General features: G+C 72.3%; 213 protein-coding genes, 1 tRNA gene, 2 pseudogenes and 2 riboswitches (2 of these 218 running past the window's edge). Of the genes and pseudogenes, 113 read left to right on the forward strand and 103 right to left on the reverse strand.

Going from position 1 to position 226,824, the window contains the following annotated elements:
* From J2S41_RS35585 to J2S41_RS35610, 6 genes are all read left to right on the forward strand, one after another.
* A protein-coding gene (locus tag J2S41_RS35585; protein ID WP_310374656.1) for an AfsR/SARP family transcriptional regulator crosses the window boundary here: on the forward strand, positions 1-505 show its end. It extends 2,477 nt beyond the left edge of the window; 505 of the gene's 2,982 nt are visible here — the last part of the coding sequence; its start codon lies beyond the left edge, outside the window; it ends in the stop codon at positions 503-505.
* Positions 502-1,911, forward strand: coding sequence for a class II fumarate hydratase (locus J2S41_RS35590; protein ID WP_310374657.1), 1,410 nt, complete (start codon positions 502-504; stop codon positions 1,909-1,911). Before J2S41_RS35585 ends, J2S41_RS35590 begins: the two co-directional genes overlap by 4 nt.
* Positions 1,912-2,039: 128 nt before the next feature.
* Complete coding sequence (locus J2S41_RS35595; RefSeq protein WP_310374659.1) at positions 2,040-3,740, forward strand: S8 family serine peptidase; 1,701 nt, start codon at positions 2,040-2,042, stop codon at positions 3,738-3,740.
* Positions 3,741-3,814: 74 nt separating this feature from the next.
* Complete coding sequence (gene cysS / locus J2S41_RS35600; protein WP_310374660.1) at positions 3,815-5,233, forward strand: cysteine--tRNA ligase; 1,419 nt, start codon at positions 3,815-3,817, stop codon at positions 5,231-5,233.
* Positions 5,233-6,366 carry a 23S rRNA (guanosine(2251)-2'-O)-methyltransferase RlmB gene (rlmB, locus tag J2S41_RS35605; RefSeq protein ID WP_310374661.1) on the forward strand — a complete coding sequence of 378 codons (1,134 nt, stop codon included), beginning with the start codon at positions 5,233-5,235 and terminating at the stop codon, positions 6,364-6,366. The genes cysS and rlmB overlap by 1 nt, the downstream gene beginning before the upstream one ends.
* 71 nt (positions 6,367-6,437) lie before the next feature.
* A complete protein-coding gene (locus J2S41_RS35610; RefSeq protein WP_310374663.1) occupies positions 6,438-9,173 on the forward strand; it encodes an Hsp70 family protein in 2,736 nt (911 codons plus the stop codon).
* 10 nt (positions 9,174-9,183) lie between these two features.
* On the opposite strand, the gene J2S41_RS35615 is transcribed toward J2S41_RS35610, so the two are convergent.
* The 5 genes from J2S41_RS35615 to J2S41_RS35635 are packed head-to-tail and all read right to left on the reverse strand — an operon-like array spanning position 9,184 to position 14,198.
* Positions 9,184-9,840, reverse strand: coding sequence for a hypothetical protein (locus J2S41_RS35615; protein ID WP_310374664.1), 657 nt, complete (start codon positions 9,838-9,840; stop codon positions 9,184-9,186).
* 9 nt (positions 9,841-9,849) lie between these two features.
* On the reverse strand, positions 9,850-10,722 hold the full coding sequence (locus J2S41_RS35620; protein ID WP_310374666.1) for a carbohydrate ABC transporter permease: 873 nt from the start codon (positions 10,720-10,722) through the stop codon (positions 9,850-9,852).
* Positions 10,719-11,708 carry a carbohydrate ABC transporter permease gene (locus tag J2S41_RS35625; protein WP_374728214.1) on the reverse strand — a complete coding sequence of 330 codons (990 nt, stop codon included), beginning with the start codon at positions 11,706-11,708 and terminating at the stop codon, positions 10,719-10,721. Before J2S41_RS35625 ends, J2S41_RS35620 begins: the two co-directional genes overlap by 4 nt.
* 31 nt (positions 11,709-11,739) lie before the next feature.
* Positions 11,740-13,092, reverse strand: coding sequence for an ABC transporter substrate-binding protein (locus J2S41_RS35630; protein WP_310374669.1), 1,353 nt, complete (start codon positions 13,090-13,092; stop codon positions 11,740-11,742).
* Positions 13,093-13,112: 20 nt separating this feature from the next.
* On the reverse strand, positions 13,113-14,198 hold the full coding sequence (locus tag J2S41_RS35635) for a LacI family DNA-binding transcriptional regulator (protein ID WP_310374670.1): 1,086 nt from the start codon (positions 14,196-14,198) through the stop codon (positions 13,113-13,115).
* A gap of 280 nt (positions 14,199-14,478) precedes the next feature.
* On the opposite strand from J2S41_RS35635, the gene uxaC reads away from it, so the two are divergent.
* The 7 genes from uxaC to J2S41_RS35670 all read left to right on the forward strand — a co-directional run bounded on the left by uxaC (position 14,479) and on the right by J2S41_RS35670 (position 24,612).
* Positions 14,479-15,894 carry a glucuronate isomerase gene (gene uxaC / locus J2S41_RS35640; protein WP_310374671.1) on the forward strand — a complete coding sequence of 472 codons (1,416 nt, stop codon included), beginning with the start codon at positions 14,479-14,481 and terminating at the stop codon, positions 15,892-15,894.
* Positions 15,891-17,204, forward strand: a complete 1,314-nt coding sequence (locus J2S41_RS35645; protein ID WP_310374673.1) for an enolase C-terminal domain-like protein — start codon at positions 15,891-15,893, stop codon at positions 17,202-17,204. Before uxaC ends, J2S41_RS35645 begins: the two co-directional genes overlap by 4 nt.
* A 220-nt stretch (positions 17,205-17,424) precedes the next feature.
* A complete protein-coding gene (locus J2S41_RS35650; RefSeq protein WP_310374674.1) occupies positions 17,425-18,915 on the forward strand; it encodes a mannitol dehydrogenase family protein in 1,491 nt (496 codons plus the stop codon).
* Between the two features lie 7 nt (positions 18,916-18,922).
* The gene (locus J2S41_RS35655) at positions 18,923-20,095 is read left to right on the forward strand and encodes a Gfo/Idh/MocA family protein (protein ID WP_310374676.1); all 1,173 of its coding nucleotides are present in this window, start codon (positions 18,923-18,925) and stop codon (positions 20,093-20,095) included.
* 182 nt (positions 20,096-20,277) lie between these two features.
* Positions 20,278-21,597: a pectate lyase family protein gene (locus J2S41_RS35660; protein WP_310374678.1), complete on the forward strand. Its 1,320-nt coding sequence runs from the start codon at positions 20,278-20,280 to the stop codon at positions 21,595-21,597.
* A gap of 72 nt (positions 21,598-21,669) precedes the next feature.
* Positions 21,670-23,253 (forward strand): pectate lyase family protein, encoded by a 1,584-nt coding sequence (locus tag J2S41_RS35665; RefSeq protein WP_310374680.1) that lies wholly within the window; start codon positions 21,670-21,672, stop codon positions 23,251-23,253.
* Positions 23,254-23,643: 390 nt separating this feature from the next.
* The gene (locus J2S41_RS35670; protein WP_310374682.1) at positions 23,644-24,612 is read left to right on the forward strand and encodes a GNAT family N-acetyltransferase; all 969 of its coding nucleotides are present in this window, start codon (positions 23,644-23,646) and stop codon (positions 24,610-24,612) included.
* Between the two features lie 156 nt (positions 24,613-24,768).
* Here the strand turns inward: J2S41_RS35670 and J2S41_RS35675 are convergent, their stop codons facing one another.
* Positions 24,769-25,854: an ABC transporter ATP-binding protein gene (locus tag J2S41_RS35675; protein ID WP_310374684.1), complete on the reverse strand. Its 1,086-nt coding sequence runs from the start codon at positions 25,852-25,854 to the stop codon at positions 24,769-24,771.
* Between the two features lie 272 nt (positions 25,855-26,126).
* Here J2S41_RS35675 and J2S41_RS35680 point away from each other — a divergent pair.
* Positions 26,127-26,200 (forward strand) — tRNA-Thr (locus tag J2S41_RS35680).
* A 112-nt stretch (positions 26,201-26,312) separates the two neighbouring features.
* Positions 26,313-26,477, forward strand: a complete 165-nt coding sequence (locus J2S41_RS35685; RefSeq protein WP_310374686.1) for a hypothetical protein — start codon at positions 26,313-26,315, stop codon at positions 26,475-26,477.
* Positions 26,478-26,520: 43 nt separating this feature from the next.
* On the opposite strand, the gene J2S41_RS35690 is transcribed toward J2S41_RS35685, so the two are convergent.
* Complete coding sequence (locus tag J2S41_RS35690; RefSeq protein ID WP_310374688.1) at positions 26,521-26,991, reverse strand: MSMEG_6728 family protein; 471 nt, start codon at positions 26,989-26,991, stop codon at positions 26,521-26,523.
* A gap of 60 nt (positions 26,992-27,051) precedes the next feature.
* On the opposite strand from J2S41_RS35690, the gene J2S41_RS35695 reads away from it, so the two are divergent.
* Positions 27,052-28,083: a histidine kinase gene (locus J2S41_RS35695; RefSeq protein WP_310374689.1), complete on the forward strand. Its 1,032-nt coding sequence runs from the start codon at positions 27,052-27,054 to the stop codon at positions 28,081-28,083.
* A gap of 40 nt (positions 28,084-28,123) precedes the next feature.
* Positions 28,124-31,330, forward strand: a complete 3,207-nt coding sequence (locus J2S41_RS35700) for a S8 family serine peptidase (protein WP_310374691.1) — start codon at positions 28,124-28,126, stop codon at positions 31,328-31,330.
* A 48-nt stretch (positions 31,331-31,378) separates the two neighbouring features.
* Here the strand turns inward: J2S41_RS35700 and J2S41_RS35705 are convergent, their stop codons facing one another.
* On the reverse strand, positions 31,379-32,467 hold the full coding sequence (locus tag J2S41_RS35705; RefSeq protein WP_310374693.1) for a hypothetical protein: 1,089 nt from the start codon (positions 32,465-32,467) through the stop codon (positions 31,379-31,381).
* 156 nt (positions 32,468-32,623) lie between these two features.
* On the opposite strand from J2S41_RS35705, the gene J2S41_RS35710 reads away from it, so the two are divergent.
* Entirely contained in the window at positions 32,624-34,417 is a 1,794-nt protein-coding gene (locus J2S41_RS35710; RefSeq protein WP_310374695.1) for a potassium channel family protein, read from the forward strand.
* On the opposite strand, the gene J2S41_RS35715 is transcribed toward J2S41_RS35710, so the two are convergent.
* Positions 34,418-35,635: a DUF4032 domain-containing protein gene (locus J2S41_RS35715; protein WP_310374697.1), complete on the reverse strand. Its 1,218-nt coding sequence runs from the start codon at positions 35,633-35,635 to the stop codon at positions 34,418-34,420.
* A gap of 156 nt (positions 35,636-35,791) precedes the next feature.
* Between J2S41_RS35715 and J2S41_RS35720 the strand changes: the two genes are divergently transcribed.
* Together J2S41_RS35720 and J2S41_RS35725 are read left to right on the forward strand one after the other, a co-directional pair.
* On the forward strand, positions 35,792-37,231 hold the full coding sequence (locus tag J2S41_RS35720) for a trypsin-like serine peptidase (RefSeq protein ID WP_310374698.1): 1,440 nt from the start codon (positions 35,792-35,794) through the stop codon (positions 37,229-37,231).
* Positions 37,232-37,252: 21 nt separating this feature from the next.
* The gene (locus J2S41_RS35725; RefSeq protein WP_310374700.1) at positions 37,253-37,984 is read left to right on the forward strand and encodes a phosphatase PAP2 family protein; all 732 of its coding nucleotides are present in this window, start codon (positions 37,253-37,255) and stop codon (positions 37,982-37,984) included.
* On the opposite strand, the gene J2S41_RS35730 is transcribed toward J2S41_RS35725, so the two are convergent.
* Entirely contained in the window at positions 37,922-38,215 is a 294-nt protein-coding gene (locus J2S41_RS35730; RefSeq protein WP_310374702.1) for a DUF3263 domain-containing protein, read from the reverse strand. The two genes, J2S41_RS35725 and J2S41_RS35730, sit on opposite strands and share 63 nt — an antisense overlap.
* Before the next feature lie 40 nt (positions 38,216-38,255).
* Positions 38,256-39,041, reverse strand: coding sequence for a DeoR/GlpR family DNA-binding transcription regulator (locus J2S41_RS35735; protein ID WP_310374704.1), 786 nt, complete (start codon positions 39,039-39,041; stop codon positions 38,256-38,258).
* A 215-nt stretch (positions 39,042-39,256) separates the two neighbouring features.
* On the opposite strand from J2S41_RS35735, the gene J2S41_RS35740 reads away from it, so the two are divergent.
* From J2S41_RS35740 to J2S41_RS35755, 4 genes are all read left to right on the forward strand, one after another.
* On the forward strand, positions 39,257-40,183 hold the full coding sequence (locus J2S41_RS35740) for an SIS domain-containing protein (RefSeq protein WP_310374706.1): 927 nt from the start codon (positions 39,257-39,259) through the stop codon (positions 40,181-40,183).
* A 35-nt stretch (positions 40,184-40,218) separates the two neighbouring features.
* On the forward strand, positions 40,219-41,115 hold the full coding sequence (locus J2S41_RS35745) for an ROK family protein (protein WP_310376779.1): 897 nt from the start codon (positions 40,219-40,221) through the stop codon (positions 41,113-41,115).
* Between the two features lie 9 nt (positions 41,116-41,124).
* A complete protein-coding gene (nagA, locus tag J2S41_RS35750; RefSeq protein WP_310376781.1) occupies positions 41,125-42,237 on the forward strand; it encodes an N-acetylglucosamine-6-phosphate deacetylase in 1,113 nt (370 codons plus the stop codon).
* A gap of 118 nt (positions 42,238-42,355) precedes the next feature.
* Entirely contained in the window at positions 42,356-43,063 is a 708-nt protein-coding gene (locus tag J2S41_RS35755) for a LysE family translocator (protein ID WP_310374708.1), read from the forward strand.
* Between the two features lie 108 nt (positions 43,064-43,171).
* On the opposite strand, the gene J2S41_RS35760 is transcribed toward J2S41_RS35755, so the two are convergent.
* Positions 43,172-45,448, reverse strand: a complete 2,277-nt coding sequence (locus J2S41_RS35760) for an AAA family ATPase (protein ID WP_374728302.1) — start codon at positions 45,446-45,448, stop codon at positions 43,172-43,174.
* A 96-nt stretch (positions 45,449-45,544) separates the two neighbouring features.
* Between J2S41_RS35760 and J2S41_RS35765 the strand changes: the two genes are divergently transcribed.
* The 8 genes from J2S41_RS35765 to J2S41_RS35800 all read left to right on the forward strand — a co-directional run bounded on the left by J2S41_RS35765 (position 45,545) and on the right by J2S41_RS35800 (position 55,924).
* Positions 45,545-48,280, forward strand: a complete 2,736-nt coding sequence (locus J2S41_RS35765; protein ID WP_310374711.1) for an alpha/beta fold hydrolase — start codon at positions 45,545-45,547, stop codon at positions 48,278-48,280.
* 70 nt (positions 48,281-48,350) lie between these two features.
* Positions 48,351-49,205 (forward strand): ABC transporter permease, encoded by an 855-nt coding sequence (locus tag J2S41_RS35770; protein WP_310374713.1) that lies wholly within the window; start codon positions 48,351-48,353, stop codon positions 49,203-49,205.
* A gap of 198 nt (positions 49,206-49,403) precedes the next feature.
* Positions 49,404-51,701, forward strand: coding sequence for a sensor histidine kinase (locus J2S41_RS35775; protein WP_310374715.1), 2,298 nt, complete (start codon positions 49,404-49,406; stop codon positions 51,699-51,701).
* Complete coding sequence (locus J2S41_RS35780) at positions 51,698-52,129, forward strand: roadblock/LC7 domain-containing protein (protein WP_310374718.1); 432 nt, start codon at positions 51,698-51,700, stop codon at positions 52,127-52,129. Before J2S41_RS35775 ends, J2S41_RS35780 begins: the two co-directional genes overlap by 4 nt.
* Positions 52,126-52,593, forward strand: a complete 468-nt coding sequence (locus J2S41_RS35785) for a DUF742 domain-containing protein (protein WP_310374720.1) — start codon at positions 52,126-52,128, stop codon at positions 52,591-52,593. Before J2S41_RS35780 ends, J2S41_RS35785 begins: the two co-directional genes overlap by 4 nt.
* Positions 52,577-53,176, forward strand: a complete 600-nt coding sequence (locus J2S41_RS35790) for a GTP-binding protein (RefSeq protein ID WP_374728215.1) — start codon at positions 52,577-52,579, stop codon at positions 53,174-53,176. Before J2S41_RS35785 ends, J2S41_RS35790 begins: the two co-directional genes overlap by 17 nt.
* A gap of 83 nt (positions 53,177-53,259) precedes the next feature.
* Positions 53,260-53,394, forward strand: a riboswitch (SAM riboswitch).
* Between the two features lie 11 nt (positions 53,395-53,405).
* A complete protein-coding gene (thrC, locus tag J2S41_RS35795) occupies positions 53,406-54,665 on the forward strand; it encodes a threonine synthase (protein WP_310374724.1) in 1,260 nt (419 codons plus the stop codon).
* A gap of 248 nt (positions 54,666-54,913) precedes the next feature.
* Positions 54,914-55,924, forward strand: a complete 1,011-nt coding sequence (locus J2S41_RS35800; protein ID WP_310374726.1) for a GNAT family N-acetyltransferase — start codon at positions 54,914-54,916, stop codon at positions 55,922-55,924.
* A 162-nt stretch (positions 55,925-56,086) separates the two neighbouring features.
* Here the strand turns inward: J2S41_RS35800 and J2S41_RS35805 are convergent, their stop codons facing one another.
* Together J2S41_RS35805 and J2S41_RS35810 are read right to left on the reverse strand one after the other, a co-directional pair.
* Positions 56,087-56,545, reverse strand: a complete 459-nt coding sequence (locus J2S41_RS35805; RefSeq protein ID WP_310374728.1) for a hypothetical protein — start codon at positions 56,543-56,545, stop codon at positions 56,087-56,089.
* A 63-nt stretch (positions 56,546-56,608) separates the two neighbouring features.
* A complete protein-coding gene (locus J2S41_RS35810; protein ID WP_310374730.1) occupies positions 56,609-57,142 on the reverse strand; it encodes a GNAT family N-acetyltransferase in 534 nt (177 codons plus the stop codon).
* Between the two features lie 296 nt (positions 57,143-57,438).
* Here J2S41_RS35810 and J2S41_RS35815 point away from each other — a divergent pair, with 296 nt between their 5' ends.
* The 4 genes from J2S41_RS35815 (at position 57,439) to J2S41_RS35830 (ending at position 61,669) form a co-directional block, all read left to right on the forward strand.
* Positions 57,439-57,642, forward strand: a complete 204-nt coding sequence (locus tag J2S41_RS35815) for a cold-shock protein (protein WP_033342363.1) — start codon at positions 57,439-57,441, stop codon at positions 57,640-57,642.
* 259 nt (positions 57,643-57,901) lie between these two features.
* A complete protein-coding gene (locus tag J2S41_RS35820; protein WP_310374738.1) occupies positions 57,902-58,759 on the forward strand; it encodes a hypothetical protein in 858 nt (285 codons plus the stop codon).
* Positions 58,760-59,049: 290 nt separating this feature from the next.
* Positions 59,050-60,672 carry a chaperonin GroEL gene (gene groL, locus J2S41_RS35825; protein ID WP_310374739.1) on the forward strand — a complete coding sequence of 541 codons (1,623 nt, stop codon included), beginning with the start codon at positions 59,050-59,052 and terminating at the stop codon, positions 60,670-60,672.
* A gap of 181 nt (positions 60,673-60,853) precedes the next feature.
* Positions 60,854-61,669, forward strand: coding sequence for a hypothetical protein (locus J2S41_RS35830; protein WP_310374740.1), 816 nt, complete (start codon positions 60,854-60,856; stop codon positions 61,667-61,669).
* A gap of 67 nt (positions 61,670-61,736) precedes the next feature.
* Here the strand turns inward: J2S41_RS35830 and J2S41_RS35835 are convergent, their stop codons facing one another.
* Entirely contained in the window at positions 61,737-63,860 is a 2,124-nt protein-coding gene (locus tag J2S41_RS35835) for a beta strand repeat-containing protein (RefSeq protein ID WP_310374742.1), read from the reverse strand.
* 287 nt (positions 63,861-64,147) lie between these two features.
* Here J2S41_RS35835 and J2S41_RS35840 point away from each other — a divergent pair, with 287 nt between their 5' ends.
* Positions 64,148-64,831, forward strand: a complete 684-nt coding sequence (locus J2S41_RS35840) for a pentapeptide repeat-containing protein (protein ID WP_310374743.1) — start codon at positions 64,148-64,150, stop codon at positions 64,829-64,831.
* Here J2S41_RS35840 and J2S41_RS35845 read toward each other — a convergent pair.
* The 3 genes from J2S41_RS35845 to J2S41_RS35855 all read right to left on the reverse strand — a co-directional run bounded on the left by J2S41_RS35845 (position 64,809) and on the right by J2S41_RS35855 (position 68,993).
* On the reverse strand, positions 64,809-65,513 hold the full coding sequence (locus J2S41_RS35845; protein WP_310374745.1) for an NTP transferase domain-containing protein: 705 nt from the start codon (positions 65,511-65,513) through the stop codon (positions 64,809-64,811). The genes J2S41_RS35840 and J2S41_RS35845 overlap by 23 nt on opposite strands.
* A gap of 64 nt (positions 65,514-65,577) precedes the next feature.
* The gene (locus J2S41_RS35850) at positions 65,578-66,516 is read right to left on the reverse strand and encodes a GNAT family N-acetyltransferase (protein ID WP_310374747.1); all 939 of its coding nucleotides are present in this window, start codon (positions 66,514-66,516) and stop codon (positions 65,578-65,580) included.
* Positions 66,517-66,536: 20 nt separating this feature from the next.
* Positions 66,537-68,993: a S8 family serine peptidase gene (locus tag J2S41_RS35855; protein ID WP_374728216.1), complete on the reverse strand. Its 2,457-nt coding sequence runs from the start codon at positions 68,991-68,993 to the stop codon at positions 66,537-66,539.
* A 67-nt stretch (positions 68,994-69,060) separates the two neighbouring features.
* On the opposite strand from J2S41_RS35855, the gene J2S41_RS35860 reads away from it, so the two are divergent.
* The gene (locus J2S41_RS35860; RefSeq protein ID WP_310376784.1) at positions 69,061-70,869 is read left to right on the forward strand and encodes a glycerol-3-phosphate dehydrogenase/oxidase; all 1,809 of its coding nucleotides are present in this window, start codon (positions 69,061-69,063) and stop codon (positions 70,867-70,869) included.
* 208 nt (positions 70,870-71,077) lie between these two features.
* Here J2S41_RS35860 and J2S41_RS35865 read toward each other — a convergent pair whose 3' ends face one another.
* Positions 71,078-72,472, reverse strand: a complete 1,395-nt coding sequence (locus tag J2S41_RS35865) for an FAD-binding oxidoreductase (protein WP_310374749.1) — start codon at positions 72,470-72,472, stop codon at positions 71,078-71,080.
* 22 nt (positions 72,473-72,494) lie between these two features.
* Between J2S41_RS35865 and J2S41_RS35870 the strand changes: the two genes are divergently transcribed.
* On the forward strand, positions 72,495-72,782 hold the full coding sequence (locus J2S41_RS35870) for a DUF4031 domain-containing protein (protein ID WP_310374751.1): 288 nt from the start codon (positions 72,495-72,497) through the stop codon (positions 72,780-72,782).
* Here J2S41_RS35870 and J2S41_RS35875 read toward each other — a convergent pair.
* A complete protein-coding gene (locus J2S41_RS35875; protein WP_310374752.1) occupies positions 72,751-73,377 on the reverse strand; it encodes an HD domain-containing protein in 627 nt (208 codons plus the stop codon). The genes J2S41_RS35870 and J2S41_RS35875 overlap by 32 nt on opposite strands.
* 49 nt (positions 73,378-73,426) lie before the next feature.
* Between J2S41_RS35875 and J2S41_RS35880 the strand changes: the two genes are divergently transcribed.
* Complete coding sequence (locus J2S41_RS35880; protein ID WP_310374753.1) at positions 73,427-74,575, forward strand: FUSC family protein; 1,149 nt, start codon at positions 73,427-73,429, stop codon at positions 74,573-74,575.
* 4 nt (positions 74,576-74,579) lie between these two features.
* Here J2S41_RS35880 and J2S41_RS35885 read toward each other — a convergent pair whose 3' ends face one another.
* Entirely contained in the window at positions 74,580-75,842 is a 1,263-nt protein-coding gene (locus tag J2S41_RS35885) for an aminotransferase class V-fold PLP-dependent enzyme (protein ID WP_310374754.1), read from the reverse strand.
* Between the two features lie 49 nt (positions 75,843-75,891).
* Positions 75,892-76,006: riboswitch (SAM riboswitch) on the reverse strand.
* Between the two features lie 64 nt (positions 76,007-76,070).
* On the opposite strand from J2S41_RS35885, the gene J2S41_RS35890 reads away from it, so the two are divergent.
* The gene (locus J2S41_RS35890; RefSeq protein WP_310374755.1) at positions 76,071-77,495 is read left to right on the forward strand and encodes a PrsW family intramembrane metalloprotease; all 1,425 of its coding nucleotides are present in this window, start codon (positions 76,071-76,073) and stop codon (positions 77,493-77,495) included.
* Here the strand turns inward: J2S41_RS35890 and J2S41_RS35895 are convergent.
* A complete protein-coding gene (locus tag J2S41_RS35895) occupies positions 77,486-77,812 on the reverse strand; it encodes a GroES family chaperonin (RefSeq protein ID WP_310374756.1) in 327 nt (108 codons plus the stop codon). The genes J2S41_RS35890 and J2S41_RS35895 overlap by 10 nt on opposite strands.
* A 98-nt stretch (positions 77,813-77,910) precedes the next feature.
* Between J2S41_RS35895 and J2S41_RS35900 the strand changes: the two genes are divergently transcribed.
* Complete coding sequence (locus tag J2S41_RS35900) at positions 77,911-79,116, forward strand: AI-2E family transporter (RefSeq protein ID WP_374728303.1); 1,206 nt, start codon at positions 77,911-77,913, stop codon at positions 79,114-79,116.
* A gap of 195 nt (positions 79,117-79,311) precedes the next feature.
* Here the strand turns inward: J2S41_RS35900 and J2S41_RS35905 are convergent, their stop codons facing one another.
* On the reverse strand, positions 79,312-81,351 hold the full coding sequence (locus J2S41_RS35905; protein ID WP_374728304.1) for an ATP-dependent DNA helicase: 2,040 nt from the start codon (positions 81,349-81,351) through the stop codon (positions 79,312-79,314).
* Between the two features lie 238 nt (positions 81,352-81,589).
* On the opposite strand from J2S41_RS35905, the gene J2S41_RS35910 reads away from it, so the two are divergent.
* The 8 genes from J2S41_RS35910 to J2S41_RS35945 all read left to right on the forward strand — a co-directional run bounded on the left by J2S41_RS35910 (position 81,590) and on the right by J2S41_RS35945 (position 89,551).
* A complete protein-coding gene (locus tag J2S41_RS35910; protein WP_310374758.1) occupies positions 81,590-82,090 on the forward strand; it encodes a DUF402 domain-containing protein in 501 nt (166 codons plus the stop codon).
* A gap of 37 nt (positions 82,091-82,127) precedes the next feature.
* Positions 82,128-83,399: a sensor histidine kinase gene (locus tag J2S41_RS35915; RefSeq protein WP_374728217.1), complete on the forward strand. Its 1,272-nt coding sequence runs from the start codon at positions 82,128-82,130 to the stop codon at positions 83,397-83,399.
* A complete protein-coding gene (locus J2S41_RS35920; RefSeq protein WP_310374759.1) occupies positions 83,396-84,064 on the forward strand; it encodes a response regulator in 669 nt (222 codons plus the stop codon). The genes J2S41_RS35915 and J2S41_RS35920 overlap by 4 nt, the downstream gene beginning before the upstream one ends.
* A gap of 60 nt (positions 84,065-84,124) precedes the next feature.
* Positions 84,125-85,021 carry an ABC transporter ATP-binding protein gene (locus tag J2S41_RS35925; RefSeq protein ID WP_310374761.1) on the forward strand — a complete coding sequence of 299 codons (897 nt, stop codon included), beginning with the start codon at positions 84,125-84,127 and terminating at the stop codon, positions 85,019-85,021.
* An 85-nt stretch (positions 85,022-85,106) separates the two neighbouring features.
* Positions 85,107-86,186: an ABC transporter permease gene (locus J2S41_RS35930; protein WP_310376788.1), complete on the forward strand. Its 1,080-nt coding sequence runs from the start codon at positions 85,107-85,109 to the stop codon at positions 86,184-86,186.
* Positions 86,187-86,468: 282 nt separating this feature from the next.
* A complete protein-coding gene (locus J2S41_RS35935) occupies positions 86,469-87,338 on the forward strand; it encodes a PI-PLC domain-containing protein (RefSeq protein ID WP_310374763.1) in 870 nt (289 codons plus the stop codon).
* A 208-nt stretch (positions 87,339-87,546) separates the two neighbouring features.
* The gene (locus tag J2S41_RS35940; protein ID WP_310374765.1) at positions 87,547-88,173 is read left to right on the forward strand and encodes a DUF47 domain-containing protein; all 627 of its coding nucleotides are present in this window, start codon (positions 87,547-87,549) and stop codon (positions 88,171-88,173) included.
* A 370-nt stretch (positions 88,174-88,543) separates the two neighbouring features.
* A complete protein-coding gene (locus tag J2S41_RS35945) occupies positions 88,544-89,551 on the forward strand; it encodes an inorganic phosphate transporter (protein ID WP_310374767.1) in 1,008 nt (335 codons plus the stop codon).
* A 41-nt stretch (positions 89,552-89,592) separates the two neighbouring features.
* On the opposite strand, the gene J2S41_RS35950 is transcribed toward J2S41_RS35945, so the two are convergent.
* Complete coding sequence (locus tag J2S41_RS35950) at positions 89,593-90,573, reverse strand: Gfo/Idh/MocA family protein (protein WP_310374768.1); 981 nt, start codon at positions 90,571-90,573, stop codon at positions 89,593-89,595.
* A gap of 43 nt (positions 90,574-90,616) precedes the next feature.
* Here J2S41_RS35950 and J2S41_RS35955 point away from each other — a divergent pair, with 43 nt between their 5' ends.
* Entirely contained in the window at positions 90,617-91,219 is a 603-nt protein-coding gene (locus J2S41_RS35955) for an NUDIX hydrolase (protein ID WP_310374770.1), read from the forward strand.
* Positions 91,220-91,473: 254 nt separating this feature from the next.
* On the opposite strand, the gene J2S41_RS35960 is transcribed toward J2S41_RS35955, so the two are convergent.
* The 6 genes and pseudogenes from J2S41_RS35960 to J2S41_RS35985 all read right to left on the reverse strand — a co-directional run bounded on the left by J2S41_RS35960 (position 91,474) and on the right by J2S41_RS35985 (position 95,256).
* Positions 91,474-92,265: an EI24 domain-containing protein gene (locus J2S41_RS35960; RefSeq protein WP_374728305.1), complete on the reverse strand. Its 792-nt coding sequence runs from the start codon at positions 92,263-92,265 to the stop codon at positions 91,474-91,476.
* 97 nt (positions 92,266-92,362) lie between these two features.
* Entirely contained in the window at positions 92,363-92,911 is a 549-nt protein-coding gene (locus tag J2S41_RS35965) for a hypothetical protein (protein WP_310374772.1), read from the reverse strand.
* Positions 92,912-92,942: 31 nt separating this feature from the next.
* On the reverse strand, positions 92,943-93,836 hold the full coding sequence (locus J2S41_RS35970; protein ID WP_310374774.1) for an alpha/beta fold hydrolase: 894 nt from the start codon (positions 93,834-93,836) through the stop codon (positions 92,943-92,945).
* Positions 93,833-94,141, reverse strand: coding sequence for a DUF2516 family protein (locus J2S41_RS35975; RefSeq protein WP_310374777.1), 309 nt, complete (start codon positions 94,139-94,141; stop codon positions 93,833-93,835). Before J2S41_RS35975 ends, J2S41_RS35970 begins: the two co-directional genes overlap by 4 nt.
* Positions 94,140-94,777 (reverse strand): annotated as a pseudogene (locus J2S41_RS35980) (hypothetical protein); the annotation flags it as partial. The gene J2S41_RS35975 and the pseudogene J2S41_RS35980, both read right to left, overlap by 2 nt.
* Positions 94,774-95,256: a helix-turn-helix domain-containing protein gene (locus tag J2S41_RS35985; RefSeq protein WP_310374779.1), complete on the reverse strand. Its 483-nt coding sequence runs from the start codon at positions 95,254-95,256 to the stop codon at positions 94,774-94,776. The gene J2S41_RS35985 and the pseudogene J2S41_RS35980, both read right to left, overlap by 4 nt.
* A 130-nt stretch (positions 95,257-95,386) precedes the next feature.
* On the opposite strand from J2S41_RS35985, the gene J2S41_RS35990 reads away from it, so the two are divergent.
* A complete protein-coding gene (locus J2S41_RS35990; protein ID WP_310374780.1) occupies positions 95,387-96,196 on the forward strand; it encodes an alpha/beta fold hydrolase in 810 nt (269 codons plus the stop codon).
* Here J2S41_RS35990 and J2S41_RS35995 read toward each other — a convergent pair.
* Genes J2S41_RS35995 through J2S41_RS36010 form a run of 4 tightly spaced genes read right to left on the reverse strand, consistent with a single transcriptional unit; the run spans position 96,185 to position 98,979 of the window.
* The gene (locus tag J2S41_RS35995; RefSeq protein ID WP_310374782.1) at positions 96,185-97,018 is read right to left on the reverse strand and encodes a beta-keto acid cleavage family enzyme; all 834 of its coding nucleotides are present in this window, start codon (positions 97,016-97,018) and stop codon (positions 96,185-96,187) included. The genes J2S41_RS35990 and J2S41_RS35995 overlap by 12 nt on opposite strands.
* A 21-nt stretch (positions 97,019-97,039) precedes the next feature.
* Positions 97,040-98,134 carry a CAF17-like 4Fe-4S cluster assembly/insertion protein YgfZ gene (gene ygfZ, locus J2S41_RS36000; RefSeq protein WP_310374784.1) on the reverse strand — a complete coding sequence of 365 codons (1,095 nt, stop codon included), beginning with the start codon at positions 98,132-98,134 and terminating at the stop codon, positions 97,040-97,042.
* On the reverse strand, positions 98,135-98,566 hold the full coding sequence (locus J2S41_RS36005) for a Fur family transcriptional regulator (protein ID WP_310374786.1): 432 nt from the start codon (positions 98,564-98,566) through the stop codon (positions 98,135-98,137).
* Between the two features lie 38 nt (positions 98,567-98,604).
* Entirely contained in the window at positions 98,605-98,979 is a 375-nt protein-coding gene (locus tag J2S41_RS36010; protein ID WP_310374787.1) for a DsrE family protein, read from the reverse strand.
* A gap of 14 nt (positions 98,980-98,993) precedes the next feature.
* On the opposite strand from J2S41_RS36010, the gene mtfM reads away from it, so the two are divergent.
* A complete protein-coding gene (gene mtfM / locus J2S41_RS36015) occupies positions 98,994-99,098 on the forward strand; it encodes a small membrane protein MtfM (RefSeq protein WP_306835781.1) in 105 nt (34 codons plus the stop codon).
* Complete coding sequence (locus J2S41_RS36020; RefSeq protein WP_310374789.1) at positions 99,095-99,712, forward strand: heme-binding beta-barrel domain-containing protein; 618 nt, start codon at positions 99,095-99,097, stop codon at positions 99,710-99,712. Before mtfM ends, J2S41_RS36020 begins: the two co-directional genes overlap by 4 nt.
* A gap of 16 nt (positions 99,713-99,728) precedes the next feature.
* On the opposite strand, the gene J2S41_RS36025 is transcribed toward J2S41_RS36020, so the two are convergent.
* The 6 genes from J2S41_RS36025 to J2S41_RS36045 all read right to left on the reverse strand — a co-directional run bounded on the left by J2S41_RS36025 (position 99,729) and on the right by J2S41_RS36045 (position 104,022).
* Entirely contained in the window at positions 99,729-100,589 is an 861-nt protein-coding gene (locus tag J2S41_RS36025) for a hypothetical protein (protein WP_310374790.1), read from the reverse strand.
* A 77-nt stretch (positions 100,590-100,666) separates the two neighbouring features.
* Positions 100,667-100,999: a DUF1416 domain-containing protein gene (locus J2S41_RS36030; RefSeq protein WP_310374792.1), complete on the reverse strand. Its 333-nt coding sequence runs from the start codon at positions 100,997-100,999 to the stop codon at positions 100,667-100,669.
* A complete protein-coding gene (locus tag J2S41_RS36035; RefSeq protein ID WP_310374794.1) occupies positions 100,996-101,844 on the reverse strand; it encodes a sulfurtransferase in 849 nt (282 codons plus the stop codon). The genes J2S41_RS36030 and J2S41_RS36035 overlap by 4 nt, the downstream gene beginning before the upstream one ends.
* 202 nt (positions 101,845-102,046) lie before the next feature.
* Positions 102,047-102,124, reverse strand: coding sequence for an Ms5788A family Cys-rich leader peptide (locus J2S41_RS39985; RefSeq protein ID WP_374728306.1), 78 nt, complete (start codon positions 102,122-102,124; stop codon positions 102,047-102,049).
* 67 nt (positions 102,125-102,191) lie between these two features.
* Positions 102,192-103,001: an LmeA family phospholipid-binding protein gene (locus J2S41_RS36040; RefSeq protein WP_310374797.1), complete on the reverse strand. Its 810-nt coding sequence runs from the start codon at positions 102,999-103,001 to the stop codon at positions 102,192-102,194.
* A gap of 61 nt (positions 103,002-103,062) precedes the next feature.
* Positions 103,063-104,022, reverse strand: coding sequence for a hypothetical protein (locus tag J2S41_RS36045; RefSeq protein ID WP_310374798.1), 960 nt, complete (start codon positions 104,020-104,022; stop codon positions 103,063-103,065).
* A 255-nt stretch (positions 104,023-104,277) separates the two neighbouring features.
* Between J2S41_RS36045 and J2S41_RS36050 the strand changes: the two genes are divergently transcribed.
* The 5 genes from J2S41_RS36050 to pstB all read left to right on the forward strand — a co-directional run bounded on the left by J2S41_RS36050 (position 104,278) and on the right by pstB (position 109,508).
* Positions 104,278-104,994 carry a winged helix-turn-helix transcriptional regulator gene (locus tag J2S41_RS36050; RefSeq protein ID WP_307242625.1) on the forward strand — a complete coding sequence of 239 codons (717 nt, stop codon included), beginning with the start codon at positions 104,278-104,280 and terminating at the stop codon, positions 104,992-104,994.
* A 359-nt stretch (positions 104,995-105,353) separates the two neighbouring features.
* Positions 105,354-106,466: a phosphate ABC transporter substrate-binding protein PstS gene (gene pstS, locus J2S41_RS36055; protein ID WP_310374801.1), complete on the forward strand. Its 1,113-nt coding sequence runs from the start codon at positions 105,354-105,356 to the stop codon at positions 106,464-106,466.
* A gap of 68 nt (positions 106,467-106,534) precedes the next feature.
* Complete coding sequence (pstC, locus tag J2S41_RS36060; RefSeq protein WP_310374802.1) at positions 106,535-107,635, forward strand: phosphate ABC transporter permease subunit PstC; 1,101 nt, start codon at positions 106,535-106,537, stop codon at positions 107,633-107,635.
* Positions 107,632-108,708: a phosphate ABC transporter permease PstA gene (gene pstA / locus J2S41_RS36065; RefSeq protein ID WP_310374804.1), complete on the forward strand. Its 1,077-nt coding sequence runs from the start codon at positions 107,632-107,634 to the stop codon at positions 108,706-108,708. Before pstC ends, pstA begins: the two co-directional genes overlap by 4 nt.
* A gap of 23 nt (positions 108,709-108,731) precedes the next feature.
* Positions 108,732-109,508 carry a phosphate ABC transporter ATP-binding protein PstB gene (pstB, locus tag J2S41_RS36070; protein WP_310374806.1) on the forward strand — a complete coding sequence of 259 codons (777 nt, stop codon included), beginning with the start codon at positions 108,732-108,734 and terminating at the stop codon, positions 109,506-109,508.
* A 51-nt stretch (positions 109,509-109,559) separates the two neighbouring features.
* Here pstB and J2S41_RS36075 read toward each other — a convergent pair whose 3' ends face one another.
* A complete protein-coding gene (locus J2S41_RS36075; protein ID WP_310374808.1) occupies positions 109,560-110,939 on the reverse strand; it encodes a GH1 family beta-glucosidase in 1,380 nt (459 codons plus the stop codon).
* A gap of 39 nt (positions 110,940-110,978) precedes the next feature.
* Positions 110,979-111,740 carry a maleylpyruvate isomerase N-terminal domain-containing protein gene (locus J2S41_RS36080; protein ID WP_310374810.1) on the reverse strand — a complete coding sequence of 254 codons (762 nt, stop codon included), beginning with the start codon at positions 111,738-111,740 and terminating at the stop codon, positions 110,979-110,981.
* A gap of 57 nt (positions 111,741-111,797) precedes the next feature.
* Between J2S41_RS36080 and J2S41_RS36085 the strand changes: the two genes are divergently transcribed.
* On the forward strand, positions 111,798-112,889 hold the full coding sequence (locus tag J2S41_RS36085; protein WP_374728218.1) for a UDP-N-acetylmuramate dehydrogenase: 1,092 nt from the start codon (positions 111,798-111,800) through the stop codon (positions 112,887-112,889).
* A 75-nt stretch (positions 112,890-112,964) separates the two neighbouring features.
* On the opposite strand, the gene J2S41_RS36090 is transcribed toward J2S41_RS36085, so the two are convergent.
* Entirely contained in the window at positions 112,965-113,441 is a 477-nt protein-coding gene (locus J2S41_RS36090) for a CAP domain-containing protein (protein ID WP_310374814.1), read from the reverse strand.
* Between the two features lie 239 nt (positions 113,442-113,680).
* Here J2S41_RS36090 and J2S41_RS36095 point away from each other — a divergent pair, with 239 nt between their 5' ends.
* Complete coding sequence (locus J2S41_RS36095; protein WP_310374815.1) at positions 113,681-114,154, forward strand: GGDEF domain-containing protein; 474 nt, start codon at positions 113,681-113,683, stop codon at positions 114,152-114,154.
* A 51-nt stretch (positions 114,155-114,205) separates the two neighbouring features.
* On the opposite strand, the gene J2S41_RS36100 is transcribed toward J2S41_RS36095, so the two are convergent.
* Positions 114,206-114,889 (reverse strand): sensor histidine kinase, encoded by a 684-nt coding sequence (locus tag J2S41_RS36100; RefSeq protein ID WP_310374816.1) that lies wholly within the window; start codon positions 114,887-114,889, stop codon positions 114,206-114,208.
* A gap of 189 nt (positions 114,890-115,078) precedes the next feature.
* Here J2S41_RS36100 and J2S41_RS36105 point away from each other — a divergent pair, with 189 nt between their 5' ends.
* The 11 genes from J2S41_RS36105 (at position 115,079) to J2S41_RS36155 (ending at position 124,288) form a co-directional block, all read left to right on the forward strand.
* On the forward strand, positions 115,079-115,777 hold the full coding sequence (locus J2S41_RS36105) for a response regulator transcription factor (RefSeq protein WP_307242648.1): 699 nt from the start codon (positions 115,079-115,081) through the stop codon (positions 115,775-115,777).
* A gap of 61 nt (positions 115,778-115,838) precedes the next feature.
* Positions 115,839-118,250, forward strand: a complete 2,412-nt coding sequence (locus J2S41_RS36110) for a chemotaxis protein CheA (RefSeq protein WP_310374820.1) — start codon at positions 115,839-115,841, stop codon at positions 118,248-118,250.
* A 1-nt stretch (position 118,251) separates the two neighbouring features.
* A complete protein-coding gene (locus J2S41_RS36115; RefSeq protein ID WP_310374822.1) occupies positions 118,252-118,695 on the forward strand; it encodes a chemotaxis protein CheW in 444 nt (147 codons plus the stop codon).
* Positions 118,696-118,796: 101 nt separating this feature from the next.
* Positions 118,797-119,672 (forward strand): hypothetical protein, encoded by an 876-nt coding sequence (locus tag J2S41_RS36120; protein ID WP_310374824.1) that lies wholly within the window; start codon positions 118,797-118,799, stop codon positions 119,670-119,672.
* A gap of 118 nt (positions 119,673-119,790) precedes the next feature.
* Complete coding sequence (locus tag J2S41_RS36125) at positions 119,791-120,942, forward strand: protein-glutamate methylesterase/protein-glutamine glutaminase (protein ID WP_310374826.1); 1,152 nt, start codon at positions 119,791-119,793, stop codon at positions 120,940-120,942.
* Positions 120,939-121,784 (forward strand): CheR family methyltransferase, encoded by an 846-nt coding sequence (locus J2S41_RS36130; RefSeq protein ID WP_310374828.1) that lies wholly within the window; start codon positions 120,939-120,941, stop codon positions 121,782-121,784. Before J2S41_RS36125 ends, J2S41_RS36130 begins: the two co-directional genes overlap by 4 nt.
* A 5-nt stretch (positions 121,785-121,789) precedes the next feature.
* Entirely contained in the window at positions 121,790-122,176 is a 387-nt protein-coding gene (locus tag J2S41_RS36135) for a response regulator (protein WP_310374829.1), read from the forward strand.
* Complete coding sequence (locus J2S41_RS36140; RefSeq protein ID WP_310374831.1) at positions 122,173-122,655, forward strand: chemotaxis protein CheX; 483 nt, start codon at positions 122,173-122,175, stop codon at positions 122,653-122,655. The genes J2S41_RS36135 and J2S41_RS36140 overlap by 4 nt, the downstream gene beginning before the upstream one ends.
* Positions 122,652-123,014, forward strand: a complete 363-nt coding sequence (locus tag J2S41_RS36145; protein ID WP_310374833.1) for a response regulator — start codon at positions 122,652-122,654, stop codon at positions 123,012-123,014. The genes J2S41_RS36140 and J2S41_RS36145 overlap by 4 nt, the downstream gene beginning before the upstream one ends.
* Before the next feature lie 8 nt (positions 123,015-123,022).
* A complete protein-coding gene (locus J2S41_RS36150) occupies positions 123,023-123,508 on the forward strand; it encodes a hypothetical protein (protein ID WP_310374835.1) in 486 nt (161 codons plus the stop codon).
* Positions 123,509-123,682: 174 nt separating this feature from the next.
* The gene (locus J2S41_RS36155) at positions 123,683-124,288 is read left to right on the forward strand and encodes a hypothetical protein (RefSeq protein WP_310374837.1); all 606 of its coding nucleotides are present in this window, start codon (positions 123,683-123,685) and stop codon (positions 124,286-124,288) included.
* 62 nt (positions 124,289-124,350) lie between these two features.
* On the opposite strand, the gene J2S41_RS36160 is transcribed toward J2S41_RS36155, so the two are convergent.
* Both J2S41_RS36160 and J2S41_RS36165 read right to left on the reverse strand, forming a co-directional pair.
* Positions 124,351-124,617, reverse strand: a complete 267-nt coding sequence (locus tag J2S41_RS36160; RefSeq protein ID WP_310374839.1) for a hypothetical protein — start codon at positions 124,615-124,617, stop codon at positions 124,351-124,353.
* A 14-nt stretch (positions 124,618-124,631) separates the two neighbouring features.
* A complete protein-coding gene (locus J2S41_RS36165) occupies positions 124,632-126,284 on the reverse strand; it encodes a sodium:solute symporter family protein (protein ID WP_310374841.1) in 1,653 nt (550 codons plus the stop codon).
* 150 nt (positions 126,285-126,434) lie between these two features.
* On the opposite strand from J2S41_RS36165, the gene J2S41_RS36170 reads away from it, so the two are divergent.
* On the forward strand, positions 126,435-127,862 hold the full coding sequence (locus J2S41_RS36170; protein WP_310374843.1) for a DHA2 family efflux MFS transporter permease subunit: 1,428 nt from the start codon (positions 126,435-126,437) through the stop codon (positions 127,860-127,862).
* 247 nt (positions 127,863-128,109) lie between these two features.
* On the opposite strand, the gene J2S41_RS36175 is transcribed toward J2S41_RS36170, so the two are convergent.
* Positions 128,110-128,478, reverse strand: a complete 369-nt coding sequence (locus J2S41_RS36175; RefSeq protein ID WP_310374845.1) for a winged helix-turn-helix transcriptional regulator — start codon at positions 128,476-128,478, stop codon at positions 128,110-128,112.
* A gap of 93 nt (positions 128,479-128,571) precedes the next feature.
* On the opposite strand from J2S41_RS36175, the gene J2S41_RS36180 reads away from it, so the two are divergent.
* On the forward strand, positions 128,572-129,585 hold the full coding sequence (locus J2S41_RS36180; protein ID WP_310374846.1) for a zinc-binding alcohol dehydrogenase family protein: 1,014 nt from the start codon (positions 128,572-128,574) through the stop codon (positions 129,583-129,585).
* Between the two features lie 55 nt (positions 129,586-129,640).
* Here the strand turns inward: J2S41_RS36180 and J2S41_RS36185 are convergent, their stop codons facing one another.
* The 33 genes from J2S41_RS36185 to J2S41_RS36345 form a co-directional block, all read right to left on the reverse strand.
* Positions 129,641-130,459: a S1 family peptidase gene (locus tag J2S41_RS36185; RefSeq protein ID WP_310374848.1), complete on the reverse strand. Its 819-nt coding sequence runs from the start codon at positions 130,457-130,459 to the stop codon at positions 129,641-129,643.
* 110 nt (positions 130,460-130,569) lie between these two features.
* Positions 130,570-130,845 (reverse strand): hypothetical protein, encoded by a 276-nt coding sequence (locus J2S41_RS36190; RefSeq protein ID WP_310374849.1) that lies wholly within the window; start codon positions 130,843-130,845, stop codon positions 130,570-130,572.
* Positions 130,846-132,591: a hypothetical protein gene (locus J2S41_RS36195; protein WP_310374851.1), complete on the reverse strand. Its 1,746-nt coding sequence runs from the start codon at positions 132,589-132,591 to the stop codon at positions 130,846-130,848.
* On the reverse strand, positions 132,581-134,632 hold the full coding sequence (gene flhA, locus J2S41_RS36200; RefSeq protein ID WP_310374853.1) for a flagellar biosynthesis protein FlhA: 2,052 nt from the start codon (positions 134,630-134,632) through the stop codon (positions 132,581-132,583). Before flhA ends, J2S41_RS36195 begins: the two co-directional genes overlap by 11 nt.
* 106 nt (positions 134,633-134,738) lie before the next feature.
* Positions 134,739-135,812: a flagellar biosynthesis protein FlhB gene (gene flhB, locus J2S41_RS36205; RefSeq protein ID WP_310374855.1), complete on the reverse strand. Its 1,074-nt coding sequence runs from the start codon at positions 135,810-135,812 to the stop codon at positions 134,739-134,741.
* Positions 135,813-135,829: 17 nt separating this feature from the next.
* Complete coding sequence (fliR, locus tag J2S41_RS36210; RefSeq protein ID WP_310374857.1) at positions 135,830-136,597, reverse strand: flagellar biosynthetic protein FliR; 768 nt, start codon at positions 136,595-136,597, stop codon at positions 135,830-135,832.
* An 18-nt stretch (positions 136,598-136,615) separates the two neighbouring features.
* Positions 136,616-136,885, reverse strand: a complete 270-nt coding sequence (gene fliQ / locus J2S41_RS36215) for a flagellar biosynthesis protein FliQ (RefSeq protein WP_310374859.1) — start codon at positions 136,883-136,885, stop codon at positions 136,616-136,618.
* 721 nt (positions 136,886-137,606) lie between these two features.
* Positions 137,607-137,876, reverse strand: coding sequence for a flagellar biosynthesis protein FliQ (gene fliQ / locus J2S41_RS36220; RefSeq protein WP_310374861.1), 270 nt, complete (start codon positions 137,874-137,876; stop codon positions 137,607-137,609).
* A 108-nt stretch (positions 137,877-137,984) separates the two neighbouring features.
* The gene (gene fliP, locus J2S41_RS36225; RefSeq protein ID WP_310374863.1) at positions 137,985-138,761 is read right to left on the reverse strand and encodes a flagellar type III secretion system pore protein FliP; all 777 of its coding nucleotides are present in this window, start codon (positions 138,759-138,761) and stop codon (positions 137,985-137,987) included.
* Positions 138,758-139,204 (reverse strand): FliO/MopB family protein, encoded by a 447-nt coding sequence (locus J2S41_RS36230; protein WP_310374865.1) that lies wholly within the window; start codon positions 139,202-139,204, stop codon positions 138,758-138,760. The genes fliP and J2S41_RS36230 overlap by 4 nt, the downstream gene beginning before the upstream one ends.
* 10 nt (positions 139,205-139,214) lie before the next feature.
* Positions 139,215-139,955 carry a flagellar motor switch protein FliN gene (gene fliN / locus J2S41_RS36235; protein WP_310374867.1) on the reverse strand — a complete coding sequence of 247 codons (741 nt, stop codon included), beginning with the start codon at positions 139,953-139,955 and terminating at the stop codon, positions 139,215-139,217.
* A gap of 22 nt (positions 139,956-139,977) precedes the next feature.
* Positions 139,978-140,886 carry a flagellar motor switch protein FliM gene (locus tag J2S41_RS36240; RefSeq protein WP_310374869.1) on the reverse strand — a complete coding sequence of 303 codons (909 nt, stop codon included), beginning with the start codon at positions 140,884-140,886 and terminating at the stop codon, positions 139,978-139,980.
* A gap of 171 nt (positions 140,887-141,057) precedes the next feature.
* Positions 141,058-141,510, reverse strand: a complete 453-nt coding sequence (locus J2S41_RS36245; RefSeq protein WP_310374870.1) for a flagellar basal body-associated FliL family protein — start codon at positions 141,508-141,510, stop codon at positions 141,058-141,060.
* 41 nt (positions 141,511-141,551) lie between these two features.
* Positions 141,552-142,448: a flagellar motor protein MotB gene (locus J2S41_RS36250; RefSeq protein WP_310374872.1), complete on the reverse strand. Its 897-nt coding sequence runs from the start codon at positions 142,446-142,448 to the stop codon at positions 141,552-141,554.
* 44 nt (positions 142,449-142,492) lie between these two features.
* Positions 142,493-143,278, reverse strand: coding sequence for a flagellar motor protein (locus J2S41_RS36255; RefSeq protein ID WP_310374874.1), 786 nt, complete (start codon positions 143,276-143,278; stop codon positions 142,493-142,495).
* Positions 143,278-143,574 carry a flagellar FlbD family protein gene (locus tag J2S41_RS36260; protein ID WP_310374875.1) on the reverse strand — a complete coding sequence of 99 codons (297 nt, stop codon included), beginning with the start codon at positions 143,572-143,574 and terminating at the stop codon, positions 143,278-143,280. The genes J2S41_RS36255 and J2S41_RS36260 overlap by 1 nt, the downstream gene beginning before the upstream one ends.
* Positions 143,575-143,793: 219 nt before the next feature.
* Complete coding sequence (locus tag J2S41_RS36265; RefSeq protein ID WP_310374877.1) at positions 143,794-144,960, reverse strand: flagellar hook protein FlgE; 1,167 nt, start codon at positions 144,958-144,960, stop codon at positions 143,794-143,796.
* Positions 144,961-145,019: 59 nt separating this feature from the next.
* Entirely contained in the window at positions 145,020-145,496 is a 477-nt protein-coding gene (locus J2S41_RS36270; protein WP_310374879.1) for a flagellar hook assembly protein FlgD, read from the reverse strand.
* Positions 145,497-145,520: 24 nt separating this feature from the next.
* Positions 145,521-147,131 (reverse strand): flagellar hook-length control protein FliK, encoded by a 1,611-nt coding sequence (locus J2S41_RS36275; RefSeq protein ID WP_310374881.1) that lies wholly within the window; start codon positions 147,129-147,131, stop codon positions 145,521-145,523.
* Between the two features lie 44 nt (positions 147,132-147,175).
* Positions 147,176-148,168, reverse strand: a complete 993-nt coding sequence (locus tag J2S41_RS36280) for a transglycosylase SLT domain-containing protein (protein ID WP_310374883.1) — start codon at positions 148,166-148,168, stop codon at positions 147,176-147,178.
* Positions 148,165-148,611 carry a flagellar FliJ family protein gene (locus J2S41_RS36285; RefSeq protein WP_310374885.1) on the reverse strand — a complete coding sequence of 149 codons (447 nt, stop codon included), beginning with the start codon at positions 148,609-148,611 and terminating at the stop codon, positions 148,165-148,167. The genes J2S41_RS36280 and J2S41_RS36285 overlap by 4 nt, the downstream gene beginning before the upstream one ends.
* Entirely contained in the window at positions 148,608-149,939 is a 1,332-nt protein-coding gene (locus tag J2S41_RS36290; protein ID WP_310374887.1) for a FliI/YscN family ATPase, read from the reverse strand. Before J2S41_RS36290 ends, J2S41_RS36285 begins: the two co-directional genes overlap by 4 nt.
* Positions 149,936-150,604, reverse strand: coding sequence for a FliH/SctL family protein (locus J2S41_RS36295; RefSeq protein WP_310374889.1), 669 nt, complete (start codon positions 150,602-150,604; stop codon positions 149,936-149,938). Before J2S41_RS36295 ends, J2S41_RS36290 begins: the two co-directional genes overlap by 4 nt.
* Entirely contained in the window at positions 150,588-151,601 is a 1,014-nt protein-coding gene (gene fliG, locus J2S41_RS36300) for a flagellar motor switch protein FliG (RefSeq protein ID WP_310374891.1), read from the reverse strand. The genes J2S41_RS36295 and fliG overlap by 17 nt, the downstream gene beginning before the upstream one ends.
* Before the next feature lie 71 nt (positions 151,602-151,672).
* Positions 151,673-153,256 (reverse strand): flagellar basal-body MS-ring/collar protein FliF, encoded by a 1,584-nt coding sequence (gene fliF, locus J2S41_RS36305; protein WP_310374893.1) that lies wholly within the window; start codon positions 153,254-153,256, stop codon positions 151,673-151,675.
* Complete coding sequence (gene fliE, locus J2S41_RS36310) at positions 153,256-153,579, reverse strand: flagellar hook-basal body complex protein FliE (RefSeq protein WP_310374895.1); 324 nt, start codon at positions 153,577-153,579, stop codon at positions 153,256-153,258. Before fliE ends, fliF begins: the two co-directional genes overlap by 1 nt.
* On the reverse strand, positions 153,579-153,977 hold the full coding sequence (locus J2S41_RS36315; protein ID WP_310374897.1) for a flagellar basal body rod protein FlgC: 399 nt from the start codon (positions 153,975-153,977) through the stop codon (positions 153,579-153,581). The genes fliE and J2S41_RS36315 overlap by 1 nt, the downstream gene beginning before the upstream one ends.
* A gap of 11 nt (positions 153,978-153,988) precedes the next feature.
* Positions 153,989-154,330: a flagellar basal body rod protein FlgB gene (locus J2S41_RS36320; protein ID WP_310374898.1), complete on the reverse strand. Its 342-nt coding sequence runs from the start codon at positions 154,328-154,330 to the stop codon at positions 153,989-153,991.
* Positions 154,331-154,558: 228 nt separating this feature from the next.
* Positions 154,559-154,900, reverse strand: a complete 342-nt coding sequence (locus tag J2S41_RS36325; protein ID WP_310374900.1) for a hypothetical protein — start codon at positions 154,898-154,900, stop codon at positions 154,559-154,561.
* Positions 154,901-154,908: 8 nt separating this feature from the next.
* Positions 154,909-155,292 carry a flagellar export chaperone FliS gene (gene fliS, locus J2S41_RS36330; RefSeq protein ID WP_310374902.1) on the reverse strand — a complete coding sequence of 128 codons (384 nt, stop codon included), beginning with the start codon at positions 155,290-155,292 and terminating at the stop codon, positions 154,909-154,911.
* Positions 155,293-155,306: 14 nt separating this feature from the next.
* Positions 155,307-156,608, reverse strand: coding sequence for a flagellar filament capping protein FliD (gene fliD, locus J2S41_RS36335; RefSeq protein WP_310374904.1), 1,302 nt, complete (start codon positions 156,606-156,608; stop codon positions 155,307-155,309).
* Between the two features lie 128 nt (positions 156,609-156,736).
* A complete protein-coding gene (locus tag J2S41_RS36340; protein ID WP_310374906.1) occupies positions 156,737-157,570 on the reverse strand; it encodes a flagellin N-terminal helical domain-containing protein in 834 nt (277 codons plus the stop codon).
* 161 nt (positions 157,571-157,731) lie between these two features.
* Positions 157,732-158,607, reverse strand: coding sequence for a sigma-70 family RNA polymerase sigma factor (locus J2S41_RS36345; protein ID WP_310374908.1), 876 nt, complete (start codon positions 158,605-158,607; stop codon positions 157,732-157,734).
* A 217-nt stretch (positions 158,608-158,824) separates the two neighbouring features.
* On the opposite strand from J2S41_RS36345, the gene flgN reads away from it, so the two are divergent.
* From flgN to csrA, 5 genes are all read left to right on the forward strand, one after another.
* Positions 158,825-159,307: a flagellar export chaperone FlgN gene (gene flgN, locus J2S41_RS36350; protein ID WP_310374910.1), complete on the forward strand. Its 483-nt coding sequence runs from the start codon at positions 158,825-158,827 to the stop codon at positions 159,305-159,307.
* Complete coding sequence (gene flgK / locus J2S41_RS36355) at positions 159,307-160,689, forward strand: flagellar hook-associated protein FlgK (RefSeq protein WP_310374912.1); 1,383 nt, start codon at positions 159,307-159,309, stop codon at positions 160,687-160,689. Before flgN ends, flgK begins: the two co-directional genes overlap by 1 nt.
* 13 nt (positions 160,690-160,702) lie before the next feature.
* Entirely contained in the window at positions 160,703-161,605 is a 903-nt protein-coding gene (flgL, locus tag J2S41_RS36360) for a flagellar hook-associated protein FlgL (protein ID WP_310374914.1), read from the forward strand.
* A gap of 67 nt (positions 161,606-161,672) precedes the next feature.
* Positions 161,673-162,077: a flagellar assembly protein FliW gene (fliW, locus tag J2S41_RS36365; protein WP_310374916.1), complete on the forward strand. Its 405-nt coding sequence runs from the start codon at positions 161,673-161,675 to the stop codon at positions 162,075-162,077.
* Between the two features lie 70 nt (positions 162,078-162,147).
* On the forward strand, positions 162,148-162,381 hold the full coding sequence (csrA, locus tag J2S41_RS36370) for a carbon storage regulator CsrA (protein WP_306835669.1): 234 nt from the start codon (positions 162,148-162,150) through the stop codon (positions 162,379-162,381).
* Between the two features lie 62 nt (positions 162,382-162,443).
* Here csrA and J2S41_RS36375 read toward each other — a convergent pair whose 3' ends face one another.
* Positions 162,444-163,289 (reverse strand): peptidoglycan DD-metalloendopeptidase family protein, encoded by an 846-nt coding sequence (locus J2S41_RS36375; protein WP_310374922.1) that lies wholly within the window; start codon positions 163,287-163,289, stop codon positions 162,444-162,446.
* A 276-nt stretch (positions 163,290-163,565) separates the two neighbouring features.
* Here J2S41_RS36375 and J2S41_RS36380 point away from each other — a divergent pair, with 276 nt between their 5' ends.
* From J2S41_RS36380 to J2S41_RS36390, 3 genes are all read left to right on the forward strand, one after another.
* Positions 163,566-165,128 (forward strand): methyl-accepting chemotaxis protein, encoded by a 1,563-nt coding sequence (locus J2S41_RS36380; protein ID WP_310374923.1) that lies wholly within the window; start codon positions 163,566-163,568, stop codon positions 165,126-165,128.
* 198 nt (positions 165,129-165,326) lie between these two features.
* On the forward strand, positions 165,327-166,061 hold the full coding sequence (locus tag J2S41_RS36385) for a hydrolase (protein ID WP_310374926.1): 735 nt from the start codon (positions 165,327-165,329) through the stop codon (positions 166,059-166,061).
* A 110-nt stretch (positions 166,062-166,171) separates the two neighbouring features.
* A complete protein-coding gene (locus tag J2S41_RS36390; RefSeq protein WP_310374928.1) occupies positions 166,172-167,131 on the forward strand; it encodes an SRPBCC family protein in 960 nt (319 codons plus the stop codon).
* A gap of 585 nt (positions 167,132-167,716) precedes the next feature.
* Here J2S41_RS36390 and J2S41_RS36395 read toward each other — a convergent pair.
* Both J2S41_RS36395 and J2S41_RS36400 read right to left on the reverse strand, forming a co-directional pair.
* Positions 167,717-168,112, reverse strand: coding sequence for a response regulator (locus J2S41_RS36395; RefSeq protein ID WP_310374929.1), 396 nt, complete (start codon positions 168,110-168,112; stop codon positions 167,717-167,719).
* Positions 168,113-168,227: 115 nt separating this feature from the next.
* A complete protein-coding gene (locus J2S41_RS36400) occupies positions 168,228-169,817 on the reverse strand; it encodes a S8 family serine peptidase (RefSeq protein WP_310374931.1) in 1,590 nt (529 codons plus the stop codon).
* A gap of 345 nt (positions 169,818-170,162) precedes the next feature.
* Here J2S41_RS36400 and J2S41_RS36405 point away from each other — a divergent pair, with 345 nt between their 5' ends.
* Positions 170,163-170,390: a DUF7455 domain-containing protein gene (locus J2S41_RS36405; protein ID WP_310374933.1), complete on the forward strand. Its 228-nt coding sequence runs from the start codon at positions 170,163-170,165 to the stop codon at positions 170,388-170,390.
* 120 nt (positions 170,391-170,510) lie between these two features.
* On the forward strand, positions 170,511-172,661 hold the full coding sequence (locus J2S41_RS36410; RefSeq protein WP_310374935.1) for a PAS domain-containing sensor histidine kinase: 2,151 nt from the start codon (positions 170,511-170,513) through the stop codon (positions 172,659-172,661).
* A 113-nt stretch (positions 172,662-172,774) separates the two neighbouring features.
* Here the strand turns inward: J2S41_RS36410 and J2S41_RS36415 are convergent, their stop codons facing one another.
* Positions 172,775-174,373, reverse strand: a complete 1,599-nt coding sequence (locus tag J2S41_RS36415) for a PAS domain S-box protein (protein ID WP_310374937.1) — start codon at positions 174,371-174,373, stop codon at positions 172,775-172,777.
* 177 nt (positions 174,374-174,550) lie between these two features.
* Here J2S41_RS36415 and J2S41_RS36420 point away from each other — a divergent pair, with 177 nt between their 5' ends.
* The gene (locus tag J2S41_RS36420) at positions 174,551-176,101 is read left to right on the forward strand and encodes a CBM96 family carbohydrate-binding protein (RefSeq protein ID WP_310374939.1); all 1,551 of its coding nucleotides are present in this window, start codon (positions 174,551-174,553) and stop codon (positions 176,099-176,101) included.
* A 59-nt stretch (positions 176,102-176,160) separates the two neighbouring features.
* On the opposite strand, the gene J2S41_RS36425 is transcribed toward J2S41_RS36420, so the two are convergent.
* From J2S41_RS36425 to J2S41_RS36435, 3 genes are read right to left on the reverse strand one after another with little or no spacing between them, the layout of a single operon-like run.
* A complete protein-coding gene (locus J2S41_RS36425; protein WP_310374941.1) occupies positions 176,161-177,171 on the reverse strand; it encodes a glycosyltransferase in 1,011 nt (336 codons plus the stop codon).
* 42 nt (positions 177,172-177,213) lie between these two features.
* Positions 177,214-177,993 carry a class I SAM-dependent methyltransferase gene (locus J2S41_RS36430; protein WP_310374943.1) on the reverse strand — a complete coding sequence of 260 codons (780 nt, stop codon included), beginning with the start codon at positions 177,991-177,993 and terminating at the stop codon, positions 177,214-177,216.
* The gene (locus J2S41_RS36435; RefSeq protein WP_310374944.1) at positions 177,994-178,755 is read right to left on the reverse strand and encodes an SDR family NAD(P)-dependent oxidoreductase; all 762 of its coding nucleotides are present in this window, start codon (positions 178,753-178,755) and stop codon (positions 177,994-177,996) included.
* A 115-nt stretch (positions 178,756-178,870) separates the two neighbouring features.
* On the opposite strand from J2S41_RS36435, the gene mshA reads away from it, so the two are divergent.
* Together mshA and J2S41_RS36445 are read left to right on the forward strand one after the other, a co-directional pair.
* Entirely contained in the window at positions 178,871-180,265 is a 1,395-nt protein-coding gene (mshA, locus tag J2S41_RS36440) for a D-inositol-3-phosphate glycosyltransferase (RefSeq protein ID WP_374728219.1), read from the forward strand.
* Entirely contained in the window at positions 180,262-180,771 is a 510-nt protein-coding gene (locus J2S41_RS36445; RefSeq protein WP_310374946.1) for a type III secretion system chaperone family protein, read from the forward strand. Before mshA ends, J2S41_RS36445 begins: the two co-directional genes overlap by 4 nt.
* A 170-nt stretch (positions 180,772-180,941) precedes the next feature.
* On the opposite strand, the gene J2S41_RS36450 is transcribed toward J2S41_RS36445, so the two are convergent.
* From J2S41_RS36450 to J2S41_RS36460, 3 genes are read right to left on the reverse strand one after another with little or no spacing between them, the layout of a single operon-like run.
* Entirely contained in the window at positions 180,942-182,486 is a 1,545-nt protein-coding gene (locus J2S41_RS36450; protein WP_310374948.1) for an alpha/beta hydrolase, read from the reverse strand.
* A 21-nt stretch (positions 182,487-182,507) separates the two neighbouring features.
* Positions 182,508-183,731, reverse strand: a complete 1,224-nt coding sequence (locus J2S41_RS36455; protein WP_310374950.1) for an MFS transporter — start codon at positions 183,729-183,731, stop codon at positions 182,508-182,510.
* Positions 183,732-183,754: 23 nt separating this feature from the next.
* On the reverse strand, positions 183,755-185,002 hold the full coding sequence (locus J2S41_RS36460) for an MDR family MFS transporter (protein WP_310374952.1): 1,248 nt from the start codon (positions 185,000-185,002) through the stop codon (positions 183,755-183,757).
* 101 nt (positions 185,003-185,103) lie between these two features.
* Between J2S41_RS36460 and J2S41_RS36465 the strand changes: the two genes are divergently transcribed.
* Positions 185,104-185,853, forward strand: coding sequence for a phosphoglyceromutase (locus J2S41_RS36465; RefSeq protein WP_310374954.1), 750 nt, complete (start codon positions 185,104-185,106; stop codon positions 185,851-185,853).
* A 50-nt stretch (positions 185,854-185,903) separates the two neighbouring features.
* Here J2S41_RS36465 and phoU read toward each other — a convergent pair whose 3' ends face one another.
* Complete coding sequence (gene phoU, locus J2S41_RS36470) at positions 185,904-186,572, reverse strand: phosphate signaling complex protein PhoU (protein WP_310374956.1); 669 nt, start codon at positions 186,570-186,572, stop codon at positions 185,904-185,906.
* A gap of 171 nt (positions 186,573-186,743) precedes the next feature.
* Here phoU and J2S41_RS36475 point away from each other — a divergent pair, with 171 nt between their 5' ends.
* Together J2S41_RS36475 and J2S41_RS36480 are read left to right on the forward strand one after the other, a co-directional pair.
* Positions 186,744-188,060, forward strand: coding sequence for a sensor histidine kinase (locus J2S41_RS36475; protein WP_374728220.1), 1,317 nt, complete (start codon positions 186,744-186,746; stop codon positions 188,058-188,060).
* Positions 188,061-188,104: 44 nt separating this feature from the next.
* Positions 188,105-188,788 (forward strand): response regulator, encoded by a 684-nt coding sequence (locus J2S41_RS36480; protein ID WP_306835638.1) that lies wholly within the window; start codon positions 188,105-188,107, stop codon positions 188,786-188,788.
* A 9-nt stretch (positions 188,789-188,797) separates the two neighbouring features.
* Here the strand turns inward: J2S41_RS36480 and J2S41_RS36485 are convergent, their stop codons facing one another.
* Positions 188,798-188,986 (reverse strand): hypothetical protein, encoded by a 189-nt coding sequence (locus J2S41_RS36485; protein WP_310374958.1) that lies wholly within the window; start codon positions 188,984-188,986, stop codon positions 188,798-188,800.
* Between the two features lie 99 nt (positions 188,987-189,085).
* Between J2S41_RS36485 and J2S41_RS36490 the strand changes: the two genes are divergently transcribed.
* Entirely contained in the window at positions 189,086-190,045 is a 960-nt protein-coding gene (locus tag J2S41_RS36490; RefSeq protein WP_310374960.1) for a GlxA family transcriptional regulator, read from the forward strand.
* Between the two features lie 10 nt (positions 190,046-190,055).
* Here the strand turns inward: J2S41_RS36490 and J2S41_RS36495 are convergent, their stop codons facing one another.
* Positions 190,056-190,898, reverse strand: coding sequence for a DUF3109 family protein (locus J2S41_RS36495; protein WP_310374962.1), 843 nt, complete (start codon positions 190,896-190,898; stop codon positions 190,056-190,058).
* Positions 190,899-191,037: 139 nt separating this feature from the next.
* Here J2S41_RS36495 and J2S41_RS36500 point away from each other — a divergent pair, with 139 nt between their 5' ends.
* A complete protein-coding gene (locus J2S41_RS36500) occupies positions 191,038-191,838 on the forward strand; it encodes a sugar phosphate isomerase/epimerase family protein (protein WP_310374964.1) in 801 nt (266 codons plus the stop codon).
* A gap of 877 nt (positions 191,839-192,715) precedes the next feature.
* Here the strand turns inward: J2S41_RS36500 and J2S41_RS36505 are convergent.
* Positions 192,716-193,282, reverse strand: coding sequence for a CGNR zinc finger domain-containing protein (locus J2S41_RS36505; protein WP_310374966.1), 567 nt, complete (start codon positions 193,280-193,282; stop codon positions 192,716-192,718).
* Between the two features lie 69 nt (positions 193,283-193,351).
* Between J2S41_RS36505 and J2S41_RS36510 the strand changes: the two genes are divergently transcribed.
* The 11 genes from J2S41_RS36510 to J2S41_RS36560 all read left to right on the forward strand — a co-directional run bounded on the left by J2S41_RS36510 (position 193,352) and on the right by J2S41_RS36560 (position 204,800).
* The gene (locus tag J2S41_RS36510; protein ID WP_310374968.1) at positions 193,352-194,266 is read left to right on the forward strand and encodes a proline dehydrogenase family protein; all 915 of its coding nucleotides are present in this window, start codon (positions 193,352-193,354) and stop codon (positions 194,264-194,266) included.
* A 161-nt stretch (positions 194,267-194,427) separates the two neighbouring features.
* Positions 194,428-195,933 carry a hypothetical protein gene (locus J2S41_RS36515; protein WP_310374970.1) on the forward strand — a complete coding sequence of 502 codons (1,506 nt, stop codon included), beginning with the start codon at positions 194,428-194,430 and terminating at the stop codon, positions 195,931-195,933.
* A 4-nt stretch (positions 195,934-195,937) separates the two neighbouring features.
* Entirely contained in the window at positions 195,938-197,272 is a 1,335-nt protein-coding gene (locus tag J2S41_RS36520) for an efflux RND transporter periplasmic adaptor subunit (RefSeq protein WP_374728221.1), read from the forward strand.
* A gap of 26 nt (positions 197,273-197,298) precedes the next feature.
* A complete protein-coding gene (locus J2S41_RS36525; RefSeq protein WP_374728307.1) occupies positions 197,299-197,958 on the forward strand; it encodes an ABC transporter ATP-binding protein in 660 nt (219 codons plus the stop codon).
* Positions 197,955-199,139 (forward strand): ABC transporter permease, encoded by a 1,185-nt coding sequence (locus tag J2S41_RS36530; protein WP_310374974.1) that lies wholly within the window; start codon positions 197,955-197,957, stop codon positions 199,137-199,139. Before J2S41_RS36525 ends, J2S41_RS36530 begins: the two co-directional genes overlap by 4 nt.
* A 173-nt stretch (positions 199,140-199,312) precedes the next feature.
* Positions 199,313-199,525 carry a helix-turn-helix domain-containing protein gene (locus J2S41_RS36535; protein ID WP_310374976.1) on the forward strand — a complete coding sequence of 71 codons (213 nt, stop codon included), beginning with the start codon at positions 199,313-199,315 and terminating at the stop codon, positions 199,523-199,525.
* A 218-nt stretch (positions 199,526-199,743) separates the two neighbouring features.
* Positions 199,744-199,845 carry a 30S ribosomal protein bS22 gene (locus J2S41_RS36540; protein ID WP_007465623.1) on the forward strand — a complete coding sequence of 34 codons (102 nt, stop codon included), beginning with the start codon at positions 199,744-199,746 and terminating at the stop codon, positions 199,843-199,845.
* A 101-nt stretch (positions 199,846-199,946) separates the two neighbouring features.
* Entirely contained in the window at positions 199,947-201,008 is a 1,062-nt protein-coding gene (locus tag J2S41_RS36545; protein WP_310375072.1) for an NAD-dependent epimerase/dehydratase family protein, read from the forward strand.
* Positions 201,005-202,048 (forward strand): lysophospholipid acyltransferase family protein, encoded by a 1,044-nt coding sequence (locus J2S41_RS36550; RefSeq protein ID WP_310375074.1) that lies wholly within the window; start codon positions 201,005-201,007, stop codon positions 202,046-202,048. The genes J2S41_RS36545 and J2S41_RS36550 overlap by 4 nt, the downstream gene beginning before the upstream one ends.
* An 854-nt stretch (positions 202,049-202,902) precedes the next feature.
* Positions 202,903-203,487 (forward strand): hypothetical protein, encoded by a 585-nt coding sequence (locus tag J2S41_RS36555; protein WP_310375076.1) that lies wholly within the window; start codon positions 202,903-202,905, stop codon positions 203,485-203,487.
* A 437-nt stretch (positions 203,488-203,924) separates the two neighbouring features.
* Entirely contained in the window at positions 203,925-204,800 is an 876-nt protein-coding gene (locus J2S41_RS36560; RefSeq protein WP_310375077.1) for an LLM class flavin-dependent oxidoreductase, read from the forward strand.
* Here the strand turns inward: J2S41_RS36560 and J2S41_RS36565 are convergent.
* From J2S41_RS36565 to J2S41_RS36580, 4 genes and pseudogenes are all read right to left on the reverse strand, one after another.
* Positions 204,793-205,917, reverse strand: a complete 1,125-nt coding sequence (locus J2S41_RS36565; protein WP_310375079.1) for a TolB-like translocation protein — start codon at positions 205,915-205,917, stop codon at positions 204,793-204,795. The two genes, J2S41_RS36560 and J2S41_RS36565, sit on opposite strands and share 8 nt — an antisense overlap.
* Positions 205,914-206,771: an HAD family hydrolase gene (locus J2S41_RS36570; protein ID WP_310375080.1), complete on the reverse strand. Its 858-nt coding sequence runs from the start codon at positions 206,769-206,771 to the stop codon at positions 205,914-205,916. Before J2S41_RS36570 ends, J2S41_RS36565 begins: the two co-directional genes overlap by 4 nt.
* Before the next feature lie 475 nt (positions 206,772-207,246).
* Positions 207,247-208,116 (reverse strand): annotated as a pseudogene (locus tag J2S41_RS36575) (DUF5667 domain-containing protein); the annotation flags it as partial.
* A gap of 155 nt (positions 208,117-208,271) precedes the next feature.
* Positions 208,272-209,069 (reverse strand): ECF subfamily RNA polymerase sigma factor, BldN family, encoded by a 798-nt coding sequence (locus tag J2S41_RS36580; protein ID WP_310376796.1) that lies wholly within the window; start codon positions 209,067-209,069, stop codon positions 208,272-208,274.
* A 510-nt stretch (positions 209,070-209,579) separates the two neighbouring features.
* On the opposite strand from J2S41_RS36580, the gene J2S41_RS36585 reads away from it, so the two are divergent.
* Positions 209,580-209,828, forward strand: coding sequence for a glutaredoxin family protein (locus tag J2S41_RS36585; RefSeq protein ID WP_310375084.1), 249 nt, complete (start codon positions 209,580-209,582; stop codon positions 209,826-209,828).
* A gap of 16 nt (positions 209,829-209,844) precedes the next feature.
* Positions 209,845-210,489, forward strand: coding sequence for an HAD family hydrolase (locus J2S41_RS36590; protein ID WP_310375086.1), 645 nt, complete (start codon positions 209,845-209,847; stop codon positions 210,487-210,489).
* On the opposite strand, the gene J2S41_RS36595 is transcribed toward J2S41_RS36590, so the two are convergent.
* Together J2S41_RS36595 and J2S41_RS36600 are read right to left on the reverse strand one after the other, a co-directional pair.
* Entirely contained in the window at positions 210,486-211,130 is a 645-nt protein-coding gene (locus J2S41_RS36595; protein ID WP_310375088.1) for a response regulator, read from the reverse strand. The genes J2S41_RS36590 and J2S41_RS36595 overlap by 4 nt on opposite strands.
* A gap of 10 nt (positions 211,131-211,140) precedes the next feature.
* Positions 211,141-212,433, reverse strand: coding sequence for a sensor histidine kinase (locus J2S41_RS36600; RefSeq protein WP_310375090.1), 1,293 nt, complete (start codon positions 212,431-212,433; stop codon positions 211,141-211,143).
* Between the two features lie 420 nt (positions 212,434-212,853).
* On the opposite strand from J2S41_RS36600, the gene J2S41_RS36605 reads away from it, so the two are divergent.
* The 8 genes from J2S41_RS36605 (at position 212,854) to J2S41_RS36640 (ending at position 221,377) form a co-directional block, all read left to right on the forward strand.
* On the forward strand, positions 212,854-213,627 hold the full coding sequence (locus J2S41_RS36605) for a redox-sensing transcriptional repressor Rex (protein ID WP_310375092.1): 774 nt from the start codon (positions 212,854-212,856) through the stop codon (positions 213,625-213,627).
* Entirely contained in the window at positions 213,624-214,940 is a 1,317-nt protein-coding gene (locus tag J2S41_RS36610; protein WP_310375094.1) for a glutamyl-tRNA reductase, read from the forward strand. Before J2S41_RS36605 ends, J2S41_RS36610 begins: the two co-directional genes overlap by 4 nt.
* Positions 214,937-215,986: a hydroxymethylbilane synthase gene (hemC, locus tag J2S41_RS36615; RefSeq protein WP_310375095.1), complete on the forward strand. Its 1,050-nt coding sequence runs from the start codon at positions 214,937-214,939 to the stop codon at positions 215,984-215,986. The genes J2S41_RS36610 and hemC overlap by 4 nt, the downstream gene beginning before the upstream one ends.
* Complete coding sequence (locus J2S41_RS36620) at positions 215,983-217,563, forward strand: bifunctional uroporphyrinogen-III C-methyltransferase/uroporphyrinogen-III synthase (RefSeq protein ID WP_310375097.1); 1,581 nt, start codon at positions 215,983-215,985, stop codon at positions 217,561-217,563. Before hemC ends, J2S41_RS36620 begins: the two co-directional genes overlap by 4 nt.
* A gap of 29 nt (positions 217,564-217,592) precedes the next feature.
* Positions 217,593-218,576, forward strand: a complete 984-nt coding sequence (gene hemB, locus J2S41_RS36625) for a porphobilinogen synthase (protein WP_310375099.1) — start codon at positions 217,593-217,595, stop codon at positions 218,574-218,576.
* An 84-nt stretch (positions 218,577-218,660) separates the two neighbouring features.
* Positions 218,661-219,011: a PadR family transcriptional regulator gene (locus J2S41_RS36630; RefSeq protein WP_310376797.1), complete on the forward strand. Its 351-nt coding sequence runs from the start codon at positions 218,661-218,663 to the stop codon at positions 219,009-219,011.
* A gap of 11 nt (positions 219,012-219,022) precedes the next feature.
* On the forward strand, positions 219,023-220,045 hold the full coding sequence (locus J2S41_RS36635) for a hypothetical protein (protein ID WP_310375101.1): 1,023 nt from the start codon (positions 219,023-219,025) through the stop codon (positions 220,043-220,045).
* Between the two features lie 798 nt (positions 220,046-220,843).
* Positions 220,844-221,377, forward strand: coding sequence for an XRE family transcriptional regulator (locus tag J2S41_RS36640; protein WP_310375102.1), 534 nt, complete (start codon positions 220,844-220,846; stop codon positions 221,375-221,377).
* 1 nt (position 221,378) lies between these two features.
* Here the strand turns inward: J2S41_RS36640 and J2S41_RS36645 are convergent, their stop codons facing one another.
* From J2S41_RS36645 to J2S41_RS36655, 3 genes are all read right to left on the reverse strand, one after another.
* Positions 221,379-224,627 (reverse strand): lamin tail domain-containing protein, encoded by a 3,249-nt coding sequence (locus J2S41_RS36645; protein WP_310375104.1) that lies wholly within the window; start codon positions 224,625-224,627, stop codon positions 221,379-221,381.
* A gap of 104 nt (positions 224,628-224,731) precedes the next feature.
* Positions 224,732-225,736, reverse strand: coding sequence for a GNAT family N-acetyltransferase (locus J2S41_RS36650; protein WP_310375106.1), 1,005 nt, complete (start codon positions 225,734-225,736; stop codon positions 224,732-224,734).
* A gap of 48 nt (positions 225,737-225,784) precedes the next feature.
* Positions 225,785-226,824 carry the 3' portion of a lytic transglycosylase domain-containing protein gene (locus tag J2S41_RS36655; RefSeq protein ID WP_310375108.1) on the reverse strand. The gene runs 130 nt beyond the window's last position, so the window shows 1,040 of its 1,170 coding nt (coding positions 131-1,170); the start codon falls outside the window, past its right edge — the gene reads right to left on this strand; the stop codon is at positions 225,785-225,787.

Consider the following 226,824-nt stretch of genomic DNA (forward strand, 5'->3'; position numbering starts at 1 on the left):
CGTCTCGGTCGCGCTCGGCCACATCGGCGCGGTCCGGGTGCGGATGGGCGCGGCCGACGCGGCGGCCCGCTGCCTCACCGCCGCCCTGCGCCGCCAGCGCGGCATCCCGTACAACGAGGCCGAGGTGCTCAACGACCTCGGCACCGCACGCCGCCTCCAGGGCCGGTTGGCCGAGGCGGAGCGGCACCACCAGGAGGCGCTGCGGATCATGCGGACCGTCGGCGACCGGCAGGGCGAGGCGCTGGTCGGCAACGACCTCGCGGCCACGCTGCTGGCGGCCGGGGACGAGACGGCCGCGGCGGAGGCGTACCGGCGCTCGCTGGCCATCTCGGTGCAGATCGGCCACCGGTACGAGCAGGCCCGCGCGCTGGCCGGCCTGGGCGACTGCCTGACCCGGCGGGACCCGGACGAGGCCCGCGCGTGCCGCGAGCGCGCACAGATGATCTTCGAGGAGATGGGGGTGGCTCAGATCAACTGCGAGCCGGCCGCCGGAGAGGGAGGATGAGGGCTGTGACGACTGCGAACGAGAGTGGATATCGGATCGAGCGCGACACCATGGGCGAGGTCCGGGTGCCGGTGGACGCGCTGTGGCGAGCCCAGACCCAGCGGGCCGTGGAGAACTTCCCCATCTCCGGGCGCGGCCTGGAGCCGGCCCACATCCGCGCGCTGGCGCAGATCAAGGGCGCGGCCGCCGCGGTGAACGCGGAGCTCGGCGTGGTCGACACGGACGTGGCGAAGGCGATCGAGACCGCGGCCGCGCACGTGGCGGACGGCGGCTACGACGACCAGTTCCCGATCGACGTGTTCCAGACCGGCTCCGGCACCTCGTCCAACATGAACACCAACGAGGTCATCGCCACGCTGGCCAGCCGCGAGCTGGGCCGTGACGTGCACCCGAACGACCACGTGAACGCGTCCCAGTCCAGTAACGACGTGTTCCCCTCCTCGATCCACCTGGCCGCCACCCAGGCGGTCACGCACGACCTGATCCCGGCGCTCGGACATCTGGCCGACGCGCTGGGCGCCAAGGCCGCCGAGTGGGAGACCACCGTGAAGTCCGGCCGCACCCACCTGATGGACGCCACCCCGGTCACGCTCGGCCAGGAGTTCTCCGGCTACGCCGCGCAGGTGCGGTACGGCGTCGAGCGCCTGGAGGCCGCGCTGCCCCGGCTGGCGGAGTTGCCGCTCGGCGGCACCGCGGTCGGCACCGGCGTGAACACGCCGCCCGGCTTCGCGCCCGCCGTGATCGAGAAGCTGCGCGCCGCCACCGGCCTGCCGCTGACCGAGGCCCGCAACCACTTCGAGGCGCAGGGCGCGCGCGACGCGCTGGTCGAGGCGTCCGGCCAGGTGCGCACGATCGCGGCCGGCCTCTACAAGATCGCCAACGACATCCGCTGGATGGGCTCGGGCCCGCGCGCCGGCCTGCGCGAGCTGCGCCTGCCCGACCTCCAGCCCGGCTCGTCGATCATGCCGGGCAAGGTGAACCCGGTGGTGCCGGAGGCGGTCCGCCAGGTCGTCGCGCAGGTGATCGGCAACGACGCGGCCGTGGCGTTCGCCGGCACCCAGGGCGACTTCGAGCTGAACGTGATGCTCCCGGTGATGGGCCGCAACCTGCTGGAGTCGATCAAACTCGTGGCGAACGTGTCCCGGCTGCTGGCCGACCGCTGCGTGGCCGGGCTGGAGGCGGACACCGACATCACCCGCGGGTACGCGGAGGGCTCGCCGTCGATCGTCACGCCGCTCAACCGCTACCTCGGGTACGACGAGGCCGCCTCGATCGCGAAGACCGCGCTGAAGGAGAACAAGACCATCCGCGAGGTGGTCGTGGAGCGCGGCCACGTGGCGTCCGGAAAGCTCACCGAGGAGCAGTTGGACACCGCTCTTGACGTTCTGCGCATGACGCGGCCGTAGCTCCTGGTTTCGTCTGCTACGCCTGTGTAAAGAATTTGTGCTTGCCTCTATGCGAATACATCGAGATCGGGTGGGATGCTTCCAGGCCGCCATCGGCGGCCGTCCCTCGACTCGAGAGGAAGCAGATGGTGAGCAGACGCTTCACCGCCGGCTCGGTCGCGACCGTGACCGGGCTGGCGTTGGTGCTGGCGGTCCCCGCCGGGGCGGCCACCGCCGCACCGGCCGCGGCCGGCGCGGCCGAATACACGGTGGTCGCGGAGGACGGTGTCTCCACCGCCGCGGCCACGGCGGCGATCGCGGCCGCCGGCGGCACGGTGGTCGAGAGCAACGACAGCGTCGGCACGTTCACGGTGACCGCCGGTGCGGCCGACTTCGCGGCGAAGGCCGCGGCCTCGACCGCGCTGATCGGCGCCTCGAGCAACGACCGCGCGATCGGCAAGGCGCCCAAGCTCGACCTGGTCGAGCAGGAGGCACTGCTGGCGCCCTCGTCCCGGGCCGCGGCCAAGCGCGGCGGCCACGGCGGCCCGAAGCTCGACCCGCTGGACGAGAAGCTCTGGGGCCTGGAGCAGGTCCGCTCCGACGACGCCCGCCGGGTGGAGCCGGGCGACCGCGGCGTGACGGTCGGCATTCTGGACACCGGCGTGGACGCCAGCAACCCCGACATCGCGGCCAACTTCAGCTGGAAGCTGTCCCGCAACTTTGCGCGCGATATCCCGGACGTCGACGGCCCGTGTGAGGTCGAGAGCTGCCTCGACCCGGTCGGCACGGACGACGCCGGCCACGGCACGCACGTCGCCGGCACGATCGGCGCGGCGGTCAACGGCTCCGGCATCTCCGGCGTGGCGCCGAACGTCACGCTGGTCGAGCTGAAGGGCGGCCAGGACTCCGGATACTTCTTCCTGGAGTCGGTCGTCAACGCGCTGACCTACGCCGGCGACGCGGGCCTGGACGTGGTGAACATGTCCTTCTACATCGACCCGTGGCGCTTCAACTGCCTGAACAACCCGGCCGACTCGGCCGCCGAGCAGGCGGAGCAGCGGGCCACCATCACCGCGGTCCGGCGTGCGCTGACCTACGCGCACAACAAGGGCGTGACGCTGGTCGGCTCGCTCGGCAACAGCCACGAGGACCTGGGCAACCCGCGGCCGGACGCGTCCAGCCCGAACTACCCGGGTGGCACCGAGCGGCCGCGCGAGATCGACAACGCGACCTGCTTCGACCTGCCGGCCGAGGGCCCGTTCGTGATCGGTGTGTCCGCGACCGGCCCGTCCGGCCGCAAGTCCGACTACTCGAACTGGGGCACGGAGCAGATCTCCGTCGCCGCGCCGGGTGGCTGGGCCACGGACACGCAGGGCACCGGTGACACGTTCGCCAATCGGATCCTCTCGGCGTACCCGCTGAAGGTCCTGCAGGAGATCGGCCGGGTGGACGCGGAGGGCAACATCGTCCCCGGCTTCGAGAACCGGGTGTTCAAGGACTGCACCAAGGCCGGCGCGTGCGGGTACTACGCGTACCTGCAAGGCACGTCGATGGCGTCGCCGCACGCCTCCGGCGTCGCCGGGCTGATCGTGTCGAAGTTCGGCACGCCGGACTGGCGCCGTGGCGGGCTGACGCTCCCGCCGAACTGGGTCGAGCAGCACCTCTACCGCACCGCGGCGGAGCAGGCCTGCCCGACGCCGGCGCTGATCAGCTACGCGGAGGTGGGCCTGTCGGCCGAGTACGACGCGCTGTGCACCGGCACGAAGAACTTCAACAGCATCTGGGGGTACGGGATCGTGGACGCCTACAAGGCCGTCACCACCCCGCTCCAGCCCTGGGTGAAGCCGTAACCACCTAATCAAGATCATTCGCTGGTACGATGGCCGGTCCCCGCGAGGCGGGGGCCGGCCGTTACCCTTGGAGGGTGACACTACGCTTGTACGACACCGCGACCCGCTCGGTGCGGGACTTCGTCCCGCGGTCACCCGGCAAGGTCGGGATCTACCTGTGTGGTCTCACCGTTCAGGCGCCGCCGCACATCGGCCACCTCCGCTCCGGGGTCAACTACGACGTCCTCCGGCGCTGGCTGCTGCGCTCCGGATACGACGTGACGTTCGTCCGCAACGTGACGGACATCGACGACAAGATCCTCGCGAAGTCCACCGAGCAGGGTCGCCCGTTCTGGTCCATCGCGTATGAGAACGAGGTCAAGCTCGCCGCGGCGTACCGGTCACTCAACGTGCTCCCGCCGACGTACGAGCCGCGTGCCACCGGTCACATCCCGGAGATCCAGCAGATCATCGCGAAGCTGATCGAGGACGGTCATGCGTACCCGGCCGCGGACGGCTGCGGCGACGTCTACTTCTCGGTCCGCAGCTTCCCGGCGTACGGCGCGCTCTCCGGCCAGCACCCGGACGACATGCAGGAGGCGGCGGACAGCGAGGCCCGCGCCAAGCGGGACCCGCGCGACTTCGCGCTGTGGAAGGGCGTGAAGGAGTCCGAGCCGCTGGCCGGCAGCTGGCCGTCGCCGTGGGGCCGCGGCCGGCCCGGCTGGCACATCGAGTGCTCCGCCATGTCCTGGCGCTACCTCGGCGAGGACTTCGACATCCACGGCGGCGGGCTCGACCTCCAGTTCCCGCACCACGAGAACGAGATCGCCCAGTCCCGCGCCGCCGGGTTCGGCTTCGCCGGCTACTGGGTGCACCACGCGCTGCTCAACCTCGGCGCGTCGAAGATGAGCAAGTCGACGGGGAACGTGCTGGATCTCGCGCACGTGGCCGGCATCGGCGTGCGCCCGGTCGAGCTGCGCTACTACGAGGCGCAGCCGCACTACCGGTCGACCATCGACTACTCGGACGACGCGCTGCGCGAGGCCGCGGTGGCATACCGGCGGATCGAGGGTTTCGTCCAGCGCGCCGCCGAGCTGACCGGCCCGGGTGAGCTGGGCGACATCCCGCCCGCGTTCGCGGCCGCGATGGACGATGATCTGAATACGTCCGCGGCGCTCGCGGTCGTGCACGAGTCGATGACCCGCGGCAACACCGCGCTCAGCGCCGGCGACCGGTCGACGGTCGCCGCCGTGCTGGCCGAGGTGCGTGCCATGCTGGACGTGTTCGGCGTCGACCCGCTGGACCCGGCCTGGCAGGCCGGCGGCGGTGGCGCCGGCGACCTCCGCCCGGTGATCGACTCACTGGTCGCGCTCGCGCTCGAGCAGCGCACCGCCGCGCGCGCCCGCAAGGACTGGCAGGCCGCCGACGCCGTGCGTGACCAGCTCAAGAACGCCGGCATCGCGGTGGAGGACACCCCGGCCGGGCCACGATGGACCATTGGGGAGCAGCACTGATGCCGGGCAACTCGCAGCGCAGGAACAAGCGCGTCACGCCGAAGAAGGGCGCGTCGCAGGGTTCCGGCGGAAAGAACCGGTCCGGCCTCGCCGGCCGTGGCCGCACGCTGCCGGCGGACGAGCGTCCCTGGCACAAGGGCTACTCCGGCACCGAGCCGCTGCCCGAGAAGACCGCGCGCAAGCAGGACAAGGAGCGCCGGGCCGCGGCCGCCGAGGGCCGCGCGCCCAAGGTCGGCATGCCCGGCACCAAGGACACCACCTGGGGCAGGAACGGCACCGGCCGCGGCGCCCCGGCGTCCGGTCGCGGCGCGCTCGCCGGTGGCCGCGGTGCCGGCAAGGTCGGCGCGCGCGGCCCGCGGATCGCGCCGGGCCGCCGCTCCACGCCGCCGAAGGACTCGCCCGAGCTGCTGGTCGGCCGCAACCCGGTGGTCGAGGCGCTGCGCTCCGGCGTGCCCGCGACCGCGCTCTACGTGGCGCACGGCATCGAGATGGACGAGCGCGTCCGCGAGGCGGTGCGCACCTGCGCCGACAAGGGCATCGCCATCATGGAGGTGAGCCGGGCCGAGCTGGACCGGATCACCGGCGGGGTGCTGCACCAGGGCATCGGCGTGCAGGTGCCGCCGTTCGCCTACGAGGACTTCTCCGACCTGGTGGCCGCCGCGCTGGAGCAGACCGCGCCGCTGCTGGTCGCGCTGGACGGCGTCACCGACCCGCGCAACCTCGGCGCCGTGATCCGGTCCGCCGCCGCGTTCGGCGCGCACGGCATCTTCGTGCCGGAGCGCCGCGCCGCCGGGATCACCGCGACCGCGTGGCGCACCAGCGCCGGCGCGGCCGCCCGCCTCCCGGTCGCCCAGGTGACGAACCTGACCAGGGCGATCAAGGCCTGTCAGCAGGAGGGCTTCCTGGCGATCGGGCTGGACGCGGACGGTGCCACCGACGTCTACCACCTGGAGGCGGCCACCGGCCCGACCGTGGTGGTGGTCGGCTCCGAGGGCCGCGGCCTGTCCCGGCTGGTCGGCGAGACCTGCGACCTGCGCGTCTCGATCCCGATGGCCTCGGACGTGGAGTCGCTGAACGCGTCGGTCGCCGCCGCGGTCGCCCTTTCGGAGATCACGCGTCGCCGTAACGCCTGAGCTGCGCCGGGTCACTACCATGCGAGGCTGATCTCCCGGAGCGGCCGGGATGCGGCGAGGGAGACACCGGCATGAGGCAGGACGGCCCGTACGGGCTGGGCGTCGATCTCGGCACGTCCAACACGGTCGCCGTGCTGTACACGCCGGACGGCCGCACCCGCCCGCTGCTGTTCGACGGCCAGCCGATCATGCCCTCCGGCGTCTACCTGGACCCGGAGGGCCGGCTGCACGTCGGCCGGGACGCGCAGCGCCTCGCCCAGGCCGACCCGGCCCGCTACGAGCCGAACCCGAAGCGCCGCATCGACGAGACGTCCGTGCTGCTCGGCGACCGCGAGGTCCCGGTCGTCGACCTGCTCGCGGCCGTGCTGGCCGCGGTCGCCCGCGCCGCCGTGGAGGCGGTCGGCTTCCTGCCGCCGGCCATGCTCACCCACCCGGCCGCGTGGGGCCCGGTCCGCCGGGAGACCCTGGCCCAGGCGGTCGCGCGGGCGGGCTGGCCGCCGGTCGGGCCGCGCGGGATCCGGTTCACCCCGGAGCCGGTCGCGGCCGCGCGGTACTTCGCCGAGGTGCTCAGCCGCCCGGTGCCGGCCGGGTCCGCGCTCGCGGTCTTCGACTTCGGCGGCGGCACGCTGGACGTGGCGGTGGTCCGCAACGACGGTCTCGGTCCGGCCGGCCGGCCGGTCTTCTCCGTGGTCAGCTCCGGCGGCGTCGCCGACCTGGGCGGGCTGGATCTGGACGCCGCGCTGGTCGAGCACGTCGGGCGCCTGCTGACCGCGCCATCCCCGCACGCCGCGCCGGACGGCCCGACCCAGCGGCTGGACATCGGCGCGGCGCAGGCGTGGGAGGCGCTGCTCCGGCCCGCCACCGCGACCCAGTGGCGCAACCGCCGCCAGCTCTGGGACGACGTGCGCGGCGCCAAGGAGATGCTGTCCCGGGCCACGGTCGCGCCGATCGCGGTGCCGGGCGTCGAGCGCGCGGTGCACCTGACCCGCGAGGAGCTGGAGCAGGTGATCACGCCGCTGCTGCGCCGCGGCGTGCACGAGACCGCCGGCGTGATCCGCGCGGCCGGCACCACGCCGGACCGGCTGGCCGGGCTGTTCCTGGTCGGCGGCTCGTCCCGGGTGCCGATGGTGGGCCGCCTGCTCCACTCCGACCTGCACATCGCGCCGACCGTGCTGGAGCAGCCGGAGCTGCCGGTCGCGGAGGGCGCGCTGGCCGAGCTGCTCTCCACCGCCGCGCCGATCGCGCCGCCGGTGTCGCCCGCATCCGCGCCCCCGGTCTCACCCGCATCCGTGCCCCCGGTCTCGGCACCCCCGATCTCGGGACCTCCGACGTCCGGACCCCCGGCTTCCGCGCCGCCCGTGTATTCGGGACCGCCGCCGAAGTCCCGCCGGCCGCTGCTGCTGGCCGGCCTGGCCGCCTCGGTCGTGCTGATCCTGCTGGTCACGGCCGGCGTCGTCTACCTGAGCGGGTGGAACCGCCCGTCCCGGATCACCTTCCAGACGATGGAGCCGGGAACCGAGTTCCCGGCCGTCACGGACGACCCGGACGCCTACGTCAGCGACTTCTTCACCGGGGTCGTCGGCGACCGCGCGTTCGTCGCCGCCCAGCGCCCGGACAAGACGCTGGAGATCAAGGGCATCGACCTGGCCCGGAACGAGCGGCTGTGGCTCCAGACCACCGCGCAGGCCGCGCCGGTGAGCTGGTCGGAGCTGCACACCACGGAGCGGTACGTGATCGTCGCCGGTGCCCCGTTCACCGACGACTCCCCGGGTCCGCTGGCCGTCTACGACCGAGACGGCACGCACCTGTGGAACGGCGAGCTGGCGCTCAACCAGCAGTTCGTGGTCTTCGAGGACCGCCTGGTGCTGATCGACCCGAAGGGACGCAAGCTCGTCGGGCTCGACCTGGCGACCGGCGACCCGCGCTGGGAGCTGCCGGTGCCGGTCGGCGAGTTCTCCGAGGCGTTCCGCATCGCGCGGATCAGCTCACCCGGCGAGCTGACCGGACCCGCCCGGCCCGGCGGCACGCCGATGTGGCCGAACCCGGCCGCCGCGCAGCGGTTCGTGCTGGTGACCTCGGACCAGCGCGCCCGCGTGGTGGACGCGACCAACGGCCGGGTCACGTCCGAGCGGTCGGTGGCGATCGAGCCCGCCTACCTGACCCCGAGCCTCGGCATGCAGATCCTGGCCGACGACGACCGGCTCTACATCGGCACCACCGGGGACGGCTACCGGATCGACGCGTACGACCTGGACTCGGACGCCGCGCCGGTGGTCGTCTACAACGGCGCCCACGACCGGCGGCTCGAGACGCTGATCCCGTGCGGCGACGACCGGCTCTGCCTGGCCGACATCGGCGAGGAGAACACGGAGGCGGTCGCGGCCGTCGACGTCCCGGCGGACGGGACCGCGAAGGAGGCCTGGCGCCGGGACGACGTCAAGGGCCTGGTCGCCACGACCGACCCGGGCGCGATGGTCGCCACCGGCGACGGGCTGCTGGTCTGGCGCAAGGCCGAGGACGGCAGCTTCCGGACGTCGCTCTACGACGCGGCCGGCACGAAGGTCTTCGACTGGAGCGGCGTCGGCGCCCGGCTCAACGCGCGCAGCTTCCTGCTCTTCGACCGCGCGTTCTCCTCGTCCGGCGCGGAGAGCGTGCCGCTGGCCGCGGTGGTCGACGACGACCGGGACCCGCAGCAGATCGGCACGCTGATCGAGGCGCGGCTCGGCTCGTGCTCCTGGAACGCGACGACCATCGTCTGCGGCAGCGGCGACAACGGCTTCCGCGTGCAGCACTTCGCCGAGGACTGACCCGGCAGGATCAAGAGCCCTCCACGGTACGCACGGAAGCCGCCACCCCGCCCAGCCGGCGCCGGACCACGTGCAGCGCCAGCAGCGTGTAACCGGCCAGGATCGGGACCAAAATCACCTGGATGAGGTAGCCGAGCGCGATCGTGAACGCCATGATCCCCGCGCTCGCCGCCGGCAGCGCCGGCCGGGACACGGCCAGCCGGGCGGCGTCCCGGGTGGCGGCGCGCCAGCCCGCACCCGCGCGGCCGAACTCGACCACGACCATGGCCGCGAAGCCGGCACCGGCCACCGCCAGCGCCAGCGTCGCCCAGATCAGCGGCGGGCCGCCCGGCGCCAGGCCGACGCTCAGCGCGTGCACGTTGAGCCGGATCAGCACGCCGAACGCGATCAGCACCAGCAGCGGCGGGATGCCGGGCAGCAGCCCGTGCCGGAAGTGGCGCGCGGTCTCGCGTACCCCCGGGAACCGCTCCTGATCCGTCCATCGGGCGACCGCCGCGGAGGCGGTGCCGACGGCCGCGCCCGCGGTGATCACCGGCAGCGCGGCCAGCGTCATCACGATGCCGGTCAGGGCCAGGTCGGAGGCGGCGCGGAGGGTGTCCCGCCAGTCGCGCCGGACCGGAGGCCGGGGAACGTCCTCCACCGGCCCGGGCGACTGGCGGTCATCCACGACGAATCCTCAACCCTTCAGGCCGCTGGTGTTGATGCCCTCGACCAGCATCCGCTGGAACGCGACGAAGAACAGGAACACCGGCAGCAGCGACAGCACGGACATGGCGAACATCGCGCCGAGCGAGCTCTGCCCGGTCGAGTCGATGAACAGCCGCAGCGCGATCGGGACCGTGTAGTCCTCCAACTCGTTCAGGTAGACCAGTTGGGTGAAGAAGTCGTTCCAGGTCCAGATGAACGAGAAGATCGCGGTGGTGACCAGCGCGGGCCGGCTCAGCGGCAGGATCACGTGCCAGAACACGCCGTACGGTGAGCAGCCGTCGATCGTCGCGGCCTCGTCCAGGTCGCGCGGGATGCCCCGCATGAACTGGACCATGAGGAACACGAAGAACGCCTCGGTGGCCAGCGCCTTCGGCACGATCAGCGGCAACAGCGGGGTGTCGATCCAGCCCAGCGTGTTGAACACGATGTACTGCGGGATGATCAGCACGTCGCCGGGGAGCAGCAGCGTACCGATCATGATGGCGAACCAGAGTCCGCGCATCGGGAACCGCAGCCGGGCGAACGCGTACGCCGCGATCAGGCAGGACACCGCGTTCGCGATCACGGTGAGCAGCGCGATCACGGTGCTGTTGATGAAGAACCGGGTGAAGCTGACGTCGAAGCTGTTCCACCCCGCGGCGTAGTGCGACAGCGTGAACTCGGTCGGCAGCACGGAGATGTTGCTGGCGATCTCCGCGTCCGACTTGAACGACGAGCCGATCACCCAGGCCAGCGGGTAGAGCACCAGCAGCAGGCCGACGATCAGCACGGCCAGCCGGACCGCCTGCCCGGCGCTGAACCGGTTCTTCCGGACGGTGACGTGCGGCGCCACAGCGGTCATCGGTCATCCCCATCGGCGTAGTGCACCCAGAACCGGCCGGTGCTGAACAGGACGATCGTCAGGATGCCGATCGTCAGCAGGAACACCCAGGCGAGCGCGGACGCGTACCCCATGTCGAACTCGGCGAAGCCGCGCTTGTAGAGGTAGAGCGTGTAGAGCAGCGTGGAGTCGACCGGGCCGCCGTTGCCGTTGCTGATCACGAACGCGGACGTGAAGCTCTGGAATCCGCGGATCGTCTCCAGCACCAGGTTGAAGAAGATCACCGGCGAGAGCATCGGCATCGTGACGTGCCAGAACTGCCGCCACGGGCTGGCCCCGTCGACGGACGCGGCCTCGTACAGCTCGACCGGCACCTGCTTGAGCCCGGCCAGGAAGATCACCATGGGCGCGCCGAACTGCCAGATGCCCAGGATGATCAGGGTGCCGAGCGCGTAGTCCGGGTCGTTGACCCAGGCCTGCCCGGTGATCCCGAAGAAGGCCAGGAACTCGTTGACCGCGCCGTCGCCGGCGAACAGGGCGCTCCACACCAGCGCGAGCGCGACGCTGCCGCCGAGCAGCGACGGCAGGTAGAACAGGCCGCGGAACAGCCCGACGCCGCGCCAGGCGCGGTTCAGCAGCAGCGCCACCGCGAGCGCGGCGGCGAGCTTGAGCGGCACCATCACCAGCGCGTAGCCGAGCGTCACGGTGACCGCGCGGTAGAACTGCGGGTCGTTCGTGAACATCGTGCGGTAGTTCTCCAGCCCGATCCACTCGACGTCCTCCCAGGTGGAGAAGACCGAGTAGTCGGTGAAGCTGAGGTAGAGCGACAGCAGCATCGGGATGGCGGTGATGCCCATCAGGCCGAGCAGCCAGGGGGAGAGGAATACGTACCCGGCCACGCCTTCCCGGCCGCGCCCGCCACCGGCCCCCCGTCGCTTGCGTGCGACGGGGGACCCGCGGCCGGGCTGCTCGGGGACGACCGGGGCGGATGCCGTGGTCAGTGCCACGAGCGTGCCTCCTTATCCAGGTGCGGGAGCGTCAGGCGAGCTTGCTCTGCGCCTGGGAGATGAAGTCCTGTGCGGCCTGGGCCGGCGTGGCCTTGCCGTACTGGACGCTCTCCGCGATCGTCACCAGCAGCGTGCGGATCGCGGCGTGACCCTTCGGCGGCGGCGCCGGCGCGGCACCGAACTGCGGCGTGATCTGGGTCTCGAACGCCAGCGACGCCTTCTGGTTCGCGTCGGTCAGCGTGGCCTCGACCTCCTTGCGCAGGTCCAGGTTCGGCGTGATGCCGCGCTCGATGCCGAGCGTCTTCGCGGCCGTGGCGTCGTTCACGAAGAAGTTGATCACGTCGGCGACCACGTCCGGGTGCTCGGTCCTGGACGAGCCGGACCAGTACATCGAGGCGCGCGCCCACTGACCGTTCGGATTGCCCGGGTACGCGACCAGGCCGAGCTGGTCCTTGGTGTTCTTGGACAGCGCGGCCAACTGGTTCGACCAGACCCAGCTGGTGGCGGCCTTGCCGGTCACCACGAGCTGCTTGGTCGCGTCCGAGCTGTTGCCCTCGTGGATCACGTCGGCGGTCGGCGTGGCGCCGGAGTCACGCGCGCCCTTCCACAGCTCGAACCAGCGGGTCAGGTCCTCGGCCGTGAAGCCCAGCTCCTTGCCGTTGTAGAACTCCTTGCCCTGCTGGCGCAGCCACACCCAGAGCGCCTTGTAGTCCGCGCTCGGGTCCATCGTGCCGGGCAGCTTGCCGCCGGACTTGTCGCTCACCTGCTTCGCCCAGGTGATGAAGGCCTCCCAGGTCATGCCGGTGGTCGGCTCCGCGACGCCGAACTCCTGGAGCTTGGACCTGTTGTAGATCAGGCCGGGCGTGTTCTCCGCCAGCGCGACGCCGGCCTGCTTGCCGTCGACCACGCCGTACTTCGCCAGGCTCTCCGGGAACTTGGACAGGTCGAGCGACTTGTCCTCCACGTACGGCGTGAGGTCCAGCGTGACCTTGCGCTCGGCCAGCTCGGAGAGCATGTTGTCATCGAGCTGGAAGAGGTCCGGCGCGTTCCCGCCGGCCGCCTGCGTGGACAGCTTGTCCAGGTAGCCCTGGTTGCCCTGGAACGTGGTCACGAACGTGACGTTCGGGTGGGCGGCGGTGTAGGCGTCGAGCACCTTCTTCGTGGTCTCGGCGCGCGAGTCGTCGCCCCACCAGAAGACGCTGAGCTCGACCTTCTCGTTCGGATCGGTGCCGGCGCTGTCGCCGCTGTCTCCGCAGGCAGCGGCGCCGAAGATGAGCGGAAGCGCGACCGCGGTCGCGGCCAGGCCGCGAAGAACACGGCCAATTTTGAGGGTACGGTGAGGGCGCGCGGGCAGCGCGCTCTCCGGATGTGTGGCGGGGTGCATTCTTGCGCTCACTCCTTGGGCTAGGAGGCGACAACTTCCGGGAGAGGCGCGACCGCGCCGCCCGGGTCCGCAGTGCCATGCGGGCCCGGGCCCGTTGAGTCGCGTATGACCAACTGGGTCTGCAGCGTTACCTGTGCGGTGGTGCGGCGGTCGTCGACGGGAACGGTCCCGGTGGCGCCGCGTCCGACGCGACCCGGCCAGGAGCCGTCCTGTTGCAGGAGCATGTCGACGGCCGCCCGTCCGGCAGCCGCCGTGGGGTTGGCCACCGTCGTCAATCTGGGCCGGGTCAGCCGGCTGAGCGTGATGTCGTCGATGCCGACCACGCTCACCTCGGCCGGGACCGCGATGCCGAGCGAGTCGAGCCCTTCCATCAGCCCGATCGCCATCAGGTCGTTGTAGGCCAGCACGGCCGTCACCTCGGCCCGGCGCACCTGCTCGGCCATCGCCTGGCCGCCGCGCTCGGTCGGCGGGTTCGGCCCGAGCACGGTCAGCTCCGCGTCGCCGGCGCGGGCCGCCGCGGTGGCGGACCGGCGGATCTCCCGGCTGGTCCACGAGCCGCGCGGGCCGGAGAGCAGCGCCAGGTCGCGGTGGCCGAGGGAGATCAGGTGCTCGACCGCGAGCCGGGCGCCCTGGCCGACGTCCATCACCACCGACGGCAGGCCGGCCACCTGGCGGTTGATCACGACCAGCGGGACCTCGCGGGACAGCTGCTCGATCAGGCTGTTGCTCATGCGCGGGCTGCACAGCAGGATGCCGTCCACCTGCTTGGCGAGCGCGTGGACCAGCTCCTCCTCGACGGCCGGGTCCTCATTCGTATCCGTGACGAAGATGTGGTAGTCCCGCTGCCGGGCCTGGGTCTCGGCCGCCTTGATGAGCAGCGGGAAGAACGGGTTCGAGATGTCCGGGACGATCAGGCCCATGTTGTGCGTGCGGCCGGTGATCAGCGCGCGCGCCGCCCGGTTGGGCCGGTAGCCCAGCGACTCCGCACACGCGAGCACGCGACTGCGCGTGTCCGGGTTGACCAGGTGCGGCGCCGAGAAGGTGCGCGAGACGGTGGAGATGTGCACCCCCGAGGCCCGGGCAACGTCTCGGATCGTGGCTGGCACGCGAACCCCTTCGTGGTCATCGATGGTGTGGCCGTCGTCACGTGGATGGCCAATTAATGCAAACGGTTGTGCCTATGTCAATGGACGTTTATTGCGGAACTATTGCGGAAGCGCTCCCAAGGGGATCATGCATGCGGGCAAAATCGGACAAAGTCGGTCTCTTTGTGTTCGACCGTTGACGGACAGCTACCCCTCATGGTTTCTTCGCTGCAAACCTTTGCAGTTATGGAAAGCGATGTAACACGAAGAACGCCCGAGTGAACCCCCTCTGAGGAGCCTCGTGTCCGACCTCCTTCTGCCCGCCGAGCCCACCCAGCGCGGCATCGCCCGAGAGCTGTACGCGCTGGCGGCCGAACAGCCGATCATCTCGCCGCACGGCCACGTGGACCCCGGCCTGCTCGCGGACGACGCGCCGTTCCCCGACCCGGCCCGGCTGATCATCGTGCCCGACCACTACGTCACCCGGATGCTGCTCAGCCAGGGCATTCCCCCGGCGGAGCTGGGCGTGCCCGCGCGCGACGGCACGCGGACGGCCACGGACGGGCGAACGATCTGGCGGCGCTTCGCGGAGCACTGGCACCTGTTCCGCGGCACGCCGTCGCGGCTGTGGCTGGAGCGGACGTTCGAGACCGTGTTCGGCGTGACCGACCGGCTCGGCCCGGACACCGCCGACGCGATCTACGACCGGATCTCCGCGAGTTTGGACACGCCGGAGTTCCGCCCGCGCGCGCTGTTCGAGCGCTTCAACATCGAGGTGCTGGCCACCACGGAGTCGCCGCTGGACGACCTGTCCCGGCACGCCAAGCTGGCGGAGGACGGCTGGGGCGGGCCCGGTGGCCGGGTGATCACCACCTTCCGGCCGGACAACGTGGTCGACATGGAGTTCGAGGACTGGGCCGGCAACGTGGCCCGGCTCGGCGAGATCACCGGCGAGGACACCGGGACGTACCGCGGATATCTGCACGCCCTCCGGGCGCGGCGCCGGGACTTCATCGCGGCCGGCGCGACCAGCACCGACCACGGGCACCTGACCGCGCGCACGCTGCTGCTCACCCCGGTCGAGGCGGCCGCGCTCTACGCGCGCGGGCTGTCCGGGCGGGCGACGCCGGCGGACGCGGAGGCGTTCCGCGCGCACATGCTGGTCGAGATGGCGCGGATGTCCATCGAGGACGGTCTGGTCATGCAGCTGCACCCGGGCGCGTTCCGCAACCACAACCGGTGGCTCTACGACACGCACGGCCGCGACGTGGGCGGCGACGTTCCGCACGCGGTCGAGTTCGTGCACGGGCTGAAGCCGCTGCTCGACGCGTACGGCAACGACCCGCGGCTGCGGCTGGTGCTGTTCACGCTGGACGAGGACACCTTCACCCGGGAGCTCGCTCCGCTGGCCGGCGGCTACGCGGCGCTCTACCTCGGCGCGCCGTGGTGGTTCCTGGACTCGCCCGAGGTGATGCGCCGGTTCCGCGAGGCGGTCACCGAGACCGCGGGCTTCTACAACACGTCCGGCTTCGTGGACGACACGCGCGCGTTCTGCTCGATCCCGGTGCGGCACGACGTGGCCCGCCGCATCGACGCCGGGTTCCTGGCCCGGCTGGTCGCCGAGCACCGCCTGCCGCTCGACGAGGCGGCCGAGACGATCGTCGACCTCGCCTACCGGCTGCCCAAGAAGATCTTCAAAATCGGAGAGAAGCTGTGACCACCATTCTCGCGGTCGAGGTGCACGACGTGCGGTTCCCCACGTCGGACTCGGCGGACGGTTCCGACGCGATCAACCGTGGCGACTACTCGGCCACCTACGTGGAGCTGCGGACCGATACGGCCCACGTCGGGGCGGGCTTCACGTTCACCAACGGCCGGGGCAACGAGATCACCTGCGCGGCCGTGCGCGCGCTGGCCCGGCACGTGACCGGCAAGACGCTGGAGGAGATCGTCGCGGAGCCGGTGGCGTTCTGGCGGTCGCTCTCCGCGGACGCGCAGCTGCGCTGGCTCGGGCCGGAGAAGGGCGTCATCCACATGGCGACCGGCGCGCTGGTCAACGCGGTGTGGGACCTGCGGGCCAAGGTCGAGGGCAAGCCGCTGTGGCGCCTGCTGGCCGAGATGCCGACGGCGGAACTGGTCGCGTCGATCGACTTCCACCACATCACGGACGCGATCACACCGGCGGAGGCGGCCGCGATCCTGGACAAGGGCCGGGTCGGGCTGGAGGAGCGGCTGGCTCTCATCACGCAGGACGGGTTCCCCTCCTACACCACCTCGGTCGGCTGGCTCGGCTACCCGGACGAGAAGGTGCGCGCGCTGAGCCGGGCCGCGTTCGCCGAGGGCTGGCGGGCCGTGAAGATGAAGGTCGGCGGCCCGATCGAGGACGACGTGCGCCGGGCCCGGATCATCCGCGAGGAGGTCGGCCCGGAGACGCGGCTGATGATGGACGCGAACCAGGTGTGGGACGTCGACGAGGCGATCGCGAACATGGCGCGGCTGGCCGAGTTCGACCCGTACTGGATCGAGGAGCCGACACACGCGGACGACGTGCTCGGGCACGCCCGCATCCAGCGCGCGGTGGCGCCGATCCGGGTGGCGACCGGCGAGGTCGCGGCGAACCGGGTGATCTTCAAGCAGCTCCTGCAGGCCGAGGCGATCGGCGTCATGCAGATCGACGCGTGCCGGGTCGGCGGCGTCAACGAGGTGCTGTCGGAGATCGTGATGGCCGCGAAGTTCGGCGTGCCGGTCTGCCCGCATGCGGGCGGCGTGGGGCTGTGCGAGTACGTGCAGCACCTGGCGATCTTCGACTACCTGCGGGTGAGCGCGTCGCTGGACGGCCGGATGGTGGAGTACGTCGACCACCTGCACGAGCACTTCGTCGACCCGGTCCGCACGGTCTCCGGCAGGTACGTGTTGCCGGAGCAGCCCGGATACAGCGCGGAGATGAAGCCGGAGTCGGTCGCGGAGTACAGCTTCCCGGACGGCCCGATCTGGAGCGCCCGACTGGCGGACGGGGTGGAGGCATGAGCGAGCTTGCGAGCGAATCATTGGCTCAGCGCCGACCACGACGTGACCGCGGCGTGGATGAGCAACCCGGCATTCGTGAGCTTGCGAGCGAATCATCGGCTCAGTGCCGGCCACGACGTGACCGCGGCGTGGATGAGCAACCCGGCATTCGTGAGCTTGCGAGCGAATCATCGGCTCAGCGCCGACCACGACGTGACCGCGGCGCGAAGGGAAGTCCGGCATGACCAGCACGGTGGGGGTGGCGCGGCTGGGGATCGGGGCGATCGCGTCGTTGCCGATCGAGAGCCGGCCGCTGGTCCGGCCGGACGAGATCAGGTCCGGCATCGTGCACCTCGGGCTCGGCGCGTTCCACCGGGCGCACCAGGCGGTCTACACCGAGGAGGCGATCTCCGCGGGTGGCGGGGACTGGGGCATCGTCGGGGTCGCGCCGCGCAGCACCGGGGTGTTCGACCGGCTGCGGGCGCAGGACAACCTGTTCAGCGTGACCACGCTGGGGGCGCACACCTCGCGGACCCGCGTGATCGGCGCGCTGTCCGAGGTGCGGCACGCGGCGAGCGATCCGGCCGCGATCGTGGCGCTGCTGGCCGACCCGCGGATCCGGGTGGTGACGCTGACCGTGACGGAGAAGGCGTACCAGCTGGATCCGGTCACCGGCGAGCTGCTGGCGGACGAGGAGGTGGCCGCGGACCTGACCACGGACCGGCCGCCGCGGACCGTGCCCGGCCTGCTGATCCGCGGCCTGCTGGCCCGCGCCGCCGCGGACGCCGGGCCGATCACGCTGCTGAGCTGCGACAACCTCCCGTCGAACGGGCGGCGCACGCACGGCCTGGTCGCCGCCGGGCTGGCGTTCGCCGCGGCGGGCGACGCGGCGAGCTGGGTGGACCGCAACGTCACGTTCCCGAACTCGATGGTGGACCGGATCGTGCCCGCGTCCACGCCGGAGACGCTGGCCACCGCGGCGGCGGCGCTGGGCGTCGAGGATCAGGCCGCGGTCGCGGCCGAGCCGTACATCCAGTGGGTGATCGAGGACCGGTTCCCGGGCGGGCGGCCGGCCTGGGAGCGGGCCGGCGCGATCATGACGGATGACGCGGGGCAGTGGGAGCGGCTGAAGCTGCGCACGCTGAACGGTGTCCACTCCGCGCTGGCCTACCTGGGCGCGCTGGCCGGGAAGGAGACCATCGCGGAGTCGCTGGCGCTGCCCGGCATGGAGGCCACGCTGCGCCGGCTGATCGCGGAGGACATCGCGGAGAGTTTCGAGCCGCCGGACGGGGTCTCCATCACCGGGTACGGCGACGAGGTGCTCGCCCGGTTCGCCAACCCGGTGATCCTGCACCGTACGCACCAGGTCGCCATGGACGGCACGCAGAAGCTGCCGCAGCGCATCCTGCACACGATCCTGGACCGCCGGGCCGCGGGCGGGGACGCGCGCTGGGCCACGCTGGTGGTCGCCGCGTGGATGCGGTTCGCGCAGGGTGCGGCGGACGACGGCACCGCGCTGCCGCTGAACGACCCGCTGGCCGACCGGATCCGGACCGTGCTGGCGGACACGCCGTCCGAGCCCGCGGCCGTGGTCGACGCGCTGCTGCACATCGACTCGGTCTTCCCGGCCGCGCTGGTCGCCGACGACGAGGTGCGCGCGTCGATCACGGCCTGGCTGACCGACCTGACCCGGCACGGCGCGGTGGCCACGGTCGAGGCGGCGGGCAGGTGAGCGGCCGGTGAAGCGGGTGGCGCTGATCGGCGCGAGCGGGCACGGGCTCTCGCACCGCCGCAACCTGGCCCGGCTGGCCGCCGCCGGCCGGGTCGAGATCGCGGCGTTCGCGGACCCGCGCCCGCCGGTGCCGGAGCCGGACGCCCCGATCCCGGCCGGCACCCGGATCTTCACCGGCCACGCGGAGATGCTGCGCGAGATCCGGCCGGACGCGGTGGTGATCTGCACGCCGCCGCACACGCACCGCGAGATCGCCACGGACGCGCTGGAGGCCGGCGCGGACGTGCTGCTGGAGAAGCCGCCGGTGATGTCGCTGGCCGAGCACCGGGCGCTGGCGGCGGTGGCCGCGCGCACCGGGCGGGCGCTCCAGATCGGGTTTCAGGCGCTCGGTTCGGCCGCGCTGGACGAGCTGCGCGCCGCGATGGCGGACGGCCGGCTGGGCGAGGTCACCGGCATCGCCGCGCTGGCGTCCTGGCAGCGGCCGGACGCGTACTACGCGCGGACGCCGTGGGCGGGCCGGCGCACCGTGAACGGCCGCCCGTCGCTGGACGGCGCGATCGCGAACCCGCTGGCGCACGCGCTGATGCAGGCCCTGGCGCTCGCGCCGGACCCCGTGCCGGTCGCGCTGGAGCTGGAGCGGTACCGCACCCGCCCGATCGAGGTGGACGACACCGCGAGCCTGCGCGTGTCGTTCGCCGCCGGGCCGCCGGTGCTGATGGCGGTGACGCTCTGCGGCGAGGACTTCATCCGCGGCGAGATCGTCGTGCACGGTACGCACGGCCGGGCGGTGCTGGAGTACCCGACCGACCGGCTGCTGCTGCCCGGCGACGACGCGCCCCGCCAGGTGCCCGGCCGCCGTGACCTGCTGGAGAACCTGCTCGACGACCCGGGGCACCTGATCGCGCCGCTGGCCCGGACCGCGCCGTTCACCGCGGTGCTGGAGGCGGTGCAGGCCGCGCCACTCCCGGACCCGGTCGACGCGGCGCTGGTCGACTCCGTGGGCGCGCCGCCGGGCCGGGTGCACGTGATCCGGGGCGTCAACGCGGCGCTGCGGGCCGCGGCGGAACGGCCGGGACTGCTCTCCGAGGTGGGGGTCGGCTGGGCGCGGGCGCCGTGGCGCACCACGATCGGCGGATTGCCGGCACGGGACCTGCAAACGGGAGGCAAAGCGGCCCGGTAACCAATACGGACAGAGTGGTCCACACTCCGGCGATTGTTCGCCGGTCAATGGGCCATGCCTCTTTTATGTGCAACTAACCTGCATATTCGTTTTATTGACTCTCATCCACGTAAATATCTACGTTGAGCCCAGATGTTTCGCGTTCGTAAACGCATTCGTGTGGCGCTCAGGTGGAGAGATCAATGACGAGACGATTGACCGCGGCGGCGATCGCGGGACTGCTTCTGGTGACGCTTCCGTCGGCCGCGCGGGCCGGCGGCGGTGGCAACTACGGGAAGAGCGCCGACCTCGGCCGGCAGGTGCTGCCCGCGAACGACGGCTGGGCCGCGGCCGGTCCCGGCACCACGGGCGGCAGCGCGGCCGACGACGCGCACGTGTTCACCGTGCGGACCCGCGCCGAGCTCGTCGCCGCGATCGGCGGGCGGGCGAACGCCGTACCGAAGATCATTTACGTCGACGGGCACATCGACGGGTTCGAGGCCGCGGACGGCACGCTGCTGGACTGCGCGGCCCTGGCCGATCCGGCGTACTCGCTGGACGCGTACCTGGCCGCCTACGACCCCGCCACCTGGGGATACGTGGCGCCGGCCGGTGAGCTGGAGGCCGCGCGGGTGCGCTCGGTGGCCCGGCAGACCGCGCAGACGCAGATCAATCTCAGCCCGAACACGACGCTCGTCGGCCGGCCCGGCGCCACGCTGAGCGGCCTGACGCTGATGGTCGACGGCGCCAGCAACACGATCATCCGGAACCTGGCGATCGAGGACGCGCGGGACTGCTTCCCGGCCTGGTCGCCGACGGACGGCGAGTTCGGCAACTGGAACTCGAACTACGACCTGATCTCCGTGCGGCGCAGCGAGAACGTGTGGGTCGACCACAACACGTTCTCCGACGGGGACAACCTCGACGCGGACCAGCCGATCTACTTCGGACGGCCGTACCAGGTGCACGACGGCGCGCTGGACATCACGCACACGGCCAGCCTGGTCACCGCGTCCTGGAACGTCTTCACCGACCACGACAAGACCATGCTGATCGGCTCGTCGAACACGGTCGGCCCGGACGTCGGCCGGCTCAGGGTGACGATCCACCACAACCTGTTCGACGGCAGCGTGCAGCGCCTGCCCCGGGTGCGGTTCGGCCAGGTCGACATCTACAACAACCACTACCGGCTGTCCGGCGAGACGTTCGACTACGCGTGGGGCGTCGGCGTGCAGTCCGCCATCTACGCGGAGAACAACTACTTCCGGCTCTACGACGACCTGCGGCCGGACGCGATCATCCACGACTGGGGCGGCACCGCGATCACCGAGCGCGGCACCGTGATCCGCATCGGCAACCGCGCCGAGGCCGCGATCAGCGTGCTCGACGCGTACAACGCCACCCACGACCCCGATCTGAGCGGCGACGCCGGCTGGACCCCCGTGCTGCGGGCCGGTCCGGTGCTGCCCGCCACGGATGTCCCGAGCGTCGTCGGCTCGTCCGCCGGCGCCGGGAGGCTGTAGCGCCCATGCGGCTCGGTCGTCCCGCCACGGCTCCACGGGACGGCCGGGCATGACCCGAAAGGAACCCCCACGATGCGACGTGTCGCCCACACGATCGCCCTCGCCGCGGTGGCCGCGGTCGCCCTGGTCTACGCGGCCCCGGCCGCCAACGCGGCCGCACTGCTCACCGACACCTTCGAGGACGGCAACTCCAACGGCTGGTCCAAGTCCGGCGGCTCCTGGTCCGTCGTCGCCGACGGCTCGCTCGTCTACCGCCAGACCGGCACCGGCGCGGACGCCCGCACGTACACCGGCGAGGCGACCTGGACCGACTACTCCGTCCGGGCCCGGGTGAAGCCGACCGGCTTCAACGGCAGCGGGCGCACGGCCGGCGTCACCGCCCGCGTGCAGAGCGGCAGCGCCTACTACGGGCTCGCGGTCTCCAACGCGGGCCGGATCGAGCTGTTCAAGCGCGCCGGCGGCGCACCGATCTCGCTGGGCGGCGCGTCCGCCGCCGTCACCACCGGCACCTGGTACACGCTCACGCTCGAGGTCTCCGGCAGCACGCTGCGCGGATACCTGAACGGCGCGCTGGTCGCGACCGCGACGGACAGCACGTTCGCCTCGGGGCGGGCCGGGCTCGCCACGTCGTACGCGTCGGCCAGCTTCGACGACGTCGACGTCTCCACCGGCCCGGTCGCGGAGCCGACCGGCACCGTGACGCCGACGCTGCCACCCACCGAACCGCCGATCGACCCGGGCGCGCCGCCGATCGGGTTCGCCTCGGTCAACGCGCTCGGCCAGAACGGGACCACCGGTGGCGCGGGCGGACCGACCGTCACGGTGGACACCGCGGCCGAGTTCCTGACCGCGATCGCCACGGCCGGCCCGCTGAACATCCGGGTCAGCGGCGTGCTCACGCTGCCCGGCCCGATGCACGACGTGACCAGCGACAAGACCATCGTGGGCGTGGGCGCCTCGTCCGGCCTGACCGGCGGCGGGCTCAACATCGGCCTGCCGGTCTCCTCCGCGACGTCGCCGCCGGCGGACGCGGTGCACAACGTGATCATCCGGAACCTCAACTTCACCGGTACGCCGGACGACGCGATCAACGTGCAGATGTTCACCCACCATGTGTGGATCGACCACAACGACCTGTCCGACGGGTACGACGGGCTGATCGACATCAAGCGCGGCTCGTCCTACGTGACGGTCTCCTGGAACCACACGCACGACCACTCGAAGAACATGCTGCTCGGGCACGACGACGGCAACGGCGCGCAGGACACCGGCTATCTGAAGGTGACCTACCACAACAACTGGTTCGACCGGACGCCGCAGCGCAACCCGCGGGTCCGCTTCGGCGAGCCGGTGCACGTGTTCAACAACTACTTCGTCTACAACACCGACGTCGGCGTGGCCTGCCAGGCGAACGCGGGCTGCGTGGTGGAGGGCAACTACTTCGAGGACGTCGAGGAGCCGGTCAGCAACAGCTACGCCGGACCGGCCGGGCGCTGCGTGGCCCGCGACAACGTCTTCGTCGGCGAGTCCGGCGCGCCGGACTGCAGCGGCACCGTGCAGGAGCCGAGCGCGTACTACAGCTACACGGTCGCGGACCCGAACGGCGTCAAGGCCGCGGTCACGGCCGGCGCCGGCACCGGGAAGATCAACTTCTGATCCACGGTACGACGTGGCCGCGGGCGGCCGGCAGAACCGCCCGCGGCCACCGGCCCCCGGTGGTGGGCAGACACCTCCGGGGGCCGCAAGCCTCAACATATCGACCTTTGTCGAGGTGTTGACGGAATCCGGGCGGGGGCGGTGCCGCCACACCACCGCCTCCGCCCCCTCGCTCCTTCGCGTCCGGCTCACCCCGATCGACGGCGCCAACCGGTTCGTGCAGAACGCGACGAACCACTACTACCTGGCGTTGCGCGGAAACCGGACGATCGAGCTGAAGACGCCTGGGCCGACGACGCCTGGGCCGACCGGGCCGCCGCCGGGTGGGCTGGCGGGATGGGCCACGCAGAACGGCGGGACCGCCGGCGGTGCGGGCGGGCGACCGTCACCGTGAGCGACGGGCAGGCGCTGGCCGACGCGCTGGAGGAGGACGGGCCGCTGACCATCCGGGTGCAGGGGGCACTGTCCATGCCGAACACGATGAACGACGTCGAGTCCGACAAGACCGTGATCGGCGCGCCCGGAGCCGTGCTGGACAACGGCCTCAACGTCAGCGACGCGCACAACGTCATCATCCGCGGCGTGGCGTCCACCATGGGCGCGGGCGTGCTGGTCGAGGGCAACCACTTCGAGAACGTGACCCGGCCGACCGCGGTGGGATACGCCGGGTCCGGACCGGGAGATCTCGTCCGGCGCGACAACGTGTTCGTCAACTCGGGCGCGCCGGAGAGCGCGGGGACCGTGAACCCCATTCCGTACGCGTACTCCCTGGATTTGGCCGCCACCGTGAGGTCGGTGCCACCCCGCAGGACGCTCTATAGGCTGGCGTGTATGCGGTACGAGCTGCTGGACAGCGCCGCGGCGGCGCCGCTGGGCGACCTGCTGACCGAGGTGTACGCCGAGGTGTACGCGGAGCCGCCGTACCGTGAGGGCCCCGAGCAGGTGGCGCGCTTCCGCGAGCGCTATCCCGAGGACGTCGGGCGGACCGGCTTCGTGCTCGTCCGCGCGGTCGACGGCGGCGAGTTGGCCGGCGTCGCCTACGGATGGACGATGGAGCCCGGCCGATGGTGGCCGGGCGCCGTCCCGGAACCGCCGGAGCGGCTGCGTGCCGCCGCCAAGGCCGCGCTGCTGGAGTGGATCGTCCGCGCTCCGTGGCGCGGCCGGGGCGTGGGCGGCGAGCTGCTGCGCCGCTGGCTGAACCTGCGATCGGAGCCGTGGGCGACGCTGGTCAGCCATCCCGCCGCGCCCGCCCGACGGGTCTACACCGCTCTCGGCTGGCAGCAGGCCGGCACGCTCAAGCCCGACCTCTTCCCCGAGTTGGACGTCCTCACGCTTCCCCTGCGCCAGGACGGCGGTTGAGGTCCTGCCGCCTCGGATCCGGCAGGGAGGAGCGCCAGCGACGACCGGTGCCCGCGGGAGCATGCGGGACCCGGGCCGCCGGAAGCGGGAAATCCGGTCCTGTGAAAAGCCGAAAGGGCGGCTCCCGACGGGAGCCGCCCTCGACGCGATCCGAGATCAGATGCGCTCGGTGGTCTTGGCGTTGAAGAGGTGGATCTTGTCGGCGCGCGGCTTGACGTAGACCGTGTCGCCCATGTTGGGCATGTGGCGGCGGTCGGTGCGGACGACGAAGCGCTCGGCGACGCCGCCGATGGTGGCGTGGCCGTAGACGTTGGCGTCGGAGCCGAGGTCCTCGACCAGCTCGACCACGATCGGCAGGCCACCCTCGCTGGCGCCGACCAGGTCGGTGTCCTCGGGGCGGAAGCCGACGGTCACCTTGTCGCCGCCGGTGCGGGCGGACTCGACCTGCTCGCGGGTGAGCGGCAGCACGATGCCGGCGAAGTCGGCGCCGCCGTCGACCAGCGCGACGGTCTTGATGTTCATGGCCGGGGAGCCCATGAAGCCGGCGACGAACACGTTCTTCGGGGTGTCGTAGAGCGCGCGCGGCGTGTCGACCTGCTGCAGGTTGCCGTCCAGCATGACCGCGACCCGGTGGCCCATGGTCATGGCCTCGACCTGGTCGTGGGTGACGTAGACGGTGGTGATGCCGAGCTTCGCCTGGAGGCTGGCGATCTGCGAACGGGTCTGCACGCGGAGCTTGGCGTCGAGGTTCGACAGCGGCTCGTCCATGAGGAAGACCTGCGGCTCACGCACGATGGCGCGGCCCATGGCGACGCGCTGGCGCTGACCACCGGAGAGCGCCTTCGGCTTGCGGGCCAGGAACTCCTCCAGCTGGAGCAGGCCGGCGGCCTCCTTCACCCGGCGGTCGATCTCCGCCTTGGAGGTCTTGCGCAGCTTGAGCGCGAAGGCCATGTTCTCGTACACCGACATGTGCGGGTAGAGCGCGTAGTTCTGGAAGACCATCGCGATGTCGCGGGCCTTCGGCGGGAGGTGCGTGACGTCGCGGCCGTCGATCAGGATCTGACCGGCGTCGACGTCCTCCAGGCCGGCGAGCATGCGCAGCGAGGTGGACTTTCCACAACCCGACGGGCCGACGAGGACCAGGAACTCGCCGTCGGCGATGTCCAGCTGGAGCTCGTTGACCGCGGGGCGCTCGGTGCCCGGGTAGATGCGGGACGCCTTCGCGTAGGTGACCGTAGCCATGGTGAGGCTGCTTCCTTTCACCGGCAGGAACGTGCCGGACGATCCGAGTGAAGAGGAGCGGGTCGATGTCTCCACCGACCCCTTAGATGATCTCCGATGTGCCTGACGGCGCGCCGGTTGTCACCCGTGTCACGCCACCGTAAACGCGTTTCCGACCCCTGCCAAGGCCTCATCCGGCGAACCCCCACGGCAAAACCGAACAATTGGTACGCCGAGCGGGTAAAGGTCTGCGCCCGTGACCGAAGTGGCTATGCTGGCGGGGCGCGGCGCGCGCCTCCTTAGCTCAGTTGGCCAGAGCACTCGCCTTGTAAGCGAGCGGTCGTCGGTTCGAGTCCGACAGGGGGCTCCGGCTTTCCCTTCGAGGCTGTCTGCCTGGAGAGTGCTACCCCGAATTGATCATGCGCGGCGGATGCCGGCCGATGGGGAGCGGGACCAACCCTCGGACGGAAGGCGGAGCCATGATCGAGCCGCGTACGGATGAGCTGAAGGCCGCGCGTCATCGTCTGGTCGGGATGGCGAGTGGAGCGGCGCTGCTGGGCGGCATCGGGGTGGTGTCGGCGGCGCGGGCCGCGGCGGCGCGCCGCACGGAGCCGACGCCGCCGGAGCCGCTGATCGGTGCCTAGCGGGATCGGTGCTAGCGGGATCGGTGCCTAGCGGGATCGGTGGCTAGGCCGCGGCCGGCCAGACGTAGGGCAGGTCGGCCGGGATGTCGCCGAAGAGTTTGCCGTAGTGGTCCGGGTCCTTGCGCAGCAGCGCGGAGCGGTGGCTGAGGTGGAAGGCCTCGTCGCCGAGCCAGGGTGGGACGGCGCAGACCCGTTCCAGTTGCGCCTGGGTGCGGATGGTGACGTCGGCGGGGGACCGGCCGCGGGCGGCGGCGTAGTCGGTGATCAGAGTGGCCGCGACCGTGTCCGCGTGGCCGCGTTCCTGCCAGGCGACGCACACGTCCAGGCCGTACCGGACCAGGGCCTCCTCGAAGCCGCGCCACATCTTCACGGCGGGGTGGTTGCGCCAGCCGTACCCGGGCCGGGTCAGGCCGCGCAGGACCTGGAGCGTTTCGGCGCGCTGTTTACCCAGCCGTTTCGTGTCGAGTACCCGAGCACTCTCCATGAAATCGGGATAAGGCAGGAATGTCTGCATCGTTGCCGGGAGTACCCACTCCGGTGGGCGCGCATTCCCGCGACCGGTAAGAATGAGCCCTTGCCGGAGAAGGTGGGGATGATGGTGGCGCGGGCCCGATGGCGGCTGTGGTTACCGGTCGCGGTGGCGCCGCTGCTCACGCTCGTGCTGGCGATCGCGCGGTCCGGCTGGTGGCAGGGCGCGCTGATCGTGGCGCTGGGCACGGCGGTCGCCTGGCTGGCGCCGGGCGCGGCCGAGGGGCGCCGCGCGGCGCGGGAGTTCCGCCAGGTCACCACGGACATACGGCGTCAGCAACTGGCCGCGGAGCAGCGGCGGCGAGAGGCGGAGTACCGCCGGGCCGAGGCGGAGGAGCGGCGTACGGAGGCCGAGGAGCGGCGGGCCGAGGCGGACGAGGCGCGGCGGCGCGCGGACGCGGCCCGGGAGGCGGCGGACGAGCGCGCGCTGATCGGCCCGGAGATGCACGACCTGGTCAGCAACGCGATCGGGGTGATGGTGGTGCTGGCCGAGGGTGGCCCGGCCGCGGTGGAGGGACGGCCGCAGGCGGCGGTGCGCGCGTTCGACACGATCGCCGGCACCGGCCGGCGCACGCTCGCGGAACTCGGCGACATGCTCGGCGTGCTGCGCCGCGACATCGAGCCGGGGCAGCGCGCGGTGCCCGGCCTGGCCGATCTGCCGGAGCTGGTGCGGATCATGCGGGCCGCCGGGATGGCGCTCACCCTGGTGGCGCCGGAGGACGTCCGGCTCGGCCGCCGCGAGGGGCTGGCGGTCTACCGCGTGGTGCAGGAGGCGCTGACCAACGCGCTCAACCACGCGCCGGGGCAGCCGGTCGAGGTGCGGCTGGAGGTCCTGGACGAGCGGCTGGTGGCGACCGTGAGCAACCCGGTGCCGCCGCGTCGCGGCCCGGAGCCGGCGAACGGGCACGGCGTGCGGAGCATGCGCGAGCGGGCGGAGAGTGTGCGCGGCGAGCTGTCCGCGGCCGAGGACGACGGGCGCTGGCGGGTGCGCCTGGCCGTGCCGGTGGAGCAGCCGGCACCGCCGGCCAAGGCGGCCGCCAAACCCCGAAAAGGCAAAGGTACGGGCCGGAAGCGCTGATATATCGGACATAAGGTGCAAAGGCCTATAGCCTGCCCGTGTGCTGCGCAACCTCCTAGCCACGCTGCTGGTCACCGGCCTGACCGCGACCGGTCTTCCGGCCGCCGCCGCACCGGCCACCGGCAGACCGAAGACCTCACCCACCGCCACGCTCGGTTCCGACGACGCGCGACGGCTCGCCGAGGCCAAGGCCAGCGGCCGGCCCGCGGTCACCGTGCTGGTCGCCACCGGCACCGGCCGCGCCACCGCGGTCGCCGGCCGGCTGGAACGCCTCGGCGCCTCCGTCTCCCGCACCGTCGACCGCCTCGGGTACGTCCTGGCCAAGGTGCCCACCGGCGCGGTGCTCGACGCGGCCCGGCTGGACGGTGTGGTGGCGCTCGACCTCGACTCGGCCCTCCGGCGCCCGGATCCGGCCGACGGCCTCGCGGGCGGGCCCGCGGCGGCGCGCGAGTCCAGGACCGGGCCCGGGCCGAAGACGCCCGCGGACAACCCGTACCTGCCGGCCGGCGAGACCGGGGCGGTGGAGTTCATCCGCGCGCACCCGTCGTACGACGGACGCGGCGTGACCATCGGGATCATGGACTCCGGCGTGGACGTCGACCACCCGGCGCTGCAACGCACCACCACCGGCGAACGGAAGATCGTCGACTCGTTCACCGCCACCGACCCGCTCGAGGACGCCACCTGGCTGCGGATGAACCTCACGGTCTCCGGCCCGGAGTTCGAGGTCGGCGGCGCGCGGTTCACGGCCCCGGCCGGCCGGTACGCGTTCAACTGGTTCTACGAGTCGACCACCAAGAGCAGCGGGCCGGCCGGCGACGTCAACCGCGACGGCGACACCACGGACGCGTTCGGCGTGCTCTACGACCCGGAGACGCACGACGTGCGGGTGGACGCGGACCGGGACAAGACCTTCGCGGACGAGCCGGTCATGCGGCCGTACCGGGAGAGGTACGACATCGGGCACTTCGGCACGGACGATCCGAAGACCGAGGTGATCGACCGGATGGCGTTCACGGTCGAGTACCGCGAGGACGTCGCGGTCGCCGCCACCCGCTCGGACTTCGTCAACATCGGCATCCCGGAGAGCGACCACGGTACGCACGTGGCCGGCATCGCGGCCGGCAACGACCTGATGGGCAACACCGCGTTCGACGGCGCCGCGCCCGGCGCGAAGATCGTGTCCGGCCGGGCCTGCACGTGGGGCGGCTCCTGCACGTACGCCGCGCTCACCGACGGCGTGGTGGACATGGTGGTGAACCGGCGCGTCGACATCGTCAACATGTCGATCGGCGGCCTGAGCGCGCTGAACGACGGCCGTAACGCCTGGGTGCTGCTCTACGACCGGCTGATCACCGACTACGGCGTGCAGCTGTTCATCTCGGCCGGCAACTCCGGGCCGGGCGTCAACACGGTCGGCGACCCGTCCACCGCGGGCGACGCGGTCTCGGTCGGCTCCACGATCAGCCGCGAGACGTGGGCGGCGAACTACGGCTCGACGGTGTCGGCCGCGTACTCCGTGCACCCGTTCTCGTCGCGCGGGCCGCGGGAGGACGGCGGGCTGAAGCCGAACCTGGTCGCGCCCGGCGCCGCGATCTCCAGCATCCCGACCTGGCAGAACGGCGCGCCGGTGGCCCAGGCCGGGTACACGCTGCCGGCCGGCTACGCGATGATGCAGGGCACCTCGATGGCGTCCCCGCAGGCGACCGGCGCGGCCTCGCTGCTGCTGTCCGCGGCGCGCGCGGGCGACCGCGGGCTGACGCCGGCCCAGCTCCGGCGGGCGCTGTACACCTCCGCGAGGTACCTTCCGGGCACGCAGGCCCTGGCCCAGGGGTACGGACTGATCGACGTGCCGGCCGCGTGGAAGCTGCTCTGGCGGGACCTGGAGACGCGCACGTACACCGCGGTCGCGCCGGTGTGCACGGCGCTGTCCGACCTGATCGGCGCGGGCGACGTGCCGCTGCCGGGCCGGGGGAGCGGCATCCACAACCGCTGCCCGGCCGGGGAGGGCGGGCACCGGCCGTGGGAGTGGCGGGCGTACCCGGTGACGCTCACCCGCACCAGCGGCCCGGCCGGCCCGGTGGAGCACCGGATCGGCTGGATCGGCAACGACGGCACGTTCTCCGCGCCGCGCACGGTCACGCTGCCGCTGAACAGGCCGGTCACCGTCACGGCCGGCGCGCGGCCGTCGGACGGCCTGCACAGCGCGATCATGACGGTGGACGATCCGGCCACGCCGGTCGTGGACTTCGAGGTCTTCGGCACGGTGATCGCGGCGGCCCAGGTCTCGGCGCCCGGGTACGCGTTCGCGGCGGACGGCCGGATCGAGCGGAACGCCACCCGGTCCTACTTCGTGGAGGTGCCGGAGGGCGCGGAGACGTTGCAGGTGAACCTGTCCGGGCTGGCGGCGGGCTCGCAGACGCGGTTCGTCGCGATCGACCCGTACGGCGTGCCGGCGGATCCCACCGCGACCACCGCGTGCTATCCGCACTTCGAGCCGGTGTCCACCTGCGCCGGGATCGAGCGGGACTATCGCGATCCGCTCTCCGGCATCTGGGAGATCGAGGTGGAGGTGCGGCGGACGTCGCCGATGCTGGTGAACCCGTACCGGATCGCCGCGGCCGTGCAGGGCGTCGAGGTGACCCCGGCCGAGTCGAGGCTCGGCGCGGTGAAGGTCGGCGCGGTCACGCCGCTGAGCTGGGACGTGCGCAACCGGCTCGGGCCGGTGCGGGTGGTGGCGCAGGGCGGCCCGCTGGGCACGGTGTCGTCCAAGCGGCCGTCCGTGAAGAACGGCGAGTCCACGAAGTCCACGCTCACCGTGCCGGTCGGCGCCACCCGGCTGGACGTGTCGATCGGCGGGACCAGCGACGCCGGCGCCGACCTGGACCTGTTCCTCTACCGCGGCGACTCGACCACGCCGCTGGCGTCCTCCGCGGACGGCGACTCGGAGGAGTCGGTGTCCGTGCCCGACCCGGAGCCCGGCGAGTACCGCGTGGTGGTCGAGGGCTACTCGGTGCCGACCGGGGAGACGGCGTTCGACTACCGGGACGCGTACTTCTCGCCGCGGCTCGGCTCCCTGGCGGTCTCCGGTGACGTCGTGCGCCTCGAGCCCGGGGGTACGGCGAAGGTCAGCGGCTCGCTGACGGTGGCGTCCTCGGCGTCCGACGGGCGGGCACTGACCGGCGAGATGTCCGTGGTCACCGACCAGGGCGCGGTGGTCGGCATCGCGACCGTGACCCTCGGGTGACCACCCCCGTGGCCCGCCTCCGGACGGTGGAGGCGGGCCACGGGCGGGTCAGGAGTAGTCCGGGTCCACCCCGGCGACCGGCCGCTCGCCGGGGCGGGTGGACGGGCGGGCGCGGGCGGGCGACTCGGCGGGGTGCGCGGCCGGCGTCTCCGCCTGCGTTGCCCGGTGCGCGGGAGCCCGGCCGAAGCCCTGGTCCGGCGCGGGCGTCACAGCGATGGCGCCGTCGTCCGACGGCGAATCGGGGGCTGCGGTCCAGCCGTTCGCGGGGTGATCGGTGAGCGTGCCACCGCCCCGGCCTGGGTCGGGCGCGACGCCGCGGCCGGGAGCCGGGGCGACGCCGCGGGAAGCGCGGCGGTCGCTGCCCGGATCGGCGGCCTTCCGCCGGTCACTGCCGGGGTCGGAGAGCGCGCGGTGCCGGCGAGGACCGGAGGTCGTGCGCTGGTCGTCCGGGGCCGCGGGCCGCGCGGCGTGGCGGGGGCCGTCGTCCGCGCGGTGGGCGCCGACCGCGCGCGGCGTGGTCTGCGCCGGCAGCGGGCGCGGCGTGGTCCGCGCCGACAGCGGGCGCGGCGCGGTCTGCGGCGAGACGGCGCGTGGCGTGGTCTGTGCCGGAACTGTGCGCGTCCGGGTCGGGCTCGGCTTTGCCCGGTGCCGCCCGGCCTGCGACGCGACCGGCCGCTCGGCCGCCCGGTCCGCGGTGGACTGCTGTCCGGTCAGCGCGGACAGCATGGTGAACCCGGGCAGCCCGGAGATCCCCTGCCGTGGCGACTCCGACGGCCGGCCCAGCCCGGTGAGCGTGCCCAGTAGTCCGCCACCGCCATCCAGTTCGGAGCGCTGGGGAGCACCGAGCAGCGACGGTACGGGTGCGGAGTCCGCGCCGAGCACCTGCGCCGCCGGGTGCGGCACGACCGGCTGCTCGACGCCGCTGATCAGCCCGCCCAGCAGACTGTTGTCCGCGGTGGTGGTCGACCTGGCGTCGCCCAGCAGGTCGGACAGCAGCGGCAGCCCGCCGTCCCGCAGATCGGCGAGCGGCAGGAGCTCCGGTTCGGCCGGTGCGGCCTGGGCCTGGGCGGCGGACAGGAGGAGGAAGCCGCCGGCGAGTCCGGCGGTGCCCACGGCGCGGGTCAGCCACGTGTTCATGGAGGGTGTGCTCCTTTCGGGGCGGAAGGGCTCTCCCGCCGTGTGCGGCGACGAAAGGGTCCGTTCGCATGGTGGTCCGCAAATACCAACGAAGCACCTGTTACCGGCGTTTCGCCGAAACCGGGCGGGTTTGGCGAGCGCGCATATGATCCGGGAGTGGCGAGTGTGGATCTTTCGCCGAGCGGGCCGGGCCGGGCGCTCGCCCGGTGGTGGAACGGGCGGGGCGCCGGCGGCGACCGGTCGCCGCACTACGTGGTGTGCGGGCGTGATCCGCTCGCGCTCCGGCTGATCAACGAGCTGCTGGCCGCCCGCCCGGACGTGCGGGTCACCGCGCTGGTGCCGGAGATCTCCGCGCTGCCCGAGCTGATGACGCTGCGCCGGGTCCGCACGCTGGTCGCCGGCCGCCTGGACGAGGCCGCGTTCGCCGGTGTGGGCCTGGCCGACGTGGCCGCGGTCGCGCTGGTGCACCCGGACGACGTGACGAACATCCACGCGGCGCTCTGCGCGCGCGAGGCCGCGCCGGAGATCCGGCTGGTGCTGCGCGTCTTCAACGGCAAGCTGGCCGCGCGCGCCCGCGAGGTGCTGGACGACTGCGCGGTGCTGTCCGACGCGTCCATGGCCGCGCCCGCGTTCGTGGCGGCCGCGCTGGGCGAGCCCGACCCGACGCACTTCCGGCTGGCCGGCCGGACCATGTTCGTGGCGCGGCGCGGTGACGTACCGCCGGGGACCGTGGTGGCCGGGCTGGCGGACGCGGCGGTCGGCGGCGAGCCGGAGATCCTGCCGGAGGACCAGGCGCGCGCGGAGATCGTGCTGGCCGAGGCGACCGGCCGCCCGGCCGGGACCGAGGTGGCGGCGCGCCGGCTCCGGTGGCGACGGCGTCGCAGGCGTCCGCTGGCGGTGCTGCTGCGGGCCGGCCGCGCGCTGGTCGACCGCAAGCTCGGCGTGGCGCTGCTGAGCGTGCTCGGGATAATCCTGATCAGCGGCGGCCTCCAGGTCCGGGAGTACCTGCGGGCCGGCGACGGGTCGACCGGCGTCTGGCGCGCGGTCTACCAGACCGTGCTGACCACCGTGATCGGCGCGGAACGGGATCTCGCGGTCACGCACGTCCTCCAGGTCACCGACCTGGTGCTGACGCTGGCCGGGCTGGCGCTGGTCCCGTTGATCACGGCCGTGGTGGTCAGCGCGGTGGTGAACGCGCGGCTGGCGCTGGCCGCGGGGCGGCTCGCCATCCCGCACTCCGAGCACGTGGTGGTGGTCGGCCTGGGTACGGTCGGCACGCGCGTCATGGCCCAGCTGCACGACCTCGGCGTGGACGTGGTCGCGGTGGACAAGGACGCGAACGCGCGCGGTGCGTCGCTGGCCGCGCGGCTGGGCGTACCGCTGATCGTCGGCGACGCGGCGCGCGAGGAGACGCTGCTGGCCGCGCAGACCGGCAGCGCGCAGGCGCTGGTCGTGGTCTCCACCGACGACGTGACGAACCTGCAGGCGGCGCTGAACGCGAGCGGCATCAACCCGGACCTGCGGGTGGTGCTGCGCCTCTACGACGGCGACTTCGCGCGGCGGGTGCAGCGCGCGTTCCAGATCGCGATCTCCCGCAGCGTCTCCTACCTGGCCGCGCCCGCGTTCGCGGAGGCCATGATGGACCGGGAGGTGAAGGCGACCATCCCGGTCGCCCGGCACGTGCTGCTGGTCGCGGAGGTGGCGGTCACCGCGGGCGGCGAGTTGGTCGGCGCGGCGCTGCGTGCGGCGGAACGGCCGGGCGGCGCCCGCGTGATCGGGCTGGCCCGCGCGGGGTCGAGCGTCGTCGACTGGGCGCCGCCGCGTGACCACCCGATCGACGTGGGCGACCGGCTCGTCGTGGTCGCCCGCCGGCAGGGCCTGCGCGACCTGATCACGGCCGCGAATCCGCCGGCGCCCCGCACCGCGCCCGCGGAGGACGCGCCGCGGTGATCAGGCGAGCAGCGCGTCCGGCTCGACGCCGAGCACGGCCTGCTCGTCCGGGCGGTGCACCAGCACGTCGTTGAGGAACGACTGCACGGCCGGGGCCAGGCCCACGTCCCGGCCGGCCTCCTCGGAGAGCCGCCACCGGTGGTTGAGCACCTGGGAGAACAGCTCGGTCGGCTCCAGCTTGCCGCGCAGGTTCGCCGGGACCGCGCGGACCACCGGCTCGAACACCTCGGTCAGCCAGCGGTGCGCGGCCTGCTGCTCGTCGGTGAGGTCGCTCTCCGCGCGGTAGGTGTCCAGGTCGTTGAGCAACTGCCGGGCCTGGTTCTCCTCCGCGTCCAGGCCGGTCAGGCGGAACAGCCGGCGCACGTGGTAGCCGGGGTCCACCACCTTCGGCCGGACCATGAACGACTGACCGCTGTCCGACACCGACATGGACACCTCGGCCACGTCGAAGCCGAGTTCGTTGAGGCGGCGGATCCGGCCCTCCATGTGGTGCCGGGAGTCCTGCCGCACCTCCTGCTCGTAGGTGATCTCGTGCCAGAGCCGCTCGTACCGCTTGATCACCTCGTCGGACATCTGCTCCGGGTCGATCGACTCGTGCAGCAGCCCGGCGGCCTGAAGGTCCAGCGCCTCGCCGAAGATGTTGACCCGCGCGATGTCCAGGTCCTCGTCCCGCTGGCCGTTGGAGAGCTTCGGCCGCAGCGCGCCGGTCTCCGCGTCCACCAGGTACGCCGCGAACGCGCCCGCGTCCCGCCGGAACAGCGTGTTCGACAGTGAGCAGTCGCCCCAGAAGAAGCCGGTCAGGTGCATGCGGACCAGCAGCGCGGCCTGCGCGTCGAGCAGCCGGATCATGGTGTTCTCCCGCAGCGTGTGCGAGAACAGCGCCCGATACGGCAGGGAGAACTGCAGGTGCCGGGTGACCAGCACGGTGTCCAGCGGCTCGCCGTCCGGCGCGTGCCGGTCCGCGACCACGGCGACCGCCTCCACGGACGGGAAGCCGATCCGCTCCAGCGCGCGGAGCAGGTCGTACTCCTTCTCGGCCACCCGCTCGCCGGTCTCCTTGACCGCGTAGACGGTGCCGGCCAGCTTGACGAACCGGACGATGTGCCGGGAGATGCCCTGCGGCAGCGCCACCAGGTGATCGGCGGGCCACTGCTCCAGCGGCGTCGACCACGGGAGGTCGAGCAGCGCGGGGTCTACGAGGGCGGAGGTGATGCGCACGTACTAAGCATGCCGTTTTCCGCGGCGCGTCGCGGCTCATCGTGGCTCGTTACACAGTGACGAGATCTGCTCAAATGTCCGATGTTTCCGATCGGATGTCGGGCATGAGACAGGTGCGAATCGGATGGACAACGACATACCGGAAGCGGGAGTGGAATGCGGCGAAGGCTGGGCCTGGTCGTCGGGGCGTGCACTGCGGTCACGCTCGCCGGTGTCGCAGCGATCGGCTACCTCGGTGGCGACGATCGCGCGACGCCGGGCGTGGCGGTGTGGAACGAGGCGGGTGCGACCTCATCGCGTACCCCCGATGCCCCGGTCGGCTCGAGCACGCCGGAGGCCACGACCGCGCCGCGGGCCGTGACCACGACGGAGGCCGCGCCGACCGCGCCGTCCCGCGCGCCCGCGCCGGCGCCGACCGGCCCGGCACCCGGCGGCGAGACCGCGGACGCGGGGCAGCCGATCGGGACGGTCGAGCGGGTGAGCCGCACGCTCGGCTACGCCGGTGCGGACCGGCGCACCACGCTGCGGTTCCCCGGTGCCGAGTACGTGAAGGTCCACTTCAGCCGCATCGCGCTGCTGCCCGGCGACTACCTCACGGTGTCCGACCCGCGGGGCCGGGAGTCGCACCGGTACGAGGGCGTCACCCGCGACGCCGTCACCGGACTGACCCGCGCGGTGCTCGACCCCGGCACGCCGGACGACGCGGGCGAGCGCTGGGCGATGTCCGTCTCCGGCGACACGGCCGTGGTGGAGCTGCACACCGGCGGCGGTGATCCGCTCGGTGTGCGCAGCACGCTGGCCGGTCTCGGCGTCGGCATCGACCGGGTCGCCCGCGGCTACACCCGCCCGGAGCGGGTCGAGGCCGCGCACCAGTTGGAGAGCGCGCGCGAGCAGGCGATCGGCCCCGCCGGCCCGGGCCGCGAGGAGAGCGTCTGCGGCGGTGACGAGAAGTCGGACGCGGTCTGCTACCGCTCCACCGACCCGATGATCTACACGCGGTCGAAGGCGGTGGCCCGGCTGCTGATCAACGGCACCGAACTGTGCACCGCGTGGCGGGTCGGCGCGCAGAACCGGCTGGTGACCAACAACCACTGCTTCTCCACCTCGCAGGACGCGTACAACACCGAGGTGTGGTTCAACTACCAGTGCGCGCGGTGCGGCGGGTACGACGTCTACCAGTCGACCAAGGTCTGGGGTGACAAGGTGCTGGCCACGGACCGGACGCTGGACTTCACGCTGTTCACGGTGGAGAGCTTCGCGTCCGTGCAGAAGTTCGGCTTCCTGACGCTGGACACCGCGCGCCCGGCCGCCGGCACGCAGCTCTACATCCCGCAGCACCCGGCGGGCGACCCGACCGCGATCGCGATGAGCTCCGGCGCGCGCGGCAGCAACTGCGCGGTCGACAACCCCGCCTACACCGGGTACGCGTCCGCGAGCGACGTCTCGTACTTCTGCGACACCGAGGGCGGCTCGTCCGGCTCGCCGGTGCTGTCCCGGACCACGAACAAGGTGGTGGCGCTGCACCACTTCGGCGGCTGCCCGAACTCGGGCGTGCGCGCGGACCTGCTGTACGAGCGGATCAAGTCGCTGGTCTAGGGCCCGGGTACCGTGTCCGGGATGCGACGACTCGCCTGGTGGTTCGACGGTCTGCTGGTGGCGGCGTTCGCGGGGCTGACCGCCCTGCTCGCCGCCGGCCACCTGCTGGACGTGGACCTGGCGGTGTCGGACTGGGCGTTCGCGCATCAGCCGGCGGTCGCGCACTACCCGGCACTGGCGCTCAACTACCTGGGTCAGGGCGGCCCGTTCGTGGTGCTCTGCACGCTGCTGGCGCTGTGGCTCGGCCACCGGTGGCGGGACGTCCGCCCGATCATCCTGGTGGCCGCCACGTACCTGCTGGCCGGCGTGGTGGTCGCGCCGCTCAAGGAGTTCAGCGGCCGGGACGCGCCCCGCTCCGCGCTGCCGAACCGGGCGGAGCTGTTCAACGACCTGGCCCGCGCCGGGTACGACTGGTCCTACCCGTCCGGGCACATGGTCAACGCGTTCGTCTGGTTCTTCACCCTGCTCACGCTGCTGACCTGGATCTTCGGCGAGCGGGTCCGGCGGTTCGGGACCGCGCTGCGGGTCGCGCCGCCGATCATCGTGTTCGGCACGACGGTCTACCTGAACTACCACTGGCTGACCGACTCGATCGCCGGCCTGCTGATCGGGCTGGTGCTGGTCCGCCTGCTGGAGCGCGTCCGGTGGAGGACGCTGCCGCTGCCCGCGTGGGTGCAGTGGCGCGGCCGGTCAGCGGGCGCGGGAGGCGCGGAGCCGGCGGAGGCGGCCGATCAGCATCGGGTCGTGGGCTAGCGCCAGCGGGTTGTCCAGCAGCCCGTTGAGCAGTTGGTAGTAGCGCGTCGAGGAGATGCCGAACTCGTCCCGGATCGCCTGCTCCTTGGCGCCGGCGTGCCGCCACCACTTCTTCTCGAACTCGAGGATGCGCACCTCGCGCTCGGCGAGCGCCGGCTCCTCCGGCGCGGCCCGCGGTGCCGGGACCTCGGCCGGATCGGAGTCGTCGTCCTCGATGCCCTCCGTGCTCATGGTGCTCACCATAACCACCATTCACACTGCTCGCACCGGATCAGGCGGTGATCACTCGCACCCCGGCGGCCTCGAACTCGGCGATCACGGAGGAGGGCGCGCCGGAGTCGGTGACCAGCGTCTCGACGCGGTCGATGGCGCAGATCCGGGCGAACGCGTGGCCGCCCAGCTTGGACGAGTCCGCGATGATCACGACGCGCTTGGCCCGGCCGACCATCAGCGAGTTCATCGCGGCCTCGCCCTCGTGGTGCGCGGCCGCGCCGAGGTGCACGTCGATCGCGTTCACGCCGAGCAGCACCAGGTCCAGCGTGACCTCGCGCAGCAGCGCGCCGCCGAGCGGGCCGACCAGCTCGAAGGACTGCGGCCGGACCACGCCACCGGCCACCACGATCTTCATCTGGGAGCGGACCAGCAACTCGTTCGCGATGTTCAGCGCGTTGGTGACCACGGTGAGCTGGGTGCCCTCGGCGTTGGTGTTCAGGTCCGGGCGGACCGCGAGCGCGCGGGCCACCTCGGTCGTGGTGGTGCCGCCGTTGAGGCCGACCACCTGCCCGGGAGCGACCAGCGCGGCGGCCGCGGCGCCGATTCGCTGCTTCTCCGCCGAGTGCTTCGCGGTCTTGTAGCGCAGCGGCAGGTCGTAGGAGACGCCGTTCGCCACCGCGCCACCCCGGGTGCGGATGATCATCTGCTGCTGGGCGAGCTGGTCGAAGTCGCGCCGGATCGTCGCCTGGGACACGTTGAGCTGGGCCGCCGCGTCCTCCACGCTCACCCGGCCGCTGTCGGTGAGGAGTTCCAGCAGCGCGTTCCAGCGTACGTACCGATCCACCGCCGGCCTCCTTCCGCGCATCCGTGCACACGCTGAGTGATTTGGTGCACAGTAATGCGCGAAAGGACCGGTAAGCAAACCGCTGGGCTGCGCGAAGTTGTTCATGCTTGCCGCCGCCCGCCGAATCTGAGCACAATGACGCGCGAAACAGCATTGAAACGAGCCGTTCTGCGCAGCACGGCCCGTGCCCGTCCCGGTCTTGGAGGGGTGTTCACATGGCCTACGTCGACGAAGAACTCGCCAGCCAGCCCGACTGCTGGCGTACCGCCGCCGCCCTCGCCCCGGAGCACGCCGCCGTGCTCGGCCGGCCCGGCGAGCGCGTGGCCGTGACCGGCTGCGGCACCTCCTGGTTCATGGCCATGGCCTATGCCACGCTGCGGGAGCGGGCCGGCCTGGGCGAGACCGACGCGTTCCAGTCCTCCGAGTTCCCGATCAACCGGCGGTACGACCGGGTCGTGGCGATCACCCGCTCCGGCACCACCACCGAGGTCACCGACCTGCTCGCCGCGCTGCCGGGCACGCCGTCCACGGTGATCGTCGGCGACGGCGCCACCCCGGCCGCGCGGCTCGCCACCGACGTGGTCGCGATGCCGTTCGCGGACGAGCGCTCGGTCGTGCAGACCCGATTCGCCACCAGCGCGCTCGCGCTGCTCCGCGCGCACCTCGGCGAGGACCTGAGCGACGCGGTCACCGACGCGGAGGTCGCGGTGCGCACGCCGCTGCCGGTCGACCCCGCGCTGGTCGAGCAGATCACCTTCCTCGGCCGCGGCTGGACCGTCGGGCTGGCCCAGGAGGCCGCGCTCAAGTGTCGCGAGGCCGCGAACTTCTGGTCCGAGGCGTACCCGGCGATGGACTACCGGCACGGCCCGATCGCGATCGCCGCGCCGCACCGCGTGGTGTGGGCGTTCGGCGAGGTCCCGGCCGGGCTGGACGAGACCGTCGCGGCGACCGGCGCCACGTTCGTGCACAGCAGCGGCCACTGCGGGCACACCGCGCTCGGCAGCTGGAACGGCGGCCGGGTGCCGCTCGACCCGATGGCCGATCTGATCCTGGCCCAGCGCTTCGCGGTCGCGCTCGCCGCCGGCCGGCACCTGGACCCGGACGCGCCACGCAACCTGACCCGCTCGGTCGTCCTCACGTGACCGGTTCCGTCACCGCACAGCCCGTCGTCATCGCCATGGACATCGGCGGTACGGGAATGAAGTGCGGGGTCGTCGCGGTCGACGGCCCCGTGCTGCACACCGAACGGCACGACACGCTCGCCTCCCGCGGGCCGGCCGCGGTCGCGGCCGCCATCTGCGACATCGCGGAGCAACTGGCCGGCAAGGCGCGCGTGCTCGGGCAGGCGCCGGTCGCGGCCGGCGTGGCGATCCCGGGCGTGGTGGACGAGGTGCGCGGCATCGCGGTCTTCGCGGCCAATCTGGGCTTCCGGGACGTACCGCTGCGTGATCTCGTCTCGGCCCGGCTGGGAGTGCCGGCCGCGCTCGGCCACGACATGCGCGCGGCCGGGCTGGCGGAGGCGCGGCTCGGCGCCGGCCACGGCGCCGACGACGTGATCTTCGTGGGCATCGGCACCGGAATCGCGGCCGCGCACGTGCGCGGCGGCCACACGAACAGCGGCGCGCACGGCGCGGCCGGCGAACTCGGCCACATCGTGGTCCGGCCCGGCGGCCTCGCCTGCCCGTGCGGTCAGCGCGGCTGCCTGGAGACCATCGCCAGCGCCGCGTCCGTGGCCCGGCGGTACGCGGAGGCGACCGGCCGCGCGGAGAGCGCCGCGGAGGTGGTCGCCCGCGCGGTCGCCGGCGAGGACGCGGCCGGCGAGATCTGGCGGGAGACCGTGGACGCGCTCGCGGACGGGCTGCTCACCGCGCAGGCACTGCTCGACACGGAGGTCTTCGTGATCGGCGGTGGGCTCGGCGAGGCAGGCGAGGCGCTGCTCGGCCCGCTCCGCGAGGCGCTGGCCGCGCGCGTCACGTTTCACCGCATGCCCCGGCTGGTGAAGGCCAGCCTCGGCGACACCGCCGGACTGCGCGGCGCGGCCCTGCTCGGCCTCGACGCGCTCTCCACCCAGTAGAAAGCACGGATCACCATGCAGATCGCCGGCCGGATCGTCACGCCCGACGGGATCGTCGACGACGGGCACGTCACGGTGGACGGCCCGCTGATCGCGTCGGTCGGCTCCGGCCCGGTCATCGGCCGGCCGGAGCGGGCCGCGTGGGTGCTGCCCGGATTCGTGGACATCCACAACCACGGCGGCGGCGGGCACACGTTCACCACCGGCGACCCGGACTCCGCGCGCGCCGCGGCCGCGTTCCACCGGCGGCACGGCACCACGACGGTGATCGCGAGCCTGGTCAGCTCGCCGCCCGCGCTGATGCGGGACGCGACCGCCGCGTTCCTGCCGCTGGTCCGCGAGGGCGTGCTCGGCGGCGTGCACTACGAGGGGCCGTATCTGTCCGGCGCGCGGTGCGGCGCCCAGAACCCGGACTTCCTGCGCGACCCGGACCTCGACGAACTGGCCGCGCTGATCGACCTCGGCGACGGCGCGGTCCGGATGATGACGATCGCACCCGAACTGCCCGGCGCGCTCGACGCGATCAAGCTGCTGGCCTCGCACGGCGTCGCCGCGGCGGTCGGCCACACGGACGCGTCGCACGGCGCCACCCGGGCCGCGGTCGAGGCCGGCGCCACCGTGGCCACGCACCTGTTCAACGGCATGCGGCCGGTGCACCACCGGGAGCCGGGCCCGGTGCTGGCGCTGCTCGACTCGCCGGGCGTGGTCTGCGAGGTGGTCGCGGACGGTGTACACCTGCACGACGGCACGCTGGCCTTCGTCGCCGGCGCCGCGCGCGGCGGGTACGCGCTGGTCACCGACGCGATGGCCGCGGCCGGGATGCCGGACGGCGCCTACGAGCTGGGTGGTCTCTCCGTGGTGGTGGCGGACCGGGTGGCGCGGCTGGCGTCGAACGGGTCGATCGCCGGCAGCACGCTCACCATGGACGCCGCGGTGCGACAGGCGGTCGGCGCCGGTGTCTCCATCGTGGACGCCTCCCGCGCCGCGTCCGGCACCCCCGCCCGCGCGGTCGGCCTCTCCGGTACGGTCGGCGCGATCGTTCCCGGCCTGCGTGCGGACCTGGTGCTCCTCGACGAGCAGCTGCAGGTCACCGGCGTTGTTCACGCCGGAGTCTTCCAGTAATCCATTTCTCTTCGGTACGGTGCGGCCGTGTGAGCGTGCACATGGCCGTTCCCGCATAGTGGAATTCTCGGACATTTTTCGGAATAAATCCGGCTATGGGGCACTAACCTCTCGGGTCATGCATCTGACCGTTACGCACCTTGCCGCCTTCGCGGGAGTGATGGCGCTCGGCACGATGTCCCCCGGCCCGGACTTCGCGATCGTGCTGCGCCACGCCGTCGCCTCCGGCCGCCGGGCCGGCTTCGCCACCGCGGTCGGCATCGCCACCGGCATCCTCGGCTGGGTGCTCCTCGCCGCCGTCGGCGTCGCCGCGCTGGTCGCCACGTCCCCCGTCGCGTACCTGTCGATGAAGCTGATCGGCGCCGCCTACCTCGTCTTCGTCGGCCTGCGCACGCTCTGGACCGCCATCACCGCCCGCCGCGACCTGGCCCCGGCCGCCCACGCCGACCTGGCCGCGCTCGCCGCCGCGTTCGACGTACCCCGACACCGCCGCATCCGGTTCCGCTGGCTGTCGCTGCTGCTCTGGGACCGCCGCCACTGGGCCGCGTTCCGCGCCGGCCTGTTCACCAACGTCTTCAACCCCAAGGTCGCGGTCTTCTTCCTCGCGCTGCTCCCACAGTTCCTGCCCGAGCACCCCACGCCGGGCGACACACTGGTCCTCGGCGCCGTCTCGTTCGCGGTCACCGCCGGCTGGTTCACCACGGTCACCCTGGTCGTCGGCGCCATGAAACGCCTCCTCGACCGCCGCGCCGTCCGCCGCGGCCTCGACACCCTGACCGGCTCCGCCCTCCTCGCCCTCGGCCTCCGCCTCGCCATCTCCCAGTAACCCCCCACCCGCCCCACCCCCCACTCGCGTCGATCGAGGGCGGATTCCTGCGGTTCGATCTCCACCGACGTGCATATGGCCTAGATCGACGGCGTATCGGGTGGGGGGTCAGCGGGAGCGGGATTCGGCGTAGGCGGCCAGGTGGGCGACCTGGGCGGGGTCCAGGGAGGGGCGGACGCGGGAGCGAGCCGTGGTGACGTGGGCGGCGGTGACGGAGGTGGCGTCCAGGGATTCGCGCATGGCGGCGAGGGCGGCCTCGCGGATCAGGGCGGCGCAGTCCGCGGCGGAGAAATTGTCCAGGTCGGCGCCGAGGGCGGCCAGGTCCACGTCGTCGGCGAGGGGGACCGGCTTGGCGGCGGCGCGGAGGATGGCGGTGCGGGCGTCGCCGTCCGGTGGTGGGACGTAGACCAGGCGCTCCAGGCGACCGGGGCGCAGCAGTGCCGGGTCGATCAGGTCGGGGCGGTTGGTGGCGCCGATGACGACCACGTTGCGCAGGGACTCGACGCCGTCCAGCTCGGTGAGGAGCGCGGCGACCACGCGGTCGGTGGTGCCGCCGTCGCTGGACTGACCGCGGACCGGCGCGAGCGCGTCCACCTCGTCCAGGAAGACCAGCGTGGGCGCGGCCTCGCGGGCGCGGCGGAACAGCTCGCGCACCGCGCGCTCGCTCTCACCGACCCACTTGCTGAGCAACTCCGCGCCCTTGACCGAGAGCACGTTCGCCTTGCCGGAGCCGGCGACGGCCTTGACCAGGTACGTCTTCCCGCAGCCGGGCGGGCCGTAGAGCAGCACGCCGCGCGGCGCCTGCACGCCGAGCCGGGCGAACGTGTCCGGGTACGTCAGCGGCCACAGCACCGACTCGGTGAGCAGTTCCTTCACCTCGGCCATGTCGCCGACGTCGTCCAGCGTGACCCGGGCCAGCTCCAGCGTGGACTCGGCCATCGAGGTGGGCCGCACCACCTCCAGCGCGGCGGCGAAGTCGGCCATCGCGATGGTCGGCGTCTCGGGGGCGTCCGCCTTCTGCCGCAGCGCGGCGCGGACCGCGGCCTCCCGGGTCAGCGCGGCCAGGTCGGCGGCGACGAATCCGGGGGTACGGCCGGCGACGTCGTCCAGCCGCACGTCCTCGGCCAGCGGCATGCCCCGGGTCAGCACGTCAAGCTGCTCGCGTCGCATCGCGGCGTCCGGCAGCGACACGCTGATCTGCACGGACAGCAGGTCGGGCGCGCGCAGCCCGGGATCCAGTTCCTCGGGCCGGCTGCTGGTGCACACCACGGCCGCGCCTGCCTTGATCAGACCCGCGACGACCTGCCGGAACACGGTGGCGACCGGGCCGGCGTCGGCACGCGGGACCAGCGCGTCCACGTCCGCGACCAGCAGCACGCCGGGCGTGCCGGCGCCGGTGAGCGAGTCCGCGGCGGTACGCAGCCGGCGCGCCGCGGCGTCGTTGGCGAGCGCGGCCAGCTCCGGTGCCCAGAGCGAGACCACCCGGGCGCCGACCGACGCCGCCACGGACCTGACCAGCACGCCCTTGCCGGACCCGGCCGGGCCGGTGATCAGCACGCCGAGCGAGACGGTGGCGCCGAGCCGGCCCAGCACCTCGTGGTGGTGGAAGCCCAGGTCGAGCAGTTCGCGCAGTTCGTGGGCCTGCGCGCGCAGGCCGGGCAGATCCTCGACCGGCGGCACCGCCTCCACGTCCTCGACGATCTCCCCCTCGATCGGGTCGGCCGAGGCGGGAACGGACGTGGCGGTGACGGACGTGGCGGAGGACGAGACCGGGGGGACGGGCGTGCGGCGTACCGCCGATGGGGGTGCGGGTTCGGCGTGGAAGGTCTGCCCGTGCGTGGTGTGGCCGGCCGCCCACGTCACCACCGTGTCCATCGTGACCAGCGCGCCGTCCGCGTCCTCGACCGCGTCCACCCGCAGCAGCGTGGTCGTCCAGCCGAAGCCGACCGTGTTCGCCAGGCTGCGCCGCGCGGTCTGCACCAGGCTGTGCGTGGTGGCGTCCGGCAGCACGTCCTGCGGCAGCAGCGACACGTCGTCGCCGGCCGTGACCACCTTGCCGAGCAGCGCGAGCCGCAGCATGTCCGCCGAGACCGCGACCACGATCTCCGGCGGCCCGGAGAGCACCACGCGGCGCGCCCCCCGCGTCGGGATCGGCGCGATCGTGATCTGCCCGCCCTCGCGCAGCCCGAGGTTGCCGAGGATCAGGTCGTCCGCGTAGAGGATCGCGCGGCTGGACGTCGGCTCCGCGAGCGCGACGATGCCCGCGGTGGTGCGCCGCCCGGACAGCCGGACCGGATCGCCCGGGTGCAGACCGAGCGCGGCCAGCACCTCAGGGTGCAGCCGGACGATCCCCCGGCGTGCGTCCAGCGCGGCGGGTCGCAGCATCGCGGTCAGCGTCAGCTCAGCATCGCTCACCTCAGCGAGACTAGCGTGATCACGCTTCGCCGCGTCGGCACCGCCGCCGCGCCGTAGGCTCGCGCCATGCCCCGTGTGCTGTCGCGAATGACCCCCCGCCGCTGGATCGCCGGTACGGCGGCGCTGGCGGTGCTGGCCGGGCTGACCGGGTGGGCGGTGTGGCCGGAGGATCCCGGCTTCACGTTCCACGACGAGGTGATCACCGTGGCGTCCGGCCCGTCCGGGACCGAGCCGGTCGCGCTGGACACCCGCTACTTCGTGCCGGACGGCGCGTCGGAGTCCGCGCCGGTGCCGGCGCTGCTGCTGGCGCACGGGTTCGGCGGCGACATGCACAGCGTGCACGCGCAGGCGGAGGACCTGGCCCGGGCCGGGTACGCGGTGATGACCTGGACCGCGCGCGGCTTCGGCAAAAGCGGCGGGCAGATCCACCTGAACAGCCAGGACCACGAGGTACGGGACGCGCAGCGGCTGCTGGACCGGCTGGCCGCCCGGCCGGAGGTGCGCCGGGACGCGCCGGGCGATCCGCGGGTCGGCGCGGTGGGCGGCTCCTACGGCGGCGCGCTCGCGCTGCTGCTGGCCGCGCGCGACTCCCGGGTGGACGCGATCGTTCCGATGATCACGTGGAACGACCTGGGCCGCGCGTTCCTGCCGGACGCGGCCGGCGGCCCGGTGGTGGACGGCGTGTTCAAGAAGGCCTGGGCCGGAACGTTCTTCTCCAGCGGGGCCGGGCCACCGGGGCCGGACACCGATCCCGCCTGCGGGCGCTTCGCCGCGGACGTCTGCGCCGCGTTCCTGGCGATCGCGACCACCGGCCGGGCCACGCCGGAGACGGTCGCGGTGCTGGACCGGTCCAGCCCGGCCCGCGTGCTCGACCGGATCAAGGCGCCCACGCTGCTGATCCAGGGCCTGGCGGACACGCTGTTCCCGCTCTCCGAGGCGGACGCGAACGCGCGCGGCATCGCGGCGAACGGCCACGGCACGCCGGTCCGGGTCGCCTGGTACGCGGGCGGGCACGACGGCGGCCCCGGCCCGCGCACCGACCAGGACCGGGTCGAGGAGCTGACCGATGAGTGGCTGGACCACTACGTGGCCGGTGAGGGCGGCGCGCCGCCGGACTCGTTCACCTACTCGCGGGTGGCCGGCTTCGACGCGCTGGATCGCGGACTGGTCACGAACGCGTACTCGATCGCGGACTATCCGGGTCTGACCGCGGAGCCGGCCGTGTCGGTGGGCGTGACCGGCCCGCCGCAGCGGATCGCGAACCCGCCGGGCGGCAACCCGGCCGCGCTCTCCTCGCTGCCCGGCGCCGGGTCCGCGCTGTCGTCCGTGCTCGGCACCGCGCTCTCCGACCTGCCGGGCCAGCACGCGTCCTATGTGTCCGACCCGTTGACGGCCGCGCTGGACGTGGGCGGCTCACCGCGGGTCCGGCTGCGCGCCGCGTCGCCGACCGGCGAGGCCGTGCTGTTCGTCAAGCTCTACGACGTCGACCCGGACGGTGGTGCCACGCTCTCCGAGGGTCTGATCGCGCCGGTACGGCTGACCGGCCTGCCCGCCACGATCGACGCCGCGCGCCCGGTCACCGTGACGTTGCCGGCCGTCGTGCGCCGCGTCGACGAGGGGCACCGGCTGCGGGTCGTGGTCGCCACCTCGGACCAGGCGTTCGCCGGCCCGGACACGCCCGCGGTCTACACCGTCGCGGTCGAGCCGCAGGTCAGCCTGCCGATCCTGACCGGTACGCCGATGGCCGGCCCGGGTGCGATCTGGCGCTGGGTGCTGGCCGGGCTGCTGGCCGCGATCGCGCTCGGCCTGGCCGCGGTGCTGCTGGTGGCGCGCGCCCGGCACCGCCGCATCGACCGCTCGGTCGCGGCCGAGCACGCGGACACGCCGCTGGTGGTGTCCGGGCTGCGCAAGGAGTACGCGGACGGCTTCGTCGCGGTGTCCACCGTGGACTTCACGGTCCGGCGCGGCCAGGTGGTCGGGCTGCTCGGCCCGAACGGCGCCGGGAAGACCACCACCCTCCGGGTGCTGATGGGCCTGACCCAGCCGACCCGGGGCGAGATCCGGATCTTCGGGCACCGGCTGACGCCCGGCTCACCGGTGCTCTCCCGGGTCGGGGCGCTGGTCGAGGGCCCGGGCTTCCTGCCACACCTGACCGGCGAGGAGAACTTGCGGGCGTACTGGCGCGCGACCGGCCGGCCGTGGGAGGACGCCCGGTTCGAGGAGGCGCTGGAGATCGCCGGCCTCGGCGACTCGGTGCACCGGCGGACGCGCAAGTACAGCCACGGCATGCGGCAGCGGCTGGCGATCGCGCAGGCCATGCTGGGCCTGCCCGAGTTGCTGGTGCTGGACGAGCCGACGGACGGCCTGGATCCGCCGCAGATCGCGGAGATGCGCCGGGTGCTGCGGCGGTACGCCACGGACGGCCGGGCCGTGCTCGTCTCCAGCCACCTGCTGGCCGAGGTGGAGCAGACCTGCACGCACGCGGTGGTGGTGAACAAGGGCACGATCGTGGCGTCCGGCCCGGTCGAGGAGATCGTCGGTGACTCGCCCACCGTGCACCTGGACGTGGACGATCCGGTCGCGGCGCGCGCCGCGCTGGACGGGCTCGGCGGCGTGCGGTTCCTGCAGGAGGCGGAGAACGGCGGCCTGATCGTGGACCTGAACGGCACGCCCCGCCGCGAGGTGGTGGCGTCGCTGGTCCGGGCCGGCGTGGGCGTGGACCGGGTGGCGCCGCGCCGCCGCCTGGAGGACGCCTTCCTGGCGCTGGTCGGGGAGAACTCGCGGGGGAGTGGGGACCGATGAGCGAGCTTGCGAGCGAATCATGGGCTCAGCGCCTCACCCGGCGCGACCGCGGCGAAGCAGGGGAGTCGGCATGAGCGGTGGCGCGGTGGGTTACCGGCCGGGGCGGACGCTGTCGTTCGGGGCGGAGTTCCGGCGGCAGGCGACGCGGATGCGTACCCGGCTGGCATTGGGTTTCATGGTCCTGCTGCCTTTGATCATTCTGATCGCGTTCCAGTTCGAGGCCGATGGCGACGATGACGACGGCAACGGCGAGTTCGGCAGCCTGATCGATCTGGCCACGTCCGGCGGGCTCAACTTCACGCTGTTCACGCTGCTGGTTTCCGCGGGTTTCATGCTCGGCGTGGTGGTGGCGCTGTTCCACGGCGACACCGTCGCCAGCGAGGCGAGCTGGGGCAGCCTGCGCTACCTGCTGGCGGTGCCGGTGCCGAGGGCGCGGCTGCTGGCCGTGAAGCTGGCGGTGGCGCTCACCTACTCCGGGCTGGCGCTGCTGACCCTGGCCGCGACGGCGCTGCTGCTGGGCACGGCCCGGTACGGCTGGTCGCCGCTGCGCAGCACGGTCGCGGCGCAGATCCCGCCCGGTGCCGGCCTGCTCCGGCTGTGCGGCGTGGTGGGCTATCTCGCGGTCAGCCTGCTGGTCGTGGCGGGCCTCGCGTTCCTGCTGTCGGTGCTGACCGACGCGCCGCTCGGCGCGGTCGGCGGCGCGGTGCTGCTGGTGATCCTCTCCAACATCCTGGACCAGATCACCGCGCTCGGCGGCCTGCGGAACCTGCTGCCCACCCACTTCTCCGACGCCTGGCTGGGCCTGCTCTCCACGCCCATCCAGGCGGACGACATGGTCAAGGGCACCATCTCCGCGGTCTGTTACGCGACGTTGTTCTGGTCGGCCGCGTTCTGGCGATTCACCCGCAAGGATGTGACGTCGTAACCGCTCACCCGTTCGTGGCACCTTCGCACACGCCGTGCGACGGAGGCCGGACCCGGTGCCTCACCGTCTGCTGCCAGACGGTCACCGGTTCGGTTTTCGAGAAGAGGCCACATGCGGAACTCCCTCCGTTCCATATCGGAGCGTCGCCACGGGCCCATCGTTCCTGAGTGGACGCAGGCGCCGATCGAGCCACCGGGGGTGGACGCCGCCGAGCGCGACCGGCGCGGCCGGTCGGCCACCATCCACGGCCGCGTCGCACGCCTGCTGGCCGTGCCGCTGGTGGCGGTGCTGCTGCTGCTCGGCGACCTGGTGCTCAAGGAGATCGACGAGTACCACGCCGCGGACGGCGCCACCGCCACGGTGGAGCTGGGCATGTCGGCGCAGGATCTGGTGCACGAGCTGCAGTACGAGCGCGACCTGACCGGCGTGGTGCTGGCCGGCGACGCCCGGTGGCGCGCGGACCTGGTCGCCCAGCGGGTGAAGGTGGACGCCGCCCGCAGCGCGCTCGAGGGCGTCCGCGACGCGGAGGGGCCCGGTCCCGAGGCGGTCTACGCGGTCGTGCGGCAGCTCGACGACCTCGGCCGGGTACGCGTGGAGGCGGACACCGGCCGGACCGCGCGGCAGCCCGCCGCGCAGTGGTACACCGATCGGATCGCCGCGTTGAACCGGCTGGACACCGGGCTGGACGCGCCGTTCCCGGACCCGGACCCGGAGCTGCGCCGCGGGCTCGCCGCGCTCCAGGCGCTCTCCGGCGCGAAGGAGTCCGGCTCCGCGGCGCGCGGGCTGATCGGCGCGGCGTACGTGCGCGGCCGGCTGGAGGACGGCGAGCGCGCCGACCTCTCCACGCTGATCGCGGCGAAGCGGGTCGCGCTGGCCGAGGTCTCCCGCTACGCCTCGCCGCGCGCGCTGGATCGGCTCAAGGCCGCCACCACCGGACCGGACGGCACCGAGGTCACCGCCGCCGAGCAGGCCGCGCTGGACGCGGCGCCGGAGGGCGACCCGGCGGACTGGCTGCGCGCCAGCACGGTGCTGACCGACGAACTCGGCGCGGTGCAGGGCATCGTCGCCGACGACGTCCGGGCCCGTACCGACGACCTGCGCGGCGAGGCGATCTTCGACCTGAGCGGGCTCGGCGTCGGCATCCTGTTCGCGCTCATCGCCGGCCTGCTGCTCGGCCGGTCCGCCTCGACCGGCATCACCCGGCCGCTGGCCCGGCTGGCGAGCGAGGCGGACGCCGCCGCGTCGCAGCGACTCCCGGCCGCGGTCGCGCGGCTGCACGAGGGCGAGACGACCGGCCCGCCGCCGCCGGTGGCGGTGCCGGCCCGGGCCACCGCGGAGATCCGCTCGGTGACGGAGGCGCTGAACCGCCTGCAGTCCTCCGCGTACGGGCTCGCCGCCGAGCAGGCCGTGCTGCGCCGGAACACCGCGGACTCGATGGCGAACCTGGGCCGCCGCAACCAGAACCTGCTCCGCCGCCAGCTCAGCTTCATCACCCAGCTGGAGCGCGAGGAGACCGATCCGGCCGGTCTGGCGAACCTGTTCGAGCTGGACCACCTGGCGACCCGCATGCGGCGCAACGCGGAGAGCCTGCTGGTGCTGGTCGGGGAGGCGACGCCGCGGAGCTGGTCGCGCCCGTTGCCGATGGCCGACGTGCTGCGCTCCGCGCTCGCCGAGGTGGAGGACTACCGCCGGGTGTCGCTGCGCCGGATCGATGACGCGTTCGTGCCCGGCGCGTACGTGGCCGACCTGGCCCACATGGTCGCCGAGCTGGTCGAGAACGGGCTCACCTTCTCCCCGCCGGACTTCGACGTGGAGGTGCACGGGCGGTGGGTGGACCGGGAGGCGTACCTGATCGCGATCGTGGACCAGGGCGTCGGCATGAGCCCGGAGGAACTGGCCCGGGCCAACGCGCGGCTGGCCGGCGCGGAGCCGTTCTCGGTGGCGCCCACGAAGTACCTGGGGCACTACGTGGTCGGCCACCTCGCCGGGAAGCTCGGCATGACCGTGGAGATTTGCCAGTCGCCGGTGACCGGCACGACCGCCCGGGTGAAGGTGCCGGCCTCGCTGCTGGTCGCGCCGCCGGCGGAGAACGTGCCGGCGTCGACGCCCACCACCACGTTCCACATCGACGCGGTGCCGGTGCCGGCGCCCGCCTCCGCACCGCCCGCCCCGGCGCCGCGCACTCCCGCCCCGGTGCCGCGCACTCCCGTCCCGGCGCCGGTCGCGCCGGCCGCACCGGAGGCCGAGGTGACGCCGAACGGGCTGGTCAAGCGCGTACCGAGGCATCGTCGCGGCCCGGCCGGAGGCGCCGTCCCCCGGCAGGGCCCGCGCGGCGCCGGGAACGGCACGGCCGCGCGCCTCGCCGCGGAGCGGCCGGTGCCGGCCGACATCGGCGCCACCATGACGGCGCTCCGCCGCGGCCTGCACCTGGGCCGCGCGGCGAGCGAGGGCACCACCCACGACGGCTTCGACGACGAGAACGGGAAGGCGCGATGAGCATCGACGCAGGGCCGGACACCACGGCTCACCGCTTCAACTGGCTGATCACCAACTTCGTCCGGGGTACGGCCGGCGTGCGCGAGGCCGTAGCCGTCTCCTCGGACGGCATGCTGATCGCCACGTCCGCCGGTCTGTCCCGCGCCGACGCCGACCACCTCGCGGCGATCGTCTCCGGACTGAGCAGCCTGGCCCGCAGCGCGGCCCGCCGCTACGAGTTCACCGGCCTCAAACTGATCATGATCGAGATGACCTCCGGCTTCCTGATCGTCTCCGCGCTCGGCGGCGGCACCTGCCTCGGCGTGCTCGCGGTCGGCGACTGCGACGTGGCGCTGATCGGGTACGAGATCGCGCTGCTCGGCGAGCGGGTCGGCGACCTGCTCACGCCGGCGCTGATCGCCGAGTCCCGCCGGACGCTCCCGCGGTGAGCGCCGGGGACCTCGGCCCGCGGGTGCCGGACCCGCGGATGGTGCCGCCCTGGCACCGCACGGCGGACGAGTTGCCCCGCCGCCGCGGTCAGGCCGCCGGTGCGCCGGAGGAGCCGGTCCGCGGCGGTGAGGACGAGGGCGTTATCCGGCCGTTCCTGCTGACCGGCGGCCGGACCCGGCCGCTGCGGGACGGGCTGCGGCTGGAGACGCTGATCCGCGCCGCGCCCGCCGCGCTGTCCGCGCCGCTGCGCTTCGAGCTGCTGCGCATCGTCCGGTTCTGTCAGGAGCCGCGCGCGCTCGCGGACGTCGCGACCTGCCTGGGTGTGCCGGTCGGGGTGGCCCGGGTGCTGGTCGCGGACCTCGCCGCGGACGGCTACGTGACCGTGGACGAGCCGATGCCGGACTCCTCCGCCCTGCCCATCGAGCTGATCGAGAGGATCGTCGACCGTGTCCGGGCCCTCTAGTGCGACGACCACCCCGGTGGTCGTGAAGATCGTGATCAGCGGCGGCTTCGGAGTGGGCAAGACCACCTTCGTGAGCGCCATATCCGAGATCGAGCCGCTGCTCACCGAGGCGGACATGACCGAGGTGTCGATCGGCGTGGACGACACGCGTGCGGTCGCCGGCAAGACCACCACCACGGTCGCGCTCGACTTCGGCCGCATCCACCTCGACGCGTCGCTGATGCTCTACCTGTTCGGCACGCCGGGCCAGGACCGCTTCTCGTTCCTCTGGGACGACCTGGTGGACGGTGCGCTGGGCGCGGTGGTGCTGGTCGATACGCGCCGGATCGAGGACAGCTATCCCGCGGTCGACTACTTCGAGGAGATGGGCCTGCCGTTCCTGCTGGCGGTGAACCCGTTCGACGGCGCGCCACGGTTCGCGCTGGAGGAGGTGCGGGACGCGCTCGGCGTGGGACCGGAGGTGCCGATCGCGGAGTGTGACGCCCGCGCGCGGTCCTCGGTGAAGGACGCGCTGGTGCAGCTGATGGAGCAGGTGCTGCGCCGGCGGATGCGAGGGCTGGCCACCGCCTCGGTACGTGAGTGAACGGCGACGATTCGCTCACACCTCGGGATCGCCTGGTGGAGATCCGGAAACCTGCCCGTAAACTCGAACCCGCACAACTGAATACCTCATCCAGAGGGGCTGAGGGATACGGCCCGATGACGCCCCGGCAACCACCCCGCGCGCTCGACGACGAGCGCGGCGGCGGCAGGTGCCAATTCCGTCCCCGTCACACGGTGTGGCGATGGGAAAGATGAGAGGACACCTCCTCATGACGTCTGCCGTCAGCCCCGCTCGCGCCCTCGTCTGTCGCGGTTGCGGCGCCGAATACCCGCTCGCCGCGCAGCACGCCTGTTACGAGTGTTTCGGCCCGCTCGAGGTCGCCTACGACCAGGACCTGCTGAAGCGGGTCACCCGTGAGCAGATCGAGGCCGGTCCGAACAACATCTGGCGGTACGCGGGGCTGCTCCCGTCCGGCCAGGACCCGGCCGACCGGATCACGCTGAACCCGGGCATGACGCCGCTGGTCTCCGCGCCCGCGCTCGCCGCGGAGCTGGGCATGACCGGCGCGCTGTGGGTGAAGGACGACTCCGCGAACCCGACGCACTCGTTCAAGGACCGGGTGGTGTCGGTGGCGCTGTCCGCCGCCCGCGGCCTGGGCTTCACGCGGTTCGCCTGCGCCTCCACCGGCAACCTGGCCAACTCGGTCGCCGCGCACGCGGCCCGGGCGGGCGTGCCGTCGATCGTTTTCATCCCGGCCGACCTGGAGCAGGGCAAAATCATCACCACCGCGGTGTACGGCGGCGACCTGGTGGCGATCGAGGGGTCGTACGACGACGTCAACCGCCTGTGCAGCGAACTGGTCGAGACGGACGAGTTCGAGGACACCGCGTTCGTCAACGTCAACGTCCGGCCGTACTACGCGGAGGGCTCCAAGACGCTCGGCTACGAGGTCGCGGAGCAGCTCGGCTGGCGGATTCCGGAGCAGGTCGTGATCCCGATGGCCAGCGGCGAGCTGCTGACCAAGGTCGACAAGGCGTTCTCCGAGCTGGTCGAGATCGGACTGGTCGAGGCGCCGGCGAACGGCTGGACCGTGTTCGGCGCGCAGTCCGCCGGCTGCAACCCGATCGCGGTGGCGCTGCACGAGGAGACCGACGAGATCCGCCCGGTGCGCCCGACCGGCATCGCGAAGTCGCTGAACATCGGCGACCCGGCGGCCGGCCTCTATGCGCTGGAGGCGGTGCGGCGGACCGGCGGCTGGATGGACTACGCGGACGACGACGAGATCCGCGACGCGATCCGGCTGCTGGCGCGCACCACCGGCGTCTTCGCGGAGACCGCGGGCGGCGTCACCACCGCGGTGCTGGCCAAGCTGATCAAGTCTGGCCGGCTCGACCCGGCGAAGGAGACGGTCGTCTACAACACCGGCGAGGGATTGAAGACGCTGGACGCGGTGGCTAGCCTCGTGGGGCCGACGCACACGGTGAAGCCGTCGCTGCGTTCCGCGCGGGAGGCGGGCCTGCTCGGCTGACTGATCACCCTCCGGGGTGGCCTGTTGATCGACGCGTAGCGGAAAGCCTTGACGTGATTCTCGCTACACCGCAAAATGCTCCGTGCGGGGAGACGCGACGCCGTAAGAGTTGCGGATCCTGAGCTTGGCGACAATCTCTTCCGCCGACTCGACGACCCAGTGCTGATCGTTCATCGAGGTGCTGTGCGAGCGTCTCCCCGACCAAATTCATTCGCCAGATCGCGGGCTTCCCGGGCAGGGTGCACGGCATGAGCCTGCGCGTCACCGCCGTCGACCTCGCCGACGACCCCGAGTGCGGGGAGGCGACGGCGATCATGCGCCTCGCCGGCCGCACCGACACCCCGGACCTGCCCGTTCTCAGCCAGCGCCGATACCTGTCCCGGTTACGGAATCCGCAGGTCGGCGAGCGTCGGCTCGGCTTCCTGGCCCGGGCGGACGGCGTCGCGGTCGGCACCGGCCTGCTGGTCCTGCCGGACGAGCGGAACCGGGACACCGCGATGATCGAGGTGCACGTGCTGCCGGAGCACCGCCGCCGGGGCGCGGGCCGCGCGCTGCACGAGCACCTCACCGGGATCGTCCGCGGCGAGGGCCGCACGACCGTGCTGGCGACCACGTCGGAGTCGCTGCCCGGTGGCCCGGCGCGCCCCGGTCACGGCTCCGCGTTCGCGGAGGCGCTCGGCTACCGGCGCGCCTCGACCGCGCACGGGCAGGCACTGGACCTCGACGACGTACCGGTCGAGCGACTCCTGTCGCAGGCCACGCCGCACACGGCGGGATACTCGCCGGTGCTCTGGACCGGCGAGGTGCCGGAGGCCGACGTCGAGGACATCGCCTATCTGAACGGGCGGCTGCTGCTCGACGCGCCGACCGGCGAGCTGGAGCTGGAGGCGGAGAAGCCGGACCCGTCCGTGATCCGCGCCTACGAGCGGGGCTACCGCGACAAGGGCGGCACGCTGTTCCACGCGGCCATGCGGGACGACGCCACCGGCCGGCTCGTCGCCTGGACGATGATCGAGCAGCTGGACGAGCCGGTCTCGTGGGGCTGGCAGCAGATCACGCTGGTCGACCCGGCGCACCGCGGTCACCGCCTCGGGATGGCCGTCAAAATCCACAACCATCTGCAGGTACGGGCGAAAGCGCCCGAACTTCGCCACCTGCACACCTGGAACTCGGCCGCGAACACGCACATGATGGCGATCAACGCGGCGCTCGGCTTCCGTCCCGCCGGAGCGACGATCGACTGGCAGCGGCGCTTCTAGGGCCTGTCTGGCGGATCGTCGCCGGCCTGCGGCGTGGCCCAGCCGCCGCCTGACCGCACGTCGCGGAAGCCCACATGCAGCACCGGTATCCGGACTTCCGCGCCGCACACCCGGACGACAGCTGGACCTCGCCTCGGCTCGGCGAGATCCGCCGAACCCGCCCTAGGGTGCGCCCTGGTCGGCGCGTGTCCGGCGCAGCCGCGTGGCCCACGGGCGCAGCGGGTTCTCCCGGTACCGGCCGGCGGCCAGGCCGGCGCGCCGCTCGAACCAGTTCCGCGAGCCGTACGACTTGGTCAGCAGGTACGACCAGCCGCAGGCCAGCCAGTAGGCGGGGAAGAACAGCGGGCCCAGCCCGGCGTACTGGGCGACGTGCCGCGTCTCGTGCGCGAGCAGCTCGGCCTGGTCCGGGTGCAGCATCCACTCGGCCGGCCGCCGGGTGAGGATCACGGAGCCGACCGTGAACGTGCGGCGCAGCGCCGGGCGGCGGCACTCGCCCGCGATCAGCACGCCGCCCGGCCCGCGACGGAGCCGGGCGCGGGCGGCCGTGGCGATCAGCAGCCCGATCGGCGTCGTGCCGTTTATGGCGGTCAGTGCCGTCCGACCCACGTGCCGCGCCCGCATGTCCTCACTCTCCGTAATTGATACGTATCTGTGTGGAGTTTTGTGTCCGCCGTGCCATTCCGCTCAGGCCCGCCGTCGCATTTGGAGTTCGGTCAGACCGGGCAGCGTCGGATGTGGTACCCGGATGCCGGTGTCGCGGAAACCGAGTCGTTCGTACGCCCGGACCGCGCGGTCGTTGCCGGTCACCACCTCCAGCATCAGCTCCGGCCGCCGCTCGTCCCGCGACCATCGCGCCACCGCCTCGATCAGCTCTCCGACCAGCCCCGTTCCGCGCAGCCGCGGCGTCACGTAGACCGCGAATATCACGGTCACCCGGCGGTCCGAGGCCAGCACGATCCCGCCCGCATGCCCCACGAACCGTCCATCCTCGACGGCCACGAACTGGACGGCCAGACCCGATCGGATGTTGTGCGCGATCTGTGCGCGGAAATCCTCGTGCGGCCGTGCCGCGGCATCCGCCACCGTTTCCAGAAATGCGAGCGGAGAATCGGCGAGCATTTCCAGTCGCAGCGCCCGCATTCGCGCGGCGTCGGGGACCCGAACGCGCGCGATCGTGACGGGGGCGGGGTGGCGTACCGGGGCAATGGTGCTGGTCATGTTGCTCTGCCTACCCGGAAGCGGGGGATCGGGCAACCGGTATCGACGAGAAGGAACCGTCCGGGATCGTTCCTTGGCGGGCCGGGCAACGATCACCATCAGTAGCCGCGGGCGGAAGCGCTGCGTCCACGGTGTCCGTTTTAGGGTAGTGCACGGTTGGTGTTGCTCGTGTAGCGTGCGGTTCGGCCGCAGTGTTTCGAGGACCCAGACGGACCCGGATCAGGCGGCCCCGGATGAGCAGTTGCTTAAGCCGGGGGGTTGGCGCAACCAGCACCATTGAAGTGAGGAAGTGCACCGTGGCACAGGGCACCGTCAAGTGGTTCAACAGCGAAAAGGGCTACGGTTTCATCGCGGTTGACGGGGGGCAGGACGTCTTCGTCCACTTCTCCGCGATCGAGATGGACGGCTACAAGGCGTTGGACGACGGGCAGCGCGTGGAGTTCGAGATCGCGCAGGGTCAGAAGGGACCGCAGGCGGAGAAGGTGCGGGTCATCGCCTGATTCGCCGGTGGCGGCCCGGACCGGGCCGACCTCTCCATCTCCCATTCGGGGCGTCGCTCCTCACTCGTTGAGGCGGCGCCCTGCTCACGTGTGGGCACGGTTGCACCCCACCCCGGCATGTTGATGAGCTTCAAACTCTTATTCGGCTTCGTAATGCGAGCATGAGCCGCTAGCTGTATCAGACAGCTTTTCCTGAGGAGCGCCACCGGTGGGTTACCCGCCTATCGAGCAACCTTATTACTATCAGCCTCAGTACGACGTGAACGATCCGCTCGTCACCCCGCCCGGCGCCGGAGTCAGCGGCTGGGTCTCGCGGATCAGCGACACGTTCAAACGCAGCTGGCGAAGCGTCTTTTCGATCATCTTTGTCACCCAGTTCCTGCCGGGCATCGGGATTGCGCTGGTCGCCGTCGGGATTATCGTCGCGGTGCTGATCTCCAACCCGGATCTGCCGGACCGGCTGATCGGTCCGGACCCGTTCGGCGACTCGCCGCCGCCCCCGCGCGTGACGATCGCGGTCGGCGCCGCGCTCGTGGCCGGCGGCGTCGCCCTCCTCCTCGTCAGCCTGTGGGTCCAGGTGGTCGGCATCGCCGCGAGCACCTGGGCGATCGTCCGCGAGGCCGCCACCGGGCAGCCGGCCGGGCTGGGTGCGGCGCTGCGGTACGGCGTCCGGCGCGGCTTCGGTCTCGTCGGCTGGTCGCTGCTCGGCGGCCTGCTGTTCGTGCTCGGCATCGTGGCCTGCGTCCTGCCCGGCATCTACGTCGCCTTCGGCCTGGCCATGCTCGCGCCGGTCGTGATCTTCCAGCGGCAGGGGCTCGGCGCGTCGTTCGGCGCGCTGCACCGCAACGCGCTGACGATCATCGTGCGCGTGATCATCGTCTACGGCGTGGTGCAGTTCGCCAGCGGCATCGTCAGCACGCTGTTCCAGATCCCGATGGCGGTGCTCACCGACCCGGCCACGATCCTCGCGTTCGCCGCCGGCGGCGGCGTGGTGCTGGCCCTGGTGATGTTGCCCCTGCAGGCGATCCAGATCATCGGCACCCTGCTCACCTACGCGGAGCAGCGGGCGGCGTCCGCGCCGCTGACCACCGCGCAACTGGCGGACGAACTCGGCTGAACGGGTCCTCCGCGCGGTCGCGGGACCACGCATCGTGCTTGCACTCGCATGGGCAGAGTGCTAAAAAAGGTTCTGGCACTCGCTGATGGTGAGTGCCAACAGGTCGGGACGGTGGGGTCACGTCCGAGCGGGTCGTCAGGAGGCGGCTCACGAGGGCGGGGCCGGTCGTCGCGGGCTTATCCGGCCCGGCCGACGGAGGCGTCCATGTGACGTCGTTCGATGGTGCGTCAGCAGGCGGCAGCCGGCGGGAAAAGTCCGGGTGCCGTGAGCGTCCAGGAGGACATCGCCGTATGGCCAAGATTATCTCGTTCGACGAGGAGGCGCGCCGCGGTCTTGAGCGGGGCATGAACACCCTCGCCGACGCCGTCAAGGTGACGCTGGGCCCGAAGGGCCGCAACGTGGTGCTCGAGAAGAAGTGGGGTGCCCCCACCATCACCAACGATGGTGTGAGCATCGCCAAGGAGATCGAGCTCGAGGACCCCTACGAGAAGATCGGCGCTGAGCTGGTCAAGGAGGTCGCCAAGAAGACCGACGACGTGGCCGGTGACGGCACGACGACGGCGACCGTCCTCGCCCAGGCGCTGGTTCGCGAGGGCCTGCGCAACGTCGCCGCCGGTGCCAACCCGATGGCCCTCAAGCGGGGCATCGAGGCCGCGGTCGCGAGCGTCTCCGAGGGCCTGAGCCAGCTGGCGAAGGACGTCGAGACCAAGGAGCAGATCGCCTCCACCGCCTCCATCTCCGCCGGTGACAGCACCGTCGGCGAGATCATCGCCGAGGCGATGGACAAGGTCGGCAAGGAAGGCGTCATCACCGTCGAGGAGAGCAACACCTTCGGCCTGGAGCTCGAGCTCACCGAGGGCATGCGCTTCGACAAGGGCTACATCTCGCCCTACTTCTGGACCGACGCGGAGCGGATGGAGGCCGTCCTCGACGACCCGTACATCCTCATCGCGAACAGCAAGATCTCTTCGGTCAAGGACCTGCTCCCGATCCTGGAGAAGGTCATGCAGTCGGGCAAGCCGCTGCTGATCATCGCCGAGGACGTCGAGGGCGAGGCCCTGGCCACCCTGATCGTCAACAAGGTGCGCGGCACCTTCAAGTCCGTCGCCGTCAAGGCCCCGGGCTTCGGCGACCGCCGCAAGGCGATGCTGACCGACATCGCGATCCTCACCGGCGGCCAGACCGTCTCCGAGGAGCTGGGCCTCAAGCTGGAGGGTGTCGGCCTCGACATGCTCGGCCGTGCCCGCAAGGTGCAGGTCACCAAGGACGAGACCACGATCGTCGACGGTGCCGGTGACGCCGACCAGATCAACGGCCGGGTCGCCCAGATCCGCGCCGAGATCGAGAAGTCGGACTCCGACTACGACCGCGAGAAGCTGCAGGAGCGTCTGGCCAAGCTGGCCGGCGGTGTTGCGGTGATCAAGGTCGGCGCGGCCACCGAGGTCGAGCTCAAGGAGCGCAAGCACCGCATCGAGGACGCCGTTCGCAACGCGAAGGCGGCCGTCGAGGAGGGCATCGTGCCCGGTGGTGGCGTCGCCCTGGTGCAGGCCGGCAAGACCGCGTTCGACAAGCTGGACCTCGTCGGTGACGAGGCGACCGGTGCGCAGATCGTCAAGGTCGCGCTGGACGCCCCGCTGCGCCAGATCGCCGTGAACGCCGGCCTCGAGGGCGGCGTCGTGGTGGAGAAGGTGCGCAACCTGGAGGCCGGTCACGGCCTCAACGCCGCCTCCGGTGAGTACGTCGACCTGCTCAAGGCCGGCATCATCGACCCGGCGAAGGTGACCCGGTCGGCGCTGCAGAACGCGGCCTCGATCGCGGCGCTGTTCCTCACCACGGAGGCCGTGGTGGCGGACAAGCCGGAGAAGACCCCGGCCCCGGCCGGTGCCCCCGACGCGGGCGGCATGGACTTCTGAGTCCGAGCTTCACCGAACGGGCGGGTCGCGCGAGCGGCCCGCCCGTTTCCGTTCCACCGGCGACTCCACGAGCGTCGATCTTGCGGAAAATGTCCGTTTCGCGTGAAAGTCTGGGATTTCGGGGCTGCATCCGCGTCCTCCGCGGGTGGCCCGGCCAAGCCGAAACCCGCAAAGGACCGACATGCGCAACGAAGGCACGGAACCCACCGCCGAAGGCCCGGAGCCGGACGACGGCAGCACCTACACCTCCGCGGTGGCGCACCGGCCCCGGCGGCCGAAGCAGCAGCTGATCGCGGGCGCCGCGGGCGTGCTCGCCGTCCTCGGCGTCGGCGGCGTCATCCTCGCCACCCAGGGCCGGAACGAACCCGTCGCCATCTCCACCGCGGACCCCGCGCCGCCGCCGGGCGTGGCCACCGTCGTCCCGTCGGTGCCGCTCATCCCGACGGCCTCCGGCCTGCCGGTCCCGCCCTCCGCGACCGCCGGCGCCGCCCCCTCCGCGCCGGCCCCCGCCCCGGTGTCGCCGCGGCCCGGCGCCGCGGCCCCGACGGCGGCGACGAGGGCGGTCCCGGCACCGGCGGCCACCGCGCGGTCGGAGCGGAACGAGCAGCCCGGCGCGGCCGCGCTGCCGCAACCGTCCAAGACTCTGCGCGCGCAGCCGCAGAGCACCGCGGTCAAGGACTCGGAGGTGCAGGTGGTCCAGACGGCCTCCCCGGACGACAAGGAACGGCTGAAGGTGGCGTCCGCGCGGGCGGATCTGACCGGGTACCGCGAGCTGTCCTGGGTGACCGAGGAGAACGAGCGGATCGGCGACGTGCGGTGCACCAACAGGATCCGGCTCAGCCCGGACCTGCCGGCTCAGCCGCGGTCCACGCTGCTGATCTGCTGGCGGGTCAGCGCCACCAGGAGCGTCTACACGGTCGCGGTGAACGTGGACGGCAAGCCGTCCCGGGTCCGGAGCATCGAGGCGCTGGAGGCGGCCTGGCGCAAGCTCGGCTGACACACGCGACGGCGCCCGGGGCGTGAGCCCCGGGCGCCGCCTCAGTGCGGTACGGCTACCTGCCGGATCAGTACGGCGAGACCGTGAACGTCGAGCCGCTGGTGATCAGCGACTGCGTGACGTCGGCCACGGCGGTGGCGTCACCGACCACGCCGCTGCTGACCACGGTCACCGTGTAGGTGCCGTTCGGCACCGGGTTGCCGGTCGGGGTCGGCGGGTCGGTGTTGGTCACGCTGTTGGTGAGATCCAGCGTGCAGAGCAGCTCCAGGTCACTGATCACCAGGACGCTGGTGCACTCCTGGATCTGGCCGACCGTCTTGATGCCGCTGCCGCCGGTCGTCTCCAGCGGGTTGTAGGCGGTCGCCGTGCCGGAGCCGCCGCGCACCAGGTAGACGTGCGCGCTCGCCGCGTTGCCGGTGCCGAACGGCGCCAGATCCTCGAAACCGGCGCCGAGCACGTCCAGCGTCACGGTGGTGTTGGACGGCGCCGTGTTGGGCGTGACGGTGATGCCGAACGAGTAGTCGTAGGCCGAGGACAGCGACTTCGTACCGGCGTCGGTCTTGACGGTCAGCGCGAGATTGTTGCCGGCCGCGCGCGGCGTGGTCGTACCGGTGAAGCTGGTGCCGTTGGCCGCGACGACGATGTCCTCCAACTCGGCCCCGCCGATGGAGGCGGTGAGGCCGGCGGTGAAGCCGCTGCCCTGCACCGTGACCGTGTTGCCACCCTGCGCCGGGCCGCTACCCGGCGAGATGGAGCTGACGGTCAGCGTCGCGCCGACCCGGTAGACACTCGTGCCGACCAGCGTGTCGGAGGCGGTGTTACCCGTGTAGATGCACACGTTCCACGCGCTGGTGGTGCCGTCCGCGGGCGTGTAGACCACGGTGTTCGGCACCGTGAGCGCCGCCTTGGTGTTCGAGATCCGGATGACGTTCGTCGCGGCGAGGACCGTACCGCTGGTGGCGTAGGTCGACGGGCAGGCGCTCTTGGTGAGCGTCGCCGCCGGCGTGGTCACGCCGAGCAGGAAGTTGGCGGTCGTGGACGAGGTCGCCGTGATCGTGGTGGCCGTGGCGGTGGACCCGGACTCCGGGCTCAGCGTGACGGTCGGCAGCGTCGGCGTGTAGGCCGCGTTACCGGCCGCGATCTGCCCGCTGCCGGCGGTGTTGCCACCGTAGATGCAGACGTTGTAGGTGCCCGGTGCCAGCACGCCGGTCGGCACCGTGATGGTCACCGTGTCGTTGTTCGACGAGGTCGTCGCGACCGTGCCGGCGCCGGGCGAGCCGTAGGTGGTGGGGCACGAGGGAGCGGACGAGAAGACCACGGCCGGGGTGATGCCGGTGAAGGCGCCGGCCAGCGTGGCGGTGATCTGGTTGCCGCCCGCGTTCTTGCCCGTGGTGCTGCTCAGGATGGCCTGCGGGAACGACGGCTGGTACGTCGCGCTACCCACGCCGAGCAGCACGCTCGTCGCGGTGGAGCCGTTGTAGAGGCACACCCGGTACGGTCCGCCGGACGCCGTCGCGCCGGCCGGGATCGTGACGGAGGCCTGGTCGGCCGAGTTCCGCGTGGCGGTGGCCGCGAAGCTGGTGTTGCCGGTGGTGTACGTCGCGGGGCAGGACGCGCCGCTGGTCAGCGTCGCGCCGACGGTGGTGGCGGTGCCGATGATGCCGGTCGCCCCGATGGTGATCTGGTTGCCGCCGGCGGACGGGCCGGTGGTGGCCGACAGCGTGCCCGGCAGGTAGCTGCGGAAGGCCGTGGTGGCGGTCGACGCGTTGCCGATCAGCGGAGAGCCGACGGCCACGGTGCCGCTGGTGACGCCGTAGATGCACACCCGGAACGTGTTGGGCGCGGTGCCCAGGTTCGGCGTGACGAAGGAGACCGCGTCGTCGGAGATCCTGGTGATGCTGAGGCCGGCCAGGTTGGTGGCGGACGTCGCCACGTTGGTGGCCGGGCAGGTGGCCGCCGTCGTCAGCCGGACGTCGATCTGCGCGGCCGTCGCGATGCCGGTGAGGAGGCCGGTCGCGTTGGCGGTGACCGTGGTGCCGCCGGTGACGGGTCCGCTGTTGGGCGTGAGGGTGACGGCCACGTTCGCGGCGAACGCGGGTGGAGCGGCCGCGAGCAGGACGGCGGATACCGCTCCTGCCGCGATACCGGCGCGGAGCAGCCGGCGGCCGATGGTTGGCTGGGACTTGCGCATGCGTGGGTCCTCCTACGGTTATGCAACCGCATAGTTCGGCTCTGGTCTTGGCCCGCGCGTTGTCGTGTGTCGGGCCGTCCGATCCAGCGCTGCCGTGCAGCACAGCCGTGTACTTTGGGTGATCAGAAGATAACCGAACGCAACTAGCCGTGGTCCGAAGTCACCAACTTTGTGGCCACATATCGTCATGACGCGGGCAGCGCGGCGACGATGGCTGCCACCGTGCGTGGCCGATCCGGTGATCGTGACGGCTGGATTCCGCCGCGGACAGCGCTAGTCTCGATCGGGTGGAGAGCCGCGAGGGCGAGGAGCTGGACATCCTCCCGCCCGGCCTCGACCTTCATGATCTTGATCGGGTGACCGAGCCGCCGTCGGCCGACCTCACCGACGCACACGTCTCCGCCGCGGACTGGGCAGGCCTGGAGCTGGCCGGGGTGCGCCTGACCCGGTGCTACCTCACCGATGTGGAACTGCTCGAGGCGGATTGGCGCAACGTCCGGCTCACCGAGTGCGTGCTCGACCGCGTCGACCTCTCCAGTGCGTACCTTCGCGGCCTGACGATCGAGCGCTGCGAGCTGATCGGATGCCGGCTCACCGGCGCGCAACTGTTCGACGCCACGCTGCGGGACGTCACGTTCGAGGACTGCCGGCTGGACTTCGCGGTCTGGGAGGCGGTGGTCGCGAAGGGGCCGGTCACCTGGGTCGGGTCCAACCTGAGCAAGGCGTCGCTGACCCGGTGCCGGCTGACCACGGCCACGTTCACCGACTGCCGGCTGACCGACCTGGAACTGGCCGACTGCGACCTGGAGGGCGCGGACCTGCGCGGCAACGACCTCTCCCGGATCAACGGCGTGCCGAGCCTGTACGGCGCGCGGATCAGCCGCGTCCAGCTCGCCGACATCGCGCAGCTGGCGGTGCGGGATCTCAGCCTCGACGTGGAGGACGAGGTCAGCTTCCGCGCGGCGCAGTGAAGCTGGGCGTGACCACCGCGCCGCGCCGGCGGAAGTCGAAGACCGGGTGCCGGGCGTAGTCGACCGCCCGGTCGATCGAGTCGGTCAGGTCGTCGATCTCCACGAACCACGGCGCCTGCACCGTGTGCACCTCCCACGGCGTGCCCTGCACCGCGCACAGCAGCATCCAGCCGGGCGGGCGCAGGCAGTGGCCGACCGCGTGTTCGTAGTGCACGTCGGTCAGGTACCGGTCCAGCTCCGCGTGGTGCTCCGGCCAGAACGAGGTGGCGAAGACCGCCCCCCAATCGCTGCCGGTGTGCCGGGACGCGCCCTCCCGGCCGAAGATCCGGATGCCGCGGTCCGGCGTGCCGGCGATGGTGGAGATCGCCTCGGGCGTGAAGTACACGTCGCCGAGCAGCAGCACCGTGCGGTCGTCGGTGGACCACAGGTCGCGGGTGGAGGCGTACTCGCTGGGATAGTCGCCGGCGCGCACGTGCCGGGTGATGCCGGGCAGCCCGGAGAGCACGTCGTACCGGGGATCGTCCGGCAGCGTCACGTGCACGTCGTCGCACATCGAGACGGCCTGGTCGATGGTGTGGGCGAGCAGTGGCGCGCCGTGCAACGGCGCGAGTTGCTTGGGCACGCCGAGGTGGTTCGCCCACTTCGGGTCGTCCCCCTCGGACGCCGCGATGATCACCCGCATCGGCGCACCCCCCAGTCACTGAACAACGTCAGACCGGGGGTACGGCCAGATTATCCGGAAAAGGTCAGAGCTGTTTGCGGTACAGGAAGAACACCCGCTCGATCCGCGCGCCGGCCGCGCCGGAGTAGAACGGCACCGGGCCGACCCAGCCGATCTGCGCCGCGGAATGGCCATGCGCGTGCTGGTCGGCCAGGCACCGCCGGAGCAGCACGCCTCCGATGCCCAGCCCTTCCGCGGCGGCGGCCGTGCCCATCGGCCCGAACCAGCTCGGCCGCGACGATCCGTACGCCGCGAAGCCCAGGATCTCCCCGTCGCGCTCGGCCAGATGGCAGCCGGCCCGGTCCCGGCCGATCGAGTCGGCGACCTCGCTCGGCCAGTCGCCGCCGAAGGTCCGGTCCGCGAACTCGACCAGCCGCGGGATGTCGCCGCGGTGCGCGAGCCGTACCGTGATGCCGGCCTCGGCCAGCCGCCGTTCCGCGGTCGCCGTCTCACGCAGCGCCGCGGAGCCGGGCGCCAGGTCCGCCGTCATGTTCCACGCGGTCCGGTCCTGCTCGTAGCCGAGCGCCATCGCGGCGCACACCGCCGGCGTGTACCGCACGTCGACGCCGGGCCACGCGTAGTACGGCGAGTTGCCCGCGAGCAGCACCTCCGAGGCGCCGAGCCCGGCCAGCCCGGCCTCCGCGCGCACCATCAGCGCCCGCCCGATGCCACGCCGCCGGGCGTCCGGGCGCACCGCGATCAGGTCCACGTGGCCGGTGCCCGGGTCCCGCTGCGCGATGGAGCAGAGCACCGCGCCCAGCACCGCGTCCTCCGCGTCGAACGCGACGTATCCCAGCGTCCGGTGCCCGGCCGGTGACTCCGGGGACGGCCGCTCGCGCAGCCGCAGCACGATCTCGGCCGCCTCCGCCGCGTCCTCCGGCAGGTCCAGCGCGCCCGCGCAGAGCGTCACCACCGCCGGTACGTCGTCGTCGGTCAGCTCCCTGATGGCGAACTCGGCATCCATGATCATGACAGTAGCGGCCGTCACGAGCCGAGCGCGGCACGCACGGCCTGATTCGCGGAGATCAGCCCGGCGCCGGACTCGTTGCCAGGCGCGCCGCAGTCGCCGCTCGCCCGGACCGGGACGGTGTTCCCGGTGATCAGCGCGCGGGTGGCCGGCAGGTCGCCGATCAGCGCGGGGTCCGCCGACCAGATGAGCGCCACCTCGCCCGCCACGTGCGGCGTCGCCATCGAAGTGCCGCTGTTCGCGCCGTAGGTGCCGCCCGGCATCGCGGACAGCACCTCCTCGCCGGGCGCCATCACGTCCGGCTTGGCGGCGCCGCCCTCGGCCGGGCCGCGGCTGGAGAAGTCGCTCACCGTGCCGGTGTCGTCGACCGAGCCGACGGTCAGCACGTCCGCGTACGGCGCCGGCGCGTCGTCGATCGAGTCGCAGGCCGGCCCGGTGTTCCCGGCCGCGGCGACGAACATGATCCCGGCGGCGGCGAACGCGGCCGTGGCCCCGGCCAGCGTGCCGGTCTCGCAGCCCTCGATCGCCGGGCAGCCCCACGAGTTCGTCAGCACGTGCGGCGCGCGCTGCGGCCGCCCGTCCCGGAACGGATCACCGCCGGCCGGGAACGGCGCCAGCATGAACTGCAGGCAGTCCAGGTAACGCGCCGGGCTGCCGAGGTTGCGGTCGAGGTTGACGCAGCCGACCCACTGCGCGTCCGGCGCCACGCCGATGCCGCCGTCGCCGACCGCGGAGCCGATCGTGTGCGTGCCGTGCCCGCCGTGGTCGGTCGGCGCGGTGGTGTCGTTCCACGGGTCGAGCCAGGAGTCGTCGCCGCCGCGGAACCCGTCCCGCAGCGCCGGGTGGCCGCCGTCCACGCCCGAGTCCGACGTGCCCACCACGATTCCGGCGCCGCGCACGCCCTGGCTCCAGGCCTGGTCCGCGCCGACCGCGCGGATCGCGGACGTGGGACCGCCGGGCGCGTCCGCCGATCCGGTGCTGGTGCCGACCGGCTCGGGCAGCGGGCGCAGCAGCGGACTGGGACGCACCTCCGCCACGTCGTCCCGCGACTCCAGCCAGGCGCGCACCCCGGCCCCGGCGTCCACCTCGATCGCGTTGACCAGGTAATAGGGTGTGTAGTCCAGGCCGAACCGGTCCAGCGCGGCTCGCAGGTCGCGCTGACTGGTGTCCGCCTGCGTGACCAGCGCGCGGTAGACGTCGGCCGCGCGCGCGTCCCGGCCGGCCTGCCCGGTGCGCGTGGTGTCGATGCCGGAGAGGTCCGCCTGGTCCGCCATCACCACGAACAGCCGGTCGCCGTAGAGACCCGGCGTGCCCGGCCCGGCGTAGACGAACCCGGCCGCGGCCACCAGCAGCAGCGCCGCGACGGCCGCGACCGGCGTCCGGGCCCGGCGCACGCCACCGCCCAGGAGCAGGCCGTACGCGATGCCCGCGACCAGCGCGACCAGCCACATGCATCCCGCGGCCACGGCGGTCCAGTACGGCACGTCCCGGCCGGTGAGCAGGAGCGTGACCTCCTCCGGGTCCACGAAGCCGAGCGGGCCGAACGCGGCGGCGGCGACCAGCACGGCGACCGGACCGCTGGCCCGGCGGCGCCCGGGCCGCGCGGGGCGCGGCGTGCGCGCGTGCGGCTGGAGCGCCGCGGCCGTGAACGCCACGATCGGGATCAGCAGCATCGCCAGGTCGGTGCCGGTCTGCCCGGTGCCGCCCGCGATCGCGGCCAGCGCCACGCCCGCCACCAGGCCGCCGACCAGCACCATCCGCGGGCCGCCGTGCCCGCCGTACGCGCGCCAGAACGGCTCGTCCAGCACCGCCGCGGCGAACCAGCCGACCGCGGCGGAGGCGGCGGCGGCCAGCAGCGTCTCGGTCAGGCCGCCGAGCGCGCCCGCCCACAGCCACGGCGCCAGCATCGCCAGGCCGGCGCCGAGCGCGAGCAGCAGTGCCGGCCACCGGCCGTCCATATTCGCGTCATCGGCTGAAGACGACTCTTCGGAAATTTCGCCTTTATCGCGACCGGTCAGCCGGAGCAGCAGCGCGCCGGCCGTCGCGGCCACGGCCAGCGCCAACAGGTACAGCTCGTGCTCCAGCGTCGGCACCAGCCGCAGCAGGCTGAACGCGGCGAGCCCGATCGCGCCCAGCAGCCACGCCCGGCCCGCCGCGCGCACCCCCGGCGAGCGCGGCAGCAGGGCCAGCAGCAGGCTCGGGATCGCGGCCAGCACCGCCGCGACCACCCCGCAGATCGCGGCCACGCCGGCCGGCGCGTCACCGGTCGTGGCCTGCCCGAGCTGCTCGACGAACCAGCCGATCCACTGTGCGACGACGGTGACCACGGCGATCCACAGACCGGCGAAGACGGCGCCGACCACCGGCCACGGGTTGGTGCGCGGCGGCCCCGGATCCCAGGGCGGCATCGGCGCGCCCGGCCACGGGCCGGGGTACGGACCTTGGTGCGGCGGAGGGGGACCCGGCACAGTCATGATCCGCACAGTACGGCTACAGCGCTCCCGCAGGGGAGTTACGGTGGGACACGTGCGTGACCCAGCCGTGTCTCGATACACCGCCGGCCAGCTGTCCCCGCTGCGCCGCGCCGCCGACCTCCGCCGCCTGCGCAGCGAGCGCTTCGACGTGCTCGTCATCGGCGCGGGCGTCACCGGCGCCGGCGCCGCGCTGGACGCCGCCTCCCGGGGCCTCAAGGTCGCCCTGGTCGAGGCGCGTGACCTGGCCGCCGGCACGTCCAGCCGCTCCTCCAAGCTGATCCACGGTGGCCTGCGCTACCTGGAGCAGTTGGAGCTGCACCTGGTGCACGAGGCGCTGACCGAGCGCGGCCTGCTCGCCACCCGGATCGCGCCGCACCTCGTGCGCCCGGTGCCGATCCTGGTGCCGCTGGAGGGCCGGGAGGGTCCGCGCGAGTGGCCGATGCGCGCGTTCCGCCGGGCCTACTACGGCGCCGGCGTCGCGGCGTACGACGTGTTCGCCGGCATCTTCGGCGGCGGCCGCGGCATGCCGCTGCACCGGCACCTGACCCGCACCGGCGCCCGCGAGATCTTCCCCAGCCTCCGGCCGGACGTGCTCACCGGCGCGATCCGCTACTACGACGGCCAGGTCGACGACGCGCGCCTGGTGGTCAACACCGCCCGCACCGCGGCCAGCCTCGGCGCGGCCGTGGTCACCAGCGCCCGGGTCACCGGCCTGCTCCGCCAGGCCCGCGAGGTCACCGGCGTGCGCATCCGCGACATGGAGGCGCCGGCCGGCTCGCCGGACGCGGAGTTCGAGGTCAAGGCGCGCACGGTGATCGCGGCCACCGGCGTGTGGAGCGACGACATCACCCGCATGCTGCGCGAGGTCGGCGTCCGGCCCGGGCTGCGGGTGCGCGCGTCCAAGGGCGTGCACCTGGTGGTGCCGCGCTCGGCGATCACCGGCGAGGCCGGGCTCATCCTGCGTACCGCCACGTCCGTGCTCTTCGTGATCCCCTGGGGCGGGCACTGGATCATCGGGACGACGGACACGGACTGGCAGCTCGACCGCTCGCACCCGGCCGCGTCCGCGAAGGACATCCAGTACCTGCTGGACCAGGTCAACAAGGTGCTCGACCGGCCGCTGAGCACGGACGACATCCAGGGCGTCTACGCCGGCCTGCGCCCGCTGCTGGCCGGCGAGGCCGACTCGACCTCCCGGCTCTCCCGCGAGCACGCGGTCGTCGAGCCGATGCTCGGCCTGCTGCTGGTCGCCGGCGGGAAGTACACGACGTACCGGGTGATGGCCGCGGACGTGATCGACAAGGCCGCGCGCCGTCTCGGCCCGAGCGTGCGACCGTCCCGCACCGACCAGTTGCCGCTGCTCGGCGCGGACGGCTACGCCGCCGCCTGGCGCGACCGGGCCGACCTGGCCCGCCGCCACGGGATGCCGGTCGGCGTGGTCGAGCACCTGCTGGAGCGCTACGGCACGCTCGCCATGCACCTGATCGCCATGATCGACGCGGACCCGCTGCTGGCCACGCCGCTGGCCGGCGCCCCGGAGTACCTGGCGGTCGAGGTCGCCTACGCCGCGCACGCCGAGGGCGCGCTGCACCTCGACGACGTGCTCACCCGGCGTACCCGGATCTCGTTCGAGACGCCGGACCGCGGCACCGAGAGCGCGGAACAGGCCGCCGAGATCATGGGCTCCGTGCTGGGCTGGGACGAGGCGGTCCGCGCGCGCGAGGTCGAGCACTACCTCGCCCGCGTCGCCGCGGAGCGCCAGTCCCAGCTGATGCCGGACGACCTCACCGCGGACGCGGCCCGGCTCGGCGCGGCCGACGTCCGCGGCTTCGCGGCCGACCGCAACGAGGCGGCCGAGGAGCTGCCGAAGCTGTAGCCCGCGGGTGGCGGGAAGATCAAATTCGCGATCTTCCCGCTTCCGGCGGGTCCGGTTCCGCATGCTCCCGCGGGCACCGGTCGTCGCCGGCGCTCCTCCCTGCCGGTTCCGCGCCGGCGAGACGATGAGGTCCGCACGCCGGGCGACCTGGCCGACCCTGACCGTTCCGGACGCCGCGAAGCCATCCGATCGGCGCGAACCGCACGCCCTAGAGGACCTTGCCGGGGTTGAGGATGCCGAGCGGGTCGAGCGCGTCCCGGATCGACCGCTGCACGCGCATGCCCACCGGGCCGGCCTCGCGCGCCAGCCACTCGCGCTTGAGCAGTCCGACGCCGTGCTCGCCGGTGCACGTACCGCCGAGGGAGAGACCCAGCTCCATGATCTCGTTGAACACCACGCGCCCGCGGTCGACGCAGGCGGGGTCGGTGCGGTCGACCACGATGTTGGGGTGCATGTTGCCGTCGCCGGCGTGGCCGATCGTGCCGACCGGGATGCCGTGCCGCTCCGCGATCCGCTCCACGCCCTCCAGCAACTCGGCCAGGCGGGCGCGCGGCACGGCCACGTCGTCGATGATCAGGGCGCCGATGCCCTCCGGGTACGTCTCCGCGGCCAGCCGCTCCATCGCGGCGTGCGCCAGCCGGCGCGCCTCCAGCAGCGCGGCGGCCTCGGCCGCGTCGGTGGCGGCGAAGACCTCCTCCGCGCCGGCGGACCGGCACGCCTCCTCGATCATGGCGAGGTCGGCGGCGGCGCGGGAGCCGGTGTCCGCGGCGGCGAGCAGCAGGGCCCGCGCGTCCGTGCGCAACCCCATCGGGCGGTACGCCTCGATCGCCCGCAGATGCGTCCGGTCCAGCAGCTCCAGCAGGCTCGGGGACAGCCCGCGCCGGGCGATCGCGGCCACCGCGCGCCCGGCGGCGGCGACCGAGCCGAACACGGCCACCAGCGTCAGCGCCTGCTCGGCCGGCGGGCGCAGCCCCAGCGTCACCTCCGTGATCACCCCGAGCGTGCCCTCCGAGCCGACGAAGAGGCTGGTCAGGTCGTACCCCGCGACGCCCTTGGCGGTTCGCCGGCCGGTCCGGAGCACCTCGCCGGAGGCGAGCACCACCTCCAGGCCGAGCACGTACTCCGTGGTCACGCCGTACTTCACGCAACACATGCCGCCCGCGTTGGTGGCCACGTTGCCGCCGATCGTGCTGGTCAGCCAGGACCCCGGGTCGGGTGGATAGCGCAGCCCGGCCTTCGCCACCTCCGTGGCCAGCACCGCGTTGACCACGCCGGGCTGCACCACGGCGATCCGGTCGACCGGGTCGATCGTGCGGATCTCGGTCATCGCGGTGGTGGACAACACGATCGCGCCGTCCACCGCGTTCGCCGCGCCGGCCAGCCCGGTCCGGGCGCCCTGCGGCACCACCGGCACGCGCAGCTCGGACGCGATCCGCAGCACGTCCGACACCTGGGCGGTGGTGCGCGGCCGCACCACCACGGCCGGGACGCCGGAGTCGCAGAGGTCGGCCTCGTCGTGCCGGTGGCCGTCGATCAGATCCGGGTCGGTCAGCACCGCCCCGGCGGGCAGCACCTCCGCCAGTCGCGCGATCAGGTCCGCCATCCTTCGACGGTACGGTTTAAGAGTGATCTTCGTCGACCCTCCCGCCTGGCCCGCCCACGGACGGCTGTGGTCGCACATGGTCAGCGACCACTCACTGGCCGAGTTGCACGCGTTCGCCGAGAAGATCGGCGCGCCGCGCCGCGCGTTCGACCGCGACCACTACGACGTGCCGGCCGAGCGCCTGCAGACCGCGATCCTGCTCGGGGCGCGGCTGGTCTCCAGCCGGGAGATCGTGGCCGTGCTGCGCGCCTCCGGGCTGCGCAAGCCGAAGCACACGGTCAGGCGGTCAGCTCCGCCAGCTCGCGAGTGAGGTTGGCGCGGGCCGGCGCCTCCCAGCGCGCGGCCAGTTCCGGATCGCGGAACAGCGCGGGCAGGTCGAGCAGCCCGCGCAGCACGGCGGCGCGCCCGAGGCGGAACAGCTCGTCGGGCACGTGCGCGTACTCCCGGCGTACCGCCCGGGTGTATCGCTCGTAGTCGGCCGGAGGCCGGGCCAGCACGGCCAGGTCGGCGTCGCAGAGCAGCGCGCCGTTGCGGTCATCGTCCGTGACCGCGTGCCCGGCCGTGAGCCGCACCAGCCGCGCCACCTCGGCCACCGCGTGCTCCGCGACACCCAGCGCGGCCAGCTCCGACTCGGCGAGCCGGGCGCTGGCCTCCTCGTTCCCGGGCGCGGTGGGATCGTAGACCGCGTCGTGGTACCAGACCGCGAGCCGCACCAGGTCCGGATCATCCGCCTTGCCGGCGTGCCGGTCCACGGTGGAGAGCATCGAGGTGAGGTGGTCCTCGTCGTGGTACGCCCGATGCGGCTCGCGCCAGCGCGCCAGCAGCGCCGCGCCCGCCACGTCGCCCGGATCCGTGCCACCCGCACCGGCCAGCGCGCCGCGCCAGCCCGCCATCAGCTCGCTCACCACGTCATCCTGGCAGGAGAACTCCCATGATCGACGGTAGGGTCGGTACATGGGCAGCGCGCCGTTCGGCCAACGCGTGGCCGAGCTGGGCCGCCGGTCCGGCGGCACGTTCCGCGAACGGCTCGGCCGGGTGCGCGGCAACGCGGGCCTCGCGCTGCAGACCGGCGTGGCCGCCGGCATCGCCTGGCTGATCGCGAACGACCTGCTGCACCACCAGACGCCGTTCTTCGCGCCGATCGCCGCGGTGATCACGCTCGCGGTCTCCGTCGGGCAGCGGCTGCGCCGCGCGTTCGAGCTGGTCATCGGCGTGGCGCTGGGCATCGCGGTCGGCGACGCGCTGATCCTCCTGATCGGGACCGGGCCGTGGCAGATCGGGCTGTCCGTGGGCCTGGCCGTGGTCTCCGCGATATTCCTCGGCGGCGGCTCGTCGCTGGTGGTGCAGGCCAGCTCGTCCGCGGTGCTGGTCGCCACGCTCACGCCGCCGACCGAGGGCATCTACCTCGGCAGGTTCTGGGACGCGCTGATCGGCGGCGCGGTCGGCCTGGCCGTGATGGCGCTGCTGCTGCCGATCAACCCGCTCACCGTGGTCATCCGCGCGGCGAACCCGGCGCTCGACGTGCTCGCCGACGGCCTCCGGCACGCGGCCGGCGCGCTGGTCGCCGGCGAACCGGAGAGCGCCGCCGAGGCGCTGGAGCGGCTGCGCGCGGCCGAGTCGGACCTCAGCACCATGGACGAGGCGATCAAGGCGGGCCGGGAGAACGCGACGCTGGCACCGGTGCGCTGGCGGGCCCGCGCGCCACTGGCGCAGTACCTGGACAGCGCGCGGTACGTGGCGCACGCGCTGCGCAACAGCCGCGTGCTGGTCCGGCGGATCGTGACGATGCTGAACGACGGCGAGCCGGTGCCGCGCACCCTCGCGCCCGCGGTGGTCGCGCTGGGCGAGGCGGTCGAGCTGCTCCGCACCGAGCTGGAGCTGGGCGTGGAGCCGGAGGCCGCGCGCGGGCGGGCGCTGCGCGCGGTGTCCGACGCCGGGCGGGCCTACGCGGACGGCGTGGGCTTCTCCGGCTCCGTGGTGGTGGCGCAGGTGCGGTCCACCGCGACGGACCTGGTCCGGGCCTCCGGCGTCGAGCACGAGGAGGCGATCCGGCAGGTCCGTCGCGCGTTCGGCCGCCCGTTCGAGACGAAGACCGCGGCCTAGCGTTTCACCCCAGCGCGGCGATCAGCGCGTCCACGTCGGACTCCGTGCTGCCCAGGCCGACGCTGACCCGCAGCGCGGTCGGCGGCAGCGTGAGCCCGGACCGCGCGGACGCCTCGGACAGCAGCCGCTTCGCCAGCGGGTGCGCGCAGAACAGCCCGTCCCGTACGCCGATGTTGTGCTCCCGCCCCAGCTCCGCCGCGACCGCGGACGAGTCCCGCCCGGCCACCGCGAACGACACGATCCCCACCCGCTCCGCGTCCGGGCCGAACGTGCGCAGCTCCACCACGCCCGGGATCGACGCCAGGCCCGCGCGCAGCCGGGCGACCAGCCGCTCCTCGTCCGCCCGCAGCGTGTCCCGGTCCGCCACCTGCAACGCCGCGCAGACCGCGGCCAGCGCCACCGCGCCCAGCAGGTTCGGCGTGCCGGCCTCGTGCCGCGCCGGCCCGGTCGCCCAGGTCACGTCGTGCGTACCGGCGCCGACCCGGGTGGTGGCGCCGCCGCCGCGCAGGTACGGCTCGGCCGCGTCCAGCCAGTCGCCGCGCCCGGCCAGCACCCCGGCGCCGAACGGTGCGTACAGCTTGTGGCCGGAGACCGCCACGTAGTCCACGTCCAGCGCCGCCACGTCCACCGGCAGGTGCGGGGCCAACTGCGCCGCGTCCAGCGCGATCCGGGCGCCGTGCCGGTGCGCCACCGCGGCCAGCTCCGCGATCGGCCACACCTCACCGGTGACGTTGCTGGCGCCGGTCACCGCGACCAGGATGTGCGCCGGCGCGTGCGGGCCGCGGCGCAGCTCGGCCAGCGCCTCACCGAGCGAGCGCACCGCGGCGCCCGGCGACGACGGGACCGGCAGCCGCAGCGGGTGGCCCGGCCAGGGCAGCAGGTTGGCGTGATGCTCGCCGCCGAACGTGACCACGGTGGTGCCGGCCGGCAACGCCGAGGCCAGCAGGTTCAGCGCGTCCGTGGTGTTCCGCGTGAAGATCACGTGGTCCTCGGCGCGCGCGCCGAGGAAGTCCGCGACGGTCTGCCGGGCCCGCTCGTAGGCGAGCGTGCAGCGCTGGGAGAGCGCGCCGGCGCCGCGGTGCACGCTGGCGTACCAGGGCAGGATCGCGTTCACCGCCTCGGCGGCCGCGACCGCGCACGGCGCGGTGGCCGCGTAGTCGAGGTTGATCTGGCCGGGCACGCCCAGGACGCCGGGCACGCCCAGGACGGCGGGCGCGGTGCTCTCGGCGGCGGTGGCGACGGCGGCGGGCAGCGTGAGCGTCGACATGCGATGACCTCCGGGGTCTGAGGGACCCCGAGCACACCGTCGGGAACGAGGTCCGCGCTTGCCCGCGCGGACACGCGGGCCCGGTCATCACCCGGGGCACCCCACCGCGAACAGACGAGGGTTGCCGGTCAGCTAGCCGGGGCTTGTCGCTGACGCTCGTGACCTGGCGGCAATCATAGCCACGCACTGGGCGATCGTGGCAAGCCCGTTCTGGATACGCTGAACCTCATGTCGGAGATTCCACCGCAGCCCTACGCGCCCGCCGGTCCGATGCCGCCGGCCGGTCCGGTGCCGCCGGCCGGTCCGGTGCCGCCGAGCGGTTCGCTGCCGCCGAGCGGTTCGCTGCCGCCGGCCGGTTCGCTGCCGCCGGCCGCGCCGGAGCCGGGCCTGCGGAGGCGGGTGTGGCGGATCATCGGCCTGGCCGTGATGATCGTCTTCATCGCCGCCTGCGCGATCGCGGTGACGGTCTTCCTCGGCTTCAACATCGGCATCGACGGGCTGCTGCTCGGCACCGCCGCGGCGCTGCTGCCGGTGCCGGTGCTGATCGGCGCGTTCATGTGGCTCGACCGGTACGAGCCCGAGCCGATCGGCTACCTCGCGTTCTGCTTCGCCTGGGGCGCGTTCGTGGCGACCGGCGCCGCTCTGGTGGTGAACAGCGTCTCGGCGTACCTCTTCGAAGGCTGGGGTCTGTCCGACTCGCTGGTGGCGGTGCTGGTCGCGCCGTTCATCGAGGAGGCGATGAAGGCGCTCGGGCCGGTGCTGCTGCTCTGGTGGCGACGGCGCGAGTGGTCCGGCATCACCGACGGCATCGTCTACTGTGGCCTCTCCGCGATCGGCTTCGCCATGGTGGAGAACATCCTCTACCTGGGCGGGCACGGCTACGCGGCCAGCAACGAGCAGTACGGCCCGGCCAGCGGCGCGCAGCAACTGTTCCTGATCTTCATCGTGCGCATCCTGTTCACCGGCTTCGCGCACCCGCTGTTCACGTCCATGGCCGGCGTCGGGCTGGGCATCGCCGCCCGTACCGCCGCGCGCCCGGTCCGCTGGCTCGCGCCGATCTCCGGCCTGCTGGTCGCCATGATGATCCACGGCACGTGGAACCTGCTGCCGTCGCTGGTGGTGGCGACCGGCGAGCCGATCGTGCTGCTCTACGGCTACCTGGGGCTCATGATCCCGGTCTTCTTCGCCACGGGCGGCTTCGCCATCTGGCTGCGCGGCTGGGAGGGGCGGCTCACCGAGCGGACGCTCCCGGCGTACGTCCGGGCCGGCTGGCTCTCCCCGCCCGAGGTGGCCACGCTGAGCAGCCTCGGCCGCCGGCACTCCGCCCGCCGCTGGGCGAAGCGGGTCGCCGGTGACGCCGGCGTGCGCGCGATGCGCAACTTCCAGTTCGCCACCACGAAGCTCGCGCTGCTGCGCGACGGGATGGACCGCGGGCTCTACCGGAACCTGGACGCGGCCGGCGCGGAGGAGCGGGCGCTGCTCGGCCGGATCTCGGCCGAGCGGTCCGTCTTCGTGGGCCGGGACCCGCAGACCCCGCCGGCCCGCTGGGACGGCGAGCGGTACCACATCACGTTCCCGGACGGGGTGAGCCGGCCGATCGAGGCGCCCGCCTCGCCGGTGGTGCCGATCCCGATCACCAGCTACTACAGGTAGAGGCCGATCCCGTCGGACTCGACGCGCTCGGCCGCGACCGCGTGCACGTCCCGCTCGCGGAGCAGCACGTACTCCCGGCCGTGCAACTCCACCTCGGACCGGTCCTCCGGGTCGAAGAGCACCCGGTCACCGGCGGCCACGGACCGCACGTTCGGGCCCACGCCGACCGCGGTGGCCCAGGAGAGGCGGCGGCCCATCGACGCGGTGGCCGGGATGACGATGCCGGCGGACGAACGGCGCTCCCCCTCGGCACCGTCGAGCCGGACCAGGACGCGGTCGTGCAGCAGCCGAATCGGCAGCTTGGCGTCGTCGTTCACGTCAGGAGACGCTACCCGTACCCGGCCGGGCCCGGCGCGCGGGTGCGCGGGTGATCACGCGTTAACGTCGGGAGGTGCGTGTGGGACGACTGAGCAGCATCCGGCGCAACCTCCGCCGCGCCTACGAATCCCGGATTCCGGAGCCACCGGCCGCGGTGGAGGCGCCGCCGCCGGAGGACGCGCCGGAGATCGTCCACACGTCCACGATCAGCCGCGACGACGCCGAGGTCCCGCACGCGCTGCGCCTCGCCGCCGCCTGGTCCTGGCGCCTGATCGTGGTGGGCGTGATCGGCTACGTCCTGCTCCGCTTCTTCGGCGTGATCCGGATCGTGATAATCCCGCTCTCCATCGCGCTGCTGCTCTCCGCGCTGCTCACGCCCGCGGTCGGCTGGCTGCTCAAGCTGCGCTTCCCGCGCTCGCTGGCCACCGCGCTGGTCCTGGTCGCCGGCCTGGGCGCGGTGGTCGGCACGCTCACCATGGTCGTCACCCAGTTCGTCGACGGCCTGCCGGAACTCACCAGCAACGCCACCGTCGGCATCCGGCAGATCCAGGACTGGCTGCGCGACGGTCCGCTGCACCTCGACGACGACCAACTCGACACCGCGCTCACCACCGGCCAGCAGTGGCTCGACGAGAACACGCAGGCGCTCACCACCGGCGCGGTCTCCACCGCCACCACGGTCTTCGAGCTGTTCACCGGCGCCCTGCTGGTGCTGTTCTCGACGTTCTTCTTCCTCCGCGACGGCCGGAGGATCTGGCGCTTCGTGGTCAGGCTGTTCCCGGTCACCGCGCGCTGGCGGCTGGCCGACGCGGGCGAGGCCTCCTGGCAGACGCTCGTCGCCTACGTCCGCGCCACCGTGCTGGTCGCGTTCATCGACGCGGTCGGCATCGGCCTGTTCCTCTTCATCTTCGACGTCCCGTTCCCGTTCCCCCTGGCCGCACTGGTCTTCCTGGCCGCCTTCGTCCCCATCGTCGGCGCCACCGTCTCCGGCGCCGTCGCGGTCCTGGTCGCCCTGGTCGACAGCGGCTGGGTCACCGCGCTGATCATCCTGGGTGCCGTCATCGCCGTCCAACAGATCGAAGGCCACATCCTCCAGCCCTTGATCATGGGCCGCGCCGTCGCCATCCACCCCCTCGCCGTGATCATCGGCATCGCGGCCGGCGTCGTCCTGGCCGGCATCACGGGCGCCCTGGTCGCCGTCCCCCTGATCGCCGTCCTCAACACCGCCGTCCGCCGCCTCACCGCCGACCCCCGCCCCGAGGTCCCGGCCGACGCGATCGTCGTCAACCCCAAAAACCCATAAAGGCGGACTTTCCCACTCCCGGCGTGCCCACTCCCGTCCGCTCCCGCGGGCTCCCGCCTCCGTGTGGTCACCTCACCGACCCACCCCCGCACGCAACCGACCACCGCGCGCCGCTGGCCGCGGTCCCGGCGGCCGGGCGCCGGAACAGACACCACGGACGGAACGGCGAGGAAGACCAGGCCGGGGTGCGGGTGGTCAGGACTTGGCGAGGCGTTGGAGGGCGCCGAGGGCGACTTCCGGGCGCGTGGTGTACCAGAACGGGGGGAGGGTCTTGCGGAGGAAGGGGCCGTAGCCGCGGGCGGTTTCGAGGCGGGAGTCGAGGACGGCGACCATGCCCTTGTCACCGGCGGCGCGGATGAGGCGGCCGGCGCCCTGGGCGAGGCGGATGGCGGCGATGGGGACGCTGACGGAGGAGAAGCCGGAGCCGCCGGTGGCGTCGACGGCGGCGGAGCGGGCGGCGGCCAAGGGCTCGTCGGGGCGGGGGAACGGGAGGCGGTCGATGATGACCAGTTGGCAGGCGTCGCCGGGGACGTCGACGCCCTGCCAGAGCGACATGACGCCGAACAGGCAGCTCTCCCGCTCGGCGCGGAAGCGGCGGACCAGGACCGGCAGCGCGTCCTCGCCCTGGAGCAGCACCGGGATCGACGTCTTCGCGCGGACCAGCTCGGCGGCCTGCTGCGCGGCCTTGCGGGAGGAGAACAACCCGAGCGTGCGGCCGCCGAGCGCGGTGATCAGCTTGAGCAGTTCCTCGCCGGTGGCCTCCGGCAGGCCGGACGCGGCCGGCCGGGGCAGGTGCGCGGCGACGTAGAGAATGCCCTGCCGTGCGTAGTCGAACGGGGAGCCGACGTCGAGCGAGCGCCAGCCCGGGCCCTCGGCCGGTGCCGGTGGCTTGGGCCCGGCGGTCGCCGGGCGGGCGGCCTCCGCGGCGGCGGCCGCGATCGGGGTGGGCTTGACCGGGCCGAGCGGCAGGCCGAGCGAGCGAGCGACCAGGTCGAACCGGCCGCCGAGCGCGAGCGTGGCGCTGGTGGCGACCACGGTGCGCTCCTCGTAGAGCGTCTCGGAGAGCAGGCCGGCGACGGAGAGTGGCGCGACGACCAGCGCGCGCCGGGTGCCGGTCTCGTGCTTCTCCACCCAGGCGACGTCGTGGTCGCTGCCCTCCAGCAGGCGCTGGGCGGTGTTGCCGATCTCGTCGAGCACGGCCTTGGCCTGCTGCTTGCGGACCGGGTCGGGGTCGTCGGCCTTGACGTCGCCGATCGACTCGAGCGCGCGGCGGGTGGCGGCGTCGACCAGCGTGCACGCCTCGGCCAGCGCCTGCGGCAGCTCGCCGGTGATCAGACCGTTCGGCGCCTCGGCGAGCCCGAGCGTGAGCGCGTCACCGGCCTCGGTGAGCGCGGAGTGCACGTCCGGCTGGACGACCGGGCGGGCGCGCCGGGCCGCCGCGGTGATCGACTCGGGGGTCAGCTCGGCCTGGGACGCGGAGGAGACGCGGTCGGCCAGCTCGTGCGCCTCGTCGATGATCAGCAGCTTGTGCGGGGGCACGATGTGCCGGCCGGCGAGCATGTCGACCGCGAGCAGGCTGTGGTTGGTGACGACCACGTCGGCCTCGCGGGCCCGGGCGCGGGAGGCCTCGGCGAAGCACTCCTCCCCGTACGGGCAGCGGGCCGCGCCGACGCACTCGCGCGCGGGCATGGACACCTGCCGCCAGACGCGGTCGTCGACGCCGGGGTCGAGCTCGTCGCGGTCACCGGTCTCGGTCTCCATGGCCCAGTCGTGGACCCGCTCCACCTGCTTGCCGAGCTTGCCCGACTCGCCGAGCCAGCCGGACCCGGACGCTGACCCGGCCCGCGCGGGGGAGTCGACCTCGAAGAGGCCCTCGTCCTCGGGCTCGTCCTCCTGCGAGTTCTCCAACTTGGCCAGGCAGAGGTAGTGGTGCCGGCCCTTGAGCACGGCGAACGTGGGCTGCCGGCCGAGCACCGGCTCGACCGCCTTGGCCAGCCGGGGCAGGTCGTGGTCGACGAGCTGGGACTGCAGCGCCAGCGTGGCGGTGGAGACGACGACCGGGCCCTCGACCATCAGCGCGGGCGTGAGGTAGCCCAGCGACTTGCCGGTGCCGGTGCCGGCCTGGACGAGCAGGTGCTCCCTGTCCGCGATGGCGTCGGCGATCGCCTCCACCATCTGCTGCTGGCCCGCGCGCGAGGAGCCGCCGGGGACCGCGCCGACGGCGGCGGCCAGCAGCTCGACGGCGCGCTCGCGGCTCTTGCGCTGGCGTGGGGTCGGCGTCTTGGCGGTCTCGGAGGAAGCGATCGTCACCCGGGGAACGGTACCGGGACCCACCGACGTTTCCCGGCCCCCGGTGTCCGCGAAACGCGCGACGGCTACGACTTGCCGTCGATTTGCGGAACTTTCCGCAACGCCGTGCGGGGACGCACCATGATCGCGCGGCGGGATCGATCGCATCGGTTAAGGTGCGCTCATGTCAGACGTGGTCCGGGTGGTCTACCAGAAGTACGACGGCACCGCACACCGGGACTACCCCGCGCGCCGCCTGGCCGAGGACGACCTCGGTGTCTGGCTGGGCGTGACGGCCGGCACGCCGAGTGTCTACCACGGCCGGGCATCCGTGGAGCGCATCCCGTTCATCCTGCTGGTGCCGCACAGCGCGCACTGGACCGGCATGTTCAACCCGCCGCCGCGCACCAGCGAGGTCTACTGCGACATCACCACGCGCGCGCGGTGGGAGGGCGACACCGTACACCTGATAGATCTTGATCTGGACGTGGTGCGCCGGCGCGCGACCGGCCTGGTGGAGTTGCGCGACGAGGACGAGTTCGCGGAGCACCGGGAGCGGTTCGGCTACCCCGACGACCTGGTCCGCGAGGCGCATCTGGCCGCGGACTGGCTGCTCGGCGCGCTGGGCGACGGCACCGAGCCGTTCGCCTCCGCCTATCGCAAGTGGCTGGCCCTGGTCACCTGATCGCCGATCACTCGCGGTGGTCGGGGACACTGGTCGCGTGACGACGGCGGGGGACATGGAGTGGCGGCGGCCCGGGCCGACCGCCGATCAGCGGCGCAACGACATGCTCAGCGGCATCGCCGCGACGGTGGGCAGCACGTTCAGCCTGGTGCTTTCCACGAGCGTCGGCGTCTTCCTGTTCGACGACCCCGCTTCCCGTCCGGAGCAGGCGTTCTGGGCGGTGGCGACCACGCTGCCGCTGATGTGGCGCCGCCGCTTCCCGGAGCCGGTGATGCTGCTGGTCGCGGTCGCCTACATCGCCAGCCAGGCCCGGCACGCGCAGGAGGCGCAGATCTCGCAGATCGCGCTCTTCGCCGCCATCTACACGGCCGGGGCGTGGAGCGGAGACCGGCGCCGGGCCAGGCTCTCCCGCATCGTGGTGATCGCGGCCATGTTCGGCTGGATGACCATCTCCATGTCGATCAACCTGCCCAAGCTGCCACCGGACGCGTTCTCCACCGCGGCCGGGCCGCTTCCGCCGATCCTCTCCGCGATCCTGGTGCAGATCTTCCTGAACGCGCTCTACTTCGGATTCGCGTACTACTTCGGTGACGTGTCCTGGACCGCCGCGCACGACCGACACCTGCTGGTGCAGCGCGCCGAGGAGCTGCGCCGGGAGCAGGACAAGGAGGCGGAGCGGGCGGTGCTGAACGAGCGGGTCCGGATCGCCCGCGAGCTGCACGACGTGGTGGCGCACCACGTGGCCGTGATGGGCGTGCAGGCCGGCGCGGCCCGCCGGGTGCTGGACAAGGACGCGGGCAAGGCGCGCACCGCGCTGGCCGCGGTCGAGCAGGAGGCCCGGACCGCGGTCGACGAGCTGCGTCGCATGCTGGGCGTGCTGCGCGCCACGGACGCGGAGGGCCCGGTCCCGCCGGTGCACGGCATCGACGACCTGCCCGCGCTGCTGGAGAGCTCCCGCCAGGCCGGCCTGACCATCGACCACGGCGTGTACGGCGACCCGGTGGACGTACCCGAGTCGGTGTCCGTCGCGGTCTACCGGATCGTGCAGGAGGCGCTGACCAACACGCTCAAGCACGCCGGGCCGGTCGGCGTGGACGTCCGCATCCGGTACCTGAGCCGCGAGGTGGAGATCGACGTGACCGACCAGGGCCGGCCGGCGGCCCCGCCGAACGGGCGCGGCATGGGCCTGATCGGCATGCGCGAGCGGGTGGCCGCGCACGAGGGCGTGCTGGAGGCCGGCCCGCGCGAGGGCGGCGGCTTCCGCGTGCGCGCCCGGTTCCCCCTGACCAAGAAGGAGGCCGCGGCATGATCCGCGTTCTGCTGGCCGACGATCAGCACCTGGTACGCAGCGGCTTCCGGGTCATCCTGGAGACGGAGGACGACATCGAGGTGGTCGGCGAGGCGTCGGACGGCCTCACCGCGGTGGACCGGGCCGCGGAGCTGCGCCCGGACGTGATCCTGATGGACGTGGAGATGCCCGGCGTGGACGGTCTGGAGGCCACCCGGCGGATCGTGGCGGGCACCGGCGAGGACGGCCCGGCCGTGCTGATCCTGACCACGTTCGACCGGGACGACTACCTGTTCGCGGCGCTGCGCGCGGGTGCCAGCGGGTTCCTGCTCAAGACCGGCACGCCGGAGGCGCTGATCGACGCGGTGCGCATCCTGTCCCGCGGCGACGCGCTGCTCGATCCGCAGCTCACCCGCAGGGTGATCTCCACGTTCGCGGGCCCGGAGAAGGCGGTGCCGGTTCAGGCCGACGCGCGCCTGGCCGAGCTGACGCCCCGGGAGAACGAGGTGCTGGTGCTGCTCGCCGGCGGCTGCACGAACGCGGAGATAGCCGAGCGGCTGTTCCTCGGCGAGGCGACCGTGAAGACGCACGTCAGCCGGGTGCTGACCAAGCTGGGCCTGCGCGACCGGGTCCAGGCGGTGGTCTTCGCCTACGAGCACGGCGTCGTGGGTCCGTCCCGAGGGTGACCCGCGTGATCCGTCGCATGCCGGACGCCGGGACGATCATCACCGCCTAGCGTTGACGGCATGACGAAGGTGCTCAGGGTGAGCGCGGTCGACCGGGGGTTCGCCGGTCGGCAGGTGCTGAAGGACGTCTCGTTCGACGTGACGGCGGGACGCATGACGGGTTTCGTCGGCGCCAACGGTGCCGGCAAGACCACCACGATGCGGATCATTCTCGGCGTGCTCGCCCCGGACTCCGGCGAGGTGACCTGGGACGGCCGTCCGCTGACCCGGGCCGACCGCCAGGCCTTCGGCTACATGCCCGAGGAGCGGGGCCTCTACCCCAAGATGTCGGTCCGGGAGCAGGTCGTCTACCTGGGACGGCTGCACGGGCTGACCGCGGCCGAGGCGACGCGCGGCGCGGACGACCTGCTGGCGCGCGTCGGGCTGACCGACCGGGCGGAGGACAAGCTCGAGACGCTGTCGCTCGGCAACCAGCAGCGCGCGCAGGTGGCCGCCGCGCTGGTGCACGACCCGGAGGTGCTGGTCCTCGACGAGCCGTTCTCCGGCCTGGACCCGATGGCGATCGACACCGTCGTCTCCGTGCTGCGGGAGCGCGCGCGGGCCGGCGCGTCCGTGCTGTTCTCCAGCCACCAGCTCGACGTGGTGGAGCGCCTCTGCGACGACGTCGTGATCATCGCGGACGGCGTGATCCGCGCGGCCGGCGAGCGGGAGGCGCTGCGCCGTCAGTACGCACGCCGCGAGTTCGAGCTGATGGTCGACTCCGACCTGGGCTGGCTGCGGGACCGGCCGGAGACCAGGCTGACCGACCTGGACGGCCGCCGCGCGATCGTCGAGCTGGAGCCGGGCGCCGACGATCAGGAACTGCTGCGCGACGCGCTCGCCCGCGGCCCGGTCCGCACGTTCCGCCCGGTCGTACCCACGCTGGCCGAGATCTTCCGAGAGGTGACCACCCGATGAGCGAGCGTGCGAGCGAATCGACGGCTCAGCGCCGACCACGCCGGAACCGCGGCATCGCGGGAGGTGCGGCATGAGCGGACGGCAGCTGTCCAGCTGGGAGGCGACGCGGCTCGTCACCGCGCGCGAGATCAAGGTCAAGATCAGGGACAAGGCCTTCCTGATCAGTACGGCGTTCCTGTTGATCTTCGCGGTCCTCGGTACGGTTCTGCCGTCCTTCTTCGACGGTGGCCCTACCAGCGTGGCGGTCGTCGCCGGCACGTCCACCGAGCCGCTCACCGCGGCCGGCCTGGAGGTGCGCGAGGTCGCGGACGCGGCCGAGGCCGAGCGCCTGGTCCGCGACGGCGAGGTCGACTCCGCCGTGGTCGGCGGCGTGGTCCTGGCGATGGAGGACGCGCCGGACGACGTGGTGTCCGCGCTCAGCACCGAGCCGGAGGTCCGCCTGCTCGACGCGGACGTGCTCAGCGCGACGCTGGCGTTCCTGATCCCGTACCTGTTCGCGATGACGTTCTTCTTCACGTCGCTGATGTTCGGGCTGCAGATCGCGCAGAGCGTCACCGAGGAGAAGCAGACCCGGATCGTGGAGATCCTGGTGTCCAGCGTGCCGCCGCGGGTGCTGCTGACCGGCAAGGTGCTCGCCGGGGCGATCCTGGCGTTCGGCCAGATCGCGCTGCTCGCGCTGGTGGCCGTGGCCGGCCTGCGGTTCACCGGCGGGGAGACCGACGGCGACGTGAGCCTGCTGAAGCTGCTGGCCCCGGCGATCGGCTGGTTCCTGCCGTTCTTCGTGGTCGGGTTCGTGCTGCTGGCCGGGATGTGGGCGGTGGCCGGCGCGCTGGTGAGCCGGCAGGAGGACATCAACAGCGCCTCCACGCCGGTGCAGCTCACCATCATGCTGCCGTTCTTCGGCGTGATCTTCCTCAGCGGCAACCCGCTGGCGATGACCATCATGTCGTACGTGCCGTTCTCCGCGCCGATCGCGATGCCGGTGCGGCTGTTCACCGGCGACGCCGCGGGCTGGGAGCCGATCGTGTCGCTGGTCGTGCTGGTGCTGGCCGCGGCCGGGATGCTGATCGCCGCGGCGCGGCTCTACGAGGGCTCGCTGCTGCGGACGAACGGCAGGACGTCGCTCGCCCAGGCGTGGCGCTCCCGCGAGGCGCTGCCCGGCTGATCGGCACACCTGGAGCCGGCCCGCCTCGACCGAGGCGGGCCGGCTCGGTCGTGCACCGTCCGGCGCGAGCACCGCGACCAGGCCCGCCGGGTCGCCGCGTGCGGCGACGGCGAGGAACGCGGCGCTGCTCGGCCGGTGCGGCCCGTTCGGCCCCGAACTCGGTGGCGAGATCGCTCATCAGCCGCCTCCCCATCGATTTGTGTCGATCGATAGGGCCATCCGGCCAGCGCGTGCCCGACGAAATGTGATGCAGCGATTACGTATTTCGTACTATTTGTCCCTATGACGGGAAGCGTGTCCACGGTCGCCAGCGGGCTGGTCGGCCTGGCGGGTGCCGGCGGTGCCGCCGCGATCGGGCTGGCCGTGCTCCGCCGCCCGCGTCCCTACCTGCCGGGCAGTCACGCGCTGCTCGACCCGGACCGCCGCGACCCGCTCGGCGAGGCACTGCGCCGCGGGTACGGCAGCGCCTCCATCCCGATCCAGGCCGGCCCGGACGGCGGGCCGCTGGTGCGCGGCCGCCCGGTCGGCCACCTGCTGCTCCGCCCGCTGCTGGACCGCGCCCGGCGCCGCGGTGGACGCGTGCACCACGGCCCCACGCCGCCGTTCGGGCTGGTGCTGGAGGTCTCCTCGGCCGTACCCGTGCGTGATCTTCTGGGGTGCCTGCACGAGGAGGTGGCGCCGCACGCCGGGCTGGTCACCCGCTGCGTGGACGGCCGCGTCGTGCCCGGCGCGATCACCGTGCTGGTGTCCGGGCCGCCCGAGGTGCGCGACGTGCTGGCCGCCGACCCGGGGCGGCACATCTTCGCGGACGGTACGTTCGACGATCTCGGCGTGGCGGAGGTGCCCGCGTCGCTGGTGCCCATGGTGAGCGAGCACTGGTCGTGGCGGTTCGGCTGGGACGGCGAGGAGCCGATCGCGGCGGAGGAGCGCTACCTGCTGCACGACCTGGTTCGGCGGGCGCACGAGGACGGCCGCCGGGTGCGGCTGTTCGGCGCGCCGCGGCGGACCCGGCGGATCCGGGCGGCGTGCTGGGCGGAGCTGGCCGCGGCCGGTGTGGATCTCATCGGTGACGCGGATCTCGCCGGGCTGGCCCGCTACCTGCGCACGGCCCGGCGGCCTCGCCGTCCGGTGGTGCCGCCAAGGTCGACGTAGGCTACGAAAAGTATTCACGACACCACTGGACGCCAGGCCGGCATGAATCCATGGTGAACATGGTCCTAACGGAATGATGCATACGGTATCCGGGGGTTTACGTCGTGACAGCGTTCCTTAGCATCACCTGCGCAGGATCAACGTCGACCTGCCGGCGCGAACAACCCCGGCCGCAGGAACGCCGGCCAGACGCAGCGAGGTCCACCCTGTGAAGTTTTCCTTCCGCCCCGTCGAGGGCGCCTTCTACGAGCTCTTCACCCGGGCCGCGTACAACCTGGTACGCGGCACCGAGCTGCTGAACGAGCTGGCCCTGCCGGGGGTCGACGTGCAGTCGGTCAGCGAGCGGCTGACCGAGGTGGAGCACGACAGCGACGCCATCACGCACGAGTTGTACAAGAAGATCAACTCCACCTTTGTGACGCCGTTCGACCGGGAGGACATCTATTCGCTCGGCTCGCAGCTGGACGACGTGATGGACCACCTGGAGGCGGTCGGCAACCTGCTCTACCTCTACGGGCTCACCAAGCTCCCGGCGCTGCCGCGCGAACTGCACGAACTGGTCAACGTGCTGGACCAGCAGGCGAAGCTGACCGCGGACGCGATGCCGCGGCTGCGCGCCATGAAGGACCTCGACGAGTACTGGATCGAGTGCAACCGGCTGGAGAACGACGGCGACCGGGCGTACCGGATGCTGCTGGTCCGCCTCTTCTCCGGCGAGTACGACGCGCTGACGGTGCTGAAGCTCAAGGAGGTCGCGGACGAGCTGGAGGCCGCCTGCGACGCCTTCGAGCACGTGGCCAACACGGTCGAGACGATCGCGGTCAAGGAGTCATGAGCGAGCTTGCGAGCGAATCATCGGCTCAGCGCCGACCACGACGCGACTGCGGCATGCGAAGGATCTCCGGCCTCCGTGAGCTTGCGAGCGAATCATCGGCTCAGCGCCGACCACGACGCGACTGCGGCTTGCGAAGGATCTCCGGCCTCCGTGAGCTTGCGAGCGAATCATCGGCTCAGCGCCGACCACGACGCGACTGCGGCTTGCGAAGGATCTCCGGCCTCCGTGAGCTTGCGAGCGAATCATCGGCTCAGCGCCGACCACGACGCGACTGCGGCTTGCGAAGGATCTCCGGCCTCCGTGAGCTTGCGAGCGAATCATCGGCTCAGCGCCGACCACACGGATACCGCAGCGTGAAGGGCAGCCCGGCATGAGCCCCGAGCTGGTCGCCGTGGTCGCGGTGATCGTGATGGCGATGGTGTTCGACTACACCAACGGGTTCCACGACGCCGCGAACGCGATCGCCACCAGCATCTCCACCCGGGCGCTGACGCCGCGGGCGGCGCTGGTGATGGCCGCGTTCGGCAACCTCGTCGGCGCGCACTTCGGCTCCGGCGTGGCCGCGACGGTCGGCGAAGGGCTGGTCAACCTGCCGACCGGCGTGGCGAGCCTGGGCGTGCTCTTCGCGGGCGTGACCGGCGCGATCATCTGGAACCTGATCACCTGGTACCTCGGGCTGCCGTCCTCGTCGTCGCACGCGCTGTTCGGCGGGCTGGTCGGCGCCACGATGTTCGCGGCCGGCGGGTCGGTGCAGTGGGGGATCATCGTCGACAAGATCGTCGTACCGATGTTCCTGTCCCCGCTGGTCGGCGTGGTGCTCGGCTTCGCCGTCATGATCGCAATCCTGTGGATCTTCCGGCGCGGGCATCCGGCGCGGCTGAACCGGGGCTTCCGCGCGGCGCAGTCCGTGTCCGCCGCCGCGATGGCGATCGGGCACGGCATGCAGGACGCCGCGAAGATCGTGGGCATCGTGGTGCTGGCGCTCTACACCGGCGGGTTCGCGGCCAACCGCACCGATCCGCCGGAGTGGGTCGTCTGGGCGGCCGCGATCGTGCTGGCGGCCGGCACCTACGCGGGCGGCTGGCGGATCATCCGGACGCTCGGCCGCAAGATCATCGACCTGGGCCCGCCGGAGGGCTTCGCGGCCGAGACCGTCGCCAGTGGCGTGCTCTACTTCAACGCGCTGGTCCTGCACGCCCCGATCTCCACCACGCACACGATCACCAGCGCGATCATGGGTGTCGGCGCCACCAAGCGGCTCTCCGCGGTCCGGTGGAACGTGGCCGGCAACATCGTGATCGCCTGGGTCATCACGTTCCCGGCCGCCGCGTTCTTCGCCTGCCTGACCTACTTCGTGGTGGCCCCGATCTTCGGCTGAGCCGCGGCCCCTCCCGGCTGCCGGGAGGGGCGGCCGGCCGCTCAGTCGTACGAGACGCCGATCCGCGCCCGGATGTCGTCCAGCAGACCCATCATGTCCAGCGTGAGCGAGTGCGGCACGACCGGGCTCTCGGTCAGGCCGTCGCGCAGGCACCGGTGGATCTCCGCGGCCTCGTAGTGGTAGCCCTTGCCCGGGAAGTCCTCGGTGATCACCTCGGATTCCGCGCCGGCCCGGTGCAGCGTCATCGCGCGCGGCACGAACGCCGGGTCGTGCAGCGTGATCCGGCCCGCGCTGCCGCTGATCACCGCGCTGTTCGGCGTGGCGCCGAGCATGCCGCAGGTCAGCGTGGCGACGGCGCCCCGGTCGTACCCGAAGATGATCCCGGTGTTCTCGTCCGTGCCCTCCGGGCCGAGCTTCGCCCAGGCCCGCACGTGATCTGGCATGCCGAGGAACAGGTGCGCGATCGTGATCGGGTAGACCCCCAGGTCTAGCAGCGCGCCGCCGCCCAACCGCCGTGCACGCATGCGGTGCTCCGGCGGGAACGGCCCGGCCACGCCGAAGTCCGACGACACCGTGGTGACCTCGCCGATCGCGCCGTCCCGGACCAGCTGCACCGCGCGCAACACCACCGGGTTGAGGCGCGTCCACATCGCCTCCATGAGCAGCACGTTCCGTTCCCGAGCCCGCGAGATCATCCGCTCCGCACGCGCCCGGTCCAGCGTGAACGGCTTCTCGCAGAGCACCGCCTTGCCGGCGTCCAGGCAGAGCATGGTGGCCTCGAAGTGCGCGGAGTGCGGCGTCGCCACGTAGATCACGTCGACGTCCGGGTCCGCGGCCAGCTCCTGCCAGGTGCCGTGGGCACGCGGGATGTCGTGCGTCCCGGCGAACGCGCGCGCGGACTCCGGCGACCGCGAGCCGACGGCCACGACCTCCGCGTCCGGCAGCAGCTTCAGGTCCTCCACGAACGAGGCGGCGATGCCGCCGGTGGCCAGGATGCCCCAGCGAACGGGTCGATCATTCATGTGACGCACGGTATCCGACCACGTCGCGGGTTAGGGTCGCGGAATGGCTGAGCTGTGGTCCCTGCCCGCGCCCATGGTCGACCGCATGCGTCGCTTCGCCGAGTCGGGGGAGCCACCGGCCGTGCCGCGCGTCGCCGCCACGGTCGTCATGATCAAACCCGACGGGCCCATGCGGGTGTACGTCATGCGCCGCGCCTCCGCGATGGTCTTCGGCGGCGTGTGGGCGTTCCCCGGCGGCAGCGTGGAGCCCGGCGAGACGCCACCGGAGGCCGCCGCGCGCGAGGTGGCGGAGGAGGCGGGCGTGCTGCTCGACCCGGCCGTGCTGACCCCGTGGAGCCGGTGGATCACGCCCGAGTTCGAGCCGCGCCGCTTCGACACGTACTTCTACCTGGTCGCCCTCCCACCCGGCGCGGACCCGCGCGCACTGACCGAGGAATCGGACGCCACCGCGTGGGTGACACCGGCGGAGGCGCTGGACCGGCACGCCGCGGGCGAGTGGTCGATGCTCCCGCCCACCGTCGTCACACTGCGCCAGCTGGCGGAGGCCGGCGACCTGGCGAGCGCGCTCGCCACCGCTGCCTCCCGCCCGGCCGCCGACCCGATCATGCCCCGCGCGATCGACGGCAAGCTCGTCATCGACGTCTGAGCCGCCACCGCCACCCGCGCGGTCGTGCCGCCCGCGCGGTCGTGCCGCCCGCGCGGTCGGCGCCGCCCGCGCGGTCAGTGCCGCACGAGCGGTCAGTGCCGCACGAGCGGTCAGTGCCGCCCGCGCGGTCAGTGCCGCACGAGCGGTCAGTGCCGCACGAGCGGTCAGTGCCGCCCGCGCGGTCAGTGCCGCCCGCGCGGTCAGTGCCGCACGAGCGGTCAGCGCCGCACGAGCGGTCAGTGGCGGCTCAGCGGTTACCGGTGCTCGATCGGGAAGCCGAGGGCGCGGCGGGACAGCAGCGCGGCCCCGGCCACCGCGGCCGGTGTGACCAGGACCGCGCCGAGCGGGATGAGGAAGCAGACGAAGACGCCGACGCCGAAGCCGAGCGCGGCCGGGCGGTGTGCGCGGAGCACGCGGCGGCGGTCGGCCAGGCGCATGCCGCGGCGGTAGAACGGGAAGCCGGTCAGTTCGACGGCGAGGAACCAGCCGCCGACGAACGCCGCGACCACCGGGACCACGGTCTGGCCGAGGACCGGGACGAAGCCGAGCACGAACAGCGGGATGCCGCAGATGACGGTCAGCCCGATCAGCCGGATCGAGTCGGCCAGGCTCAGTCGCATGGTCTTGTGCCAGGGCAGGTCGATCTCGTCGGGCACGCCGCCGTACCGGTTCTCCACCGCCTCGGAGATCTTCTCGTAGAACGGGTCGCCGATCAGCAGCGTGATCGCGGTGAACGTGAGCATCCCGACCAGCACGAACAGCCCGAGCACCGCGATCGCCACGGCCAGCCGGACCAGTTCCTGCGGGCCCTCCTCCCAACCGTCGGCGAACGGCGTGAGCCAGGACGCGATGTCCGAGATGAAGTAGAAGAGCGTGCCGAACGCGGCCAGGTAGAGCGCGAAGGAGATGAGCGCGGGGATCAGCCCGAAGAGCATCAGTCGCGGGTTGCTCAGGTAGAGGCCGAGGCCGCGCAGCAGCATCCGGACCCCGGCGAGGAACTCCTGCGCGGTGCCGCCGGCGCGCGCGGTGGCCGGGTGTGCGGTGATCGGGTGCCGGGTGCCGGGACCGAGCGGCTGCGGTTGCGTCACGACCTGGAAGCCTAAGACCACCGCGCCATTCCCGCCTCCCGGCGGGGCGCCGGCCTCACCGCTCGGACATCTCCCACTCCCAGGACCAGTCCCAGTCCGGCGCGGGCGGCATCGGCTCCGGCCACGTCGTGGCCTCCGGCTCGCCGGTGCCGGCCTCGACCGGCGCGGTCGGCGTGCCGGCCTCCGCCGGCGACTCGGCGGGGGAGCCGAACGGCGGATCCAGATCGAGATCCAGGTCCGGGTCCACGTCCAAGTCCGGTGCCGGCGGCCGCGGCGTGGCCGCGCCGGTGCCGGCCGGTGGTGCGGGCAGCGGCCCGCCGGTCCAGCCGGACGGCGTGCCGGGTGCCGGCGTCACGCCGTCGCCGCCCGCGGCGCCGGGCGAATCCCGCGGCGCGGTGCCCGGTGGCGGCGTCCCCGGCGGCGCGGTGCCCCAGGTCGCAACCGCGCTGGGCGGTGCGCTGGTGGCCGGCGCGTCGCCGAACAGTCCGACACCGGACGGGCCGAGCGGGGAGGAGAGCCCGCCCAGGCGCCAGCCGACGTGGATGGCGGACGGCAGGCCGCACACCACGATGGCCGCGAACACGATCCTCGGCGAGACCTTCACCCTCTAATCACCGCAAAACGGTACGTAAAGGTTACGCCGCTTCGGCGAGGAAGCCGGAGATGCGCTCCCGCAGGTCCGCGCGGTGCGTGAAGACCGGTCCGGGCCGGTCGTAGACGTGCAGCGTCGCGTGCGGCAGCAGTTCGGCCAGCCGCTCCGCCGCCTCCACCGGGTGCAGGTCGTCGCCGCGCGCGCCGATCACCAGCGCCTCCGCGGTGACCGCGGACAGCGCGGCCACGTCCGGCACCGGCACCGCGCCGGCCAGCCCGGCCAGGTCCGCGCCGAGCCCGTCCCGGGACAACTGCTCGACCCGCTGCCGCAGGTAGCCCCAGCCGGCCGGCGTGTTGCGCACGGACGGCGGCAGCTCGTCGGAGACCGCCTCCGCGATCGCGGCCAGGTCGCCGTCCTCCACGGTGGCCAGCAGCGTCTCGACGCGCTCGCGCAGCGCGTCGCCACGCGCCTCGTCGACCGGGATCGGCAGGAAGAAGACCACGCGCCGGAAGCGGCCGGGGCTCTCGGCGAGCAGCCGGGCCAGCGCGGCGGCGCCCATGCTGACGCCGAGCGCCCGGCTCGCGTCCGAGAGGTCCGCGACGGCGCGCAGGTCACGGGCCAGGTCGCCGTAGTCCCACGGCCCGGGCGGCGCCTCCGAGCGCCCGTGGCCACGGAACTGGAAGAAGATCCGTCGGCCGGCGACCGCGCTGCCCAGCGGCCGGGTCGCGGCGATGCTGCCGGCCAGCCCGTGCGCGAACACCGTGCCCGGCTCGCCGGCGCCGCTGATCAGGCGCTCCAGCCGTACCCCGTGCGGGGTCGAGATGATGTCGGTCGGCGGCTCGGGAAGCGTGGGACGGCCGCTGCGCGGTGCGGTGGGACCGGGACCGTAGGTCCGCGGGCCGCCGTCGGGACGCGGCGGCCAGCGGAAATCCCTCACCAGAAGCCTTTGCCGTCGGACAGGTCGCGCAGTCCGACCCGGACGTCGAGCAGGTAGACCATCCCGGCCGCGATGCCGATCATCTGGAAGATCGTCTGGCGGTTGAGCAGCAGGCAGAAGACCATGCAGAGGCCGAGGATCGCCAGCCAGCCGCCCTTGGGCAGCGTGCCGATGGCGGGGAACGCATCCGCTCGCTGGGTGAGGCAGTGCACGAACGAGACGCCGAGCACGACCAGCGCCAGGAACAGGATCGCCAGGTCGATGAGGTCGCGAATGATGAACGCGAGTGGGACGTCGGTGGCCATGCCCCAAGCTTAGAGCGTCCGCCGGGGCACGGAGTGGTGCGCGAGACCCGCGGACGGGCCTCGCGCACGCGTGGGTCACTCGGCGGCCGGGGTGGCCTTCTTCGCGTCGGCGGCCTCGGCCACGTCGGCCGGGGTGGCGGTGACCTCGGCCGGGGCCTCGGTCGCCTCCATGTCCGCGTTCACCGTGTCGGCGGCCTGCACCACGCCGGCCCCGACCACGCGCTCGCCGTGCGCGACCAGCGCCGCGTACGTGGTCACCGCGCGCTGCTGCGCCACCTGCGCGCCGGCCTGGGCGACCGCGAGCGCGGCGACCGCGTTGCGCTTGGCGGCCTCGGTCAGCTTCGCCACCTCGCCGTCCGGCCCGGCGGCCCGCACGCGCAGCGCGTCGGCCTGCGCCTGCGCGACCCGCAGGCCGGCGACGGCCCGGGTGCGGATCTCGTCGCGCCGGCCGTTCAGCTCGCCGGCCCTGGTGCGCAGCTCGGCGACCGCGACCGGGACGCGCTCGCGCAACTGCTCGACCACCTCGGGGAGCTTGCGGATCTGCTGGTACGCCAGGTCGCCGGCGCCGGCCACCGCGTAGAGCGGGGTGGGGATGCGGGTGTTGCCGGGGGTCGTGGTCTCGGGCTGGTTGGTCATGGCGTCTCCTCCGTGATGGGGGTGGTCGTGGTCGGCGCCTTCGTCACCGTGGGCGCCCGCTCGGCCGCGTCACCGTCCGTCGCGGCCTGATCCGTGGGGTCCGGGTGCGTCTCGGCCTCGGCGGCGGCCGCCGCGGCCTCCCTGGCGTTCTCCCGGCGGAACGTGTCGTAGATCTGGCTGAGCGACTGCTTCTGCGCCATCGTCAGGTCCGGGTCACCCGCGATGGCCTCCAGCACGCCCGGCGTCTCGCCCTCGAGCAGCCCGGCCCGCAGGTACATCGCCGGGGTGGAGACCCGCAGCGCGCTGGCGAGCTGCTGGAGCACCTCGGCGCTGGGCTTGCGGAGCCCGCGCTCGATCTGGCTGAGGTACGGATTACTGACCCCGGCCTGCTCGGCGAGCTGCCGAAGCGAGATCTTCGCGTTGCGCCGCATGTCGCGGATGAATCCGCCGATGTCGCGCGGGAGGTCTGCCGGTGCCATGCCTCGACGGTAGCCCGGGGTGCTAACTCTTGCAAGCAAAGTGCTTGCCCGAGTTAGCACGCTCACTGCGTTACGGAACGTAGACAGATCTCGCATTGCCGCACGCATCGACGCGACCTACTGTCGCTAGGTGCCTTATCTTGATCTTTCTGGGGCGAGTCTCGCCTATGACGACGACGGCACCGGCCCGGCCGTGCTCCTGCTGCACGCGGGCATCGCCGACCGCCGCATGTGGCGCGAGCAGGTCGGCCCGCTCTCCGCGATGCACCGGGTGATCCGCCTGGACCTGCGCGGCTACGGTGACTCCACGCTGACCAGAGCGTCGTTCGCGCACCACGACGACGTGGTCGCGCTGCTCGACTCGCTCGGCGTGCAGCGGGCCGTGCTGGTCGGTGCCTCGTTCGGCGGCGCGGTCGCGATCGACACCGCGCTCGCCTACCCGGACCGGGTCGCCGGGCTCGCGCTGATCGGCTCCGCGCTCTCCGGCCACGAGTGGTCCGAAGAGGTGGACGAGCTGTGGGAGGCGCTGGCGGCCCAGGTCGGCACGGACGACGTGGACGCGATGGCCGAGGCCGAGGTGCGCTTCTGGGTGGTCGGCCCCGGCCGCGACCTCTCCACCATGGACCCGGACCTGCTCGACTTCGCCTGGCGGATGGACCGGCGCGCGCTCGCCGCCGAGGCCGCGCTGGGCCAGGTGGACGTGCGCCAGCTGCAGCCGGTCGCCACCTACCGGCTCGCCGAGGTACGCCCGCCGACGCTGGTCACGGCCGGTGCGGCGGACGTGCCGGACATCCGGCGGCTCGCGGACCGGATGGCCGCGGAGATCCCGAACGCGCATCGCCTGCCGGACATCCCGGACGCGGCGCACCTGGCCCCGCTGGAACGGCCGGAGGCGGTCAACCGCATCCTGCTGTCGTTCCTCGGCGCGCTACGCGGGTAGGCCGAGCAGCTCCCGGGCCTGCTTCGGCGTGAGGGGCGGGCGCTGGGCCAGCTGAGCGAAGCCCACCGCCCGCGCCACCAACTGCATGTTCGACTCGACCGGGCGGCGCTTCGCGTAGGTCAGCGTGTCCTCCATGCCGACCCGCAGGTGCCCGCCCGCCGCGAGCGCGGCCAGCATCACCGGGATCGTGGAGCGCCCGACGCCGGTCGCGGAGAACGTGGTGTCCTCCGGCAGGTCCCGCATCGCGGCCCGGCACGCGGCCACCGACTCCAGGGTGCCGTCCATGCCGCCGGGCACGCCCATCACCAGGTCCAGGTGGACGTGCCCGCCGGCCGGCAGCCCGTGCTCGTCGAGCAGCCGCCGCAGCGCGTGCAACTGGCCGAGGTCGAAGATCTCGTACTCCGGCACGATCCCCCGGTCCCGCATGCGGACGTGCAGGTCCACGATGAAGTCCCAGCGGTTCAGGAAGACGCCGTCGCCGAAGTTGACCGAGCCCATGGTGAGCGACGCCGTGTCCGGCCGCGCCTCCAGCACCGCGCGCCGCGCCTCCTCCGGGTCGCCGACCGCGCCGCCGGTGGACAGCTGCACGATCAGGTCCGTCTCGGCGCGCAGTGCGGCCACCGTCTCGCGCAGCCGGCCGAGGTCGAGCGTGGGCTCGGCCCGGTCGTCCCGCACGTGCACGTGGATCATCGCGGCGCCCACCGCCACGCACTCCTTCGCGGTGAGCATCAGCTCGTCCAGCGTGACCGGCAGCGCGGGCACGTCCCGCTTGCGCGCCTCCGCCCCGGTCGGAGCCACCGTGATCAGCGTGCCGAGGGCCATCCGGCGTCCTTCCGAGGGGGTCTACAGGCTCATCGTGGGATCGATGGCCGCGGTCGCCACGCCCACGCGCAGCGCCGCGTCGTCCGGCGTGTTGCGCTTGATCACGGCGAGTGCGATCGTGCCCAGCTCGTGGTGGCGCACGGCCGTGCCGACGAAGCCGATCTCCCGGCCGGTCTCGTTCGTCACCGGGGTGTGCCGGGCCGGCGGCTCGTCCGAGCTGATCCCGTCCAGGTGCAGCAGCACCATGCGGCGCGGCGGCTTGCCCAGGTTGTGCACGCGGGCCACGGTCTCCTGACCGCGGTAGCACCCCTTGTCCAGGTGGACCGCGGGCTCGATCAGCCCGACCTCGCTGGGCAGCGTCCGGTGGTCGGTCTCGAACCCGGCCCGCGGCAGGCCGGCCGCCACCCGCACCGCCTCATAGGCCCACAGACCCGCCGGCGGTACGCCCAGCGCCGCGACCAGCTCCGGCACGCCGTCGCGCGGCACCACCAGGTCGTAGCCCAGCCGCCCGGCCCGGACGAAGCCGCCGGAGGGCAGCGCCCGCACCGCGTACCCACTGGTGGGCCGGGGTTCGAGCGCGCTGCTGGGGAACTTGGGGCCGGGCACCGGCTGCACCGACGGCGCCGGCAGCCCGGTCACGCCGACCCGGGCCAGCGCCTCCGCCGCCCGCGGCCCGGCCAGTGAGAGCACGGCCCGCTCCGCGGTCGCGTCGCGCGGCTCCACCCGGGTCAGGAAGACCATCTTGGACAGGAACGTGAGCAGGTCCCCGGTGCTGGCCGGCTCGGTGTCCAGCCAGACCGTCTCGCCGATCTCCGCGACGCCCGCGTGGTGCTCGACGTGCCCGTGCGGCGACAGCACCAGCAGCTCGGTGCCCTGGCCGTCGCGCAGGTCCGCGAGGTGCTGCGTGGTCAGCGAGTGCAGCCAGCTCGCCCGCTCCGCGCCCGGCACGGCCAGCACGCCGCGGTGCGAACGGTCCACGATGGCCGCCTCGGTGTCGAGGAGGCGCTGCTCCCGGGCCGGATCGCCGTAGTGGGCGGCCACGTCCGTGAAGCCCTTCGCGTCCGGCACGGACTCGTCCAGCTCCCGGATCCCGATCGCGCCCGGCACGTCCAGCATCTACTTCTCCCTGCCGCTGTCTCCGCAGTCGGCGCACGTGCCGAAGAGGGCCACGTGCCCGACGTCCACGGTGAATCCTTTCTCGCGGGCGAGCTCATCGGCCAGCGGCGCCATCAGCATGGGGTCCATCTCACTCACCGCGCCGCACTGCCGGCAGACCAGGTGGATGTGCTGGTCCTGCCCGGCCGGATGGTAGGTCGGCGACCCGTGCGACAGGTGCGTGTGCCGGACCAGCCCCAGCTCCTCGAGCAGCTCGAGCGTCCGGTAGACGGTGGTGATGTTGACACCGGCGGCGACCTCACGCACGGCGTGGTGCACCTGCTCGGGGGTGGCGTGGCCCAGCTCGTGCACCGCCTGCAGCACCAGCTGGCGCTGCGGCGTCAGCCGCAGTCCACGCTCCCGCAACATCTCGGCCAGCGAAGTTTCGGACACCGTCCGAGCATAGTCCGGCGGCCCGTGCCGTACGTCACTCAGTAGACCAGTGCCTGAGCGCCCTCGGTCAGCGACTCCTCCACGAACACCGCGGCACCGGCGATCCGGACGCCCTCGATCACGTCCTCCTGGCCGATGTCCCGCCGGGCCGCGCACTGCGTGCAGAGCGTCACCCGGCCGCCGGCCAGCACCGCGTCCAGCAGGTCGGGCAGCGGCGCGGAGTGCGGCAGCGAGAACTCGGCGGCCCGGCCCGGCAGCGCGAACCAGGCCGACTCGCCGGTCAGCCAGAGCGAGACGCCGACGCCGGCCGCGACCGCGGTGGCGGCCACCGTGAAGGCCTGCGCACAGCGCTCCGGCGCGTCGGAGCCGGCGGTCACCTTGATGACGAGAGATCGGGCCATGACCGTCAGCATAGGATGGGCCGGTCATGGTTACCGAGATCGGGTTTGTCAGCCTGCTGGTGGCGGGCTTCGGCGCGCTCGCGGGCGGTCTCGCCTACCTCGCCGTCAGGATTTCAAGGGGACGCTGGTGACAACGCCTGCCACACCGTCGGACAACCCGCTGCTGCCGCCGTGGGCCTCGCTCGCTCCGGTGGAGTATGCGTACCCGTACGAGGAGACGCACGATCTGCGCAGCGGGCCCGACCTGCACCCGCACCTGCTCGGCCTGCTGCCGTACGTGGGCGTGTGGCGCGGTCGCGGCCAGGGCGGCTACCCGACGCTCGAGGGCGAGGACTTCCACTTCGCGCAGGAGCTGCGGATCAGCCACGACGGCCGGCCGTTCCTGTTCTACGAGTCGCGCGCGTGGATCATCGACGAGGAGGCGAAGCCGATCCGCCCGGCCGGCCGTGAGATCGGCTGGTGGCGCCCGGTGGTGGTGAACGACCGGATCACCGACGAGGTCGAGGCGCTGATGAGCAGCCCCACCGGCATCATGGAGATGTACCTCGGCAAGACCAAGGGCACCACCCAGCTGGAGCTGGTGACGGACCTGGTCGTGCGCACCTCCACGGCCAAGGAGGTCACCGCGGGCCACCGGCTCTTCGGCATCGTCGAGGGAGCGCTGCTCTACGCGCACGACATGGCCGCCGAGGGCCTGCCACTCACCCCGCACCTGTCCGCGCGCCTGCTGCGCGTCGCGGGCTGATCCGGCGCTCGGCGGCTCAGCCGCAGGAGGTGGTCGCCGCGACCGCGATCTCGCCGTCGGCCACCTCCACCGCGACGCCCTCCGGGCCACCGGTCGTGTAGGCGAACCGGTCCTCCGCGTCGACCAGCACCTCACCGGCGCGCTGTTCCAGGACCTGTTTCAGCACCGGCGCCCGCGCCGGGAACCCGGCCACCAGCGTGGTGGTGAGCGCGCCCCCGCCCGGGCAGGCCACGGACGCCGCGCTCTGCCGGGAGCCCTGGGCGCCGAGCGCGGCCAGCACGCCCTCCGCGCGCCCGGCCGACGCCGGGTCCGCGGGCGGGTCGGGCACGGCCGGCAGTGCTCCGTCGACCGGCCGGCAGCCGGTGGTCAGCGCCACCCGCAGCACGCCCGGCTCCTCGACGATGCCGCGCAGGCCGATGAACTCGCCCGCGTCCACCCGGAACGAGTTCGTCGCGCCGGCGGCGTCCCGGCCCAGCCAGATCCGGTAGCCCGCGGGCAGCGCACCGTCCGCGGCCAGCCGCTCGATCAGCGGCGCGCTGTCCGCCGGTGCGATGTAGACGGTGGCGCGGCGGGTCAGCTCCGCGCCGTCCCGCGCGCTCGTCACCCGGCAGCCCGGCTCGACGCGCGGCGGCTCCAGCACGATCACCGGCCGCGGGCCGCCGTCGCCCGGCACCGCGGCCACCCGGGCCAGCACGGTGCCGAAGGCGGTCTCCGCCACCGGCAGCGCCCGGTCCAGCGGCCGCTGGTCGCGCACGGTCGCGGCGTCCGTCCGGTACGAGTAGTACGCCAGCCCGACGATCACCAGCGCCCAGGCGGTGAGCGCGGCCGGCAGCACGCCCCGGCGCCGCCACCACGGGAGTACCTGGGCCTGCGTCACCTCGCCATGGTGCCAAAACCGGGAAAGCCGGCCCGCCCCGGGTGAGGCGGACCGGCTCTCACCGGAGTGCGGCGGCGTCAGTCGCCGACGGTCACGGCGAACTGGTTGAGGCCGCGGTCGGCGGAGACCGTCAGGTCACCGTTGCCGTGGCGGGAGAGGGCGCGCAGCGTCCACGCGCCCGGCGCGGCGAAGAACCGGAACTGGCCCTGGGCGGACGTGACGACCTCCGCGGTGAACTCGCCGGTCGAGTCGAGCAGGCGCACGTACGCACCCTGCACGGTCTCGCCCTCGGACGAGGTCACCACGCCGGTGATCACGGTCTCCTTCTCCAGGTCGATGCCGGCCGGCAGCGGAGCCGACTGGTCGGGCGCGGCGCAGGTCGCGTCGGTGACAGCGGTCATGGTGCTCACGCCTTTCCGGGCTCGTCGCCGAGGACCACGGGCACGCCGACGAGCGAGCCGTACTCGGTCCAGGAACCGTCGTAGTTCTTCACGTTCTGGTGGCCGAGCAGCTCCTTGAGCACGAACCAGGTGTGCGAGGAGCGCTCGCCGATCCGGCAGTACGCGATGGTGTCCTTGCCGTCGTCCAGCCCGGCCTCGCCGTAGATCCTGCGGAGCTCGTCGTCGGACTTGAACGTGCCGTCCTCGTTCGCCGCCTTGCTCCACGGCACGCTCACCGCGGTCGGGATGTGCCCGCCGCGCTGCGCCGACTCCTGCGGCAGGTGCGCCGGGGCCAGCAGCCGGCCCGCGTACTCGTCGGGGGAGCGCACGTCGACCAGGTTCTTCGTGCCGATCGCGGCGACCACCTCGTCGCGGAACGCGCGCAGCGACAGGTCCTGCTCCTGCGCCACGTAGGTCGTGGCGGGGCGGGTGACCTCGCCCTTGACCAGCGGGCGGGCGTCGAGCTCCCACTTCTTGCGGCCGCCGTCGATCAGCTTGACGTCGCGGTGGCCGTAGAGCTTGAAGTACCAGTACGCGTACGCCGCGAACCAGTTGTTGTTGCCGCCGTAGAGCACGACCGTGTCGTCGTTGGAGATGCCGCGGGACGACAGCAGCGCCTCGAACTGCTCCTTGTTGACGAAGTCGCGGCGGACCTCGTCCTGCAGGTCGGTCTTCCAGTTCAGCTTGATCGCGCCGGCGATGTGGCCACCGTCGTAGGCGGTGGTGTCCTCGTCGACCTCGACGAAGACGACGCCGGGCGCGTCGATGTTCTTCTCGGCCCAGTCAGCCGAAACGAGTGCGGTGTCGCGACTCATCGAATCACTCCCTGTGAGGATTTGGTGGGTCGAGTCAGCGCGCGGATTTTCGGTGAGATGTTGTCGCACCACGCGCGGGACCCTGGGATGTAGGGATCTCGGGTTTGTGCGACGGCGCCGGTGCCGGGCTCAGAGATTGAGTGCCACGCGGTCGCGGCGGCTCAACCGAGCCGGCTCGCGGGCGTGAGAAGCAGCCCCGCCGTCAGTGGACGCGGGGACACAGGCAGGTGGCCACGCGGCACAGGTCGACCGCGCGCCTTTTAGTGAGCATCGTGCCCATGCGAAGGACCCTACCAGCGCGTCCACGTCACGGACAGAGGCAACCACCATGCGGGAAGTGACCGGGGTTACGCCCCCTGGTTCAGCGGGACGTCCTTCGCGTTCGCGGTCACCTGCAGCCCCTCGGCCGCCGGCTTGATCTCCGTGACCTGAAGGCCGAACGGCAGCGCCGGCAGCGCCACGTTGAGCGAGAGCTGCTCCGCGTACCCGCTGATCAGGTTCTGCACCAGGGGGTTGTCCGGCAGCCCGTCCGCGGTGAGCGTGTCGAAGCGGACCTGCACCTGGTTGTCCTGGACCGCGATGTTCGCCGTGCCGTTCAGCTCGAAGCGCTGGCCGAGGACCTCGACGGGCAGCGTCGCGCCCAGCTTGCCGTCGCGCTCGGCCAGCGTGATGCCCTCCTGGCCGATCATGGCGGCGAGGCTGGCGTAGTCGATGGTGCCGACGCCGGCCACGTCGGAGGCGACGATCTCGCCCTGGCCGGTGCGCAGCGTGTCGAGCGGCGCGGTGACGCCGGTGGCGTCGATGTCGAGCGTGGGGATGCGGACCACGTCGGCCGCGCCGGGCACCGGGCCCTGCACCTCCCGAAGCACCACCGATATCTGGTCGTAACGCCCGGCCAGCACCTGGGTGAGGAACGGGACGCCGCCCACGGAGACCTCGGCCGGCTCGGCGCTGAGGCCCTGCGTGGAGATCTGGTTGTCGATCTCGGTGCCGATCCGGTTCTCCGCGTAGCCGTGCGCCACCCGGTCCGCGACCACCACCAGCACGCCGAGGATGATCAGCAGCACCAGCAGCGTGATGAGCAACGCCCGTCCCCGCCGGCGGCGTCGGGGCCGCTCGACCTCGTACTGCTCGGTCGGCTGCTCGTACACCGTCACCGTCGCCTCCCAGCGCGCTCGTTCACTCCAGTGTTCCTACGGATTCCGATACCCAGTGGGCTCAGGTGAGGAACATGACAGACATCAGGTACGCGGCCGGGGCGGCCAGGGCGAAACCGCCCAGCGGGCCCTGCATGTGCCGCGCGATCCACATGGTCGGCGCGTCGCCGGCCAGCTGACGGCCCGCCTCCGAGTAGTCCGTGGCCAGGTCCACCAGGCTGGCGGCACCGGCCGCGACCAGCCCGACGATCGCGGCGCTGCCCGGATCGAAGCCGACCTGGTACCGCCCGATGACCGCGGCCACGGCGGTGCCGATCATGGTGCCCAGCACCACGCCCAGCCCGCCGCGCGGCACCTGGGGCTCGAACCGCGGCCAGGCGAAGACCGAGTCCAGCGCGCGCGCCACCACCAGCGCCACGCCGGCCGCGCCGAGGCACACCACGATCGCCTGGGTGCCGGCCGGCTTGCGGGTCAGCACGATGAGCGTCGCGAGCGCCACCACGCCGAGCACGATCAGCAGCGTGGAGCCGAGCGACTCGCGCACCCGGGCCCGGTCCTGGGCGCGGAACAGCTGGCCCACCACGCCGGCCAGGAAGCCGCCGAGCGCGACCCAGAGCAGCGGGCGCACGCCGGCGATCGTGGGCATCACGGCGGCGGCGTCCGCGGCCAGCGCGGTGCCCACCGCCACGGTGGCGACCACCGGGAGCGCGGGCGGCCGGGTCGCCATGGTCCAGGCCAGGACGAACAGCAGCTGCACACCGAGGACCACGGTCGCGTACGGCAGGCGTGCCTGCCCCGGTCCCGAGGTCTGCGCACCGAAGATCAGGCCGATCGCCAGCAGCGCCGCGAACGCGGCGATGGCCAGCGACAGCAGCCGGCGCACCTCGACCGGCTCGATCGGCTCGTCGTCGTCCTCCTCCTCGGCGCGGCGCGCGTCACCGACCAGGCTCGGCGTCTTGGGGAAGAAACCGGCGTCCTTGGACGGGCCCGCGGGCCGGTCGTCATCAGCGGAGGGGAACACGACTGCGATCGTGCCAGACGCGGCACAGCGACGCTCAGGGCGATGAACGCGCATGTGTGATTCCGGTGTCAATACCGCGTCCGCTTGCTCACTCCTTGAACTCGCAGGAGCGCTTTTGTTTAACGATCGGCTAAGGTAAAGCCTTACCGCCCGTCAGTGACGCCGGGACCGACGCCAGTTCGGGGTGGCCGGCCTCAGGCTTGAGCTGCTACCGGTCACCTGCGCGGCCCATCCGCCGCCAGGACGGAGGTCTGTGTGGAAATTCTGCTGCTGGTGACGGCACGTGCCGGCGAGCCCTCGGTCGTGCTCCCCGCCCTTGATCTTCTCCCCCACTCGGTGCGGACCGCTCCCCGCGACGTACGCACCCTCGTCTCCGGCCCCAGCCCGGACGCCGTCCTCGTGGACGCCCGGTCTGAGCTGGCCGAGGCCCGCGCGACCTGCCGCATGCTGCACGCGACCGGACTGGGCGTCCCGCTCGTCGCGGTCGTGACCGAGGCCGGCCTGATCGCGCTGAACGCGGACTGGGGCGTGGACGACGTCATCCTGGCCAGCGCGGGTCCCGCCGAGGTCGAGGCGCGGCTGCGGCTGGCGGTCGGCCGGCTCACCAACGCGACGGCCGGGGCCGGTGGCCTGATCCGGGCCGGCGAGCTGTCGATCGACCCGGACACGTACGCGGCGAAGCTGAAGGGCCGCCCGCTCGACCTGACGTACAAGGAGTTCGAGCTGCTGAAGTTCCTGGCCCAGCACCCCGGCCGGGTGTTCACCCGCGACCAGCTGCTGCGCGAGGTCTGGGGTTACGACTACTTCGGCGGCACGCGCACCGTGGACGTGCACGTCCGCCGGCTGCGCGCCAAGCTCGGCTCGGAGTACGAGTCGATGATCGGCACGGTGCGCCAGGTCGGCTACAAGTTCGTGGTGCCGCCGAGCCGGCCGCTGCCGGAGTCCGAACTCGCCCCGATCCCGGTCGGGTAACAAAACCTCCCATACCGCCAAGGGCCCGGCGGACGCGGTGATCTACATCGCGTCCGCCGGGCCCTTCGTTATGCAGCCTTGACCTGCGGATTTCATAACGGGAGTGTCACGGCAACAACTCATCGTGATCTCGGCTGACCGGAAATATGCGATATTTCGGTCAGGAGACGCTCGGTTCACGGGCTGGACAACTGCGCCTCAGACGCAAGCCAACTTCGGGGAGTGACGTGTTAAGTCCTTGTTCACTTGCACCGGGCGTTACGGCTACCTGACATCCCTAGCTTGCAAATCAGCCGGTGCGACTCCGGCGGCCGGGACGCCCAACCCGGCGAACCGTCCACTCGAAGGGAATTCCCAAGGTGAAGCTCCACCGGCACGGCGCTCTCGCGTGCCTCGCCCTGACCACGGCGCTCGCTCTGAGCGCCTGCGGATCGGATAACACGGAGACCGACGCCGCCGCTCCCGGCGCGTCCGCTCCCGCGGCCGCCAACTGCGCGACCGGCACGCTGAACGCTCAGGGTTCGTCCGCGCAGAAGAACGCGGTCGCTGAGTGGATCAAGGCCTACCAGACCGCGTGCGCCGGCTCGACCATCAACTACGAAGGTACCGGCTCCGGCGCCGGCATCAACGCGTTCATCAACGGCACCGCCGACTTCGCGGGTTCCGACTCGGCGCTGAAGGAAGACCAGCAGCCGCAGGCCGACCAGCGCTGCGCCGGCAACCCGGCGATCCACCTGCCGGCGGTCATCGGCCCGATCGCGGTCGTCTACAACCTCGACGGCGTCGACAGCCTCAACCTGACGCCGGCCACGCTCGCGAAGATCTTCGCCGGCAAGGTCACCAAGTGGAACGCTCCGGAGATCGCCGCCGACAACGCCGGCGTCACCCTCCCGGACACCACGATCAACCCGGTCCACCGCTCGGACGAGTCGGGCACCACGGAGAACTTCACCAAGTACCTGGCGAAGGTCGCCGAGGCCGACTGGACCTACGAGGCCGCCAAGACCTGGCCGTCCGGCATCCAGGGTGGCACCGGTTCCAAGGGCTCGGACGGCGTCGCGTCCTCGGTCTCCGGCGCGGCCGGCGCCATCGGCTACGTCGAGATGTCCTTCGCGGAGAACTCGGACCTCGCCACCGCCAAGATCCAGAACGGTGCCGGCGAGTTCGTCGAGCTGACCCCGGAGGCGGCCGGCAAGACCATCGAGGGCGCTGAGGTCACCGGTACCGGTAACGACCTGAAGATGTCGATCGACTACGCCACCAAGACCGCGGGTGCCTACCCGATCGTCCTGGTGACCTACGAGATCGCCTGCTCCGCGGGCAACGCCGCCGACAAGCTCCAGCTGATCAAGGGCTTCCTCGGCTACGCGGCCAGCGCCCAGGGCCAGGCCACGCTGATCGAGCTGGGCTACGCCCCGCTGCCGGAGTCGGTGCGCGCCAAGGTCGAGACCGCCGTCGCGGCGATCGCCTGACCTGAACAGCTAGTACGTAGGTAAGCGGCTAAGCCCCCCGATATCGAACGCTAAGACGGAGCGCGCTGATGGGTGACAACCCTCCCCGCTCGGTCGACGCCAGCGCCGGCGGTCCAGGTGGCAACACCCGGGCCGCCGGCGTCGCGGCGTCTACCGATGGACTCACTGACAACCTCTCCGGCGGTGGCCGGGGCACCCCATCCGGGGGGCGTGGCCAGGGTGGTGGCGGCGCCCTGCCGCGCGCCAAGGCCTTCGGCACCGAGCCGGCCTTCCGCGGCCTGACGCTGGCGGCCGGCACGATGGTGCTGATAATCATCGTGGCGATCGCGATCTTCCTCATCACCGAGGCGATCCCCGCGTTGCAGGCCAACGAGGCGAACTTCCTGACCTACCGCGACTGGGGCGCCACGGCGTCGCCGCCCCGGTTCGGCATCGCCGCGATCGTCTACGGCACCGTGCTCTCCGCCGTGATCGCGCTGCTGGTGGCCGTGCCGATCGCACTCGGCATCGCGCTCTTCCTCTCGCACTACGCGCCGCGCCGGATCGCCACCACGCTCGGCTTCATCATCGACCTGCTCGCGGCCGTGCCCTCGGTGGTCTTCGGTCTGTGGGGCCGCGCGGTGTTCATCGAGCCGGTCCGGGACTTCTCGGTCTGGCTCAACAAGTACTTCGGCTGGATCCCGCTCTTCGGCGGCGAGGGCCCGTACGGCAACTCGATCCTGCTCGGCTCGCTCGTGCTGGCCATCATGATCCTGCCGATCGTCACCTCGCTCTCCCGCGAGGTATTCATGCAGACGCCGAAGCAGAACGAGGAGGCCGCGCTCGCGCTCGGCGCCACCAAGTGGGAGATGATCCGCACCGCGGTCCTCCCGTACGGCCGCCCCGGCGTGATCGCCGCCGTCATGCTCGGCCTGGGCCGCGCGCTCGGTGAGACCATCGCGCTCGCCATGACGCTGGGCTCGCTCTACGTCATCACGCCGGACATCATCACGAACGGTGGGGTCACGATCGCCTCGAACATCGCCAACCGCTTCGGCGAGGCGACCGAGATCGGCCGTGGCGCGCTCATCGCCTCGGGTCTGGTCCTCTTCGCCATCACCCTGGTGGTCAACATGATCGCTCGCATCATCATCTACCGCCGCCGCGAGTTCACGGATGTGGCCGCATGACCATCCTCGCCCCTCAGCAAGAGGTCGCCGCCGGTAGCCTACACACCAAGCGGCTGCCCGCGTGGGCCGCGATCGTCACCGCGATCGTCGCGCTGGCCGTCTCGGCCGCGCTCGTGCTCGGCACCGGCATCGGCAACTGGGTGCTGGTCATCGTGCTCGGCGCCGTGTTCTACCTGATCGGCTTCTTCATCGCGACGAACGCGGTGGAGGGTTCCCGGTCCGCGCGCAACCGCACCTGGAGCGCGCTGATCCATGCCGCCTGTGTGCTGGCGATCCTGCCGCTGGCGTCGGTGACCTGGACCCTGATCTCCAACGGCGTCCGGCGGCTCGACGCGGACTTCTTCCTCACGTCGATGAACAACATCGGCGCGCGTGACCCGGACGGTGGTGCGTACCACGCCATCATCGGCACGCTGGAGCAGGTCGGCATCGCCGCGCTGATCACCATCCCGCTCGGCGTGCTGGGCGCGATCTACCTGGTCGAGTACGGCCGCGGCAAGCTGGCGCTGGCGATCCGCTTCTTCGTCGACGTCATGACCGGCATCCCCTCGATCGTGGCCGGTCTGTTCGTGCTCGCGTTCTGGGTGCTGATCGTGTCGCGGTGGTTCAACAACGGGACCCCGCAGTACTCGGGCTTCGCGGCCGCGCTCGCGTTGAGCGTGCTGATGCTGCCGACGATCGTCCGCTCGACGGAGGAGATGCTCCGGCTGGTGCCGGCGCCGCTCCGCGAGGGCGCGTACGCGCTGGGCGTGCCGAAGTGGAAGACGATCCTGCGGATCGTCATCCCGACCGCGCTGCCCGGCATCGTCACCGGCATCATGCTGGCGATCGCCCGCGCCGCCGGTGAGACCGCGCCGGTGCTGCTGGTCGCCGGCGGTGGCGCCGCGATCAACTTCAACCCGTTCGAGAACAACCAGTCGTCGCTCTCGCTGTTCGTGTTCAACCAGGCCACGGAATCGACGCGGTACTCGCCGGACCGGGCGTGGACGGCGGCGCTCACCCTGGTGGCGCTGGTCCTCGTCCTGACCATCGCCGCGAAGCTGCTCGCCCGCCGCAACCGGCTGACTCGCTGAAGCACCCCCGAGGAGTAACCACCATGGCAAAGCGCGTCGAGGCGACGAACGTCAACGCGTACTACGGCTCGTTCAAGGCCATCGAAGACGTCAACATGGTCGTCGAGCCGAAGACCGTCACCGCCCTCATCGGCCCGTCCGGCTGTGGCAAGTCCACGTTCCTCCGGTCGATCAACCGGATGCACGAGGTGCTGCCGAACGCCCGCGTCGAGGGCACGCTGACGCTCGACCAGGAGAACATCTACGACAAGCACGTGGACGTCACCGCCGTCCGCCGGCTGATCGGCATGGTGTTCCAGCGGCCGAACCCGTTCCCCACCATGTCGATCTTCGACAACGTGGTGGCCGGCCTGAAGCTGAACGGCGTCACCAAGAAGTCGGTGCTGCAGGAGGCGGCGGAGAAGTCGCTGCGTTCCGCGAACCTGTGGGACGAGGTCAAGGACCGGCTGGAGAAGCCGGGCGCCGGCCTCTCCGGCGGCCAGCAGCAGCGGCTCTGCATCGCCCGCACCATCGCGGTCGAGCCGCAGGTCGTGCTGATGGACGAGCCGTGTTCCGCGCTCGACCCGATCTCGACGCTGGCGATCGAGGACCTGATCTTCAAGCTGAAGGACCGGTTCACGATCATCATCGTCACGCACAACATGCAGCAGGCGGCTCGGGTCTCCGACCGCACCGCGTTCTTCTCGATCGACAAGACCGGTGACCCGGGCCGGCTGATCGAGTACGACGACACCCAGAAGATCTTCTCGAACCCGAGCGTCAAGCGGACCGAGGACTACATCACCGGCCGCTTCGGCTGAGCGTCACCCACCGGGCGCCGGGGGTACGCGTACCCCCGGCGCCCGGTGTTTCTACAGGCCGTTGTTGCGGATGACCTCGGAGTAGAAGCGCGCGCTGTCCTTCGGGATGCGCCGCTGGGTGTGGTAGTCCACGTAGACCACACCGAACCGCTTCCGGTAGCCCTCGGCCCACTCGTAGTTGTCCATCAGCGACCACACGAAGTAGCCGCGAAGGTCCACGCCGCGCGCGATCGCGTCGTGGCAGGCGCGCAGGTGCCCGTCCAGGTAGGCGACCCGCTCCGCGTCCGGCACCCGCTCGCCGGTCTCGTCCGGCCCGGTCGGGTACGCCGCGCCGTTCTCCGTGATCATCATCGGCGTGCCCGGGTAGTCCCGGTGGATCCGCTCCAGCAGCCGGGTCAGCGCGGCCGGCTCGATCGCCCAGCCCATGTCGGTGACCGGGCCCGCCGCCGGCAGGAACTCGATGCCCTCGGTGCCCGGCGCGGTCGGGTTGCCCTCGATGCCGGGCTTCGAGCGCACGTAGGACGGCGAGTAGTAGTTGATGCCGAGCACGTCGATCGGCTGCCCGATCAGCGTCTCGTCGCCGGTGCGCAGCCAGCTCAGGTCGGAGAACCGGCGGATGTGCGCGAGCACGTCGTCCGGGTACGACCCGCGCAGGATCGGGTCGAAGAAGATCCGGTTCTGCAGGCCGTCGACCAGGTGCGCGGCGGCCACGTCCGCCTCGCTGTCCGGGTCGGCGGGGGAGACCGCGGCCGGGTTGAGCGTGATGCCGAGCTTCCGCACGCCCGCGTCGCGCAGCGCCCTGGTCGCCAGGCCGTGGCCGAGCAGCAGGTGGTGGACGGCCTTGAACGCGGACTCCGGGTCCTGGATGCCGGGGGCGTGCACGCCCGAGGCGTACCCGAGGTAGGCGGAGCACCACGGCTCGTTCAGCGTGGTCCAGGTCTCCACCCGGTCGCCGAGCCGCTTGTGCACCGCCATCGCGTACTCCGCGAACGCCTCGGAGGTCTCCCGCGAGGTCCAGCCGCCCCGGTCCTCCAGCGTCTGCGGCAGGTCCCAGTGGTAGAGCGTGACGACCGGGGTGATCCCCTTGCCGCGCAGCTCGTCCACGAGCCGGTCGTAGAAGTCGAGCCCGGCCGGGTTGACCGGGCCGGTGCCGTCCGGCTGGATCCGGGGCCAGGCGATGGAGAAGCGGTACGCCTGGAGCCCGAGCTCCGCCATCATGGCGACGTCGTCGCGCCACCGGTGGTAGTGGTCGCAGGCGACGTCACCGGTGTGTCCGGCGTAGACCTTGCCGGGCGTACGGCTGAACGTGTCCCAGATCGAGGGCCCGCGCCCGTCCTCGCGGGCGGCGCCCTCGATCTGGTAGGAGGCCGTGGCGGACCCCCAGAGGAAGCCCTCCGGGAACGTCACGCTCTGTGTTGAGGGGTTAGTCACGTCGCCATTATCACTCTCGGATCATGACGACGGGTGCGGTCAGCCGATGCGCAGGCCGTCCAGCAGAGAACGCTCTCCGGAAATCTCCAGCGTGTCGAACCCGATCCGCCCGTGCAGCGCCAGGAGCAGATCGCTGGCGGAGCCGGTGGCGAGCACGCGCGCGCGGTGGTCGTCGGAGTCGAGGATCGTGTCCGTGTCCAGCAGCGCCAGGCCCTCGCCGCGCAGCCGGACGAACCATTCGTGCTGGAGGTCGGAGGCGACCAGGTGGATCATGCCGAACCGGTCGCGCGGCCCGACCCCGCGGCCCGACGGCAGCAGCGTGTCGAGCAGCTCGGCCAGCCCGTCCGCCGCCAGCTTCGCCTCGATCGGCTCGGCCATCCCGGCCGTCATCTGCGCGTCCCACCGGTGCAGCGTGGTCAGGTGCGCGGCCCGGCGCAGCCAGAACGCGGCCTTCTTCGGCGCGGGCATCGGGTTCCACGCGGGGAGGTCCTCCTCCACGCCCTCCAGCGTGGCCAGGGCCGCCGCGTACCGCTCGTCCCACCACGCCTTGGGGTCGGCGCCGCCCGGAACCTCGGTCGCCGGCTGGGTGACCTCGGGCGCGGTGGTGACACCGCGCGTGACGTGCGTGCCGAGCCAGTCGTAGAACGCGCCGAGCCGACCGATCAGCTCCCGCACCGTCCACTCGGGACGGGTGGGGACCGGCGCGTCCAGCGGCTGCTCCTCGAGGGCCGCGCGGAACGCGGGACCCTCGGCGCGCAGTGCGCCGATCCAGAAGTCTTTCGTGGCATGCAGCTTCGTCATGACCGTTCCTCCCACGCGGCCGCCCAGTCCGCTCGCCCCCAGCCTAGGGTTAAGGGCGTGCACGACGTTAGCGCTGAAACGCCCACCGTCGCAGGGTCGACAGTCCCCAGTTCGCTCGCTCCGCACACCACGTTGCGGTTGGGCGGCTCCGCCAGACGGCTGGATTCAGCCGGAAATGCGGATGAACTGGTCGAATTGACGAAGGCTGCGGGCCGTACGGGAGATCCTCTGCTGTTGCTGGCCGGCGGCAGCAACGTGGTCATCGGGGACGAGGGATTCGCCGGGACCGCGATCCTGATCCGCAGCCGCGGCGTGGAGGTGATCAGTCGCCGCCCCGACCAGCTGATCGTCCGGGTCCAGGCCGGGCACCCGTGGGACGAGTTCGTGGCCGAGACGGTCGAGGCCGGGTGGTCCGGCGTCGAGTGCCTCTCCGGCATCCCGGGCTCCACCGGTGCCACGCCGATCCAGAACGTCGGCGCGTACGGCCAGGACGTGTCCGAGACGATCCGGTCCGTCACGGTCTACGACCGTGCGGACGGCGTCGTCCGGGACATGCCCGCGGCCGATTGCGGCTTCGGCTACCGCGCCAGCGTCTTCAAGCACAACGACCGGTACGTGGTGCTCACCGTCGACTTCCGGCTGCTCCCCGACGCGCTGTCCGGGCCGGTGCGGTACGCGGAACTGGCCCGCTCGCTCGGCGTGGAGCAGAACGCGCGGGTGCCGCTGGCCGCCGCGCGCGAGTCCGTGCTCGCGCTGCGCGCCGGCAAGGGCATGGTGCTGGACGCCGACGACCGGGACACCTGGTCGGTCGGGTCGTTCTTCACCAACCCGGTGCTGGACGCCGCGGCCTGGGAGCATCTGCGCACCGCCACGGAGGGCATCGGCGAGCCGCCCGGGTGGCCGGGCGAGGGCGGCAGGGTGAAGGTCAGCGCGGCCTGGCTGATCGACCGCGCCGGGTTCGGCAAGGGATACCCGGGCGGTGACGTGCCGGTCAGCATCTCCACCAAGCACACGCTGGCGCTGACCAACCGCGGCAGCGGCACCACCGCGCAGTTGCTCGGCCTGGCGCGCGAGATCCGGGACGGGGTGCGCGAGCGCTTCGGCGTGGTCCTGCACCCGGAGCCGGTGCTGGTCGGCTGCGAGATCTGACCCCGGAAACAGATCAAGGGACCGGCGTCCGAGGACGCCGATCCCTTGATCAACGGGGGGTGAGGGGAAGTCTGGTCAGCCGCCGAACTCCTGGGTCCAGTAGATGGTGCCCTTGGCGTCGCGGGCGACGCCGACGCCGATCTTGATGGCCTTGCAGTTGAGGATGTTCTTGCGGTGGCCGGGGCTGTTCATCCAGGCGGTCATGACGCCGGTGGTGTCGGCGTAGCCCCAGGCGATGTTCTCGCCGACGGCGGGGGCGTAGCCGGCGGACTTGACGCGCTGGGTGAAGGTGGAGCCGTTGCGGCCGGTGTGGGAGAAGTAGCCGTGCTTGGCCTGGTCGCTGGAGTGGCCGCGGGCGGCCTTGGTCAGGGCGGGGGAGATGGTCAGCTTCTTGCAGCCGTGCTTGGCGCGCTCGGTGTTGGTGGCGGCGACGACCTGGGTCTCCAGCGTGGTGGCCGGGGTGACGGCGGCGGTCGCGGCGGTGGCGGTGCCACTGATCGTGACGGCGGCGGTGACGGCGGTCAGAACGGCGGAGCGGACCAGGTTGCGCAAGAATTCAGCCTCTCGATCGGCGTTGCGTTGCTTACGCCCATCAAGTTCGGCGGGGTGTTCGCGGGTCTGACGAATCGACCAGGTGCTATGCGGTGAGCGCTCGGGTCCCGGACGGGTGTCGCGGACCGCCACCGTCCGGCAACCCGACCGCTCAGGAAACGCTCCCGCGCGCCGATACGGCGGGTATGAGGCGGCTCGGGCCGGTGGCTGCGAGCCGTACGACAGGAGGTTTTGCCCTTATGGACGCCCCGACCGGTGCCATCGACCGCAGCGCGTGGGAGGAGGAGCTGGAACGGCGGGTCACCGCCGCGTACCGAGGCCGGTACCCGCTGGTGATCGTGCTACTCGACCTGGACCACTTCGCCGCCTACCGCGCCGACCACGGACGCGAGGCCGGCGACCAGCTCCTGCTCGACGCCGGGGAGGCCTGGCGGGCACACGTGCGCCCGGACGACCTGCTCGTCCGGTACGGGGACGGCCGGTTCGGTGTGATCCTCAGCCGGGTGCAGCTGCGGGCGGCGGAACGGATCATCGCGCGGCTGCACCAGGCCACGCCGGCCGGTCGGACGTTCTCCGCGGGCGTGGCGCTGTGGAACGGCTCCGAGGACGCCGCCGCGCTCGTCGCGCGCGCCGGCGAGGCGCTGGAGGCCGCGAAGGAGGCCGGTCACAACCAGTTCGTGGTGCACGGCTCGGCGCCGTCGACGGTGCCCTAGGCCGGGTTCGGCGATCTTCGCCGGCCCGCGGCGAGGCCCACCGAACCCGCCCTAGACGGGCAGCCGCACCGTGATGACGGCACCGGTCCGCGGGTCGTAGCCGATCGAGACCGCGCCGCCGTGCCGGTGCGCGATCGCGCGGGCCAGCAGCATCCAGAGCGCCAGGCTGCGGGTGCGGTCGCCGTCCGGCACCGGCAGCGAGGTGGCCAGGAAGTACTCGTCGGTCAGCGTCTCGGCCCGCGCGCTGCGCACCGTGACGGTCCAGTGGTCGCCGAAGCACTCGCCCCTGATCTCGCCGCTGCCGTCCAGCGCGCGCTCGGTCACGGCGCCGACGACCGCGTAGAACAGCTGGTGCAGCAGGCCCGCGTCGCCCGGCACCGGCGGCCCGGGCTCCACCGCGCCGCGTACCGCCGCGGTCGGCACCACGCTCTCCACCTCGCGCCCGGCACCGGCGACCAGCGGGGCCAGGTCGACCGGCGCGACGGCGACCGGCAGGTCGCCGGACTCCAGGCGGGAGAGCAGCATCAGGTCCTCGATCAGCACCAGCATGCGCTCGGTGTTGCGCTGCACCACGGAGAGGGCGGTCGGCCGCTCGCCCTCCGGCAGGTCGACGCCGGCGAGCATCTCCGTGAACGCCGCGATCGAGGTCAGCGGCGTGCGCAACTCGTGCGAGACGACGGCGAGGAACTGGGCCTTGAATGCGTCCCGTGGCTCGGGCTCCGGCGCGGTTTTCAAGAGCGGTCCTGTTTCCGATGCGGGCGCAAGCAGTGACTTCCCACGATAAACTCTGACTGTTCGGTTTTTTGCTCCTAATATCACCTTATAGGCATCGTAACCGGTTCATGCCATATGGGCGGCGCTGGACGGTGCTTTAGGGGGTGGGCTAATGCAGGGACCCATGTGTGCCCGGGCGGGGGCGATCCGGTGAGCAAACTTCTGGTCGTCGAGGACGATCCGGACATCGCGCTGGCACTGCGAATGCTCTTCGGTCGCGCCGGGTATGACATCTCACACGCCTCCGACGGTCGCAGCGGACTGCGCGAGGCCTATACGGAGAAGCCCGATTTGGTCGTCCTGGACGTGGGACTGCCGGAGATGGACGGCTGGCAGGTGCTGGAGCGGCTGCGGGACGTCTCGGACGTACCCGTGCTGGTGCTGACCGCGCACGGCCAGGAGGCCGAGAAGGTGCGCGGGCTGCGCGGCGGCGCCGACGACTACCTGACCAAGCCGTTCGCGAACGCGGAGCTCCTGGCGCGCGTGGAGGCGCTGCTGCGCCGCTCCTCGTCCGGCCAGAACAGCTGGGCCAGCCAGGTCTACGACGACGGCGTCGTGCACCTGGACCCGACCCGCCGGCGCGTCTACGTCAAGGGCGAGGAGGTGCGCCTCACGCCGACCGAGTTCCGCCTGCTGAACGCGCTGGTCCGGCACGCCGGAGCGGTGCTCAGCCCGAACCAGCTGCTGACCCAGGCGTGGGACGACCCGACCGGCATCGGCCAGGAACGGGTCAAGTTCGCCGTGCTGCGGCTGCGGCGAAAGCTCGGCTGGTCCGACCCGGAAGAGTCACCCATCGAGTCGGTACGTGGTTTCGGCTACCGCTACCGGAAGGCCAACCCCGATGCCTGATTCCTCAAGTATGTCCGTTGTCGGTCGATAGGGCTCCTGCACCGGAGCAGGAGGGAAGCCTGTGGAAGAGCTTGGCGAGATCGTCGGCGAGTTCCTGATGGAGAGCCACGAGAACCTGGACCAACTGGACCGGGATCTCGTGTCGCTGGAGCAGGACCCCGGATCGCGTGACCTGATCTCACGCATCTTTCGGACGATCCACACAATCAAGGGCACCAGCGGGTTCCTGGCGTTCTCCCGGCTGGAGACCCTGACCCACGCCGGTGAGTCGCTCCTCTCGCGCCTCCGCGACGGCGTGCAGCCGGTGACCGCGGAGACGATCACCGCGCTGCTCGCGATGCTCGACGGCGTCCGCGCGCTGCTGGCCACCATCGAGGAGACCGGCGCCGAGGGCGACGTCGACGTGGACGGCATCATCGCCACCGTCAACGCGCAGATGGCCGAGCCCGGCTCCGCGCCCGCCGCCGCGAAGCCGGCCGCGCCCGCCGCCGCACCGGCCGCGGAGAAGCCCGCCGCCGAGGAGCCGGCCGCCGAGGCGCCCAAGGCGCCGGTCGGCATCCCCTCCGCGTTCGAGGACGACGGCGCCGACGACGGCGAGCGCCCGGCGCCGGAGCCGATCGAGGAGCAGCGCAAGCCGATCGGCGAGCAGTTGGTCGAGTCCGGTGCCGCCTCCCGGGCCGACGTCGCGTCCGCGCTCCAGCAGCAGATCGAGGGCGACGAGCGGAAGCTCGGCACGATCCTGCTCGACGAGGGCAAGACCGCACCCTCCGCGGTCAGTGACGCGGTGCAGAACCAGGCGCCGAAGCGCAGCGTGGCGGACAGCGCGATCCGCGTCGACGTCGACCTGCTCGACACGCTGATGAACCTGGTCGGTGAGCTGGTGCTGGCCCGCAACCAGCTGGTCCGGGGCGTGGCCGAGACCGGCGACCAGGCGATGGTACGCAGCGCCCAGCGGCTCAACCTGATCACCAGTGAGCTGCAAGAGGGCATCATGAAGACCCGCATGCAGCCGATCGACCACATCTGGTCGAAGCTGCCGCGAGTCGTCCGGGACCTCTCCAAGGCGCTGGACAAGCAGATCAACCTGGTGATGGAGGGCAAGGAGACCGAGCTCGACCGGTCGCTGCTGGAGGCGGTCAAGGACCCGCTGACCCACCTGGTGCGCAACGCGGTCGACCACGGCATCGAGGACGTTCCCACGCGCATCGCCGCGGGCAAGGACCCGGAGGGCACGCTGACGCTCCGCGCGTACCACGAGGGTGGTCACGTGACGGTCGAGGTCGCCGACGACGGCGCCGGCCTGAACGTGGAGCGCATCGCGAAGAAGGCCGTGGAGAACGGCCTGGTCAAGGCGGAGCAGATCGCGACCATGGACCGGCGCGAGATCATGTCCATGGTGTTCCAGCCCGGCTTCTCCACCGCGGCGAAGGTCACCAACGTCTCCGGCCGCGGCGTCGGCATGGACGTGGTGAAGACCAACATCGAGCGCGTCGGCGGCGCGGTCGGCGTGGACTCCGTGCCCGGCAAGGGCACCACCTGGCGGCTCACCATCCCGCTGACCCTGGCGATCATCCAGGCGCTCACCATCGACTGCGCCGACCAGCGGTACGTGGTCCCGCAGGCCTCGGTGCTGGAGCTGGTCTTCATCGACGGCAACTCCACGAAGATCGAGTACGCGTCCGGCGCGCCCGTCTACCGGCTGCGCGGCAAGCTGCTCCCGCTGGTCCGCCTGGACCGCACGCTCGGCCTGCCGGTCGGCGGCGACCAGGGCGTCTACATCGTGGTGTTGCAGGCCGACGGCCGCAGCTTCGGGCTGGTCGTGGACCGCGTCCTCAACACCGAGGAGGTCGTGGTCAAGGCGCTGAACTCGCGGTTCAAGGACATAGGGCTGTACGCCGGCGCCACGATCCTGGGCCACGGCAAGGTCGGCCTGATCCTGGACGTCGCCTCGCTGGCCCGCCGGTCCAACCTGGCGACCAGCTCCGAGCGTGACTCCAGCATCAGCGCCCGGGACAGTCGCGGCCCCGGCGACAACGCCGAGCGCCTGCTGGTCACCGCGGTCGGCGAGCGCCGGGTGGCGATCCCGCTGGACACGGTCACCCGCCTGGAGGAGTTCCCGATCGCCAAGATCGAGCACGCCGGTAGCCGGGAGGTCGTCCAGTACCGCGGCCAGATCCTGCCGCTGGTCCGGCTGTCGTACCTGCTCGGCGCGATGCCGGAGGAGACCGGCGAGACCGTCTCCGTGGTGGTCTACAGCGAGGGCGAGCGCAGCGTGGCGCTGGTGGTCGACAAGATCGTCGACATCGTGGAGGACGCGATGACCGCCCGCCGCAACGTCGACGACGACGGCCTGGTCGGCACCGCGGTCATCCAGCAGCGGGTGACCGAGCTGCTCGACGTGCGCCGCGCGATCGTCGCGGCCGACCCGAACTTCTACAACGACCTGCAGGACGAGATGCTGGTGGAGGCCTGAGATGGCGAGCAGGCAGTACGCCACGTTCGAGGTGGCCGACCAGCTGTTCGGGGTCGAGGTGCACACCGTGCAGGAGGTGCTCTCCTACAACGAGTACACCTCGGTGCCGCTGGCGCCGTCCGCGGTCGGCGGGCTGTTCAACCTCCGCGGCCAGGTGATCGCGGCGGTGGACCTGCGGGTGCAGCTCGGGCTGCCCCGGCAGTCGCTGGACGGCCCGGTGATGAACGTGATCCTGCGCGGCGACGAGGAACCGGTCAGCCTGCTGGTCGACAAGATCGGCGAGGTGGTCGACCTGGACGAGGCCACCTTCGAGCCGCCGCCGGACACGCTCAACGGCCCGACCCGCGAGCTGGTGGTCGGCACGTTCAAGCTGGAGGGCCGGCTGATGCTGGCACTCGACGTCTCGCAGGCAGTGGACACCTATCGCACCCCGGCCGTGAGCTAGGGCCTGTGACCATCTCCGGACCCTCGCACCGTCGTGCCGCCGCGTCGCCGGCGGCCGGCCGGTGCGGGGGTCCGCTGTTTAAGGCCGGGTGCTGATCCCACGTGTACAGCCTTGTCAGTGCGCCCGTGCTCGGCTTCGACCTGACCCGGTTGGCCGGCGGCTCCGCCACCGCCGAGGTGCTGCTGCGATCGTTGCGGCTGAGCCGGGAGGACCTGCCGGTGCTGGCCGGCGCGCTGCCGAGCGAGGAGATCCGCGCGCCGCTGTGGCTCGAGGTGGAGAGCGCGGCGCGGCAGGTGCCGACGCTGCGCGGGCTGTCGGACATGGCGGACTCCGCGGCCGCGCTCACCATGGTGGAACGCGCGCCGATCGGCAGCGTCGACTCGCTGCTGACCTGCGTGCGGTACGACGTGATGTCCTGGACGTGGACGGGTAAGGGCCGGGGTGCCCGCCAGGACGAGGTCGCGGAGAAGGCGACCGCGCTGCTCTGCGACGCGGTGGTCGCCTCGTACCTGCGCGAGGTCCTGGACGAGTCGGTGCGCCGCCGGCTCGGCGCGGGCTGGGTCGCCGCGGTGCGCCGGCTGCCCGGCGGCCCCCCGGTCGATCTGGGCCCGCACCACTACGTGGTCTCCTCGCTGCTGGAGCGGCTGCGCTCGCTGACCGGGTCGGACGTGGAGCGGCTGATCCGGTCCGGCGTTGACGCGCGGGTGAACTCCGGCGGCTGGTCCCCGGCCGTGCACTCGGCCTCCTGGGCGGCGTACCTGTCGGACCGGATCCGCACCGCGGCGGCCGCGCAACTGCTGCTGGTGCAGGCGATCGACACCTCCGCGGTGCCGATGTCGGCGCGCGCCGGCGGCGTCTGGAACATGCTCAGCGGCGCGGTCCAGGCACTGGTGGTCCGCGACCTGCTGGACACCGGCACCGCGCACCGGTTGCTGAGTCCGGTCGTCGCCGCTTTGGGACCGGCATGGCTGTCCTGACCGTTATATCCCCGTTGCGAGAAAGCCTCAATTCGGTCGCGGTGGGGTCGATTCAAGGTTGCAGGCAGGGTGCGCAGGGCGCGCAGACCCTCCGCACGTGGCGCAGGGAGGCGACGAAGTGACGATCGCAGTGATGGTGGTCGACGACTCAGTGGTCGTCCGCCGCCTGATCGTGGACGCCCTCGACGGTATGCCGGACATCAAGGTCGTCGGCACCGCCTCCAACGGCCGGCTGGCCCAGGCCAAGATTGATCAGCTGAAGCCGGACGTCATCACGATGGACATCGAGATGCCCGAGATGAACGGCATCGAGGCGGTCCGGGAACTGCGAAAACGGCACCCCAAGATTCCCGTGATCATGTTCAGCACGCTCAGCGCCGCGGGCGCCACCGCGACGCTGGACGCGCTGGCCGCGGGCGCCACCGACTACGTCACCAAGCCGGCGAACGTGGGCAGCGTGCAGGCGTCCATCCAGGCGGTCCGCGACCAGCTGGTGCCGAAGATCCACGCGCTGTCCGGCCGCCGCGCCGGCCCGCCGATGGCCGGGCGCCCTCCGGCCCGCCCGATGGCCCCCACCCGTCCCGGCGCGCCGACCGGCCGTCCCGGCCTGCCGCCGCTCGCCGGCGGCCCGGCACCCACCGGCGGTCCCGGCGCGCCCAGCGGACGCGTCGACCTGATCGCGGTGGGCTGCTCGACCGGCGGACCGGACGCGCTCGCCCGCGTGGTCCAGTCCTTCCCCGGCGACCTGCCGGTGCCGGTGGTGGTGACCCAGCACATGCCGCCGGTCTTCACGAAGATGTTCGCCGAGCGGCTGGACCGTACCAACGCGATCCAGGTCGTCGAGGCGACGGACAGCATGACGCTCAAGCCGGGGGTCATGTACATCGCTCCCGGCGATCGCCACCTCGTTCTGGTCAAGCGAGGGACCGGCGTGGTCACCCAGTTGTCCACCGCGCCGCCGGAGAACTCCTGCCGTCCCGCGGTGGACGTGATGTTCCGAGCGGTCGGGCGCGCCTACGGCGGTTCGACGCTCGCCGTGATCCTGACCGGCATGGGTCAGGACGGCCGCAATGGCTGCCAGGAACTCCGGGCGGCCGGCGCCGAGATCGTCGCGCAGGACGAGGCGACCTCGGTGGTGTGGGGGATGCCCGGCGCGGTGGTCTCCGCGAGCCTGGCCCACACCGTGCTGCCGCTGGACCAGATCGGCCCGTACCTGACCTCACGTGTGAACGCCGGCCGCACGGCCCGGCCGAAGGTGGTGACTCGATGACACTGTCTCAACAAGACTTCTCATTCGTCGCTGGACTGGTGCGGCGCGAGGCGTCGATCGTTCTGGCGCCGGGCAAGGAGTACCTGGTCGAGGCGCGGCTGATCCCGGTCGCGCGCCAGGTCGGGGCGGCGAGCGTGACCGAGTTCCTGGCGAACATCCAGCGCCGGCCGGACCCCACGCACCAGCGCATGATCATCGATGCGCTGACGACGAACGAGACGTCCTGGTTCCGGGACCGTGAGCCGTTCACCGCCCTCACCGAGCAGATCCTTCCGGACCTGATCAGTTCCCGTGCCACCAGCCGCAAGCTGCGGTTCTGGTCGGCGGCGTGCTCCAGCGGGCAGGAGCCGTACAGCCTTGCGATCACGCTCCAGCAGGCGATGCCGGCCGGCTGGAACTACGAGATCGTCGGCAGTGACATCTCCACCGAAATGATCAAGCGGGCCGAGGCGGGTGAGTACAGCCAGGTGGAGATCAACCGAGGGCTGCCCGCCGCGCAGCTCGTGCACTACTTCGAACGCGCCGGCGCGCACTGGCGGATCGCGCCCTCGCTGCGGCGCAACGTCTCCTTCACCCGGCTGAACCTGTGTGCGCCGTTGCCGCCGATGCCACCCTTCGACGTCGTGTTCCTGCGGAACGTGCTCATCTACTTCGACGTGGACACCAAGCGCACCGTGCTGCGCAACATCGGGCGGATGCTGCGGCCCGACGGCTGGCTCTTCCTGGGAGCCGCCGAGACGACGATTGGCATCGATGACAACTATGAGCGGGTCGTAGCCGGGCGCACGTCGGCCTACCGACTCAAGTCTGCGGTGCCGGCCGGCACCGCGAGGAAGGGGTGAGCCACGTGCAGGCGATTCTGATCGACGACTCCCGGGCGATGCGCCTGATCCTGCGCCGCATCGTCGGGCAGATCGGCTTCGACGCGGTGGAGGCCGAGGACGGGCAGGCCGCGATGGACCTGCTCAACAGCATGGATAAGGCGCCGGAACTGGCGCTCATTGACTGGAACATGCCCAACATGAACGGCCTCGAGTTCGTCACCGCGGTCCGCAAGGAACCGAAGTACCGCGAGATGACGCTCGTCATGGTCACGACCGAGAGCGAACAGAGCCAGATCGTACGCGCGCTCGCCGCCGGCGCCCACGAGTACGTGATCAAGCCGTTCACCGCGGGCGCCATGATCGAAAAGCTGGCCCTGCTGGGCCTCGTCCCTCAGGGAGCGAGTTCATGAGTGATGTAGCTGCACTTCGGGTCGAAGACCTGCAGGAGATCGTCGAACAGGTGTGGTCGTCGTACCTCGATCCGGAGGGCATCGAGCCGCTCATCCCGGTCTACGACGACATCGACGCCATGAAGACCGACATGCACGCGTCCGTGTCGATCACCGGAACCTGGCACGGGCACGTCGTGGTCGCCTGCAACGAGCCGGCCGCGAAGAACTGCTCGGCCGCCTTCCTGGCGATGGAGGTGGAGGAGGTCGGCGAGGCCGACATGATGGACGTGCTGGGCGAGCTGGCCAACATCGTCGGCGGCAACGTGAAGAGCATGCTCCCGCCCGGCTGCTTCGTCTCCCTGCCGACCGTGGTCACGGGCGAGGCTCCGCACTACCCGTCCGCGGAGCCGGTCTGCCAGCTCGCCGGCCACTGGATGGGCGACCCCTTCGTGATCACCATGTGGCAGAGCCGTGGCGACGGGGGCGATGCGGCGTGAAGATCCTGATCGCGGACGACAGCCGGGTGATGCGCCAGATCGTCACCCGTACGTTGCGGCAGGCCGGATTCGACGGGCACGACCTGGTCGAGGCGCAGGACGGCAAGCAGGCGTTCGACATGGTGCAGTCCGAGAAGCCGGACCTGGTCATCTCGGACTGGAACATGCCGGAGATGACCGGCGTGGAATGCCTCCGGCAGCTGCGGGCCAACGGGAACAACGTCAAGTTCGGGTTCGTGACCTCGGAATGCACGCCGGAAATGATGAAACAGGCGGAAGACGCCGGTGCCGAATTCTTCATCATCAAGCCGTTCACAGCTGAACGATTTGATGAGGTGTTTAGTCCAATTTTGGGATGATATGAGCTATGTCTGACACTCTCGCAGTTCCCGCCTCTCTCGCGGTGCGCAACATGCTGGGGGACACCCTCGGCCGTGATGTCACCGTCAATGTCGGAAACCCGCTGACGCAGAAGGACCTCCCCACCGCCACCGTGGCGATCTACGTCGACGCCTACAACAAGGTGGCCGCCGTCCTCGGCATGGACCTCAAGCTCGCCGCGTTCGCCGGCGCCGCGCTGGGCCTGCTGCCGGTCGGCGGCGCGGAGGACGCCATCGACGACAAGGAGCTCTACCCGAACCTCGCCGAGAACGTGAAGGAACTCTGCAACATCCTGACCGGCCTGCTGAACAAGGAGGGCGCGCCGCACGTCAAGCTCGACCGCGTCGTCCTGCCCGGAGAGTCGCTGCCGAACGACGCGCAGGCCCACCTGCTCGCACTCGGCCGCCGCATCGACCTGTCGGTGGAGATCTCCCGCTACGGCACCGGCACCTTCTCGCTCTCGCTGGCCTGACCACCAGCCCGCCGCTCTCCCGCGCCGCCGGCCCCCATCCGGGACCGGCGGCGCGACGCGTTCCCGGCGCGGCGTGAGCCGTACCGCGGCGGGATTTCCTGGGATCTTCCGGCAACCGGCCGATAACCGGATTACAGCGGACCGTCTACCCCCGGTCCGTGAAGGGAGATCGACATGGGTTCCATCAGCAGCATCAGCGGTGGGGCGAACACCGCGTACGCCAACAGCGGCCGCGTCGAGCGCCGCGACCCCATGGCCACCGTCGCGAAGACGCTCGGCCTGGACAACAACACGCTCCGGGAGAAGATGCGGGAGGGCACCTCGCTGGCCGACATCGCGGAGACCCAGGGCGTCGCCCACGACGACCTCATCGCCGCGATCAAGGAGGGCCTGCCGGTCGACAAGGCCAACTCCCCGCAGGCCGCCGAACTGGCCGAGTCCCTGGCCAACGCCACGAACGCGGGCGCGCTGGCCGCGGCCGGCGGCGCGGGCGGACCGGGAGCGGGAGGCGCCGGCGCGGGCGGTTCCGGCGGTGGTCACGGTAGCGGCCCGGGCGGCGGGCTGGGCGGGCCCGGGCTGAGCGGCCCGCCACGCGCGACCACGGAGTCGGAGTCGCTCACCCGGATCAGCAACCTGCTGGAGATGTCCACGGACGAGGTCAGCAGCCAGGTGCACAGCGCCACCGACCTGCTCAACCTGGCCAGCTCCAAGGGCGTGACGACCGAGCAGCTGACCTCCGTCCTGCAGCGCAGCGGCAGCCTGGTCGACGTCCGCGTCTGACCGGCGGGCACACCCTTCGAGGCCCGGGACGTACCGTCCCGGGCCTCGAAGGTTTCTCCGAACTACTGCTCCTGAGCCGGGGACTCCGGGGTCTCGGCCGGGCGGAGCCACTGCCAGGCGAGGAACAGCAGGCCCAGTGCGAGCATGCCGAGGCCCATCCACAGGTTGATCCGGACGCCTTCGGCCTTGGCGATCTCCTCCTGGCCGTCGAAGACGCCGACGGCCGTGATGATGACGCCGTAGACGGTGAAGAGGCCGCCGATCACGCGGCGTACGTCGAACGTGCGGGCGGCCGCGGCGCGTTTCTGATCGAGTTCGTTGTCGGTCATCGGGGGTCCCCCTGTCACCAGATCGGGATGTAGAGCAGCACGGACAGGGCCAGCGCGATCACGCCGAGCAGGACCGGGGAGCGGTACCAGGCGGCGTCGCCGGCCAGGGCGTCGCTGGCGGCGCCGGTGCCCTGCAGGCCGTAGACCAGGCCGCGCAGGTCGTCCTCGGACTTCGGCCGGGTGAGCGGCGTGATGATCAGCGCGACCACCACCACGGTGACGAACGCGATGCCGGAGCCCCAGAAGCTCTCCTCCAGGTCGGAGCCGAACGGCAGCGTCCCGGCCTTGTAGAGCAGGTAGACCACGAACGACGCGATCGTGCCGAGCAGCAGCGACCAGAAGCCGGCCTGCGCGGTCATCCGCTTCCAGAACATGCCCACGATGAACGTCGCGAACAGCGGCGCGTTGAACAGCGAGAACAGCGTCTGGATGTAGTTCATGATGTTGTTGAAGTCGGCCGCGATGAACGCGGTGCCGATGCCGATCAGCACGCCGCAGATCGTGGCGATCCGGCCCACCCGCAGGTAGTAGTCGTCGGACCGGTCCTTGCGGACGTAGGCCTGCCAGATGTCGTACGTGAAGACGGTGTTGAAGCCGCTGACGTTGGCGGCCATGCCGGCCATGAACGACGCGATCAGACCGGTGACCGCGACGCCCAGCACGCCGTTCGGCAGCAGGTCGCGCATGAGCAGCGGGATCGCGTTGTTGTACTGCAGCGCGCCGGACTCCGCGCCCAGCCCGGACACGGTCACCAGCGCGATCAGCCCGGGCACCACCACGACGGCCGGGATCAGCAGCTTCGGGAACGCCGCGATGATCGGGGTACGCCGGGCCGCGCTCATGTTGCGGGCGCTCAGCGCGCGCTGCACCTCGGCGAAGTTCGTGGTCCAGTAGCCGAACGACAGCACGAAGCCGAGGCCGAACACGATGCCGATCCAGCTCGCGCCCAGCGGGTTGTCCGAGCCGCCGGTGTTCGCCCAGGTGTGCAGCCCGGCCTCGCCGAGCGTGCTGCCCCGGACCGCGTCCGCCAGGCCGTTCACGCCGCCGACCTTGACCAGGCCGATCACGGTGAGCGGGATCAGGCCGGCCAGGATCACGAAGAACTGCAGCACCTCGTTGTAGATCGCGGAGGTGAGGCCGCCGACCGTGATGTAGGCCAGCACGATCGCCGCACCGACCACGATGGACACCCACAGCGGCCAGCCGAGCAGCGCCTCCAGCACCAGCGCCAGCGCGAACAGGTTGACGCCCGCGATCAGCACCTGGGCGAGCGCGAAGCTCAGCGCGTTGAGCAGGTGCGTCGGCCGGTTGAAGCGCCGGAGCAGGAACTCCGGCACGCTGCGGACCTTGGAGCCGTAGTAGAAGGGCATCATCACGATGCCCAGGAACACCATCGCGGGTACGGCGCCGATCAGGTAGTAGTGCAGCGTCATCATGCCGTACTGCGCGCCGTTCGCGGCCATGCCGATGATCTCGAGCGCACCCAGATTGGCCGAGACGAACGCCAGGCCGGTCACCCAGGCCGGCAGCGAGCGGCCGGACAGGAAGAAGTCGACGCTGGTCTTGATGGCACGCCGGGCGGCGAAACCGACGCCCAGGACCGTGCCGAAGTACAGCACGAGAATCAGATAATCGATTACGCCAAGATCGAGTCTCAGCTCCTCCACGGAACACCTCCCCGGGCCGGCCTGCGGTGCCGGTCGCCGGGACGTGGACTACCCCTCGGTAACGGTCGCCACACGCATGTGATCGTGTTGCGCACCACGTGCCAGTTGATCACCAGCCCGGTACGCTGCGATTGTGGAAAAGGGGGCCAAATGGGACGCGGTCGTCGCCTGCTGATCCTCGCGATCTGCTGCCTCAGCCTGCTGATCGTCGGGCTGGACAACACGATCGTCCAGGTGGCGCTGCCGTCCATCCGGGCCGACCTGGGCGCGTCCGTCACCGGTCTGCAGTGGACGGTCGACGCGTACACGCTGGTCCTGGCGAGTTTGCTCATGCTGGCCGGCTCGACCGCGGACCGCATCGGACGGCGCCGCGTGTTCCAGACCGGCCTGCTCGTCTTCGCGCTCGGCAGCCTGGCGTGCAGTCTCGCGCCCACCTTGGAGTGGCTGATCGCGGCGCGCGTGCTCCAGGCCGTCGGCGGCTCGATGCTCAACCCGGTCGCCATGTCCATCATCACGAACACGTTCACCGACCCGCGCGAGCGCGCGCAGGCGATCGGCGTGTGGGGCGCGGTCAGCGGGCTCGGCATGGCGCTCGGTCCAGTGCTCGGCGGCGTCCTGATCCACAGCGTGGGCTGGGAGGCCATCTTCTGGATCAACATCCCGGTCGGCATCGCCGCGATCGTGCTGACCGCGGTCTACGTGCCCGAGTCCCGCGCCGAGCGCCCGCGCCGCGCCGACCCGGCCGGTCAGCTGCTGGTGCTGACGTTCCTGGCCACGCTCACGTTCGGCATCATCGAGGGCCCGAACCTGGGCTGGGTCTCGCCCGCGATCCTCGGCGCGTTCGCCGCCGCCGCGCTCTCCCTCGCCGGGCTGCTGGTCTACCAGCCGCGGCGCGAGGAGCCCCTGCTCGACCTGCGCTTCTTCCGCAGCGCGCCGTTCTCCGGCGCGGTGCTCATCGCGATCAGCGGCTTCGCCGCGCTGGCCGGCATGCTGTTCCTCGGCACGCTCTACCTCCAGGAGGTACGCGGCCTGTCCGCGCTGCACGCCGGCCTCTGGATGCTGCCGATCGCGGCCGCCACCGTCGTCTTCTCGCCGATCGCCGGCCGCCTGGTCGGCGCGCGCGGCACCCGGCTGCCCCTGATCATCGCGGGCGTCGCGATGACCGCCGCCGGCGCGCTCCTCGCCGGCTTCACCGCGTCCACGCCGCTGGCCTGGATTCTGCTGCCGTACGCGCTGTTCGGCCTCGGCTTCGGCATGCTCAACACGCCGATCACGAACACCGCGGTCTCCGGCATGCCGCGCGCCCAGGCCGGCCTGGCCGCCTCGGTCGCCTCCACCAGCCGCCAGGTCGGCCAGTCCCTCGGCGTCGCCGTCATCGGCGCCGTGGTCGTCACCGGCCTGGGCAACGCCACCGGCGCCGGCCTGGCCGCCGACTTCCCCGCCGCCAGCCGCCCCGGCTTCCTCCTGGTCGCCGCCGCCGGTCTCGTCGTCCTCCTGGTCGGCCTCGCCACCACCACGTCCCGCGCCCGCGCCACCGCCGACCGCGTCGCCGCCGCCCTGAACCCCGCCCGCGCCTGACCGGCCTCCCGCCATCGACGCGGTGGCCGGAAGCCGTGCGATCCCGCGTCGTTCGCTTCCCGTACGGTGCACGGCCGCACGCCGCTCCTCGGCGGCTTTGCTCTGCTTACATCGACGAACCAGCCCAAAGCCGCCGTCGGCGGCGCGCGAGTGGCGCCCGGCTTGGGCCGATTCGGTCAGGTAAGCAGAGCAAAGGCGGGTGGTACGGGAGTCAGGCCGGATGCGGCATGGGAATGTCGCGGCACGGCTACGCGGCGGTGGTGGGGAACCGGTGGATGTTGTCCTCGACCCAGGTGCGCAGCAGCGCGAGCGGAGCGCAGGCGTCGCGGCCGAGGTCGGTCAGGGAGTACTCGACGTGCAGCGGCACGGCGGGGTAGACCGTGCGGTCGACCAGGCCGTGCGCCTCCAGGCCGCGCAGCGTGTGGGTGAGCACCTTCGGGCTGACACCCTGGAGGCGGTCGCGGAGCGCGCCGAAGCGCTGCGGGCCGTCCTCCAGCGCGCCGAGCGCGAGCGCGCTCCACTTGTTGGCGAGCAGGTCCAGCATGTCCCGGCAGGGGCAGGCGGCGGAGTACACGTCGCGAGGGCCGCAGGTGTCGGCGAGGGGCTTGACACGCATGGCGACCAGGATAGTTCCCGCAGGGTAGTAGTTTCCTAGCGGTAACCAATGGCCATTGACGGTAACCACTATCCCGGGGATACCGTCCGGCTCATGAGCGAAACGATGCGCGCGGTCGCGTACCGCAGGAGTCTGCCGATCGACCACCCGGAGAGCCTGGTCGACGTGGAACTGCCGGTGCCCGAGCCGCGCGGCCACGACCTGCTGGTGCGGGTGCACGCGGTCTCGGTCAACCCGGTCGACACGAAGGTGCGGCGCGGCGGCGACCCGCGGGACGGCCTCCGCGTGCTGGGCTTCGACGCGTCCGGTGTGGTGGTCGCGGCGGGACCGGACGTGACCCGGTTCGCGGCCGGCGACGAGGTCTTCTACGCCGGCTCGATCGGCCGGTCCGGCAGCGACGCGGAGCTGCACCTGGTGGACGAGCGGATCGCCGGGCCGAAGCCGGCCACGCTGACCCACGCGGAGGCGGCGGCGCTGCCGCTCACCTCGATCACGGCCTGGGAGGCGCTGTTCGAGAAGCTGCGGGTGACCCGGTCGAGCACCGGCACGCTGCTGGTGGTGGGCGGGGCCGGTGGCGTCGGCTCGATGGTGATCCAGCTGGCCCGGCGGCTGACCGGGCTCACCGTGATCGCCACCGCGTCCCGGCCGGAGTCGCGCGACTGGGCGCTGCGGATGGGCGCGCACCACGTGATCGACCACCGCGGCGGGCTGGCCGACGCGACGCTCGCGGTGGTGCCGGACGGGGTGGACCTGGTGTTCACCGCGTTCTCCGAGGCGGCGCCGATCGGCGAGTACGAGCGGCTGACCGCGCCGTTCGGGCAGATCGTGGCGATCGACGACCCGGAGACGCTGGACGTGGCGGTGCTGAAGCCGAAGAGCATCAGCTGGCACTGGGAGCTGATGTTCACCAAGCCGCTGCGCCTGCCGGACGACGACTCGCAGCACCGGCTGCTGGGCGAGGTGTCCCGGCTGGTCGACGCGGGTGAGCTGCGCAGCACGATCACCGAGGAACTCGCCCCGATCGGCGCGGAGGCGCTGCGGAAGGCGCACGCGCTGGTCGAGTCCGGCACCGTCATCGGCAAGGTGGTCGTGTCCGGCGGGTGGTGAGACCACGAAGGGGCCGGCCGTGGGCACGGCCGGCCCCTCATTCACGACGTGGCGGTCACAATGACGCGGCTGCCGCGGCGATCGCGGAGGCGTACGTGCTGACCTCGGTGTAGACGCCCGGAGCATTGGGGCGGGCGCAGCCGTACCCCCAGCTCACGATGCCGACCTGGATCAGCGGGCCGCCGGAGGTGGTGGCGCGGAACATCGGGCCGCCCGAGTCGCCCTTGCAGGTGTCGGTGCCGCCCTGGCTGTAACCGGCGCAGATCATCGCGCTGTTGACGATCTCGCCGGGGTACGACGAGCTGCACGAGGAGTCGCTGATGAACGGCACCGTCGCCTTGAGCAGGTAGCGCTGCTGTCCGCCGCCCTCGACCGCGGCGCCCCAGCCGGCGACCGTGAACGTGCCCGAGTTGTACGCGGTGGTGGTCGCGATCGGCATCGTGGCCAGCCCGGTCACCGGGCTGGACAGCTTGACCAGGGCCCAGTCGTTGACGTACGTGGATTCGTTGAAGTTCGGCGCCCGGTAGACGTAGCTGGACGTCCGCGTGATCCGGCTGGAGGACTGGAGGTCGACCGCGCCGAGCGTGGCCGTGATGTTGGTGATCGCGCCGGTCCGGTCCAGGCAGTGGGCCGCGGTCAGCACGATCTGCGACGTGTAGAGCGCGCCGCCGCAGCCCATCGACAGCCGCACCATGAACGGGAACTCACCCTGCGCCGCACGGGTGCCGCCGACCACGTCCGGCTTGGCCTGGGCCACTCCGGGCACCGCGGTGCCGCCGAGCGCGACGGCCGTGATCAGCGCCAGCGCCAGCCCCAGCCTCTTCCCCCAGCTACCCCTGAACCGGTCCGAAGGCCGTTCCTGCCGTGCAGCCATGTGTCCTCCCCAACACCGATCCGGGCGCCTTGTGGGCGCCCGGATGTCCCTGATGTCGGGAAGCCTATGGCCCGTCAGTGATCCATGGCCATATCGAAATGGATATACCGCTACGAGGCGATTCGCGGCGTGGCGTCGGTGATAGTGCCCTCCAGCGGCGCGGACTCGGTCACGGCGGGCGTGGCGTCCGGCTTCGCGGCGTCCTTGCCGTAGCCGAACGTCACGAAGCGGAAACCGGCCAGCAGCAGCGCCGCAACGGGAACCGCCACCAGGAACCGGATCAGCGCCTCCGTGACGTCCAGCGTCTGGAGCACCAGCGACTGGAAGAACGCCGGCAGCGAGATGAGCGCGGCGAACCACAGTGCAGACGGACGGATCAGGCCCATTTAGCGCCTCCGCTTTCGGGTCGACTTCTTCTCGGATCGGGTCAAGCGCTCGCACAACATGGCGGCCCACGCGTGCGGGGACGCGTCCAGGCCGTCGATCGTGAAGATCGGTACGTCCAGGCCCAGCACGCTGGCCGGGTCCGCGGTCACGGCGGCGCCGTAGACCGCCACCGCGTCCACGTCGCCCATGCCCCTCAGGTGGCTGAGCGTGTCCGCGGTCTTCCGGGTCGCGTCGACGGCCGCCCACACCTCGGTCGCGCCGATGGCGTCGCAGACGTCGCGCACCCACTCCTCGTTCGGCTCGTTCACCGGGGCGTCGAGCACCACCACGTACGCGGTGTCGCCCCGGTGGATCTTGCGGGCCTTCTTCTCGGCCGCGCTCGGACCGGAGATCTTCCGGGACGGGTGGATCCCGGTGCCGGCCGCGGACGGGCCGGCCAGCAGCAGCCGGGACGCGTCCAGCCGCAGCTGCTCGACCACCTTCCGGGCCACCGGCAGCGTGTGCGTCAGCTCGCCGGCGATCACCAGCACGTCACCGGCGCGCGCGGGCGGCTGCGGACGGGCGGGCAGCTCCGCCAGCGCCTCCAGCACCCCGCCGTACGCGTCCGTGCCGGTCGCCCGCATCGCCATAGTCCTCGGCATGCCGAGCGTGATCAGCTTCTGCGCGATCGGGCTCAGCGCCTCGTCGGCCCGCGGCTCGGGCTGCGCCTCGGGCTGCGGCTCGGGCTGGGCTTCGGGTTTCGGCGCCCGGACCGGCGCCTCGGCCGGGGCCGTCACCACGGCCGGGGCCGTCACCACGGCCGGGGCCGTCACCACGGCCGGCGCTGGTGCCGGTGCCGGAGCCGCCGGCGCGGGTGCGGGCTCGACCACGGCCGGGAGCGCCTGGTGCACCGGGACCAGGGCCGATCGTTCCGGTGGCGCCGGAGCGGCCGGGATGATCGGCGCCTCGGGCGCCATCGTCGCTGTTGCCATCGGTGTGCTCATCGGCGCCGGAGCAGCCGTCGGCTGCGAAACCACGGGTGCCAACGGGTTGGTTTCCGCGATCAGCTGCTCCAGCAGCGCCGGGCTGACCATCGGCGCGCCGGGCGGCGGCGGCCCGTCCGGCGAGGTGGCGGCCGGTGGCCGGTAGGGGCGCACGGTCGGCGCGGCCGGCCTGGTGGGCACGTCGATCACCGGCGCCGAGCCTCCGGAGGCCGCGGCCGGGGTCACGGCGGGCGCGCCGGCCGCGACCGTGGGGCGGGTCAGGTGCCCGCTCTCCAGCCCGGCCATGACCTCCGCGAACGCCGGGCCCGCGGTGGAGACCAGGCCGGCGCGCGCGGGCAGTTCCCCGCCGCCCTGGCCGTACGCGTTCCGTACCGTCTGGGTGGTCTGTTCCGCCCGGGCCGCGGAGCGCGCGAACCCGTCCTGGTCCGCCCGCTCCAGCAGCGCCGCGAGCGTGTCGGACCGCCTCCCCTGTCCGCCGCCTTCGGAGCCGGCGCCGAACCCGCCGTCGGGACCGGCACCGAACCCGCCGCCGGGACCGCCGCTGCCGGGACCGCCGCCATGGCCGCCCGTGGGGCCGGCGCCCTGCTTGCCCGCCATCACGTCGTCCGGGACCTCTACCGACAGCTCGTACTTCTGCTTCGCGAAGAAGCCGCCGAACCCGCCGGTACGGACCTTGTCGGCGGAGATGATGCGCACCGACGTGCCGTACTCCCTGCGTACCTGCTCCAGCAGCGGCTCGATGGCCGGACCCTCAAGCAGCACCCGCGTAGGCACCGTTCACCACCCCCATGGTCTCGATCTGCGCGGTCGAACCGGCGATCTCGGAGTAGGACATGACCGCGGTCTTGCGCCCACCGGCCCGCAACAGCCGGTGCAGCGGCGGCCGCAGCTGCGGGGAGCAGGCCAGCACCGGGTTCGCGCCCTGCTGCTCCGCGTTCTCGGCATGCATGCCGATCTGGTTCACCACGTTCTCGGCGAGCGCCGCGTCCAGCGCCAGGAACAGCCCGTTCTCGCTCGGCCGCAGCGACTCGAGCATGGCGTGCTCCAACTGCGGGTCGAGCGTGATCACGGTGAGCGTGCCGCTCGTGGTGAACTGCTGCGCGATCGCCGGTCCGAGCGCGGCCCGGGCCGCCTCGACCAGGCCGTCGTGGTCGGTGGAGACCTTCGCGCGCAGCGACAGCGCCTCGAAGATGCGCACCAGGTCGCGGATGGCCACCCCCTCGTCCAGCAGCGACTGGAGCACGCGCTGGATCTGGCCGAGGCTGAGCAGCGACGGCGTCAGCTCCTCGACCACCACCGGGTGGGTGCGCTTGACGGTCTCGACCAGCGCGCGGACGTCCTCGCGGCCGAGCAGCCGGCTCGCGTTGGTGCGGACCACCTCGGCCAGGTGCGTGATGATCACCGAGGCGCGGTCGACCACGGTCGCGCCGGCCAGCTCCGCCTGGTAGTGCAGTTCGGCCGGGACCCACTTGCCGGCCAGCCCGAACACCGGCTCCACGCCGGCCCGGCCGGGCAGCGCGGAGAGGCCGTCGCCGATCGCGAGCACGGTGCCGGGCGGTGCCTGGCCGCGGCCGGTCTCCACGCCGCTGATCCGGATCGCGTACCCGGAGAGCGGCAATTCAAGATCATCGCGGGTGCGGACCGGGGGCATCACCACGCCGAGCTCCAGAGCGATCTTGCGGCGCAGCGCGCGGACCCGGTCCAGCAGGTCGCCGCCGGTCGGGTCGACCAGGTCCACCAGGTCGGGGGAGAGGGCCAGCTCCAGCGGGTCGACCCGCATCTCACCCATGATCGACTCGGTGGTGTCCGGGTTGACGGCCGCGGCGGCCGTACCGTCGGCCGCCTCGCCCGGCGCCGGCTCCTCCACCGGCGGCTTGAGCCGGGTGGACGCGAACAGCACCAGGCCGCCGACCAGCAGGAACGGCAGCTTCGGCAGGCCCGGGATCACGCAGAGCGCCAGCGCGGCGCCGCCGCCGATCTGCAGCGCCAGCTTGTGCTGGCTGAGCTGCTTGGTGACGCTGCTGCCCATGTCGCCCTCGGTGGCCGACCGGGTCACGATCAGACCGGTCGCCACCGACAGCAGCAGCGCCGGGATCTGCGACACCAGGCCGTCGCCGATGCTGAGCAGGCTGTACGTCTCGATCGCCTCGACCGGCGCCATGCCCTTCTGCAGCATGCCGACGCCGAAGCCGCCGATCAGGTTGATCAGCGTGATGATGATGGCCGCGATCGCGTCGCCCTTCACGAACTTCGAGGCACCGTCCATCGCGCCGTAGAAGTCGGCCTCCGCGGAGACCTCGGAGCGCCGCTTCCGCGCCTCCGGCTCGTCGATCAGGCCCGCGTTCAGGTCCGCGTCGATCGCCATCTGCTTGCCCGGCATCGCGTCCAGCGTGAACCGGGCGCCGACCTCCGCGACCCGCTCCGCGCCCTTGGTCACCACGACCATCTGCACGATCACCAGGATGGTGAAGATGACCAGGCCGACGATGAGCGAGCCGCCGACCACGAAGTGACCGAACGCCTCGATCACCTTGCCGGCGAAGCCGTCCATCAGCACCAGCCGGGTCGCGCTGATGTTCAGCGCCAGCCGGAACAGCGTGAAGATCAGGAGTAGCGCCGGGAAGATCGAGAACTCCAGCGGCTTCTGGACGAACATGCTGACCAGGACGATCAGCAGCGCGCCGGTGATGTTCAGCGCGATCAGCATGTCCAGCAGCAGCGTCGGCAGCGGCACCACCATCATCACGATGATGGCGATGACCCCGATCGGTACGGCCAACTGGCCCATCAGCCTGGTGTTCACGGCACCTTCCACGGGTGAGGGAATGTTCCCGGGCTGGTCCGTGCCCCTTGCCGAAGGTGCCGTCCTGGCGACGTTCCGATCGGCCGGTACGCGCGGAAGTTGAGCGTTATGCCGCCAGGCGGTGCGTGCCGGCCGCGGAGCCGCGGGACTTCAGGCTCATCACGAACGCCAGCACCTTGGCCACCGCGCCGTAGAACTCGGCCGGGATCTCGGTGCCGATCTCGCAGCTGCCGTAGAGCGCGCGGGCCAGCGGCACGTCCTGGATCATCGGGATGCGGTTCTCGGTGGCCAGGTCGCGGATCTTCTGCGCCACGTTGCCCTGCCCCTTGGCGATCACCCGGGGCGCGCCCTTCTCCGGCTCGTACCGCAGCGCGACCGCCACGTGCGTCGGGTTGACCAGCACCACGTCCGCCTTCGGCACGTCCGACATCATCCGGTTGCGCGCCATCGCGTGCTGCCGCGCCCGGATCTGCCCCTTGACGTGCGGGTCACCCTCGGTCTTCTTGTACTCCTCCTTCACCTCCTGCTTCGACATCTTCAGCTGTTTCATGGTGCGCATCTTCACGACGAAGTAGTCGGCCGCGGCCATCACCAGGCCGGCCAGCGCGGCCGTACGGATCAGCGCGATCGTCGCGTCCTTGACCATGTCCAGCAGCACCGCGAGCGGCAGGTTGCCGGCCGTCATCAGCGACGGGATCAGGTCCTTGATCTGGAAGTACAGCACGGCGCCCAGCACCAGCGTCTTGACCAGCGCCTTGACGCCCTCCCAGAGCGCCTGCATACCGACGATCCGTTTGAAGCCCTGCAGCGGGTTGAGCCGGGAGAACTTCGGCATCAGCAGCTTGGTGGCGACGTGGATGCCGCCCTGCGCACCGGAGCCGGCGATGCCGATCAGCATCATCGAGACCGCGAGCGGCGCCACCGCGTACGCCGAGCCCAGCAGCCCGTCCCGGAACATGTTCAGCGCGGTGCCCACGTCCGGGTCGGTCATCACGTCCGGCACCCGCATCAGCGCCTCGCGCGACTTCTCGACCGCCTTCTCGAGCGTCATCGGCACCAGCACGCTGGCGGCCGCGATCCCGGCCCAGGCGCCCAGGTCGGGCGTCTTGCCGATCTGGCCCTCCTCGCGGGCCTTCTTGAGTTTCTGCGGTGTGGGTTTCTCGGTCTTCTCGCCGCTCACGTCTCACCCCCCACGGCTCAGGCCCCGGAGAGCGTGACGACCGCGGTGACCGCCTTGTCGACGATGGTGCTCAGCGCGCGGGGCAGCACCGCGATCGCGGTGCCGCCCAGCAACAGCACCAGGAAGATCTTGGCGGGGAAGCCCAGCGAGAACGCGTTGAGCGCCGGCGCGACGCGGTTGAGCAGGCCGAAGCCCACGTCCGTGAGGAACAGCACCGCGATCAGCGGGCCGGCGATCTGGATCGCGGCCAGGAACATGTCCGCCAGGCCGTCGGTGAGCAGCTTGGAGAGCGTCTCCAGGGAGAGCGTGTCGTTGAGCGGCAGCGTGGTGTAGGACATCATGAAGCCGCGCAGCACCAGCTGGTGCCCGTCCGTGGCGAACAGCAGCGTCACGGCGAGCAGGTTGTAGAACCGGCCGAAGATCGAGCTCTGCACCTGGGAGAGCGGGTCGAACGCCATCGCGAGCGTGAAGCCGCCGAACAGGTCGATCATGTCGCCGGCCGCCTGGATCGCGGCGAACAGCAGCGCGGTGAGGAAGCCGAGCGCCGCGCCGACCACCACCTGTTCCACCACGCTGATGAGAAGAGCCGATGTCGCCAGCTCCGGCACCTGACCGGCGAGCTTGGGCGACATCGGCAGGGCCAGCGCGAGCGCCAGCAGGGCCTTGATCCGTCCCGGAATGAGGCGGGAGTTGAACGGCGGGCAGAGCGCCAGCCACGCCGACGCGCGCACCATGGCGAGCAGCAGTGCCGTGAGGTTCGCGGTCTGGAGCTGCATCGACAACATCGCCCGGCCGGCTCCTGCCTACCCGAGAAGGCTCGGGATCCGATCGAAGAGGGTGTGCGTGAAGGACAGCATCTCGTGCAGCATCCAGTTGCCGCTGACCAGCAACGCGACGCCGCAGGCGATGGCCTTGGGCACGAAGCTGAGCGTAGCCTCCTGGATCTGGGTCACGGACTGGAACAGCGAAATGGCGAAGCCGATGGCCAACGCGGTGAGCAGCACGGGCGCGCACAGCTTGGCCGCGATGGTCATAGCCTCAAGCCCGAGGTGCACAACCTGCGTGTCGGTCATAGTCCGCCTTCCGTCGGTTTCCGCGGTGGCTCGTGCCCCGCTGAGAACTACTCTCCGCCACCACCGTCGCGGCCCGGTTACCCGCCCGGTCGCCACTCGGTAGCAGCCCGCCACGTCTTCGCCCCCGCTCGTCCGCCGCCGAGCGGTCCGCCCGACCCGCTGCCGAACGATCCGCCCGGCATCCGTCCGCGCCGTCCCGCGAGGCCGCCGCCCATGCCACGGGATTCCCGCGTCGTCCCTCCGCGCCGGACGCACTCCCGCCCGCCTTTGCTCTGCTTACCTGCACGAAAGGGGCCGAAACGGGCACGGCCGGTGGGCGGTCGCCCTGCGGCTTTCGCGGCGGTTTGGTGTTGTAAACAGAGCAAATCCGTCCGGTAAGCAGAGCAAAGGCGTCAGGTAAGCAGAGCAAAGCCGCGGGGGTACGCGGGTGGCGGGCGACGGGCGGCAGGGGGGACGTCGGCGGGTGCGGGTGGAGGGGGCGCGTGGCGGGAGGTGAGGGAGGCGGGAATCGCGTGCGGGTTTCGGTGACCAGCGGCGGCTCCGGACGGCGGACCGGAGCGGAGCGCCAGCGGAGTCGGAGGGGAGCTGGAGGTTGGCCCGCGGGAGCGTGCGGAGGGTGACCGCGCCGGGAGCGGGAAGATCTAGATCTTGGGCCTTCGCGAGAGGCGGAAGGGGGCAGGGCCCGGGTGGGGGAACCCGGGCCCTGCGTGGGGGAGACGTGTCAGCCGAGCAGGCTGGGGATGCGGTCGAAGAGGCCCTGGGTGAAGGACAGCATCTCGTGCAGCATCCAGTTGCCGCTGACCAGCAGCGCGACGCCGCAGGCGATGGCCTTGGGGACGAAGCTGAGCGTGGCCTCCTGGATCTGGGTCACGGACTGGAACAGCGAGATGGCGAAGCCGATGGCCAGCGCGGTGAGCAGCACGGGCGCGCAGAGCTTGGCGGCGATGGTCATCGCCTCGAGCCCGAGGTGCACAACCTGCGTGTCCGTCATGTTCCGCCTTTCGCCGAGTGGTCGCGGCGCTCGTGCGCCGCTGAGTAGTACTCTCCGGCACCGGCGTGGCGGAACGGGTTCCGGCCGAGTGGCCGATCGGTAGCAGCGTCAGCCGTAGCTGCCGACGAGCGCGGTGATGATCAGGCTCCAGCCGTCGACGAGCACGAAGAGCAGCAGTTTGAACGGCAGCGCCACGGTCACCGGCGGCAGCATCATCATGCCCAGCGACATCAGCGACGCGGACACCACGATGTCGATGATGAGGAACGGGATGAAGATGACGAAGCCGATGATGAAGGCGGCGCGCAGCTCGGACAGGATGAACGCGGGCACCAGGGTGGTCAGCGGCACGGCGTCCGGGTTGGCCGGGCGCTCCTCGTTCGCGACCTTGGTGAACAGCGCGATCTCGTCCGGCCGGGTGTGATCCAGCATCCAGGCGCGCAGCGGCTGCACGCCGTCGTTGAACGCCTGGGTCTGGTCCTTGTCGCCGCTGAGGTAGGGCTGCACGCCGGCCGCGTTCACCTCGGACAGCACCGGGCTCATGATGAAGAACGTGATGAACAGGGCCAGACCGGCGATGACCTGGTTCGGCGGCATCGAGGTGAGGCCGAGCGCGTTCCGGGTGATGCCGAGGACCATGAAGATCTTGGTGAAGGCCGTGCAGAGCAGCAGCAGCGCGGGCGCCACGGAGAGCAGCGTCAGGCCGATCAGCAGCACGATCGAGGTGCTCGGCTGACCGGCGTCGCCACCACCGTTGATGTTGATGTCGATGGTCCCGGGGTCGGTCGGCTGCGGTGCGGGCGCGGCGCCGGCCGCCGCCGGACCGCTCAGCACCAGCAGGCAGCCGAGCAGGACGACCAGTGCGGTGGTGCGCCTCGCGGTCATCGGCGGACCGTCCGCTCCCTCAGGAAGTTCAAGGTCTGTGACCAGGTACGCCCGGAGGTCACCGGGCCGTCCAGCGGGCGCTCCACCAGCACGCTCTCCTCGGCTCCCTCGCCGCTGAGGTCCTCGCCGGGCTTGACGTGCTCGGGCAGCGTGATCCGGTTCCGCCGTTCGAGCGGCCCGGCCAGCTGACGTTCGACCGCGGCCAGGTCGGTCTCGCCGAGCAGCGTCACCTGGCCCTCCGTCACGCCCACGATCAGCGCCCGGTCCACCACCCGGATCAGCGCGACCGAGGAGCCGCGGCTGAGCTGCGCGCGGGACAGCACGTCCAGCGCGGCGCCGCTGTGCCGGCCGGTGAGCGGCCTCTTGACCAGGCGGGCCAGCACCCACATCAGGCCGAAGACCACGGCCAGCGAGAAGGTGATCCGGAGGACGAGCTCGAGCACGGGACGTCACCTACTCGTTGGGAGTCATGATCTCGGTGATCCGGATGCCGAAGTTCTCGTCGATCACGACCACCTCGCCGCGCGCGATCAGCCGCCCGTTCACCAGCAGGTCGGCGGGGCTGCCGGCGGCACGGTCCAGCTCGACGATGGTGCCGGGCGTGACGGAGAGCAGCTCGCGCACGCTCATCCGGGTGCGCCCGAGCTCGGCCGAGACCTCCATCTCGACGTCGTGCAGCATCTCCAGACCGGCGCGGACCGCGGTGGCCGGCGCGGCGGCCCGGGGTGCCACGTCCGCGCCCTCGGACGGCCACGGCGAGAGCAGCACCGCTACCGCGGCCCGCACCTCGCCGCCCTCCAGCAGCGGCACGCTCACCGTCAGGTCGCCCTTGACGGTCAGCGCGCTCATCGCGACCGCCGGCTCCATCACCTGGCCCGGGTCCAGCACGACCGGGCCGAACGCGCGGGCCGCGCCCTCCAGCGCCGGCCGGATCGCGGTGGCCAGGTCGAGTTCGCCGAGCGGGCTGGTCCGCAACGCCTCCGCGAGGTCCGCACCGACGATCACCACGACCTCGCCGGTGGCCGCGCCGCTGAACCGCGCGGTGACCGCCTGGCCGTCCGGCAGATCCGTGATCGCGCCCGCCATCGGCTGCCCCACCTGCAACGGCGTGCTGGTGGGCAGCACGGCGAGCGCGGCCTGGGCGGCGGAGCGCGCGAGCGTCAGCTGCGAGTCGGTGACGGTGGCCGCGGTCATGCGTGCACCCCCTGAGGCTGCGTCATTTGCGGGAGTCCTCCTTGGGCGAGGGCACGATCAGGCAGGCGAGACGCGCTCCCTGGGTCCCGGGGACGGCATGGGCGAAGACGGTGTCGTTGACCACGACGGAGAGGGGGACGGTGACCGGGTGCCCGAGCGGCACCACGTCGCCGGGGCGCAGATCGACGATGTCGTCCGTGCGCATGCGGATCGGCTGGAAGCGCACCGCGACGTCCAGCGGCGCGAGCGACAGCCCGGTGGTGAGGTTGCTCTGCGCGCGCAGCAGCGCCATCCGCTCGTCCGGGGTCAGCTGCACGTCCTCGGTCGGCTTCTCCAGCACCGGCAGGATGCTGGCGAACGGGATGCAGATGCTGGCGATCGACTCCTCGGAGCCGACGCGGATCTCGAACGAGGTGACCACCACGGCGTCGCCGGGCGCGATCGTGCGGACGAACTGCGGGTTGTACTCGATGGCGCCGAGCTTCGGCTGGACCGTGACCATGGCCTCCAGCCCGTACGCCAACTCGCCCAGCATCTTCTCGATCAGGGCGCGCAGCAGCGGCATCTCCAGGTCGGTCAGCGGGCGTTCCGGCTGCGCACCGCCCGGGCCGCCGAGCAGGTGGTCGATGCTGGCCATCGCGGTGCTGAGCGGCACCTCGAAGAGGATCGAGCCGGTCAGCGGCTCCAGCGTCACCACGGCCAGCACGGTCGGGTTGTTGAGCTGGGTCTGGTACTCCTCGTAGGTGAGCTGCTCGATGGCGAGCAGGCCGACCTGGGAGACCGCGCGGAGGCGCGTGGTGAGCAAGGTCCCGCAGCTGCGCGCGTAGGTCTCGAACGCCATCTGCAGGTTCCGCATGTGCTCGCGGGACAGCTTGATCGGGCGCCGGAAGTCGTAGGGCTGCGGGCCCGTACCTCCACCGCGACGCGACATGCGGCCCGATGCGACTTTGCCGGAGACCGCGGACGGCGACTTGGTCACGCGGTTCCCATCGGCATCTTGAGACCTTCACTGAGGAAACCGCCCAAACTCCCCTGGGCGGCGCCGGCGTGCCCGGCGAGCTCCGTGGTCCGGAGCCCGCCTCGCACGTTACCGACATGTCCGTTATTGCGTGACGAAAGTCGTGTAGTAGATGGCCATGACCTCTTCCTCGTAGGCCTTCTTGACCTTCTCCTCCAGCTCGGTCTTGAGCTTTGCGCGGCCCTCCGCGGTCTCCAGCTCGGCGACCTCCACGTTGGTGTACTGGTCGATCGCCAGGTTCAGCGCCTTGCTGCCGTCCGGCTCCTCGGCCGCGGTCGCGGTGGCCTGCAGCGCGATGCCGACCTTGAGGTAGTGGCCGCTGGCCAGGTTGATCGTGATCGGGTCCAGCGCCACGATCGCGCCCGGCTCCGGTGCCGCCACGGTCTCCTCCTCGCTCGAGCCGCCGGCCAGCATCATGTACGCGCCGCCACCGCCACCGCCGAGCAGCAGGACCGCCGCGATGATGATGATCAGGAGCTTCTTCTTGCCGCCCTTCTTCGGGGCGTCGCCCTCGGGTGCCTTGTCGTCCTTAGCCATGGAGATCTCCCCGCGATGTGGTGTGAAAGGTCGGTGGTGGGTTACGTGCCGGCGACCGTGGGCAGCAGCTGCGCCTGGTCCGCCGGGAGGGTGGTCAGGATGATGACGTCGACCCGGCGGTTCATGGTCACCGAGCGCGGGTCCTTCGGGTCGATCAGCGGCCGGGTGTCCGCGAAGCCGTTCGCCATCAGGCGCTTGGCCGGGATGCCGTCCGCGATCAGCTTCCGGACCACCGACGAGGCGCGGGCCGAGGAGAGCTCCCAGCCGCTCGGGTAGGCGCCGGTGCCCACGCCGAGCTGGTTGGTGTGGCCGTCGACCTCGACGTTGTTCGGAATCCGCTTCAGCGCAGGCGCGACCGAGTCGATGATCTTCGCGCCACCGGGCCGCAGCTCCGCCTTGTTGCCGGCGAACACGACCTCGTTGGTGACCACGGTGACGATCAGGCCCCGCGCGTCGATCGAGTACTTGACGCTGTCCTGCATGCCGGCCTTCTTCAGCTGCGCGTCGATCTGCTGCTTGATCTTCTCGAGGTTCTCGGCCTCCGCACGGGCGGCCGCCACGTCCTCCGCGGCCTCCTTGCGGTCGGCCGCCGCCACCGCCTGCTCGATCTGGTCCTGGGTGGCGGTCTTCGGCACGCCCGAGACCTCCTCGGCCAGGCCGGGGTTGATGTTCATGATGCTGGCGTCCGTGGCGGAGCCGTCCAGCAGCGAGACGTTGCCCTGGAGGGCGGCCGTCTCGGCGCCGAAGCCCTGCTTCAGGCCGGCCGCCAGCTCCGCGTACTTCGCCTTGTCGACGTTGCTCATCGAGTAGAGCACCACGAACAGCACGAAGAGCAGGGTGAGCATGTCCGCGTACGAGACGAGCCAGCGTTCGTGGTTGACGTGCTCCTCGTGCTCCTCGTGGCCGCCCTTCTTCCTGGGCTTGGCTGCCTTGGCCATCACTCACCCCCCTCATGGTGAAAACGTTCCGTGTCGGTCATGGATCAGGCGGCCTTCTTGGCCTTGTCGTCCGCGGCCGGCTTGCCACCCGGCGGGAGCAGGCTGCGCAGCTTCTGGGCGACCAGGCGCGGGTTGGAGCCGGACTGGATGGCCAGCACGCCCTCGATGGTCAGCTCCATCTGGTCGACCTCCAGCGCGCTGAGCCGGGAGAGCCGGTTGCCGATCGGCAGCCACAGGAGGTTCGCGCTGAGCACGCCCCACAGCGTGGCGACGAACGCCGCGGCGATCGCGTGGCCGAGGCCCTCGGGCTTGTCCAGGTTCTCCAGCACGTGCACGAGGCCCATGACCGTACCGATGATGCCGATCGTCGGTGCGAAGCCGCCCATGTTCTCGAAGATCTTGATCCCGGCCTTGTCCGCCTTCTTCTTGGCGGTGATCTCGGCGTGCAGGATGTCGTGCAGCTCCTCCGGATCGGTGCCGTCGATCGCCAGCTGGAGGCCGCGCTTGAGGAACGGGTGCGGCACCTCCTTGACCGCGTCCTCCAGCGCCAGCAGGCCTTCGCGGCGGGCGCGCTCGGCGAGCTTGACCACGTCCTCGACCAGCTTGTCCGACGCCACCACCTTGGCCAGGAACGCCTTCTGGAACGACGCGCCGAGCCCGGTGGTGTCCTTCATGATGCCGCCGGCCATGGCCGCACCGAGACCGCCGCCGAACACCAGGAGCATCGACGGGAGCAGGATGATCGAACTCGCGTGACCACCCTCGAGCGCCTGCACGACGAAGACGATGATGAGCGCGGCGACTACGCCGATGATCGTCGCGAGGTCCATCAACGGTCCTTTCGGTGGAGCGGAAGGACCTTCGCGGTCGTTTCCGGGTCGGAGTCGGTGAGGTCGGGGTCGTCGTCCACCGGCTGGTGCGGTGCGGAGTCGAGGCGCTGCGCCTTGGCGATCAGGCCGGCGCGGTAGTCCATGATCAGGTCGATGAACTCGGGCACGGACTCGGAGATGATGTACTTGGTGCCGTCCACGAGCGTGACGACGGTGTCGGGCGTGCAGTCCGCACGTTCGACGAGATCGGGGTTCAGGGCGAACACCGTGCCGTTGAGGCGGGTAACCAGAATCACGGATGGGCCGTCCTTGGGCGTCTGCTTGGCTGGGCTGGAAGGCCGTCCGTGGCCTGTACGACAGACTTTTCGACTCCGGCGCCGGTGAGGTGAGCCATCACGCGGTAGCAGGCCGGTCGCAAGCTGTTGCCGGAACTGAGCGGAAAAGCGCGACAAAAAAGCAACCGGGGCGGGCCACGAATGTGGCCCGCCCCGGCGGGTAAGAACGCTGACGCGCGATTACCGCTTGATGTTCACCAGCTCCTCGAGGATCTGGTCCGAGGTGGTGATGATCCGGGAGTTCGCCTGGAAACCGCGCTGCGCGATGACCAGGTTGGTGAACTCGGAGGCGAGGTCGACGTTCGACATCTCCAGCATGCCGCTGGCGAGCGTGCCGAGGCCGCTGTCGGCCGGCGTGCCCACCTGCGCCATGCCCGAGTTCACGGTGGTCCGGTACATCGAGTCCCCGACCTTCTCCAGACCGCCGACGTTGTTGAAGTTCGCCAGCGCGACCTGACCCAGGGTCGACTTCATGCCGTTCGTGAAGACACCCACGATCTCGCCCGTCTGCGAGATGTTGTACGAGGCCAGCGTGCCAGACGCGTTACCGTCCACCTGGTTCAGCTTCGGGTTGGTCTTGCCGCTGTACTCGGTCATCTTGCTGACGTCGACCGTGTAGTCGCCCAGCGTGACCGTCGGCGTGGTCGGCACACCGTCGGTGAAGTCGATCGTCGCGGTGCCACCGCCGTTCGGCAACGCCACACTCCACTGGTCGTCGCCGGTCTTCGTGAAACTGAGCGTCAGGCTCTCGGTCGCGCCGGTCTCCGTGAACACGCTGATCGGCAGCTCGATCGCGGGGTCGGTGGTGGCCGCCTCCGCGGAGAGGTTGCCGGTCAGCGTCACGGTGCCGGTCTCCTTCGGCGCGATGGTCTGACCCAGCGGAAGCTTGATCGGCTCGATCGCGCCGTTCGCGTCGACCACGCCGTCCTCCGCCAGCCAGCCCATCACCTTCTGGCCACCGACCGTGACCAGAGAGCCCTGCGTGTCGAACGAGAACGAACCCGCACGGGTGTACATGGTCTCGTTGCCGTTCTTGACGGCGAACATGCCGTCGCCCTGAATCATCAGGTCGGTGCTCCGCCCGGTCGTCTGCGCGGAGCCCTGTGAGAAGTTGGTGTTGATGCCGGCGAGCTTCACGCCGAGTCCGATCTGAGCGGGGTTTGTACCGCCGACCGAGTCCTGCGGGGAGCCGGCTGCGCGAACCATCTGGCTGAGCGTGTCCTGGAAGACGGCGTTACTGGACTTGAATCCAGCCGTGTTCACGTTGGCAATGTTGTTGCCCGTGATGTCCATCATCTGCTGGTGGACGCGGAGGCCGCCGATACCCGAGAACAGCGAACGCAGCATAGAGGTGGTTTCCTTTGTTCGGTGGTGTGTTGCTGGACCGGTTGTTCACCGCGAAACGATCAGCTGGGCTTCGCGGCTTGACGAACATCCTTGACGTCTGACAGCGCTACATCCTTGTCCCCGATTCTCAGCGTCGGGGTGCTGCCACCAAATGTCGCCGACGTGACGACACCAGTAATGTCGGCACCGCCGGCCGGATCCTTAGCGGTCACCGTCTTCCCGATCAGATTGCTGGCGCCCAGCATCAGCTGGCTCTGCAGCATGGATTCCTGCCCGGTCGCGATGCTGCTCAGTTTCGACACGCTGTCCGCGATCGCGCCGAGTTTCTCCACCTGGGTGAATTGCGCGGTCTGGGTGAGGAACTGGGTGGCGTCGGCCGGATTGCTCGGGTCCTGGTACTTCATCTGCGCCACCAGCAGCTTCAGGAACGTGTCCTGGTCCAGCTTGTTGCTGGACTTCGCGGCCTCCTGGTTCGACTTGCCCAGGACATCGCCGATGTTGGTGTATCCGGTGCCGCCTCCGATGGGCGTGGTCATCGTTCCCCCTCAGGCCGGCCCAGGTCAGGCCGTGGTGTCGACGCGGCGCGTGCCGCCGCGGTCGGTGAAGAAGCCGCGCGAGGCACCGGCCGGCGCGGCGGGCTGGTCCACGCCGCCCACGTCGGAGCCGCGGCCGTAGCCGCCCCGGTTCTGGTTGCGCAGCGCGAACTGGCGCTGGTACGCGTCCGCGTTCTGCTGCGGCGTGCCGGAGCCGAGGTCGAGATTGGTGTTCCCGAAACCGGCGTCCTGCAGCTCCCGGCGCAGGTCGTTGAGCGAGTTGCGCAGCGCGTCCCGGCCGGCCTCGGTGCCGCCGGACAACTGCACGTTGATGTTGCCGTCCCGGATCTCCGCCACCACGCTGACCGGGCCGAGGTCGACCGGGTGCAGGTGCACGGTGAGCCGGTGGATGCCGTCGGCCTCCAGCCGCAGCGGCGCGATGTGCATCGCGACCTGCTGGGCCGGCGGCGTGTTCGGCGTGCCGGCGTAGGACGGGGTTGGCGTGACGGCGGTGACCGGTGCGGCCGGCGCCGGTGCGGCGGGCTGCGCGACCGCGCCCGCGGCCAGCGCCGGGTCCGGCGTGCCGGCCGGGCGCGGCGCGGTGCGCCCGGGGCCGAGTCCCGGCGTGGGCGCGGTCTGCGGCCCGGCCGCGGTCGCGTCCGGCGCGGTCTCCAGCGGCGTCGTGGGTACGGCCGAAGCCGCGCTCCCGGACGCGTCGCCGCCGCCCTGCCCGCCGTCGCCGGCCGTGGTGGCGGCGTCCTGGCCGGCGACCGGCGTCGTGGCGGTGGTGGCGGCCGCGGCGTCGGTGGTGACGGCCGGGCCGGTGGTGGCCGGCTGCTCCACCGGGACCGCGGTGACGTCCGTGGGCAGCGTGACGGTCTCGCCGTCGGGCACCGGCGTGAAGCCGGCCGGCAGCGGCACGCCGGTCTGCGCGCCCTCGGCGGCGGCGGCCGGCGCGGCGGTGACCGGCGCCTGCGCTGCGGTCGGGCCCGCGGCCTGCGCGAGGCCGGGGACGGCCGGGGCGCCCTGGCCGGTCTGGGCCGGGTCCACCGGCGCGGTGGCGGCACCGGCGGGCGCGGGGGAGGCCGGGATCACGGACGCGAGCAGCGCGGTCGCGGCGTCCACCGGCACGGCGGCGGCCGGGGTGGCGGTCTGCGCCTGCGCGGCGTCGTCCCCCGCCGGAGCCGTGGCGGGGGCCTTCTCCGTACCCTCGGCGTCCTTGGTGTTCTCCGTGCCCGTGGCCTCGCGTACGTCCCGCGGGTCACCGGCGTCCCGGATCTCACGGGCGTCCCGGACCTCACGGGCGTCCCGGGCCGCGCGTGGCTCACGGGTGTCCCGGGTTTCGCGGGTCCCGCGTGGCTCACGGGTGTCCCGCGTTTCGCGGGTCGCGCGTGGCTCGCGGGTGTCGCGGGCCTGGCGGATGTCGCGGTCGTCCCGGCCGATGCCGCTGTCCCGGCGCGTCGCGTCGGTGTCGCGGGCCGGGCGCTCGGCGGCGCGCGCGGTCTCCGGCCGGCGCGTGTCCACCTCGTCGGCCAGCATCGAGGAGAACGCGTCGGCGTCGCCCCCGGGCCGCTTGGCGGCGGAGCCGGTGGTCTTCGACGTGGCGTTCGACGCGGTGACGGACATCGGGTTGGTCATCGGCTGGGACGTCTCCTCAAAAAAGATGATATTTCGGGCTTAGGTCAGCCGAGCGCGGCCAGCGCGGCCTTCACCTTCGGCACGTACGCGCGGGTCTCCGCGAACGGCGGGATCCCGTCGTACTTCTTCACGGCACCGCCACCCGCGTTGTAGGCGGCCAGCGCCAGGTCGAGCGACTTGAACTCCTTGAGGTTCGACTTCAGCAGCTTGGCCGCCCCCTCGATGGCCTGCTTCGGGTCGAACGCGTTGTCGACGCCGAGACCGCGCGCGGTCGACGGCATCAGCTGCATGAGGCCCTGTGCCCCGGCCGGGCTGACCGCCCTCGGGTTGTAGCTCGACTCCACCTTCGCGACCGCGGCCAGCAGCTTCGCCGGGACACCGTGCTTCGCGGCGGCCTGCGTGAACAGGTCCGCGTACGGCACGCCGCTCAGCGACGGGCTGGTGCCGAGCGCGGCGGCCCGCAGCCCGGCCACCGAGGCGGCGGACGGGGCGGCGGCCACCGGGGCGTCGAGCACGCGGCGGATGGTGCTGGGCGTCTCGTACACCTTCTGGATCTTGACGTGGTCGCCCGGCTTCGGCGCGGCGATCATCTTGTTGTCGCCGAGGTAGATGCCGACGTGGTCGACCGGACGGTTGAACGCGAGGATGTCGCCCGGCCGGGCCTGGTCGAGGCTCGGCACGGCGGTGCCCGCCTTCGCCTGGTCGGCGGCGATCCGCGGAAGCTTCACGCCCAGGTCGGCGTAGGCGCGCTGGACCAGCGACGAGCAGTCCAGGCCCTTGTCCGGGTTCGTGCTGCCGAACACGTACGGAACGCCGAGGTACTTCTTCGCCGCGTCGACCACGCCGGCACCGGTGGCGCCGCCGGTGGCCGGCGCGGGACCGGCCGCCGCCGTGAGCGCGGAGGCGAAGCTGGTGCCACCCGTGGCGGTGGCACCGGACGTGCTGACGACCACCGGATTCGTGACGGTCGGATTAAGGCCTAGCTGGGTCTGCAGTTGCTGGATCCGCTGCTGGACGTTCGCGATGCCTTGAATCACGCACTGGCTCCCCGGGCCGAGGCCCGCTGGCCGTTGGTCACGGCCAGTTCGTCGATCGCCTTCTGGTCACTTGCCATCTCGTGGGCCTTGCGAGCCTCGGCGTGCCGCTCGGCCAGCCGCTCCACCGCGCGGCGCCGCTTGGCGGCATCCGCGAGCTGCTGCTGCTGCAGTGCCGTGAACTCACCGGCCTCGACGACCTTCGCCTCCGCGGCGGCCAGGTTGGCGGCGAGCGCCTGCCGGGCCACCAGGGCGGCGACGATCGCCCGGGCGGTGCCCTCGGTCGGCGCGTCCGCACCGACGAGGTCGAGCGAGGCCCGCTTCGCGAGGTCCTGAGCGCTGCGCTCGGCGGACCGGGCGCGGACGAGCTCGCCCTTCGCCGCGTCTTCCTGCGCTTGACGAGCGCGGAGCACCGGTGCGAGGCGGAAGTGGCGGCGGTTCATCATGACCTTCCTTCAATCGGCAGGGTGTCGGCGTTCAGTAGGGAATTCAGCAGGGCCCAGGAGTGCTCGGCCGGGGTCGGCTCGTCCAGGCTCTGCCGGAGGAAGGCGAGGATCTGCGGCCACATGGCGTTGGCCAGGTCGGCGTCCGGGTTGGTGCCGGGGACGTAAGCGCCGATCTCGACCAGTTCCCGCACGTCCCGGTGCGCCGCCAGCAGCCGGCGCAGCCGGGTGGCCAGCGCGCGCTGCTCCGGCGTGGTGACCACGTTCGCCACCCGGGAGATCGACTCCAGTGCCTCGATCGCCGGGAAGTGCCCGGACGTGGCCAGCTTGCGGTCCAGCACGATGTGGCCGTCCAGGATGCCGCGCGCCGCGTCCGCGATCGGCTCGTTGTGGTCGTCGCCCTCGACCAGCACGGTGTACAGCGCGGTGATGCTGCCGACCGCGCCCGGCCCGGCGCGTTCCAGCAGCGAGGCCATCATGCCGAAGACGGACGGCGGGTAACCGCGGGTGGCCGGCGGCTCGCCGACGGACAGGCCGACCTCGCGCTGCGCCATGGCGGTCCGCGTGACGCTGTCCATCATCAGCAGCACGTCGTTGCCCTCGTCGCGGAACCACTCCGCCATCCGGGTCGCCACGAACGCGGCCCGCAGCCGCACCAGCGGCGGCTGGTCACCGGTGGCGATCACCACCACCGACCGCGCCAGCCCCTCCGGCCCCAGGTCCCGCTCCAGGAACTCGCGCACCTCGCGACCGCGCTCGCCGATCAGCCCGATCACCGCGATCTCGCAGTCACAGCCGCGGGTGATCATGCTCATCAGCGAGGACTTGCCGACGCCGGAGCCCGCGAAGATGCCCATCCGCTGGCCGCGGCCGAGCGGGATCAGCGTGTCCAGCACCCGGACGCCGAGCGGCATCGGGCGGTCCACGGTCTGCCGGGCCAGCGCGGACGGCGGGACCGCGTCGATGCTGACCCGCTCACCGCGCAGCGGCGGGCCGCCGTCCATCGGCCGGCCCAGCCCGTCCAGCACCCGGCCACGCAGGTCGGGACCGACCGGCACCTGCAGCGGCGCCCCGGTGTTGACCACCGGGGCGCCGGTGCCGATGCCGGTGATCGGGCCCAGCGGCAGGCAGCTGAGCCGCTCGCCCTCCAGCGCGACCACCTCGGCCAGGATCGGCTCGTCGTCGCCGCCGATCTGCAGCAGGTCGCCGACCCGCGCGCCGATGCCGCTGACCGTGACCCGCAGCCCGACCGCGCCGGTGACCTCGCCGACCGTCATCGGGCGGGCCGCGCGTACCGCGGAGCTCAGCCGGTTTCGCAGTGCCGTGCTCACAGGTCCAGCACCTCCCTCACTCGCGCCATCGCGGCCGCGATGGTGGCGTCGATCGTCGTGGGACCGCATTCGGCGACCGCGTCGCCCGGTCGCAGGCCCGGGTCGGGTTGCATCCGGATCACCCGGCCCTCATAAGTGAACTCGCCGCCGGTAGCGGTGTTCAGCAGGTTCTGGTAGTCGTTCGGGTGCAGTCGCACCCGGACGTCGCCGGTCGGCGGCGCCATCGCCAGCGCGCGGTGGATCGCGTCCAGCCCGCCGTTCTGCGTGATCGCCAGCTCCCGGCCGATCACCGCCTCGGCCAGCTCCAGCGCGCCGGCCAGCACCGTCTCCTGAAGGTCGTTCAGCGTGGGTACGATCCGCGCGTCCAGCCTCGCCACCGCCTGCCCGATCGCCGCGATCGCGGAGTTCAGCGCGGCCTGCCGGGTCGCCTCGAACGCGCGGTGCGCGGCCTCGGCCTGGTCGCGGGCGGCGTGCGCGGCGACCGAGGCCGCCTGCTGCCCCTGCGCCCAGCCCTCGGCGTAGCCGGCGGTGCGGGCCGCGATCCGGGCCCGTTCCACCGCCTCCGGCGGGACCGGCACCTCGTGCCGTAGGTCGATGTCGAAGCGCGCGGCCGAGACGTGCCCGGCGTTCTCCGCCCGGATGACCGGATCAGGCGATGAGCTCATCCGCGTCATCACCGCCGCGCTGGATCTCGATCTGGCCGGAGTCCTCGAGCGCGCGGATGACCTGGACGATCTTGGTCTGCGCCTCCTCGACCATCCGCAGCCGGACCGGGCCGAGCAGTTCGATCTCCTCCAGCAGGTTTTCCCGGGCGCGCTCGGACAGGTTCCGCACGACCTTGTCGCGGACCTCCGTGGCGACGCCCTTGAGCGCGGTGGCCAGGTCGTTCGACTCCACCTGGCGCAGGATGAGCTGGATCGCGCGGTCCTCCAGCGTCTTGATGTCCTCGAACATGAACATCCGGCGCCGGATCTCCTCGGCCAGCTCCGGGTCGCGGCCCTCCAGGCCCTCCAGGATGAGCCGCTCCGAGCCGCGGTCCGAGCGGTTGATGATGTCCACCAGGGGTTGCAGGCCGCCGACCGTGGAGAGCTCGGACGGCTGCAGCACGGTGCTGAGCTTCCGCTCGAACGCGATCTCGACCTGCCGGATGACCTCGGGGGAGGTGCGGTCCATCTTCGCGATCCGGTGCGCCACGTCGGACTGCGCGTTCGCGTCCAGGCCGGAGAGGATCTGCGAGGCGAGCGTGGAGGGCAGGTGCGCCAGGACCAGCGCGATCGTCTGCGGGTGTTCGTGCTGGAGGAAGGAGAGGACCTGCCGGGGGTCGGCGTGGCTGAGGAAGTTGAACGGCATGTCCGTCATCGACGCGTTCAGCCGGTCCAGGATCATCGAGGCGCGCTCCGGGCCGAGCGACGCCTCCAGCAGCTCCCGGGCGTACTCCAGACCACCCTGACCGGCGTGCCGGACGGTGATCTGCGCGTGGAACTCGTCCAGCACGGTGTCCGCGGTGTCCGCCTCCACCCGGCCCAGCCGGGCGATCTCCGCGGAGAGTTCCTCGACCTCGCTCTCCTTGAGCTGGGCCAGCAGCTTGGCGGAGCGCTCCTTGTCCATCTGGACCAGCATCACGGCGGCCTTGCGCAGGCCGGTCATCGTTCCGCTCGCCACCCGGCACCCCCTCGTTCAGCGACAACGCGGCGGGCCCGGCCGGGTGTGTACCCGGCCGGGCCCGTACTTCCCTAGCGGCGCTCCGACATCCAGCCGCGAAGCATCTGCGCGACCTCGTCGGGCTGCTCGTCGACCATCCGCTCGATCTCCTTCTGGCGCATCGCGCGGTCCTCGGCGTGCTGGTCGTTGGCGCGCTCGATCTCGACCTGCGTGCTCATCATGGCGCGCCGGGCGCGCTCGGCCTCCTCCTCGGCGGCCAGGCGGGCCAGCTCCTCCTCGGTCAGGCGCTGGCGGCGGGCCCGGCGGCCGGCGCGCCACGCGATGAACACCAGGATCAGCAGGATCAGCACCACCGCGCCGGTCTTGGCCAGCGACAGGTACGTGGCCTGCTTCTCCGCGGTGGTCGCCTGGGCCAGCGACGCGGCGGCGGCGTCCGCGGCCGTGGTGTCGAACGGCACGGCCGACACGGCGAGCGTGTCACCGCGGGCGGTGTCGATGCCGACCGCGGCCGCGACCTGCCTCTCCACCTCGGCCGGGTCCATGCCGCCCGCGACCTTGCTGTTGATGATGATGCCCATGTTGAGCTTCTTGAGCGAGCCACCGGCGGCCTTGCGGACCTCCTCGACCTTGTTGACCGCGTTGTTCCTGGTGTTGTCGGTGGCCTCGTAGTTGCCGCCGGCGCCCGCGGCGCCGTTCGGCACCTGGATGTTGTCCGGGCCGAGCACGCCGGCCGCGGTGTTGCCACCGTTGGAGTACGTCTCCCGGCTGTTGGACTCGGAGAGCGCCGGCACGGTCGGGTCGTAGCTGTACTTGGTGGATCGGGTCTCGGTGTTGTCGAAGTCCAGGTCCGCGGTGGTGGTGACGGTCGAGTTGCCCGGGCCGAGCACCGTGTCCAGCATCGCCTGGACCTTGTTGTTCATCTGGGTCTGGAATGCCGCGGTCCGCTGGTCGGAGTCGCCGCTGCCGGCGCCCACCGCGCTGCCGTCGCCGGCGGAGAGCACCTTGCCGGACGAGTCGGCCACGGTGACCGCGGTCGGGTCGAGGCCGTCGACGCTGGACGCGACCAGGTGGACGACCGACTGGACCTGCTGGCTGTTCAGCGGGGTGTTGCCCTGCGCGGCGATCAGCACGGACGCGGTCGGCTTCTCCGCGTCGTCGGAGAAGACGTCCTTCTGCGGGATCGCCAGGTGCACGGTCGCGGCCTGGACGCCGTCGATCGCGCCGATGGTCTTGTTGAGCTCGCCCTCCAGCGCCCGCTGGTAGCCGACGTGCTGCATGAACTCCGAGGTGGTGATGCCCTGCTCGTCCAGCAGCTTGTAGCCGGACTCGGAGTCGGCCGGCAGGCCTTCGCCGCTCATCTGAATCCGCAGGTCGTACACCTGGTCCTGCGGAACCATGATGGTCGCGCCGCCGTCGGCGAGCTCGTACTCCACGCCCGCGGCCGTCAGACTCTCGACGATCGAACTCGCGTCCTCACCGGAGAGGTTGTTGAACAACATCGCGTACGAGGGCTTCGCGGCCCACGTGGCGAAGAAGTAACCGCCGATGGCGAGCGCGAGGACCGCGAAGATCGTGACGGCCTTCTGGCCGGTGGTGAAGGAGGAGAACGAGTCGGTCAGGCGGCGGACGGGCGCCGGAAGCCGGTTCTTCTGCATTAAGCCTGCATCCTCATGATCTCTGTGAAGGCCTCAACGGCCTTGTTCCTGACTGCCACGGTGAGCTGCGTCGCCAGCGCCGCTTCGGTGCTGGCCATCGTGTAGGCGGCGGGATCCGAGAGAGTGCCGTTAGCGGCTTGTACAGCCAGCTCATCGGCACGGCCCTGCACCTTCTGAAGGTTTTCCAGGCCGTCGGTGAGCATCGAGGCGAAGCTCTCGCTGGGCCCGGAGACGGCCGGGGTGGAGGACGGCGCGGACGGCGCGACGGGTGCGATGGGCAGCGCGGCGCCGATTCCGGAGATGCCGGAAATAGGAGATGTCATCAGGAGCCCTTCCCGAGCTGGATCGCGGCGTTGTAGGAGTCTTTGGCGCGTTCGACGACGGACAGGTTGGCCTGGTAGCCGCGCTGTGCCATGACCAGCTGGCCCATCTGGGAGCCGAGGTCGATGTCGGGCATGCGCACGTAGCCGTCGGCGTCGGCGAGCGGGTGGTTCGGGTCGTGCACCAGCCGGCCCTCGGCGCTGCCGAACGCGGCGCCACCGACCTGCACGCCGTTGCCGTCGCCGGCCTCCTGCGCGATGACGTAGCGCTCGCGGAACGCGGACTCGGACGTACGGGTGACGGTGTTCATGTTCGCGACGTTGTCCGACACCGCGTCCAGCCACTTGCGGTAGACCGTGACGCCGGTGCTGGCGACGCCGATCGTGTTGAACGTGCTCATCTGCTACCCCCTCAGCCCTTGAGAACCGTGCTGATCAGGCCGTACTTGCTGTCCAGCGCGCGCAGCGTGAGCTGGTACCGCATGGACGTGTCGACGTGCGACAGCGTCTCCTCGTCGAGGTTGACGTTGCTGCCGTTGAGCCGGGTCGGCTCCAGCGACCGGTCCACGGACGGCGCGACGCGGGCCGGCCGGCCCGAATCGACGGCCTGGGAGAGCGCCTCCTCGAACTTCACCTTCTGGGCGTGGTAGCCCGGCGTCTCGATGTTGGCGATGTTGTTCGCGATCGCCTTCTGGCGGGCGGCGAGCCCGTTCACGGCGATGCGCAGCGCGGACGACGTGACATCGTCGAACACGGCAGCGACTCCTTTCCCCTCGCGTGGCCGCCGGTCCCTGGCGCGTGGTGCCCGAGCGATCCGTGCTCGTGTCCTTCCCATCGGCCACGCACGGCCGGGCTTGAGGCCGCGTCGGTAGCCGTCCGGGTGCGGGCCTCGGATCTCGCGCTATCGAGTTGTCAAGAAACGTGTCCCACGGACCCGAGACTCGGATCCGTGGGACGAAGGGCACTTCATGGTGGGTACGGCTCACATGGCGCAGTCCAGGTAGGCCGGGCGGGACGGCATCGAGTCGCGGGTCTCCACCTTCGCCACGGCGGCCACCTGCCGGCGCGTGCCGACCAGGCGCTGCGCCAGCTCCTGGGCGGCCGCGGTCTGCCGGCGCAGGATGCCGTCCGCGCGCGGCCGCAGGTCCAGCGGCAGCGGGCCGAGCCCCTCCGGCGGCGACCAGGGGTCGACCACCGGCGCGTCGTCGATCCGGTGCACGTCGGCCAGCAGCGTCTCCACGGCGGCGACGTCCAGCTCCAGGCGGTCGAGCGCCTCCGTCCAGGCCGACCGCCAGCTCTCCTCCGTGCCGTGTGGGGTGTTCATGGCTCTGCTCAGCCGGCCGTCGCGGGCTGCGCGGCCGCCTCCCGCCAGGCGTCCCGGACCGGCTCGATCTGCTCCCGGACCAGCCGGGCGCGGGCGGCGTCACCGCTGACGTTCGCGCCGATCAGCTCCGTCAGCCAGTACGCGTACAGCGCGGCCAGTCCGGCCGCGCCGGACCAGACGGACATGTCGAGCGTCGAGCGCAGCTCGATGATGATCTCCTGGGCGTGCTGGAGCCGGTCCGAGCCGGTGGTCCGGTCGCCGGCCAGCAGCGCCTCCTCGCCCTGTGCCACGTCGAGCACCAGGCGGTCGTAGAGCATCACCAGCAACCGCCCGGGCGAGGCGGTGTTGATGGAGTCGTTGAGGTACGGATTCCGCAGGGCCGGGCTGGTCATCTCGGGTCATCCCCCTACAGGCTGGCGAGCTGTCCGGACAGCCAGCTGGACTGGTTGTTCAAGGAACTGAGCGAGGTCTCCATCGCGGAGAACTGCCGGGTCAGCGCGAGCTTGCGCGCGGCCAGGCGGACGTCCCAGCCGCTGATCTGGTCGTTCATGTTGTCGATCAGCGACTTGCGGCCGTTGATCACGTCCGTGACGCCGTTCTGGGACGCGTCCGACAGCTCCTTGACCTTGGTGGCGTACGAGGTGGTGGCCGTCTTGATCGCGTCCGGGTCCGCCTCGTAGGTGGCCTTGAACTTCGTCTCGTCGAAGGAGACCGTGCCGTCCCGGGTGAGCGAGATGCCCAGCTTGGAGAGGCTGCCGAAGCCGTCCAACCCGCCGCTGACCGTGCCGAGCAGCTTCTGGCTGATCTGCCGCACGGAGAAGTCGCCGGTCAGCGCCGCCGCGGAGGACTTGCTGGCCGAGGTGTTGTACGCGGTCTGCTTGTTGATCTCGGAGAACGCGCCGTTCATCGCGTCCACCATCGACTTCACCTTCGCGGTGATCGCCGAGGTGTCCGAGGCGACGTCGACCCTGACGCCGGTCTCGCCCTCCTTGGTGACGGTGATCGAGGTGCCGGTGATGAGGTTGCCGAACGTGTTGCTGGTGCTGGTGACCGCGTAGCCGCCGTCCGCGTCCGCGCCGCCCACCTGGAGCTTCGCGTCGGTGGCCGCGGTCGGCGTCTTGACCTCGGTGTCGAAGCCGCCGTCGATGGTGAAGCCGTTGGCGACGCCGGCCTTGGTGGAACTCAGCTGCAGGACGCTCTCGCCGCCCTCCAGCGCCACCACGGTGGCCTTGATCCCGAGACCGGCGCCGTTGATCGCGCTGGCGATGCCGGCGAGCGAGCGGTCCGCGGAGATGTCGACGCTGGACTGGGTGCCGTCACCCTTGGTGATGGTGAGGCTGCTGTGGCTGGTGGCGTCGCCGGTGCTCACGGCGCGCGTGGTGGAGACCTGCGCCTTGGCCAGCGAGATCACGTCGAACGTGACGGTGCCGGTCTGCGTGGTGTTCGCGCTCGCGGTGGTGGCGGTGACGGTGCTGCTGCTGGAGGTGGCCTTCGCGGAGCGCCAGGTGGCGAGCTTGCCGAGCTCGTCGGCCGCGGTCTCGATCGCGGCCAGCTTGGTGTTCACGGACTGGTAGGCGGTGACCGCCTTCTCCTCCGTGCTGACCTTGGACTTCAGCCGGGTCTGACCGACCGCCTCGACCTGCATGAGCTGCGTGACGAGCGAGTTGGTGTCCATGCCGCTGACGAGGCCGCTGACGCTGGTGGTCACGGTGCAGTCCCCTCCGAAGGTAGGGAATGAAACTTCATGGGATGAGGGCGGCCGGCGCCGTCTGCCAGCCGCCCCCACCTATTCGATTGTGCGAAGCGATTTTCAGTTCATTAAGTTGTTGTGTGGCCTTAGCGGAGCAGCGACAGAACGCCCTGCGGGGCCTGGTTCGCCTGGGCCAGCATGGAGGTGCCAGCCTGCGACAGGATCTGGGCCCGCGTGAACGAGACCATCTCCTGGGCCATGTCGGTGTCACGGATACGCGACTCCGACGCCGACAGGTTCTCGACCGACACGTTCAGGTTGTTGATCGTGTGCTCGAGGCGGTTCTGGTAAGCACCGAGCGTCGCACGGGTGGTGGAGACGTTCGTGATGGCGGTGTCGATGGCCGCGAGGGCCGTGTCGGCACCACCAGCGGCGACCAGGTCCTGGCCGCCGACGCCCAGACCGGTGGAGTCCATGGCCTGGGTGATCGCCACCTGGAACTTGCCACCCGTGGTGGTGACGTCCTTCCAGTCCACCTGGAAGTCGCCGGAGTAGGAACCGTCGAGCAGCTTCTGGGACCCGAACTTGGTGGTGTTCGCGATCCGGTCCAGCTCCTTGCCCAGCTCCTGGAACTCGGTGTTGCTGGCGGTACGCGCGTCCGTGTCGTTGGAACCGGACGACGACGCCTGCACGGACAGGTCACGCATACGCTGCAGGATGCTGTGCACCTCGGTGAGCGCACCCTCAGCGGTCTGCACGACGCTGATACCGTCCTGCGCGTTACGAACGGCGACCTTCAGGCCACCGGTCTGGGCGCGCAGGCCCTCGCTGATGCTCAGACCAGCCGCGTCGTCGGCCGCCCGGTTGATCCGGAAACCGCTGGACAGCTTCTCCAGCGACTTGGACATCTGGCCGTCGGTGACGGACAGGTTCCGGTAGGCGTTCTGCGCGGCGATGTTCTGGTTGATGCGAAGACCCATTTTGAATTCCTCCTTGATATCGGGTCCGTGTGCGGCACTTCCGTGCGCCGTACGCCATGACTATTCGGCGTGCCGGTCCCGCTCTTGAGATTTCACGAGAGACTTTCTGGCTTTCCGATCCGGCGCCCGCGGGCCCGGGGTAGAGCAGCCACCTCTGATGCTCAGGCCGCTATCGCGATCGGCACCCCGTGATGATCGGTGAAGGCCAGCCGGGTGTGCAGGTTTCCGAGCGAGCCGACCTCCTGGTAATAGGTGGCGCGCCGGCGGGCCACGCACCCGTCCTTGCGGTCGGTGCGGTCCAGCAGCTCCGGGTCGAGGTGCGTGTTGAGCCCGTCCCGCAGCAGGGTCAGCGCCTCCGCGCGCAGCTGGGACACCCGCGACTCGGTCACGCCGAGCTCGGCCGCGATCGTGGCCATCGGCCGCTCCTGCATGAAGTAGCCGTTGACCACCGTGCGCAGCCGGTCCGGCAGCGCCGCGATCGCGTTGTGCAGGTAGCCGATCCGCTCGCGGTGCAGCAGCAGGTCCTCCGGGCCGGCGGTCCGCTCGGTGACCATGTCCTCCGCCGCGCCGGTGGTGAAGCCCTGGAGGCTGAGCACGACCGCGCGCTGCACGTCGTCCTCGACCTCCTTCAGCTCGTCCACCGCGATGCCGAGGAACCCGGCCAGTTCCTGCTGGGTCGGCGTGCGGCCGAGCGTGGCGGTCAGCTCCTGGCGCGCGGTGTCGGTCTTCCGGGCCCGGGACCGTACGGACCGGGATGCCCAGTCCAGGTGGCGCAGCTCGTCGAGGAGGGCGCCCCGCACGCGGGTGGCGGCGAACCGGGCGAACGGGATGCCGCGCGACGGATCGAAGCCGCGCGCGGCCGTGACCAGCGCGGCGAGGCCGGCCGAGGTCAGGTCGTCGCGATTGACGTGCGAGGGCACCCGGCTGAGCATGTCGCGGACCAGGTGGCCGACGAGCGGGATGTGTTCCCGGATCAGATGTTCCTGCTCGTGGGCGGTGGCGACGTTCGCAGCGGTGGCTGCGGCGACGGCGGTCATGGAGATTCCCCCTCAGGCGTAGGCCCACGCGCGCGCGGGCTGTTCACCGTGAACAAGAGAAACTCTCTGTTACTCAGGGTGCTGTGTCCGTGACTTACGGTTGCCATTTGGTTGCATCCGGCCCGGAATCCTCAGGTCGAAACCCCTCATGGGCGGTCCTGTGCTGCCGACGGGCAAGGACGAACAGGGGACATCGTCCGGCAGTCGGGAGGCGCGCGTGAGCTTGATCGAACTGTCCAGCGTCCTGTGGCGAACCCGGGAGCTGATGGAGCTGCTGCTCTTCAAGCTCGAGGAGGAGCAGGTGCTGCTGGCCTCCGGCCGCTCGCGGTGGCTCGCGCACGCCACCCGCGAGGTCGAGATGGTCCTCGAGCAGATGCGCGAGACCGAGGTCATCCGCGCCGCCCACGCGCAGGCGGCCGCGGTCGAGCTCGGGCTTCCGGCCGAAGCCAGCCTGGGAGAGATCGCCGACGCGGCGGCCGCGCCGTGGAGCGACCTCCTCCATGAACACCGTAAGTCATTTCTGACCCTCACCGCGGAGATCAGCGGTCTTGCCGCCACCAACCGTGACCTGCTCTCAGCCGGGCAGCGCGCGGCGCGCGAGACCATGATGATCATCGCCGGTTCCGTCGAGACGTACGGCTCGAAGGGTCAGTCCGTGTCCGTCGGCCACCGTGCCCGCCTAGTGGATGAGGCGATTTGATGGCGAGTACCTTCTCCGGCATCACCACCGCGCTCAGCTCGCTCTACGCCCAGCGCCGCGCGCTGGACGTGACCGGGCAGAACATCGCGAACGCCAACACCGAGGGCTACACCCGGCAGCGCGTGCAGATGACCTCGGCCAGCGGCAACACGCTGCCGACCATGTGGTCGACCTCGGACGGGATCGGCAACGGCGTCTCCATCTCCGACATCCGCCGCACCCGGGACGAGTTCCTGGAGGGGCGCGGGCGTGAGGAGCGCGCGAACAGCGCGTACCTGACCAACCAAAAGCAGCAGTTCGTCACGATCGAGAACACGTTCGCGGAGCCGAGCGACACCGCGCTCCAGCACCAGCTCGGCGAGCTGTGGGGCGCGTTCAGCGACGTCGCGAACAACCCGAACGACAGGGCGATCCGGACCGCGCTGATCCAGCAGGGCAACACCGTGGTCGACGGCGTCCGCTCCGCCTACGACGCGCTGGGCGCGCAGTGGAAGGCGAACCGTGACCAGGCCGAGGCGTACGCCACCGAGGTCAACACGCTCGCCAAGAACATCGCCCAGCTGAACACCACGATCCAGCGCGCCACCGCGGCCGGCCTGCCGGTCAACGAGATGGCCGACCAGCGCGACGTGCAGCTGATGAAGCTCTCCGAGCTGACCGGCTCGACCGCCAGCATCCAGGCCGACGGTACGGCCGCGGTCTACCTCGGCGGGTCCGGCCTGGTGCAGGGCGTCACCGCCCGGGAGATCCGGGTGACCGGCGCGGACCGGCTGCAGAACCAGACCGCCGACCCGGCCAACGGCGTGGCCGTGCGCTGGGCCGACTCCGGCACGGCGGCGCAGGTCGGCGGCACGCTCGCGTCGATCCAGGACACGCTCACCACCACCATCCCGAAGTACGCGAACTCCCTCGACGGCGTCGCCGCGAACCTGGCGAACACGGTCAACGCGCTGCACACCGGCGGGTACGGCCTGGACGGCGCCGGCGGCCGGGAATTCTTCACCGGCACCACCGCGGAGTCCCTGCGCGTCGCGTTCGACAACCCGGACTTCGTGGCGGCGTCCTCGACGTCCGGCACCTTCGACGCGGCGAACGCCGACGCGCTGGCCGACCTCGCGACCACGGCGGGCGGGCCGGGCGAGACGTACGCCGTGATGATCGCCAACCTGGGCGTGGAGGCGCAGTCCGTCGACCGCCGCCAGGCGATCCAGTCCGTGGTCACCCGGGACACCGACGCGGCGCGGGAGTCGTTCGCCGGCGTCAACCTGGACGAGGAGATGACCCAGCTGATCACGTACCAGCGTGGGTACGAGGCCGCGTCCCGGGTGCTCACCGCGGTCGACGAGATGCTCGACGTGCTGATCAACCGCATGGCGGTCTAGGAGGTCCAGTCAGATGGCGATGCAGCTGAGGGTCACCGACGGTGCCATCACCAACCGGGTGCTGGCGAACCTGCAGGGCAACCTGACCCGGGTCGGCAACCTGCAGGAGCAGCTCTCCAGCGGCAAGCAGATCAGCCGCCCGTCCGACTCGCCGACCGGCACGGTCTCGGCCATGCAGCTGCGCGGCGAGTCGCGGGCGGTCCAGCAGTACTCGCGCAACGCCTCGGACGGGCTCGGCTGGCTCGGCGTCATCGACACCGCGCTGACCAGCTCGCTGTCCCAGACCGGGAAGGTGCGCGAGCTGGTGCTCCAGGGCATGTCGGCCGGCACCGCCAGCACCGCCGACGCCCGCGCCGCGCTCGCCGCCGAGGTGGAGAACCTCCGGAACTCGCTGATCGGCGTGGCGAACACCAAGTACCTGGACCGGCCGGTGTTCGGCGGCACCACCACCGGGGAGCGGGCGTTCGACGCGGCCGGCTCCTTCATCGGCGACGCCGGCACGGTGATGCGCACGGTCGGCGACAACTCCAAGGTCCAGGTGGACGCGAACGGCGCGCAGGTCTTCGGCGCCAACGGCTCGGGCTCGCAGCTGTTCACCGTGCTCGACTCGATCGCGAACAATCTGCGCTCGTCGAACACCGCCGGCCTTGACGCCGATCTTCAGAATCTCGACGTCGCGATTGGTACGATCAAGACAAATCTGGCCGACGTCGGTGCGCGGTACAACCGCATCGAGACGAGTCGCACCGCCGCCGACGACCGGCTGCTGAACGTGAAGAGCCAGCTCTCGGAGATCGAGGACATCGACCTCCCCAACACCATCATGCAGATGCAGTTGCAGCAGACGGCTTACCAGGCGGCGCTCCAGGCGACCGCGAAGGTGATCCAGCCCTCGCTGATGGATTTCCTGCGCTAGCAGAAAGCTCATTGCCCACCGAGAACGATCGAGGGAAGTCATGACCGCGCGCACGATCGAGCAAGAGATGAACGCAGACCTGTTGGATCTGCCGATCATCGACCTGGTCTCTCCGATGCCCGGTTTCCCGGACAAGCGGCAGTTCGTCCTGGTCCGGCTGGACGAGAACGGACTGCTCTACTCGCTCAGGTCGGTCGACGACGCCGACCTGCGTTTCCTGGTTATGCCTCCGTCGCCGTTCTTCCCGGACTACGCTCCGGAGATCGACGACGAAGCCGCCGAGATGCTCGGCTCCCCGAAGCCGGAGGACCTGATGGTCCTGCTGGTAGTGACGGCCGGCGACAGCGCCGCGCACGCCACGGCGAACCTGCTCGCGCCGATCGTCATCGACCGGGGCAACCGCCGCGGCATGCAGACCGTGCTCAGCGGATCCGGTCTGCCGGTGCGCGCGGAGCTCGCCATCGCGGGGTGAGCCCGGCGGAGCGCCGCGGCCCAGGGGCCCGAACCGGCCCAGTGCGTCCAACCATGGAGGGGGAAGTCGCATGCTCGTATTGACCCGGCGCTCCGGAGAGAGCGTGATGGTCGGCGACGACATCGTCATCACCGTACTGGAGGTGCGGGGCGAGGTGATCCGGCTGGGGATCCGCGCTCCGCGCACCGTACAGGTGCACCGTGAGGAGATCTACCGGGAGCTGCAGACCGCCAACCGCGAGGCCGCGTCCCCGGCGGAGAGCGCGGTGGAGGCGCTCGCCGGAGCGCTGCGCAAGCCCGACTGACATCTGCCTGAGCGACACGAGGGGCCGGACACCGGATGGTGTCCGGCCCCTTCGTCGTACGGTCAGCGGACCGGGACGCCCTTCTCCTTGAGGAACAGGAACGGGTCGACCGCGTTCTGCGGCGTCGCCGGGAACGCGGTGTGGATCTCGAAGTGCAGGTGCGGGCCGGTGGAGTGGCCGGACGAGCCGACCTGCCCGACCAGGTCGCCCGCGGTCACCTTCTGACCCGGCACCACGACCGGCCGGCGCACCAGGTGGCAGTAGCGGGAGACGATCCCGGCCTCGTCGCGGATCTCCACCAACCAGCCGCAGCCGCTCACGGTCAGGCCGCCGTCGGTGTCGCAGGTGCCGATCGAGACCTGGCAGAGCACCCGCATCACGGTGCCGGAGTGCGCGGCCTTGACCGGGGTCTCCTTGGCGGCGGCCAGGTCCATGCCGTTGTGCGTGGGACGCTGCGGCGTACGGAACGCGCTGTTCATCGCGGCCGCGACCGGCAGCACCCACGCGGGGGAGGCCGGGCGCTCGGTGGTGCGGCTCGGGCTCGGCTTCGGCAGCGGACAGACCGGCAGCGCGGTGGCCGGCCGCTTGATGTACGCGTCCGAGACGTAGCCGCCGTCGGCGAGCCGGTCCCACAGGTCGGTGCCGCGGACCGTACCGTTGACCCGGGTGCCCTTCTCCTGGCACACGATGCTGACCTTGGTGCCCTCCTGGAGCGTCCCGATCCGGGCGGAGTCGGTCTTCGCCGCCTTGCGGACGTTGAGCACGAGCCCGCCGGTGCTGACCGTGCCGGAGACCGAGGACGCCGCCTCCGCGGGGCTCGCGGTCGCGGTGGCGATGCCGCCGACCAGCAGGCCGAGTCCGGCGATGGCGGCCGCCGAGGCGCGGCGCCGGTTGCGTTTCGTGGGCAAGGCTCCTCCTCCCGCCCCGCCGGGCGGCAGGGGCACGGGAGAGAAGGTTGCCGGGCGCGGGCTGCCGCGCCGGTGCCCGCGAAGTGCGGTCCGGTTGCGGGCGCCGCGCACCCGGCCGGCACCGCGGGCGCACCGCCGTCGCGACCGGGAAATCCGCCTAAACCCCTGCTTTGACCGACGAAGCCGCTGGATTGGCTCATGACGGTCGCCACCCCGCCGATGTGGCCCATGTGCGGTGCCTCCCCCTCGGTGCCCGCCCTCGACTAGGAGGTCCCTATGGCTGGTCTGGCAGACGTGGGAGTGGGGAAGCGGCTCTCCGTGATCGTGGTGTCCGGTGTCGTGGTCGCGGCCTCCGTCACCGGGATCGGCATGTGGTCGCAGGGCCGGTTGACCGAGCAGGCCGAGACGGTCCGCGCCTTCACCGCGGTCAAGGCGGCGCTCAACCACCTGGACACGCGGGAGAGCGAGCTGAAGGTGGACGCGTACCGCGCGTTCTCCGGCGAGGACACCACGGGGGACACCGAAGAGGACGTGCAGTCGGCGCTGGACGCGCTGGCGGCCGCGGAGCAGTACGAGGTGCCGGGCGACATCGACGACCGGATCGAGGAGCTCTCCGGCAGCGTGACCGACTTCAACGCGTTCATCACCGACTTCGTGGGCCGGGCGGTGCAGGACCCGGCCGGCGTGCGGGACTCCTACGACCAGGTGGCGGAGCAGAACAACGTGGTCGACGACGAGATCGGCGCGATCCACGAGTTGCTCGACGCCGCGATCGCGCAGGAGCAGAACGACATGGCCGCCACCGTCGCGTCGACCCGGCTGTGGATGCTGCTGGTGGCCGCCGCCGGCGTGGCGCTGCTGGTCGGCCTCGCGGTCCCGCTGGTCCGGTCGATCCTCACGCCGGTGCGCCGGGTCGGCGAGGTGGTCGACGCGCTGGCCGGCGGCGACCTCACGGTCCGGGCCGGGATCGGCTCGCACGACGAACTGGGCCGGATGGCGCAGGGCCTGGACCAGGCGGTGGACCGCATGCGGCACGCGATGGAGTCGATGGCCTCGTACGCGAACACGCTGGCCGGCGCCGCCACCGAGCTCTCCGCCACCAGTTCGGAGATCGCCGGGGCGGCCCGCGATACGAACGGGCAGACCTCCGCCGCGTCCCAGGAGGCCGAGGAGATCTCCCGCAACGTGCAGACCGTCGCGGCCGGCGGCGAGGAGATGGGCCTGTCCATCCGGGAGATCTCGCAGAACACCAACGAGGCCGCGCAGATCGCCGGCCAGGCCGTCAGCGAGGCCGCGCTGGCCACCCAGAGCATCGAGCGGCTGGGCGAGTCCAGCGCGGAGATCGGCAACGTGATCAAGCTGATCACCTCGATCGCGGAGCAGACCAACCTGCTGGCGCTGAACGCCACCATCGAGGCCGCGCGCGCGGGTGACGCGGGCAAGGGCTTCGCGGTGGTCGCCTCCGAGGTCAAGGACCTGGCCCAGGAGACCGCGCGGGCGACCGAGGACATCTCCGCCCGGGTCGCCGCGATCCAGGCCGACACCGGTGGCGCGGTCGAGGTGATCAACCGGATCAGCGAGGTCATCGCGAAGATCAACGACTACCAGACCACCATCGCCAGCGCGGTCGAGGAGCAGACCGCCACCACCGCGGAGATGTCGCGCAGCATCGCGGAGGTCGCCGCGGGCGCCAGCCGCATCGCGGGAAGCATCGCCGAGGTCTCCCAGGCCGGCGCGCACTCGATGGAGGGCGTCGAGCAGACCAACCTGGCCAGCCAGGAGGTCGCCCGCACGGCCGAGGAACTGCGCGCGCTGGTGAACGGCTTCCGCATCGGCTGAGAAACCCAGCACACCGTTCGGGGGTACGGCGCACGCGCGCCGTACCCCCGAACGTCTGTGAAGGGAGGTCAAGTAACCGGACTGCACCTGCGCGATACCCACGGCCACTACACGCCGAGCCGATTGTCATCTCGGGCGGGAGTCGCCCCTCCGAAGGCGCCGATCGGCGGCGCCCGGGCCAGACGCAGGGAGCACACCGTGAGCGCAGAGCGCACCGCCGCCGTCGAGGCGACGCCGATGCTTGACCTGTGCGCCGACGCGCACGTCCACACCGGCTTCTCCGCGGGACGCGACAGCGTCGGCGTGGTCGTGATGGCCGCCGACCGGGCCGGCCTCACCTCGCTGACGTTCGCGGACCAGGCCGGGCCGGACAGCACCTGGCTGCCCGCCTACGGCGACTCGGTGCGCCGCGCCCAGCAGCGTACGGACATCCGGCTCTCCGCCGCGGCCGAGATCGAGATCATCCGCGCCGACGGCTGGCTGGCCTGGCCGCCGGACCTGGGCGGCCTGGACGCGATCTCGGTGTCGCTGAGCCGCCTGCCGCTCGCCGCCGGCCCGGCCACGCCACAGCAGGTCCGCGGCCTGCTGGCGGCCGGCTCGGTGCGCCGCGCGGACGTGATCGAGCGCGCGGTCGAGGCCACCGTCCGCGGCGTCGAGCGCGCCGCCCGGTACGCGCCCGCCCGGCTGTCCCGCCCGCTGAGCCTGCTCAACCAGATCGGCATCTCCGAGGACGAGATCGACGCGTATCTGCTCACCCACCTGGTCGAGGGCTGCCGCGTCACGCACGCCACCGTCGAGGTCAGCGAGGCCTGGCGCACCCCGTCCGCGGCCCTGGTCCGCCGCCTGCTCGACGCGGGCGTGACGGTCGCCGCCGCGTCGGACGCCCGCTACGCCGCGCAGGTCGGCCGCTGGCAGTACGTCGCCACGCTCTGAGCCCCGCCGGGTTCTCCGATTCGCGGCTTTTGCTCACTTTCCCTGGCTAGGCTCAGGGGAACCGGCCCCCTGCCCGGGCCGGGGTGATCTCCTAGCCGTTGGAGGATCCGATGAGCACCGTGAAGCAGGCCATCGAGGTGGGCGCGCCACTGCATGCGGTCTACGAGCAGCTGTCGCACTTCGAGAACTATCCGCAGTTCATGAGCGGCGTCCAGGAAGTCACCCAGCTGTCCAGCACCAAGACCCACTGGATCATGGACCTGGACGGCCGGCGACGGGAGTTCGACGCGCAGATCACCGAGTGCCGCCCGGACGAGCTGGTCGCCTGGCGCGCCACGAACGGGCCCGCCTTCTCCGAGGTCATCACGCTGAAGCCGATGACCGCCGAACGCACCCAGATCATCGCGCAACTGGACGCGGACGTGGCCGCGCTGATGCCCAGCGACCGGCACGCGCAGGACTCGCTGAGCCGCCGGCTCAAGGCGGACCTCACCAGCTTCAAACGCCTCATGGAGAACGCCGGATTCAGCCCGCACCAGGCGTCCGGCGTACCGCTCGCCACCACCATGGGCCGCGCCGGCACGGACGCCGGCATGAACGTCGGCCTCAACCAGACGTACGGCGTCGACGAACCCGGCGTCACCACCGCGGGCACGCTCTCCGAGAACCTGACCCGCCCCCCGCTCGGCCCCGGCTCCGGCATCGGCACCGACGCAAAGCGCGGCAACCAGCGATCGATCGCGACGCCCAGCCCCGCCATGATGCGCAACCGCCGCTCCGAGCCGATCACCCAGCCGGCCGGCCGGGTCAGCGGTGCCAAGCCCTCCCAGACGACCTCGCACACCACCTCCGACACCAGCACCGGCGCCGTCGCGTCCGCCATCGCCACCACCGGCCCCACCACGGCCACCACCGCGGTCACCGGCACCGGCGCCACCGGCGCTACCCGCCGCCCCGGCGAAGGCGTCGGCGGCGGCATGGGAGTGGACCCGAGCATCGACCTGGCCGCCGCGGACGCGAACACCGAGCGGATGCCGAAGAACGGCAGCCGCCCCACCGGCAGGTCCTGACCCACATCCCATCCGCGTGAACCCCGGCCCCCTCTCGGGCCGGGGTTCACGCGTTTCCGCAGCGTTTGCTCTGCTTACCTGCCCGCGGGTGGCGCCACGTTGCTGCGCTTACCTGCGCGCGGCGGGTGCCGCTTCGCTCTGCGTGCGTGCCCGCGCCGGGAGTGGCTTTGCTCTGCTTACCTGCCCGCGCGGGGAGTGGCTTTGCTCTGCTTACCTGCCCGGGCCGGGAGTGGCTTTGCTCTGCTTACCTGCCCGCGCGAGTGGCTTTGCTCTGCCTACCTACCCGGGCCGGGGGCGGCTTTGCTCTGCTCACGTGCTTGCGGGCGGGTGCCGGTTCGCTCTGCTTACTTGGCGGAACGGCGCCGCCCTGTTGTGCTTGCTGCCCAGTGACCGGTGCCGGTTCGCTTGGCCGGTCGAAACGGGCGCCACGGGCGCTCCCGTCGGCCGGCCGGACGAGGACCGCGGGCGCCGCACGCCATCCCGGTCAGGTGCCGCCGGCGCGCGCGAGGCGCGTCGCGGCCGCGTTCCGTCTGGGGTGATTTGTTCAGGTAAGCAGAGCAAATGCGGCCGGGGAGTGAGGGCTCGTCACTCCTCGTCCTTGAGGGCGTCGTTGACCGCCTCGATCAGCGCGCTCGTGGTGAACGGCTTCTGCAGCAGCCGGGCGCTCTCGTCGACCATGCCCTTGTCCACCGCGACCTCCTTGGGAAGGCCGGAGACGTAGATGACGCGCAGGCCGGGGCGCATCGCGGCGGCCTGCTCGGCGACCTCGCGCCCGGTGACGCCGGGCATGCTGAGGTCCGTCACGAGCAGGTCGATGCCGCCGTCGTGGTCCCGGCAGGCGCCGATCGCGGCGTCGGCGTCGCCGGCGGTGAGCGCGGTGAAGCCCCGGCGCTCCAGCATGCGGCGCATGATGTCGCGCAGATCCTCCTCGTCGTCGACGACGAGGACCGTGAGCGGCCGCGACTGCACGTCCTGCGACATCGCACCCTCCTCCGACCGTACGAATGATTAGGTTATATCCGTTTTTCGGGGTTTGCTGGGGAACGCGAAAGCCCCGCCGTCCCGGGTGGGACGACGGGGCCGTGAGGGCGGTACGTCAGATGGTCAGGGTCCAGGAGTCGAGCGCGCCGGTGCGGCCCTGCGCGTCCTTGACCGTCAGCGTCCAGGAGCCGTTCTTCACCGCGGTCGAGGCGTCGAAGTTCCAGGTCGCGAGCAGGTTGCCGGTGCCGGCGGCCGGCTTCAGGTTCCAGATCTTCCCGTTCGGGGAGGTCAGCTGGATCCGCAGGTCACCGCGCGTGTTCTGGCGCACCGACACCTGCACGGTGCTCTTGGCCGAGGCCTTGGCGGAGGCGGAGCCGCAGTTCGCGACCGAGATCTTCGAGGACGCGGGCAGCGCCACGTCGGTCAGCGACTCGAACCGGTCGCAGGTGGCGGTCACCGGCGCGGTGACCGGCGTGACCGCCAGCGGCGTGGTGGCCGTGCCGGTGTAGAGCAGGCGGTTCGGCGAGCCGTTCGGGCTGGTGACCTTGCCGGTGGTGGCCGAGCCGGCCAGCGCGTCCCGCACCTGCTGCGGCGTGGCCTGCGGGTTCGTGCCGAGCACCAGCGCGGCGGCGCCGGCGACGTGCGGGGCCGCCATCGAGGTGCCGCTCATCGTGGCGGTGCTGGTGTCACCGGACCGGGCGGTCGAGGTAATCTTCGCGCCGGGCGCGAAGAGGTCCAGGCAGCTGCCGTAGTTCGAGAACGAGGCGCGGGCGTCGTTGGCGTCCGTGGCGCCGACGGTGATGCCGGCCGGGAGCCGGGCCGGGGAGCCGGTGCAGGCGTCCTTGTTGTCGTTGCCGGCGGCCAGCACGTACGTCACGCCCGAGTTGATCGAGCGCTGCACCGCGTCGTCCAGCGCCGCGGAGGCCGAGCCGCCGAGGCTCATGTTCGCCACGGCCGGCTTCACCGCGTTCCGGGTGACCCAGTCCACGCCCGCGATGATCTGCGAGTACGAACCGCTGCCGTTGCAGTCGAGCACGCGCACGGAGACCAGGTTGACGTCCTTGGCGACGCCGTACGTGGCGCCGCCGACCGTGCCGGCGACGTGCGTGCCGTGGCCCTGGCAGTCGTCGGCGACCGCGTCGTTGTCGATGAAGTCCCAGCCGTGCCGGGCGCGTCCGCCGAAGTCGCGGTGGCTGATCCGCACGCCGGTGTCCAGCACGTACGCGGTCACGTTCGCCGCGGACGGGGAGGTGTAGGTGCGGGACAGCGGCAGGTCGCGCTGGTCGATCCGGTCCAGGCCCCAGGTGGGGGCGGTCTGCGTGCCGCTGATCGTGACGCGGCGGTCCTGCTCGACGTACTTGACCGCGGGGTCGGCCGCGAGGCGCCGCGCCGCCGTGGTGGACATCTGGGTGGTGAACCCGCGAACGGCCGAGGTGAAGGACTTGCGCACCGTGCCGCCGTACCGCTTCGCCAGGTCGCCCGCGGCGTTCGCGGCGTTGGCGGACCGGCCGGTCGCGACCGAGTCCCGCAGCACCACGATGTAGCTGTCCTTGATCGCACCGGGTGCGCCCTCCTGGAGGACGGTGCCGGTGGCCGGGGCGGCCTGGGCCACGCCGACGCCGGTGAGCGCGACGAACGCGGCGGCGGTGGCGGAGGCGATGGCGAGACCGGAAATGCGCCGGCCGGTGCGGTGGAACGCGGTCATGAACTCCCTCTCATCAGCCGGGGCCCTGCTGGCCGCCGACGAGAACCAGATTCGACGGCCGGCGTCGCGACCGGGGACCCGCTGGGTTGCGCTCCGGTAGCGCCTCGACGGCGCCGGGACAAGACCCCGCACGGGTACGTCCTGACGCCGTTGAGCCGGGGTGTCGTGGTTCAACATGTGGCGGGCGTCGCATCCGGCCACCCCCACGGGCGCTCGCCCGGGGTAGCGGCTTGGTGAGGAGCAGGGTGCCGCGCTAAAACGGGTGGAACGGAGACCGATGTTGACCTCGTCCGGGCCACCAGGCCGCGCCGACGCATCGCTCGACCGACCAAGGAGGCCTACGCCATGAACGCACTGCAGAACCCCACTCAGGTGGAGATCGTCAACACCGTCACCGAGCGCTGCGACAGTTGCGGTGCGGCCGCGAAGGTGGGCGTGCGCCTCTCCGGTGGTGGCGAGCTCTCCTTCTGCGGGCACCACGCCAACCGGCACGCGGGCGAGATCGCCAAGACCGCGAACCGGGTGCTCGTCGAGGCCGGCTTCGCCTGGACCGGCTCGTCCCGCACCGCGTAACCAGCGAACTCAGACCACCGGAAGCGCACCGGGCCCACCGCGGGCCCGGTGCGCTTTTCGCGTCAGGAACGCGAATTGCCTGATAGGCTCCCTTAGTCCGTTTATGAGGAGCTTTCGGCGGTGGATATCCCGCAGTACGGGCGCCGACTCCACGGCGCGTTCGCTATCGGTGCCGGCGTCGCCGTCGCCTCGCTCGGCATGGTCACGCTGCTCACCTGGGGCGACGGACCCGCGGCCGGGGCGCTCTTCGGGCCCGGCACCCCCGCGCCACTGGTCGCGGTCGCGCTCGCCGCGGCCGGCTGCGGCCTGATCGCCCTGGCCCCGAGCCGGCCGCACCCGCAGTCCCGGCTGGCCGGCCGGTTCCTCGGCGCGGTCACCGTGCTGGCCGGCGCCGCCGCTCTGGTGGCGCGGCTGTTCGGGCCGGGCCGGCTCAGCGCGACCGCGCTCGACTTCCTCGGCATCCACGACGCGCCGCTCGGCCGCACCTCCACCACCACCGCACTGGCGCTGGTCCTGGTCGGGCTCGCGCTGATCACGCTGGACCGGCGGCCGAAGCCCGCGCCCGCCGCGCCCGCCGCGCCCGCCCCGGCCGCTCCGCCCGCGATCATCAGCGGCACGGTCACCGCCGCGGACGCCGGCGCCTCACCGGAGACCGCCGTGGCGGACCGGCGGGGCACCGGCGGGACGGGCGCGCGCTCCGGCGGTGACCGGCGGGCCGGCGGTGGTGACCGGCGCTCGGGCGGTGACCGGCGGGCCGGCGACCGGCGCGGCGTCGGCGCGGAGGCCGCGGGCGCGGCCGACCTGCTCGGGCTCGGCGCCGCCACGATCGCGGTGGTGGCGCTGGTGGTGCAGATCTTCGGCCAGGCGTACCGGGAGGGGCCCGGGCCGAACGCGGTCATGTCGCCGATCACCGCGCTGGCCGTGCTCACGCTCTGCCTCGGCCTGCTCTTCGCCCGCCCGCAGCGCGGCCCGCTCGCCGCGCTCACCGGCACCAGCCGCGGTGCGTCGGTCGGGCGCCGGCTGGCGTTCGCGCTGGTGCTGTTCCCGGTGGTGGCGGGCCTGCTGGCGATCGCGGCCGTGTACGCGGGGGTGGACCGCCCGGCCACCGCGATCACCGGCGCGGCGATCCTGGCCACCCTGGCGCTGCTGGTCGTGCTGGCCCGGCTGGTCCGCGAGCTGCACGTCTCCGACCGGGTGCAGCAGCAACTGGTGGACGCGCTGCAGGAGCGGCGGGAGTTCACCGAGACGCTGTTGCAGTCGATCAACGAGGGCGTGGTGGTGCTCGACCGCGACCACCGGGTGCTGGACGTCAACCGGCACTGGTGCGAGCTGACCGGCCGGACTCCGCGCGAGGCGATCGGCCACCTCCCGCCGTACCCGTGGGATCCGCCTCTGGAGGTCGCGGAACCATCCGGCGGCGACACCGTGCTGCGCCGCCCGAACGGGGAGAACGTGCCGGTCCTGGCGTCGATGGCGCCGCTGCCCGGGCCGGGCGGACGGCCGCGCGCGTACGTGGTGACCTACGTCGACATCACCGGGCGGAAGCGGACCGAGGAGGCGGTGGCCGCGCACGCCGCCGAGACCGAGACCACGAACGCGGAGCTGATCGAGGCGAACGAGCGGCTGCAGCGGGCGGTCGAGTTCAAGTCCGACCTGATGTCGATGGTGTCGCACGAGCTGGCACAGCCGCTGAGTTCCATCGCCAGCCTCGCGGAGCTGCTGACCGTGGACTGGGACGACCTCACCGACGACGTACGGCTGGAGCTCAGCACCAAGATCGACAAGAACACCCGGCGCCTGATCGGCATGATGAACGACCTGACGCTGCTGTTCCGCCTGGACGCCGGCAAGGTCACCGCGCGCCGCACGCCGGTCCCGGTGCTGGACGTGGCCGAGACCGCGATCGGCAACCTGCCGCCCACGGCGCCGCCGGTGCAGGTGGACGTGGACCCGGGCCTGGTCGCGCTGGCCGACCGCGGGCACCTCTGGCAGATCCTGCTCAACATTCTCAGCAACGCGGTGAAGTACGGCCGGCCGCCGATCGGGCTGACCGCGCGCCGCGAGGGCGACCAACTGGTCATCGAGATCAGCGACCACGGTCCCGGCGTGCCGGAGCACCTGGTGCCCACGCTGTTCGACCGCTTCATGCGCGGTGCGGGCCTGGGCCTGTTCATCGTCCGGCACCTGGCCGAGGCGAACGGCGGCAGCGTGCGGTACCGGCCGGTCGAGCCGCACGGCGCCCTCTTCGTCCTCACCATCGAGGCCGCCTGACCGCCTTTGCTCTGCTTACCACCCGCGTTACCGGCGCGAACCGGCTGATGCCGGACATCCGGCGGCGCCCGATGCCGGGCGGTTCGTCACGGTAAGCAGAGCAAAGCCGCGCGTCAGTCGTCGAGGACGGCGCGGACGGCCCGGAGCAGACCGTGCTCGGAGAACGGCTTGGCGATCAGCGTGACGTCGTCGCCGAGCGTGCCGTTCTCGGTCAGCACCGGGCGCGCGTACCCGGACATGAACAGCACCCGCGTGCCGGGGCGCAGCGCGGTGACCCGCTCCGCCACCTCCTTGCCCAGCATCTTCGGCATGATGACGTCGCTGAGCAGCAGGTGGATGTCGCCGTGGTGGTGCCGGGCCACCTCCAGCGCGCGGTCGCCGCCGGGCGCGGTCATCACCGTGTAGCCGTTGCGGGTGAGGATGCGCTGGGTGACCTCACGCATGGCGTCCTCGTCCTCCACCACCAGCACGGTCTCGCCCCGGCCCGCGGTGCCGCCGGAAGGCGAGGAGACCGGGTCCGGCGCGGCCGGCAGCGCCTCCTCACTGGCCGGGATCAGCGCGCTGATCGTGGTGCCGACGCCCAGCTCGGAGTAGATGCTGATCTGCCCGCCGATCTGCGCGACGGTGCCGTAGACCGTGGCCAGGCCGAGCCCGGTCGCCTCGCCCTTGGGCTTGGTGGTGAAGAACGGCTCGAACGCGCGGTCCGCCACCTCCTTCGGCATGCCGCCGCCGGTGTCGCTGACCTGCAGCCGTACGTACGCGCCGGGGTGCAGGCCGGGCCGGGAGGCCAGGTAGCTCTCGTCGACCGTGACGTTGTCGGTGCCGATGGTCAGGCTGCCGCCGCCCGGCATCGCGTCGCGCGCGTTGACCGCCAGGTTGACCAGCACCTGGGTGAGCTGGCCGGGGTCGGCGCGGATCGGCCACAGATCGCCGGCCAGCGAGGTCTCCAGGCGCACGTGCTCGCCGATCGTGCGTTGCAGCAGCGCCTCCACGTCGCGGACCACCGTGTTGAGGTTCAGCACCCGCGGCTTGACCACCTCGCGCCGGCCGAACGCGAGTAACTGGTGGGTGAGCGAGATGGCGCGCTCGGCGGCGCGCTGGATCTGCTGGATGTCCTTGATCACCGGCTCCCAGCGGCCCGGGTCCTCGGTCGCGGCGTCGCCCACCTCCTCCGCGATGAACGCGATGTAGTTGAGCACGACCGCGAGCAGGTTGTTGAAGTCGTGGGCGACGCCGCCGGCCAGCTGGCCCAGGCTCTCCAGGCGCTGTGACTGCTGCAGCCGCGCCTCGATCCGCTCCCGCTCGGCGATCGCGGTCAGCCGTTCCCGTTCGGTGTGCGCCTCCAGCCGGTCGGTGACGTCCCGGATCGCCGCGGCGATCAAGAGCCCGTCGGGGGTACGCACCGCGGAGAGCGAGATCTCGGCCGGGAACTCGGAGCCGTCCCGCCGCCGGGCGCGGAGCGTGCCGGAGCCCATCGGCCGGGGGCGCGCGGCCCGCATGTACTCCTCCCGGTGCCGCGGGTGCCCGTCCCGGTCGGACTCCGGGACCAGGATGTCCACGCTGCGGCCGAGCAGTTCGTCCCGCTGGTAGCCGAGCAGGCGCTCCGCCTGGGCGTTGATCAGCGCGACCCGGCCGTCCTCGGTCACCACGACGATCGCGTCCGGCGCCGCCTCGAGTAGCTGCTGCGCGTAATCGGTGGACCAGTCCTGCACGGCGTTCTCCGGGTTCCGGACGGGAATGCCCCTGATCCGCAAATTCTCCCATAAATCGGGCGGGCCGGATGCGCAACCGGCACGCACCTTCGCGGGTCCGGTCCCTGCTACGGCCGCCGCCGAATCTAGTTCCTGTCAGGCGGTGAGCCGCGGGAGCGGCCTTCGGAAGGGGATACATTGCGCAGGACTCAGGGAGTCTTCGGGACGCTGCTGGCGGGCTCGCTGGCGGTCGGCTTCCTCGCGGGCGCGCCCGCGCAGGCGGCCACGACCACCACGACGCAGCTGTCGGTCTCCGCCTCGGACGACGCCTACACGTCCGCCGCGCGCAAGAGCCTCATCACCGGCTCCGAGACGAAGCTGGTGGCCGGCACGCTCGCCGGTGACCGCAAGGTCTCCTACCTGAAGTTCACCACCGGCAAGGCCGCCACCGGCGCCACGCTGACGCTCGCGCTGGACGGCGCGCCGGCCGGCAGCACGCTGACCGTCACCCGCGTGCTGACCAACTCCTGGGCCGAGAGCACGCTGACCTCGGTCAACGCGCCCGCGCCGGGCACCACCGCGGTTTCCGCGAAGCTGGCCGCCGGCCAGCGGGAGGTCTCCTTCGACCTCGGCGCCCAGGTGCGCGCGGCCGGCACCTACTCGTTCGCGGTGAGCTCGAACTCGACGACCGCGGTCACCCGGATCCACTCCACCGAGCACGGCACCGCGGGCCTGCGCCCGGCGCTGCGGCTCACCGTGCCGGGCACGGCGGCGCCGTCCACCCCCGTCACCACGACCCCGGCGACCGGCTGCAAGACCGGCGCGAAGCTGGTCCCGACCTGCGGCGTGCTGTGGGGCGCGGCGGCCGGCGGCTTCACCGACACGCCGCGGGACATCGCGCTCAAGCAGTGGGAGGCCGCGACCGGCCGCACCGCCGCGATCTACCACACGTACCACAAGGGCAACGAGCTGTTCCCGACCAAGGCCGAGATCGCCATGACGCAGGACGCGGCCAAGCCGCGCACGCTGCTGCTGAACTGGAAGGTCGCGTACGGCACCACCTGGGCCGCCGTGGCCGCGGGCAAGCAGGACGCGCGCATCGACCGCTGGTCCGCGTACGTCAAGGCGAACTTCTCCAAGCAGTTCTTCCTGGCGCTGCACCACGAGCCGGAGAACGACGTGGAGGAGCGGGCCGGCTCCGGCATGACCGCGAAGGACTACGCCGCCATGTACCGGCACGTGATCAAGCGGCTGCGCGCGAACGGCGTCACCAACGCGGTCAACGTGCTCGCCTACATGGGCAACGAGACCTACCTGGCCAAGTCCTGGTGGCCGGACCTGTACCCGGGCGACGACGTGGTGGACTGGATCGGCCTGGACTCGTACCTGAACGCGGAGAAGGGCTACCACCACGGCGACTTCGACAACCTGCTCGACCGCGGCCCGGTGGCCGGCACCGACAAGCTGGGCTTCTACGGCTGGGCGACCACCAAGCACCCGGGCAAGCCGGTCATGGTCGCGGAGTGGGGCGTCTACCACAGCCTGAAGCGCACCGCGGACAAGGGCGCGATCTTCGACACCGTGCTGTCGCAGCTCAAGGCGCGTCCGGCGGTCAAGGCGATGGTCTACTTCGACTGCCCGGCCGACGACACCGGCGACCGCAACATCGCGGTCACCAGCAGCGCGTCCTCGCTGGCCGCGTTCAAGAAGATCGCCGCCGACCCGATCTTCAACGTCTCGCTGAAGTGACCCCCCGAAGAGAACGGGCCGCCCGGACACTGTCCGGGCGGCCCGTTCCGTCGTCGTGGCTACCTGACCGCGGCCAGCCGCGCCCGCAGCTCGGCGACCAGCCGCTTCATCTCGGCCAGCGCGGCCGTGCCGTGCCGCCGCCCGGACGTGTCCACCACCCGGCCGACGTTGTTCAGCAGCCGCGCCGCCTCGTCCACCTCGCCGAGCTGGGCCAGCGCCTGCGCGGCCAGCCAGTCGCAGTACGCCGACTCCGCGCCGGACGCCCGCATCTCCTCGACCAGCACCAGCGCGACCTCGTCCATCCCCTCGGCCAGCATCAGCTGCGCCAGGTGGTCGGTGCCCCGCAGCCGTTCCGGGGTGCCGGGGAAGAGCTCGCGCAGCATCTCCAGCGTGTCCACCGCGTCCTGCTTGTGCCCGGCGCCGACGCAGCTGCGGCCCAGGTCCAGCAGGGTGCGCGCGATCAGGTCCCGGTTGCCGGCCGGGTCGGCGGCCAGGTCGTCGAGCTGCACCCGGCCGAGCAGCATGTTCCGCTCCGCCTTGGCCTGGCGGCCGGCCGCGGTGGCGTATCCGGAGTGGACGATCCGGGCCACGTCGCGGGGCAGCGCGGCGAGCCGCAGCGCGCCGTCCCGCGCGGTGATCCGCTCGTGGACCCGCCCGGTCCACACCGTGCGGTCCGGGCGGAACAGCCGCGGCGCCCGGAACGTGACGTCGTTGTCGTACCGCTCGTTGTCGATCTCCAGCGTGGCCGCGTCCGCGTCCGTGGCGGCGAGCCGGGCGCGCAACTCGGCCGGGTCCGCGACGATCCGCTCGTCCGCGTCCACGGAGAGCACCCAGTCCGCGGTCCACCCGCGCAGCGCGGCGTTGCGCGCGTCCGCGAAGTGGTCGGTCCAGAGCCCGGCGGTGACGTGCGCGCCGGCCCGCATCGCGACCTCGGGGCTGCCGTCCGTGGAGCCGGTGTCGTGCACGTGGATCTCGTCCACCACGCCGCGCAGGGCGTCCAGGCAGCGGGTCAGCAGCTCGGCCTCGTCGCGCACGATCACGGCGGCGGCCAGTTCGACGTTCGCGCTCACCACCGCCCGATCGGCCGTACCGTCGCGGTCCTGAGGGTTTCGCTACCGGCCCGCAACCGACTGCCAACCGACGGTCACCTCGCCGAGCCGCCAGCGGCGCGGGCCGTCCCGCACCGGCCAGCCCGCGTCCCGGACCGCGCGGACCGCGCGCATCCAGCGCTGGCGGGGGCCGAAGACCGCGTACGGCGCCGCGTCCCGCCACGCGTCGTCCAGCGCCCGGATCAGCGCGTGCACGTTCTCGCCCGGCACGTTGCGGTGGATCAGCGCCTTCGGCAGCCGTTCCGCCAGCGTGGCCGGCGTCTCCAGGTTCGCCAGGCGGGCGGCGAGCGTGAGCGTGCGCGGCCCGCCCGCGTCCAGCGCGATCCAGGTGGCCAGCCGGCCCGGCTCGTCGCAGGTGCCCTCGACCAGCACGCCACCGGGCGCAAGCCGCGAGACGATCAGGTCCCAGGCGGCCGCCACCTCGGACTCCGGGTACTGCCGCAGCACGTTGAACGCGCGCACCACGACCGGGCGCAGGCCGGCCAGCTCGAAGCCGCCGCGCCGGAACTCCAGCCACGGCGGGTCGGCGGCGGCCTGGGCGACCGCGACCCGGGCCGGGTCGATCTCCAGGCCGATCACCCGCGAGTCCGGGCGCACCCGGCGGGCCAGCCGCGCGCGCAACTCCACCGCGGTGACCGGGGTGGCGCCGTAGCCGAGGTCGACGACCAGCGGATCGGGCGCGTCCCGCAGCAGGCCGCCGAGCCGGTCCGCGATCCAGTTGTCCACCCGGCGCAGCCGGTTCGGATTCGTGGTCCCGCGGGTGACGACGCCCTCCGCCTTCATCTACCCGGTCCGGTGCACCTTGTGCTGCGCGGCCTGGGCCAGCGGCCGGACCACCAGCCGGTCGACGTTGACGTGGTGCGGCCGGGTGGCGACCCACGAGACGCAGTCGGCGATGTCCTCGGCCAGCAGCGGCTCGGCCACACCGCGGTAGACCGCCTCCGCGCGCTCGGCGTCGCCGTCGAACCGGATCAGCGAGAACTCGTCGGTCTTGACCATGCCCGGGTCGATCTCGACGACCCGGATCGGGCGGCCGCTCAGCTCCAGGCGCAGCGTGCCGGTGAGCGCGGTCTGCCCGTGCTTGGCCGCGACGTACCCGCCACCGCCCTCGTACGGCGTGAACGCCGCGGTGGAGCCGATCATCACGATCGTGCCCGCGCCGGACGCCTCCAGCGCCGGCAGCAGCGCCTGGGTGACGCGCAGCGTGCCGAGCACGTTGACGTCGTACATCCGCTGCCAGTCGGCGACCGCGCCGCTCTCCACCGGGTCCAGCCCGAACGCGCCGCCGGCGTTGTTGACCAGCAGCGTCACCGGCGCACCGGCGGACTCGGCCAGCGCGCGCACGGACGCGTCGTCGGTGACGTCGGCGGTCACCGCGGTGGCCCGGCCGCCGGCCGCCTCGATCTGTGCGACCAGCGCGGACAGGCGGTCCGCGCGGCGGGCGGTGGCGATCACGTGGAAGCCGTCGGCCGCGAGCCGGCGGGCGCTGGCCGCGCCGATGCCGCTGGAGGCGCCGGTGACGACGGCGATGGGGTATTCGGTCACCCCTCGATCCTGCCGTACCCGCCGGAGCCGCCCGCGACACCCGGCGCGCCCGGCGGGATGAGCTGGATCACGTGAACGTCCGGGAGTGTCAGGACGACGAAAATCTGCGGGGAAGATGGGTCGGCGATCCGTGGTTGGAAACCACGGCGTTAAAAACGCAACAATCGATCCGCTGGAGGCGAACGTGGCAGTGGCTCGTCAGCGAACGGCCTGGCCAACACCCCGGCGGATAGCCACGCTGTCCGTGCACACCTCGCCGCTCGACCAGCCGGGCAGCGGCGACGCCGGCGGCATGAACGTCTATATCGTGGAGGTCGCCCGCCGCCTGGCAGAGCTGGGCGTGGAGGTGGAGATCTTCACCCGGGCCACCCGCGGCGGGCTGCCGCCGGTGGTCGAGATGAGCCCCGGAGTGCTGGTCCGGCACGTGACCGCCGGGCCGTACGAGGGATTGGCCAAGGAGGAGCTGCCGGCACAGCTGTGCGCGTTCACGAACGGCGTGCTGCGCGCCGAGGCCGCCCGGGCGCCCGGCCACTACGACCTCATCCACTCCCACTACTGGCTGTCCGGCCAGGTCGGCTGGCTCGCCAAGGACCGCTGGGGCGTACCGCTGGTGCACACCGCACACACGCTGGCCAAGGTGAAGAACGCGCAGCTCGCGGCCGGTGACCGCCCGGAGCCGAAGTCCCGGGTGATCGGCGAGGAGCAGGTGGTCGCGGAGGCCGACCGGCTGGTGGCGAACACGCGTGCCGAGGCCGAGGACCTGACCCGGCTGTACGCCGCGGACCCGTCCCGGGTGGCCGTGGTCGAGCCCGGCGTCGACCTGGACAGGTTCCGCCCCGCCCCGGCCGCCCGCGCCGAGGCGGACCGGCTCGCCGCCCGCCGCCTGCTCGGCCTGCCCGAGCGTGGCCGGATCGTCGCGTTCGTCGGCCGGATCCAGCCGCTCAAGGCGCCGGACGTGCTGCTGCGCGCCGCCGCGGAGCTGGAGTCGCGCGCGGACCTGACCGTGGTGATCTGCGGCGGCCCGAGCGGCAGTGGGCTGGACCGCCCGACCGCGCTGATCGACCTGGCGCACCGGCTCGGCATCGCGGACTCGGTGCGGTTCCTGCCGCCGCGGGCCGGCGCCGGGCTGCCCGCGGTCTACCGGGCCGCGGACCTGGTCGCGGTGCCGTCGCACAACGAGTCGTTCGGGCTGGTCGCGCTGGAGGCCCAGGCCTGCGGCACGCCGGTGGTGGCGGCGAACGTGGGCGGGCTCAGCCGTGCGGTCGCGGACGGCGTGAGCGGCGTGCTGGTCGACGGCCACGCCCCGGCCGAGTGGGCGCGGGTGCTCGGTGGGCTGCTGGCCGAGCCGGCCCGGCTGCGCGAGCTGTCCCGGGGCGCGGTGCTGCACGCCCGCCAGTTCTCCTGGCAGCGCACGGCGGCCGGGCTGCTGGAGGTCTACCGTGGAGCGGTGACCGCGCACCGTGGGCGGATCACGGCGGAGTTGGCCGGGGCCTACGGAGGGGCACGATGACGGATGTCGCGCGGCTGATCGAGGAGGTCTGCGCGGAGCGGGAGCTGGCCTGCGAGCCGACCGGTGAGCGGTCGTACGCGGTGACGCTGCCCGGCACGCACAAGCTCAAGACCGTGTGCAACCTGATCGTCGGCGAGCACGCGCTGCGGATCGAGGCGTTCGTGATGCGCAGCCCGGAGGAGAACGCGGAGGAGCTGTGGGCGTGGCTGCTGCGCCGCAACGCCCGCCTCTACGGCGTCGCGTTCTCCATCGACGGCGCCGGTGACGTGTACCTGACCGGCCGGGTGCCGCTGGCCGGGCTGGACGAGGACGAACTGGACCGGCTGCTCGGCTCCGTGCTGACGTACGCGGACGAGTCGTTCGACACCATGCTGGAGATCGGCTTCGGCGGCTCGATCCGGCGCGAGTGGGAGTGGCGGGTCAAGCGCGGCGAGTCCCTGGCGAACCTTCAGGCCTTCGCCCACCTGTTCCCGGAACGGCCGGCGCAGCCCGATCACCAGGTGTGACGGTTCGTACAGGTGTTTGCGGTTGTGCCAAGATCCGCGGGAGAACTACCGTCGGATCGGGGCACCGCCGGGAAATCCTGCGGTGCGGGGGAACGGTGACCGGGGGGACGCCGTGCCGGCGGCGACCAGCGGGCGGACCTGTGGGGGCAGGCCCGCCCGCCGCCGCCGGCTCAGCCCGCCGGTGGGAACGGCGCGACGTCCTGGCCGCACCGGGTCCCGGCCGGCGGCACCGCACCGTCGATCAGGTATCGGGTGTACCAGCCGGTCACGCACGCGCTCTGGCCGCTGGTGTGGCCGAAGCCGTCCAGCGTGAGCAGCCGGGCGTCGCCGAGTTGCCGGGTCATCCGGACCGCGAAGTCGTACCGGGTGGCCGGGTCGAACGTCGGGTTCACCACCAGCACGGTGTGCGCGGTGCGGCGGTTCCACGGCCCGGCGTACCGCTCGTCGGTCCGCGGCCAGTTCGCGCAGCCGACCTCGCCGAACGCCTCCACCCGCCCGAACGTGCGGTGCGCCGCCTCGAACGCCGTCGCGATCGCGGGATAGCGCGCGGGGTCGCGGGGCAGCGGCGCGTCCAGGCAGTTCACCGCGAAGTACGCGTCGCGGCCGTTGAACCCGTAGGCGTCCGGCAGCCAGCCCCGCGCCGGCGGGCTGTTGAACGACGACGGCACCGGCGGTACGGCCGCCGCGCGCCCGGCCGGCGTGCCGAACAGCACCTCGTGGATGGCCTGCAGCGTGACCGCCGCGTCCGGGAACGCGAGCACGTCGTAGAGCGCGCCGCCGACGAACGAGGTCAGGTCGTCGATGGTCACGGTCCCGATCTCCGGCAGTTCCACCGGCCCCTGCCGGAACCGCTCCCGGATCGCGTCGAACTTCCGCCGCGCGTCACCGGAGAACGCGCAATCCGGCCCGGCCGCGTCGCAGGCCCGCAGGAAGCCGTCCAGCGCCAGCTCGAAGCCGCCGGCCCGGTCGAACTTGTTGGCCAGCCGGTGGTCCGCGCGCTGCTCGGGGTCCACGTTGCCGTCCAGGATCACCGCGCGCACCCGCTGCGGGAACAGGTTGACGTAGGTGGCGCCGATCATCGTGCCGTACGAGTAGCCGACGTAGGTCAGCCGGTCGTCGCCGACCGCCCGGCGCAGCAGGTCCAGGTCCTTTGCCACGTTGAGCGTGCTCATGTGCGGCAGCAGCGGCCCCATGTTCCGCTTGCAGGCCTCGGTGTACTCGTAGTTGGCGCGCAGCGTCTCGGAGATCTCCGTGGCGGTCAGCGGCACCCCGCGCAGGCGGCTCACCAGCGCGATCGCCTCCTCATCGGTGGCGAAGCACTGCACCGGGTCGCTCGCCCCGATCCCCCGCGGGTCGAACGCGACGACGTCGAAGCGGGCCAGCACGTCCGGCGACAGCAGCCGGTGCGCGACCGTGACCAGGAACCGGCCGGGCCCACCGGGGCCGCCCGGATTCATGAACAGCGTGCCGATCCGCCGCGCCGGGTCGTCCGCGGGCCGGCGGGCCATCGCGATCGTGGTGGTCGTGCCGCGTGGCCGGTCATGGTCGAGCGGCACCTCGTGGGTGGCGCAGTCGAAGCCGGTCAGCTCCTCCTCGGTGCAGGGGGACCAGCCGACGGTAGGTGGTGCGGCCACGGCCGCGCCGGGCGTGAGCACCACGGCGGCGAGGACCACGGCGGCGACGAGCGAGCGCAGCGGGGTGAGGCGAGTCGTCATGGCCACCGATGGTGGCATTGATCAGGATCGAACGATGTCGGGTTCCGGACGGGCCCGCAGCGCGGCCACGTGGCGTTCCCGGCCCGGCCCGGCCAGCAGGTGCAGCCCCGCGGCGACGAGGCCGAGCCCGCCGGCGATCACCCAGTGCGGGTCGCCGAGGTGCTCCAGGGCGAACCCGCCCGCGGCCGGCGCGATGAACGCCGCGGCCGGGAACGTCAGGTAGAACACCGACTGGTACCGGCCGCGCAGCGCGGGTGGGGCCAGCTCCGCGTTGATCTGCGCGTTCGGCGGCGCGGCCAGCATCTGCCCGACGTTCCAGGCCACGGCCGCCACCAGGTAGAACCACAGATGGTCGGCGAACGCCAGCGCGCCGTAGCCGAGCCCGGCCAGCACGGCGGCCAGAGCCAGCACGCGGTGTTTGCGGTGGCCGCCGATCAGCCTCGGCACGAACAGCTGGCCGACGATGATCAGCAGTGCGCCGAGCGCCATCACCCGGCCGTACGCGCTGGGCCCGAGCCCGTCCTGCGCCATCGCGATCGGCATGATCGTCGGCGCCTGCGTGACCACCACCGCGAAGAGCAGCGTCAGGCCGGTGAACGCGAGGAAGTGACGGTCGCGGGCCACGCGCCGGAAGCCGCCGCCCGCCGCGGACGGGGTGCGGGACGCGGTGAACGTCTCCGGCACCCGCCACACCACCAACGCCAGCGCGGCGGCGGTGGAGGCCGCGTCGACCAGGAACAGCGCGGTGTAGCTGGCCTCGGCGAGCTGCCCGGCCAGCAGCGACGCGATCGCGGTGCCGAGGTTCAGCGCCCAGTACTCCAGATTGAACGCGCGCGGCCGGTCCGCCTCCGGCACCACGTCGACCATCGCGGCGATCAGCGCGGGGCCGGGCATCGACTGCACCAGGCCGAGCAGGCCGACCAGCGCGCCGATCGCCGGCAGCGGCGTGGTGAAGGCCAGCGCGACCATCGTGGCGACCATGGCCAGGTAGGCGGTGATCAGCGTGCGGCGCCGGCCCCACCGGTCGGTGAGCACGCCGCTGAGCAGGCTGCCGGCCGCGCCGCCGACGCCGTACGCGCCGATCAGCAGGCCGGCCAGGGACGGGCTGGCGCCGCGCTCGGCGGTCAGGTACAGGCTGAGGAACAGCACCACGAAGCCGCCGGCCCGAGTGATCAGCATGCCGGTCCACAGGTACCAGAACGTGCCCGGCAGCCCACCGACGTTGTCGCGCAGCCAGCGCCGCATACCGCTCCTTCGGTAAAGTTTCCTTACCGTACAGCCGGCTCCTGGACCGCCGCCTCGGCGGCCGCGACCACGGCGATCCGCCGGATCCGGGACGGGCGGGCGAGCAGGTGGCCGATCGCGGCCAGCGCGCACACCACGGCGGTGGACAGCCAGAGCGCGACGTGGCCGGCGTGCTCCTGCAGGTATCCGCCGGCGATCGGCGCGATCGCGGACGCACCGGCCCAGGACAGCGCCGCGGCGCCCTGGTAGCGCCCGCGCAGCTCGACCGGGGACAGCTCGGCCATCAGCGCGGAGTTGGACGGCGCGTTCAGCATCTCGCCGAGCGTCCAGATCACCACGGTCAGCGCGTAGACCGGCGCGACGTGCGCGACCGCGGTGAGCCCGAAGCCGAGCCCGACCACGAGCGCGGCCACCGCCATGGTCCGCGAGTGGTCCCGGCCCTTGATCAGCCGCGGCACGAACAGCTGCCCCACGACTATCAGCACGCCGTTGAGCGCGATCACCGCGCCGTAGGTGGACGGGGACAGCCCGTCCGCGGTCATCGCGATCGGCAGCGTGGACAGGTGCTGCATGAACACCACCGCGATCAGCAGGTTCAGCGCCACGTAGACCAGGAACACGTGGTCGCGCAGGAGCAGGACCATCCCGGCGGTACGCGGCGCGGCCGCGCCGGCCCGGACCGCGCCCGCCACCGGGCGGCTCTCCGGCACGCGCAGGAAGATGAGGACGGCCGTGACCAGGATCGTGGCGGCGTCGATCAGGAACAGCAGCATGTAGTCCACCTGCGCGGCGAACCCGGCCAGGATCGCGGAGGAGGCGAACCCGAGGTTGATCGCCCAGTAGTTGAGGGTGAAGGCGCGCAGCCGGTCCTTCGGCTCCACCACGTCGACCAGCATCGCGGAGAACGCGGGCCGGGCCGCCTCCGCGAACAGCCCGAGCGCGGCGGCGCCGATGGTGATCACCAGCAGGTCCCGGGCGAACGCCAGGTTGAGCATCATCACGGCCGCGCCGAGGTGCGCGACCAGCAGCGTGGGGCGGCGGCCGAAGCGGTCGGCCGCGGCGCCCCCGATCATCGTCCCGGCCGCGGCGCCCGCGCCGTAGAGGCCGAGCACCAGGCCGATCTGGCTCTCCGCGAGCCCTCGCGCGGCGGCCAGGTAGATCGCCAGGAACGGGACGACGAACGCGCCCATCCGGTTGATCAGGTTTCCGGTCCAGAGGTACCAGAACGTCCTCGGCAGTCCTCCGGCCGTCTCCGACAACCACGCGCGCACGTCCGTACCCCCGATGATCTACTGTAATGACCCAACAAGGCTAAGCGGCTTACAACCTAGTCTGCGCGGGCAGGCCCGGTCACGCGGAATAAGCTGAGCCCATGACTGTGGGGACCCTGGTGCTCTTGCGGCACGGCGAGAGCGAGTGGAACGCCAAGAACCTCTTCACCGGCTGGGTCGACGTCGACCTGAACGCCAAGGGCGAGGCGGAGGCGCGGCGCGGCGGCGAACTGCTCAAGGAGCACGGCCTGCTGCCCGACGTGGTGCACACCAGCGTGCTGCGGCGCGCGATCCGGACGTCGGAGCTGGCGCTGCACGCCGCGGACCGGCACTGGATCGCGGTGCGCCGCTCGTGGCGGCTGAACGAGCGTCACTACGGCGCGCTGCAGGGCAAGAACAAGAAGGAGACGCTGGACGCGTACGGCGAGGAGCAGTTCATGCTCTGGCGCCGCTCCTACGACACGCCCCCGCCGCCGATCGAGGACGGCGACGAGTGGTCGCAGTCCGGCGACCCGCGCTACGCCACGCTCCCGCCGGAGCTGAAGCCGCGCACCGAGTGCCTCAAGGACGTCGTGGCGCGCATGCTGCCGTACTGGTACGACGCGATCGTGCCGGACCTCCTGGCCGGCCGGACCGTGCTGGTCGCGGCGCACGGCAACTCACTGCGCGCGCTGGTCAAGCACCTGGACCAGATCTCCGACGAGGCGATCGCGAAGCTCAACATCCCGACCGGCATCCCGCTGCGCTACGACCTGGGCCCGGACCTGCGCCCGACCGTGGCCGGCGGCGCCTACCTGGACCCGGAGGCCGCCAAGGAGGCCGCCGCCGCCGTGGCCAACCAGGGCAAGTAAGCGGTACGAGAAAGGGGGCCCGCACGGCGCGGGCCCCCTTTCCCCTGCGGTCACTCGGCGTGCGCGACCGTCTCGTCGGTCACCGTCTCGCCGGTGATGAGGTAGATCACCCGGCGGCCGGAGTTCACCGCGTGGTCGGCGAAGCGCTCGTAGAAGCGGCCCAGCAGCGCGCCGTCGATCGCGGTCTCCGCACCGTACGGCCAGTCGTCGCCGAGCAGCACCTTGAACAGCTCCCGGTGCAGGTTGTCCATCACGTCGTCGTCGGCCTCCAACTCGGCCGCGAGCTTGGCGTCCGGCTCCGCGAGCACGGTCGCCACCTTGCCGGCGATCGAGTCGGCCACGTTCGCCATGTCCTTGAACACGCCGCGCAGCTCGGCCGGGACGGCCGGCGACGGGTGCCGGCGCAGCGCGGTCTTCGCCACGTGGTCGGCCAGGTCGCCCATGCGCTCCAGATCGGCCGCCACGTGCAGCGCGCTGATCAGCATGCGCAGGTCGGAGGCGACCGGGGCCTGGCGGGCGAGGATGTCCGCCACCTTCTCCTCAACCTGCCGGTACAGCTCGTCCAGGTCGGCGTCCTGCTCGATGACCGCCTCGCCGGCGGCGCGATCGGCGGCGAGGAGCGCCGTCGTGGCGCGGCGCATGGCGACGCGCGCGCCCTCGGCCAGCTCGACCAGCAGCCGGCTGACCTCCCGGAGGTCTGCCTGGAATTCTTCGCGCATGATCACGTCCTCGATATCTGTGTAGGCGGGGTTACCGTAGGTCGAAGGGACTGCCCAGTGGTGCACTGCGATGAACGACGTTGAGCCGAGAGTTGAACATTACGAAACCCCCGCCGTTTTCGCCCCTTTTGGCGGAGGACCTAGGTAAACAATCCCCCTAACATCGCTGGCGTGAGGTGGGCGGTGGAGTCGGGCGTGGCCGGCGCTGTGGTGATCGGGCTGGTCCTCGGCGTGCTCTTCGGGCTCCTCTACGGACGTGCGCGATGGGCTCGGCCCCGGCATCGGATGCCCGGGCTCGGCCCGGACACCGGCGTCGAGGCCCAGGTCGATGGGAGGCCGGCGATAGGCAAGAAGGATCAGGCCCCGATGTCCGGCCTGGGGCGCAAGAGCCTCGACTCGCTGCGGGTCGGCGTGGTCGTGCTGGACGCCGACGACACCCCGGTCCTGGTCAACCCGGCGGCGCGGGCCATGGGCCTGCTGCGCGCGGGCACCGGGCCGGGCACGATCGCGGCACACCCGATCCTGCGCACGCTCGCCGGTCAGGTCCGCCGCACCGGCGTCCGTCGCGAGGTCGAGCTGGACCTGCGCCGGGGCCGCGAGGGCGGGCCGCAGGCGCCGCTCGGCGTGCACCTGCGCGCGGTCGCGCTCGGCGGCGAGTTCGTCGCCGTCGAGGCCGCGGACGTCACCGAGTCGCACCGGGTCGACCGGGTCCGCCGCGACTTCGTGGCGAACGTCAGCCACGAGCTGAAGACGCCGATCGGCGCGTTGCAGCTGCTCTCCGAGGCGCTGCTGGACGCCACCGACCCGGCCACCGCCGGCTCCTCGCCGGACCCGGCCGAGGACGTGGCGGCCGCCCGGCGCTTCGCCGAGCGCATCCACCACGAGTCGCTGCGGATGGGCCGGCTGGTCAGCGAGCTGCTGGAGCTGAGCCGGCTGCAGGGCGCGGAGCCACTGCCCACGCCGGAGCCGGTCTCCGTGGACTGGGTGGTCGCGGAGACGGTGGACCGCACCCGCACCGCCGCCTCGGCCAAGTCGATCGAGGTGGTCGTGGAGGGCGGGCGAGGGCTGGTGGTCTACGGCAACGACAGCCAGGTCGCGACGGCCGTGACCAACCTGGTGGAGAACGCGATCGCGTACTCGCCGGAGGACACCAAGGTCACGGTCGCGATCAGCGCGGACGACGAGAACGTCCAGATCGCGGTCACCGACCAGGGCATCGGCATCGGCGGCGCGGACATCGACCGGATCTTCGAGCGCTTCTACCGGGCCGACCAGGCGAGATCCCGCTCCACCGGCGGTACGGGGCTCGGCCTGGCCATCGTCAAGCACATCGCGACCAACCACGGCGGTCGGGTGGACGTGACGAGCACACTGGGGGAGGGGTCGACGTTCACTCTGCGGCTGCCTGCCCGACCGCTGGCGGACGGCATGCCGCTAACCACGTCGGTTGAGATCGAGTCCGGTCCGGCCGTGCTCGGGCAGTCTTGACCTGCCCAGCGCGAGCACGTCGGACATAGGAAAGGAAGTATCTGGTGGCCCGTGTGCTGGTCGTCGAGGACGAGGAGTCGTTCTCCGACGCGCTCTCCTACATGCTCCGCAAGGAGGGGTTCGAGGTCTCGGTCGCGGAGACCGGGGTCTCGGCGCTCACCGAGTTCGACCGCACCGGCGCGGACATCGTGCTCCTCGACCTGATGCTGCCCGAGATGTCCGGCACCGAGGTCTGCCGCCAGCTGCGGCAGCGCTCGCACGTGCCGATCATCATGGTCACCGCCCGGGACAGCGAGATCGACAAGGTCGTCGGCCTGGAGATCGGCGCCGACGACTACGTCACCAAGCCGTACTCGCCGCGTGAGCTGGTCGCCCGCATCCGCGCCGTGCTCCGCCGCAACCAGACCGAGACGGTCGAGGACAGCACGCCCACCCTGGCCGCCGGCCCGGTCCGGATGGACGTCGAGCGCCACGTGGTCACCGTCGACGGCGCCGCCGTGCAGCTGCCGCTGAAGGAGTTCGAGCTGCTCGAGCTGCTGCTGCGCAACGCCGGCCGGGTGCTCACCCGCGGCCAGCTGATCGACCGGGTCTGGGGCGCCGACTACGTCGGTGACACCAAGACGCTGGACGTGCACGTGAAGCGGCTCCGGTCCAAGGTCGAGCCGGAGCCGTCCGCGCCGCGCTACATCGTCACGGTCCGCGGCCTGGGCTACAAGTTCGAGCCGTAAGCCGCTGTCTCACCTGGCCACGGCCAGGGCGTCGGCCCGGCCGGTGGAGATCCGCCGGCCGGTTCGCAGCGTCACGTGCCGGCCGCACCAGCACTCGACGTCGAGCCGGATTCCCTGCTCGGTGTTGTCGATGGATCGGATCCGGCGCTCGGTCACGAGCACGCGCGAGTCGTGCTGCGGGCAGTCGATGGCGAACATGTCTCGTCCCTTCTCTCCCCTCCAGCCTCGCCGCGCGGGCACCGGCGGAACAGTGGCAGGGATGACCGCCATCGCAAAAACACTGCCATACTGACGGGCATGGCTCTGCGTACCGTGGCCGCGCTCGGCTTCGACGGCGTCGGCAGCTTCGGGCTCGGCATCCTCGGCGAGGTCTTCGGCGTCGACCACACCGGCCTCGGCCTGCCCCGGTTCGAGTTCTCGCTGTGCGCGGAGCGCCCCGGCCCGATCCGCTCCGACTCCGGCCTGCTGATCCACGCCGAGCACGGGCTGGACACGCTCGCTGCCGCCGACCTCGTCGTCTTCACCCACTGGCCCGGGTACGCGCATCCGCCCTCGGCCGCGCTGCTCGACGCGATCCACACGGCGTACGACAACGGCGCCGTCATCGCCAGCCACTGCACCGGCGCCTGGCTGCTGGCCAACGCCGGCCTGCTCGACGGCCGCCGCGCCACCACCCACTGGCGGGTCGCCGACGAGTTCCGCGCCCGCTTCCCCCAGGTCGACCTGGTCCCCGAGGTGCTCTACATCGACGAGGGCCGGCTGGTCACCGGCGCCGGATGCGCCGCCGGCGTCGACGTCAGCCTCTACCTGCTGCGCCGCGAGTTCGGCGCCGCGCTCGCCACCGCGGTCGCCCGCGAGATGGTCGTCCCCCCGCACCGGGACGGCGGCCAGGCCCAGTTCATCTCCGCGCCGATCCCGTCCGCCGAGTGCGGCAACGACCGGCTCAGCGACGTCATGGCCTGGGCCAAGGCCAACCTCGGCCGCCAGCTCACCGTCGACGACCTGGCCAACCGCGCGCTGATGAGCCCCCGCTCGTTCGCCCGCCACTTCAAGGCCACGGTCGGCGCCACCCCGCACGCCTGGCTGCTGGCCCAGCGCCTGCACCACGCCGAGGAACTGCTGGAGACGCGGGACCTCCCGGTCGAGGAGATCGCCCGCCGCAGCGGCTTCGGCACCGCGGCCGCGCTGCGCGAGCAGTTCGTCCGCCGCCGCGGCGTCCCGCCCCGCGACTACCGCCGCTCCTTCGCCTCCCGCTGAGCCGGCGCTTCTACCTGTCGCTCCGCGGCGGTGTGGCCGGCTCGCGGCCGCCCGGGACCGTCGCGGCGCCGGCCGCCACCGTGGCCGGGTGGATCGCGACCAGGCCCTGCCGCAGCCGGGCCGCGCACAGCTCGGCCAGCTTCGCGTACGCGTCCTTGCCGATCAGCGCGACCAACTCCGGCTCGTACGACCGGAACATCGCGTCCGTGCCGACGTGCGCGTCCGGCGAGGACGTGCACCACCAGTGCAGGTCGTGGCCGCCCTCGCCCCAGCCCCGCCGGTCGAACTCGGTGATCGTGGAGACCAGCACCTTCGTACCGTCCGGGCGCTTGACCCAGTCCTGCGCGCGGCGCACCGGCAGCTGCCAGCACACGTCCGGCTTGTACTCCAGCGGGTGCACGCCGTCCCGGAGCGCCTGAGCGTGCAGCGCGCAGCCGCCCCCGCCCACGAACTCCGGATCGTTGAGGAAGACGCACGGCCCGCCCGCGCCCTGGGTGGCGGTCCGCCGCGCCGGCGCCTCGCCGTCGATGGTGTCGACCTCGGTGTAGTTCTTGAACCCGCGCCGGTAGTGCTGCCACGTCTCCGGCGTCAGGCGCTTGACCGCGATCTTCAGCCGCTTCTCGTCGTCGGCGTCGGTGAAGAACGCGCCGTGCGAGCAGCAGCCGTCCTGCGCGCGGCCGGGCACGATGCCGTGGCAGGCCTTGCCGAAAACGCACGTCCAGCGGGACAGCAGCCAGGTGAGGTCCGCGCGGATCACGTGCTTCGGATCGGCCGGGTCGGCGAACTCGACCCACTCGCGTGGGAAGTCCAGCTCGGTCTCCCGGGCGCGGGGATCGTCGGCCGCATCGACCATTACGTGAAGCTCTGTCCGGCTTGCCACCCGACCACACTACGCCCCGGCCTGCGTTCCGGCAGCGCGACAAGCGGGGAGCACCCCGGTGCGGGTGGCACTTCGCCGGGCGGTACGGCCGTCGCGAGTTACGCTGGGAGGTGTGACCGAGCGAGTGCCAGTTCTGCTGTCCAGCTCCTCCGTCTTCCCGGAGCCGACCGCCGCGGCGTTCCAGATGGCCGCCCATCTCGGCTTCGACGGCGTCGAGGTGATGGTGTGGACGGACGTGGTGAGCCAGGACGCCGGCGCGCTACAGGGCCTCGCGGCCCACTACGGCGTGCCGGTCAGGTCGGTGCACGCCCCCTGCCTGCTGGTGACGCAGCGCGTGTGGAGCCCCGACCCGTGGGAGCGGCTGCGCCGCGCCGCCGTGCTCGCCGAGAAGCTGGAAGCGTCGACCGTGGTCGTGCACCCGCCCTTCACCTGGCAGCGTGACTACGCCAAACGCTTCCAGGAGGGCCTGCACAAGATGACCCTCAAGCACCCGGGCCTGCAGTTCGCCGTGGAGAACATGTACCCGGTGAAGATGGCCGGCCGCGACTTCGTCCCCTACGTGCCCGGCTGGAACCCGGTCGAGACCGGCTACGACGCGTACACGCTGGACATCTCGCACTGCTCCGCCGCCCGCACCGACCCGATCGCGATGGCCGAGTCGATGGGCGACAAGCTGGCCCACCTCCACCTGGGCGACGGCACCGGCGAGGGCCGCGACGAGCACCTGGTCCCCGGCCGCGGCACCATGCCCTGCGCCGAGGTCCTCTCCTCGCTGTCCCGCAACGGCTTCCGCGGCTCCGTCGCCCTGGAGGTCGCCACCCGCAAGTCCAGCAGCCGCGCCGAGCGCGAGGCCGACCTCGCCGAGTCCCTCCGGTTCGCCCGCGAACACCTCGGCGTGCTCACCAGCCACTGACCCCCAAGACCCATTCCATCGACCCGCTCCCGGCGGGTCGTCTTCCGCATGCTCCCGCGGGCGCCGGTCGGTCGTTGACCGACCTCCCTCACGATCCGTGGCCGCAAGCCCCGGAGATCCCGCTGCGCGCGCTCACCCCGCGTAGCCCTTCTCCCGCCACCACCCTCGCGCCGCCTCCCTCTCCCCCCACCACGGCCCGCGCCAGGCTTTGCTCTGCTTACCTAGCCGTTCCGGCCGGTCTATGTGGCGACTTATCGGAATTGTCCGTCCCGCCGCGGCCGGTGACGCCGACACCGTGGATGTCCGTCGCGGTGCAGGTAAGCAGAGCAAGGTGCTACTTAGCGTGTCCGCTGGTGGTCGCGGAGCGGCCGGGTAAGCAGAGCAAGACGACTACAGAACGTCCCGGGGTGAGCGCGGCGCCGAGCAGGTAAGCAGAGCAAAGCCGGCCGGCGGGGCCTTCCTCGGCCGGCTGCGGTGGGGACGCAGGCGGCCGCGGTGCCCGAACTGCAAACGGCTTCGGGACGCGTTCGTCCTACGCGCGTCGCCATAGTGGAGCGGTCCGCGATATGCCGAAATTTCGGGCGGATAAGGATGCGGCGGCGGCAGGTAAGCAGAGCAAAGCCGGTGAGGAAGGCGGCGCGGCGGAGGGGCGGCGCGGCCGGAAAGGGGGCGCGGCTCGGGGCGGCGCGGCGTAGGTGATCAGGACGGGGCGTCAGGGGCACGCGGAGGGGCGTGGCCAGGGGGAGAGGCCGCGTGGGGTGGGGGTTTGGTGACCGGGGGCGGGACCGGCAGGGAGGCCGGCCAACGGCCGACCGGTGCCCGCGGGAGCGTGCGGAACGCGGGCGGGCCGGGAGTGGGAGATGGGTATGGGGTGTGGTCAGACGCGGGTGAGTTGCGGGGTCTCCGACGGGGTGGGGTCGGCGGAGGCGGCGCGTTTGCGGGCGCGGTGGGCGGCGACGTGGGAGCGGGTGGCGCAGCGCTCGGAGCAGAAGCGGCGGCAGCAGTTGGAGGAGGTGTCCAGGTAGACGTTGCCGCAGCGCTCGTCGGCGCAGATGCCGAAGCGGGAGCTGCCGTACTCGCACAGCCAGACGGCCAGGCCCCAGACGGCGCCGGCCAGATATTCCGCGCTGACCGAGGCGCCGCGGCTGGTGACGTGCATGTGCCAGTCGGCGGCGTCGTGGCCGGAGATGCGGGGCTGGACCGGGAAGGCCTCGAGCAGCGCGTTCAGCTCGGCGACGGTCTCGGTGTCGCGGCCGGCGGCGCCGGACTCGAAGACCTCGCGCAGCCGCTTCTGCGCGCGGCGGAAGGTGGCGAGGTCCCGGTCGGCGACCTCGTCGCGCATGTACGCGTTCTCGTCCGCGAACAGACCCCTGAGGTCGTCGACGGTCGCGAGCTGCGCGTTGACGAGGTCGACCGCGGTGCGGGCGTACGCATCGAAGTTCACGGGACAACCGTAGACGATTCGTTCGACTACGTCGGTCGTCCATCAGGGCGGGGCGTATACGCTCCCCATATGCTCCGTTCGGCCATTCTCGCCGCGTCCCGCTCCGCCCGGCTGGAGAGCCTGGTCTCGAAGGCGCCGTTCGGCCGGGACGTGGCGCGGCGGTTCGTCGCCGGCGACGGCGTGGCGGACGCGGTGCGGGTCGCGGCCGAGCTGGCCGCGGACGGTCTCTCCACGACGGTGGAGTACCTCGGGGCCCCCACCACCACGGAGGCGCACGCGCACGCGGTCCGCGACGAGTACGGGCGGTTGCTGCGCCGGATCGCGGAGGCGGGGCTGGCCGACTCGGCGGAGGTCAGTGTGAAGCTGTCCGCGCTCGGCCGGGACGTGGACGAGCGGCTGGCCCGCGAGCTGGCCCGGGACGTGTGCGCCGCGGCCGCGGACGCGGGCACCACGGTCACGGTGGACATGGAGGAGAGCGCGACCACCGACCTCGTGATCGACACGGTGGAGAAGCTGCGCGGCGACCACCCGTCCACCGGCGTGGCGCTGCAGGCGTACCTGCGCCGGACCGAGGCGGACTGCCGGGAACTGGCCGGTGCGCGGGTGCGGCTGTGCAAGGGGGCGTACCCGGAGCCGGAGTCGGTCGCCTGGCAGACCGCGCTGGAGGTGGACAAGTCGTTCGTCCGCTGCCTGAACGCGCTGCTCGCCGGGCCGGGATATCCGATGGTCGCCACGCACGACGCGCGCCTGATCGCGATCGCGGAGGACCGGGCGCGGTGGTTCGACCGGGCGGCCGGCGAGTTCGAGTTCCAGCTGCTGTACGGCGTGCGCCCGGCCGAGCAGGCCCGGCTCGCCGCGGACGGGCACACGGTCCGGGTCTACCTGCCGTACGGCACGCACTGGTACGGCTACCTCGCGCGCCGGCTGGCCGAGCGGCCGGGCAGCGCCGCGTTCCTGGGGCGGGCACTCACCAACCGACGGTGATCACGGCGGAACCGAGCAGGCGGCGGTAAACCGCGCGATTCAAGCCAAAAGGCCTATGCCCGCAGCGTGACGGGCGGTCTTAGGCTGCGCTCGTGCGCGCGCCCGACGGTGACTCAGAGTCAGCATCCTCGCAGGCCGCGGGTTCCGTACCGTCGGTGCCCGTGTTCGACGCCGTCGTGGTCTACAATCCCGCGGCGATCCCGGCGCAGCCCGGGCCGCCGCCGGTCGAGGGCCCGGCGGTGCCGCCGTGGCCGCGCGAGATCCCGGCACAGGGCCGGCCGCCGGCGGCGGAGTTCGTGCCGGGCGGCTACCCGCCGCTGCCGCAGTACGGTCCGTACCCGCCGGTGTGGCCCGTTCCCGCGCCACCCCGGAAGCGGCGCGGCCGCGCGGTGCTCGCGGTGCTGGCGGTGCTCGCCGCGCTGGTGGCGGGCGGCGCCGTCGCGGTCTATCCGATGCTGGCCGACCGGGACGCCGGTGCCGCCGCCGCGCCCGCGATCTCCGCGCCGCCGTCCAGCCCGGCGCCGAGCGCGCTGTCCTACGAACGCGTCCCGTGGATTCGGTACCAGATAGACACCGCGCTGCAGGCGCAGGCCGCGGCGCTGCTGGCCGGCGACGAGGGCGGCTTCCTGGCGCCGGTCGCGGAGGGCAGCACCGAGCTGACCCGCGACCTGCGCCGCCGGTTCGAGACGCTGCGCGCGATGCAGGTGACCCGCTGGTCGGAGGAGATGATCGGCGAGCCCACGCCGGTGACCGGCAAGGGCGGCCGGGACGAGTGGCGGGTCGTGGTCGACCTGCGGCACTGCTTCGTCGTGCCCGGGTGCACCGTGGACGGCCTGCGCGCGGAGACGCGCTGGGTGGAGACGCCCGCGCAGGGGCTGCGGATGGTCGCGTTCGCGCCGTCCGAGTCGAACGAGAACGGCCCCCGCCCGTGGGAGGTGACGCACCTGACCGTCGGGGTCGGCGCGCGCACCATCGTCGGCGTCACGCCCAAGTACACCAAGCGCCTTCCCGAGCTGCAGAAACTCGCGGAGGCCGCGGCGGTGCAGGCGGACCGGTACGTGCGCGGCGACGCCGGGCCGGTGGACCGCTACCGGATCTTCATGGCCGACGGCAAGGAGTGGCAGCGCTGGTACGGCGGCGAGGACCTGGAGTGGGCGGCCGGCTTCGCGGTCCCGACCGGTGAGGCCCGGCTGGACGTGGTGCTGAACCTCAGCGAGATGGCCGAGGACTACGTCGACGACACGCTCCGGCACGAGCTGGCGCACGTGGCGACGCTGCGCGGCGCGGACTACTCGGACGACGACGACTCCTGGTGGATGATCGAGGGCATCGCCGACTACGTGGACGAGCTCGGCGTGCCGGTCGCGGACTACGAGGAGGCCGACCTCGTCGCCCGGTACGTCGACGAGGTGGAGATGAAGGACGGCGTGGTCGTGCCGCCGCCGGACGCGAGCACCGAGGACTGGCAGGTCGCGGCGAGGTACGGCATCGGATACCACGCGGTCCGGCGGATCTCCGAGCGGTTCGGCGAGCCCGCCATGCTGGCCTTCTTCGACGCGGTCGTCCGCGACGGAAAATCACTGCGGGATGCGGCACCGGCTACTTTGGGCAAGGATTGGGACGACGTGAACCGGGACTGCCTCGACTACCTGAGAGAGGTCACCTGACGCGATGACCCCGCGGAGCCGCCCGCTCGCCCTCCTGGCCGCCGTCACGCTGGCGACCGGGGCGACCGCGGCCTCCTGCCGGGAGGAGCCGTCCGGCGTCGACGTCGGCGAGGTCCGGCTCGGCGCGGTCGCGGAGATCGTGGACGCGCCCGCGACGGTGACCGCCCGGTCCGCGGCCACGCTCACCGCCGCGTCCGCGGGCACGCTCACGGACCTGCTGGTCCGCCCGGGCGACGAGGTGCGTCCCGGCCAGGTCGTCGCCGTGATCGACTCGCCGGAGGCGACCGCGCGCCTGGACTCGGCCGCGCGGGCGCTGGACGCGGCGTCGCAGGGCGGCCCCGGCATCCCGGCGGTCGGGCTGGACGGCGCGCGGGCGGAGACGGACGCGGCCGCGGCGGACTCGTTCCGGGCGGCCCGTGCCGCGGCGGGGCAGGTCGCGGACGCGGACGTCCGGGTCGCGCTGCTGCGCGAGGTGGACGCGGCCGAGCACCGGTACGACGCCGCCTCCGCCGCGGTGGCGGACGCGACCCGGGCCGTGCAGGCGGGCGTGGCCGGTCTCGGCACCGCGCTCGGCGCGCTCTCCGCCGCCCAGCGAACACAGGCCGAGGCCGCGTACGACCTGGCGAAGGGCACGGTCGACGCGCTCACGCTGCGCGCCCCGATCGCCGGCGTGGTGCAGCTCGGCGGCGCCGCCCAGGCCGGGGCCGGCGTCGACGTCGCCGAACTGCTGGAGAGCGCGGGCGGCGCGCGGCCGCCCACCGGGGCGGGCCCGCCCGCGGGCGTGGACCCGGCCGTGCCCGAGGGCGGGTACGTGGGCGCCGGCACCACGGTGCTGACCATCGTGGACGTCTCCGCGCTGGGCGTCACCGCCGAGGTCGACGAGACGGACGTGCTGCTGGTCGAGGAGGGCGCGGTGGCGGACGTGGAGCTGGACGCCGCGACCGGTGCGCGCTATCCCGGCGAGGTCGCCTCGATCGACCTGCTGCCCACCGAGTCGGCGCGGGGTGGGGTGTCGTACCGGGTGCGGATCACGCTCGGCGCGGGCACGCTGGCCGACGGCGGTGTCGCGCCGGCGCCGCGGCCCGGCATGAGCGCGGTCGCCCACCTGCGGGTACGGGAGGCGGCGAACACGGTGACGGTGCCGGCCGCCGCGGTCTTCTCCACCGAGTCGGGCGGCGAGGCGGTCTGGGTGGTGGACGGCGGCCGCGCGGAACGGGTGGACGTCTCCGTCGGCGTGCAGGGGCAGGACGCGGTGCAGATCGTGCGCGGCCTGCGGGCCGGGCAGACCATCGTGGTGCGCGGGACGGACCGGGTGACCGACGGCCAGCGGGTGCCATGACGGCGCCGGCGGTCGAGGCGGAGCGGATGTCCCGGACGTACCGGCTGGAGGGCCTCTCCGTGCCCGCGCTGCGCGAGGTCAGCGTGACCGTCGAGCGCGGGGAGTACGCGGCGGTGGTCGGGCCGTCCGGCTCCGGCAAGAGCACGCTGATGCACCTGCTCGGCGGCCTGGACCGGCCCACCGAGGGACGGCTGCGGCTGGACGGGCGGGACGTGGCCGGCCTCTCCCCGGCGGAGCTGGCCCGGCTGCGCAACGAGGTGATCGGGTTCGTCTTCCAGGCGTTCCACCTGCTGCCGCGGACCACGGCGGTGGAGAACGTGGCGTTGCCGCTGGTCTATCGCGGGCTCGGGGCGCGGCGGCGGCGCGCGGCCGCGGCGGAGATGCTGGACCGGGTCGGGCTCGGCCACCGCCTGACGCACCGCCCGAACCAGATGTCCGGCGGCGAACAGCAGCGCGTCGCGATCGCCCGCGCGCTGGTCACCGGCCCGTCCGTGCTGCTGGCCGACGAGCCGACCGGGAACCTGGACAGCGCCACCGGCGACGCGGTGCTGCGGCTGCTGGAGGAGCTGAACGCGGAGTCCGGCGTGGCGGTCGTGCTGGTCACGCACGACCGGGACGTGGCGGCCCGGGCCCGCCGGCAGATCGCCATGCGGGACGGCCGGATCGTGTCGGACGAGCGCGCGTGAGGCTCGCCGAGGCGTGGCGCGTGGCGCTGGACGCGTTGCGGGCCAACCGGCTGCGCAGCCTGCTGACCATGCTCGGCGTGATCATCGGGGTCGGCGCGGTGGTGGTCCTGGTCGCGATCGGCACCGGCGCGAAGAACGAGGTGGAGGCGCAGGTCGAGGGCCTCGGCTCGAACCTGCTGGTGGTGGTCCCGGGCCGGCTGGAGTTCGGCTCCGCGCCGTCGGCCTCGCGGATGTCGCTGCAGGACGCGGAGGCGGTGGCGGAGGTGGTCGGCGACCCGTCCCGGGTGGCGGTCACGGTCGCGTCCGGCGAGACGGTCCGGGCCGGCGCGCGAGAGCGGTTCACCACGGTTCAGGGCGTGCTGGAGACCACGCCGCAGGTGTTCGACCGGCCGGTCGGCCGCGGCCGGTACATCAGCGAGTCGGACGTGCGGACCGGCCGCCGCGTGGTGGTGCTGGGCGCGACCGTGGCGTCGGCGCTGTTCCCGGACCGGGACGCGATCGGGCAGCAGGTGTCGATCGCGGGCGTCCGGTTCCGGGTGACCGGCCTGTTCGCGCCGCTGGGCCAGAGCCTGGGCGTGGACCGGGACGACGAGGTGCACATCCCGGTCAGCGCGGCACAGCGGCTGATCGGCGTGGACCGGATCGACGGGCTGGCGATCAAGGCGCCGGACCGGGAGCGGATCGACGACCTGAGCGCCCGGGTGGTGGCGGAGCTGACCCGGCGGCACCCGGACACCGAGTTCAGCGCGGTCACGCAGGAGCAGATCCTGGGCGTGCTCGGCGACATCCTGGGCGTGCTGACCGGCGTGCTGGCCGCGATCGCCGGCATCTCACTGCTGGTCGGCGGCGTCGGCGTCTCCAACATCATGCTGGTCTCGGTCCGGGAGCGGACCAAGGAGATCGGCCTGCGCAAGGCGGTCGGCGCCCGCCCGCGCGACATCGGCCTGCAGTTCCTGCTGGAGGCGGTGCTGCTCACCACGGTCGGCGGCGTGCTCGGAATGGGCCTGGGCGTCGGCGCGTCGCTGCTGGTCGGCGCGCTGTCCCCGATCCCGGCCGCGATCACCTGGTGGTCACTGGCGCTGGCGTTCGGCGTGTCCGCCGCGGTCGGCATCGTGTTCGGCGTGGTACCGGCGCAGCGGGCCGGGCGGCTGGACCCGGTGGTCGCGCTCCGCAGCGAGTAACGGACTTTATTCACATTACGGATTTAGGGCCTTATTTGCGGCGTGGCGTCTTGACGCGATCACTGTGAGTTTCCAGAAGGTCTCGCGCCGTTAACAGCAGTCCCGTTACCGTACTAATTACACGCGCGTTGCCCGGAGGGGGTGCGCGCTCGGGGTCGATGGGTTGTGAGCGCATGGCCGGAGCATCCAACGCCGAGGGCCGGCTGCCGGAGGTCCGTTTCCTCACCGTTGCCGAGGTCGCCACGCTGATGCGGGTGTCCAAGATGACCGTCTACCGGCTCGTGCACAGCAACGAGCTGACCGCCGTCCGGGTGGGCCGTTCCTTCCGGGTGCCCGAGCACGCGGTCCACGAATATCTGCGCGGCGCGTTCTCCGAGTCTGCCTGACCGGCAGGGTCGTGTTTGTCGCCGCGTCGCACACGGGTACCCTGGAGCGGACTCGGACCCGAACCCCGCTGGCTCGCGCCGGTGCCCGGCCGCTGAAGCCCGGCGCAGGACGCGTTCGCGGAGGTTCCCGGTCCACCGTCTCGTCGGTGCCCGGCGTCACGCCCCGTGACCTGCCGAGCCCGCAGGTTCGCCACAACAACGATTGAAGGGGCTGTCGTATGGGCTCGGTGGTCAAGAAGCGCCGCAAGCGTATGGCCAAGAAGAAGCACCGCAAGCTGCTGCGCAAGACCCGCGTCCAGCGTCGCCGTCTCGGCAAGTAGTCCGCGTCGCGCCGGGCCCGGTCGACAGGCCCGGCGCGCAGATTGCCTGCCTGAGGTTCAATGACTGGTCGCGGGTGTTCGACAAGGCCACGGAGGCGCGAGTGACCGAATCGCCGGGGACCGTCGTGGTCACCGGGGTCAGCCGGTTCGTGGGTGCGCACGTGGCCGCGCGCCTCGCCGCCGACCCGCGCATCGGGCAGGTCATCGGGCTCGACCCGACCGATCCGCCCGCCGCGCTGGCCGACACGCTGAGCGGCGTCGAACTGGTCCGGGTCGACCTCCGATCCGCCGGCGCCGTCCTCGCCGACCTCGGCGCGGAGGCGGTCGTCCACCTCGCGATCACCAGCTCGCCGGACGCCATCCAGGGCGGCCGCGGCGCGATGAAGGAACACAACGTCATCGGCGCCATGCAGCTGCTCGCAGCCGCCCAGCAGGCGCCGAAGCTGCGCAAACTGGTCATGCGGTCGTCGACCGCCGCCTACGGCGCCTCGTTCCGCGACCCCGGCGTCTTCACCGAGGACACCGAGCCGCGCGAGGTGCCGCGCGGCGGCTTCGCCCGCGACATCCTGGACATCGAGGGGTACGTACGCGGGTTCCGCCGCCGGCGCCCCGACGTGGTCGCCACCGTGCTCCGCTTCGCGCCGTTCATCGGCTCCCGCGCGGACACGTCGCTGACCCGCTACTTCTCCCAGCCGTTCGTCCCGACCGTGTTCGGCCGCGACGCGCGGCTGCAGTTCGTGCACGTCGACGACGCGCTCGAGGTGATGCACCGCGCGGTCGCCGAGGACCACCCCGGCACCTACAACGTGGCCGGCGAGGGCGTGCTCGCGCTCTCCCAGGCGATCCGCCGGGCCGGCCGCGTCCCCGTGCCCGTCCCGGAGCCGGGCCTGGCCGGCGCGATGGCGATCGCCCGCGCCATGGGCCTCGGGCAGAACGGGCTGGACCAGGTCGACCTGTTCGTGCACGGCCGCGTGGTCGACACCAGCCGCCTGATCCGCGAGTTCGGTTTCACGCCGCGGTCCACCGCCGCCGCATTCGACGACTTCATCCAGGCCCACCTCGGCGGCGCGCTGGTATCGCCGGAGCGCCTGGCCGTGGCCGAGCGCTCAATCCTGGACACCATCCGCCGGGTGCGCGCGGCCCGCCAGGGAGAGCCGGCATGACCGAGCGCGGCGAGTTCCTGCCCGGCGCGGAGTTCCGCCCGGCCGACCCGGCGCCGATGCCGCGGCGCAGCAACGGACACCGCCCGTCCGTACCCGCGCAGCACGGTCTTCCGCCCGGCGACCACCCGGCCCCCGCCGCCGAGCCGGTGAAAATCCCGCCGGAGGCTCCCGCCGCCCCCGCCGCGGATGGCATCGTCGAGGACGTGTGGGACCAGCGGGTGGCCGGAGCTCTGTCCTTCCTGCGCCGCCGGCTCTCCGGCCAGTACGACGTCGACGAGTTCGGCTTCGACCCCGAGCTCACCGACCAGGTCTTCCACCCGCTGCTCAAGCCGCTCTACCGCGAGTGGTTCCGCACCGAGGTGCTGGACGTGGACAACGTCCCCGCCGACGGCGGCGCCCTGGTCGTCGGCAACCACTCCGGCACGATCGCGCTGGACGCGCTGATGCTCTCCGTCGCGCTCCGCGACACCCACCCGCGGGAACGCCACCTGCGCCTGCTCGGCGCCGACCTGATCTTCCGCATGCCGGTCGTCTCCGAACTGGCCCGCAAGTCCGGCGTCACCGTCGCCTGCAACCCCGACGCCGAGCGGCTGCTCCGCACCGGCGAGGTCGTCGGCGTCTTCCCCGAGGGCTTCAAGGGCATCGGCAAGCACTACTCCCAGCGCTACAAACTCCAGCGCTTCGGCCGCGGCGGCTTCGTCGCCGCCGCCCTGCGCACCGGCGCCCCCATCGTCCCCGCCGCCATCGTCGGCGCCGAGGAGTCCTACCCTCTGCTCGCCGACATCAAGCCCCTCGCCCGGCTGCTCGGCCTCCCGTACTTCCCGGTCACCCCCACCTTCCCGTGGCTGGGGCCGCTGGGCCTGGTCCCGCTGCCGAGCAAGTGGCTCATCCAGTTCTGCCCACCCATCCCCACGGCCCACCTGATGGACCAGGCCGACGACCCGCTGGTCGTCTACAACCTCGCCGACCAGGTCCGCGAGACCATCCAGCACACCCTCCACACCCTGCTGAAGTCCCGCCCCGACCCCTTCGGCCTCTGACCCTGCCGACCGGCTCCACCGCCACCGGCCGCGGCCTCGACCCGCGCACGCCCCGGCCGCCTCGGCACGACCTTGACACGCGCACCGTCCCGGCCGACGTCGTGTGCCGCTCGCCATGCTCTTGAGCCCGCCCGCACCGGGATCGTGGACGCGGCGTTTTGGTGCCGCGCTCGCCCACCTCCCCCGTGTCGCGGGCGGAGAACCAGCTCTCATCTCTCCGCCGCACCGCTTCTGCCGGGGCGGTGGCCTCCGATGTGCGGGCCGGGGCCACCGGGCGCCGTGCGCCCGAAATTTCGTCATATCGCGGTCGCCGTTGATCATCCACTGTGACTGTGTGAGCCACAGGCACGTTATTCACACCGAATAAGGTGCCTGCGCCTCACAAAGTGGGCGATCAATCGCTTCAGCGGGAAAGATCACGCGGGGACCGCACGCCGAGGGCCACTCTGCCGCCGGCTCCGCAGCGACCGTGTGCGCAGGCTTTGCTCTGCTTACCTACGCCGCACCGCACCCGCATCTCTCCCCGCCGCTCCCCGCGACCGACTCGCCCACCGCCGGCCCGTCCGCAACTCTCCACGACCGGCTTTGCTCTGCTTACCTGTGCGCGGCCGGCGCCTCTAGCCGGGTTGGCTCCGGACGGCTGCTCTGCTTACACGGACGCGAGTTGGGCCGGAGAGGAGGCGTAAAAGCGGCTATCGCCGGAATGGGGGTGCCGGCGGCGGGATCGCAGTCGTCGCTGCGGGCGTCCACCGACAGCGGGAGGTTCTCGGATATCGACGAACCTCCACGGTATGCGCCGATCGTGGTAACCCATCTGCAAGGATGGATGGAACCCGCGGACGAACGGAGCGGCCGTGAGAGTCCTCGTCGAAGCGTTGCTCGTGCCCGTGGTGACCGCCGTGCTGGGGGCGCTGGCCCTCGTCCTCCAGGAGCGGCGGAACCGCCGCGACGTCGAGCACCGCCGCGCCCGGGCGCTCGCCGACGCCACGGCGCAGGCCGCCTTCGTCGAGCAGTGGTGGCGCGCGCTCCGCGAGCTCAGCGGCCCGGTGGCTCCACCGCCCGGCGACCTCGCGACCGCCCGCGCCATTCTCGCCGAGGCGGCCGAGACGGTGTCCCAATCCCGGGCGCCCGAGGTGTCTCCGGTCAAGGCCCCCGAGCTCCTTCGGCGCCTCCTTCTGCTCTATCGCCTGCGGTCTCTCGGCGCGCGGTTCGTCCGGGCGGTCTTTCTCACCTGGGTGCTGCTGGTGCTGTTCGTGGCCATCGTCCCGGTCATCGAGGGTGAACCGGGCGAGAGCCGCTGGTTCGTGGCGGCGATGGGCCTCCTGCTAGTGATCGTGTCCCTGATCCCCGCCGCCCTCCTGCATTCCTTGGCGACCTTCCTCGACACCCGGCGGGCGGCCCGCGATCCCGCCGGCGCAATCGGCCCCGGGAGGCGGTGACGCCGGTGGCTCCGGCCCGGCGGTGTAACGCCAGGCCGGGCGCGACGCCGCGCTACCTGCTCGGCCAGCCGCACCGCTGACCGGCACACGACAACAGGGCCGCATCCCGTGCTGCGGTGCGGCCCTCTTCCGTGGGTGGAGGTAGGTGTTCACCGGCGGGTGATGTGGGCGCGTTCTGTCGCGGGGAGCTGCTCGGCGTGCATGCGCCGAGCCGGGGGACCGGGGGCGCGGCCGGATGGTGACCGGTGGCCGGGGTGGCGGAGGGGGTGCGGGTGGGCACGGCGGGACCGGCTCCGGCGCGGTGACCGGAGCGGAGCGCCAGCGGAGTCGGAGGGCGCCGCGCGGTTTGCCCGCGGGAGCATGCGGAGCGGGAGTGGGCCGGGAGTGGGAAAAGCGGGGTCTTCGGTTTGTCATTCGGGGGTGTGGAGGATGGGTGGATGACGAAGCTGGGGGCGGTGTTCGTGCCGCAGTGGGAGCCGGAGCGGTTGCGGGGTGTGGCGCGGGCGGCGGATGAGGCGGGGCTGGAGGAGCTGTGGCTGTGGGAGGACTGCTTCTTCGAGAGCGGGGTGGCGAGCGCGGCGGCGGCGCTGGCGTGGACGGAGCGGCTGCGGGTGGTGGTGGGGCTGCTGCCGGCGCCGTTGCGGAACGTGGCGCTGACGGCGATGGAGGCGGCGAACCTGGAGCGGATGTTCCCGGGGCGGTCGATGCTCGGGATCGGGCACGGCGTGCAGGGGTGGATGGGGCAGGCGGGGGCGCGGGTCGAGTCGCCGGTGACGCTGATGCGGGAGTACGTAGGGGCGCTGCGCGGGCTGCTCGGCGGTGAGCGGGTCACGGTGCGCGGTCGGTACGTGAACCTGGACGGCGTGGAGCTGGTGTGGAAGCCGGCGAGCCCGCCGCCGGTGCTGGTCGGGGCGTCGGGGCCGCGGTCGCTGCGGCTGTGCGGGGAGGTCGGGGACGTGGTGATCCTGTCCGGCGGGACGCCGCCGGGCGAGGTGGCGCGGGCGCGGGCGCTGATCGAGGAGGGGCGGACGGCGGCGGGTCGGACCACGCCGGTCACGCTGGCGGTCTACCTGATCGCGGCGACCGGGGCGGGCCAGTTCGAGCGGCGGCGCCGGGCGCACCGGACGTGGGGGCTGACCGGGCCGGTGGAGGACGTGACGGTGGGCGGCGACGCGGCGGAGATCGCGGCGCAGCTGCGGCGCTGGACGGACGCGGGCGCGGACACGATCGTGCTGCAGCCGGCCGCGGACGAGCCGTCGCCGGAGGACTTCGTCCGGTTCGTCGCCCGCCAGTTGCGGCCGCTGGTCAGCTGATCGCGCTGAGGGGCAGCGTGTGCCAGACGGTGTCGGTGTCGGCGCCGGTCGACCACCAGAGGACGCCGTTCCGGGCCTGGATCATGCCGACCGCGTCGGCGACCCGGACGGTCTGCTGCCGGTCGATGTCGTACACGTAGAGGATCTGGCTGCTGGTCGGGATGGTGTCCGGGCCGGCCTCGGTGAGCACCTCGAACCGGTCCAGCAGGCCCACGTCGGTGACCGCGGACATCGCGGCGCCGCCGGCCATCCGGCGCCGGTCGGAGCCGTCGGGGCGCATCAGGTCGGTACGGGCCGGGCCGTTCGCGGAGACGACCAGCACCCGGCACCAGACGCTGCCGCAGGTGACCAGCTCGGTGCCGGTGGCCGGGACGGACAGCTCGCGGTGGTTGCGCCAGTCGCGGAGCCGGGGCAGCGACGCCTGGCCGCTCTCCGCGCTGACCAGCCACGGGAACTTCGTCATCGCCCAGGCGCCGTCCTCGGTGTTCGTGGTGACGGCGCCGCCGGCCAGCGGTACGGACCGGATCAGCGTGGCCGGCTCGGTGGCGGGCGAGACCTCGGCCCAGTAGAGCGTGCCGTCCGCGATCAGCATGTCGAACTCGGAGTTGAAGAAGACCACGTCGCCGGTGTCGGCGGTGAGCCGGCGCGGCTCCCCGTCCGGCAGCCGCATCGCCCACATCTCGGTGCGGGTCACGTTGTCGTCGCCGGCCACGGACTCGGCCCAGGCCAGCTCCGTGCCGTCGGTGGTGAAGCCGCCGAACTGCGGCGACCCGGCGTAGGGCAGCCGGCGCAGCTCGCGCACCGTGCCGTCGGCGGCGCGGCGCACCAGCCGCATGGCGGCGCCGTCCGGGCTGGGCGCGGTGCCGATCGCGGTGCCCGGGTCCAGGAAGTACGACGGGGAGAACGCGGGCCCGTCCGCGAGGTTGCCCGGGAACTGGCCGACGGGCACGCCCGGCCAGGCCTCGGCGGGGCCGATCGGGCCGGTCTGCGCCGGGGTCCGCGCGCGGTCCGCGTTGCCCGGCAGCACGATCAGCGCGATCGCGGCGAGCACCGCGACCAGCAGGCCGATCTGCGCGAGCCCGATCCGGCGCCGGGGGACGGTCGCGGTGGCGGTCATCGGGCCGCCCGCCGCCGGACGGCCACGGTCAGCGCGGCGCCGGCGAGCACGCCGGTGACCACGGCGACCGGCACCGCCACCCGGGCCGCCTTGCGCGCGGTGCGGAAGTCGCGGACCTGCCAGCCCTTGGTGCGCGCGATGCGGCGCAGCGCCGCGTCCGGGTTGGTCGCCACGGCGGTGCCGACGCAGGTCAGCATGGGCAGATCGTTGGCCGAGTCGCTGTACGCGGTGCAGCGCCGCAGCTCCAGTCCCTCCACCTCGGCGAGCCGGTGCACCGCGTCCGCCTTGGCCGCGCCGTGCATCAGGTCGCCGACCAGCCGTCCGGTGTAGACGCCGTCGGTGATCTCGGCGACCGTGCCGATGGCGCCGGTCAGGCCGAGCCGCTGCGCGATCACCCGCCCTATCTCGATCGGCGCGGCGGTGACCAGCCAGACCCGCTGGCCGCGCTCCAGGTGGGTGCGGGCCAGCGCGTGCGTGCCGGGCCAGATCCGCTCCGCCATCAACTCGTCGAAGATCTCCTCGGCCAGCCGTTCCACGTCCCCGACGGTCCAGCCGCGGAAGAACGCCAACGCCACGTCGCGCGCGCTGCTGATGTGGCCGCGGTGCTCGCTGACCAGCCGGAAGCGGGCCTGCTGCCAGGCGAACCGGGCGACGTCGCGTGCCGTGAAGTAGCGGCGGGAGGCGAGGCCGCGGGCGAACCAGTACAGCGACGCGCCCTGCATCATCGTGTTGTCCAGGTCGAAGAAGGCGGCGGCGCGGGGGGCCGGCTCCGGGACGAGCGCGGCCTCCAGGTCGGTCGAGACCCAGCCGGCGGTGTGACCCTGTGCGTCCGTGCTCACGGTCACCTTGCGCATGCGCGGCACCGGATCTCCCCTCTCGTCACGGTCCAAGCGATCGCTCACGCGAGCCTAGCCGCCGCCCGAAACGGACCGTACGGACGCCGGGGCCCGAACGACGCAGGAGGGCCGCCCGACCCGGTGGTCGGACGGCCCTCGCGCACGTCGTCGGCGATCAGCCGCCGAGCAGGCCGCCGATCAGATCCTCCAGCACGTTCTTGCCGGCCGGCGTGGGACTCGGCACCGGCGTGAGCGGCTGCGGGTCCTCGACGGCCGGGTCCGGGTCGGCGGCCCCCGGTGTCGGGCCGGCACCGGCCGCGGGCGCGGCGGGCGTCGGCGTGGCCGCGGGCGTCACCGGCGCGCCGGACGTCACCGGGGCACCGGACACGGGCGTGCCGGCGTCCGGCTCCGGGCCGTCCGGGATCTGTTCCTGCGAGCGCTGGCTGCTGCCGCCGTGCACGGGCGAGCCGACCGGGTCGGCGTCGTCGCCGCCGCAGAGGTTCGGCAGCGGGCCGAGCGCGTCGGCCCGCGGCGCCGCCTCCGCCGCCGGGCAGGTGAACCCGTCCAGCAGCGCGCGGGAGCGCTTGTCGACGGAGTCGAGCAGGATCAGCGAGCCGAGCGCGCGGTCCCGGTTCGGCCCGGACAGCGTGTCCAGGAAGCCGCCGATCTGCCGGCGCTGGCCGGTGACGAACGACCCGACCGGCTCCAGCGGCGTGCCGCTGTGCTCCCGGGTCGCGGCGCCGGCCAGCAGCTTGACGCCCTCGCGGGTGTCGGCGTCCATGTCGTTGAGCACGGCCTCGAATCCGGCGGGGTCGCCGGTGACGGCGCGCGCCTCGCGCAGCCGGGTGGTCGCGAAGTCCAGGAACAGCCGGCCCTTGTCCTCGTCCGACCCGGCGAGCGCCAGCTGGGCCCGCTCGGTCTGCCGCTTGACGCTGTAGAGCGCGTCGCCCGGGTTCGCGTCGGAGCTGGCCGCGGACATGCCGGAGACCGCGACCGCGCCGGCGATCACGCCGACCACGACCGCGCCCCGGGCGCGCAGCCGGCGTCCGGCCGCGTCGGCGGCGGTACCGGCCTTGAGCAGGCGGCCGATCGGGCTGCCGGCGTCCTCCGGGTCCGTGGAGGTGACGCCGATGCCCTCGCGCTCCGCGGTCGCCATCAGCATGGCGCGGAGCCCGGTACGGAAGTCGGGGTCGAGCTCGGGGCCCGGCGAAGCGCTGGTGAGTCCGTGGCCGAGCGCCACGAACTCGGCGAGCCGGTCATCGGTGGCCCGGGACCGGCCGTGGTGGCGCGGTCCGCCCTCCGCCTCGTCCAGCAGCTGGGCGAAGCGTTCGGCACGACGACGATCGAAGATGACGTTTCTCACCGAGGGCACCTCCCTTCAGTCGTCGCGGGAACCCGGACGGCGTCGGCACCGGCCAGGGCGACCGCGATGCGGGGAAATGCCGGAACCACCATGGGTCGCACCGAGACAAACGGGGGACGGGCACGCGTGGTTACGGGACGAGGCGGGGGAACGGGTCACGGCTGGAAGCCGTCCGGCAGGAGCCGGGCGAGCGTACGCACGGCCCGGTACTGCAACGCCTTGATCGCGCCCTCGTTCTTCCCCATCGCCTGCGCGGTCTCCGCCACGGAGAAACCCTGGAGGAAGCGGAGCACGATGCACTCCTGCTGCTCCGGGTTGAGCTGCTTGACCGCGGTGAGCAGGGCCACGTTGGTGATGTGGTCGACGACCGCCGCCTCCGGGCTGCCCTCCGGCCCGCGGTCCTCGCGGTCGGCGTCGAGCACGTCGCCGGTGGTCACCTCCAGCCGGTAGCGGCCGGACTTGAAGTGGTCGGCGACCAGGTTGCGGGCGATGGTGACCAGCCAGGCGCCGAGGTCGCGGCCCTGCCAGGTGAAGCTGCCGATCCGCTTGAGCGCGCGCAGGAACGTGTCCGAGGTCAGGTCCTCGGCGAGCTGGCGGTTGCCGACCCGGAAGTAGATGAACCGGAACACGGTGTCCACGTACCGGTCGTAGATCAGCCCGAACGCCTCGGCCTCGCCGGCCTGGGCGCGCTCGACCAGGGCCCACACCTCCGCGGCGGCGTCGGACGGGTCCGGCCGGCTCGGGCGCTGCGGCGCCTCCGGCCCGGAGTTGGGCCCGGTGACCGGCAGCGGCGTGGTGTCGGTGGTGCGCTGCCCGGGCGGGGCGGGCTTGACCGGGGCGCCGACCCGGCCGCCGTTGGTGGGCGTGCCGGTCCGGGGCGGCGCCTGGTTCGGCGGCGCGTTGGGTGGGCGGTTCCGGGTGCGCTCGCTGCCGCTGCTCTCCGCGCGCGCCATCCCGATGACCACGCCGAGCTGATGGAGACCGTCGTTGAGCGCGAGCCGGGCCGAAAAGACGAACCCGTCCGCGGCGTATCGGTACGTCACTGGGCCTCCTCCGCGCAATCCCTCGAAAAGGGCATATCGGCGCATACGGCGGGTAAGGGGGGTCGGCGAGCCAGGAGCGGACAGGCACCCATGAGGTGCAGTTGCGGTGCAAGATCGGGCACAACGGCCTCCTCTGGGTGAGGGGTGTCAACTCATAACAAAAGGGGTGAGTCGACCCTTTGAGATGATAGGGCCTGGCTCACCCGCACGTGTGGAGTCCGTTACATAGAGCAGGAGTATTTCGCGGAAACCGCACTTCCGTGTCGCACACCGTGTGCGTCCGGCCAAACGATACGTGTGGTGATTGGGCGCTTACCTCGGGCGATTCACCGACACGCCCGGACGCACTTGCACCGCGACACGCCGTGCCCGGTGTCCACCGGGGGTCACGCCCCGCCGCGCTCTGGCAGACTCGGCACCGTGGAGGAGCCCCGACTGACCCTGATCACCCGGCCCGGCTGCCACCTGTGCGAGGTGGCCAAGGAGGCGATCGACCGGGTGGTCGCCGCGACCGGTGACCGCTACCTCGAGGTCGACGTGGAGAGCGACCTCGAACTGGAGCGGGAGTACGGCGAACGGGTCCCCGTGATCCTGCTGGACGGCCGGGAGCACGGCTACTGGCGGGTGGAGGAGGCCCGCCTGCTGGCCGATCTCGCACGGCCCCGCTGAGCGCTAGCATCGCGCGATGGGCAATCGCACGCACCTGGTCTGGGACTGGAACGGCACGCTCCTCAACGACCTGCATCTCGTCGTCGCCGCGACGAACGCGGCCTTCGCCAGCATCGCCGGCCCGGCGGTCACCCCGGACGAGCACCGGCGCAACTTCCGCCGCCCCATCTCGGAGTACTACGCGGGGGTGCTCGGCCGGGCGGTCGGCGCGGACGAGTTCGGCGTGCTCGACGGGATCTTCCACGACGCGTACCGGGATGGCCTGACCTCGGTGGCGCTGGCCGCGGACGCGGCGGACGCGATGCGCGAGTGGGGCCCGCACCAGTCACTGCTGTCCATGTGGTTCCACAGCGAGCTGGTGCCGGCCATCGAGCGGTACGGCCTGACCTCGCACTTCCTGCGCGTCGACGGCCTGCCCGGCACGGTCGGCGGCGGCCTCAAGGCCGAATACCTGGCCCGCCACCTGGCCGGACTCGGCGTGGACGGCACCCGCACCGTGCTGATCGGCGACTCGCTGGACGACGCGGACGCGGCGCACTCGGTCGGCGGCGCGGTCGTGCTCTACACCGGCGGCTTCACCGACCCGGACCGGCTGCGCGCCTCCGGCCTCCCGGTCGCGGACACGCTGTCCGAGGCCGTGCGGATCGCCAAGACCCTCTAACCGCGCAGGTACGCCAGCACCGCCAGCACCCGGCGGTGCTGCTCCTCGTCCGGCGGCAATTGCAGCTTGGTGAAGATGTTCCGGACGTGCTTCTCCACCGCACCGTCGCTGACCACCAGCTTCCGGGCGATCGCGGTGTTGGACAGGCCCTCCGCCATCAGCCCGAGGACCTCCCGCTCGCGCGGCGTGAGCTGGCGCAGCGGGTCGTCCCGGCGGCGGCGCGCGAACAGCTGCGCGACCACCTCCGGGTCCAGCACGGTGCCGCCGCCCGCCACCCGGCCGAGCCCGTCGAGGAAGTCCGCCACCGCCGCCACCCGGTCCTTGAGCAGGTATCCGATGGCGCCGGCCCGGTCGGCGAGCAGGTCGTCGGCGTAGGAGACCTCGACGTACTGGGAGAGCACCAGGATCGGCGTGCCCGGCACCAGCGCCCGGGCCTCCACCGCGGCGCGCAGCCCCTCGTCGGTGTGCGACGGCGGCATCCGCACGTCCACGATCGAGACGTCCGGCCGGTGCTCCCCGACGGCCGCGACCAGCGCGGGCCCGGTGTCCACGGCCGCGACCACCTCGTGCCCGTGCTCGGTCAGCAGCCGGATGAGACCTTCCCGCAACAGCACCGCGTCCTCGGCGATCACGACCCGCATGCCCCCGTGTCTAGCACGGCAGGTCGACCCGCAGCTCCGTCGGCCCGCCCATCGGGCTGTCGATGCGCAGCGTGCCGCCCGCGGCCTGGACCCGATCGGCCAGCCCGGCCAGCCCGTGCCCCTTCGCCAGGTGCGCGCCGCCGGCGCCGTTGTCCAGCACCGAGATGCCGAGCCGGCCACCCGCGTGCGCCACGGTCAGCCACGCCTCGCTGGCGTTGCTGTGCTTGTTCAGGTTCGCCAGCGCCTCGGCGACCACGAAGTACGCCGCGTTCTCCACGACCGCGTCCAGCCGCCCGGCCGGGGTGCCGAGTTCCGGATCGACGGCCAGCTCCACCGGTACGGTCGACCGCCCGGCCAGCGCCGCCAGCGCGCTCGGCAGCCCGCGGTCGGCCAGCACCGGCGGCGCGATGCCCCGGGACAGCGCGCGCAGCTCGTTGAGCGTGTCCACGGTGTGCGCCAGCGCCTCGTCGAGCGTGGCCCTGGCGGCCGCCGGGTCCGACTCCAGCTGCTGCTGCGCGCGGCCGAGGTCCATGGCCAGCCGGACCAGGCGCTGCTGCGGGCCGTCGTGGATGTCCCGCTCCAGCCGCCGCAGCGCGTGCGCCTCGGCGGAGACCGCGGCCCGCCGCTGCCCCTCCAGCGTGGTGATCCGCGTCTGGAACTGCGCCATGCCGGTCAGCAGCGCCCGGCCGGTGTACGCACTGAGCAGCGCGGCGCCGCGGACGACCAGCGGCAGCGTGGTGAGGAAGAAGATGCCGAGCACGGTGTAGAGCGCGATCCGCGAGCCGCCGGTGTCCGGCAGGCCGAGCAGCTCCGGCAGGTCGGTGTTGTCCGGCTCGTAGGGCAGTGCCCAGTCCCAGGCCCAGTACGTGACGCCGGCCAGCGCGCCGGCCCACCAGACCGCGGTGAACGCGAACGCGACGGCCGCGATCGGCAGCATCAGCAGCGCGTGCGCGAAGTCCAGCCACGACTGGGTGTCCAGGATCGGGGCGAAGACCCGGCCCCACAGCCCGCTGCCCTCCTTCGCCTTCCGGTAGGCGGGCCGGATGTAGGGCGCCCGCAGCACCGCCGGCAGGCGCAGCCGTTCCAGGTCGGCGAACCCGCGCGCGACGTACAGGCCGCCCGCCAGGATCGGCAGCCCGATGACGGTGACCGCCAGCCCGGCACCCAGAGTGACGGTGACGATCGTCAGGATGAAGCCGATGAGGCCCAGCGGCAGGCCGATCAGGACGTAACCGGAATCAATCAGCAATTGCCGCATCGTGGCCGGGGCCGTGGTCTCCGATTGGGCGGGGAGCGTGGTCATGGCGAAAACGCTAAGCCGTCGCCGGTACGTATCCGATCCCGCGCGCCCGCCTTCTCGTAGTAGGGCTCTCCCTACCGTCCAACCGCGCGGTTACGCGTTATTTGCAGCATAAAAGCTATTTGGCGCATACTGATGTGTGTAGTGCTGCGGGCTCGGTCTCCAGGGCCCGCGGGGGTGTCACCCCGGTCGAGACGGAGGGCTTCGGTGAACCGGCGAAGCCTGGGTAATTCGCTAGCATGGACGGCGGCCGGTTGTCCACTGCTCGGGTCAAGATCGCGATTTGTGCACGCCTTCACAAGCGCCTACATTGTTAGCTCTACACGCCCCGTCAGGGCAGCCGGTAACGGCGGGTGTCGAGGGGCTTCCACAACGACCGGTCCGCGGGATCGGTCGAGGATCGCTACGTCGGCACGGAGTCACATGAGCCAGCACCCCCCGCCAGGCGCGCCCGGGCACCCGGCGCCCGTCCCCGCGCTGCCGGACCTCCCCGAGGCCACGGTCGCCCGGCTGCCGGAGTACCTGCGCGCGTTACACAACCTGGCGGAGGCCGGCCACGAGACGGCCTCCAGCGAGGAGTTGGCCGCCGCGGCCGGCGTCAACTCCGCCAAGCTCCGCAAGGACCTCTCCCACCTCGGGTCGTACGGCACCCGCGGCGTCGGCTACGACGTGACGCTGCTGGTCGACCAGATCGAGAACGTGCTCGGTCTCACGCAGCGGCGCTCCGTCGTGCTGGTCGGCCTGGGCAACCTGGGCCACGCGCTCGCCGGATACGCCGGGTTCGCCAGCCGCGGCTTCCGCATCGCCGCGCTCTTCGACGTCGACCCGGACCTGGTCGGCCAGCGCATCCACGGCCTCGTGGTGCGCCACCTCGACGAGCTTCCGCAGGTCGCGGCCGAGGACCCGATCGCGATCGGCGTCATCTCCACACCCGCGGAGGGCGCCCAGAGCGTAGCGGACCGTTTGGTGGCGGCCGGGGTCACGGGCATCCTGAACTTCGCGCCCTGCGTGCTGAACGTGCCGGGGGGCGTGGACGTCAGAAAGGTCGATCTCGCGATCGAACTGCAGATCCTCTCCTTCCACCAGCACCGCAAGTCGAGCGCGGCCGGCCCGGCCGGGCTCACCGCCCTGCCCGGAGGCCTGACCGGGCCGGGAGCACACCATTCCACCGACGCTGCGGAGGCGGTCGGATCGTGAAACTCCTCGTCGTCGGCGCGTCGTACCGCACCAGCCCGGTCCCGGTGCTGGAGCGGCTCACGACGTCGCCCGCGGACCTGCCCGGCATGCTGAGCCGGCTGCTCGCCCAGCCGTACGTCGGCGAGGCCGTGGTGCTGTCCACCTGCAACCGGGTGGAGGTCTACGCGGCGGTCTCCGGCTTCCACGGCGGTCTCGGCGACATCTGCGCCGTGCTCGCCGCGCACGCCGGCTTCGACGTCCCGGCCGAGCTCGCCAGCCACCTGTACGTGCACTTCGACGGCGACGCCGTGGAGCACACGTTCAAGGTCGCGGCCGGGCTCGACTCCATGGTCATCGGCGAGCCGCAGATCCTGGGCCAGCTGCGCGACGCGTACCACACGGCCACCGAGGCGGACTCGGCCGGCCGGCTGCTGCACGAGCTGATGCAGCAGGGCCTGCGGGTCGGCAAACGGGCGCACGCGGAGACCGGCATCGACCGGGCCGGCCAGAGCGTGGTCACGGCCGCGCTCGAGGTCGCGGCCGAGCACCTGCCCGGCGGGCTCGACGGGCGCCCGGCGCTGGTCATCGGCGCGGGCGCGATGGGCGCGCTCTCCGTCGCCACGCTGAGCCGGGCCGGCGTCGGCCCGCTGCGCGTGACGAACCGCAACGCCGGGCGGGCCGAGCGGCTCGCCGAGGCGTACGGCGCGCACGCGGTCGGCTACCCGGACGTGATCGGCGCGCTGCGCGACGCGGACCTGGTCGTCTCCGCCACCGCCTCGCAGACACCGGTCCTCACCCGGGAGATCCTGGAGGCGGCGGCCGCCGCGCGTACCGGCCGGGACCCGCTGGTCGTGCTGGACCTCGCGCTCCCGCGCGACGTGGCGCCGGACGCGGCCGACGTGCCGGGCGTGGTCGTGCTCGACATCGACCGGCTCGCCGAGGCCCGCCGCGACCATCCCGCCTCCGCGGACACCGTCGCGGTGGAGAACATCGTCGCGGCCGAGGTGGAGAGCTTCCTCGGCTGGCTGCGCGGCAAGGACGTGGCACCGACCGTGGCGGCGCTGCGCGGGCGCGCGGACGACGTGGTCAGCGCGGAGCTGCGCCGGCTCAACCAGCGCCACCCGGAGTTCAGCGACGACCAGCGCGCGGACGTGGCGAAGACGCTGCACCGCGTGGTCCAGCAGCTGCTGCACTCGCCGACCGTCCGGGTCCGCCAGCTGGCCCAGACGCCCGGCGGCGACCAGTACGCGGCGCTGCTGCGCGACCTGTTCGACCTGGACATCCCGCAGGCGACGCACGCCGACGCCGTACCCGAGATCGGAGGGGACGCGTGACCACCCCCCAGCGAGAGGGCACCACGCCGGACGGCGCCGATACCCCGCTGCGCCTGGGCACCCGGGGCAGCGCGCTCGCGCTCGCCCAGTCCCAGCGCGTGGCGAACGCGCTCACCGCGGCCACCGGCCGGGCGGTCGAGCTGGTCCGCATCGTGACCAGCGGCGACACCTCGGCCGCGCCGGTGCAGACGCTCGGTGTCGGCGTGTTCGTCTCCGCGCTGCGCGACGCGCTGTCGGCCGGGGAGATCGACTTCGCGGTGCACAGCTACAAGGACCTGCCGACCGCACCGGCCCCGGGCCTGCACATCGCGGCCGTACCGGCCCGGGAGGACCCGCGCGACGCGCTCATCTCCCGCGGCGGGCTGCGGCTGTCCGAGCTGCCCCCGGGCGCCCGGATCGGCACCGGCGCGCTGCGCCGCATCGCCCAGCTCCACGCGCTCGGCCTGCAGTTCGAGGTCGTCGCGATCCGCGGCAACATCGACACCCGGATCTCCCGGGTGGTCGGCCCGCACGCGGACCTGGACGCGGTCGTGCTGGCCCGGGCCGGGTTGTCCCGCCTCGGCCGGAACGGCGAGATCGCCGAGACCCTCGACCCGATGCTCATGCTGCCCGCGCCCGCGCAGGGCGCGCTCGCCGTGGAGTGCCGCGCCGACGACGCCGACCTGGTCGACCTGCTCGCCGTGCTGGACGACCCGGCCACCCGGGCGGTCGTCGCGGCCGAGCGGTCGCTGCTGGCCACGCTGGAGGCCGGTTGCAGCGCCCCGGTCGGCGCGTACGCGGAGATCGCCGAGGGCGACGACGGCGACGAGATCTACCTGCGCGGCGCCGTGATCGCCCCGGACGGCGGCCACGACGTGCGCCTGTCCCGCACCGGACGCCCGGCCGACGCCGTCGAGATCGGCAAGGCGCTCGCGGCCGACCTGCTCGACGCCGGTGCCGCCGGACTCTGGACGGCCGGCGCCGCCGCCGCACAGCCCCCGAATGGCACGACTCCGACTGCCTCACCGCGGACCGCGGAAGCACATGTAACTGGGAGCACGCAATGACCCGCACCCGTAAAGCCGTAGGCCACATCGCGTTCGTCGGGGCCGGCCCCGGCGACCCAGGCCTGCTGACCCGTCGTGCGCACGACGCCGTCGTCGACGCGGACCAGGTGATCTACGACCGTGGCCTGCCGGAATCGCTGATCGAGGCGCTGAAGGCCCAGGCCGCCGAGGACGCCCAGTTCACGCCCGCCGAGGGCGCGCCCGGGGACGTGGCGAAGGTGCTGCTCTCCGCCGCCCGGTCCGGGCTGCACGCGGCCTGGCTGGTGGCCGGCGACCCGTTCGGCCACGACTCGGTGGTCGAGGCGGTGCAGGCGGTCGCGCGTACCGCCGCGCACTTCGAGGTCGTGCCCGGCATCGGGCAGGCGGCCGGCGTCGCGACCTACGCGGGCGTGCCGCTGCCCGGCGTGCGGACCGCGGGCGACGTGGACGACGTGACCACGCTCGACTTCGAGGCGCTCGCCGCCGCGCTCGGCCGCGGCTCGATCTCGCTCGCGGTCGACGCGGGCGACCTCGCGGCGGTCCGGGACGGGCTGCTCGCCGCCGGCGTCGACGGCACCACGCCGGTCGGCGTCACCGGCGACGGCACCGGCGACACGCAGCACACCACCACCTCCACGGTCGACTCGTTCGTCGCGGCCGCGCTCGGCTTCACCGGCCGCGTGGTGCTCACGCTCGGCGCGGGCGTCACCGAGCGGGACAAGCTGAGCTGGTGGGAGAACCGTCCGCTGTACGGCTGGAAGGTCCTGGTCCCGCGCACCAAGGAGCAGGCCGGCGTGATGAGCGCGCGGCTGCGGGCCTACGGCGCGATCCCGTGCGAGGTGCCGACCATCGCGGTCGAGCCGCCGCGCACCCCGGCCCAGATGGAGCGGGCGATCAAGGGCCTGGTCGACGGCCGGTACGCCTGGGTGGTCTTCACCTCGGTCAACGCGGTCCGCGCGGTCTGGGAGAAGTTCGGCGAGCACGGCCTGGACGCCCGGCACTTCGGCGGCGTCAAGATCGCGTGCATCGGCGAGGCGACCGCGGAGGCGGTGCGCGCGTTCGGCATCCAGCCGGAGCTGATCCCGGCCGGCGAGCAGTCCTCCGAGGGCCTGCTGGCCGAGTTCTCCCCGCACGACGAGATCCTCGACCCGGTGGGCCGGGTGCTGCTGCCGCGTGCCGACATCGCCACCGAGACGCTCGCGGCCGGCCTGGTCGAGCGGGGCTGGGAGGTCGACGACGTGACCGCGTACCGGACCGTCCGGGCCGCGCCGCCGCCCGCCGACATCCGCGACGCGATCAAGTCCGGTGGCTTCGACGCGGTGCTCTTCACCTCGTCCTCCACCGTCCGCAACCTGGTCGGCATCGCCGGCAAGCCGCACCAGCGCACGGTGGTCGCGGTGATCGGCCCGAAGACCGCGGAGACCGCGACGGAGTTCGGCCTGCGGGTCGACGTCCAGCCGCCGCACGCCTCGGTCCCGGACCTGGTGGAGGCGCTCGCCGGGTACGCCGTCGAGCTGCGCGAGAAGCTGGCCGCCATGCCGGCCAAGCAGCGCCGCGGCTCGAAGGTGCAGGGCCCGACGGCGCTCCGCTTCCGCTAGCCGCCCCGCGCAGCCAAGGAAGGCTGATCATGTCCTACCCCGACATCCGCCCCCGGCGTCTCCGCACCACCCCGGCCATGCGCCGGATGGTCGAGGAGACCCGGGTGGCGCCGGCCGAGCTGATCCTGCCGATGTTCGTCAAGGAAGGGCTCAGCGAGCCCCGGCCGATCACGTCGATGCCGGGCGTGGTGCAGCACTCCCGCGACTCGCTGCGTAAGGCCGTGGTCGAGGCCGTCCAGGCGGGCGTCGGCGGCGTGATGCTCTTCGGCGTGCCGGAGACCCGCGACGAGACGGGCTCCGGCGGCACCGACCCGGACGGCATCCTCAACGTGGCGCTGCGCGACGTGCGCTCCGAGGTCGGCGACGCCACGGTGATCATGAGCGACGTCTGCCTGGACGAGTTCACCTCGCACGGGCACTGCGGCGTGCTGGCCGCCGACGGCACCGTCGACAACGACGCCACGCTCGACGCGTACGCGCGGATGGCCGTGGCCCAGGCGGAGGCCGGCGCGCACGTGCTCGGCCCGTCCGGCATGATGGACGGCCAGGTCGGCGTGATCCGCCGCGCGCTCGACGCGGCCGGCTACACCGACCGCGCCATCCTCGCCTACGCCGTGAAGTACGCGTCGTCGTTCTACGGCCCGTTCCGCGAGGCCGTCGAGTCCGCGCTGCAGGGCGACCGCCGCACGTACCAGCAGAACCCGGCCAACGTGCGCGAGTCGCTGCGCGAGGTCGCGCTGGACGTCGCCGAGGGCGCCGACATGGTCATGGTCAAGCCCGCGCTGCCCTACCTCGACGTGCTGACCCGCGTCGCGGACGCGGTCGACGTGCCGGTCGCCGCGTACCAGATCAGCGGCGAGTACGCGATGGTCGAGGCCGCGGCCGCGAACGGCTGGATCGACCGCGAGGCCGCGATCCTGGAGACGCTCACCTCGATCCGCCGCGCCGGCGCCCAGCTGATCCTCAGCTACTGGGCCGTCGAGGCAGCCACGCTGCTGCGCCGCCGATACTGACCCGCTCGGTACGGGGACGGGTCCCATCCCGGGACTTGTCCCCATACTCAGATAATCTTTATATTGGGTCGCATGGCGAAGGCTATGCGCGAACCCACGTTCTGGATTCTCACCGCGCTCACCGACCAGGCCCGTCACGGCTACGGCATCATCCGCGAGGCCGAGGACCTGTCCGGCGGCTCCGTCCGGCTCCAGGCCGGCACGCTCTACGCCGCCCTGGACCGGCTCGCCGCCGAGGGCCTGGTCGAGATCGACCGTGAGGAGACCGTCGACGGCCGTCCCCGTCGCTACTACCGCCTCACCGACGACGGCGCCACCGCGCTCGCGGAGGAGACCGCCCGCCTCACCCGCAACGCCGACACCGCCGCCGCCCGCCTGCGCACCCGCCCAGGCTTCGCCCTCGCCGTCCCGCACGCCCGCCCGGCGACCGCGTGACCCGCCCGCCCGTGACCCCCGACCGCGTCACCCGCCGCTTCGCACGCCTGCTCCGCGCCTACCCACCCGGTCCCCGCCGCGCCGAGCTGCTCGACACGCTGCTCGAACAGGCCGCCACCGAGGGCCGCACCCGCCCCACCCTCCGCCAGATCACCAACATCACGCTCCACGGGGTACGAACCCGCGCGCTCCACCACCCCCGCAGCGCCCCGTTCCTGCTGCTCGCCACTCTCGTCGCCCTCACCACCGCCTTCCTCGCCGCCTCACTCGCCTCCCACCTGGCCTGGAGGGCCGCCACCCCGCCCCTCCCCGCGGCCGCCCCCCTGCACGCCCTGGTCATGCCCGGCGCCCCCATCCAGGACACCTGGACCACCCACACCCCCGTCGACACCAGCGGCCCCGACGGCCCCGAGTTCGGCGCACTCACCATCACCGCAGCCCACACCGCCTCCTCGCACGACCCCACCACCTACCTGACCGCCGTCCGTTCCCGCCTCACCGCCGCCGGCTGGCACGTCGCCGCCACCCGCACCCCCTCCGCCACCGGCGCCCCCCACACCCACCACCTCACCGCCACCAGCGATTCCCTCCACCTGCACATCGACCACACCCGCGACCCCCTCACCGGCGACGGCTCGATCACCCTCCGCGCCACCCCCACCGAGCCCCGCCACATCACCGCCATCACCCTCACCGCCGCCCTCGGCCTGCTCCTCGGCTGGCTCCTCACCACCTGGTCGGCCCACACCACCCGCCACCACCCCACCGCCACCACCCTCGCCGCCCTCACCTCCACCGCCGCCGCCCTCCTTCTCCTCCCCGCCACCTACTTCGGCACCCAGACCTACCTCCAACACCTAGCCACCCCCCACTCCCACACCCCCGCCCCCCTCTGGCGCCACCTCCACCTCACCGACCTCCTCGGCGGCTTCTCCACCCTCGCCCTCCTCCCCGCCACAATCGCCGTCACCACCGTCATCGCCACCCACCTCCTCACCACCCGCTTCCCCCACCCCCTCACCACCACCCGCTAACCCCAACCACCCGACCGCCCCGCAGCCTCTGTCCACCGCCGCCTTTCCAGCCATCACCTCGCCTCACCCGGCCGCGGCGATCGCCCAGTCGTCCACCGGTTCCCCCGTCCACAGCGGCTAGCCTCAGCCGCTTCCCTCCCAGCGGCGCTCCGCATCTTGGCGGGCCCCCACCTCTCACGGCGGCCCACCTTCTGCCGACGTCTCGCCTCTGCCGACGTCTCGCCTCTGCCGACGTCTCGCCTCTGCCGACGTCTCGCCTCTGCCGACGTCTCGCCTCTGCCGACGTCTCGCCTCTGCCGACGTCTCGCCTCGGCCGGCGGCCAGCCTTCGGCCTTCGGCCAGCCTTCGGCCGGCGGCTAGCCTTCGGCCGGCGCGAGCCCGATAGCGGCGCCTCACATCTCGGCTGCGGATCCGTCGATGCGGATCCGCCCACCGGCCGCGCTGCCCGCACAACGTGACCGATTGTGCGCGGATTTAGCGTGACCGATCCATCAGGTTCCATTACGTTCGGTAGTCAATCGTCCGCTGCGGCCTCACTACCTCCCCACCGGCTTTGCTCTGCTTACCTTGGCGCGTGCGTGAGAAACAGCGGCTAGCGGCGCTGTCGCGCGCGAATGGCGCCCAGGTAAGCAGAGCAAAGGCTGCGGGGAGGTGGGGGTGGGGGAGAGGGTGGGGTTACGGAGAGTGGTGGGGGTGGTGGGAGGGTGGGGTGGAAATGTGTCGGGGGTGCGGGGGAGAGTGCGCGGCATGGGGAGAGGGAAGGGCAAGAGGAGAGGGCGGGTGGCGAGGGATGGCCGGGTGGGGGTGTATGGGCTGGAGGGGTTTCCGGTTGCGGGGCTGGTGCGGCGGGCGCGGCGGATGTCGGATATGAGCCAGCGGGATATGGCGCGGTGGGCGGAGGTGTCGGCGGGGGCGGTGGCGCGGGTGGAGTCGCAGAGTCTGGCGCCGAGTGTGGCGTTGTTGCAGCGCATGCTGGCGGTGGCGGGGCTGCATCTGGTCGTCGTCGATCCGGAGGGGCACATTGTGCAGCCGATGCGGGTGTGGGACGAGACCTATGACGGGGCGGAGCGGCGTTATCCGGCGCACCTGTCGACGATTCTGGATCCGCGGCCGGGGGACTGGTGGGGGGACCAGTATGGGCTGGCGCGGCCGCCGGAGACGTTTCACCGGTCGCGGGAGCTGCGGGAGCGGCAGCGCAGGCGCAGTCAGTGGGAGGTGCGGGTGGCGAAGTACCGCAACGATCCGCCGCCGCCGTTGTGGACGGTGTGGGTGGATGAGGAGAGGCCCGCCACCGGGGTGGGTGACGGGCCTCTCGGTCTGGCTAGCGGCTAGGTCAGTCGTCGTTGCGGATGGTGCCGACGGCGACCGGGTCGCTGAGGCGCAGGCCGGGCACGCCGGCGACGAGCAGCGTGAGCTTCTCGTCGGCCTCCTTGCGGCGGTCGCCGTTGACCGAGACCGTGAACGTGGTGCTGGTCTGACCGGCGGCGATGGTGGTGCAGCGGATCAGCGGGGCGTAGTCCGAGCCGGCCGAGGCGGTGATGCCCAGCGTGGTGGCGCAGACGACGACCGGCTTGTTGGTGGCGCGGGACAGGGACACCGTGAACGCCAGCGGCGTGGTGCCCTTGGCGCCCTCGCTGACCTGCCCGTCCGCGACGGTCAGCGACGGGCGGGTGTGGAAGCGGGCGACCTGCGGGTCGTGGTCGCTGCTGCCACGGGAGCCGTTCGAGGCGTCCTCGGCGGACCAGTCCGCGTTGATGTGGGCGGCGCGCATCTCGATCAGGTCGGCGTAGAGCGCGTCGTTGACGAAGAGGTGGTCCAGCGTCTGGGTCTGGCCCTCGTACGAGTACGAGTAGGCGGCGGACGGCGCGTCCGCCAGCAGGTCGTCGTACAGGTTGTGCAGGCCGGACTCGTACAGCGGGCCGAGCTGGTCCGACGTGGCCGGGTTCGCGGCGGTGGCGATCGGGTCGTCGGGGCGCGGGAACACGTTCAGGTCCCCGCCGTAGACGACCTTGGCGCCGGCGTTCGCGGCCTCGATCGCGTCGACGATCGCGGCACCGTACGCGGCCTGCTCGCGGCGCTGGCCCACGCGGCTGTCCGGGCCGGACGAGTAGTGGTTCGCCACCGCCCAGAGCGGATACGTGTCGGACGAGCCGGGGGCGGCCCGCACGATGAACTTGCCGACCTGCGGGGCCCGGGTGAAGACGTTGGAGCCGTCCACGCCGGTGGACGTGTCCACGTCGGCGGGCAGGACCGCGTTCAGCGCCTTCGGGTTCTGCACGTCGGCGTTGCCGGCCAGGCCCGCGCCGCGGTACTGGACGGCGGGAGCCGAGCCGAGGACCGGGTCGCTCGCGGCGGCCGGGGCCAGCGACAGCCGGTCCGTGCGGTAGAGGAACGCGGTGGTGATGCCGCGCGCGTCCGCGCCGTTCCGGTCGTACGCGGCGGCGTAGGCCGGGCCGCCCGCGCGGGTGACGGTCAGCGCCAGCTCCTGCAGCGTGTCGGGCGCGCCGTCCGCGTTGTTCGTGGTGCCGCAGATCAACTGGCCGCCGGTCACGGTGCAGATGTCCTGGTCCTCGGCCTCCTCGATCAGGATCAGGTCCGGCGAGTGCAGGTCCGTGATGATCTGGTCGGCGAGGTTGGCCAGCTGCGCGTCGTACTCGGCCTGGTTCGCCGGCACGTAGTCGAACGGCGGGGACACGCCGGGGCAGCCGGTGTTGCCGAGGAAGTCGCAGCCGTCGAACGGGTCGTCGCGGAAGTCGTAGAGGTTCTCCACGTTGTACGACGAGATCGCCAGCTCGGAGGAGCGGTCGGCCGGCTTCGGCGGGTTGTTCTTCGACGGGTCCGCGCCGTTGGCGAACGAGACCGCCTCGGCCTGCACCGCGTACTTCTCGAACGTGTAGTAGAGGCCGCCGACCGCGTCGCCGGTGAGCTTGTCGAACGTCTTCGCGCCCGGGATCAGCGCGGCGCTGTCGTTCGCGGCCGCCTTCACACCCATGCTGGCGATCATGATGCGGCTGCCGTTGCCGTTGTCGAACAGCTCGCCGGGCACGTCGTCCAGCGGGTGCGCGTCCCGGAACACGCGGCGCGCGTACTGGTCGGTGCGCTTCAGGATCGGGTCGTCCCGGTCGAGCAGCCACACCTCGGCGTCCGCGGTGGACGGGTACACGTTGCGGCCGCTGACCGTCTGCGCGCCGGACCGCACGCGCATCCGCTCGCCCTCGTGCCGCTCCCAGAACCGGTCCGCGGCGGCCAGGTCGGCCGGCGGGCGGGCGTCGGTGACGGCGACCGCGGTGTTCACGTCCAGGCCGGACGCCACCGTGCTGACCAGCGAGGCGCTGCTCAGCTGCGTGTAGTCGTAGTACTCGGAGACGCGGGCGCGCAGCACCACCTCGTCGCCGACGACCGGCACGTAGCCGCCGATCAGCGACGTGAACGTGCTCATGAAGACGAAGATGCCGTCCGCGCTGCGCGGGTCGCCGTCGGTCGCGCCCAGCCGGCTCTGCAGGAAGAAGCCGTACGTGGTGGCGCCGGCCGACGTGCGCGCCTGGGCCAGCTGCGTGACCACGCCGCGCACGAAGTGGTATCCCGCGCTGCCGCCGTTACCGGACGCGGGCGCCAGCGGCGAACGGTGGGCGCGCGCGTTGCCGGTGTCCGGCGTGGCGCCCTGCACCTGGCCCACGGTCAGCACCTCGGCGACGGTCACGGTGACCGTGCAGGTCGCGGTGCCGCCGCCGGCGTCGGTCGAGGTGACCGTGACCGGGTAGGTGCCGGCCGGCACGTCCGCGGCCACCCCCACGGTGGCGGTCGCGGTGCCGCCCGCGGCGGTCGCCGGCGTGAACGCGGTCCGGGTGATGCCCGCGACCGGGCTGGCCACGGTCAGGTCGGTGATCACGTCGTCCGCGTCGGTCGCGGTGACCGCGCCGCTGCCGGCCGTGCCGACCACGGTGGAGATCGCCGGGCAGGAGAACACCGGCGGTACGTCCACCGGGCCGCCGCCGTCCGCCGCGTGGAAGCCGAGACCGTCCACGGTGTCCGTGTCGAACCCGGTCCACTGCGCCGCCGGGTCGAACGCGTCGTCGATCACCGTGTCGCCCGCGGTCACGCTCGGCAGCCGGCGCAGCGTGTTGTCCGCGGTGCTGGTCAGGCCGGTGCCCCACTCGGTGCCCGGGTCGACGCCCACCTGGCCGATCGAGTCGACCACGGTGGAGCCGTTGACCAGCACGAGCGCGTCGTCGCCGTTGTAGAAGCTCGCGCTCGACGTCTGGTCCGCGGCGGCCAGGATCGTCGCGTTCGCGGACGCGTGGGCCAGCACGAACACGTCGTCGTTCGCGACGGTGCCGGACAGCGGCACGCTGCTGAACGAGGTGCTGCCGTTGAAGTACAGCCGGAGCGCGTACGCGGAGAGGTCCACCGCCGCGCCCGTACCGTTGTAGATCTCGATGGCCTTGTTGTTGCTGCTGCCTTCGATGTATTCCGAGATGAACAGGTCGGGCGACGCTGCGGTCGCCACGCCGGGCACGAGGCCGGCCGCCGCCACGGCGGTGACCGTGCCGGCCAGCGTGGCGCGCCAGAGCCGAGGGCGCATGAATCCTCCAGAGAAGGACGATCAGAACCAACGCACGTTAAGGCGCGTCACCTGCCGCCGTCCATCTCCTGGCCGTCGTGCCTGTGAACTTTTGGCGCCGCAGGTCAGACCGCCTCCAGCCGGTGGACCAGTTCGCCCACATCGGCACCGTATTCGCACCACTCGCGGTCGGGCTGGAAACCGAGCTCCGCGTTGACCTTGAGCATGGACTCGTTGGACTGCGCGTTCCACGTCTGCACCTCGGTCAGCCGCGGCTCCGCGGAGCGCAGCTCGAACAGCATGCGCGCCTTGATCGCCCGGTCGATGCCGTACCCCCGATGGTCCTGCACGACGATCGTGTCGTACTGGTCCGCGCGCGTCGGATGCTGCACCGGCACCACCACCTCGGTCAGGCCCGCCACCGCGCCGGTCCTCTCGTGCACGGCCAGCACGATGTGCGGGCGCATCCCGCGGCGGTGCAGGCAGTTCAAACTCTCCCGCAGCCGGCGCGCGTCGTAGGAGCTCGGGCGCAGGTCCAGGTCGCCGTTGTCACTGTCGCGCAGCTCGGCCTTGGCCACCGCGTACGCCTCCAGCAGGTCGTCCGGCGGGCCGCCCGGGAAGTACTCCACCCGGTAGCCGGCCGCGATGCCGCGCGCCATCTCGCCCAGCGCCAGCCAGTCCACCGTGGACAACTGCAGCACGCTGCGGGTCTCCACGTACTCCCGCTCGAAGCCCAGCGACTCGAAGAACGCGACCGCCGGGGTGCCGCCGACCACCTCCACGCCGACCGACGAGAAACCCTCGGCGAAGACGCGCCGCGCGGCCGTGGCAACCATCCGGCGGGCCAGCCCGGTACGGCGCACCCGCGGGTGGACCAGCACCTCCAGCACGCCGATGCCGCCGAGCAGCAGCACGTTGACCATGCCGGTCAGGCTGCCGTCGTCGTCCTGGGCGACCCAGGAGATCCGCCGCTCGCTCGGCATGGTCTCGACCAGGTACTCCCGGAGGTGGTCGTTGCGCCACGGCGGATCGCCCGGCAGGTCGGCCGCCAGCACCGCGTTCAGCGTCTCCAGCAGGGACGCCAGCTCGCTGTCCGGCGCCGTCCGGGGATCCCACTCGCGCACTGTCACGAGTACAGCTTGCCGTGACAGTGCGCCGGAGGAAAGCGCGAACTCACCTCAGGTGCGGCTGCGGACGCCGAAGTCGTTCGCGGCCTCGTAGACCGACTGCGCGTACGGCTCCACGTTGTTGTAGGTGAGGATCGCGTTCCACCAATCCTCGGTGGTCGACAGGTCCTTGCCGTCCGCGCACAGGTAGCTGCCGGCCGCCAGCGCGGCGTCGTCGATGTCGTTCGGGTCGGTGACGCCGTCGTTGTCCGCGTCGGCCTTCCACAGCGCCCACGTGGTCGGGATGAACTGCATCGACCCGACCGCCCGGTCGTACGTGGTGTCGCCGTCCAACTGCCCGCGCTCCGTGTCCGGGATCAGCTTACGGTCGCCGTTGCCGTCCAGCGGCAGCCCGTAGATCGCCGGCTCCGACTCGCCGCTCGGCAGCAGCGCCGCGCCGTTCGCCCGGCCGTGGTTGGACTCCACCCGGCCGATCGCGGCCAGCGTGGTCCAGGTCAGGTGGCAGTTCGGCTGTCGCTGGCCGACCACCCACTCCGCGTACCCGTAGGCCTGCATCGCCACCGGCGGGATGTCGACCTTCGCGCCGACCTGCTGCGCCCAGGCCGCGAGCGCGTCCGCCGGTCGCGCACCCGGCGCCGCGGCGGTCGCGGTCGGCGTGGGCTCGACCGGCACCGTGGGCACGTCCGTGACCAGCGGTGGCATCGGCAGGTCCGTGGCCGGCGGCACGATCGGCGCGTCCGGGAGCACGACCTCGGCCGGGGACGGGGCGGGGTCGGTCGGGACCGGCGCGCCCGCGGTCACCGGGACCAGGACGCCGCCCGCCGCGCCCGCGGCGCCGATCAGCGCCAACAGCAGCAGACCGGGCAGCGTCACGCGTCCCCACCGGCTGCGTCGCCAGGCGGCGGCACCATCGAGCGAGCGCTGTGCCATCCCGTGTACGGCCGGGAAGCGCCGCAGCAGCGGATTGAGCGGGACGGCGGCGTGCCGGGGCGTGGCCGGCGGGCGGAGCCGGCGGCGGGTGAGCCGGGCCAGCCCGAAGGCGGCGGCGCCGGCCATGGCGGGTTGCTCGACGGCGGGAAGGTCGGTCTTCG

It is taken from the genome of Catenuloplanes atrovinosus (genome assembly GCF_031458235.1).
Taxonomy (GTDB): Bacteria; Actinomycetota; Actinomycetes; order Mycobacteriales; family Micromonosporaceae; genus Catenuloplanes; species Catenuloplanes atrovinosus.

Excerpts from the sequence above, each read along its gene's own strand:
- J2S41_RS35590 (WP_310374657.1), top strand. The coding sequence starts at position 502 with ATGAGGGCTGTGACGACTGCGAACGAGAGTGGATATCGGATCGAGCGC.
- rlmB (WP_310374661.1), top strand. The coding sequence starts at position 5,233 with ATGCCGGGCAACTCGCAGCGCAGGAACAAGCGCGTCACGCCGAAGAAG.
- J2S41_RS35610 (WP_310374663.1), top strand. The coding sequence starts at position 6,438 with ATGAGGCAGGACGGCCCGTACGGGCTGGGCGTCGATCTCGGCACGTCC.
- J2S41_RS35620 (WP_310374666.1), bottom strand. The coding sequence starts at position 10,722 with ATGACCGCTGTGGCGCCGCACGTCACCGTCCGGAAGAACCGGTTCAGC.
- J2S41_RS35630 (WP_310374669.1), bottom strand. The coding sequence starts at position 13,092 with ATGCACCCCGCCACACATCCGGAGAGCGCGCTGCCCGCGCGCCCTCAC.
- J2S41_RS35650 (WP_310374674.1), top strand. The coding sequence starts at position 17,425 with ATGACCAGCACGGTGGGGGTGGCGCGGCTGGGGATCGGGGCGATCGCG.
- J2S41_RS35660 (WP_310374678.1), top strand. The coding sequence starts at position 20,278 with ATGACGAGACGATTGACCGCGGCGGCGATCGCGGGACTGCTTCTGGTG.
- J2S41_RS35665 (WP_310374680.1), top strand. The coding sequence starts at position 21,670 with ATGCGACGTGTCGCCCACACGATCGCCCTCGCCGCGGTGGCCGCGGTC.
- J2S41_RS35675 (WP_310374684.1), bottom strand. The coding sequence starts at position 25,854 with ATGGCTACGGTCACCTACGCGAAGGCGTCCCGCATCTACCCGGGCACC.
- J2S41_RS35685 (WP_310374686.1), top strand. The coding sequence starts at position 26,313 with ATGATCGAGCCGCGTACGGATGAGCTGAAGGCCGCGCGTCATCGTCTG.
- J2S41_RS35690 (WP_310374688.1), bottom strand. The coding sequence starts at position 26,991 with ATGCAGACATTCCTGCCTTATCCCGATTTCATGGAGAGTGCTCGGGTA.
- J2S41_RS35705 (WP_310374693.1), bottom strand. The coding sequence starts at position 32,467 with ATGAACACGTGGCTGACCCGCGCCGTGGGCACCGCCGGACTCGCCGGC.
- J2S41_RS35720 (WP_310374698.1), top strand. The coding sequence starts at position 35,792 with ATGCGGCGAAGGCTGGGCCTGGTCGTCGGGGCGTGCACTGCGGTCACG.
- J2S41_RS35725 (WP_310374700.1), top strand. The coding sequence starts at position 37,253 with ATGCGACGACTCGCCTGGTGGTTCGACGGTCTGCTGGTGGCGGCGTTC.
- J2S41_RS35730 (WP_310374702.1), bottom strand. The coding sequence starts at position 38,215 with ATGAGCACGGAGGGCATCGAGGACGACGACTCCGATCCGGCCGAGGTC.
- J2S41_RS35740 (WP_310374706.1), top strand. The coding sequence starts at position 39,257 with ATGGCCTACGTCGACGAAGAACTCGCCAGCCAGCCCGACTGCTGGCGT.
- J2S41_RS35745 (WP_310376779.1), top strand. The coding sequence starts at position 40,219 with ATGGACATCGGCGGTACGGGAATGAAGTGCGGGGTCGTCGCGGTCGAC.
- J2S41_RS35755 (WP_310374708.1), top strand. The coding sequence starts at position 42,356 with ATGCATCTGACCGTTACGCACCTTGCCGCCTTCGCGGGAGTGATGGCG.
- J2S41_RS35760 (WP_374728302.1), bottom strand. The coding sequence starts at position 45,448 with ATGCTGCGACCCGCCGCGCTGGACGCACGCCGGGGGATCGTCCGGCTG.
- J2S41_RS35765 (WP_310374711.1), top strand. The coding sequence starts at position 45,545 with ATGCCCCGTGTGCTGTCGCGAATGACCCCCCGCCGCTGGATCGCCGGT.
- J2S41_RS35770 (WP_310374713.1), top strand. The coding sequence starts at position 48,351 with ATGAGCGGTGGCGCGGTGGGTTACCGGCCGGGGCGGACGCTGTCGTTC.
- J2S41_RS35780 (WP_310374718.1), top strand. The coding sequence starts at position 51,698 with ATGAGCATCGACGCAGGGCCGGACACCACGGCTCACCGCTTCAACTGG.
- thrC (WP_310374724.1), top strand. The coding sequence starts at position 53,406 with ATGACGTCTGCCGTCAGCCCCGCTCGCGCCCTCGTCTGTCGCGGTTGC.
- J2S41_RS35800 (WP_310374726.1), top strand. The coding sequence starts at position 54,914 with ATGAGCCTGCGCGTCACCGCCGTCGACCTCGCCGACGACCCCGAGTGC.
- J2S41_RS35805 (WP_310374728.1), bottom strand. The coding sequence starts at position 56,545 with ATGCGGGCGCGGCACGTGGGTCGGACGGCACTGACCGCCATAAACGGC.
- J2S41_RS35810 (WP_310374730.1), bottom strand. The coding sequence starts at position 57,142 with ATGACCAGCACCATTGCCCCGGTACGCCACCCCGCCCCCGTCACGATC.
- groL (WP_310374739.1), top strand. The coding sequence starts at position 59,050 with ATGGCCAAGATTATCTCGTTCGACGAGGAGGCGCGCCGCGGTCTTGAG.
- J2S41_RS35830 (WP_310374740.1), top strand. The coding sequence starts at position 60,854 with ATGCGCAACGAAGGCACGGAACCCACCGCCGAAGGCCCGGAGCCGGAC.
- J2S41_RS35835 (WP_310374742.1), bottom strand. The coding sequence starts at position 63,860 with ATGCGCAAGTCCCAGCCAACCATCGGCCGCCGGCTGCTCCGCGCCGGT.
- J2S41_RS35845 (WP_310374745.1), bottom strand. The coding sequence starts at position 65,513 with ATGCGGGTGATCATCGCGGCGTCCGAGGGGGACGACCCGAAGTGGGCG.
- J2S41_RS35850 (WP_310374747.1), bottom strand. The coding sequence starts at position 66,516 with ATGGATGCCGAGTTCGCCATCAGGGAGCTGACCGACGACGACGTACCG.
- J2S41_RS35855 (WP_374728216.1), bottom strand. The coding sequence starts at position 68,993 with ATGACTGTGCCGGGTCCCCCTCCGCCGCACCAAGGTCCGTACCCCGGC.
- J2S41_RS35865 (WP_310374749.1), bottom strand. The coding sequence starts at position 72,472 with ATGGCGGACCTGATCGCGCGACTGGCGGAGGTGCTGCCCGCCGGGGCG.
- J2S41_RS35880 (WP_310374753.1), top strand. The coding sequence starts at position 73,427 with ATGGGCAGCGCGCCGTTCGGCCAACGCGTGGCCGAGCTGGGCCGCCGG.
- J2S41_RS35885 (WP_310374754.1), bottom strand. The coding sequence starts at position 75,842 with ATGTCGACGCTCACGCTGCCCGCCGCCGTCGCCACCGCCGCCGAGAGC.
- J2S41_RS35890 (WP_310374755.1), top strand. The coding sequence starts at position 76,071 with ATGTCGGAGATTCCACCGCAGCCCTACGCGCCCGCCGGTCCGATGCCG.
- J2S41_RS35910 (WP_310374758.1), top strand. The coding sequence starts at position 81,590 with ATGTCAGACGTGGTCCGGGTGGTCTACCAGAAGTACGACGGCACCGCA.
- J2S41_RS35920 (WP_310374759.1), top strand. The coding sequence starts at position 83,396 with ATGATCCGCGTTCTGCTGGCCGACGATCAGCACCTGGTACGCAGCGGC.
- J2S41_RS35925 (WP_310374761.1), top strand. The coding sequence starts at position 84,125 with ATGACGAAGGTGCTCAGGGTGAGCGCGGTCGACCGGGGGTTCGCCGGT.
- J2S41_RS35935 (WP_310374763.1), top strand. The coding sequence starts at position 86,469 with ATGACGGGAAGCGTGTCCACGGTCGCCAGCGGGCTGGTCGGCCTGGCG.
- J2S41_RS35945 (WP_310374767.1), top strand. The coding sequence starts at position 88,544 with ATGAGCCCCGAGCTGGTCGCCGTGGTCGCGGTGATCGTGATGGCGATG.
- J2S41_RS35950 (WP_310374768.1), bottom strand. The coding sequence starts at position 90,573 with ATGAATGATCGACCCGTTCGCTGGGGCATCCTGGCCACCGGCGGCATC.
- J2S41_RS35955 (WP_310374770.1), top strand. The coding sequence starts at position 90,617 with ATGGCTGAGCTGTGGTCCCTGCCCGCGCCCATGGTCGACCGCATGCGT.
- J2S41_RS35975 (WP_310374777.1), bottom strand. The coding sequence starts at position 94,141 with ATGGCCACCGACGTCCCACTCGCGTTCATCATTCGCGACCTCATCGAC.
- J2S41_RS35985 (WP_310374779.1), bottom strand. The coding sequence starts at position 95,256 with ATGGCACCGGCAGACCTCCCGCGCGACATCGGCGGATTCATCCGCGAC.
- J2S41_RS35995 (WP_310374782.1), bottom strand. The coding sequence starts at position 97,018 with ATGGCCCTCGGCACGCTGATCACGGTGGCTCCGACCGGGGCGGAGGCG.
- ygfZ (WP_310374784.1), bottom strand. The coding sequence starts at position 98,134 with ATGCTGGACGTGCCGGGCGCGATCGGGATCCGGGAGCTGGACGAGTCC.
- J2S41_RS36010 (WP_310374787.1), bottom strand. The coding sequence starts at position 98,979 with ATGCTGACGGTCATGGCCCGATCTCTCGTCATCAAGGTGACCGCCGGC.
- mtfM (WP_306835781.1), top strand. The coding sequence starts at position 98,994 with ATGGTTACCGAGATCGGGTTTGTCAGCCTGCTGGTGGCGGGCTTCGGC.
- J2S41_RS36035 (WP_310374794.1), bottom strand. The coding sequence starts at position 101,844 with ATGAGTCGCGACACCGCACTCGTTTCGGCTGACTGGGCCGAGAAGAAC.
- J2S41_RS39985 (WP_374728306.1), bottom strand. The coding sequence starts at position 102,124 with ATGGGCACGATGCTCACTAAAAGGCGCGCGGTCGACCTGTGCCGCGTG.
- pstC (WP_310374802.1), top strand. The coding sequence starts at position 106,535 with ATGGGTGACAACCCTCCCCGCTCGGTCGACGCCAGCGCCGGCGGTCCA.
- pstA (WP_310374804.1), top strand. The coding sequence starts at position 107,632 with ATGACCATCCTCGCCCCTCAGCAAGAGGTCGCCGCCGGTAGCCTACAC.
- pstB (WP_310374806.1), top strand. The coding sequence starts at position 108,732 with ATGGCAAAGCGCGTCGAGGCGACGAACGTCAACGCGTACTACGGCTCG.
- J2S41_RS36080 (WP_310374810.1), bottom strand. The coding sequence starts at position 111,740 with ATGACGAAGCTGCATGCCACGAAAGACTTCTGGATCGGCGCACTGCGC.
- J2S41_RS36095 (WP_310374815.1), top strand. The coding sequence starts at position 113,681 with ATGGACGCCCCGACCGGTGCCATCGACCGCAGCGCGTGGGAGGAGGAG.
- J2S41_RS36115 (WP_310374822.1), top strand. The coding sequence starts at position 118,252 with ATGGCGAGCAGGCAGTACGCCACGTTCGAGGTGGCCGACCAGCTGTTC.
- J2S41_RS36130 (WP_310374828.1), top strand. The coding sequence starts at position 120,939 with ATGACACTGTCTCAACAAGACTTCTCATTCGTCGCTGGACTGGTGCGG.
- J2S41_RS36140 (WP_310374831.1), top strand. The coding sequence starts at position 122,173 with ATGAGTGATGTAGCTGCACTTCGGGTCGAAGACCTGCAGGAGATCGTC.
- J2S41_RS36150 (WP_310374835.1), top strand. The coding sequence starts at position 123,023 with ATGTCTGACACTCTCGCAGTTCCCGCCTCTCTCGCGGTGCGCAACATG.
- J2S41_RS36155 (WP_310374837.1), top strand. The coding sequence starts at position 123,683 with ATGGGTTCCATCAGCAGCATCAGCGGTGGGGCGAACACCGCGTACGCC.
- J2S41_RS36160 (WP_310374839.1), bottom strand. The coding sequence starts at position 124,617 with ATGACCGACAACGAACTCGATCAGAAACGCGCCGCGGCCGCCCGCACG.
- J2S41_RS36170 (WP_310374843.1), top strand. The coding sequence starts at position 126,435 with ATGGGACGCGGTCGTCGCCTGCTGATCCTCGCGATCTGCTGCCTCAGC.
- J2S41_RS36175 (WP_310374845.1), bottom strand. The coding sequence starts at position 128,478 with ATGCGTGTCAAGCCCCTCGCCGACACCTGCGGCCCTCGCGACGTGTAC.
- J2S41_RS36180 (WP_310374846.1), top strand. The coding sequence starts at position 128,572 with ATGAGCGAAACGATGCGCGCGGTCGCGTACCGCAGGAGTCTGCCGATC.
- J2S41_RS36185 (WP_310374848.1), bottom strand. The coding sequence starts at position 130,459 with ATGGCTGCACGGCAGGAACGGCCTTCGGACCGGTTCAGGGGTAGCTGG.
- J2S41_RS36190 (WP_310374849.1), bottom strand. The coding sequence starts at position 130,845 with ATGGGCCTGATCCGTCCGTCTGCACTGTGGTTCGCCGCGCTCATCTCG.
- fliR (WP_310374857.1), bottom strand. The coding sequence starts at position 136,597 with ATGTTGTCGATGCAGCTCCAGACCGCGAACCTCACGGCACTGCTGCTC.
- fliQ (WP_310374859.1), bottom strand. The coding sequence starts at position 136,885 with ATGACCGACACGCAGGTTGTGCACCTCGGGCTTGAGGCTATGACCATC.
- fliQ (WP_310374861.1), bottom strand. The coding sequence starts at position 137,876 with ATGACGGACACGCAGGTTGTGCACCTCGGGCTCGAGGCGATGACCATC.
- fliP (WP_310374863.1), bottom strand. The coding sequence starts at position 138,761 with ATGACCGCGAGGCGCACCACCGCACTGGTCGTCCTGCTCGGCTGCCTG.
- fliN (WP_310374867.1), bottom strand. The coding sequence starts at position 139,955 with ATGACCGCGGCCACCGTCACCGACTCGCAGCTGACGCTCGCGCGCTCC.
- J2S41_RS36240 (WP_310374869.1), bottom strand. The coding sequence starts at position 140,886 with ATGTCGCGTCGCGGTGGAGGTACGGGCCCGCAGCCCTACGACTTCCGG.
- J2S41_RS36245 (WP_310374870.1), bottom strand. The coding sequence starts at position 141,510 with ATGGCTAAGGACGACAAGGCACCCGAGGGCGACGCCCCGAAGAAGGGC.
- J2S41_RS36250 (WP_310374872.1), bottom strand. The coding sequence starts at position 142,448 with ATGGCCAAGGCAGCCAAGCCCAGGAAGAAGGGCGGCCACGAGGAGCAC.
- J2S41_RS36255 (WP_310374874.1), bottom strand. The coding sequence starts at position 143,278 with ATGGACCTCGCGACGATCATCGGCGTAGTCGCCGCGCTCATCATCGTC.
- J2S41_RS36265 (WP_310374877.1), bottom strand. The coding sequence starts at position 144,960 with ATGCTGCGTTCGCTGTTCTCGGGTATCGGCGGCCTCCGCGTCCACCAG.
- J2S41_RS36270 (WP_310374879.1), bottom strand. The coding sequence starts at position 145,496 with ATGACCACGCCCATCGGAGGCGGCACCGGATACACCAACATCGGCGAT.
- J2S41_RS36275 (WP_310374881.1), bottom strand. The coding sequence starts at position 147,131 with ATGACCAACCCGATGTCCGTCACCGCGTCGAACGCCACGTCGAAGACC.
- J2S41_RS36285 (WP_310374885.1), bottom strand. The coding sequence starts at position 148,611 with ATGATGAACCGCCGCCACTTCCGCCTCGCACCGGTGCTCCGCGCTCGT.
- J2S41_RS36295 (WP_310374889.1), bottom strand. The coding sequence starts at position 150,604 with ATGAGCTCATCGCCTGATCCGGTCATCCGGGCGGAGAACGCCGGGCAC.
- fliF (WP_310374893.1), bottom strand. The coding sequence starts at position 153,256 with ATGCAGAAGAACCGGCTTCCGGCGCCCGTCCGCCGCCTGACCGACTCG.
- fliE (WP_310374895.1), bottom strand. The coding sequence starts at position 153,579 with ATGACATCTCCTATTTCCGGCATCTCCGGAATCGGCGCCGCGCTGCCC.
- J2S41_RS36315 (WP_310374897.1), bottom strand. The coding sequence starts at position 153,977 with ATGAGCACGTTCAACACGATCGGCGTCGCCAGCACCGGCGTCACGGTC.
- J2S41_RS36325 (WP_310374900.1), bottom strand. The coding sequence starts at position 154,900 with ATGAACACCCCACACGGCACGGAGGAGAGCTGGCGGTCGGCCTGGACG.
- fliS (WP_310374902.1), bottom strand. The coding sequence starts at position 155,292 with ATGACCAGCCCGGCCCTGCGGAATCCGTACCTCAACGACTCCATCAAC.
- J2S41_RS36340 (WP_310374906.1), bottom strand. The coding sequence starts at position 157,570 with ATGGGTCTTCGCATCAACCAGAACATCGCCGCGCAGAACGCCTACCGG.
- J2S41_RS36345 (WP_310374908.1), bottom strand. The coding sequence starts at position 158,607 with ATGACCGCCGTCGCCGCAGCCACCGCTGCGAACGTCGCCACCGCCCAC.
- flgK (WP_310374912.1), top strand. The coding sequence starts at position 159,307 with ATGGCGAGTACCTTCTCCGGCATCACCACCGCGCTCAGCTCGCTCTAC.
- flgL (WP_310374914.1), top strand. The coding sequence starts at position 160,703 with ATGGCGATGCAGCTGAGGGTCACCGACGGTGCCATCACCAACCGGGTG.
- fliW (WP_310374916.1), top strand. The coding sequence starts at position 161,673 with ATGAACGCAGACCTGTTGGATCTGCCGATCATCGACCTGGTCTCTCCG.
- csrA (WP_306835669.1), top strand. The coding sequence starts at position 162,148 with ATGCTCGTATTGACCCGGCGCTCCGGAGAGAGCGTGATGGTCGGCGAC.
- J2S41_RS36380 (WP_310374923.1), top strand. The coding sequence starts at position 163,566 with ATGGCTGGTCTGGCAGACGTGGGAGTGGGGAAGCGGCTCTCCGTGATC.
- J2S41_RS36390 (WP_310374928.1), top strand. The coding sequence starts at position 166,172 with ATGAGCACCGTGAAGCAGGCCATCGAGGTGGGCGCGCCACTGCATGCG.
- J2S41_RS36395 (WP_310374929.1), bottom strand. The coding sequence starts at position 168,112 with ATGTCGCAGGACGTGCAGTCGCGGCCGCTCACGGTCCTCGTCGTCGAC.
- J2S41_RS36400 (WP_310374931.1), bottom strand. The coding sequence starts at position 169,817 with ATGACCGCGTTCCACCGCACCGGCCGGCGCATTTCCGGTCTCGCCATC.
- J2S41_RS36405 (WP_310374933.1), top strand. The coding sequence starts at position 170,163 with ATGAACGCACTGCAGAACCCCACTCAGGTGGAGATCGTCAACACCGTC.
- J2S41_RS36430 (WP_310374943.1), bottom strand. The coding sequence starts at position 177,993 with ATGAAGGCGGAGGGCGTCGTCACCCGCGGGACCACGAATCCGAACCGG.
- mshA (WP_374728219.1), top strand. The coding sequence starts at position 178,871 with ATGGGTCGGCGATCCGTGGTTGGAAACCACGGCGTTAAAAACGCAACA.
- J2S41_RS36445 (WP_310374946.1), top strand. The coding sequence starts at position 180,262 with ATGACGGATGTCGCGCGGCTGATCGAGGAGGTCTGCGCGGAGCGGGAG.
- J2S41_RS36450 (WP_310374948.1), bottom strand. The coding sequence starts at position 182,486 with ATGACGACTCGCCTCACCCCGCTGCGCTCGCTCGTCGCCGCCGTGGTC.
- J2S41_RS36455 (WP_310374950.1), bottom strand. The coding sequence starts at position 183,731 with ATGCGGCGCTGGCTGCGCGACAACGTCGGTGGGCTGCCGGGCACGTTC.
- J2S41_RS36465 (WP_310374954.1), top strand. The coding sequence starts at position 185,104 with ATGACTGTGGGGACCCTGGTGCTCTTGCGGCACGGCGAGAGCGAGTGG.
- phoU (WP_310374956.1), bottom strand. The coding sequence starts at position 186,572 with ATGCGCGAAGAATTCCAGGCAGACCTCCGGGAGGTCAGCCGGCTGCTG.
- J2S41_RS36485 (WP_310374958.1), bottom strand. The coding sequence starts at position 188,986 with ATGTTCGCCATCGACTGCCCGCAGCACGACTCGCGCGTGCTCGTGACC.
- J2S41_RS36490 (WP_310374960.1), top strand. The coding sequence starts at position 189,086 with ATGGCTCTGCGTACCGTGGCCGCGCTCGGCTTCGACGGCGTCGGCAGC.
- J2S41_RS36495 (WP_310374962.1), bottom strand. The coding sequence starts at position 190,898 with ATGGTCGATGCGGCCGACGATCCCCGCGCCCGGGAGACCGAGCTGGAC.
- J2S41_RS36510 (WP_310374968.1), top strand. The coding sequence starts at position 193,352 with ATGCTCCGTTCGGCCATTCTCGCCGCGTCCCGCTCCGCCCGGCTGGAG.
- J2S41_RS36520 (WP_374728221.1), top strand. The coding sequence starts at position 195,938 with ATGACCCCGCGGAGCCGCCCGCTCGCCCTCCTGGCCGCCGTCACGCTG.
- J2S41_RS36525 (WP_374728307.1), top strand. The coding sequence starts at position 197,299 with ATGTCCCGGACGTACCGGCTGGAGGGCCTCTCCGTGCCCGCGCTGCGC.
- J2S41_RS36535 (WP_310374976.1), top strand. The coding sequence starts at position 199,313 with ATGGCCGGAGCATCCAACGCCGAGGGCCGGCTGCCGGAGGTCCGTTTC.
- J2S41_RS36540 (WP_007465623.1), top strand. The coding sequence starts at position 199,744 with ATGGGCTCGGTGGTCAAGAAGCGCCGCAAGCGTATGGCCAAGAAGAAG.
- J2S41_RS36550 (WP_310375074.1), top strand. The coding sequence starts at position 201,005 with ATGACCGAGCGCGGCGAGTTCCTGCCCGGCGCGGAGTTCCGCCCGGCC.
- J2S41_RS36560 (WP_310375077.1), top strand. The coding sequence starts at position 203,925 with ATGACGAAGCTGGGGGCGGTGTTCGTGCCGCAGTGGGAGCCGGAGCGG.
- J2S41_RS36565 (WP_310375079.1), bottom strand. The coding sequence starts at position 205,917 with ATGACCGCCACCGCGACCGTCCCCCGGCGCCGGATCGGGCTCGCGCAG.
- J2S41_RS36570 (WP_310375080.1), bottom strand. The coding sequence starts at position 206,771 with ATGCGCAAGGTGACCGTGAGCACGGACGCACAGGGTCACACCGCCGGC.
- J2S41_RS36580 (WP_310376796.1), bottom strand. The coding sequence starts at position 209,069 with ATGGCGCGCGCGGAGAGCAGCGGCAGCGAGCGCACCCGGAACCGCCCA.
- J2S41_RS36590 (WP_310375086.1), top strand. The coding sequence starts at position 209,845 with ATGGGCAATCGCACGCACCTGGTCTGGGACTGGAACGGCACGCTCCTC.
- J2S41_RS36595 (WP_310375088.1), bottom strand. The coding sequence starts at position 211,130 with ATGCGGGTCGTGATCGCCGAGGACGCGGTGCTGTTGCGGGAAGGTCTC.
- J2S41_RS36600 (WP_310375090.1), bottom strand. The coding sequence starts at position 212,433 with ATGACCACGCTCCCCGCCCAATCGGAGACCACGGCCCCGGCCACGATG.
- J2S41_RS36605 (WP_310375092.1), top strand. The coding sequence starts at position 212,854 with ATGAGCCAGCACCCCCCGCCAGGCGCGCCCGGGCACCCGGCGCCCGTC.
- J2S41_RS36620 (WP_310375097.1), top strand. The coding sequence starts at position 215,983 with ATGACCCGCACCCGTAAAGCCGTAGGCCACATCGCGTTCGTCGGGGCC.
- hemB (WP_310375099.1), top strand. The coding sequence starts at position 217,593 with ATGTCCTACCCCGACATCCGCCCCCGGCGTCTCCGCACCACCCCGGCC.
- J2S41_RS36630 (WP_310376797.1), top strand. The coding sequence starts at position 218,661 with ATGCGCGAACCCACGTTCTGGATTCTCACCGCGCTCACCGACCAGGCC.
- J2S41_RS36645 (WP_310375104.1), bottom strand. The coding sequence starts at position 224,627 with ATGCGCCCTCGGCTCTGGCGCGCCACGCTGGCCGGCACGGTCACCGCC.